This window comes from Flavobacterium erigeronis (assembly GCF_054075165.1).
In genome coordinates this window covers 115,343-311,713 of the sequence record NZ_JBSKGP010000010.1, presented here as the reverse complement: position 1 = coordinate 311,713, position 196,371 = coordinate 115,343, and the positions used below count along the sequence as shown (strand labels likewise).

The window sequence follows — 196,371 nt, the reverse complement described above, 5'->3', positions numbered from 1 at the left end:
CCACGTAGATTTAGCAGATTTTAAAATAAAAATCTAGCAAAATCTGCTAAAATCTGAGCAAATCTGCGTGAAATAAAACTTTTTCAGCCCTTCCAAATGAAAAAAATCCGCAAAATCTGCAAAATCTGCGAGAGCCATGATTTAGCAGTATTAATTAAATTCCAGTTCATAAAAAAAAGGTAAAATCACGACAATCCATTAAAAATAAAAACCTTCACCTGTTTAGAATAAAAAAAACTTTGCGCCTTAGCGCCTTCGTGGCAGAAAAAAATAATTCTGCAAGAAAAAAGCAATTTCAACTTTTTTTTAAAGAACAGTTTCCAAATTTGCGCTTACTATTTATTTACATTAAATTTGCAGCTCAATACAACAAACTACACAAATGATCCATTTCTTTGAAAACCAAAGCAAAACTGTTTTTGCCGTACAAACGCAAAACGAAATTTCAGCTCAAGACATTTCAAAATTAAACTGGCTTTTTGCCGATGCAAACAAGATCGAAAAATCTGCACTGGCAGGCTTTTTTGTTGGTCCACGCGCCACTATGATCACACCTTGGAGTACAAATGCTGTAGAAATTACTCAAAACATGGGTATTGACGGTATCATCAGAATCGAAGAATTTCATCCTGCAACAGAAGATTTCACTGATTTTGATCCAATGTTATTCCAAAAATTCAATGAATTAGATCAAGAAATCTTCACTATCAACATTCAGCCAGAACCAATTCTGGAGATTGAAGATATTGCAACTTACAACAAAGTTGAAGGTTTAGCTTTAAGCGAAGAAGAAGTTGATTACTTAAACAATCTTTCAGCAAAACTTGGAAGAAAATTAACTGACTCTGAAATTTTTGCTTTTTCTCAGGCGAATTCAGAGCACTGCCGTCACAAAATTTTCAACGGAACATTTGTAATTGATGGCGAAGAAAAGGAAACTTCTCTTTTCAAATTAATCAAAAAAACATCTCAGGAAAACCCTAACGATATTGTGTCTGCTTACAAAGACAACGTTGCTTTTGTAAAAGGACCAAAAGTGCAGCAATTTGCACCAAAATCTGCTGACAAACCAGATTTTTATGAAGTAAAAGAATTTGATTCGGTTATCTCTTTAAAAGCCGAAACACACAATTTCCCAACAACAGTTGAGCCTTTCAACGGAGCTGCAACAGGATCTGGAGGAGAAATTCGTGACCGTTTAGCTGGTGGTCAAGGTTCATTGCCATTAGCTGGAACTGCGGTTTACATGACTTCTTACTCTCGTTTGAACGAAGACAGAAAATGGGAAAATGCAGTTGAAGAAAGAAAATGGTTGTACCAAACGCCAATGGATATTTTAATCAAAGCTTCAAACGGAGCTTCTGATTTTGGAAATAAATTTGGCCAGCCGCTTATTACAGGTTCTGTTTTAACTTTCGAACATGAAGAAGAAAACAGAAAAATTGGTTACGATAAAGTAATCATGCAAGCGGGTGGAATTGGTTACGGAAAAGTAGATCAATCAATTAAACACAAACCAAAAGAAGGCGATAAAATCGTTATTTTGGGTGGAGAAAATTATAGAATCGGAATGGGTGGTGCTGCAGTTTCTTCTGCAGATACTGGAGCTTTCGGTTCAGGAATTGAGTTAAACGCGATTCAGCGTTCTAATCCAGAAATGCAAAAACGTGCTGCAAACGCGATTCGTGGTTTAGTAGAAAGCGACAATAACCCAATTGTTTCGATTCACGATCACGGTGCGGGCGGACACCTAAACTGTCTTTCTGAATTGGTGGAAGAAACTGGAGGTCTAATCGATTTAGATAAATTACCAGTTGGAGACCCAACGCTTTCTGCAAAAGAAATTATTGGTAACGAATCTCAGGAAAGAATGGGATTGGTTATTGGTCAAAAAGATATCGATACATTACAAAGAATTGCTGATAGAGAGCGTTCGCCAATGTACGAAGTTGGAGATGTTACGGGCGATCACCGTTTTACATTCCAATCACAATCTAACGGTTCAAAACCAATGGATTATGCTTTGGAAGATTTCTTCGGAAGTTCTCCAAAAACGATCATGACAGACAAAACTGTTGATAGAAAATATGCTGACGTTGCTTACAATGCAGCAGATTTCGAATCGTATTTAAAAGACGTTTTACGTTTAGAAGCGGTTGCATCTAAAGACTGGTTAACTAACAAAGTGGACCGTTGCGTTGGAGGAAAAGTAGCAAAACAGCAAACTGCAGGTCCGTTACAATTGCCTTTGAACAACGTTGGTGTAATGGCATTGGACTATTTAGGAAAAGAAGGAATTGCAACTTCTATCGGGCATGCTCCTATCGCTGCTTTGATTGATCCTGCTGCTGGTTCTAGAAATGCTATTGCAGAATCGTTATCTAACTTAGTTTGGGCTCCAATTATCAACGGAATAAAAGGGGTTTCTCTTTCTGCAAACTGGATGTGGGCTTGTAAAAACGAAGGTGAAGATGCTCGTTTATACGCTGCTGTTGAAGCTTGTTCTGAATTTGCAATCGAATTGGGAATCAATATTCCAACTGGAAAAGATTCACTTTCGATGAAACAAAAATATCCAAATGACGAAGTAATTGCACCGGGAACGGTAATTATTTCTGCTGCTGGAAACTGTACAGATATTAAAAAAGTAGTAGAGCCTGTTTTACAAAAAGACGGAGATTCAATCTATTATATTAATTTGTCTCAAGATGATTTCAAACTTGGAGGTTCATCTTTTGCACAAATTAGAAATGCAATTGGAAACGAAACTTCTACTATTAAAGATTCGACTTTCTTCAAAAATGCATTTAATACGATTCAGGAATTAATCGTTGAAAATCAAATTTTAGCTGGACACGATATCGGAAGCGGTGGTTTAATCACCACTTTATTAGAAATGTGTTTTGCTGATGTGAATTTGGGAGCAAAAATTGATTTCAGCGCTTTCGCGGAAAAAGACTTATTGAAAATCCTTTTCGCAGAAAACATCGGAATCGTATTCCAAGCCAACTCAAACGAAGCAGTTGAAGCGAGATTAAAAGCTAATGATATTGAATTTTTCAAAATTGGAGAAGTTCAAAACACAGCAGTTTTGGAATTTGGAATTTATAAATTGGATATTCCTACATACAGAGACATTTGGTTCGAAACTTCTTATTTATTAGATCAAAAACAATCTAAAAACGGAACTGCTAAAGCACGTTTTGAAAACTATAAAAATCAAGCTTTAAATTACACTTTCCCAAGTCATTTTACAGGTAAAGCGCCAGTAATTGATGCTTCTAAACCTCGTCCAAAAGCAGCTATTATTCGCGAAAAAGGAAGTAATTCTGAGCGCGAAATGGCAAACGCTATGTACTTGGCTGGATTTGATGTAAAAGACGTTCACATGACCGATTTAATTTCAGGTCGCGAAACGTTAGAAGATATTCAGTTTATTGGTGCTGTTGGAGGTTTCTCTAACTCAGATGTTTTAGGTTCTGCTAAAGGTTGGGCTGGAGCTTTCTTATACAACGAAAAAGCAAAAACAGCTTTAGACAATTTCTTCAAAAGAGAAGATACATTATCTGTCGGAATCTGTAATGGATGCCAATTGTTTATGGAATTGGAAGTAATTAATCCAGAGCATGAAGTTCATGGAAAAATGCTGCATAACGACAGTAACAAACACGAAAGTATTTTTACTTCTGTAAAAATTCAGGAAAACAACTCTGTAATGTTATCAACACTGGCAGGAAGCACTTTAGGAGTTTGGGTTTCTCACGGAGAAGGTAAATTTAATTTGCCAATGGGTGAAGAAAACTACAACATTGTTTCTAAATATGCTTACGAAGGATATCCAGCAAACCCGAACGGTTCTCATTATGATGTAGCTATGATGTGCGACAAAACAGGAAGACATTTGGTTACAATGCCTCATATTGAGCGTTCTACTTTCCAATGGAACTGGGCACATTATCCAAAAGACAGAAATGACGAATACACTCCTTGGCATGAAGCTTTTATCAATGCTAGAAAATGGATTGAAAAAAACTAAAATATTTATAACTAAAACGCTCGAATTTTATCGAGCGTTTTTTTTATAGCCACGAATTCACGAATTTCATTAATTCAATTTTTGCAAATAAAATTCGTAAATTCGTGGCTATAAAATATTAACAAATTCTCGGCAATTGCTCACCAACCAAAGGATTCACAACTCTTTTTCCTCCAAAACTGCTTTCAATAACTATTTTTGACGGATGATCTGCAGTAATAAAACCTATCTCTGAAGCATTTTGATTTTCTTTTTGCAAAATCTCTAAAACTTCTGTCTTAATTTCAGGCGAAGCAATACAGACAAAAATTCCTTCATTGGCAACATATAAAGGATCTAAACCTAATAATTCACAAGCACTTCTCACCTGATTCTCAACTTTAATTTTTTCTTCAAAAATAGCAATGCCAAAATCATTTTCAGTTGTTATTTCGTGTAAAACCGAAGCAAGTCCTCCTCGTGTAGCATCTCTTAAAAAGTGAATCTTATCGCCAAACCTTTCGATTAAATCTACCACAACATGATTTAAATTGGTAGTATCACTCAAAATATCACTTTCAAATTCCAGACCTTCGCGTTCAGACATAATAGCCATTCCATGTGAAGCAATTGGTCCGTTTATAAGAATTGCATCATTTTCTCGAATATTTTGAATTTTTATAGCTGCCCTTTCATGAATTACGCCAATTCCAGAAGTATTGATATAAATTTGATCTCCTTTTCCTTTCTCTACAACTTTAGTATCACCAGTAACGATTTGCACATTAGACTTATCAGCCGCAATCTTTATAGATTTAATAATTTTAGTAAGTTTTTCCATACAAAACCCTTCTTCAATAATTAATGCCAGAGATAAAAATTTAGGAATCGCACCGCACATCGAGAGATCATTTACAGTACCATTTACGGCAAGTTCTCCAATATTTCCACCTTTAAAAAATATAGGAGACACAACATAACTATCGGTAGAAAATGCCAAATTTCCTTGAATATTTAAAAATGCGCCGTCATGACGCACTTCTAAAATATCATTTTTCAAAATTTTAAAAATTACTTCATTCAATAATTTTGTCATGTGTTCACCGCCACTACCGTGATGTAAATGAATGACTTCTTTATTTTTATTCATTTCACTAAAAATTAAATTTCTTCGCCCAGTTCTTTCAGGACTTCCATCGTTCTTTTAGCTTCTATTTCATCAATGATCCCAATAGCCGCACCAACATGCACTAAAAGATAATCACCCACTTTTGCTTCTGGAACGAGCGCCAGATTAACTTCTTTAATAATACCTTCAAAAGAAACATTTCCAATTCTGAAAGTTTCATCAAGTTCTACTACTACTTTTTCTAATAAACCAGGAACTGCTAAACACATATTTATCGTTTTATAGATTGCACTAACAACTCATACCACGCAGATAAGCCTTCTCCTGAAGTTGTAGAAACCTCAAAAAAGGTCAAATGCGGATTGACTTTTTTAGCATATTCTTTTAATTTTTCTAAGTCAAATTTTAAATAGGGCAGCAAATCTATTTTATTGATAATACAGATTTGTGAACCTAAAAACATATCCGGATATTTAAGCGGTTTGTCCTCACCTTCTGTAACCGAGATAATTACAACCCGTTTCAATTCGCCCAAATCAAACATCGCAGGGCAAACCAGATTACCAACGTTTTCAATCATTAAAACCGAATCTTGAGCAGGTTTTAACTCCTTAACTGCTTTCGCAATCATCTCACTATCTAAATGACAGCCTTTTCCAGTATTGATTTGTATAACAGGAACATTCAGTTTATGAATTCTGTCGGCATCGTTGGTAGTCTGCTGATCACCTTCTATAACCGAAAATGCCATTTTACTTTTTAAATCTGAAATCGTTCGCTCCAACAAAGAAGTTTTTCCCGAGCCTGGAGAACTGACAAGATTAATTGAAAAAATGTTCAATGCTTCAAAAAAGCCTCTATTTCGCTCTGCTGTCAATTGATTTTTATATAAAATATCTTTTTCAAGCTGCACAATATTAATTTCATGCGAGTGATGATGATCATGAATATGGTCGTGGTCATGGTTGTGACTATCATTATCGTGGTCGTGATCGAAATGATGTTCATGATGATGGTCTTCGTGATGGTGATGGTGATAATGTCCGGAATGATAATGAGAATAGGAGTTTTTATCGCCTATCTTGGTGAATCGTATTTCATTTTCATCAGAACTGCAGCCGCAAGTCGTACACATATATAAATTTATTTAATAATTATCTTTTTTATTTTTAATTCCTTTCCTGACAGTATCTCTTTAAATGGACTATTGCATTTTGGACAGCTGTCAAAACTTTTTTCTATCGGAAACTCCATTTCGCATTCGGCACATTTGGCTCTTCCAATTGGTTCTTCAACATATAATAAGGAGTCATGCAAAACGCTTCCGCTAATACATTGCGGCCAGACGAAATGAAAAGAACTCATTTCTACTCCTGATAGTTTGCCAATTTCTAAATAAAGTTCCAGTACTTTTTTACCTTTTATTTTATGTACTTCTTGTTCGGCAATTTTTACAATTGAGGTAACTACAGAAAGCTCATGCATGATTCTTTTTATTTCAAATATTTTTTTCAACCGCGCAAGGTAAAAACAAAAAAGAAAGTAAAAACTGACAATTATCAGTTTTGCGAAATAAATGTTTAGATAATTTTAGCCCCGCAAAAAATGTAAAACCAAAGTTTCTAAAACTGCATTTTTATAAAACATTATTAGTATGGAGGAAAAGGAAAAAGAAAAAGGCAATGAGACCTATTATGATAGTATAGAAAGACAAGGCTACAGCAGAAGGGATTTTTTAAAGTTTGCTGCCTATATAGGAGCTTACATGGGCGTTCAAAGTTCTGCAATTGGCCAAATTACTAAAGCTTTAGAAACTACTCCTCGACTACCCGTTATTTGGGAACACTTTCAAGAATGCACTTGCTGCAGCGAATCATTCATTCGATCGGACCATCCTATCGTTGCTGATATTATTCTGGACAAAATTTCTTTAGACTACACTCTTACGCTCATGGCGGCTTCTGGACATCAGGCCGAAGCAGCTAAAAAAGCAACAATGGATAAATATAAAGGAGAATATATCCTTTGTGTAGAAGGTTCTATTCCGATGGGAGCTGATGGAAATTATTGCTGTATTGGCGGGAGAAGCGCTGTAGAGATTTTAAAAGAAGCAGCAGCCGGAGCAAAAGCCATTATTGCTTGGGGAAGCTGCGCAACGTCTGGCTGTGTACAGGCTGCAAAACCAAATCCAACGGGTGCAGTTCCTATTCACAAAATCATTACAGATAAACCTATTATTAATGTTCCTGGCTGTCCTCCTATTGGAGAAGTTATGGCTGGAATCATTGTGCATGTGGTTGCATTTGGAAAACTTCCAGAATTAGACAGTTCTGGTCGTCCGAAAGCTTTTTATTCAAAAAGAGTTCATGACAGCTGTTATCGCAGACCTTATTTTGACGCAGGACTTTTTGCAGAGAGCTTTGATGATGAAAATGCCAAAAAAGGATACTGCTTATATAAAGTCGGCTGTAAAGGACCAAGCACTTACAATGCTTGTGGCAATATGAAATGGAACGGTGGTGTAAGTTATCCTATTCAATCTGGACATGGATGCATTGGCTGTAGCGCCAATGATTTCTGGGATGCAGGAAGTTTCTATTCTAGAGATGCAGCAGTGAATCCGGGCAATATTGAAGCAAATGCTGACACTTTAGGCAAAATAGCTCTTGGAGGAGTTGCGGCTGGAATTGGTGCACATGCCATTATTTCTAATATATCTAAAAGAAAAGAACTTACTCATAGAATTAATCAGGGAACTGAAAACGAAAAACATTTAGAGGATTTATAATCTATAAAAAATAAACATGGCAGAGAGAATCGTAGTAGACCCTATTACACGTATTGAAGGACATTTGAGAGCCGAAGTTGAAATCTCAGACGGCACGATAAAAGAAGCTTTTTTATCTTCTACAATGGTGAGAGGGTTAGAAAATATTGTAAAAGATAGAAATCCAAAAGATGTTTGGGCATTTGTGCAAAGAACTTGCGGTGTTTGTACTGCGACACATGCAACAGCATCTGTTAGAGCTGTAGAAGATGCATTGGGAATTGTTGTCCCGCCAAATGCAGAAATTGTAAGAAACATTATGCTTGGTGCTTTGTACCTACACGATCACGTAGTGCATTTTTATCATTTGCATGCTTTTGACTGGGTCGATGTTTTAAGCGGACTAAATGCAGATCCTGTGAAAACATCTCAATTAGCACAGTCCATTTCTAACTGGCCTAAAAGTTCTCCTGGCTATTTCTCAGATTTACAAAAACGACTTAAAAAATTTGTTGCCAGTGGACAATTAGGCATTTTTGCCAATGGTTATTGGGGACATCCTCAAATGAAGCTGCCTCCTGAAGCCAATTTGATGGCTACAGCTCATTATCTCGAAGCTTTAGAATGGCAAAAAGAAATTGTAAAAGTGCACGCTATTTTTGGAGGTAAAAATCCGCATCCTAATTTCTTAGTGGGCGGAATGGCCTGCTCGATAAATCTAGATGATGCCAGTGGATTAAATGCAGAAAGATTGGCATTTGTCAGACAGCTGTTAGAAGATGGAAAACGATTTGTAGAACAAGTTTATGTGCCAGATGTTTTAGCAATTGCAGGTTTTTATAAAGATTGGGGAGCTATTGGAGGCTTTCATAATTTTATGTCTTTTGGAGATTTTCCGACTCAGGGATATAATAATACCAACATGAATACTTTCAAATTCCCTTCTGGAGTTATTTTAAACAAAGACCTTACAAAAGTTCACGACTTAGACTTAAGAGATTTAAAAACAGTTGAAGAATACGTAAATAATTCATGGTACGATTATGAAGGTGAAGGAAATACAGGAAGACAGCCTTGGAGCGGCGAAACGAAGATTAATTACACTGGTCCAAAACCTCCGTATACTCATCTAAATGTAGATCAGAAATACAGCTTCATCAAAACTCCAAGATGGAAAGGCCATGCCATGGAAGCTGGTCCGCTTGCGCGAATGCTAGTTGGTTACGCATCAGGAAGGGAAGAATTTAAAGATATTATAGATTCTACTTTATCGAAATTGCAAATTCCTGCAGCAGCTTTGTTTTCAACTTTAGGAAGAACTGCTGCCAGAGCTTTAGAATCAAAATTAGTAGCCGAATGGAATCTGGAATTCTTTGATGCTTTAATTCAGAATATCAAAAACGGTGATACAAAAATGGCTAATATGGAGAAATGGGAAACCTCAACTTGGCCAAAAGAATCTCAAGGTGTTGGACTTGTAGAAGCTCCTAGAGGTGCATTAAGTCACTGGATTGTCATTAAAAATGGAAAAGTTGCCAACTATCAGCAAGTGGTTCCATCTACATGGAATGCTTCACCTAGAGATCCAAAAGGACAGCGTTCTCCGTATGAGAGCAGTTTATTGAATACGCCAGTTGCAAATCCAGATTTGCCATTAGAAATCATTAGAACTATTCACTCTTTTGATCCTTGTATTGCTTGTGCAGTTCATTTATACGATGAAAACGGCAACATTATTAAAGAAGTAAACGATATTTCAATTTGCACTATTTAATATAAAATTTACAGCATGCCAACAAAAACTAACGATTATAAAAGAGCTTATATCTGGCAGTTACCGATACGTATTTTTCATTGGGTAAATGCTTGGGCAATTACGGGATTAGTTGCAACAGGTTTTATCATAGGTAATCCGCCAGGTATAATCTCCAAACAAGAAGCAACCAATCAATTTTGGCTTGGTTACATTCGAGAAATCCATTTTGCATGTGCCTATTTATTAGTTGCGGTCATGATCTTAAGGGTATATTTTGCTTTTAAAGGAAATAAATACGCAAATTGGCGTGTCTTTTTTCCATTTAAAAAAGAAGGTTTTAAAAGAATGTGGCATGTTGTAAAATATGACATTTTTTTACAAAATGAAGAAACAAACGGAGCCCCGAGCGGTGCTGTAGGTCACAATAGTGTGGCTGCAGCATCCTATCTGGTGATGTTTATCATGGCTTTGGTTATGGTTTTCACTGGTTTTGCTATGTATGCGCCAACTTCGACATGGTTTTTTCCAAAAATGTTTGGTTGGGTTACTGATTTAGCAGGCGGTGATCTTAATGTTAGAACAATACATCATTTTACCACTTGGACATTTATCCTCTTTGCCATAGTCCATATCTATTTGGTATTCTTCCACGATTGGCTGGAAGGCTTGGGTGAAACATCTGCAATGGTAAGCGGTTACAAATTTGTACGTACTGAAAGAGTAAAAACAGAGGAGAACATCAATAATACAGATGAAAATATTGAGCAGGATTTACCATGGTAACTGCTTTCTAATTTTGATACCAAAGAAATATGCAAGAAGATGTTATTGAAAAAAAGATAGATCATTTCCATACTGATGGAAATGAAATTCTAGTACTAGGAATCGGCAATTATCTTATGGGAGATGAAGGCGTTGGAGTGCATTTTATAAATAGAATTGACAAAACAAAATTCTCAGAGAATATTTCATTTATAGATGGCGGAACTGGTGGTTTTACTTTAATTCCTTACATAGAAAATCATAGAAAAGTGATTATTGTAGATGCTACAATGGACGATAAAGAAGAAGGAACAATAACACTTTTAAAACCGCGCTTTTCTGAAGATTTTCCAGTTTCCTTGAGCGGACACAATTTCGGGCTTAAAGATATGGTTGACATTTTATCGATGCTCGATACCATGCCCGAAATTTATTTATATACGATCACGATACTTAAAATGGAACCGATGTCTATGATACTCTCTCCTAAAGTAGATAATGCCATCCAAAAAGTTACTGAAAAGATTTTACAGCAAATAGCAAATTTTAAAAACTAATAATTCCCTTTTTTTGATTCCCTCCTTTCAAATAGTAATTTCTGGCATTGTACAAGGCGTTGGTTTCCGACCTTTTATATACAATTTGGCTACAAAACATGATCTGAAAGGTTATGTATCTAATAATCAATTTGGAGTTCTTATAGTTGCGCAAGAAAAAGAAGCGGCTATAATAAGGTTTTATAATGAATTAAAAAGAAGATATCCTAAAAATTCGACAGTTCAACATATTGCAATTTCAGAAATTTTAGTTGCAGAAAAATTCGATACCTTTTCGATCAAACCGACAGCAGAAAACATAGCGGTGAATTCTCTGCTTACACCAGATTTTGCAATTTGTGAAAACTGCAAGAAAGAAATTTTAGATTCCAAAAACCGTCGATTTTATTATCCTTTTATAAGCTGTACGGAATGCGGACCAAGATATGCTATTGCAACTAAATTTCCTTTTGAAAGAGAAAACACTAGTTTACAGTCTTTTAAAATGTGTAAAAAATGTCTAGAGGAATATCACAGTCCAAAAGATATTCGTTTTCATTCACAAACCAATTCATGCCCTGACTGTGGTATACAAATTTCACTGACAGATAATGCTGGAAATGTAATTTCTGGCAATAACCGAGAAATTTTTGAAACGATTTTTCAAAAGTTGCATGAAGGAAAAATAATAGCTGTAAAAAATAACAGTGGATATCTGCTTCTTTGCGATGCCACAAACCCTGATGCTGTTCAAGAACTTCGCAATCGTAAAAAAAGGCAAACTAAACCCTTTGCCGTTTTATTCACAGATATCCCTCAAATTGAAAATTATTTACACTATGACAAAACAGAAAAGAATATGCTTCTTTCTGTCCAAACTCCAATTGTCATTTTGTCCATAAAAGAAAAATTAGATTTGGCTCTACAACAAATAACACCAAATGTCAATACCGTTGGGGCTATGCTGCCAAACTCTGGAACGTTGTTTTTAATTTCTAAATTGTTTCACAAACCTCTAATTGCTACAAGTGGCAATTTTAATGGCTCCCCTATTTGTTCTACCACTATTGAGGCTACAGAATCATTACATACAGTCGCTGATTATTTTTTACATCATAATTTAGAAATTCAACATTCTCAGGATGATTCTGTAATTAAGTTTTCGAATAAGCACAAACAAAAAATAATCTTACGCCGATCTAGAGGTTTTGCTCCTAACCTTGATGTTCCTTTATCAAAAAGCACAGATAAAAAAGTGCTCGCTTTAGGAGCCGATCTAAAAAACACGCTCACTCTTGCGCAAAACCATCAAGTTTATACTACTGAATATATTGGTGATTTAGCACATTATGAAACTTATAAGAGATTTGAAAACAAAGTACGCAGTTATGCAAATTTCTTCAATTTTTCCCCAGATAGTATTCTTCACGACAAGCATCCTAATTATGAAAACAATAAAATAATTAGAGATCTCAAAGGTAAAAATGAGGCTACAGAAAATTTTAAAATTCAGCATCACGAGGCTCACTTTTCAGCAATTCTGGCTGAAAAAAAATTGTGGAATAGATCTAAAATATTAGGCGTAATCTGGGATGGAACTGGGTACGGAAGCGAGACAGAAATTTTTGGAGGAGAATTTTTTGAATATCTCCGTCAAAAACCAATAAAAAGAATTGCTCATTTGGGGTATTTTTCTTGGATAGCGGGAGATAAAATGGCTAAAAATCCAAAGATTGCAGCTCTATCTATAAGCAATTGCAACAACCATTTTTGGAAATATTTTAATTCAAACGAAATAAAAATTTATTCAAATCTCATTAAAAATAAAACGATTAAATCTTCATCAATGGGAAGATTAATTGATGCCGTTGCATTTGTTTTAGGTTTTCACAATCCAATCTTGTTTGAAGGTGAAGCCGCAATGTATCTGGAAAAATTAGCGCAAGAAGCTTACAACAAACCGCACGTTAAATTAAAAGATTATCTACGGGATGAAAACATCAGCAATACAATCCCAACAAAAAAATTGCTGACACAACTTATTAAAGCTTCGAAGAGTGAGACAAATTGGGAAACTGCCGCTCTAAATTTTCACTACACCTTAGTGAAGTGCATTGAAAAAATCGCTCTTTTTTCAAAATCAAAAGAAATTGCTTTTAGTGGCGGTGTATTTCAAAATAGTGTTTTCGTCGATTTGATTATTGATCATTTAAAACCAAACTTCAAACTACATTTTCATGAATTGCTATCTCCAAATGATGAAAACATATCCTTTGGACAGCTTAATCATTATTTACATTTAAAAAATTAAAATATGGATATTTTAGAATTATTAGGACATATTGGCAAGACCGAAGAGAAGGATAAAATTTCGTACTCTGCTGGAGTTGTTATGGCACTAAGCTTAAAAGATATTGGTTTTGAAGAAATCATGTATGAGGATTTTGCAGACGGAATGAAATCTGTTTTTGAAAAGTCTACAGAAAAAATTTCACCCAAACGTTCTATTGAAATTTTTAATAATTATGTGGCACTTCTACAAGAAGAATTAAAAGTGAAAAATGCCGAAATCGGAAGTGCTTTTCTAGCAAAAAATGCTTTAAAGGAAAATATCATCACACTCCCGAGCGGTCTTCAATATGAGATTTTAGAAAAAGGAACTGGCGAAATTCCGAAGCACTCAGATACCGTAAGTGTTATTTATGAAGGTTATTTATTAAACAAAAATGTTTTTGATTCTACTAAAGATTCTGGCCCACAAAAAATGCAGATTTCGCAAACCATCAAAGGCTGGCAGGAAGCTTTGCAATTAATGCCAGAAGGATCGAGTTGGAAAATTTATATTCCGCATGATCTGGCATACGCAGAAATTGGTGCTCCGCCAATGATTCAACCCAATTCTACTTTGGTTTTTACCATTAAGCTTTTAAATATTATCTAAAATGAAATATCTTTCTGAATACCGAAATCCAGAGTTGGTAAAACATTATATAAGCGAAATTCATAAAATAACGACAAAGCCTTGGAATATAATGGAGATTTGTGGCGGACAGACACATTCGCTAGTAAAAAATGGCTTACTCGATTTATTGCCAAAAAATATCCGAATGATTCACGGACCGGGTTGTCCTGTCTGTGTTACACCAATTTCATTAATTGACAAAGCCATCGAATTAATGAATCAAGGGGCAATTATGTGTTCTTTTGGAGATATGATTCGCGTTCCTGGTTCTATTAAGAGCTTGCTTCAGGCAAAAGCAGAAGGTGGTGAATTGCGTATTTTATATTCGCCACTCGAAGCTGTAAATATTGCTTCTAAAAATCCAGATAAAGAAGTCGTTTTTTTTGCTGTAGGTTTTGAGACTACTGCTCCCAGCAATGCTTTAGCGGTACAATATGCCCAAAAACTGGGTTTGACCAATTTTAGTTTATTAGTTTCTCATGTCTTGGTGCCGCCTGCCATGGAAGCTATTTTGTCTGATGAGTTTTGCACTATTAATGCTTTTTTAGGAGCCGGCCATGTGTGTACAATAGTTGGCCTTGAAGAATATTATCCAATTTCTGAAAAATATAAAATTCCGATTGTTGTTTCTGGATTCGAGCCTGCCGATATGGTTCAGGCCATTTATCATACTATCCTGCAACTTGAAAAAGGCGAATACAAAGTAGAAAACCAATATACAAGATTGGTAAAAGAAGAAGGAAACACTCGGGCAAAAGAAGTTGTAGATACCGTTTTTACAATTGGAACTCAAGAATGGCGAGGCATTGGCGCTATCGAAAACAGTGGACTTGTAATTCGAGAAGAATACAAAACATATGATGCGAATCAAAAGTTTTCTATTCGAACTAACAATAAAAAAGCAAATCAATCGTGTATTGCCGGACAAATTCTAACTGGAAATAAAAGGCCTCATGAATGTCCCGAGTTTGGAAAGAAATGCAAGCCATCCAATCCGCTGGGAGCTCCGATGGTTTCTTCTGAAGGAGCTTGCGCTGCCTACTTTAACTATTTATAATTTGTAATGATTGGATTTCTAATTACTATTTACGCAGGTTTGGAGCATGCTTTTGAAGCAGATCATTTATTGGCTGTAAATAATTTGGTCACCAATAGAAGTAAAATAAAAGATGCCTTAAAAGATGGAATGTATTGGGGAGTTGGCCATACCTCAACTATTTTTATTGTAGGTATTATTATGATTGGGTTTAAAATTTCGATCAGCGAAAATATCTTCAGTTATCTAGAAGCTGTAGTTGGCTTAATGCTCATTATACTTGGACTTTATCGTTTGTCTAAAGTTTTTTATAAAAAAGAACATTCGCATACTTATTATCACAGTCATGAGCATACGCACAGCAATGGAGTTACGCATACCCACATGCATGCTCACACTTATACTCATTCGCATCCTATAGCTGCTTTTCCGCACGATCATTCGGGCAACAAAAATTACAAAACAGCTTTTGGAGTGGGTTTAATTCACGGATTAGCAGGAAGTGGTTCGTTGGTTATTTTAGTGATTTCACAGATGAAAACACCTTTAGAAGGATTATTGTATATATTAATTTTTGGTTTAGGATCGATTTTAGGAATGTTCATTGCAGCGGGACTTTTCAGCATACCTTTTACCAAAACCATCTTGAAATCTGAGAAACTGCAATATTATCTCATTATCATTTCTTCTGTAATATGTATCATTTTCGGTCTTAAAATTATCTATAGCAACTTATTTTAAAAATAAAAAAAATGCCTCGACGCTATCCCTAAGTCGAGGCTTTTTTTTTAACGTTTAAACGCTGTTGCCACTCCTGTTGCCACACTTGCGGCACCAAAGGCAAATAGACCTGATGCTACTGCATTTTGTCCAGAGAAAAATTGGCTGTCACGAATCGCATCACTAAAAAATGTTCCGCCGGCAAGACCTGCAATTAATCCCAAACCGATTGTTCCGATTATCCACCAAGGTTCTGGGTCTGGCGGCAGTGGCGGATTTTTAAAAAAGCGTTTCCACCATCCCGGATATTTAGTTCCGCACCATCCCATTGCTAAAAAGAAAGCTGTTTCCATTTTATTTATGTTTTAAATAATGCCTACTCATCTGCTTTTCGGCTTCCGCATTTTTTAATAGGATAAAATTAGCAGACGCAACTCACAAAGAATCAATATAAATTCCTGTTTTTAAACGGGGAAAAACACCTTTTTTTACTCCTTTCAATTTCCTTTTCTTAAGTTAATTAATCTTCCTAAGTTTAATTTAATACTATCTTAAGGTGCTTTATTATTCCTTTTTTTATCGGATAAATAACTTTGTCTCATGAAAAAATGGAAACAAAATTTAGTCGTTGCAATTATCTTATTCACTTTAAGCCAATACTCTTTTAGCCAAAAAACAAATTCGATTAACGGAATTGTCTCTGACGGAAAAAATCCGATCGAGTTTGTCGATGTGGTTTTAAAACCTGTTACTGATACAACCAAAACTTTGGCTTACACTACAACCGATTCTTCTGGAAAATTCATTCTTGAAAATATAAATCCAGCAGAATATATTTTAAAATTTCGTCTGATTGGCTTTAAATCTTATAATCAGAAAATAAAATTTACAGGCACACCTATTTCACTCCATAATATTGTCTTAGAGGAAGATGCTGATCTTTTGAATACCGTTGTTGTGAATTCGCAGAAAAAACAAATACAAAAAACATCTGAAGGTTTTGTTTTTAATGCCGTTTCGAATATTTCGCAGTCGGGAGGAACTGCAATTGATATGCTAAAAAATATCCCTACAGTTTCAGTTGATGCCGATGATGCCATTTCGCTTCGCGGTAAAACTCCTTTGATTTTGATTAATGGAAAAAATTCTGCTATTACCAATATGAATCAGATTCCAGCAAGTAGTATAGAAAGCATTGAAATCATTACAAGTCCAACTGCAAAATACGATGCCAATGCCGAAAGCGGGATTATCAATATTAAACTAAAAAAGAATAATTTAAACGGAATAAATGGAGCCGCGGTTCTAGGCGCCGGTTTTGGAGCTAAAGGAAGATTAAGCAGTTCTGCACTTCTAAATTACAAAAATGACAAATGGAACGTTAGTCTTTCTTACGACAATCGTTTTGCAGGAAGAACTAAAAGTATAAAAGGCGATAGAACCAATTACTTCATTGCTGATGAACATTATATTAGTCAAATAAGGCATGACGAACGAACAGAAGGTTTACAGAATTTAAAATTCAATCTTGATTTTTCTCCAAATGAAAGAAACTTATTTTCGTTTGAAGCTTTAGTAAATCTTGAAAGTAAAGACAATGACGAAACTTTAAATACAGCTATTTTCAATAATTCTAATCAATTTTTCTCTGCCAACCAGCGTCATTCTTTAGAGATACAAAAGGCGAAAGCTGCAGAAATGGCGTTCAATTATGATCGAAAATTTTCTGATGACCGAAAAAACTTAAATGCTAATATTACAACTTCATTCAATTTTGGCAGAGAAAACACAGATATTGACACCAATAATTATGACGAAAGCGGTGCACAAGTTGGCGATACTTTTTGGCAGAAGACACATAATTACGGAAAAGAAAATATATCAAATGCTATTCTGAATTATACTTTTCCTATTTCACAAAAATCAACAGTTGAAACAGGCTACAAAGGAACTTTTAGATTCTTTAATTCTGATTTTCAAAGTGCTGATTTAGTTAATGGAAATTATGTCATAAATCCGCTAACGAGCAATATTTTTGATTTCAACGAACAAATAAATGCTTTTTACGGAGTTTTGAATTCTTATTCTGGCACTAAGGAAAATCAGAAATGGAAATATTATTTAGGACTGCGTGCCGAACAAGTTTCAAATAGCGGAAAAACAGAAAATGGCAGTGATCAATTTTCAAATAACTACGTGAAATTTTTCCCTTCGGCATCTGTTCAATTAAATCTGCAATCTGATGAATTTTTAAAATTTGGCTATAGCAAACGTATAAATCGCCCAGATTTAGACGATCTGAATCCGTTTGTTGATATAACAGATGCTTTAAATCCGCATGGAGGAAATCCGTATTTAAAACCTGAAATTATTCATATTATCGAATTAAACTATAATAAAGACTGGGACAACTATTCACTTTCTGGAAATGCTTTTTATAGAAATGCCAATAATACCATTAGACAATATTCCATACTTCAAGAGAATGGTGCGGTTTCGCTTCAACCTCAAAATATTGGAAGCATGGTTACTTACGGACTCGAAGGCCTTTTTAGCTTGAAACCATTTTCTTTTTATGATGCTAATGTTAGTTTAACGGCCTTTCAGCAAAACATTAGCGGAGGCAATCTGCCACAATCAGAAGATATTGTAAACAGTGCCTTTAGCTGGTATGGAAAAATAATCAACAATTTTGTTCCGTGGAAAGGAGGAAAACTTCAATTAATAGGAAATTATAATTCTGCCGTTGCAACTCCACAAGGAAAAAGAATTCCGGTTTATAATGTCGATATGGGATTTCAGCAAAAGTTAGGAAAAGGAAATGCCCGACTTGGAGTAGTCGTAACCGATATTTTTAATACTCTGAAAAGCGGTTATAACAATAATACCTTATTATTTAAAAACAACAGAATTTCTAAGTCTGATACTAGAGCTTTGATGGTTACATTTGCCTATACATTTAGATCTGATTTTAAAGAAAAGTTACTAGAAAACCAGTTTTCAACGGAGTAAAAAACTTACTTCAAATCAGAAAAAAAGAAAAATTCCATTCTTGTATTTTTAAGCTCAATTCTATTAAAAAATTGAATTATATTCGCCGAAAGAAATCGGTTCTATCGATTTCTTTTCAGCCCCAAAAACACTTAATCCTACATAGAATGAAATTTTTACATTTATTAGTGATAACATTATTTTTCACTGCCTTTCAATCCCATTCCCAAGTTCAGGTTGATCAGATCAAACACAATTCAAAAGATCGATTTATAACCACTACAATTGGTTATCCAGTACCTGGAACTTACGCTCCATTAAACCAAAAAGAGCCTATTACAGTTTTAAATCCAGATGGAACAGGCTTTATTCAGGCCGAGGATTTAAGCAAACAAAAGATTAATTGGGGCATAGAATGCACAGAAGAAGGTGTTCCCGTTTTTAAAGAAGGATTCAATAGTGCTTCTTACACTTTTTGGTACAGACCAACTGACGGCGAAGAATGGTATTACTCTCAATTTTCTATTCATTTTGCCAAGAAAAAAATGTTTTTGATGGGTGAAAGAGTAAAAGTATATGAAGATTATAACGTACAATAGCCTCTTAAAAGCATTTTCAAATTAAATTTTTCTTGATTTCTTAGAAATTTTACCGCAAAAAAGAAAACGTTTTCGTTGATTTTTAATAGTGTATATAAATTTTCCCATAAAATTTTATAAAACTGAAAATCATACCTAAATTTTATTTAATTTGCAATAAAATTCAATATATTAAACATGGTTTCAATCACACGCCTTTTTGATTTTCCCTATTATCAACAAGAAACTTACAACCTTCCAGTTGCTCTTGCGACCAAAAAAAATGGAGCCTGGGAAAAAACATCTAGCCAGGAATATATTGCAAAAGCAAATGCTGTTTCGAGAGCATTATTGCGCATGGGCGTTCAGAAAGATGACAAAATTGCTTTAATTACTTCGAACAACAGAACGGAGTGGAATATAATGGATATTGGTATTTTGCAGACAGGTGCTCAAAATGTTCCGATTTATCCAACAATTGCCGAAGAAGATTACGAATATATTTTAAATCATAGTGGCAGTATTTACTGTTTTGTTTCTGATGAAGAAGTTTTACAGAAAGTAAATGCTATTAAAGCGAATGTGCCAACTTTAAAAGAGGTTTATTCTTTTAACGAAATTCCAGGTTGCAAGCACTGGTCAGATCTTCTTTTGGCTGGTGAAGACGAAAGCAATCAAAGCGAAGTAGAAGCTAGAAAAGATAGCATCAAAACGGATGATTTGGCTACTATTATTTATACTTCTGGGACTACAGGAAAACCAAAAGGTGTAATGCTTTCGCATAAAAATATAGTTTCTAACGTATTGGACAGCGCGCCAAGAATTCCCTTTGATCCAGGAAAAAGTACAGCATTGAGCTTCTTGCCAATCTGCCACATTTTTGAAAGAATGATTTTGTATATCTATCAATATTATGGTGTTTCGGTATATTTTGGAGAATCAATTGACAAAATCAGCGATAACTTAAAAGAAGTCCGTCCAACAGTTATTACTGCTGTACCAAGACTTTTAGAAAAAGTTTACGATAAAATTTATGCTAAAGGAGCTGAATTAACCGGCATTAAGAAAAAACTATTTTTCTGGGCTATTGATTTAGGTTTAAGATACGAACCATACGGAGCCAACGGTGCTTGGTATGAATTCCAATTAAAGATTGCCCGCAAACTAATTTTCAGCAAATGGAAAGAAGGTTTGGGCGGAAATTTAGATTTAATGGTTTCTGGAAGTGCTGCTTTACAGCCACGTTTGACGAGAGTTTTTGCTGCAGCAGAAATTCCAGTTATGGAAGGTTACGGATTATCAGAAACTTCTCCTGTAATTGCGGTAAACGACCAGAGAAACAGAGGTTTTAAAATTGGAACTGTCGGAAAACCAATTCGTAATATCGAAGTTAAAATTGCCGAGGACGGTGAAATCTTATGCAAAGGTCCGAACGTAATGTTAGGCTATTACAAAGATCCCGAAAAAACAGCCGAGGCTTTAATTGACGGTTATTTCCATACGGGAGACATTGGAGAAATTGACAGCGAAGGTTTCTTAAAAATTACCGATCGTAAAAAAGAAATGTTCAAAACTTCTGGAGGAAAATATATTGCTCCGCAAATGATTGAAAATGCGATGAAACAATCTCGTTTTATTGAGCAGATTATGGTTATTGGTGAAGGCGAAAAAATGCCTGGAGCTTTTATTCAGCCTAATTTTGAATTTGTAAAAGAATGGGCAAAAATTCATAAAATAACTTTAGGTTCAACTGATAAGGAAATAAGCGAAAATGCAGATGTTATTAAACGTATTGATAACGAAGTGGAAGAAATCAATAAAAAATTCGGACACTGGGAGCAAATCAAACGTTTTGAATTAACTCCAGATGTTTGGTCTATCGATGGCGGACAGCTTACTCCTACTCTAAAATTAAAACGTAAAATCATTAAGGAAATCTACAAAGATCTTTACGGAAAAATCTACGGGAATAATTAAATCAAAATAATATAACCAAAAAGTTGAAAACGGCTGTCTGAAAAGACGGCCGTTTTTGTTTTAAACAAAACCTGCGTTGCATTTCAATTTTGGTTAATTATAATTAATGTTAAAAGATTTTAAAAAAATCTGATGCTAATCTACCCTATTCTAATATAAATAAAACTTTTAGTGTCTACCAATCAGTATCGGTTTGTTCTACTTTTATTAAAGTAAGAAATTACTTAATCAACCTAAACTAACCAATTTAAAACTAAAAGCATGTCAAAATTTTCAGAGCAAGTTCATGTAACTATCAGCTCATTCGAAAAAAATGTTATTTATTACGATTTGAAGCTCACGCAGAAAATGGCAGACCACCATTATTTTTCTTTTTCGTGGCAGTATACCGGAAAGGCAGTCATTGATCCAGAAGATCAGGAAAAGGCAATTAGCAAACACAACGGCAGCGAAGTAATCTTCACTTTTAAGGTCAACGGAATCCGAGTAATGTCTAAGGGAATCATTAAGGGGCTGACGTCTGTAGATCTTAATGGTAGTCCTGCAGGTCTTCATGTACAAGGAATAAGCCATTCGGTTCTTCTGGACGACCTTATCAAGTCAAGGATTTTTTTAAGCAAAAACCTGCAGCAGATTGCTCTAGAACTTTTTGCAGAAGCAAGCTCAGGAGAATTTTACCACAGAGAAGCAATTGTGCCTACAAACACCAGCGTCTTTAAAAGCAGAATGCAGTATAATGAAACGAGTTTTAATTTCTTAAAACGGCTTTCGTCACGGTATGGACAATGGTTTTATTTTGATGGCATGCGAATGCAGTTTGGACAGACCAAAACGAGTAACGTAAAACTCATCAGCGGCTCGTCGCTTCATCAATTTACAATCCAAACCAATCTGGTTTCACATAAAGCCTCATTTGGCGGTTACGATTATACGAATGCTTCAAACATTCGCAATGCTGCAGAAAAAACGAGTACAGGAAGCAGAGACCGTTTTGCGATTTCCAACGCCTATAACCAAATAGGTATAACACGAAATGATCTCGCAGTGGGCGCCTACACAAACAATGCCCAGAATAAGGAGGAAATAGATGCCATGATTAAACTTGAAACGGCGGCCAAAGATGCCAACGGCGTTTTTTACAGCGGAATTTCATATTTCCCAATCGGAGTCGGACAGGTCTTTACGATCCAGAATAAAACCGTAGAACATGAACTTTTGGCTATAGAAGTTATTCATCATTCTCAAGTAAACGGAAATTACAGTTGCGAATTTACAGCCATTCCTGCAGATGTAGCTGTACCGCATTACACAGACCCAAAACTATTTACCATTGCCGATAGCCAGCCGGCAAAAGTGTCTGACAATAATGATCCTGAAAAAATGGGCCGCGTAAAAGTGCAGTATTACTGGAATGGCTGGGGAAATGAAAGCGATTGGATGCGTGTGCTGCAAAATTATTCTGGGCAAGGCGGCAGAGGTATCTATTGGCGCCCAGAAATTGGTGACGAAGTCATAGTAGCTTTTGAAGGTGGAAATGCAGATTGTCCGTATGTATCTGGCTCCCATTTTAATGGTCTTGCCATGCCTGAATTCTTTGAACCCAATAATATGATCAAGGCGATTAAAATGCGCTTTGGACAGCTGCTAAAATTTATAGAGAAAGTTGGAATCTGGCTTTCTGACCCAAGCGGAAATACAATTCATCTGGATGAGGAAAATAAAAACATTAATATAACCTCTCCAGAAACGATAACCATAAAAGCCAAAAACATAGTTTTAGAAGCAACAGAAAGTATTACGGCCACCGCAGGAGTGAATATTACTGAAAGTGCTGGTAAGAATCATATCAGTATAGCAGGTGCAAATATGGTACAGAATGCAATAGGTAATTATAATTTACAAGCAGCAAATATCTATGAAGATGCCATTGGAGAAAGAAAATCTAAAGCAAAAGACATTCATGAGTTAGGGCGCTCCAAAACATCGACAACCGAAAAAGAAACAAAATTTAATGCCCAATCAGACATCAAAACTAATTCTGGAGAGAAAACAAACTTTCATTAATTATGGGAAAAGGAATTATATTTAGAAGAGCTGGTGAAGGTTTTTTTTCTGAAAGTGAAACTTATTTAGAAAATTTTGATAACATAACTCATCACTCAGGAACACAGGTAATCTATAATGCTAAAGAAAACTACTTTGTAGACAATTGGGAAGAAATTCCATCTGGCAAATATTTTATAAAAGGCTGGTGGACTGATAATAAAAATATACCAATAAAAAATTCCTATGTAGGCGATATAGTAAGATTTCATGTGCAAACAAAAGATATACCAAATGGAGAAGAAATTTTATTCACTGTTTATGATTGGGATGGATTAAAAATCTTAAACGATAAATTGAAACTTTCAGATGTAAATACCTCTCAGGAAATAAATAAAATTAAGATTCAGGGAAATACTGGTTTTGTAGAATGGAAAACTGGTATAGGAACATTAAGTTTGTTAGAAGAATTTGGTGAAGGAGATGAAATTGAGTTATTTGTAGAATGCACCTATAAAGATGAAACTATTCAATTACCTGAAAGAACTGATGATTATTTGATTGTTTTTGAAAAAGAGATATTAATTTCTGTCATTATAGAATTGCCACACTCGAGAGAGACAGGATGGGGGGCAAAAGGATTAGCTGGACATTCTGCTATGGCCATTGGTGAAAGGTATTTTGATTATGGACCTAATAATACATCAGGGACATATTCAGAAAGTCAATATGATGTAGATTTTAATAAAGACGGAGATAAAGATGATGATGTATATTTGGATAATCCAACTTTTAAAAATTCTCCTGGACAGCCTTGGTGGGGAACTCATATTGCTCAAAGAAAAGGAATAAAACCAGAAGAAGTAACACTAACAATGGTCTATGAACATATTAAATTATCTTGGAAAAACATTGAAGATTCAAGTGGAAATATTATACAATATGGAACTTTTATTTATGGGAAAGTACATAAAATAGAATTTTATGTAAAAGAAAGTGAAGCTAATAAAATGATTAAATGGTGGCAAGAAAGATATAGACATTTGAAAATTTATAGTGTTTATCCTTGGACTGGTGAGCAATGCACCACAACAGTTAAAACTGCAATTCATCAAGCTTTTCCAAGCAATATGTTTGAAAGAAATTATATTCCTAATAGCACGCAAAAACCTTCGGGACTTTTAGAAGATTTACAATCTTTCGTGAGTACCTCAAAAGAACATGCAGGACAATTATCTAATATAACAGTAATAAAAGCAGAAGCTTTAGATTGGACAGAATGAAAAAATTAAAAAAAATAATTATAATGATAGGAATATTTTCAATGTTTGGTTGTAATGATAAAAAACATTATCTAAGGGATCCAAGTTTTAAAAATTTGGAATCAACATTTTCGATAAATAGCGAAAGAGCTAATGAACTTTATGATGACTATTTTGAAAAAAATATTAAAACCAAAAGAGATGATATTTTTTTATCTAACTATACTAAAGTTATTTATATTCAAAACAAATTTTATTATATCGGTTATGCTACCGCTTTTGATAAAAGAGGTAATGAAAATCCTCATTTAGAATATTTAGCAAAAATAAATCCAAAAACTGGAAAAGTTATTATGCCAAAAATAAAACGTTAGAAGATTTAAGAATTGAAAACCAAAATAATATCACTTCTTCTAAAATTGATATGAATGAGGCAATTATTTCGCAATAATTGTTTACAAAGTTCGATAGCGCGGATTTGCAATCCGTGCCTACATCAATAAGAAATATTCATCGTAAAAAGAAGAATCAATCTTTGCGGGCAAGGATTGCAAATCCGCACTATCGGGCTATCGGGCGGTAGGAATGGGACCAAGATTTAAGAAAAACAAATTGACAAGAAAAATACACCCTGCCTAAACAAGCAAAAAATGATAACGAAAATAATTGCACTATTAAATATAATACTGATTTCTCAACTCGTATCATGCCAAAAAATGGAACAAATGGACAATTATAAAACAGAAAAATTTGAATGGGACGGAGATGCAACTGCTCCAGAAGGTTATCCTATGTGGATTATTTATCCTCATGCTTTTATTTCAAGCAACGGCTACGAAGCTGTAATTCCTAATGGTACTATTATGCAAGATGGCTGGGGAGGATCATTAAGGAGTTGGTCTGTGGGAGAATCAAATAAACCCATGCCAGACAGTTTAAAAATTGCTTGGTATTCGTATACAGAAAACAAATTCTACAAAGGAAATTTTAAAATGCCTCAGGAAAAGTTATACAATCTTTTTAAAGAAGGGTATTTAATTTATGGAATTAATTGGGAGAAAGCAAATAAAAATGATGACTACACTAAAGAACTGCACAAAGAAACCTACAGTGCAATTACAGTTGGTTTAGCTCCAAAAGGTATGGTTGTGGTATGGGCAACCGGGCAAAATAAAATAGAAATTGGCCGTTTTCAGGGAGAAGCAGTTCCGGAAGGTCCCGAAGCCGATAGGATGTGGCAGGACATTACAGATTTAAATCTACGATCGCTCGTTGTAAAAAAAAGATTGGAAGGTTATACGCCAGAAGTGAGAGAGGAAGTAATGCAGGGCAGGATAAGTTCTAAAAGATGGGATGATTACAGGATACGCTACAAATGGAAAGTTGCCTTTAATCAGAATTTAGAAATTTACGATTATTATGTGCGCTTTTTTAACAGCGAAAAAATTGGTTTACCCCCAACTACAGATCAGGCCTTGTACAATAAAAATGTTCTCGAAAGCAGACCAAAAGCTGTGCCTAATGAATTAGGAATTTTTGTTAAAGGTCAAGATGTAATAAAACACTGGCTTAGAATTGATTCTTTTGATGAGCAGGAAGTAATTAAAGCGTTTATGGATTTGGCTAAAATAAATCCAGATGGCGAAATTACTATGCTGATTAATGTTGATGAGGCATTTACCAAAATGAAGGTCGTACTGAAAAATGATTTTAAAGAGATTGAATTGGAAAAATGTAAAACGAAACTTTTCCTGATAGATAAAAGAGCCGAAGAGATATTGAAGGAGTATTGAAAAAATGAGTCTTAAGCTGGCGATCCGATATCGTGAATTTACAATCCGTGCCTACATCAATAAGAAATATTCAGCGCAAGAACAAGAATCAATCTTTGTGGGCACGGATTACAAATCCGCGATAATTAGACATTCATTTTCAGCATAAAAAACAGGTATTTCTACTTTAACCGCCAAACCATAAATCCTGTATTTTTAAGTTTTATTTTCAACTAAACCAAAAACTTATGCCTTGGACAGTTCTAGAACAATTATGGAAACGTACTGTAAATCCTGAACATACAAATTCAGACGATTCGAATTGGGATAACGAAGTTAAAGCGTTGTATAAGCTTGGCATTGGTATGGAAGATACTTTGTTATTTTTATATGCTGAAAAACCTGATTTTGAAAATTTCAAAAATTGGATAAACGGCAGAAAACGAGATACCATTTACGAAACCGAAGATTTAACCGAAAATGTATTGTCTGAACAAGATCTTGAATTTTGGAATAAAAACGGTTATATCGTAGTGAAAAACGCTATTTCTAAAGAAGACTGCGAAGCCACACAAAAAGCGATTTGGGAATATTTAAAAATGGATCCGAATAAAAAAGAAAGCTGGTACAAGCGTCATGAAAACCAAAAGGGACTAATGCTTAATTTTTCGGATCATGAAACGTTAAATCGCAACCGCTTTTCGCCAAGAGTAAAAAAGGCTTATGAACAGCTTTATAAAACTGATAAGATTTACAAAACAATTGATAAAGTAAGTTTTAATCCGCCTGAGACATCTGATTTCAATTTTCTCGGAAGTCCGTTGCATTGGGATATGAGTTTAAAAAAACCGCTGACTTTCGCTCTTCAAGGCATGCTTTATTTAACGGACTGCGGGCCAGAAGATGGCGCTTTTCACTGTGTTCCAGGTTTTCATAATCAAATTAATCAATGGTTGGACGAAGTTGAACCTCATGAAAATCCCAGAAACAAAGCCTTGCAAACACTGCAATCGAAACCAATTATTGGCAATGCAGGCGATTTTATCATTTGGCACAACGCGCTCCCGCACTGTGCAACACCCAACATAGGAGAAAAACCCAGAATGGTGCAATATCTCACTTATCTTCCCGATGATTACAACGCCGCAGGAGAATGGGTTTAAAACACAAAAACTGCAAACATAAAATGATTGCAGTTTTCTTCAGTTACCAATTATGCTTTGATAACTGGAAAACAAATTAAATTCTAATTTTTAAGACACCAATTCAAAATCTTAGCGATGTTTTTGGCATCGTCAATGCCTCTGTGGTGTGTTCCTTCTAAAGGAATATTCAATAGCGCTAAAGCTCCATTCATTCCCGTTGGTTTTACTAAACCAAACTTTTCTGCAAACCAAGTTTTGACATTGATATGTTCCTCTCCCATTGGGTAAGCAACTCCAAACGATTTGCATTGTTTTTTAAGCATATTCAAATCATACTGCCCGTAACTTGCCCACGTATACAAATCGGGATGATAATCATCAACAAGTTGATCGATCGCTTCTTCAAAACTCACTCCATTTTCATCCAGTAAATCTTGCGTAATTGTCGTGAGTTCGGTACAAAACGGACTGACTGTTGATCGTGACGGTTTGATTAATATTCCTTTGTTTTTCGAAATTTCTCCTGTTTGGGTATCCAAAACCGCGAGACCAATTTCAATAATTTCATTTTCTTGCCCTTTCGGGACTTCTCCATGCCAACATGTAGCTTCTAAATCGAGAATAATAATTTTATCTGTAGTTTTCATTTTTTTAATTTTTAAACTAAAAACCATCAGCGTTTCCGTTGATGGTTTTCTTTATTTCACGAAGATTTCCTTCAATTGACCAATTACGTTTCCGCCTCCAGAAATTGTGATTTCCCCAATTTTATCCGCAATTTTTTCTACGTACTCCATCTCTTTCAATTTCCACAACATTTCGTTTTCTTCCATCAGCTTTGCTGTGTTAAGCAAACTTCTTGTTGCAGCGGTTTCTTCTCTTCTCATAATACTGTTTGCCTGCGCTTTTTTCTCGGCAACCAAAACCTGATTCATGATCTCTTTCATATCACCTGGCAAGATTACATCTCTAATTCCGGCATCAGAAATTGTTAAACCTAAGTCCTCAATTTTGCTTGTTACTTCTGCCAAAATTGCTTCGGCAAGAGTATCTTTTTTAGCCAATAATTCATCTAAAGTCAATCCGCCTGCAAAAGCTCTTAAAGCCAATTGCATCGCAACATACAATTGTTTTTCAAAGTCTTTGTTTTCGATCAGAGCTTTCATAATATCAACCACTTGGTATCTCACAAAAAAGTTAATCCTTAATCCCGCTTTATCTTTGGTCAACAATTCCTGTCCAGAAATCTCAACTTGCTGCTGTCTTGTATCGATTGTCTTAACTTCGATTGTAATCGCATTATTCCAAAAATAATGAGTTCCAGATTTTAATTCTTTAGAAAAACTTCCGTTAACAAACAATAAAGCTTTGTCATTGCTTGCCACAATAAACTTTCTGACAAAGTACTTCAATTGGTTATTTTCCAATAAGTTTACTGAGATATCTTCTGTAATTTCAATTTTTGAAAGATCTGCTTTTTTGAATTCGTTTTTTACAATTCCTTTCCAAAAAGTATGTCTGCCTGGAGTTAACGTACCTTTAAAGTTTCCGTTAACGAAATGAAGAGCAATTTCATTATCAGCAACTTCAACAACTTCAAGCATTGACGCTAAAACTTCATTTTGCAATAAGATATTCAATTCAAAAGGCGCTTGAAAAATTGCATTCATATCATAAATCATTACATTTTTCTCACCAAAAATCCAGTGCAAACCTTCTTCAGCTACTTTAACTAATTTTCTGTTTTCGAAAACCAAACCTACTTGGTAACCTTCAATTTTAATTCTTTTAATCATGGTTATATTTTTTAACTTTTTGTTTATTTGTTTACTTCGTCCGTTCGGCTTTCAGCCTCGGGTCAAGTTTAAAGTTTCAAGTTCTGAAATCTGTAAGCTTCCCTCTATTCTATTCTCTTTATTCTATTCTCTTTTATAAATAAAAAACCTCATTGCCTTTCTCCTCCAAAAAAAACGGATGAAGAGTTTGTAATTTGTTTACCCGAGTTGTTTTCGACTGTATTTTGCAAAGATGATCCCAAAATCATTTAAGCAATCAAATCGAGAAGAAAACAGGCATTTCAAAAAACATTGCTTTTCGCACTGGCTTTATCATGAGTGTGAAACTTCAGATTTGCAACCTGAATTTCACTGACAAAGACAAATCAGCTTTTTTCTAATGGTCATCTTTTTAAGAGTGATGGTCTCTGGAAATACAGATTTTGAGTCTGTTGACTTACCACTTCGTCCAATCAACCTAAGTTGATGCAGGATTCGAACCTGCAAATTTCTATTGTTCTAACCAGACTGAACTATCACATTGCTGTGAGTGGGATTCGAACCCACGACCGATAGGTGACAGTTTTTTGGAAAACCATCAAAACCTCCAAATCAAGTTGCATAGAAAAACATAATTCGCTTTCACGGAAAGTTCCCTACAATGGTGCTATACAGAAACACGCAACTGGACTTGTTTGATATTTTTAATCAAAGCCAAACTTTGATGCTTTTCATTTTCTAAAAGAACTTATTTATTTCTTGAGCAAATATTCAAATTATACTGCGCAATCATTTTGCGTAGTATAAAATTTTATAATTAAACTCTTTTTGAATAGTTGAAAAGAATACTGCCAGCGTAATACTGGCAGTTTCTATTTCACGAAGATTTACTTTAATTTGACCAACTCGCGCTAGCCGCTTGACAAAGACATTATGCTTCTAGAAAACATATTTCTAAAACTTGCGAAAAGATTTTCGTGTTTAGCTTTTTTGCCTGATTTTTTCTTTTTTTCAGGGCTGTTTTTTTCCAAACTTTCTTTCTTCGCTTTGTCCGCTTTTTTAGCTTTAACTACTTCGATGCTTTCGAACTGCTTCATTTCTTCACTTCTAAATTTCTTAAAAGGACGCGGTTGAAAATCAACCAAAATCGCAGCCATGTTTATAGCATCTATGTTTGTCAAATCTGTTTCTCCCTTAAAGAAGGTTTCAATAGGTCTGAATTTATCTTTCTTCTCTTTGAACTTATTCTTCTTCGTTGGCTCAAAATCCATAGAAAAGAAGTTTCTAAAAACATTCAAGTCATCTGGAGTCGGATTCTCTTCGAAAATCATCCAACAGAAATCACGTAGTTTTCCACGAGACGGTTTGTATAAGTAATCGAAGTGTTGTCCTTCTTTAGCTATTTCGTATTTCTTTTTAATCTCTTTTTTGTACTGTTTTAATGTGTTGTTGTGCATGGTTATATATTTTATTTGGTTATTGGAATCTCAGGAAAACTAGTATTTCAGGGAATCCAATAACTTCAAAGGTTTGCATGCACCTCTACAGTATCAGAGCAATTTCACGTAAGTGACATTACTTTTCCCAAAAATTCACCAGTATTCCATAGTTTCATAAGTTTCGACTCAATTTCCCCGGCAGGAGAAAAAGAACTTTCCCTAAATCGACCTATTTTTTGATCAAAATGATGATCTGTCTTAATGGCTATTTTTTGATTCATTATTTATTTTTTACTTTTTAAAAATCTTAGTCTCTTAGTCGCAAACGAGCATAAAAAAAGCACCCAATTAAAGGTGCTCATCAAAGTTATAAGATACATACGTATCCTACTGCTTATAATGATGCACTTGCATTGTAATACTTCCAAAGGCCGACCCAGGCAGTACTAATTCTCTTTTATATTCAAAACTTAAATCCATTTTATTACTTGTTATATTTTTTTAAATCATTCTTTTTTAAAATCATTGTTGTGATTTTGTTCAGCAAAGATAATATCGAAAAAATCAATTCTCCAAATTTATTTTTAACATAATTTTCTGATTACCAATTAATTAACCCCTAAATTTAAGCAAAGAAATTCCTGTCCGCTTATTCGTGCAGATTTCTATTTTATATTAATTAATTGTCATTCATCCAATTACTCTCCAAGACTAGTTTTCGCTATTTGGGTTAATTAATACATATTTTTTCATTCACTTTTTTTTTAAATTTTACAATTTATACGTTAATTCTTATAATTTACTTTTGTTATTTAGGCAATATCAAAATGCTTTTAAACAAAAAAAGCGTCCCAAATAAAAGGACGCTTTTTCTATATCTTCATTTCGAATTTGATATTGCTACTTGCTTTTCTCTTCGAAAAAATACATACTGCATCCATAATTTTGCGTCGAGGCAAATCCTGCCAGACGATCATTATATTCTGCTTTTATTAAACTAGTACGCATTTCTTTCGCTTTTATTTGAAGTACAAATGTAGTAATTTGTTTCTTAATTTAACATTTTATGTTAAAAAAGTTAAAAATAACACAATTTCAAAACTTCATTTTAAGCATAAGTTTTATCAATCTGACTCAAAATAGTTGGGTCTTGAATTTCATCATCTTTGGCAAATAATAAAACTTTAGACATCACCTCAGCCGATTTCGGATCATCATCTGCAAAAGGCAAGAATAATCGTCCTCGATGCTGTGAATGAATCGGAAGAACCGATAAATACCTGCCTGGAACTTGATGCACAATCGCGCTTCCTAAATGAACACTATACTCGGCCATATTCCCCTTAATAATCGCATGATTTCCTGTAATCTCCACATTTTTGATTTTAAACAATCTTAGCGTTTCTCTCAATAAAACAGCTCTCATTTCGATAGAAGAATGACTTGCTTCTGGATCGACACCTCCCACATGAGCCACACTTACAACCAAATCAATGTCACGCATTACTTCTGAGAAAATCCTCGGATTTACATCTTCAAAAGCAATGTTTTTATAATCTTTTAACGAATGGAATTCAATGGTTTCTAAAGTCGGACTTTCTACATCTGCTGGCGAAAACCAATCGGCCATCGCATACATTTTTACTTGATAGCCTTCTTTATGGAAAACTTTCTGCAATCCTTCTTCGTAATCTACCTTCCAACCTCTTGTTTTCAATAAAGCCAAAGTTTGCGTTGGCTGCACTTGATGCCCCGCATAACGTCTAGAAACTGATTTCTCTTTCAACTCATCTGGCGTTGGAACATACAGTTCTCTGAAAATCTGTTTAAACGGTTGCTGCACTTTATTGTCAAAACAATACGATTGAAAATCGGTCCAAACTCCATTTTTATGCAGATCGTAGCAATGTGCGATTCTAAAAGTCTGATTTTCGTTTAACGAAATCATTTCTCCTAAAGCCGAAATCAAGTTTCCGTCCACATAAAAACCAATCTGATTGTCATTAGAAATAAAAACCAGTTTTTCTAAATGTTTCGAAATAATCGGATGCTCAAAAAGATTCTGCATTTCTGAAAATAAAAATTCATCTCCGCGAATCATACTTTCTTCCAAACCTTTTCTCGAACGTGTCCATTGCTCACGCATGGTTTTTCTGTAAGCGGTTAATTCCAAAATGCCTTTGTCTTTTTTGTATTTTGCTGGAATTGCTTTTATTTCTTTATCTGATTTAAAAGTAACCAAATCGGCTTTTCCTTCTTTATTAATAACCAGACTTACCGTTACATCGTCTAATTTTACTTCTGTTTCTTTAGATAAAATATTCTGAATCTGTTTCGTTTCCATTGCCCAAGTCAAACGAACTGGATCTGGATAACCGGCATTTCTCGCCAAATTCTCTAAAGCCACACGAATTGCCAAAGCCTCACTAGCCTGCTTCATCGAACCGAATTCTTTACTTTCTTTTTTAAACTGCTGTAAATATTCGTAACGCGCCAAAATATCTTTTTCTGGACTTGTTTTGCTTAACGGAACCAAACCGTAAACTCTTAAATAATCCTGATCGCGTTTGTCTTTTACTTTTGCGGTTACTTCTCTAATTTTCAAATCGCCTGTAATCGTATCAGCATACAATCGCGCGCGTCTGTGACCGTTTCCGTCTGTTACATATTTGGCAGATTCGTATAAAAGTTCCCATTTTGCTTTTCCTAATTTTTTGTAAGCCGATGTAAACCAGTCTTTATCGACAGCACCATCTTTAAAATCCTGTAAATCTATAGACGAGAATTTTGCCATTTCGCTTTCTAGTTCTGAATTTACAGCGCTGTAAGCTGCCGTTTTGGTATGCGCGTGAAACCACCAGATTCCCTCGTCCAATCCGTTCCAGTCTAAATACGTACTAATTAACTTTTGCCATTGCGGCGCATAAATCGCAGTCTGAATCAATTTGGCTTCAGAGATTTTGGCTTTTTTTACTAAAGCATTAAAAACTTCCTGCGTATCGGTTTCGAGCGGATAACATCTTTTTAATAAGAAACTAAATAATTTCTGTTTTGTTAAATCGGTGTAACTCCACGAATAGATATAACCTTTGTACAAACTTGCTTTTCCGAGTGCTGTAATCAATTCGACCAAACGGTTTGCGCCAAAAATCTTCTGGAAATTCTGAACCAAATGTGTTACTGTAGTATTAGAATCTCCCCTTTTAACTTCGATATCCAAAAATGTTTCTCGGATTTTATCTACCATAGAAACTAGAAATGGAACTCTCTCCAATAAATATTCGCTTCCTTGATTTCTGTAATTTCTGTTTCCACCCGTTAAAAATGAAATTCTTTCTGGAACCAAAATACCTTCGTAAAATTCGCCTTCGGTAATTAACTTTTGCTCAAATGCAGCAATATATAATTGAACAAAAGGTTTGCAGTACGAAATATTTCTTTCCAGTCCATTCAACTGTCGCCATCTATACAGATTCCAAATCTTAATTTCTTGTTCTGTAGTTACATTTCCTAAGTCGATTCTGTTTAGATAGACATCAAAAAAGTGCTGATTTTGCCAGCCGTTTCCGCTGTTGTTGTTATAATAATATTCATTTTTACCAGGCAGGTATTCAAACTCTTTTACAGATTCTGGAAGATTTGCATACAAATTACTACAAGCGTCGATTAAGAAATCTACTTTTTCTCCAAAAGCATATTTTAATTGCAGCGCATTCAAAATATTCAGAATCGCATTGTCCCAATCATTACCTCTTTTGTTTGGATGAGGCAATAATTCCTTATAATAAAAAACATGTTCTTCGAGGAAATCACGCCAAATTTTACGATCACAATTGCTTACAAATGTCAGCAAAAACAAATCTCGTCCTATTAAACCCGAATTTTCAAACCATTCTGCCCAAACTTCATACAACGGATAATTGGTTGCCACTACTTCTGAATCCTTTTCGTCTTTCAGATTTTTTAATGGTCTAAAAGAATTCCCCAATAAAACAGTCGATTTGCTGTTATCGTAGTTTTCAATTTCGTATTCGTAATTTCTGTTTTCTTCAAACAATTGATAAAGCTTCGCAATTTCATCTTTAATATGCGACATCGATTTGGAAAAACCGTATGGATGTTCTTTTACTGCTTTTGCATATAACGAATCTGCTTCTGGTTTTGGAAGTTCGTAAGCAGAAACTGTATTGGGAGTATAAAAACCATAACCGTTTTCTTCACTCAATATATTTTTATTTTGTGAAGGTTCTAACTGCTCAATAAACTTGGTTTCTTTTTCGGTAATTTTTGGTCTTTTCAGATAATCCTGAACCCAGTCGTTTACTTTATCCGTCAGTTTATTGTTTTTCTGAAGTTGAAGCATAACATCCAACATCGACATACGCTGTTCTAAATCGCCTTTTTCTATCGTCTGATCCACAAAATTTACTACTTTTTGATCTTCTTGTTTGATCAAAATCGACGTTAGGTTTTTCTTTAAATTGGAATTTTTACGTTTAAATAATTCCTGAAAAATCGCCAATTCCTCTTCCGTCAAACTCAAATCTTTTAAAACATTAACCGCCGAAACCACAAGAGATTCTCCTCTGTCTTTTAAAATACGTAAGGCAAAATTTCTTTGGAATTCGGTTGGCTCTTTTTGGGTCTGATTGTTTTGATTGCTATAGTAAGAATAACTATAAAAACTTCCCAGCAAATTTCTGGTCAGTTTCTCTCTTAAATTGATGGAGAAACCTTCAAAATGCTGTAAAACCGCTTCTAATCTTTCGTTGTTATCGCCAACTAAATTAATAGCCGAAGCGTAAAGTGTATCACGTTCAAACTTTATATTCAGCCATGAAAATACTTTTCCTTCAAAAGTTTTTTCTTTTTCGGTAATGCTTTGCGCGAGATTGTAAACTTTATCAAAGAAGTTCGGATAATCAGTATTTTCGATATAGAATTTCGATTTTGTATTCGCTTCCAGCAAAGCATTCATTCTCGGAACGGCAAATGCCAAAACCTGTAGATTTTCGTCGTCTAAAGCTTTAAAATACAACGGCATTTCGATGTACGGATCGTTGGTTTCTCCTGCAAATTTCAGCGCCAACGATTTCTTTTCAGCCGAACCTTTTTCTAGTAATTCATGCAGATACGGAACCGTTTTTTCGACATCCAAAACACCCTGAACCCAAAGCGCCATATACACTTCGTTGTTATTTTTGCTTTTAACGCCAGTCGGAATCGTTTCTGGTTTTGAAAAATATCCCGAAGCCAACTCGATAATATTACGAACTGTAGTTTCTTTTTCAGAATCCCAGCCTAAACCTGTCCATGTGTCGATCGCTCTTACAACCGATGAAAAACGCGTCAGTTTATTATCGATAATTACTCGAATCATGTATTGCAAAGCGCCGATACTGGTTTCGTCCAGCGCTTCTAAAACCGTTTGGCGTAAACCTTCCTGACGCTGAGCTGCCAAAAGCAATTTTTCGACCAGTTCCCAGCTTTCTTGTTTTTCGCTGTTTAAAAGTGCTTTGATGATATTTCGCGACACTTTTCCGTGCGAATCTTTATTGAAAATAATATCTTCAAACAATTGAAAAAGACCTTCCTTACCCAAATCAATTGCCGACGACCAAACCATAAACTGATTGACCGGATTGGAAATCTCAGTATCATAACGAATCTGGTCTTCGATGCTTAAATCATAATAAAAAGTCGTGCTGTCTTGATAATTGTATTTGTGCGGTCCGTTGAGTAGCGAACGCAGAAAATTGATCTGATTAACGAGCAAATAATTTTTATGATTCGGCGCTCTAAAAGATCGTCTCGCATAACCGTGCTGATACATTTTTTGAGGCAATCTGTTCCAAGCCTCTTTTACGTACGCCGTGTTTTCTTCGCCAAAGAAATAAACCAGCAAATCGTAATAGTTTTTATCGTCCCACATATTTTCTTTGACCAAAGTGGCAAAGGTTTCTGCTTGTGTAGAACCCAGCGAAATATAATTGCTGTAATAATTGTCTTCCAACTTCAAAAGTGCCAAACCAAACTCGGCCACTTCTTTTTTGAGTTTTGTACCAGAAAATAATTTCGAAAGCAGATTGCTGTTTACAATTTCTTCCAGTTCTTTTTTAAATCTCTTAATCGGATTTTCGATTACTTTACTTTTTAAAAGATCTTCTATCGTCATTTTTTATATTTTAGATTGTTGATTTTAGATTTTAGATTATTTTGATGGCGCTCAATTTTTTGATTTGATATTGCAATTGGAATTTGATATTGATATTGATATTGATATTGCAATTGGAATTTGGAATTTAAAAATTGGAATTTAATCACCAATAGCTTCCCGCCAAAAAAGTCAGCCTGATAAACATGATGTTTTTATTTTGAGATAAATCAATTTCCTCTGAAAGCGTTTCCAGCTGATCGTCTCCGTAGAAAACGGCATATAGACCATCTTCAAACGCTACGATGGCGTTTTCCTGCGCTTTCGCTAAATCGACTTGGTTGTGATTGTAAATCGCGCCGAAACCAACTTTTCCGGTATCGGTAAGAATGGGAAGGTAATTTTCTTTGGGAAGATGGATTTTGTCTTCGTCTTCAAACTCAAACGAAGAAGAACGGAACAATTGTACCTGATGATCTACTATCGATTCGATGAGTTTTTGTGTAGTAATGACAGGATTTTCTATATCTAAAGCGATACTTTTTTCCTGAAGCAGCGGATGCTTTTTTCCTAATTGTTTAACTGAGATGCTTATATTCATCTTTACGGCTTTTATTTTGAAGCTGTAAAATAAGAATTTTACATCAATTTTCGCTTAAACGAATGTGTATTAAATGTTAAAAAATGGTACGAAATAAAAGTACAATTTGAAGACAAAAAAATACCCCGCAAATTGGTAGTTGCGGGGTTTGGGTTTTTATTGGTTGAGTTTTGCAACCGCTATAGTGTTGCACGCATTTACAATTTCTGAATTTGAAAACGGCGACAAAGTCTTGGCCAGATTTCTGCTTGTTCTGAGACAGCTTAACATTTTGAGCCTTAAATCGAGATTATTACCGCTTTCTGTTTCGAGTAGCAGCTCGAAGATTTCCTGCAGATACAAAGGCTGATTTTGAAATTCTCCCTCAAACCAAACGTCTGAAAGGAATCTTGCCACGGAAGGCATTACTTCTTGTTGTGTTTTTTGATTTTCTTTTTGCATAATAGAAAATTTTAGATACGCGAATACCCCGCTTTAGGTGTGCAAAACATTCAAAGGAATGATTTAGGACAGTTTCCTGTTCCTTCACCGTGACGAGGTATTCGTTTATGTTTACTTTAAAAAAGTTTAGGATTTCTCCTTTGATTGTTTTGCGATGTAAAGATATATTTTTTTTAAAGAAAAAACTTACTTTTATTTAATTTTCAAAATTATATAGAACAAAAATTAATTATGCATCAACCGTCTTTTGAGTGATAAAATTATAAATTTCAATTGTTAGATTTTTAATTTCTTTACTTTTAGATAAAATTTCCCAAGAAAAATTTTCATCCAAAACTTTTTCGCTTAAAAACCTTTTATTTACTATTGTTCCAAAAGCACCATCTTTTCGATTCTCATACAATGATTTATTGAGAATAAATGTTCCATCAATTTCACCAATTTCTTGTCTTAAAACATTTAAAAATTCACCAATATATTTTTGCTTATAATCAGTGTATTTATACGTTAATAATGCACTTCTAATCTTCAATTGAATATCAGATTTATTCTTATCGTTTACCAAATTTTCATTACAAAAATTAATTAAAACTCCTTTCCAAATATCATTTGTAAGTAAGTTTTCTATTTCTCGAAAATTCCAAATTATTTTAGGCAGAAAATTTTCACTTCGAGCATTTTCTAAATTCTGTAATCTAATTTTTTTTGATGACGATTTTTTACCATTAATTTCATTATCTGAATCTGCTAAAAGAAAAATCCGATTACTTAAAGCTAAAGCATTTATATCTTCAATAATTTTTTTTTCATTTTTGTCTTCAACTTCATTTTCAAAAATATAATGATCAATATTTGAGCCTGCATATTCAAAAAATGCAAAATCTATATCTTCTTTTATATTGACATACTTTTTTCTGTCATTTTTTAAAAGATATTCAGAATATGATTTTAAAAATGCTTTTATATAGTTACGATCAGAAATTCCTTCGACCCAAATACTACAATTTGCCATGAAAACCGAAGAATTATTTACGCCTAATTCTCTTAACAATGAATTATCTCCTGCATTTACATTTTTTATAGTAAATTGTTTATCATTTAATTCATTATTCTTTGGTGAAAATGAATAAATAGAAACATCATCTTTTTCAATTGTTAAATCTAAAAAATGATTCGAATGAGTAGTAATTATATAAGTTAGATTTTTATTCCTTAAATCTTCATTTTTAGTAATTTGTTCTAAAAATAATCTTTGCATTCCAGGATGAAGATTTAACTCGGGCTCATCGATAAACATGAACGAATTATCTTCTGCCATAAAAATTTTATACATTAAAACTATTAACGCCTGAATTCCGTCACCTAATTCATATAATGAGCGCGTTTCTTTTTCTCCTTCTATATGAACACTAATAATTTCTAAATTATTATTTCCCATAAGGCTTTCATCCTTATCGAATTCAGCAACAATGTCAATTTTTTTTCCATCAAAAAAATTAAAACGAATAAAGTCTTCAAATTGATCAAACTTATTTCTTATTTCTCTTCTAGAATTTCTTGTATTTAAAATTTCCTTATAAAGATGAATTCCCGTAAAAACTTCAATTTTTTTTTCTCTTAAATCGTAATAATAATCAAGAGTATCTAAATAAATATCTTCTTCTATTTTAGAATATTTATCTGTTTTAAAATTAAATAAAGAATGCGCTGTTCTCAAAGTAGGAATATAATAGCATTTCACTTTAAAAACTTTTAAAAATGAATCATCAATATCTTTAAAAAAACGTAAGTACAAATTTGATATACTTGAAAAATGAACATTCTGAAGCCTTATTTTATTGTCATCTATTATCATCAAAAAATCATCTAATAGATTTTCATCAAGTAAGCTTAATATATTTTCACGAAGTCTCTGTGCTTTTTCTCGTGCTACAGACCTTTCATCAACATCCATTGTGGAATTCGCTCTTTGTTCAAACGAAATAATTTTAGAATTAATTATTTCGTTTACGTCATTAACATTTTCATTGTAACGATTTATAATTCCTTTAAGAACATGTAAATCTGGAACAGCATGAAATTTTCTATAGCACATTAAATTTCGAATAAATCTACTTTTCCCACTATTATTAGCCCCTACAATAATATTTATGAAATTAAACTGAGGAAGAAAAACAATCGGTTCGTCTTCTTCATTTAGAAAATAATCATTGAATTTATCACTTTGAGGAAAAATTAAATCGTAACCTTTTTTCATAAATAATTGATTTCATTGAATACTTTCATTTTTCATAAAATTATTCTTAGATTTGTTTCAAATGTAATAAAAAACAAAAAGGCTTCAAACCAAGTACAAACCCCTGATTTAAAAGCCAACATTTTTTTGCCATAAAAGCATTAATTATTTAAAAATTATTCTTCCAGGAAATCTTCTAAAAATCCGATGAACTTTTCTCTGGATTGTGTTTAATTTTCTTATTCACAACATATTACTATTTCTTTTACACTCATTTGCGATAGTATATATTTCATTAAATTGAAATTAGCAGAAGCATAATCCAAAATCCAAGCATCTGAAGTTATCGCTATGTAATTACTTTCAGCTATTACTTTATCTGGATTGTTTACTAATTGCACTTCCCAATTCAAATTATGGTTTAAAGCAATTTCTTCAATCATTTGTTTTAATTTTCCGCTGTTTGAAACGGGTTTATCAAATAACCAAAGTGCTTTTTTAATTTTCTCTTTTCTAAAAAAATCAGCAATCATTTCAATCGCCTGAGAAGTTTGCTTAACCTTTTTATAGGTTCCGTAAACACTCGACAAATCACGAATAAAACCATCCTGACCTTGAAAGACATAGGCATTAGACAATATACTTTCGAGCAAAATGAGAACATTAAATCCATCAATACAAATCTCTTTCCCTTCCAGATTCTGACTCTCAATTTCTTTTGCTTTTCGGTCTTCAATCTGTTGTTGAGAAGCGCTCATTCCGCGAACGGCTTGTTGCTGACGTGCATTGAGCCTGTAACGGTTTCCAACCAAAACCAAAGTTGCTTTTTCGCCATAACCTCTGCTCAGAAAATAGTGCATATCGGTTACGGCCTCTTTTAGTTTGAACTGGATTTTTGCTGTTCCAAACAAAGCATCGTCGCTAGCTTCATTTCCTCTGTTTTTGAGATTTGTCATCGATACGATTTTCTATTTCAATTGAGTCATAAATATTTTAACTTATTGGATTGTTTTTTAACCACCATTTAGCCTTTTCTATAACTTTTTGCTCAATATTGCTAATGTTAACTCCTTTATACCAATAATCAGCATCATCTTTCATGTCGAGCCAAATTTCACTAAGAACACCAAAATCAAGTTCCTCGTCTGGATGTGTTTTTCGACCATCTCCATCACAGAATATTGCAGCATAGAATGAATTTATTTCCACATCTTCTCCTTTTATAACTCTATTAAAATGATATCGTGCATAACATGTTTCTGCTTCATCTCCCTCCTTTTCTTTTAAATCCAATTCTAAAAAAGTACGCTTTAAATAAGGCATAATTTCATCAGGATTAATAGGCTTATAAAAAGTAGCTAAGGTACAAACAGCTTCATTCTCACATCCTAAATTGATTAATTGTATTGCCCAATCTTCAATTGAATCAAAATCAACAAAGTCAATAAAATCAAATCGTTGCATAAATTTAATTGACAATATATAATCTGTGAGTATCTTGAAATCTTCATTTTCCTGTTCCATTGCTGTTTTTTCTGTAAATCTATACAAACTTTTAGAATTTTAAATCCCAAAAAACCTTTTAGAGTTCCTCGTCGTTTCCTCCGCAACCTTATCCAAAGCAATTTCTTTAAACTGTGCAATGGTTCCCGCAACGTAAGGCAGAAAAGCAGGTTCGCAACGGCGTTCGTGGTATTTCTTCAAAAGGCTGTTGGGTACATTTTTCGGAAGCATAAACGGCGCATCGGTTTCGATCATCATTTTGTCGAGCGGTACGTACTGAATGACCTCTTTTAAATGTGCGAAACGTTTGCTGTCTGAAATCGCTCCCGTAAAACCGAGATAAAATCCGTTATCGAGATAGGTTTTAGCTTCTTGCAAAGTTCCCGTAAAACAGTGCACAACGGCTTTGGGCAGTTTCGGCAGATAGTCTTTTGTGATATTCATAAACGAACTGAAAGCGGCTCTTTCGTGCAAAAACAATGGTTTCTGAACTTCAATCGCCAATTCGAGCTGGGCTCTGTAACATTCTTCCTGTTTGTTTCGAGGCGAAAAATCACGGTCAAAATCGAGTCCGCACTCGCCTACCGAAACCACATGTTTGAGTTCTAATAACTTCCGAAGCCTCGAAATACTCTGATTATCGAAACTCTTCGCATCATGCGGATGTATTCCTGCGGTCGCATATAAAACGCCTGGATATTGCCTCGCAATTTTAGCAGATTCTTCGCTGTTTCTAACACTTGTACCCGTGAGGATCATTTGGGTAACGTCGGCATCTACCGCGTCTTGTACGACATCGTCTATGTCGTTTTGGAATTGTTTGTTTGTCAAATTAATTCCGATATCTATATATGTCATTTTTTTTTAAGGTTCTAAGGTTCTGAGAGGCTAAGGTGCTAAGCTTTTTTTTCCTCTTGGAACGGTTATTTTTTATTTGCCATCCCGATAACTATCGGGACTAAGACACAAAGTTTTTATTTTTACTTTGTGTTGAATTAATCTCGCAAAGGCGCAGAGACGCAAAGTTTTTCTCATTTTTTGTCATCCTGACGAAGGAAGGATCTCCGCAAGAAACTCCGCAACGTATGTCAATCTTTGTCGAGCTACTCGTGGAGATCCTTCCTTCGTCAGGATGACATACAATACGATGTAATCTTACTTAAAATAAAACTCTGTGCTGAATTCATCTTGCAATCCCGATAGCTATCGTGAGAGCAGAGTCGCAAAGTTTTCTCCCGCAGATCGAGCAGATTATGCAGATTTTAAAAAATCATTTTAATCCTTTAATCTGTGGCAAAAAATTAGCGAAATTTGTGCAATTTGTGGCAAAAAAACTTTGCGCCTCTGCTCCCGATAGCTATCGGGATTGCGAGATTTTTTATTTTATTCATTTTGCGTGAAACATACTTTGCGTGAGACCCACTGCAGTGCGCCTCTACACTGAACACTAAAAAACTGACCACTGACCACTAATCTTCTTTACTTCCATCATCCGCCATTCTCACTAATTTTGGTGTAAACTTGGCGACAACGTCAACCAAATCTTGTTGTGCTTCCATGACCATGTTGATATCTTTATACGCCATTGGTGCTTCGTCCAGACCTGCACCGATTAGCGTAACGCCATGATCTCTCAGTATCGATTTCATTTCGGTTTGAGTAATGTTTTTGATGGCTTGAGTTCTGCTCATTTGTCTTCCTGCTCCATGCGAAGCGGAGTTTATAGCGTTCTCCTCGCCTTTTCCTCTCACCAAAAATCCCGGTGCTGTCATACTTCCTGGAATGATTCCCATAACGCCTTTTCCCGCTGGGGTTGCTCCTTTTCTATGAACGATCACTTCTTCGCCGTTCCAGATTTCTTTCCAGGCGAAATTATGGTGGTTTTCGACTTTCGCTAAAATCGTCGCGCCCAACGCACGTTCCATTTTGTTATGGGTAATCTCGTGACAAGCCGAAGCGTAATCGCCCGCCAGATTCATCGCCATCCAATATTCCTGACCTAATTGTGAGTTCATATCCAAATAAGCCAAATTTCTCGCCACTTCTGGAAGTTTACATTCATCTTTGGCGATTTTAGTGTAATGTCCGGCAATCGTTGCGCCCATTCCGCGAGAACCAGAATGCGTTAACAAAGCGACATATTTTCCTTTTGGGATATTCAGAACCGTATCGTCTTGAGCAAATTCCATGATTCCGAATTCAACGAAATGGTTTCCACCACCCGAAGATCCTAATTGCGACCAGGCTTTATCTTTCAAGTTCTTCACAAACGGATTCATATTGAAAGTCTCGTTCTCCAAAACCGCATGATCTGATTTGTACTGACCGTGAAATCCGTGACCCGCTCCAAAAATAGAATTCGCAATTAATTCTTTTTTGAATTTAGCTTCGTTTTCAAAGTAAAAATCTTCTGGAATATCGTAAACCGACAAAGCCATTCTACACCCAATATCAACCCCAACACCATACGGAATAATGGCATTTTTAGTGGCTAAAACTCCGCCAATCGGTAATCCGTAACCTTGGTGCGCATCGGGCATTAAAGCGCCTGCAACCGTAACAGGAAGTTTCATCGCGACTTCCATTTGTTTTCTGGCACCGTCTTCGATATGATCCAATCCGTAAGCAGAATACGCATTCGGATTTTGGTTTAAAGCAATAAAATCTTCTGGTTTTTCATTCGATTTTTCGATTAAAGCCACAGCCAGTTTGCTGAACACTTTATCGTCTATATAATTTTCCGGAGCTTCTAAAACGTTTTTATATTTTTCGATCATTTCTTCTCGAGTAAATCCGTTTCTTTTGCTGTTCATTTTTAAGGCAATCCCAATTATTTTTCCTTCAGGGAATCCTAATTCTAATATATCTGTACCGTTTATTTGTGTTTTCATTGTTTCTTTTTTAGTGACAAAGGGTCAAAATTTCATAGTGCCAAAGGTCTTTTACTGCTGCGCAGTTATTTTGCGCAGTTATTAGTTTCACGCAGATTTTGCTGATTTGAGCAGATCTAAAAGGATTTTTTTTAATAAATCTTTTGATATTTTTTTCGATTCCACAGATTTATCAAATAATCTGCGAAATCTGCTTAAATCAGCAAAATCTGCGTGAAATATTTTACTGCACATTAAAGAGACGCACAGCTGTCCGCCTCTACAAAACCTTTGGCACTTTGCTCCTTTGAACCTCTGTCACTTTTTCTAATCAATTAATAACTGTGTAACAAGAGCAGCATTCATAGCCCACTGCGCGTTGTACACCTCATCAGCATTTTCGTCATCGGTAATCGTTAAACCTTGGGCTTCCGCTTTTAGTTCTAATAAATTACCAATATTCAATTTACTGCTCAATTTTGCCAATAAAGCCTGAACTCCTTTGAAATCCAAACCTCCTACGACCTGACCTCCGAAAGTCATCTCTAACCAAACGATTTCTCTTTTGGCTACATCCAACACTCCAAAAACCAAACCTTTGGCAACATTCTGCGTCACACGAACCTGATGATCTACACACGACGGATCGTACGCAACACCTGTTTTCTCCGAAATTTTCATCGGATATTTGCTGTTCATCCAACCTACGACCAAATTTGGCGTGATACTTCCGTTGCTGTACGCATTACAAGTAAAAGTTACAAATTTTGCTTTAGCTTTCGCTAATTCGTCGATGTTGATATTGATGTATTCAGCCGTTCCAATTTTATTCGGAATACTTCTGATATCACCACTATGCTGACAACCCGTAGTCGTCAATCGGCTGAAAGAACACATATCTGAACGGTCTTCGTATGCGATATGACAGCTCAAGTCCATATCTAAATGTTGCGCTGGCAAATCTTTACCCCATTGCATAAACAATCGCACTTCGTTTCCTTCAACTGGAAAACGTGTTCCCATTAAAGCAACTGGCAAATCCTGAACAGTCTCACTTCTATCACCAATCGAAACTGGCATATTGTACAATTGCGGATCGATATAAATCGTTTTATTTGAATTTGAAACCGATGCAAATCGTTTTTTCATAGCCAAAATAGTCAATTCTTCGATTTGATTTTTCATTGTTTCCAACTGAGCATCATCGTACAACTTCAACAATTGGTTTGATCCAACACGTTTGTTTGTTCCGCCCAAAGGTTTCACACTTCTCTGCATGTTTACATCAAAGTAGTTTTGTGCATACATATTTAAAGTAAACACCAATCTCGCTGGAACTTTATCGATCACTTGTTCGAAATGAGCAATTGTTTCATCGGCTCCAAACCAAAGCATATTCGAGAATAACGAACGGGCAAATAATCCTGGACGCTGTTTCAATAAAGCAAATGTTTTATCGGCATCAAATTTTAATCGTGACGAATTCACTTTGCTTTGCCAAACATCATACACTTGGTTGTAGAATACATCCATTAAAAAATTCAATTTCTCAAATCCTTTTCTTTTGCTGTATTCTGCCAAACGCAACGCACGGATAAAACGAACCCACATTCCGCGTTTCGGATGCATGATTTCGCACATTGTTTCCACATCCATTTGCATGTTGTTTAACCAATTTGCCACCATCAAACATTCTTTTCGAGAATATTTAAGTTTTAAATCTTTTTGAGATGCAATTTTTGCCTGCGCACTTGTATCTAATGCATAATGAAAATGCTGATTGTTTTTAGACGCTCTTTTGATAATTGTTTTTGGCTCAATAATCTGCAATAAACCTGTGTTTTTATACCACAAATAACGCAAGATATCTGTTGGTGTTTTCAAAAATTGAGAAGCCAGATCTTCATTATCGTTTTCAATCAAAAGATCGATTACCAACATTAAAGTTTCTTTCATAGCAACGTCTGTTTTCGGCAAAGCCAAATATTGCATCGCAATTTTTAAACTATCAATCTGAGTTGCGTCTAAAGCGGTTTTGGATTGTAATAATGAAATATAGAAATCATTTAAATCTTTATCATTCCATAATTCCAACACTTTTAATTTACTTCCTTGACCGATATTCTCCAATTTACCAAATTCAAACGGAGTTCCGCAGAACGGACAGCCGTTGTATCTTTCTAATGGAAAAGTATTATCTGGAATTATATGTCCACATTGTAAAGTTGTTCCGTTTTTAGTTTGGAAAATATTTGAAAAATACGTGATGATATGATCTACAACAGATTCTCCTGTTGGCACATTCCATTCTTTTACCAATGGCGTCCAGTTTTTATCCGTTCCTAAGACTTCTTTCAGAACTTCTAAAACTTCAATTTTATATTTTGGATTTACATTGTTTAGCGCCTGCAATAACGATTCTGAAAACGTATATCCCAATTTTGAAACATTGGCCACTAAAACCGATGTTGTTCCTGATAAATTTTTAGCCTCATTCGAAATCATTTCTGACGGAATGAAAATTGCATTTTGACGTAAACTGATTTTTAATAGTTCTTTTGTTTTCATTTTTTAATTTTTAAAATTTAGATAATGGTGTTTCTGAGTTCTACCTAAAAGAGTTTTGAAGTAAGAAACACTTGACCTGAAATTGGAGTGTAATTGACCAACTAATAATATCTGGTGGGTTTCCCCGAAGAAGTAAGTTAATCTTGACCCTCGTTTTAGTGAAGCAGATGGGATTCGAACCCACGACATGGACATTAGAAGTGTAAGAAGTAAGTTTGGATTGACCTTTGAAGGATAATTTCAAAACTACCTGCTCTACCGCTGAGCTACTGCTTCAATTTAAATAAAGAGATAATCGCATAAGTATAAATCGTGGAAAGGTTTCTAGAAGTAACTTAAACTTGACCTGCTTTATCTATATTTTTATTTCTATGAACGTTTGTTTTTATTTCTGAACAAAGATTTCTAAACTAGTGCGCAATTATTCTGCGTAGTAAAATTTAAATCTTACAATATAATTTTTCTAAAATAGTTTTCCTGTGTTTTTTCTTTAATGATTACTTTATTTAAATTGAATTCTATATAATGACTCAACCAACAATCTGAAATCTCTGAAGCAACTTCATTACCACATACACATACTTTATTTAAACTATTGAAATTTGAACTTCCACAACATCCAAGAAATCTTGATTTATCGGAATGGTCTTTTAAATTATAATTATCAATAGAAACCATAATAGATTTGTTTTTAGATTGACCATTAATAACAATACTAAAATTGTTTTTCGGCATTATATCCTTATTCTCATCCCAACATAAATCCTTTTCAGGAATTTCCAATAATTCTTGAGTTAACTCAACTTCACATTCTATACAGTAAATTTTTATAGTTCTCATAATTGTTTCATTTTGATAGAACAAAGATTTCAAAACCACTACGCAATTATTTTGCGCAGTAAAAAAAGAATTTTAAATTTGAGTAAAACAATTGATATCAAAAGCGAATAAGTCCCAGAGGGACGGCATATTTGTAGTTATTGCGAATTCTATTTCAAGAACCCCAGCGGGGTGACCTATTTATTGATAAGCATAAAAACGGAAATGTCGCTCCGCTGGAGCTTTTGATTCTATCATGAAAAATTGGCTATAAATATTTCGCTCTTCCAGAGCTTCTCATTCGACTTAAACAAAAAACACAATATGAATCTCAATAAAATCTACACCGATTTACTTCTTATTATTGGCTTTTCAGAAAATGAAATTCAGCAGAATTGGTTGGATTTAGAAAAGGCATATTGCAAAAAATCAAGGCATTATCATAATCTGACGCATTTACAGGAAATGATTACCAGTTTTGAAGAGTATCGAGATCAACTTCAAAATCCGAACGAAATATTATTTGCTATTTTTTATCATGATTTTGTGTATTCGGCTTCGAAAAAAGATAATGAACTCAAAAGCGCTGAATATGCTTTGTCTGTTTTGGGTGAAAAAAGTAGTCTAAACAAAAAATTAGTTTTTGATGCCATTTGCGCGACACAGCATCACGCGTATAATGCAAATGAAGACATTAATTGGCTAATTGATTTTGATTTGAAAATTCTCGCCAAAGATTGGGAAGACTATAAAATCTATTTTGAACAAATTAGAAAAGAATATCGCATTTATCCTGATTTTCTATACAAACCTGGACGCGCAAAAGCTTTGAAACATTTTTTGGAATACGAATTTATTTTTCAAACGGATCAATTCCGAAGTTTATATGAAGATCAAGCTAGAGCAAATATTGAAAAAGAGATTTCTTTATTAACAACGTAAACGCGTGAGGGATGGGAACGGCATCCTTTTGTGGTGGGGTTCACCACAAAAGATATAGTGGACAGCCCGACCCGGAGGGACACGCCCATAATATACTAGGACAAATTAATCTCGCAAAGACGCTAAGGCGCAAAGTTTTTTAATTCAAAGAGTATTAAGATTTGTTTCACGCAGATTTTACAGATTTGAGCAGATCTAAAAAGATTTTTTTATTAATTCTGCTAAATCTGCATAAATCTTTTTTAATCTGCGTGAAACAAAAAATCTTTGCGCCTTCGCGACTTTGCGAGCAAAAACAACACAACGTATGTCACAAAACAAAAACGCCCTAATCCGCTACAAAACCATTGACAAATGTCTGCAGAATAAATACAGGCAATGGACATTGGAAGATTTAATCGAGTGCTGTTCTCAGGCTTTAGAAGAATATGAAGGACGCAAAATTCCGATTAGCAAACGAACGATTCAGATGGATATTCAGATGATGCGCAGTGAAAAATTGGGTTATAATGCGCCAATTGTCGTTTACGATAAAAAGTATTATAAATACGAAGACGAAGATTTTTCGATAACCGATATTCCGCTGACGGAAACGGATATGAATGTTTTAACCGAAACGGTTTCGATGCTGAAACAGTTTAAAGATTTCTCATTATTCAGCGATGTATCGGATATTTTACAGCGTTTAGAAGATAAAATCTATTCGGAGAAATCGCATACCAAACCTGTTATTTATTTGGATAAAAATGAAAATTTAAAAGGGCTTCACTATTTGGACGAAATTTATCAGGCGATTATCAAAAAAATGGTTCTAATTATTACTTATAAATCATTCAAATCGAGAGAAGAAACCAAATTTCATTTTCATCCTTTTATTTTAAAGGAATTCAACAATCGCTGGTTCTTAATTGGAAAGAAAAAACAATCGCAACCCATTACGAATTTGGCTTTGGACAGAATCGTTTCTATAGACTACGATTTTAACCTTCCTTATATAGAAGAAGATTTTGATGCCGAATCCTATTATAAAGATATTATAGGTGTAACAGTAAATTCTGGTTTGCAGCCGAGACGCATCGAACTTTGGATTGATGCCTCTAATGCACCTTATGTAATTACCAAGCCACTGCATCATTCGCAGAAATTAATTAAAGAAAATGAGGATCACAGTATTATTGTACAGCTTTTTATTTCTCCTAATTATGAAATGGAAAGATTGTTACTGGGTTTTGGCGATTCGATTGAAATTTTACGTCCTGAATATTTACGAAATCGTATGAGAAAGATTCTTCAAAACTCAATTTCGAGATACGAGCCAAAAGACAATACTGAATTAAATGCATGATTTTTTGAATTATCCAGAATTAAAACCAATATAAATACTGCAAAGATATTTTTAAGCTGTTTAAATTGTTAAAATTTCAAAAAAGAATAGTATATTTCAAAATAAATAAACCACAAACCCCTATAAATCAAAGGGATTTTTTAACTAACCAAAAATTTATGAAAAAATAATATGCATGCATAGTATTTTTTGATTATATTTGAAATCGATATAGTTACCTATGAAAGACAAAACGATAGATTATATTTTGAGAGCAACATGGCAGGCTGTTTCTAGGATGTATAATGAAGAGGCTGCAAAATACGATGCGACAATGGCAACCGGATTTGCTCTGTTAAGTATTGACAAGGAAGAAGGAACTCCGTCAACGGCTTTGGGACCAAGAATGGGAATGGAAGCTACAAGCCTTACCAGAACATTAAAATCTATGGAAGACAAAGGTTTGATTGTTCGCAAAAAAAATCCAAGCGACGGAAGAGGCGTTTTGATCTATCTGACTGAATTTGGAAAAGAAAAAAGAGAGCTTTCTAAAAACACGGTTTTGAAGTTTAATGAGACCGTTAGAAAACACGTATCAGACGAAAAGTTAAATCATTTTATTGAGGTTTCTGAAATCATTAATGAATTGATTCACGATAAAAATATTTTTAATCAAACAGAAAACGTAGAAAAGGAATAGTCTTTAAAAGCTGTTCACTTTCTACCACAAACAAACAAGTAACAAATATGAAACGCACAATTAAAAAAGTTGCTGTAATTGGATCCGGAATCATGGGTTCAGGTATAGCTTGTCATTTTGCCAATATTGGTGTTGAAGTTTTACTGCTTGACATCGTACCTCGCGAGTTGACAGAAGCTGAAGCTAAAAAAGGATTAACGCTTGAAAGCAAAGCCGTTCGCAACCGTTTGGTAAATGACCATTTGGCGAACTCATTAAAATCGAAACCCTCTCCTATTTACAGTCAGAAATTTGCTAGCCGAATCACGACTGGAAATACAACAGACGATATGGCAAAAATTGCTAATGTGGACTGGATTATTGAGGTTGTAGTAGAACGTTTGGATGTTAAGAAATTAGTTTTCGAACAAATCGACAAATTCCGTAAACCGGGAACTTTGGTTACTTCTAATACTTCTGGTATTCCGATTCACTTTATGAGCGAAGGAAGAAGCGAAGATTTCCAACAGCACTTCTGCGGAACGCACTTTTTTAACCCTGCGCGTTACTTAAAATTATTTGAAATTATTCCGGGACCAAAAACTTCAAAAGAAGTTCTTGATTTCTTAACCGATTACGGATCTAAATTCTTAGGAAAAACTTCGGTTGTTGCCAAAGATACTCCGGCGTTTATTGGAAACAGAATTGGTATTTACGGAATTCAAAGTTTATTCCACCTTGTAAAAGAAATGGGATTAACGATTGAAGAAGTGGATAAATTGACTGGTCCAGTAATTGGCCGTCCAAAATCGGCTACTTTCCGTACCGTTGACGTTGTTGGATTAGATACTTTGGTACACGTTGCCAATGGTATTTACGAAAACTGCCCAACTGACGAACAACACGAATTGTTCAAACTTCCGGATTTCATCAACAAAATGATGGAAAACAACTGGCTTGGTTCTAAAACTGGTCAGGGTTTTTATAAAAAAGTAGATAAAGATATTCTTTCTTTAGACTTAGATACATTAGAATACCGCGCTGCGAAAAAAGCAAATTTTGCAACACTTGAATTGACTAAAACTATCGATAAACCAATTAATCGTTTTAAAGTTTTAGTAAAAGGGACAGACAAAGCGGGAGAATTCTACAGAAAAAGTTTCGCTGGAATGTTTGCTTATGTTTCAAACAGAATTCCTGAAATATCAGACGAATTATACAAAATTGACGATGCCATGAAAGCTGGTTTTGGATGGGAAAATGGTCCATTCGAAATCTGGGATGCTATCGGCGTTGCCAAAGGAATTGAAATCATGAAAGCTGAAGGTTTAGAGCCTGCTGCATGGGTAAATGAAATGCTGGCTTCTGGAAGCGACAGTTTCTATACGGTTAAAGAAGGTGCTACGTATTTCTACAATATTCCGACAAAATCTCAAACTAAAGTTCCTGGACAAGATTCATTTATTATTCTGAATAACATTCGCGAAAGCAAAAAAGTTTGGAGTAACAGTGGCGCAATTATCCAAGATTTAGGAGACGGAATCTTAAACTTAGAATTCCAATCTAAAATGAATACAATTGGTGGCGATGTACTTTCTGCGATCAATAAAGCAATTGAATTAGCTGAAAAAGAACACCAAGGTTTAGTTATAGGAAACCAAGCGGCTAATTTCTCAGTTGGAGCGAATATCGGAATGATTTTCATGATGGCTGTTGAGCAGGAATATGATGAATTAAACATGGCAATCAAATTGTTCCAAGACACTATGATGCGCGTTCGTTACTCTTCTATTCCAGTTATAGTTGCACCTCACGGAATGACTTTTGGTGGTGGATGCGAAATGAGCTTACACGCTGATAAAGTTGTTGCTGCGGCTGAAACCTATATGGGATTAGTTGAATTTGGAGTTGGTGTAATTCCTGGTGGTGGTGGTTCTAAAGAATTGACTTTAAGAGCTTCAGACTTATTCCGTAAAAACGATGTGGAGCTGAATGTTCTTCAAGAGTATTTCTTAACAATTGCAATGGCTAAAGTTTCAACTTCTGGTTATGAGGCTTTTGACACAGGATTATTACAACACGGAAAAGATATTATCGTAGTTAACAAAGATCGTCAGATTGCAGAAGCTAAAAAACATGCGTTGTTAATGGCGGAAGCTGGATATACACAGCCAATTAGAAGAACAGATATTAAAGTTCTTGGAAAACAAGCTTTAGGAATGTTCTTAGTTGGAACCGATCAAATGGAAGCTGGAAAATACATCTCTGAGCATGACAAGAAAATCGCAAACAAACTGGCTTACGTAATGGCTGGTGGTGATTTATCTGAAGCGACTTTAGTTTCTGAACAATATTTATTAGATATCGAGCGTGAAGCTTTCTTGTCTCTTTGTACAGAAAGAAAAACATTGGAGAGAATTCAATATATGTTAACTAAAGGAAAACCGCTTCGTAATTAGAAAAAATAGATGCAAGAAGCAAGACTTCAAAACAATGTTTTGTCTTTCCTCTAGCTTCTTGCCTCTACTAAATCTTAAAAAACAAAAAAAATGAAAACAGCATATATAGTTAAAGCTTACCGTACAGCGGTAGGAAAAGCACCAAAAGGAGTTTTTAGATTCAAACGTCCTGATGAATTAGCTGCAGAAACCATTCAGTTTATGATGAATGAACTGCCTGATTTTGACAAAAAACGTATTGACGACGTTATGGTTGGAAATGCAATGCCAGAAGCAGAACAAGGACTTAACGTTGGTCGTTTGATCTCACTTATGGGATTAAAAGTAGAAGACGTTCCCGGAGTTACCGTAAACCGTTACTGTGCTTCTGGATTGGAAACAATCGGAATGGCGACTGCTAAAATCCAGTCTGGAATGGCAGATTGTATCATCGCTGGTGGTGCAGAAAGTATGAGTTATATTCCGATGGGAGGTTACAAACCAACTCCGGATTATAAAGTTGCGGCTGCAGGTCACGAAGATTACTATTGGGGAATGGGTTTAACTGCCGAAGCGGTAGCGAAACAATACAACGTTTCGAGAGCAGATCAGGATGAGTTTGCATACAATTCTCACATGAAAGCCTTGAAAGCGCAGGCAGAAGGAAAATTTGACAAACAAATTGTTCCAATTACGGTTGAGCAGACTTTCATTAACGAAAATGGTAAAAAAGAAACAAAATCATACGTTGTAAATAAAGATGAAGGACCAAGAGCTGGAACTTCTGTTGAAGCTTTAGCAGGTTTAAGACCAGTTTTTGCTGCTAACGGAAGTGTAACTGCTGGTAACTCTTCTCAAATGAGTGATGGTGCTGCTTTCGTTTTAATCATGAGCGAAGACATGGTAAAAGAGTTAAACCTTGAGCCAATCGCAAGATTAGTAAACTTTGCTTCTTCTGGAGTTGAGCCAAGAATTATGGGTATCGGTCCGGTAAAAGCAATTCCGAAAGCATTGAAACAAGCTGGATTAACTTTGAATGATATTGAATTAATTGAGTTGAACGAAGCATTTGCTTCTCAGGCTTTAGCCGTTACTCGTGAGTTAGGTTTAAACCCAGATATCGTAAACGTAAACGGTGGCGCAATTTCATTAGGTCACCCTCTAGGATGTACGGGTGCGAAACTTTCTGTTCAGTTATTTGATGAAATGAAACGTCGTGGAAACAAATACGGAATTGTTTCTATGTGTGTGGGAACTGGGCAAGGAAGCGCAGGGATTTACGAAGTGTTGTAAAGAAAAGTATTCGTTCTGTTTGTCATCCCGAGGAACGAGGGATCTCCACGACAATTATCCGCCTAGCTGATAATCTTTGTAGAGTTACTTGCGAAGATTTCTCCTTCGTCGAAATGACAAGATTGAGGACAAAAAACATAATGTGTAGGTCGAAGGTTCGAATCCTTCTGGGATCACAAAAAAAATAAAAAGATACTAAAACAAAAAAAAACATAAGTCATGAGCGACAAAACAAGAGGAGGTCAATTCCTAGTAAAAGAAACAAAATGCGAAGACATCTTCACACCAGAAGATTTCTCGGAAGAGCAGTTAATGATGCGTGACTCTGTAAAAGAGTTCGTAGACAAAGAATTATGGGCGCATAAAGATCGTTTTGAGAAAAAAGATTACGCTTATACAGAATCATCTATGCGTAAAGCGGGTGAATTAGGACTTCTTGGAGTTGCAGTTCCAGAAGAATACGGCGGATTAGGAATGGGATTCGTATCAACCATGTTGGTTTGTGATTACATTTCTGGTGCAACTGGATCTTTCTCTACAGCATTTGGTGCTCATACAGGAATTGGTACAATGCCAATTACACTTTACGGAACTGAAGAACAAAAGAAAAAATACGTTCCGAAATTGGCTTCTGGAGAATGGTTTGGAGCTTACTGTTTAACGGAACCAGGCGCAGGATCTGATGCTAATTCAGGAAAGACTAAAGCAGTTTTATCTGATGACGGAAAATACTACTCTATTACAGGTCAAAAAATGTGGATTTCGAATGCAGGTTTCTGCAGTGTTTTCATCGTTTTTGCTCGTATTGGAGATGATAAAAATATTACAGGTTTCATCGTAGAAAACGATCCTTCAAACGGAATTTCTATGAATGAAGAAGAGCATAAATTAGGAATCCGTGCTTCTTCTACTCGTCAGGTTTTCTTCAACGAAACAAAAGTTCCAGTTGAAAACATGTTATCTGAAAGAGGAAACGGTTTCAAAATCGCTATGAATGCTTTGAATGTTGGTCGTATTAAATTGGCTGCTGCTTGTTTAGATGCTCAAAGAAGAGTTACTTCTGGCGCTGTAAAATATGCTAACGAAAGAATTCAGTTCAACACTTCTATTTCATCTTTTGGAGCTATCCGTTCAAAATTGGCTGAAATGGCTACTAATGCATACGCAGGTGAAAGTGCTTCTTACCGCGCTGCAAAAGATATTGAAGACAGAATCGCTGCCCGCGAAGCAGAAGGAACTTCTCATCAGGAAGCAGAATTAAAAGGTGTTGAAGAATACGCTATCGAATGTTCTATCTTGAAAGTTGCTGTTTCTGAGGACGTTCAAAACTGTTCTGACGAAGGTATTCAGGTTTTCGGTGGAATGGGATTCTCTGAAGATACTCCAATGGAAAGCGCTTGGAGAGATGCTCGTATCGCTCGTATTTACGAAGGTACAAACGAAATTAACAGAATGCTTTCTGTAGGTATGTTGATCAAAAAAGCAATGAAAGGACACGTTGATTTACTTGGACCAGCAATGAAAGTTCAAGAAGAATTAATGGGAATTCCATCTTTTGATACTCCAGATTTCTCTGAATTATTCTCAGAAGAAAAAGTAATCGTGGCTAACTTGAAAAAAGTTTTCTTAATGGTTGCTGGAAGCGCTGTTCAAAAATACGGTCCAGATTTAGATTCTCACCAACAGTTATTAATGGCTGCTGCTGATATCTTAATCGAAATCTATATGGCTGAAAGTACAATCTTGAGAACGGAAAAATTAGCTAAATCGCAAGGTGAAGATAAAGTTCAGGAGCAAATTGCTATGGCAAAATTATACTTGTACAAAGCGGTTGATATCGTAAACTTAAGAGGAAAAGAAGGAATTGCTTCTTTCTCTGAAGGAGACGAACAGCGTATGATGTTAATGGGACTTAAACGTTTCACAAAATACACTAACCTGCCAAATGTGGTAGCGTTAAGAGAAAAAATCGCAGAAAAATTAGTTGCAGAAAATTCATACTGCTTCTAATGTAAAAATAGTTTTTAGCTTTTAATTTGTTTAAGCCCGCGCAAGTCCGAAACTGCGCGGGCTTATTTTTTTTCTTTCTTTTTTAAACCATATAAGTGATGTAAGTTAATATTTAAGTTTTTGTGTCGATTAAATAGCTGTTATTTTAACCGCAAAGAGCGCAAAGATTTTTACACATAGATTGGGCTCGTTTGTTCTACCGCAAACAAATGAAAAATATTTATTATGAAATTTGGCACGGAATACTGAACCTGACATACTTTGCGTAGACGCACTGCGGTGCGTCTCTACAATACAATCTTTGCGAACTTTATGCGCCTACATAAAATCTATAAGTAAAATACTTTGCGCTCTTTGCCGTAAAAAAATAAACTTATATCACTTATATGGTTTAAAATTCAGGTCGCAATATTTTTGCATCGATTTGCAAAAAATTCGTTAAAATTATGTTTTAAGGTTATCTGTAATAGCGAATATCAAAATTATACTTTACTTTTAGCATTCTAAAAAACTAAAAACAACATAATATGAAAAAAATTAACCTAATTGCTCTTTTCTTTTTGTGTCTGGCAAGCTGCAATATTTTTGCACAGAAAAACAAAAAAATGGACATTATTGCTTATTACACAGGTGATGCTGATTTAATTGACAAATATGAAGTCAATAAATTAAATCAGATCATATTTAGCTTTTGCCACCTAAAAGACGGAAAACTAACGGTAGATTCTCCTAAAGATTCTATTACGATTAAAAAATTAGTTTCGCTTAAAGCGAAAAATCCACAATTAAAAATTATCGTTTCTCTTGGTGGCTGGGGCGGTTGCGAACCTTGCTCAGAAGCTTTTTCTACCGCTGAAGGAAGATTGAAATTTGCAAAATCTGTAAAAGCGTTAAGCGATTCTTATAAAGTTGACGGTTTGGATTTAGATTGGGAATATCCATCTATTGAAGGACTTCCTGGGCATTTATACCAACCTGCTGACAAACCTAACTTTACTGAATTGATCAAAATATTACGTTCTACTTTAGGCATAAAATATGAATTGAGTTTTGCTGCAGGAGGTTTCCAAAAATGTTTAGACGAATCTATCGACTGGAAAGCGGTTGCTCCTTTTGTAAATCGTATTAATATTATGAGTTACGATTTAGTAAACGGATATTCTAAAGTTACAGGACATCATACTCCATTATACAGCACAAATCCAAAAGAAGAATCTACAAACAGAGCAGTTGAATTTTTATTAAAAGCAGGCGTTCCAGCTGAAAAATTAGTTATTGGAGGTGCATTTTATACTAGACAATGGAAAAATGTAGAAAATATCAACAATGGATTGTATCAAGCTGGCGAACACTTTCAAGGTGTTGATTTTAAAAACTATGCTACAACCTATACAGAAGCAAACGGTTGGAAATATTTTTATGACGAAAAAGCACAAGCTCCATATTGGTACAATGCAAGTACAAAAACTTTTGCAACATCAGATGATTTAAGATCGATTAAAGCTAAAGCAGAATATGTTAAAGCTAAAAAACTAGGCGGAATCATGTTCTGGGAACTTACTTTAGACAGTTTCCACGACGGAATGGTAAATGAGATTTACAAAGTAAAAACAGAGAAATAATAAAAAAACGGGAATCAAATGATTCCCGTTTTCTTTTATAGATAGTACTTGATTATTGTACCTTACTCTTATCCATTTCTCCAATAAACGGAATAGCTTCTAAAATTTCGCTTCTAATGATCGTCTGAAGATACACTTCAAGCTGGATAAACTTAGCCGCATTTATAGAGCCAATCGCTTTTTTTGCCTGATTATACGTTTTAGAATAAAGCTTCTCATAATCAATATGATTTTTTAGAGTAGCTTTAGCCAATTCGTCCGCTTTTGCATCGGTTAGCGTTTCGTAATTTGCTGCATAATCATTTATCAGTTGAAACTTCGTCTGGCCTAAAGCTTTACGAGAGGTTTCGTAATTATCATAAACTTTAGTAAAAGCTGTGGCTTGTGCGTCAGATAAATTCATGTACTGTTTTACCAGTTCGCTTTTAGATTTTCCATACACACTTTGTACCACTTCTAAATCTTCTTTATAAGAAGACTGCGCATAAGATGAAAACGAGGCTGCCGCCATGATAAGAATAAGACTTAATTTTTTCATAGTTTTAATTTTAAATTTGTTTTTAAAAAATATATGCATACTCAAATATACTGATTTTAAACACATTAACCCACTAGCAAATTTTAAAAAAATGAATATTGGTAAACGGCAGACAAGGCATAATAATTTAATCCGTTGTTGGTATAGGCGCCAATATGATACTGCAATCTAACTGACTGGCCTTTTGCAATTGGAGTAGAAAAAGTTCCTCCTACACGCCAGTTATCAATCTGACTGTCATCTGAAACACCGTCAGTAATTGTTTTTCCTCCAAAAAACCAAGTAGTATTAAATCCAATCCACATGTGATTTTTAAAATAATAACTTGCATGGCCTTGCAAACTATAGGTAGATTTCTGCTCTAACTTTTTTCCCATGAAGTCGTTATTATCGGTATAAAACCAAACTCCAGCATAAGCTTCGGCATATACATGCGTAAATCGTTTAGAAACTCCAATTTCTGGTTTAAATCCCCAACGGTTTGTACCTATATTAACCTGCTTGTCATCGTAATATTTCCCTGTGGGAATAGAAGTCACAAGACTGACTCCTAAAATAGTCTTTTGTTCAAAACTTCTAAATTCAGTTTTATCAAGTGCTGGAGAACCCAGTAAATTTATTCCGAAACGAATTTTCATATCTGCAAAACCCGTTCTCGATCCTGTTAGAACATCTCCATTTGTTCTGGTCTGCGAGCCATCCATAAAAGAATAAGGAAGTACAATCTGCACACGCGCCAGTTTATTGGCTAAACCAAATGTTCGAATATAATTGACTGCAAAATTATGGCTGTGAAGTGTAAAATCTGTAATTGGAAGCGAAGGGTCTGTTAACACATTGCCATTCATAAAAACATATCCCGTTGCGACAACATTCAAATCTTTTGCCACATTTGCATACACTCTCGGTTCTAAATCCTGACCGTAATTTAAAAAAATCCCTAAAAAGAAAACTAAAACAAATTGTAACTTACTATAATTTAACCTAGAAATCTTTTTTTGCATATGAAGGGAAATAATTAGACATCAAACAAATACACAGTTCTACATTTTATTCTTTAGTTTTTGGGGCATAAATTATTCCATCGTAATTAATTGGCGCCCTATTATTGCTATTGACAGAAAGGGTACCGCTTCCGTTATAAAAAATAGAAAACATTAAATCGTAAACATCCGTTTTTCCTCTTACGGTTGCTTTCAGCATTGTACTATTCTTTTTATTTTCAACCTTAATGTTTTGTGGTTTGCCTTCAAATTTTATTCCGCCATCGGTGCTATATCCAATATTATAACCTCGTCCGAAAAATGGCAGATCGCACGTTACAGTATCAGCTTTAAACTTTAAAAAATAAGTATTATAATCTAGCTGAATTAGCCTTCCGCCTTGTGGAGTTGTTTTTTGAGCTTCAAAAACAAAATTCTGAGCATCTAGAAGTGCTTTAATTTCATTTTGCTTTTTTAGTTCTCTTTCTTGCTTGAGTTCTTTTTTTGTTTTTTCCTGTGCCGTAACTGAAAAATTAAAGACACTTACTAAAAATACCAAAAGAGATGCTGCCGTTTTCATAATGTCACTTTTTAGTAAAACGCATCATTGCAATGTCTCCAGAAATAAAATTGAGCGTTTTTCCATCATCAGTAATATCGTATGAGGTAATTTTCTGCAGTGTACTCATATAAGTCTGTTCGCCCTGACCATCAAGACACATCATTTTAGTTACTGCCATAGGCTGTGTAAAGTCGATTTTGTTTCCAGTCACATTCAGTTTTCCTATGTATGAGTTACAGCTGTTGTTGCCAGAAACCCTATTTTCTTTTGTATCAAAAGTTATGTTAGGTTTTTTATTCGGATACAATCCATCAAAAGCAATTCGAGGACCCGAAATATAATTCAGCTCCCAAGTTCCATCCAGTTTCGAAACTGAATCTACTTTTTTACACTTACAGGAAATTAAAAACAAACTAAAAAAAACGAGGGTAAGAATCTTTTTCATCATAACATTAAGGATTAAATGTGAGCGAATTAGATAAATGGTTTTCAGAAATTATTCGTTAAAAACCTTTACGAATTTAAACAATATTTTCGGTTTTTAACTCAATCGGTATCAAATTATAACGTATAGTTTGACTTTTTTTTAACTTTTTGAGTCAATCAATTCGGTTATTTTATGTTAAATTTACTTAATCTTTAACTAAAATGCCCGTAGACATGAAAAAACTAATTGTTTCTTTCGCTATAATCTCAGCCTTAGTAATTGGCTGTAAGACCAATACAAAATCAAACGATGCAAAAACATTAACTGTTGCATTAGAACCAAAAAGCAATAGTAAAGTTGCCGGAACCGCTACTTTTGTTGAGAAAAACGGTAAAGTAACTTTTACAGCAAAAATAACAGGATTAGAACCTGGAGTTCATGCCATCCACATTCACGAAAAAGCAGATTGTACCGCTGCCGATGGAAGTTCTGCTGGAGGTCACTGGAATCCAACTTTCAAAAAACACGGAAAATGGGGAGTTGCAGAATATCATAAAGGTGATATCGGAAACTTTACCGCTGATGCAAAAGGTAACGGAACGATAACTTTAACAACAGACGAATGGTGCGTAGGTTGTGGAGATTCTAACAAAGACGTTCTTGGCAAAGGTTTAATTGTACATTCAGGTGCAGATGATTTTACCACTCAGCCAACTGGAAATGCCGGCGGAAGAGTTGCTTGCGCAGGAATCATTAAATAAGAAAAACGGAGATAACCACTATTTTTAACAAAATCTAGTGGTTATTTCATTTTAAAATGAATTCTAAAACAAGAAAAAGGCATAGCTTTGCATCAGCAAAATTAAGTCCATGATTAACCCATCAGCACCAGGCTGGATCGATAAGTTTTTTAGTGAACAGAAGTTTTCAGAAGCTATTCCTTTTGAAACTGTAGATTCGTTTTACTATAAAGTAAGAGAAACGGGATTTATCTACGGGCATATTATTGCTATAGATTCTCAAATTCCGATTTCGATAAACGGCTGGTTTAAAACCGAAATTTCTAAAGTAGCCTTACTTAACACACTTTATCATGTTTTTTGTTTAGAGAAAAGAAATTCGGAACCCAAAAATTTTATTTCAGAAGTTTTAAAGTTTTACAAACAGATGAATCCAGAAGGATTTAATTTGTTCAAGATTTTATTGCCAAAAGACACTCCTTCTCTATCGCTGGAAAATATTATTGACCAGAGGGTTCAAACCAATGACAGCATCATCAGTAAGAACTTTTCGCATTTAGTAACCAATGCTTTATTGTTTATTGATGTTTTGGCTTTCAGACAATATTTGGAACATGGAGAAATTCCTGAAAAATATTTAAAGAGAATTGAAGAAACTGTTCTGGGAATTGTCGGTCTGGCTTTAAAAACCAAAACATCTAAATCTCAGCACGACGATCTTTTAATCAAACTTTTTGAAGCTTCTATACGTTATTCAAAATTTTCAAAAGTTACCGTTGAAACTTTAGAAACCCTAAATCTAGGTTACTTTACCAATAAACTCGAACAATTTTATTTACTTGATATGGCCGGAATGGCTTTATGGAGCGATGGGGTTGTCGAAAATGAAGAATCATATTTCTTATATTCCTTAGGCTCGACTATGGGCGTTTCTGACGATTTTGTAACTAAGAGTATGGATACAACCAATACTTTTATTACAACACATAAAAAGAAGATTCCATACTTTAATTATTCGAATCCTGTCAAGCATTTCTATGATCAAATGACGCACAGCGTTGTAAAACTGATTATTAGAAACAAAAACAGATTGATTAAAGAAATTGTTCAAAGTAAAGAATTAATGGTTTTGCTGGCTTATTCTACAACGAGAGATTTGGATGCAAAAGAAAAGAAGAAAGTCAAAAAACAGCTTTTGGATATTTGTAAAACCATTCCGTCGTTAACGATATTTTTGCTTCCAGGCGGAAGTTTACTGCTGCCGATATTAATTAAGTTTATCCCAACAATGCTACCTTCCGCATTTAATGAGAATTTAGACGAAAACGAATAAAAAAAATCGCCCTTTATAGAGGGCGATTTTTTTATCTAAACCATTAAAGATCTAATTGGTAAACTTCATCAAGCTCATCATTAGAAGCAATATTCACATTTAAGTCGGTTACAAAACCTGAATTTAATCCGTAAACCCATCCGTGAAGCATTAAATCTTGGCCATTTTTCCAAGCATTCTGCACGATAGATGTTTTGGCTAAGTTGTAAACTTGTTCTTTGGTATTAATTTCAACAAAAGCATTAAAACGCTCTGTTTCATCTTCGATTGAATTTAAATATTTATCATGCAAACGATATTCATCTTTAATATGACGAAGCCAGTTGTCGATAATTCCAACAGACTGATGCCCCATTGCTGCTTTTACACCACCACATCCGTAGTGTCCGCATACAATAACATGTTTTACTTTTAAAACGTTTACAGCATAATCCAAAACGCTTAACATGTTCATATCAGAGTGCACCACCATGTTTGCGATATTACGGTGAACAAAAACTTCACCTGGCTTTGCACCAACAATTTCGTTTGCAGGAACACGGCTGTCAGAACATCCAATCCATAATAATGGTGGCTGCTGCCCTTTTGCCAAATCAGCAAAATAATTAGGATCTTTTGCTAATGAAGTTTCAACCCACTTTTTATTGTTTTCTAATAACTGCTCATAAAATTTTCTCATTTTTTTTATTTTTTGTTTGGTAATTCTCCTTCTTAAGAATGTCTCAAATAAAGAACTTGATGTAAAGTTACCTAAATTTTGACATTTCTAAGGCCTTAAAAACACCTAATTTTAATTATTCTTCTCTAACAACTTCTTTTTTAACCACTTCTCTTTTGGCAACATCATAATAATGTTCAATAGTAACATGATTGTGATTTTCGGGTGTATTTTCAAGTTCGTAAGCTTCTTTAAAGCCTTTAAGCTTTACTTTTATATTTTCATCAAGAGCACGTGTTTCTTTAAATTCGCGAATCAAATCCAAAACGTCATGTGAAATGTATTCTGTATCATGAGCATTAATAATCACTTTAGAATTTTCTGGAATTTCAGCCAAAGTTTGTTTGATTGCCGCTTTATTTAAAAACGAAACTTCTTGCGCTAAATCAATATGAATGATGTCGCCATCTTCATATTCTTCTTTCTTGAAAATATAAGCTCTTTTTAAGTTTCCTCTCAAAACGAAAATAATACTGATAACAATTCCCAGCGCAACACCTTTTAGCAAATCTGTCGCAACGACAAAGACCAAAGTTGCAATAAAAGGGACAAACTGGTATTTCCCCTTTTTCCAAAAATGCATAAAGGCTGCTGGTTTTGCTAATTTATATCCGACCAAAATCAAAACAGTCGCCAATGTTGCCAATGGAATTTTGTTCAGAATAACTGGAATCGACAATACACTTATTAATAAAAGAATACCGTGAATAATAGCAGACAATTTAGATTTTGCTCCTGCATTATTGTTGGCAGAAGATCTTACAACTACAGATGTCATTGGCAAACCTCCTAAAAGAGAGCTTATAATATTACCAACACCTTGTGCTCTAAGCTCTACATTGGTATTAGTGTAACGCTTTTGCACATCCATTCTATCAGTAGCTTCAATACATAAAAGCGTTTCAATAGAAGCGACAATGGCAATCGTAACACCCACTACCCAAACTTGCGGATTTGTAACAGCAGTGAAGTCTGGGGTAATTATAATCGATTTAAAATCATCAAAAGATTTTGGAACTGGCAAAGAAACCAAATGTTCTTTTGCAATTGCCAAAGTGCTTCCTGTAGATAGAAATATCTCATTTAAAATGACACCAGCAATAACAGCAACAAGTGCTCCCGGAACCAATTTTATTCTTTTTAAAAATGGAACTTTATCCCAAGCTAATAAAATCACCAACGAAACCGCAGATACTACTACAGCTCCTAAATGAATATGATTTAAAATATCAAACAGAAATGAAAAAGTATTACTTCCATCGTTTTGAACAAAAGCTTGATCTCCTTCAAAATCAGCATCATAACCAAAAGCGTGCGGTATTTGCTTTAAGATGATAATGATTCCGATACCAGCTAACATTCCCTCAATTACGTTTGTCGGAAAATAATTCGATATACTTCCAGCTTTTAAAAATCCTAATGCTAATTGAATTAATCCAGCAATAAAAACAGACATTAAAAATACATCGAAAGCTCCTAAATCGGTAATTGCGGTTAAAATAATAGCTGTTAACCCAGCAGCTGGACCTGATACACTAATATGTGACTGGCTTAAATATCCTACAACGATACCACCCACTATACCAGCAATAATTCCAGAAAATAATGGTGCTCCAGAAGCCATTGCAATACCTAAACACAACGGAAGAGCCACCAAGAAAACCACTAAACCTGAAGCAAAATCAGATTTAAGGTTGGCAAAAAGATTGATTTTTTTTGTCATAATATAATACTAAAAAAATTATTCATTAAAGATTTACCACATCTCGATAGAAATGCGGCTAAAGTTCGAAATAATCGGAAGTATTATGCTACGTTAGGTGGTGGAGCAAATATGCTCGGAGAGATGTTGTCTAGTTTGACAATGTTTTCAGAAATGATCGTTTTTTTCTCGATGTAAACCGGGATCAAAACTTCATGTTCTAAAATAGTGGGATGAACTACATTTTTAAGTTCTTTGTGCACTTCTTCTTCAGCAATGCTAAAAGATATAGCCGTACTATTCCCTTTCTTAATCGCCTGAACAATTGTCGGGGTCGATAAGAAGGCAATAAATATGAATAATAATATGCGGGCTACAAATTTCATCAAAGCAAAAATAGCGTTAAACAAATAAAATCAAAGAGATTTTTATAGAAATTTAACACAAACAAAAAAGCAGAATGGATTTTTTACCCCATTCTGCTTATAATTCATTAAAAAACAATAGTTTATAACGTTTCTTCTAACCAAGCATTCATCATCCAAATTGTTTTTTCTTGCTCAGAAATGAAGTCACTCATCATAGAATTCGTTCCTTCATCATTAATTTCATCTGATTTGTTCAATATTTCTCTTTCAATTTTTAATAAATCTGATAAAGAATGAACGATTAAATGAACCGCCTTTTCATCGTTAGAAATATTTTTTCCAACCGTTAATTTATTGTTTTGAATATAATCTTCAAAAGTATGCAGAGGAGTTCCGCCAATTGTTAGAACTCTTTCGGCTATCATATCTATTTTTAATTGTGCATCTGTATATAATTCTTCGAATTTTACGTGTAAGTCAAAGAAACGCTTTCCGCGAATGTTCCAGTGGATACCTCTTAAGTTTTGGTAATACACTTGAAAATTTGATAATAATACATTCAGTTCTTTTACTAACAATTCTGATTCTTTTACAGGCAATCCTAAAATATTTGTCTTCATAATCTATTTTTTTACACTAATTTACTACAAATTTAGAGTAACTTTACTAAAATAAACATAAATAAAAATTATATTTTCTTATTTTTGCATCACAAATTACTATCAACATGACTATAACTCAATTGCAATATGTATTAGCGGTTGCTGAGCATAAAAACTTCACACTTGCTGCTGAAAAATGCTTCGTAACACAGCCGACTTTAAGTATGCAAATACAAAAAATTGAAGAAGAACTTAATATTTTAATTTTCGACAGAAGCAAAAAACCGATTCAGCTTACTGATATTGGTCAAAAAATTGTAAGCCAAGCAAAAAATATCGTAAACGAAGCCGATCGTATTAAAGATATCGTAGAACAGCAGAAAGGTTTTATTGGCGGAGAATTTCGTTTAGGAATTATTCCGACTATTATGCCAACACTTTTGCCAATGTTCTTAAATAATTTCATTAAGAAATACCCAAAAGTAAAACTCTTAATTGAAGAGTTGAATACAGAAGAAATTATTCTGAAACTAAAAAACGGGCATTTGGATGCTGCCATCGCTGCAACACCGCTTGAAGACGAAAAAATCAAAGAGATTGTTTTGTATTTCGAACCTTTTGTAGCGTATATACCTGAAAATCATTCCAGTTTCCAAAAAGAAGAAATTGAAGTTGCTGATTTAAATTTGAATGAAATTCTGTTATTGCAGGACGGCCACTGTTTTAGAGACGGAATTCTAAATCTTTGCAAGACAGTTTCAGAATCTGACCAAACTAATTTTCAGATTGAGAGTGGAAGCTTTGAAACTCTTATAAAATTAGCCGACGAAGGTTTAGGCACAACGTTACTTCCGTACTTGCACACCTTAGATTTAAAAGAATCTGACAAACTGAAACTTCGTAATTTTAAGGAACCAAAACCCGCTCGAGAAGTAAGCTTGATTTACCCTAAAAGCGAATTAAAAATGCAAATCATTGATGCTCTAAGATCTACAATTGCTGGTGTCGTAAAAGGCGCAATTGTTTTTCAGAACGTTCAAATCATTAGTCCGTTGCAAAAGAAATAGCTCTTTGCGGTTAATATTTTTAACGCAAAGCACGCTAAGATTTTTATTAGTAGCCCAAGCAGGATCTATATATTAAGTTCGCAAAGCGTTGTCTGGACAAAGCTTTGCGAACTTTCATTTTAATGATAACTCAAAAAAACTTCGCGCTCTTTACGTAAAAACTTTGCGCCCTTTGCGATTAGTTTTTTAACGCAAAGTGCGCTAAGGTTCTTTTTATATACTTTGAGTCTATTTTAAGTTCGCAAAGCTGTGGGTTTATTTTTGGCCGCAGCGTACGCAGAGAATTTTGCAATGAGATTTTAATCTCGCAAAGTCGCGAAGGCTCAGAGGTTTGTTCACGCAGATCTTACAGATTTGTGCAGATCTAAAAGGATTTTATAAATAATCTATGCAAATCTGCTGAAATCTTTTCAAATCTGCGTGAAATTTATTTATATTCCTAAAAAAAACTTTGCGCCTTTGCGAGCAAATTTACAAACAGCCTTATTCTCAAAGCTTTGCGAACTTACATTTTAATGATAACTCAAAAAAACTTCGCGTCCTTTGCGAAAAAACTTTGCGCCCTTTGCGGTTAAATTTTTAACGCAAAGTGCGCTAAGGTTCTTTTTATATACTTTGAGTGTATTTTAAGTTCGCAAAGCTGTGGGTTTATTTTTGACCGCAGATTACGCGGAGAATTTTGCAGTGCGTTTTTAATCTCGCAAAGGCGCGAAGGCGCAAAGTTTTTTTTTCAGGAATACAAATAAATTTCACGCAGATTTAAAAAGATCTCAGCAGATTTGCGTACATATTTTATAAAATCCTTTTAGATCTGCGCAAATCTGCTGAGATCTGCGTGAAACAAACTCTGCGCCTTCGCGACTTTGCGAGCAAATTTCTAAACAGCTTTATTCCCATAGCTTTGCAAACTTTCATTTTAATGATAACTCAAAAAAAACTTCGCGACCTTTGCGGTTAAACTTTTACACAAAACAAAAAACAAAGCACAATAAAAAAGGAGCCAAATTGGCTCCTTTTTTTATACTTTAATTAGCTGTAGACTTTGTTTTAATTCTGGTTTTCCGACTACGAAATTCAGTAACCACTCTTGCAATTGTTCCATTTCGTATGGTAACAGTGTTTTGATAGCTTTTTCTAGCTCTTTGCAGAAAAGTATCGGATCGAAACTAACTCTTTCAAGTATTGATTTCGTGTAATCAAACATCATTTTTGACATAATAAAATAAGATTTTCGGGGGTTATCTATTTTTTAAACTCGAGCCAAATTTAAAAAAATAACTAACATAAATTCTATTTTTAACTTATTATTTTAAAAACTTTAGCAACGAATACGTTTTCTTAAAACATATAAATCAATCTAGAATCGTTCTAAACAGTTCATTTTAAACGTTTTTAAAAGCTCGAAACATTTCTCGTTTTCCAGGAGGCCCCGCTAACTTTTCCACAGTAAAACCGACTTCGATCATGCTTCTTTTAACAACTCCTCGAGCTGCGTATGTTACAAGAACTCCATTTGGCTTTAAACTATTGTACATTTTCTGAAAAATTTCGGTACTCCAAAGCTCCGGTTGCACTCTATATCCGAAGGCGTCAAAGTAAATCAAATCAAAAATTTCTAAATCGTTTATTTCGTGAAAAAATTGTTTCCTTTTCGTTAACGAGAAACGGCTGCTAATTTCTGCTTTTTCATCCCATGGCGTTTTATGCATTTTTTCAAAAATGTTATGATATTCCAATGCTTCTAGCTCTTCGGCATAATTCATTTCTAAAATTTCATTCGGATCAACAGGATACGCTTCAACCCCAACATAATCTATATTTTGCTCTTTTTTAACCGATTCTAAAAAGGTAATAAAAGCATTTAATCCAGTTCCAAAACCAATTTCTAATATGCTTATAGGATTCTCAAATAACGAAAGCCCGTTTTTAATAAAAACATGCTTTGCTTCTTGAATCGCACCGTGTTTAGAATGATAACATTCGTCCCATTCTGGCAAACGAATTGTTGTTGAACCATCTAGCGTTTTAATTATTTCTCTTTTCACCTTTTTAAGAATTTAACAACGGCTTTTTATTGATTTTCAAGCCATTTTAATATTCAAATTTAGTCAAAACAAATGCGTAAAGCCTTAAAAATTGATAGATTTTTCATAAAATATTTATAAAAATCAATTAAAAATTTGAGTTTATTATAGGATAAATAAATCTCAATCAAAACCATCAAATAATGAATTTTCGCTAAGTATTTTACATATTTTTACGTAATTTTGCATTCAATAAATTCCATTTTACACGATATCATCACTTTATATTTTATAAAAGTGAAAATATCTCACAAAAAACTTACATAACTATGAGTACAACTCAAACGAGCAAAATTGAAATCATTAAAGCTACTTCTACAAAAATCAACGAAGTAGATTTTGAGAACTTAAGTTTTGGTGCTGTATTTACAGACCATTTATTCGAATGCGATTTTAAAAACGGGCAATGGCAAAATCCTGTCATTAAGCCTTATGCTCCTATTTTGATGGATCCATCTTCAAAAGTCTTCCATTACGGACAAGCTATTTTTGAAGGAATGAAAGCTTATAAAGACGAAAGCAATGACATTTGGTTGTTTAGACCAGATGAAAACTACAAACGTTTTAATAGTTCTGCTGTTCGTATGGCAATGCCAGAAATTCCAGAAGCTATTTTTATGGATGGTTTAAATGAATTATTGAAAATTGACCAAGAATGGATTCAGAGAGGAAACGGAGCTAGTATGTACATCCGTCCTTTTATGATTGCGACAGGTCCTGGAGTTATCGCAAATCCTTCTGACGAATATAAATTTATGATTTTACTTTCTCCTGCAAAAGCATATTACGGAGGCGAAGTAAAAGTAATTATTGCTGAACATTACAGTAGAGCTGCAAATGGCGGAATCGGAGCGGCAAAAGCTGCCGGAAACTACGCTGCGCAGTTTTATCCAACTAACTTGGCAAACAAAGACGGTTTCCAACAAGTTATCTGGACAGATGATGCAACGCACACCAAACTAGAAGAAGCGGGAACAATGAACGTTTTCTTTAGAATTAACGACACTTTACTAACAGCTCCAACAAGCGAAAGAATTTTGGATGGTGTTACTAGAAAAAGTTTGATTGCAATGGCCGAAAAAGAAGGCTTAAAAGTAGAAGTTCGTCCAGTAATTGTTTCAGAATTGGTTGAAGCAGCTAAAAACGGATCTCTGAAAGAAATCTTCGGAGCTGGAACTGCAGCAGTTATCAGCGTTATCAAAGGATTCTCTTATAAAGATGAATATTTTGAAATGGCTCCAATTGAAAATTCGTATGCTTCTTTCTTAAAAGAAAAATTAACAAGTCTTCAAAACAAACTTTCTGAAGACACTTACGGATGGACAGTTAAAGTTCAATAATCCAAAACCGATAATAAAAGAGAAACCCGATAAATTTAGTTTTATCGGGTTTTGTTTTATTTTATATTAAATTTCACCTCAGAGAATACTGGGATTAAACTCAATCTTGTCATTTCGACGAAGGAGAAATCTTCGCTAGAAACTCCTCATAGCAAATCGACAATCTTTGTCGAGCTACTTGTGGAGATTTCTCCTTCGTCGAAATGACAAAAAATGACGCAAAGCTTTGCGACTATTTGTTTTTTTTTACAAAAACTACAAAAAAAAATCTTAGTTCTTTGCCCTTTAAGATTAATCCTTACAGCAGCTTAGAAAAATCAGGTTTAAAGTAATTCGGACCTTTCATTACTTTTCCATCTTCGCGATAAATTGGTTTTCCGTCTTCACCCAATTTGCTCATATTACTGCGCTGAATTTCATCAAAAACAGCTTCAATTTTATCTTGAAGACCGTGCTCGATAATTGTTCCGCACAAAATATACATCATATCTCCAAGCGCATCTGCAATTTCAACTAAATCATTATTTTGAACCGCTTCGTAATACTCTTCATTTTCTTCTTTCATTAAATTGTAGCGAAGTAATTTCTTCTCTGCTCCTACATCAGCCTTTGGCGTAGTGCTGTGGCCAATTTTAAAAGCAGTGTGAAATTCGGTTACGGCGTCAAGTTGTTTTTTCATATAGTAGTTTTCTTTTTTTTGCTAATTTAAGTCACTTTCGCATAAATATGAAAATTTATTAAACGAAATGAAAAGGCAATTTAGCAACAAATCGTTTACAAATCTTTAAATTTGCTGAAAATTTTTATAACTATGTTTAGTCAAGGACAAATACTATTTGGAGTGTGTTTTTTTATTGCATTTGTAATCATTATGATTTTTGCTTATCGAAAAGATCTGAAATTGCACAAAGTCTTCTACAAAGGAAATTACAAAGTACTCCTTGCTTTCCTGCTTTTTATTGTCCTTTTGTTTGTAATTAAAATATTTCTAAAAAGATAAATTATTCTGGTTGCAACAAAATAAAACCTAATAATTATGGGTTATTAGTAAGACTCATGATAAAATTTATAACTTTACCGAAACCAAACAATCTGCCATGAAAATTCTAAAGTATTTATTTCTTTTCGCCTTATTAAGTTTTGTCGCTCTTACTGTTTTTGTTGCCACACAGAAAGGAGATTTTTCTGTAGAAAGAAGTAAAGTTATCAATTCGCCACGCACAACGGTTTATAACTACTTGAATGACTTTAGAAATTATGAAGATTTTGAATCATGGTCTGTAGAAGATCCTTCAATCAAAATGACATACGCTAATAAAACGAGCGGAAATGGCGCTTCCTTTTATTGGGACGGTACTGATGGCAAAGGAAATGCTATTATTCTTAAAACAAAAGAAGGAGAAAGCATTGACCAAAAAATGCAATTTGATGGCACTGAAGCTGATGTAAATTGGACTTTAAAAGATACTCTTAACGGAAAAACAAAAGTTACTTGGAAAGGAAAAGGAACGATGAGTTTTCTATTTAAAATTTACACTGCTCTTCATGGAGGTTCTGACAGAGTTATCGGAACCATTTATGAAAAAAGTTTGGCTAATATTGACAAGAATTTAGATTACGAAACTAAAACTTATGCGGTTAAAGTAGATGGAGTAGTTAAAAAAACAGAAACTCCTTATATTAAACAGACTTTTACGAGCGAAATTGCCAAAGTAAATAAAAATGCTAGAATTGTAATTCCGAAGCTTATTCAGTTTAGCGAAACTAACGGATTGTCTGCAATGGGAAAACCGTTCATTATCTACCATACTTATGATACTAAAACTGGTTTAGCTAAAATTTCAATCTGTTTACCTATTAATAAAGAAATTTCAACCAGTTCTGGAAGCGATATTTTAGCAGGTAAACTAAATGGTTTCGACGCTGTTAAAACAACTCTTAACGGGGATTATTCTCATAGAAGTGAAGCAATTGCAAAAACAACAGCTTACATAAACAACGAGAAAATTATTCCAGATTTAAGCTGGTCGCATCTTGAAATCCTGACGTTAAGCAAATTGGATGTAAAAGCTTCTTCAAAATTGGTAACCGAAATTTATTTCCCGATAAAACCAAAAGTAGTTCCTGTTGCTGCCGAGCCTACTTATGCTCCTGTAAGCACTAGTACTAGTGAAACTCCAAGCGAGCCACATACCGAACAACCACGTACAGAGCCTGTAAAACGCAAACCTGCAGCACCAACGCCTGCTCCTGCGCAAACACCTGCTACACAAGAAGAAGATTCAGAATTTTAAATAATTTCAAAACGGCATTAAACCTTTTGCTTTAAATTCTGTCTAACTTCTATTAAAGAAAGTTTACAAAACAAAAAGTTTGATAGACGAGAAAGAATTTATAAAACAATTATTAACCCCTGAGACGCAAAATACTGCGTTTCAAAAACTCCTGTCTGATTATCAGAAACCTTTGTATTCTCATATTCGAAACATTGTTTTGAATCATGATGATGCCGACGATGTATTACAGAATACTTTTGTAAAAGTCTTTCAAAATCTTAAAAACTTTAAAGGAGAAAGTAAACTTTTTTCCTGGATGTACCGTATTGCTACGAATGAAGCTCTGACCTTTTTATCGCAAAAAGCTAAATTAAAAGGCATTACATCTGAAGACCTTCAAAATAAAACAATCGACAATTTAAAAGCCGATCTTTATTTTGACGGAGATGATATTCAGATCAAACTTCAAAAAGCAATCGTAACGCTTCCAGAAAAACAGCAATTGGTTTTCAAAATGAAATATTTTGAAGAATTAAAATACGAAGAAATTGCAGATATTTTAGGAACATCTGTTGGAGCCTTAAAAGCATCTTATCATCACGCCGTAAAAAAAATTGAATTATATGTTACAACAAATTAAACCTTTTGTAACTAAAACTATCTTATAAGTATTATGAAAACATTTAAATTAGAAAACGAACCAAAAATAAAATCTGGCTTTAAAGCTCCAGAAAATTATTTTGATACTTTTCAAGAAAAGGTTTTACAGCAATTAAACGAAAAAGAAGTTAAAGTAATTCCTTTTTACAAACGCAAAAAAATCATTTCTCTGGCGGCCGCTGCAGTAATTGGTTTTGCATTATTAATTCCGATTGTAAATAATTATAGAGCCAATTCTAACGAACTGGACGAAGCTACTTTAGAAACTTATTTATCTTATCATTCCAATATCAGCCAATACGATTTAATACAAAACTTAGATGACAATGATATTGAAAAATTAGGCAACGATGTAACTCTAGAAGAGGAAACATTGGAAGATATTTTAGCTTCGAGTCCAAATATTGAACACCTAATTTCAGAACAAAATTAAATCAACTTAACTCAACAACTCAATAACTTAGCTTAACAATGAAAATAAAAAACATTTTACCGCTATTGCTATTTCTGACAAGTTTTTCAATTTTTGCACAAAATGGAAAAATTGATGAAAAGCGAGAAAAAATTAAAGCTTTTAAAGTGTCATTTTTAACGACAGAATTAGAATTGACTTCAACAGAAGCTGAAAAATTCTGGCCCATTTACAATGCTTACGATGATAAACAATACGAATTAAAGTATTTAAAAATGAAAACGTATCTGAGAAAGCTAAAAGATGACAATCTTAAAAATCTTTCAGATAAAGACGCAGCAACATTATTATCCCAAATAGAAAGTACAGATAAAGAAATATACCAGCTTCGTGAGAAATACATGAACAATCTGAAAAAAGTACTTCCTGCGAAGAAAATATTACTGCTTAAAAAATCGGAAGACGATTTTAATCGAAAGCTTTTACAGCAATATCGCGACAAAGGCAATAAAGATTAAACTTAACGAAACAACAGCGATAAGAACCCTATATAATAATACTTACTTTATTATTTAGGGTTCTTATTTTTTTATTTAAAGTGAATGCGAACCAGCTTATTATGTCCAGCCGCAATTGCCGTATTTCTATTGATAAAACGAATAGTAAAAAGTTTGGTGTCTTTTGACAGCATCGTCCACGTTTCTCCTCCATTCTGCGAATACTGAAGTCCGCCCGATCCCACACAAACTAATTCTTTTGCGCCTCCGCCTGGCACGTATTGCACACAAGAAGCATATCCAAAACCTTGATTCTGACCAATCAGCTCCCAAGTTTTTCCACCGTCTTTGGTAAAAATTTTATTATCCTTTTTTTCCATCGGCGATTCATAATTTCCGCCTGCAGCAAAACCGTGTTTAGAATCGTAGAAATCTGCCGTAAAAATACCCGTCATTGCCTCTCCTTGTACGATTGGAGTTTCTACAGCTTTCCATGTTTTGCCTTTATCGCCAGAATAAAAAACGCGAGATCTTTTTCCTCCAGAAACTAGCCAAGTATCATTTCCTTTAATTACAATGTTTGAATTGCTTGCCGCAAAAGCCGCTTCGCCTTGTGCATTTGTTGGAAGTTTATGCGATAGTACTTTTGTCCAAGTTTCTCCTCCGTCTCTTGTAATAATAACCGAGAAAGTATCTTCTGTCGGATCTCCAATTGCAATGCCTTCTTTATCATTCCAAAACTGCATGCTATCGTAAAACACTTTCGGATTTACTTCTTTGTAAACCAATTTCACTTTATTGGTCTTTTTAGAAACCTGATACAATAAGGCGGGATTTCCAACACTTAATAGAAAAATGTTTTTTGAATTTTGAGCAATACTTCTAAATTCTAATTTTAAAGTGTCTTTGTAAATATGTTCTTCAAATTTCTGTTTTTTGTCTAAATCAAAACATCCAAAACGAGAATTGTCTCCTCCGTACCAAACTTTATTTTTGTCTATTACGATGGCACGAATGCTAATTTTATCCTGAAATAAAGTATCAACTTGAATTGCTATAAAACCATTTTCATAATTTGCTTTATTCTTATTTGTGAATGTTTTAAAGGATACAAACAAAACAAACATGCAAAAAAACAGCGATACTTTTCTCATATAAATAAAATTTAGGGTATTGCTAAAATACAATTAATTCCCACATGGAGAATTAATTTTCGATTTTTTTCTACAACAATAATTTACTGTTTCATTTTCAATCCTTTATACCTAGAAAACCAAAATCTATTTTAACACAAATTCAAAATATTAATAATCAACCATTTAAATGCCTGTTTTTAGCAATTTAATTTTATGGCACAGTAATTGGATATCTCATAATACAAAATAATTTAATACAAATTAGCCATGAAAGCGAATTTACTTTTAATAGCAATATCAGCCTTAGTTTTTGGTTCTTGCGCAGCGCAAGGTCAAACTACTGTTTACGCAAAAAACTCAGATATAAGCGATAACTTAGATTTAAGAGCTGTTGCTTCGATGTTTGGAGAATCAGCTAATCTTCAAGATTTTGAAAGACGTTTAAATGATCCTAAATATCAAATTTCTAACCTTGACCTTAACGGTGATGATGAAGTAGACTACTTACGTGTAATCGAAAGTGTTGAAAACAGAACTCACGTTATTATTATTCAAGCCGTTTTAGATCGTGATGTTTACCAAGACATTGCCACGATTGATGTAGAGCGAGACAATTACAACAAAGTAAGTGTTCAGGTTGTGGGTAACACCTATTTGTACGGGGCAAATTATATTTATGAGCCAGTTTATAGTGTAGTTCCTGTTATCTATACTTCGTTCTGGGTTACCAATTACAGACCTTATTACTCAACTTGGTATTGGGGTTATTACCCAACCTATTACAATGCATGGGCGCCATATCCTATTTACAGATATAGAAACAATGTAAATGTTTATATTAATGTAAACAACCATTACAACTATGTTAATGTGAGAAGAAGTTACAGAGCTCCTGCAATTTATGAAACAAGACGTACTTATGGTTACGAAAGAATGCGCCCGAACTATAGTTTTGCTGAAAGACATGCTAACACTTCAAACCGTTACGAATTAGATCAGAGACGTGTGGCAAGCAGAGAATCTAACAGAAATACATATAACACGAACAGAAATTATACAGGAAGAACAACTTCAACTGATAATAGAACTTCAAATAGAACGTATGCTGAAAATAGAAGCGCAACAAACAGAACTTCTGTAGATAGAAGCAATACTTCAAGCGGAAATACTAATAGAGGTTACAACTCTACAGGCAGAAGCACGGAAAGTGTAAATACCGGAAGAAGCACGAATCGTGATTATTCTCCTAGAGCTACTAACACTCAAAGAGCAGAAAACACTACTAGAGTACAAACTACTCCAAGAGCAGATTACGGAAATGTTAATTCTTCTAACACATCTAGAAGTAGTTCTAATCGTGAAATGTCTGCTCCAAGAGCCGAAAGAAGTTCAGGAAGTTATTCTGGAAACCAATCTAGCAGTTCAAACAGAGATTATTCTGCTAGACCACAACAAAGCCAGCGTTCAGAATCTCCAAGAATGAGCCAGGAATCTTCTAGAGGAAGTCAAGAATCTAGAGGCGGACAAAGCCAGAGAGAAAACAGTTCAAGTTCTAGAGGTGGCGGTAGAAGAGGTTAATTTTAGAAATAAATAATATTCAAAAAGGAAAGCACAATTTTTACGATTGTGCTTTTTTTTATCTTTTTAATTATAATTGCTGCTAATTTGTTTTAAAACAGTAAATTTGCAACCGTCTTTTTATAAAACTATACATGAGCGCATCGCATAAAAACTTACATAGTAAGTTGTCTATTGGGGGTTTATTGATTACTTTAGGGATTATTTATGGAGATATTGGTACTTCTCCATTGTACGTAATGAAGGCTATATTAGGCGATCACACGATAAATGCTGATATTGTTTTAGGAGGTATTTCTTGTGTGTTTTGGACGCTGACATTACAAACTACAATTAAATATGTACTTATTACTTTAAGTGCAGACAACCACGGTGAAGGAGGAATTTTTGCCTTATATGCATTAGTCAAGAAAACAAAAATTCAATGGCTCATAGTACCCGCTATTATTGGGGGAAGCGCCCTGCTTGCCGACGGAATTATTACGCCACCAATTTCTATTTCATCTGCAGTTGAAGGAATTAGGGCATTCTATCCGACTATGCAGACGCAGACTATTGTCTATATAGTAATTACCATTTTATTTATATTATTTACAATTCAGCAGTTCGGAACTAAATTGGTTGGTAAATTCTTTGCGCCAATGATGTTAATCTGGTTTGCTATGCTGGGAACTTTAGGAGCCATTCAAGTGGTTAATTATCCTGAAGTAATTAAAGCAATTAATCCGTACTACGCTTATCATTTATTATCTATACATCCTGATGGTTTCTTCGTTCTTGGTTTTGTATTCTTATGTACAACTGGAGCTGAAGCCTTGTATTCTGACATGGGACACTGCGGAAGGAAAAACATCAGAATCAGCTGGATGTTTGTAAAAACTACATTGGTTTTAAACTATTTTGGTCAGGCAGCTTATTTAATTCACCACGAAGGAAGCACATTACAGCAATTAGGTGGAGAAAATGGGAATCCGTTTTACTTAATTATGCCTCACTGGTTTTTACCATTCGGAATCGTAGTTGCAACTCTTGCTGCCGTAATTGCGTCTCAGGCACTTATTTCTGGTTCGTTTACTTTGATAAACGAAGCAATGCGTCTGAATTTCTGGCCAAAAGTAAAAATCAAATATCCAACAGAAGTAAAAGGTCAATTGTACATTCCGTCAATCAACTGGTTGTTGTTTTTTGGTTGTGTTGGAATCGTTTTACATTTCGAGAAATCAGGAAATATGGAGCATGCTTATGGTCTTGCCATTATCTTATGTATGATTATGACAACCATTTTGCTAAACTATTACTTAATCATGAAACGTGTAAAACTGTACTTCATGGTTCCGTTAATCACTATTTATTTATTGATTGAGTTTAGTTTCCTATTTGCTAATATTACCAAATTTGCCGAGGGTGGTTATGTAACTTTAATCATTGCGAGTTTATTGATTTCTGTAATGACGATCTGGTATTTGGCTAAGAAAATCAACAAAAACTACACGAAAGTGGTTAAAATTGATGATTACAAACAAGTGTTAGTAGAATTAAGCCAAGATTTATCGATTCCGAAATATGCTACGCACTTAGTTTATATGACTAATGCAAATCGTGTTGACGAATTGGAGGAAAAAGTAATCTACTCTATTCTTCAAAAACGCCCAAAAAGAGCTGATATTTATTGGTTTGTTCACGTTAATATTTTGACAGAACCTTATAAAACACAATATAAAGTAACCGAAATTGCTAAAGACGACATCTACAGAATTGACTTTAACTTAGGTTTTAGAGAACCTACTAAAATCAATTTGATGTTTAGAGAAGTTATCAAAGACATGGTAAAACGTGGCGAGGTAGATATTACCAGCCGTTACGAATCGTTGAACAAAAACAATATTATTGGTGACTTCAAATTTGTATTGTCTGAGAAATTCTTATCTAACGACAATGATTTAAGATGGCATGAAAATATTATTATGAATTCTTATTTCTTTATTAAAAAACTGAGTTTGTCTGAAGAAAGGGCTTTTGGTTTGGACAGCAGTTCTGTTAAAGTAGAGAAATTCCCAATGGTGCTTCATGCTCCAGAAAATATCGGATTAACGAGAATCATTCCTAAAGAATAAACTTCTAGATATATTCATAAAAAACACTCTTACTTAGAGTGTTTTTTTTCTTTTAAAGAGAGTCAGAATAAGATTCGATATTAAAAATTTAACTTTCAATCAATTAATAGTACCTTTGCACTTCAAATAAAGAAAATGAGATTACACAGAAATTTAGTTTATACTACCATAGATTCGTTAAATGCTATTTTTAACGAAGGAGAATATGCAGATAAAGTGGTAGCTAGAGCATTAAAAAAAGACAAACGCTGGGGAAGCTCAGACAGGAAGTTTGTTGCTGAAACGATATACGAAATTGTTCGTTGGAAACGCTTGTACGCTGAAATTGCAGAAGTTAAAGAACCTTACGATAGAGATAATTTGTGGAGAATGTTTGCTGTTTGGGCAGTTTTACGCGGTTATCCAATTCCAGATTGGAGGCAGCTAGAAGGAACTCCTGAAAGAAAAATCAAAGGACGTTTTGACGAATTATCTAAAAACAGAGCTTTAAAAGAATCTATTCCAGATTGGATGGATGAATTAGGAGTAAAAGAATTAGGCGAACAGGTTTGGTCTAAAGAAATTGCTGCTCAAAATCAGCCTGCAAAAGTTATTTTGCGAACTAACACTTTAAAAGGAACAAAAGAAAGCCTTAGAAATACATTAATGGATTTAAATATTGAAACTGAATATTTAAAAGACCAGCCAGAAGCTCTTGTTTTAAAAGAAAGAGCCAATGTATTTTTAACTGACGCTTTTAAACAAGGTTTATTTGAAGTTCAAGATGCCAATTCTCAATTGGTTGCAGGTTTTCTTGATGTAAAACCAGGAATGCGCGTAGTAGATACTTGTGCAGGTGCAGGAGGAAAAACATTGCACATGGCTTCTTTGATGGAAAACAAAGGGCAATTGATTGCAATGGATTTGTACGAAAGTAAATTGAAGCAATTAAAATTAAGAGCTAAAAGAAATGGAGCTTTTAATATCGAATACCGTATTATCGACAGCACAAAAGTGATTAAAAAACTGCACGAAAAAGCAGACCGTGTTTTAATCGACGCGCCTTGCAGCGGATTAGGCGTTTTAAAAAGAAACCCAGATTCTAAATGGAAATTACAGCCAGAATTTATTGATAACATTCGTAAAGTTCAGAGTGAGGTTTTAGAAAGCTATTCTAAAATTGTAAAACCAGGCGGAAAATTAGTGTATGCAACTTGCTCTGTTTTACCATCAGAAAACCAAGAGCAGGTGGAAAAATTCCTTAAAACTGAAATCGGACAGCAGTTTACTTTTATTGAAGATCGTAAAATGCTCGCTTCTGAATCTGGTTTTGATGGGTTTTATATGGCGCTTATGGAACGTAAGAAATAAAACTTCAAATTCCAATATTTGAAATTCCAAATTCCAATCTTCTTGGAATTACTTAATATTAAAATCCCAAATTTCAACCTAGTTATTGAAATTTGGGATTTTTTATGCATTGTTTTGTCAATTTCGACGTAAGGAGAAATCTTCGTAAGTAGCTCCGCTCCAATAAGCCAATCTTTGTCGAGCTTCTCGTGAAGATTTCTCCTTACGTCGAAATGACAAAATTGCTAAAACTTTAGCTTTAGAATTTTGATATTGAAATTTCCTTACAGCTCAACTTTGTCAAAGTTTTAAACGCGGAGCATTGGAATTTGGAATTTCTAATTTGGAATTTTAAATAGCAACAGTCGCTTTTCTCAGTAGTTTGCCATTCTCATTTTCTTTGAATTTTGACACAAAAACAATTTCTTTTGGTTTTTCATACTTCCCTAAAACATCAAAGAAATCAGGTTCGAATTCTTGTTTTTCTCCTTCGATAACCAAAACCAATTTTTCTCCTAAAGTGGTATCTGGAAGTCCCGTCACAAAAAATCTGTTCGCGATTTTTCCAATCAGTTTAGCTTCAATCTGTTCTGGAATCAGTTTCACTCCTCCACTATTGATTACGTTATCAATTCGACCTAAAAACTTAAACTGCTGCTCATTTAGCAATTCGACCAAATCATTGGTCACAATTGGTTCGTCTGAAATTGTAGCAACATGAATAACCAAGCATTGACGATCATCTTGACTTATTTTCACGTTCGGAAGAATAGAGAAAACCGAATCACCCAAACGTTTCGCCGCAATATGCGTAATAGTTTCGGTCATTCCATACGTTTCATAAATTTCTGTTTTAAGCGGCAATAATTTTTCTTCAAAAGCCGAATCTAATTTAGCGCCTCCAATAATCAGCTTACGCACTTTAGAAAGTTTTTCGATTGAATTTTGAACTTGTAGCGGCACCATTGCTACAAAATCGTAAGTCGTTTTATTTAATTCTAACGGATGAAGACTTGGTGAAACAACATCCAATTCTAATCCTAAAATCAAACTTCTTACGAGCATCATTTTTCCTGCAATAAACTGGGTCGGAAGGCACAATAAAGCTTTATCTCCAGGTTTTAGATCAAAGAAATCGCCTGTTGCCAGTGCCGACTGTATCATGGCTTGTTTTTTCAATCTGACTAATTTTGGAAGGCCAGTAGTTCCAGAAGTAGTCATTTCGATATAATCCTTTTTATCAAACCAATCCAAAAAGAATTCCCCGATTGCTCTTTCATAAGCATCACCTTCTTTTACATAACTGTAAGCAACTTGACACACATCTTTTGCATTTAAATGATAACCATTTAATTTAAAATAATTGTGAACTTTATTTTGAGTTAAGTTTAGCATATTCTTAAGCTTTTAATTCGACATTAGTAATATTTCCTGTTAGTTTCTCTTTCCAATTTGTCCAGCCATATTTTTTACTGAAAATAAAAAGCAGAATAGGATAAATAACAACAACAGGCAGAATTACATCTATTCCTGCCGAAGGTTCTGAAAGATCTTTAAATATAGAATTGGTCTGAAAAACCGTCCAATCTGAGGTAACCAATAGCGCTCCGACAAGATTGTTTGCAGCATGAAATCCAAGTGCCAGTTCCATTCCTTCATCCATCAAGGTAATTACACCTAAAAACAATCCGGTTCCTATATAATAAATCATGATAATATTTCCCATTTTGGCAACCTCAGGATTGGTCCAATGCATCGAACCAAATATAAGAGAAGTCATTAGCAACGGAAACCATCTGTTTCGAGCCAAATTGGCAAATCCCTGCATAAGATAGCCTCTAAAAATATATTCTTCTGTACTCGTTTGAATCGGAATTAAAACACATCCTAAAACAGCTAATATTAAAAACGGTACCAATTTGAACTGCAATACAAATTGCTCTGGAGCTCTTAAATACACAAATAGAAAGCTAAGCACTGAAAAAAAGGCCCATAGAAAGAACGAAAACCAAATTCGTTTCCAATCCACTTTAGGTCTAGAAGTGGTAATTGACAATAATGTTTGATGATGAATAAATTTTACAACAAAATAAATTCCCGCAAAGGCAAAAATAAAGGAAATCATTACCAGAAAAAGAGTCGTATTCGATTCAAACATTTTCATAATGCCTTCATTCGTAGTTGGAAAAGCAACATGTTCCATATATGTTTTGTAAAATACAGCTGCAGTAATTGGAATTTGCCCGACAAAAGACGCTGAAATAATAAAGACAGAACCTAAAAGATATTTCCAAAATTTATTTTCAGGTTTAATTCCTTGTTCTAAAAACATAAATTTAAAATTTTAAAAAATGAGAATTCAAATTCGATAAGTTAATCTTACTTTTGGTATGCGAAAATACCCCTTTTTATCTTACAAAAATTTGAAACACCTAAATATAACAAAATGATACAAATTTACCATAATCCGAGATGCGGAAAATCGAGAAACTGTCTTGCTTTTATTGAAGAATCGAAACAAGATTTTGAAATTATTCCTTACTTGACCGAAACACCAACTTTTGAACAGCTAAAAACATTATTAGGCCAGTTAAATCTTGCACCAATTCAGCTTATCAGAATCAAAGAAAAAATCTGGATCGAAAATTTTAAAGGCAAAACTTTGAGTGATGATGAGATCATTAACGCAATGGTTGAAAATCCGATTTTAATCGAGCGTCCGATTGTTGTAAAAGACGGAAAAGCTATAATTGGACGAGATCCAGAATTGGTAGCTTCTTTTTTAGATTGATTCTAAAATATCCTATTAACATTTTTTTGTGATTTCTCTCTTTAAACCAAAAACTACATTTGCCGTCTAAAGAAAGAAAAACCAGAAAATGAAAAAAATCAAATTTGCTGTATTGCTTGTATTCTTGTTGACAAGTTTTTACAATTACTCTCAACAAGGAAGCCCAGGCGGCAAAAACAAAGTAAAAGTCACCGGAAAAGTTTTCGAGAAAATAAGCAAACAACCTTTAGAATATGCTACTATTTCGATTACTGCCCCAAATGACACAAAAGTGGTTGCTGGAGGTATTACAAACCCAAAAGGAGAATTCGAAGTTGCTGTTGCACCTGGAACTTACGATATAAAAGTCGAATTTATTTCGTTTAAATCAACTGAAATAAAAGGAAAAAGTATTCAAGACGATACCAATTTAGGTGTTGTAAATTTATCTGAAGATGCGGCGCAATTAAACGAAGTTGTAGTTCGTGCCGAAAAATCGACTGTTGAGATCAAACTGGACAAAAAAGTCTACAACGTTGGTCAGGACATGATAGTAAAAGGCGGAAGCGTGAGCGATGTTTTAGATAACGTGCCATCTGTTTCTGTAGATACTGAAGGAAATGTAAGTTTAAGAGGAAGCGATAACATTCGTATTTTAATTGACGGAAGACCTTCGCAAGCGATTAACGTAGCCGAAGCGTTGAGACAACTTCCTGCTGATGCAATTGACAAAGTAGAAGTTATTACCAATCCATCTGCGCGCTATGATGCGGAAGGAGGATCTGGAATCATCAATATTGTTCTTAAAAAAGGTAAAAACCAAGGTTTTAACGGAACCTTAATCGCTTCGACAGGTTTGCCTGAAACATATGGTTTAAGTGGTAATTTAAATTATAAAACAGAGAAATTAAATTACTTCACAACAGCTGGATACAATTACAGAACAAACGAAGGAGCTGGTAAAACAAATTCTGAGTATTTTGACACAAACGGAAACACAACAAGCTTCTTAGACGAAACTCGTGATACCAAACGTGTTAGAAACGGATTTAACGGAAGAGCCGGTGTTGAATGGACTCTTACTCCAACAACTTTCTGGACAAACGCCATCAATTACCAAAAAAATAATGGTGACGACCGAGATTTGATTAATTATTATAATTATGATGCGAGTGGTAATTATACAGGAACAACCTACCGTTTAAACAACGCAGACACGGGCAGCGAAAATGTTGAGTTTACTTCAAACTTAATTAAAAATTTCAACGACAAGGGACATAAACTTACTGCTGACTTTTCTATTTCAAGAAATACAGACGACAGCAATAGCAGAATTGAAGATTCACCAAGATTTGACACAACGTTAAATGATCAAATTCAGAAACAAGTTCTTTTTCAAGCAGATTATGTATTGCCTTTAGGAGAAGGAAGCCAATTTGAAGCGGGATACAAAGGAAGTTTTGGAGACTTAAACAATGTTTATAATGTAACTGACGACGCTGGAACCGTAAATCCTAATTTATCTAATACTTTAGAGTATAAAGAAAACATCAACGCGCTTTACACGCAATATGGCTTCAAGAAAAATAAATTCTCTTATTTATTTGGATTAAGATGGGAAGACACAAACATTCAAGTTAATCTATTAGATAACAGCGATTTCAATACTAAAAAATACAACAACTTATTTCCAAGTGCTTTTATTAGTTACGAAATCTCAGACCAAAGCAACTTCTCGGCAAGCTACAGTAAACGTTTATCTCGACCAAGAGGACGTTTTATGAATCCTGCTGTAAACTACGCAAGTAACATTAATATCTTTCAAGGAAATCCAGATTTAGATCCTTCTTTGACAGACAAATATGACATTGGTTATATCAAAAGATGGGATAAAGTAACTTTTAATACATCAGCTTATTTTGAAGACACAAAAGATGTCTTCAGCTTTGTACGTTCTCCTACAGGAGACGAAGTGAACGGAATTCCTGTAATTAAAAGTTCGCCTATCAATTTAGGAAAAGAGCAAAAATTTGGTTTCGAATTTACATTCAATTATACTCCATACAAATGGTGGAAACTGAACAGTAACTTTAACTTCTTTAATGTAAAAACTACCGGAGAAAATAGCTATACAGACACACAAGGAAATGTAGTCGTTCAGAATTTAGATAACCAGGCTAATTCTTGGTTTGCAAGAGTGAACTCTAAAGTTACATTACCATACAAAATTGATTGGCAATTGACTGCAATGTACAACGGAGAGCAAAAAACAGCGCAAGGTAAAAACTTAGGCCAATTCGGAATGAACACTGCTTTCAGTAAAGACGTTTTAAAAGACAAAGCAACAATTGCTTTTAACATTAGCGACGTTTTCAATTCAAGAAAAATGAGATCTTACACCTATCTAGACAATGTAAGTTCGTATAGCGAATTCCAATTCCGTAAACGTCAGTTTAATTTATCTTTCACTTACCGTTTCAACAAACCAAAAGGAGAAAGAGATAAAAACATGCCTAAAAACAATGACGGCGGCGGCGAAGGCGGCGGAGAATTTCCAGGATAAACTTTTTTAAATTCCAATACTGGAGTGAAATTCCAAAAATTAAAATCCAAATTCCAATTTTTACTGTTGGAATTTGGATTTTTTTTATTGGATAATATTAAAATTAGAACTTTTGATTCATCCAGAAACCTGACAGGTTTTAAAAACCTGTCAGGTTTAATACTCCAATTTGGAATTCAGTATTGGAATTCCAAATCTGATTATTAAAATCTTAATTTCTAGTTTTCTAAACACTGCCCAACTTTGTCAAAGTTTAAAACTTTGACAAAGTTCTAAACTCAAAACAATTGGAATTTGGATTTTTTGTATTTATAACGAAACCCGACAGGTTTTAAAAACCTGTCGGGTTTAATACGCAATATTTGGAATTTGGAATTTCTAAAATTTTGGAATTTTTCTTTTTTTATCCAAAATCGCAGATTTGCAGATAAAAAAAAAGAACCCAATGGGTTCTTTTTTTATGACATCAATCTAAAATTAAATAGATTGTTCTTCTTGTCTTTTTCTGGCTCTTTTTTCTTTAATCATTTCCCAGCTTGCTCCCGTAACCCAGTAAGATACGAAACCAACTAAGAAAAACATTAACCAAAACCCTATAGTTAGTATGGTTAAGAAAAGTAAAAAACCTAAGTACTGTGAAAATTCAAACATGTTTTCCGGAATTTTTGAATGTTACGACAAATGTAGGGCTTATATTTTTTCTCAGCAATAAAATCTAAATCAATTTTCGTTAAATAACATTTATCCGTATATTTATACTCATTTTAAATAAGGATTTTTTGAAGCCGAAAGCCTTTTAAAATATGGAGTTTAAGAAAACATAATAATTTTCAGGAGCTATTTCCTGCTGTCCGCTGTATCTTTTTGTTTTAAAGAAAAAACAAAAAGGATGCCGCTCCCATCAGGGCTAGGGCACTCATTTTCAAAAGAAGTTTCATTTTTTAAGTTCCAAGAAACATTTCACATTTTACATATAACTTTTTACAAACAACATAATGGAATACAGAATAGAAAAAGACACTATGGGCGAAGTACAAGTCCCAGCCGATAAATATTGGGGTGCACAAACAGAACGTTCTAGAAACAACTTCAAAATTGGACCATCGGGATCCATGCCTAAAGAAATTGTTGAAGGATTTGCCTATCTAAAAAAAGCAGCAGCGTATGCCAATTATGATTTAGGCGTTTTGCCAATCGAAAAAAGAGATGCGATTGCTGCAGTTTGCGACGAAATTCTAGAAGGAAAACTAGACGATCAGTTTCCGCTGGTAATCTGGCAAACAGGTTCTGGAACGCAAAGTAATATGAATGTTAACGAAGTAATCGCTAACCGCGCTCAGGTTCTTAAAGGTTTTAAAATTGGCGAAGGCGAACAATTTATCAAAGCCAATGACGATGTAAACAAATCACAATCGTCAAACGATACTTTCCCAACCGGAATGCACATCGCAGCCTATAAAATGGTTGTAGAAACTACAATTCCTGGCGTAGAAAAACTTCATGCTACATTATCAAAAAAAGCAGCCGAATACAAAGACGTGGTAAAAATCGGCCGCACACACTTAATGGATGCCACACCTTTAACTTTAGGTCAAGAAATTTCTGGATACGCCGCTCAATTAGCCTTCGGTTTAAAAGCCTTAAAAAATACTTTAGCTCATTTATCTGAAATTGCTCTTGGAGGAACGGCTGTTGGAACGGGATTAAACACGCCAAAAGGCTATGATGTAAAAGTGGCTGCATATATTGCTCAATTTACCAATCATCCTTTTGTAACAGCAGAAAACAAGTTTGAAGCACTTGCTGCACACGATGCGATTGTAGAAACGCACGGAGCTTTGAAACAATTGGCTGTTTCATTGAATAAAATTGCCAATGATGTCAGAATGCTGGCATCTGGACCAAGATCTGGAATTGGCGAAATTCATATTCCTGAAAACGAACCTGGCTCTTCTATCATGCCAGGAAAAGTAAATCCGACGCAATGCGAAGCTTTAACAATGGTTTGCGCACAAGTGATAGGAAACGATATGGCTATTGCTGTTGGCGGAATGCAAGGACATTATGAATTGAATGTTTTTAAACCGGTAATGGCAGCTAACTTTTTACAGTCTGCACAATTATTAGGCGATGCTTGTGTTTCTTTTGACGAACATTGCGCACAAGGAATTGAACCAAATCATAAAAGAATCAAAGAATTAGTAGACAATTCTCTAATGCTGGTTACCGCTTTAAATACTAAAATTGGATATTACAAAGCTGCAGAAATCGCTCAAACTGCTCACAAAAACGGAACAACTCTTAAAGAAGAAGCTGTTCGTTTGGGCTATGTAACACCAGAAGATTTTGATGCTTGGGTGAAACCCGAAGATATGGTTTAGTTTAAGTTGCTAAGCTACTAAGCTACTAAGCTTCTAAGACCAAAAACTTAGAAGCTTAGCACCTTAGTTCCTTAGGACCTTATATGCCATCTACATAATCCTGAAGATAGCCGAATCTTGGGGTTAGTTTTCCGTTTTCTGTTATTTTGGCGCGTTTTAAAATTCCGTCTTTATCGCCGTTGAAGAACGCGGGAATAACATGTTCCATAAATTGTTCTCCAAAACCTTCGCTGGCATCTTTCGGAATTTCGCATGGCAGATTATCCACAGCCATTACCGCAACTGCTGCTGGGTGAAAAAAATCAACTTCTTTGTCTTCTAAAGGAAAATAACCATATAAAGGTTCTGCAATAGTTGAAGAACGGACTGTACAAGCAATTGGACCATTAACATCACAAGAAATATCGGCTACAACTTTCAATTTACAATCACTAGCATTCAACATTTCTTTTGTTAAAATCATCGGTGCCTTATTTGCATGAAAATGCCCTGCAAAATAAATATCAGATACTTTGGTGAATCTTTCAAAATCAGATTCGTACTCTTCGGGTTGATTCACAAAATCTACAAAATCCAAGACCTGTCCGTCTTTTCTTTTGTTGTATTCTAAAACATCCAACTGTACATAAACCGCTTGAGCATATTTTTTGGTCAAGTAATTATCTATTGTAATTTCCTTCACTTTTATAGCATCCAGAATTTCTTTTGCTCCGCTCCCAACCTTTCCAGTTCCGGTAACTACAAATTTTAGGGCTGGCATTGTGATGCGTTTCAAATGCTTAATCAATTCTTCTTTTCCAGAAAGTGTTTCTGCTTTTGGAAGTTTAAACAATTCGAATTTAATTCCGAAAGCTCGAATTCCGTTATAGACTCCCACCATTCCAGCATATTTTCCAAAACCGATTAAACGGCGGTCGTGTTCGTCAACAATGGTTTCGTGATCGTACAAATCAATGTTTTTTTCTAAAATGGCCTGAAGTAATTTTCGATTATGAGGCTGTTTTTTAATAGTATGAGAAAAAAAGAAATAAGATTTATTCGGAATCAGATTTTCTACAGGAACTTCTTTTACGCCAAACAAAACATCACAATCCGATACATCATCTGCAACGGTGATTCCCATATTTTTATAATCATCATCAGAAAAGATTCTTATATCAGAACTTTCCACTTTTACAGAAGCGTCGTGATAAAGCTGTTTTAATTTTGTCAATTCATTTGGTGAGAATACAACTCTTCTATCCGGCGGGTTTTTTCTTTCTTTTATGATTCCAAATTTCATGTAAACTGATTTTTTAATATTTTAAAATATAACTTTTCAAACAGTATTTGTTTCAAATATAACAAATTTAGTTAAAATTTTGTTTTAAAAATTCTATTTAGAATGCTTCAAAACCGTTATAAGCTGAAAAACAAAGCAATAAAATTTTACATTCTTAAAATTATGTTAAAAAACACAATTTTAAGCCTCAGAATTAAGAATACAACAAAATTGAATTCGATATATTTGTTTTTAAAGAACGATGCAAATGATTTTCCTTAAAAAAACAAAGATACCACAAATACTTTTTTCTATACTAGTTTTAAGTTCTTGCGGTCAAAACAAAAAAACACAAACAGATACTACTCCAGAAGTCGAAGATACATTACCTAGAATGAAGCCGTTAGGAGCAGAACCAAAAGTTTCTCAGGCTTATAAAAATTCCGTTGTCGGCAGAATAAATCACTTTTACAATAAAAACTGGCCTAATAATACCATGAATGGAAGCTTCTTAGTGGCCAAAAATGGACAGATTTTATTTGAACGCTATAATGGTTTTGCCAATAAAAATGAAGGAACCAAAATAACGCCCGAAACTCCTGTACAAATTGCCTCGGTAAGTAAAGTTTTGACAGCAACAGCAGTTTTAAAACTGGTAAATGCAGGTAAAATAGAATTGGATCAAAAAGTAAATACGATTCTAAAAACTTTTCCATACGAAGAATGTACCATCAGAATGCTATTAGATCATCGTACAGGAATGCGCAACTATGCTTATTTTACCGACCGCGATAAATCAGTTTGGGACAGACATAACCAATTGACCAATAAAGACATTTTGGATATTCTGGCAACAAAAGATGTCGGTCTTGAATCTCGAGTAGGAACTCGCTTCAGTTATTGCAATACCAATTATGCAATGCTGGCGCTTATTATCGAAAAAATTACTGGTCTAAGTTATAAAGAAGCTATGTCTGAAATGATTTTCAAACCTCTTGGCATGAAAAACACCTACGTTTTTGATGATGATAAAGACAGAAAGAAAATTGTACCATCATACAAAGGAAACGGTGTTGAAATTGGTTTTGATTATTTAGACAATGTTTACGGAGACAAAAATATTTTCTCTACTGCTAGAGATCTTTTAAAGTTTGACAGAGCGAGACAATCTCCTAAATTTTTAAAACCTGAATTGTTAAAACAGGTTTATGTGGGTTATAGCAACGAACGTAAAGGAACTAAGAATTATGGTCTTGGAATTAGGATGATTAACTGGGAAACGGGACAGAATTTCTATTTTCATAACGGTTGGTGGCACGGAAATACCTCATCTTACATTACTTTGATGAAAGAAGGAGTTACAATTATAGCTCTTTCAAACAAAATGACGAGAAATACTTATGCAGTGCGTAAATTAGCTCCAGTCTTTGGAGATTATCCGTTTAATTTTAAAGACGAGGAGTAAGATTGTTGTCTTGTTAAGTTGTTAGTCTTAAAGTCCATAGTCCTTAGTGAAAGTCTTAGAGCTTTTGCCACTATGTTCTTTTAGATTACATAAACTGAGTAAAAAAAAGCAAAAACAATTTAAGCACTGATCTTTAAAACTTTACGTTTTCAACTTTGGACTAAGAATTAAGGACTTTAAAAACTACATTAATTTTTCTGAAATTTTTAGCAGAAAGTAATTTCAAATACTCTAAATTTGCAGACTTATTTTTTGGGGTCGACTGGTTTTGACAGCAAGTCGAATTGAACAGTAAGCACGTCGAGCATTGAGACCTTGCTCGTAAATATAAGATCTCACACTTTTACACGGCGAAAATAATTACGCTTTAGCTGCATAATCCGAATCATAGTAAGATTGCGCCACGTCTCTACAAGGTAGAGAAGCTGGATTCTCCTGGAAAGCCTTGGTTTGTGGCGTTCCGTTCAGGGGAACCGTAAAAATAAACCTAGATTTCCATGAGCTTCGGGTGGATTTCGAAATTTAAGAAGATAAGTGTTGGGTGGTTGTTTCTGGCCTAGCTCAACATCGAAAATCTAATCAGGAAATAAACGTGTAGAAAGCTCTTTAGTTGCTTGTTTGGACCCGGGTTCGATTCCCGGCGACTCCACAAAAAAGCCTGTAAACTATTTGTTTACAGGCTTTTTGTTTTTTGGTTGATAATTTTTAAAGCTTTTAAGGAACTAAGCTAATTTTCGTATCATCTCTATATCTTCTTTTTCATCCATACCATACTAAAAAACTATTTTTTTCGTTTATAGCTTTTTTTATATTAAACCCACAGTAAAATCAGACTTAGTAAAAAAGAAACCCTGAGAATACAATAATTACACTAAACTTTGAGTACCGGATCCTATTATTGCACTATTTCCCTTAACAAATCTTTTTTCAGCATTCACAGTCGTACTCAAACGGTGCGCAATAATGATTAAAAATCAAAAAAAATACCTATAGAAGTGTCTATAGGTATTATATAAAATTCCAATCTTAAAGATTTTTACTTTTTTCTCTTTAAAATTTTATAGAGAGAATAAATTAGCACAATCCAAAATACAACATTTAATATCTGTAAAATCAATAATATATAATTAAAATCCTCAATTACATTTTGTTCCATTTTTTTTACATAGGTAATCTTTTATCTGAATCATTTTTCCATTTTCTCAAGGCTTCTTGTTTTAATTAATGACTATTTCCTTTATACTTAATCAGTTTGAAAAAATATACTATACTCCCAATTATTAAAATTAGCAAAACAGGAAAAAAATAGCTCACTACGTAATACGTATCTGAAATACAAAAATTAAAATTAAACTCTACGAAGAAGAAGAAAATCAACAATAAAATACAAATTGCAAGAAATATTAAAAATTTAACTTTCATTTTTTTTTATTATTACATTATTAAAAAAAGCATTATACATCGTGAAATAACCAAATTCTGAATCTTGAAAACTAATATCATCAACAACATAGTTAATCAATTCATTAGGAAATTTTTTAAACAGAAATTCATCCTCAATTACGGTTTCAATTTCTAAAACTAAATCTTGCATACTTCTTTCTTCAGTGTTATCATTTTCTAAATTAGTAATTTCAGACTCAGAAAAATAAAGCTCAATTTTATTTTTTTTAACTTCAACAACGTAGTAAGGCAATATTACGCTTAAAAACAGTGATATGGTATACAACTCTCTTTTTTCAAGTACAGTAACATTAAAAGTCATACATCTATCTCCAATACTAAACAATGTGAAGTCAGTAATTTTTTGTAAAGTCTTATCGTTTTCAAATTTTTTAAGAATGGAATTTCTAAAAACCTTTCCTTCTTCATTGTCGAATTCATTTATTATTTGATTTAGCCTCTTATATTCTTCGCTATTGAAATATTTATTTTTTTCTTTATAAGCACATATATTTCGAGGATAAATTAAATATATCAAATTCTTTAAAACCTTATCAATCATATTAATTTCATTATTTAATTACAATCTCCACGAAAAAAAGCATTTGTTTGATACTCAGTAGAAGGGACACTAGATGTTGAATTAAAATTCACTCTTGCACCTGGTATAGAAAGTGGATAATTATTGGTTAGTCTCTGCCTAAAATATTGGTCAAGCACTAAATCAGATACATCTGTTCCTCCATACTTATCTATAACTTCTTGCATGGTATCTTGAAGAACTTTAGCTGAGACATTTGCCGCATTCCCAGCAGATATATTTGTATTGCCTATTTTTATATTTGTAGGCGTGCCAAAATATATTGCTTGTGGATAACTAACCACGTGTGTCACTCGAACCCCAGTAGGACTTACCCCTATCACTCTAAAACTAATATTTTTCACCATTGCAACTTGCCAAAGTGAGCCTTCGTTTCTAAAATTAAAGCTTTCACAGCTAGGTATAATATCATCATCTACCGTTGGTGTTGATGGAGTAGAGCTTCCACCGCCGCCGCCGCCAGTAGTTGGTCCCCCTGATGGTGGCTCATCACTTCCGCCTTCGCAATATAGTAATTTTATTGGATGAAAAGTTCCTCCTTCGCCCCAATACCCTAAAAATGTACAATCGTAAGTTTCTTCACGCCATTTACCAGTTGTACCTGACTGAACTTTTTTGCCTCCTTTATATTGTAATGAAGTAACAATACTCGTATTTAAGTCCTGCATAAAAATCTTACCGCTAAAATTATTTGGAGCATCGTAATAAGTGGAACTTTTACCTAAACTGCTGGAATTCTCATCATCCGAGAAAATTTGGATGTAAAATGTTTTAAAATTTTGCTGACCGTCTTTCACAAAAACCAACCGATGATTATCATTGTGCAATGTCGCATTTTCATTTGAAGTTTTTAGATTGTCATTAAGCGTAAAAGGTACTTCGACTATTTTATCATCCGACACGATAGCGCTTTCCCATTCTAAATTTTCTATATAATTAAGAATAGTAGCATCATAATCCCTTTTATGATTTTCAAACCAAAGTTTAGCTTCAGCTGTAGATTGACCGCCTAAATCGTCATCAATCTCTGTTGGAGCACAATTTGTAATTGTTAATAAAACAATTACAAACAATAAAAATTTAAGTAATTCTGTAATTTTTCTCATCTCAATATTAGTTATTTATTGCAAGCTAATTAGATTCAATTTCTCGTACTTGTTTAAATACTTCTTGTAATTGGCCAATTACGATTAGAACAATAAGATAATTCTTGTGGCGACGTCTTATATAAGAATTGTCTCATTTTTCTGAAACCAAAACTAGATAAACAGATCTCTGTCCACAAATGTTGCCTATCGAAATTCAGGAATATCGATATTGAATTCAGGAATCCTGCAAAAATAAACACACAAAACACTAACAACCAGTGTTTTACAGACACGCATAAAAATAACCTGTTTACTCATATAATTCGTTGAATATATCCTATTTTTGTAAGAAAGCTTACTCGTGATTCTGCATAAACTTATCAAAATCTTATATTTTCTACTACTTCCTATTTTTGTAGTCGCTCAGACTCCAAAAAAAGACCTTAAAGCATTGTCTTATGATCAATTGCACGATTTGTATTTTAAAAACGTAGGCAATCCAAAAAAACAAATTATATACACTAATGCCTACATGGCAAAAGCAACAAAAGAGAATAGTAATATTCGAAAAGCTAGGGCTAATTATCAAATTGCACTATTTTACTATCAATCCGATAGAAATAAAGCAATTCAATATCTCGATAGTGTCATCAAATATTCAGAAGGATCTAAAGATAAATTTTTCCCAGCAGCTGCTTATTGTGAAAAAGCCGATTTACTGAAGTCTCAATTTAAGTTTAAAGAAGCAATGCTTAATTACAACAAAGCAGAAAAAGTGGCACTTCAGACTAATTTAGACTATTATTATGTGGTAAGAGAATATGTGGGTACCGCAAAATCTGAAAACTTAGAAGAATACGATGAAGCATTAGAAATTTATAAGGAATGCTATAGTTATTACAGAACCAAAGATTTTAGAACAGGAAAATGTGCTGACGATTATCAAAGTATCATCTTTGGAATTGCAGATTGTTTTAAATCTTTACATAATACAGATTCAACTTCTTTTTATAATAAGTTAGGATACAAAGAGTCTTCTATAACAAAAAATGAACTTTTCAAATATCTTTTTGTTTTGAATGAGGGAGCTAATCAAGTATTGAAAAAGAATTATAATGCAGCGCTCGATAGTATTAATAAATCATTGCCAAAAATGATTGCTTATAAAAATACTGGCAATGAGCTTGCAGCATATTATTATTTAGGAAAAGCGTATGATGGATTGGGTAAAAAAGAAAAAGCAGCTGAAAATTTTATTAAAGTAGATTCTATTTACAAAGTCACAAAAGAAATTAATAAGGAGTTTGTAGATGGCTACCCTTACTTGATTAATTATTACAAAAACTTAGGAGAACAAGAAGAACAATTAAAATATATCACTATTTATATGACTATAGATAGTATTTTACAGAAAAATTATCGGGAATTAAATAAGTTAGTTTATAAAGAATATGATACACCACGTTTAATTTCTGAAAAAGAAAATCTAATTAATTCGCTAAATAGTGATAAAATAAAAAACCGATGGGGGCTTGGATTTTTGTTTTTGTCAACTCTCGGCATAGGCGGCTTTGCATTTCATCAATATCGTACAAAAAAACAATACAGATTAAGATTTGAAAAATTAATCGGAGAAACAAATAATACCGAAAGCAAAAAACTTATAAATGAGGATGAACACAAAATTGATCGCAATAAACTTGAGGAGATTGGTATAGCTGAAGAAGTGGTAAATCAAATTTTGGAAAAACTAAACCAATTTGAAAAACAAAAAGGATATCTAACACCAAATATAACAGTACAAATATTATCTGGTACATTTGAAACTAATAGTAAATATGTATCCAAAATTGTTAATGTATACAAAGAAAAAACATTTACTCAGTATTTAAATGATCTGAGAATTGAGTTTGCCATTAATCAATTACAAGAAAAGAACAAACTAAGAAAATATACTGTTCAAGCACTTGCCTTAGAGTTTGGTTTTAACAATGCAGAATCTTTTTCGACTGCTTTTTATAAAAAAACAGGTATTAAACCAACCTATTTTATTAAAGAATTAGATTCAACAACACAGCAACAAACAACTAACTAACAGCATTAAAAAAAAAAACTAGAAATTCCTGAATTCCGACAACCATAGTAAGTTATTCTATTGTTCTATAGGTTGCGGATTATATATTTGTGACAGTTCTAATAAAAATTTATGAAGATTGAAGTAAAAAGTATTCTCTTAATTATTGGAGTAGTAAATAATACTTGATACAGACTATAATACGAGGTGATCATCTGAAGATTACCGCTAAATTACATTCTCAAAATTCTACACTTAAATCTAAAATATCACAATAATAAAATGAGGTCACTCTGCACTATAACTCTATTTTTTTTCTTTTTTATAAGTTGTAAATCAATAAAAGAAGTAAATACCACAAATACAAATATTCTATTTAAAAAAGAATTAACTCCTTTAGAATTACAAACTTGGTATCAAAAAGACTATCTCGAAGATTCGATTCCCGGAATTTCATTAAATAAATGGTACCGTATAAATAAAAAGAAACCTAAAAATAAAAGTATCATTGTCGCAGTAATTGATACTCAAATAGATATAAATCATGAAGATTTACAAGGGCAGCTTTGGACAAATAACAAAGAAATACCAAATAATGGTATTGATGACGATAATAACGGCTACATTGATGACATTAATGGCTGGAGTTTTATAGGAACTAAATGCGGTGGTTATGTCGTATGGAATAAGTACGAATGTACGCGTATTGTACAAGCATGGGAACCAATATTTAAAGACAAAACCGAATCACAAATTGATCCTAAAAATTTATTTAATTACAACGAATATAACAGAGCATTAAAAGAACTGGAAGAAGAAAATAAGTTTTATAAAAATTGGTTAAAATCTCTTGATCATAATGTTGCCACTTATTCCTTAGTTCAGGATACTTTAAAACATTTTTTCCCTAAGGAAGATTATACCTATGAGCAATTGGATAGTCTATATAAAAAGTATAAAATAAACGACAAAAGATACAAACTAAGACGTGATGACAATGACAAGGATTTAGGAGCGTTAATTAGCTATAAAATGGTTAGCCTTGAAGTTGGCCAAAACACATTAGAAGACATTGTAAACAAACAAAATGAGCTAGATTCCATTATCAATAAAAATCTAAATATAAATTATAATGAACGTTTGTTGATTGGTGATAATCCTAACGTTTTAGAAAAGGGGTATGGCAATAATAATATAAGTAATAACAAATCAGGACATAGACCTATTCAGGATCATTGCACCAAAATGGCAGGGGTTATTGGAGCCAACAGAGAAAACAATATAGGCATAAAGGGAATTACACAAAATGTAAAAATCATGCCGTTAAATATTGCTGCAATGGCAGACGAAAATAATAAAGATATAGCCATGGCTATATATTATGCTGTAGATAATGGTGCAAAGGTAATTAACATGTCTTTTAGTAATAGTTTCTCTTTACATAAGGAGTGGGTTGCAGACGCACTTATATATGCCGAAAAACACGATGTGTTATTAGTCCGTAGTGCCGGAAATGCTGAAAATGATATTGATAAAACAATATATTACCCAACAGATATAAATCTGGGTGATGCCAAAGAATTTTGTTCCAATTTGATCATTGTAGGATCTGTTACGCATAAACTCGACAGTACATTTGTATCTGATTTTTCAAATTATGGAAAACAAAATGTAGACTTATTTGCTCCGGGAGATGAAATATATTCTACTTCAGCTAACAATAAATATGAATTTGACTCTGGTACCTCATTGTCTGTTCCGATGGTTTGCGGAACGGCAGCATTGATTCGCTCCTATTACCCAAATCTTACAGCAACACAGGTTAAACAAATTATTATGGATTCTGGAACTCCATATAATTTAGAAGTTTTATTACCGGGGACCAAAAACAAGAAAGTTCCATTCTCTGAATTATCTAAATCAGGGAAAGTTCTAAATGTTTATAATGCAATGCAACTTGCAGAAAAGGTTAGCAAGAAAAAGAAATGAAGCCAAAGAAATAAAAAATTTAAACTCCTATAATCTATCCCGTCAACTCCAACAAAAAAACCTGCAAAACTCAATGTTTACAGGCTTTATATTTTTAGTTGAAACATTGTTTTATGCTTTTTCTTCCATAGAAATTTTAAGAATCAACCTGAGCAAAATACTTTCTTTTTGCTGCATTTGGAGTATCACCAAAACTGGATTTCCACCAGTCATCTGTACGTAATGGTTTTGGCGGCTCATTATTCTTTCTCCATTGTAAAGATTCTCTAAACGAAAAATGTGAAAACAAACGCATAAATTCTCCAAAATAAATATCAGCTATTCGGGTATTACCTCTGACAAGTAACATATTCTCATCGTTTTTAATTGTAGAAGCATCACTAAAGTTTGCAGAACCTCCAATTACGATAGGATCATCACTAAGAGGATCTATCAGCATAAATTTATTGTGTACATAATTTACATTTGTGTTTAATCCTGTTAGCCTTTCTTTAACCCAACCATCAAAATCATTAGTTCTAATAAAATTTCCAACAGCAAAAATATTTTGAGATAAATTTCTAAGTTGCTGTATTTCGTTTTCTTCTGCTATACGTTCTTGTTCTTGATTAGTTTTATAGGGGCGCGTTTTCTTTTCTAATAATGCTAAACGAAATCCAGCTTGCGAATTCTTATAAACATCTTTAAATGTTTTATTCATTCCAAAAGCAAAGGTCATGAACAAGGCATCTTTTGCAGTTAATGCTAGATTTCCATAATAAGTTAGAGCATCTAGTTTTTTTCTAGGACTAAATAATACTGATGTTCCTGAAGGAAGATTAGTTGGCGGTATACTACTTATTTCTTCAACTACAGAAGCTAACTTATCATGCTCATAGTCATTCTGCAAAGCATTCCAGTATTTGAGAAATAAAGCAGCTATAGTTGAATCTTTTACTACATGCGCAACATTTGAGTGTCCAAAAATTCCACCATCTGAAAAATTTGTTCCGCCTGTCCATACTGATATGGGTTTATCATTTTCTAACTTAACAATAAATTTATTATGAGAAATTCCGGATGGATAAGTAGTTCTTGGAGTACTTATTGCATCCAAATTATAAGTAGAAACCAATTCCTTATTACGTTTTCCTGGTGACACTTTTTTAGCATCGTAAACTATTTTTATATCAACGCCTTTCTCATGAGTTTTTTTAATCACTTCTAATAAAGGTTTGTAATTAAATTCATATGCAGCAATTCTTAGAGCGTGTTTGCCTGGCTCACAACTAGCAATGAATTCAACTAATGCCTCATATAAACCTCTTGATAGCCATTCGAAAGCAATATTATTCGGCACTTTGTCGGGAGCACGATTTCCAAATCTTCTTATATATTCTTGAGATGCTGCTGTACCTCTATTAAAATATACTATCTGATTATCTATTTTAGGATTTTCCGTTTTAACTTCAACGCTACACTCTGCAAAAGATTTCAGATTAGTCGGTGTTCCCTTTAATGCAGCAACTTTATAAACATAAGTTTTTCCAGGTTCTGCACTATAATCTGCCCACTGAAATATCTGAATAGGATGCTCATTTGATGGGTATAATGCCCCTGCTGGAAAACCCGGATCTGTTTCTTCAAAACATTTCATCCCTTCTAAGAATTTTGCTCTTCCAGTTTCATCTGTCCGCAAAATTGAAAATCCTAACAGGCCAGTACATTTTGCTTTAGGCAAATCAAAACCAAGCGTTACAACATATGTACCCGCAATAGCATTTACTTTTAAACCGTCATTACTATTTGATGTTCTCATAATGATAAATGAATTAATTATAGGTAATTATTTTGTTTACATTAAACTCTAAAAAATTCTGAACGTAAAGGATATACCAACCATGAAATGTCAAGCCTATTATGATTTAAACTTGGAAAAAACTTATACAATTTTAAATAAAAGTAAACACATAGAAACGAGTACTTCTACTTGTTTTATATTGATTACCAATATTTTAACAATAAGAAAATGATTTATTTATATTTCTATTTATATAAAAAGAAGTCAATTTTAAAAATTGTAATAGGATTAAACAAAAGATTCTTGATAAAAAAACTCATATTAAACAACTTAAAAAGCATCTTCATAATTCCTTAAATAAAAGTTATAATTTGAATGCAAATTTTTAAATGAATATATTTTCACTTAACTTTACTTTATGAGACCTTTAGATCCCGATAAAAGAGAGAAAATTTTAAAATCTGTATATGCACTTACAGGCAAACATGGATTGGCAAGTGTTAATATTTCAGGTATAAGTAAAACAGCTGGAGTTGCTGCAGGAACAATATATGTTTATTTTAAAAATAAAGAAAATGTTATTCAGCTGGCATATGCAGCGGTAGAGGGCAAAATGACCCAGGCAATGTATCATGACTTTAACATTAGTACACCTATAAGACAGTCGCTTAAACAGATTTACATCAATATGCTGAACTATAGATTACAGAATTTTGACGAAACTGTATTTATTGATCAGTACCAGCAGTCGAGTTACATACAGCTAAATTTCTCCAAACAGCTGGCTGAATATGAAACACAGAATAAGCCACTGTATGATCTTATAGAAAAGGGACAAAAGGAAGGAATCATTAAAGCAGTTGATGCCATTATACTTATCAGTTTTTTTGACGGTGCCGTACGCTCCTGCTCTACTGGTATTATTCAAAAACTGTTTCCATTAACCCAGCAGCTCATTGATGACTGTTTTGATATGGCATGGAGGGGCATGATCTAAAATTTAATTTTTAAATGAATATTTTTTCAATTAATACATTTTAATACTATATATTATGAGCATTTTTAAAGACAAAACAATTATAATTACCGGAGCCGCTATGGGACTAGGTCTTGCAGCAAGTAAAGCCGTAGCACTAAAAGGAGCTAATCTTTCTATTGTAGATTATAACGCTGAAGCACTTGAAAAAGCAAAAGCAGAAATACAATCAGTTGCGCCAAATGCAAAAATTATAACTATTGTCGCTGACGTTTCAGATGAACAGGCAGTTAAAAATTATGTAGACCAAACAGTTAGTGAATTTGGCCGTATCGATGGATTCTACAATAATGCAGGTATTGAAGGAAAACAGGCATCTATTGTTGACTATGATATTACGATATTTAAAAAAGTAATTGACATCAATCTTATGGGGGTCTATTACGGACTTAAATACGTAATACCTGTAATGCAGAAACAAGGCGGAGGTAAAATTGTAAATGTTGCATCTGTTGGAGGAATTAGAGGTGTTATTAATCAGATGCCTTATGTAGCAAGTAAACATGCCGTTTCTGGTATGACTAAAAATGCTGCCATAGAATACGGAAAAGATGGAATATATACCAATGCAATAGCGCCTGGGGCTATTCTTACCCCAATGGTGGCAGAAGCTTTTAAACAAGTAAATCCTTCTGACCCAAAAGCAGCTGAAACAACATACGCGCAAAGAAATCCGACAAGAAAATTAGGTAAACCTGAAGATGTGGGGAACCTTGTAGCTTTCTTGCTTAGCGATGAATGCCAGTATGTAAATGGGCAGACCATTGCAATTGACGGAGGAGAATCTAACTTATACGGTAATTCATAAATTAAGAAGTTTGTTCGGTTTATAAAAATCTGACAACCTTTAATAATATTACGAAATATCGTAAAAACTAATTCTCGTCTTTTACTTACTGTTCTCTAAAAACAAGCAGTTTACACAATTGGCGTAATGATTGGTTTTTAATAGAATCAAAATTTTAAAACCTTAATTATGCTAAACATGAAAAAAGAATTAGGAACATTAAACATGCCTTGGGAGAAAGAATATGGTTATGCACAAGCAGTAAAAAATGGAGATACGCTTTGGATTTCTGGTCAATTGGGCCACGATAAAGAAGGAAATCTTGCAGTTGGCATGGAAGATCAGTTTGAAAAAACGTATGAAAACATTAAAATTCTCTTGGATCATTTCGGGATGAATGCAGATGATATTGTAGAAGAAGTTATTTATGTGACGGATATGGCGTCTGCTTTTCAAGCAAGAAAAAAAATGGGAATTGCTTTTTATCCCGATCCTCAAAGAGTTGCCAGCAGTATTGTACAAGTAAGCGGACTTGCCTTACCGGGACAAATGGTAGAAATAAAAATCATAGCGAAAAATTAATTTTATTGTCAAAAAAAAGCCTTTTCTAAATGTAGAAAAGGCTCTTTTTTTATTATTCCATCGAAACGATAATAAATTCACTTCGACGGTTTAATTGATGTTCTGCTTCGGTACAAAGAACGTTGTCAGCGCATTTATTTACTAACTGACTTTCTCCATATCCTTTTCCTGTTAATCTATTTTTGTTAATTCCGTTTTTGGTTAACCATTGCATAGTCGATTTTGCTCTTCTATTTGATAAGTCCAAATTGTATTTTGCTGTTTGTCTGCTGTCAGTATGAGAACGAACATCAATTTTCATTTTTGGATATTGCTGCATTACGGCAATGATTTTTTCTAATTCGAAAGCGGCTTGTTTCGTGATAGTAGATTTATCCAGATCAAAATAGATAATCGGAATATTTAGCGTTTTTGCCAAATCGGTTCCTACATCAATTGGCTTAATTCTTTTTTCTAATGGAACTGCAACTTCTGTTTTTCCAGCAGTTTCTTTCGTTGTAACAGGAATTTCTTTCGTTTCGTAATTCTCTTTTATAGTTCGAACATGATATTTCTTATTACAATCTACTTTAAAATTATAAGTTCCGTCTGCATTTGTCGTTGCTTCGTTGATCGTTTTAAATTCTTCATCTAATAAAACCACTTTGGCATTTTCTAGTGGCGCATTATTTTCTGAATCGACAATTGTCCCTGAAAGCGTTTGTTCGCAAGTTAATTTTCGGGTTTCAGTAAATTTATAAATATCATCATTCCCTACTCCGCCTTCGCGGTTTGAAGAAAAGAATCCATTTCTGGTTTTACTGTCAATGATAAAAGCAAAATCGTCTTGTTTGCCATTTACAGGTGCGCCAACGTTTTGAACTGCAGTAAAAGTCCCGTCTGAATTCATTTTAGAAACATAAACATCCAGTCCGCCCAATCCTGGTCTTCCGTCACTGGCAAAATACAATTCGTTATCAGCCGAAATAAACGGAAAAGTTTCTCTTCCTTCTGTGTTGATTTCTGGGCCTAAATTTTCTGGTTTGCCAAAAGTATTGTCACCATTAATTGTCACGCTGTATAAATCAGACTGTCCCAAAGTTCCTGGCATATCTGATGCAAAAAAGAGCTTCTTTTCGTCGCTGCTTAATGCTGGATGCGCCGTGCTATACTGATCGCTATTAAATGGCAATTCTGTTATATTAGTCCATTTTCCGTTTACGAAATCTGCTTTATATAATTTAAGCAACGTATTTCTTTGATCGTCTCTCTTTCTTTTTCCTCCTAAGAAATTGTTTCTGGTGAAATACATTGTTTTACCATCTTTTGTAAAAACAGGAGTCGATTCGTTAAATTTAGAATTGATTTTCTTTTCGAATCGTTCTGGTTTTCCAACCGTTCCATCTGGCGCTAATTCTGCACGGTATAAATTGGTAAAAGATTTATTGGTCCATTTAAATTTCTTTTTGGCAATTCCTCCCGTATCTCTTGCAGAAGCAAATACCAATTTATTATCTAAAAAGGCACTTCCGTAATCGGTTTGAGTAGAGTTGATTCCAGCTTCTTTTATTTCAAATCTTCCAGAATTAACATTAATCTGTTCTAAGTAGTTTTTATTATTTTCAAATAAAATTCCTCTCTTGTCGCTGTTTATTTTGTTGTGAAAAGCTTTTAGAATTTCATCAGCTTTAGCATATTCGCCCACCGCTTTTAAGGTTTGAGCATAACGATAAAGATACTCTGGCTCCTGCTCTTTGTTCATTTCAAAAAGTTCATTATACCATTTTACCGCTTTGACCAATTCGCCATTAAAGTAATAGGCATTTCCTAATCTTTGAAACATTTCCTCATTTTTATACCCTTTATTGGCAACCTTTTCATAAGTGTCAATAGCATCGATATAAGCTAAATGAGCATATTCTTTATCTGCTTTGTTCTGTTTTTGAACTTGTGCATTTCCTTCTAATGCCGATAGCAAAAGAAAGGCAGCAACAGCTATATTTTTAATTTTCATCTTTCAATTGATTTAGAAGAATCTTGGTGAAGTTATTTGGTCATAATTATTGAACAAATCGAATCGAAGAAATATCTCATGCGATCCTGAATTAAAATTGTTCAATCTTGTTGTTTCACGATCATAAGCATAACCTGCGAAAAGTCCGTCTGTGATTTGAAATCCAACCATAGCGCTTAAAGAAGCACTCCATCTATAAGAGGCTCCAACCGTAAATTTATCATAGAACAAAAAGTTGGCAGAAAGATCAACTTGCAATGGCGCTCCTTCAACCATTTTGGTCAAAAGAGCAGGTTTGAATTTGATATATTCGTACTTATCCAAATTAAATACATAACCTGCAATTAAGTAATAATTGATTTTTTCTTTGAAAATGGCAACATCTGCATTATCGTATCGATTACTTTCAATAAAATTAGGAATCGATAAACCAACGTAAGCTTTGTCTGAATGCCAATAAATTCCTGCTCCAACATTAGGCGTAAATTTGTTGTTTAAATCCTGCAACTGCGGATCGCCCTGATCTTTTACATCTAGTTTATTAATATCTAGATTAAACAAATTTGCTGTTCCTTTAATACCAAAAGAAAGTTTAGAAGTTGCTGAAACTGGAACTGTATAAGATAAATCGGCAGAGAAAGTATTTTCATTTGTTGGACCAATTTTATCATTTACAACAGAAACTCCCAATCCGAGATTACTGTTACTTAATGGCGTATTTACCGAAAAGCTGCTGGTTTCTGGCGCTCCTTCAAGACCAACCCATTGTGTTCTGTATAATCCAAAAATACTCAATGCTCCGCGCGAACCCGCATAGGCTGGATTGATGTTAATGGTATTGTACATGTATTGGGTAAACTGCGAATCCTGCTGTGCAAAACCCGCAATGGAAAAAAATATAAAAACGAAGACTAATTTTCTCATTTATTTTTTCTTTTTATGATGGCTTAGCTATAAAAAGCTAAGCCATTTTAAATTTTGCTTTAACTGTTATTTCGTAAGGTATAGGTATCCTGATTTCTGATGAACATTTGAATCGCTATCCTTATATTTTAGAACATAAAAGTATGTTCCAACAGGCAAGCTTTCCGATTTTTTGATCGTCGTACGCCCTTCAGAAACTCCAGTAAAGGCACGATCCTGATTGTTGTACTGACTACGCTCAAATACTAAAACTCCCCAACGATTGTAAATTTCCATTGTGTTATCTGGATAACATTCTATTCCTTGAATGAAGAAATTATCGTTTAGCGAATCTCCATTTGGTGACAATACATTGAATACTTTTATGTTACAGCCACTCAATGACAACACCGTTGGATTATCGCCTTCGTTACCGCTATTATCAGAAGCATCTTTTACTGTAACTCCTAAAGGTGTTTGCCCTGTTACTAATGCCTGATTAGAAACACTTTCTGCATTGATATCACTTTGTTTTATCGTATAGATTCCTTTAAAAGTATTGCTGTCACTTTCTCCCGGAGCTAAAGCTATCGGCCCTCCAGTCATTACAATTCCTGGAAGCGGATCTTCAATTGTAATATTGGTCAATCTTACATTTCCGGTATTGGTTACCACAAAACTGTACGTTATGGTTTCGCCAGCATCAGCATTATTATTGTTGTTTTCATCATTGAAAACAGCATTTTTAATTAAAGCTATACTAGATTTTTGCTGTAAAACAGTCACACTACAGCTAGGGCAAGTTGGCTCATAAAATGGATCATTTGTTCCTAGCGGAGATGGATCTTCAGAATCTGCCTCTATAGTATTTCCGTTCGGATCTTTTCCTGCAACTAAAGCCAAATTATATACCGCTCCAAGATCAATATCTGCTTGAGTTAAAGTATAACTAGCTGTGAAAGTCGTTTCGTCAACAGCTGAAGGAATCAATGATGCAATTGGCCCTCCATTAACCGTTACCATTGGATCTGTAACCACAATGTCTTTGATCGTAACATTTCCTGTATTTACAACTCTGAAAGTATAATTAATACGATCTCCAGCATCTACAGTTCCGTTGCTGTTCGCATCTTGGTATAATCCTGTTTTTAGCAGTCTCATACTTGGACTTTGTGTAAGTGTACTTACAGTTGGAGTATCATTATTTAATGCCGTTCCTGAAATATCCGTTATTGGCGTATTATTCGGAGCTGTTCCTGTTGCAGTCGCTGAGTTGATCACACTTCCTGCATTTAAGTCAGCCTGCGTAATCGTGTAAGTACCCGTGATAGTTCCAGTTCCTCCAGGCGCAATAGTTGACGGACTTACCGCCAATGCTGCGCTTCCTGTCTTCGCATCGTCAATTACAACATTGGTTAACGTAACATTTCCTGTATTGGTCACATCAAATGTATACGTAATCTGATCTCCTACTGCGCCCGTTCCGCCTACCGAAGCTGTTTTCACAACTGCAATCGCTGGGCTTTGGGTAAGATTGGTTACCGTATCATCATCATTAGTCAATGCAGTTCCCGAAGTGTCGCTTACCGTTGCTGCATTCGGAGCTGTTCCTGTTGCAGTAGCCGAATTGGTTACGCTTCCTGCATTCAGGTCAGCCTGAGTTATCGTGTAAGCAGCTGTGATAGTTCCTGATGCTCCAGGCGCAATGGTTGACGGGCTTACCGCCAATGCTGCGCTTCCTGTTTTCGCATCGTCAATTACAACATTGCTTAAGGTTACGTTTCCTGTATTGGTCACATCAAAAGTATAGGTGATCTGGTCTCCAACCGCTCCCGTTCCGCCTACTGAAGCCGTTTTCACAACTGCAATCGCTGGGCTTTGGGTAAGAGCCGTTACCGTATCATCGTCATTCGTTAATGCAGTTCCCGAAGTGTCGCTTACAGTCGTTGCATTTGGAGCTGTTCCTTTTGCAGTTGCCGAATTGGTTACGCTTCCTGCGTTTAAGTCAGCCTGCGTAATCGTGTAAGTTGCCGTAATAGTTCCAGTTCCTCCAGGCGCAATAGTTGAAGGGCTTACCGCCAATGCTGCACTTCCTGTTTTAGCATCGTCAATTACAACATTTGTTAACATAACATTTCCTGTATTGGTCACATCAAAAGTATAGGTAATCTGATCGCCAACTGCGCCCGTTCCGCCTACTGAAGCCGTTTTCACAACTGCAATCGCTGGGCTTTGGGTAAGAGCCGTTACCGTATCATCGTCATTCGTTAATGCAGTTCCCGAAGTGTCGCTTACAGTCGTTGCATTTGGAGCTGTTCCTTTTGCAGTTGCCGAATTGGTTACGCTTCCTGCGTTTAAGTCAGCCTGCGTAATCGTGTAAGTTGCCGTAATAGTTCCAGTTCCTCCAGGCGCAATAGTTGAAGGGCTTACCGCCAATGCTGCACTTCCTGTTTTCGCATCGTCAATTACAACATTGCTTAAAGTGACATTTCCTGTATTGGTCACATCAAATGTGTACGTAATCTGATCTCCAACTGCTCCCGTTCCGCCTACTGCTGCTGTTTTTACAACTGCAATGGCTGGGCTTTGCGTAAGATTAGTTACCGTATCGTCATCATTCGTTAATGCAGTTCCAGAAGTGTCGCTTACCGTTGCTGCATTTGGAGCTGTTCCTGTTGCAGTCGCTGAATTGGTTACGCTTCCTGCATTTAAGTCAGCCTGCGTGATCGTGTAAGTAGCCGTAATTGTTCCCGATGCTCCAGGCGCAATTGTTGACGGGTTTACCGCCAATGCAGCGCTTCCTGTTTTCGCATCGTCAATTATAACGTTGGTTAAAGTAACATTTCCTGTATTGGTCACATCAAAAGTATAGGTAATCTGATCTCCAACCACGCCCGTTCCGCCTACTGATGCTGTTTTTACAACTGCTATCGCTGGACTTTGCGTAAGATTAGTTACTGTCGAATCATCATTATTAAGCGCAGTTCCCGAAGTGTCGTTCACCGTTGCTGCATTTGGAGCCGTTCCTGTAGCAGTCGCTGAGTTGGTTACGCTTCCTGCATTCAGGTCAGCCTGCGTAATCGTATAAGTAGCCGTGATAGTTCCCGTTGCTCCAGGCGCTATTGTTGACGGGCTTACCGCCAATGCCACGCTTCCTGTTTTAGCATCGTCAATTACAACATTGCTTAAAGTGACGTTTCCTGTATTGGTCACATCAAAAGTATAGGTGATCTGGTCTCCAACCGCTCCCGTTCCGCCTACTGAAGCTGTTTTCACAACTGCGATTGAAGGGCTTTGCGTAAGATTCGTTACCGTGTCGTCATCATTAGCCAATGCAGTTCCCGACGTATCGCTTACTGTCGAAGCATTTGGAGCCGTTCCTGTAGCAGTCGCTGAATTGGTTACGCTTCCTGTATTCAGGTCAGCCTGCGTAATTGTGTATGTAGCTGTGATAGTTCCTGATGCTCCAGGCGCAATCGTTGACGGGCTTACCTCCAATGCCGCGCTTCCTGTTTTCGCATCGTCAATTACAACATTGCTTAAGGTGACATTTCCTGTATTGGTCACATCAAATGTATAAGTGATCTGGTCGCCAACTGCGCCCGTTCCGCCTACAGATGCTGTTTTTACAACTGCAATGGCTGGGCTTTGGGTAAGATTCGTTACCGTGTCATCATCATTAGTCAATGCCGTTCCAGAAGTGTCGCTTACTGTCGATGAATTTGGAGCTGTTCCTGTTGCAGTCGCTGAGTTGGTTACGCTTCCTGTATTCAGGTCAGCTTGGGTAATCGTGTAAGTTGCTGTAATAGTTCCTGATGCTCCAGGTGCAATTGTCGACGGGCTTACCGCCAATGCCACGCTTCCTGTTTTCGCATCGTCAATTACAACATTGCTTAAGGTGACGTTTCCTGTATTGGTCACATCAAAAGTATAGGTGATCTGATCGCCAACTGCTCCCGTTCCGCCTACTGATGCTGTTTTCACAACTGCAATGGCTGGACTTTGCGTAAGAGTTGTCTCTGTTGGCGTGTCGTTATTTTGAGCTGTTCCTGAAGTATCAGTTACGGTAGTCATATCAGGTGCTGTTCCTGTTGCTGTTGCTGTATTGCTCACGCTTCCTGCATTTAAGTCAGCTTGGGTAATGGTGTAAGTAGCCGTTATGCTTCCTGATGCGCCAGGCGCAATCGTTGACGGGCTTACCGCCAATGCTACGCTTCCTGTTTTAGCATCGTCAATTACAACATTACTTAAAGTGACGTTTCCTGTATTGGTCACATCAAAAGTATAGGTGATCTGATCGCCAACCGCTCCCGTTCCTCCAACTGATGCTGTTTTTACAACTGCAATGGCTGGACTTTGCGTAAGATTGGTTACCGTATCATCGTCATTCGTCAATGCCGTTCCCGAAGTGTCGCTTACTGTCAATGCATTTGGAGCCGTTCCTGTTGCAGTTGCCGAATTGGTTACGCTTCCTGCATTCAGGTCAGCCTGCGTAATCGTGTATGTGGACGTAATAGTTCCCGTTGCTCCAGGCGCAATTGTTGACGGGCTTACCGCCAATGCCACGCTTCCTGTTTTTGCATCGTCAATTAAAACATTGCTTAGGGTTACGTTTCCTGTATTGGTCACATCAAAAGTATAGGTGATCTGGTCTCCAACTGCTCCCGTTCCGCCTACTGATGCTGTTTTCACAACTGCAATCGCTGGACTTTGGGTAAGATTCGTTACCGTGTCATCATCATTATTTGTTGCAGTTCCTGACGTATCGCTTACTGTCGATGCATTTGGAGCCGTTCCTGTTGCAGTCGCTGAGTTGGTTACGCTTCCTGCATCAAGATCTGCTTGAGTTATGGTATAAGTTGCCGTAACACTTTCTGACACACCTGGTGCAAGAGACGACGAATTAAGTGTAAGTCCTGTATTACCGATCATTGGATCCTCAATAATAATATCAGTCAAACTTACATTTCCTATGTTTGTTACGCTGAAAGTATAAGTAATTTCATCTCCTACCGCTCCTGTTCCTCCTATAGATGCTGTTTTTACAAGCGCAATAGCCGGACTTTGAGTAAGTGAGGTTTCTGTCGGAGTGTTATTATTTTGAGCTGTACCCGAAGTATCACTCACTGTCGATGCATTAGGAGCTGTTCCAGTAGCTGTCGCTGAATTGGTTACACTTCCCGCATCAATATCTGCCTGAGTAATGGTATAAGTAGCCGTAATGCTTCCTGACGCTCCAGGCGCAAGTGTTGACGGGATCACCGCCAATGCTACGCTTCCTGTCTTAGCATCGTCAATTACAACATTGCTTAAATTTACATTTCCTGTATTGGTAACATTAAATGTATAGGTGATCTGGTCGCCAACCGCTCCCGTTCCGCCTACAGATGCTGTTTTAACAACGGCAATAGCTGGACTTTGCGTAAGAGTTGTCTCTGTTGGCGTGTCATTATTTTGAGCTGTTCCCGAAGTATCAGTTACTGTAGTCGTATCAGGAGCTGTTCCTGTTGCTGTTGCTGTATTGCTCACGCTTCCTGCATTTAAGTCAGCTTGGGTAATGGTGTAAGTAGCCGTTATGCTTCCTGATGCGCCAGGTGCAATCGTTGACGGGTTTACTGCCAATGCTGTGCTTCCTGTCTTCGCATCGTCAATTTCAACATTGCTTAAAGGTACATTTCCAGTATTGGTTACTGTAAAAGTATATGTAATTTGGTCACCTGCTGACAAAGCTGTTCCTACCGAAGCAGTCTTAACAAGTGCTAGACTTGCATCTTGCGGCACTCTTAAAAGAACCTCATCTACTGTTTCAGAACATCCTATACTGCTGCCTGTATGAGAAGCAACAACTCTGTAAATATATTGATCGTTTGTAAGCTGTACATTATTTACATTCAAAGTAGCATTTGTCTCTGCTGGCAGACTGTTAAACAATGTTCCGCCATCTGTACTTACATACCATTGATACGTTAACTCTGCTGTCGCATCTGCTTTAGTAACAGGAGTCGTATAAAAATTGGTAACTTTTTCAGCTGTTATTCCAGATGAAAATGTAATATTATCTCCTATAGTAGCTGTTTGGTCTGCCATTGGAGTCGCTACAGTCATCGTTACAGCAGCAAAAACGGGAGGTAAAACACCCGAATATGTTGCTGCAGGATTAGATACTCTTCCATTCGCAAAAGTTGCTACTGGATCTGGACCTACTCCAAATTGACCTCCGTCTCCTCCATCTGCATTAGAATCTTCATAAAATTCATTAGAATCTGGACATCCGTCGTTATCGCTATCTAAATCATAAGCGTCGATAATTCCGTCGCCATCAGTATCGAAAACATCGGCAATTCCGTCGCCATTTGAATCTGTGTAATCTGTTAAAGAACCATCACCTGGGCCCGGCCCTCTGTTAACATCTTGAAAATTTAGAATTCCATCTCCGTCTTCATCTCCGTACATATCGTATCCATGCGATTCATCCACATTCAGAATACCATCATTATCGGCATCTTCGTCAATTAAATCATTTTTTCCATCGCCATCCGTATCGTAAACTGGCGGTACTATAGAAGCGATATTGTTCAAATAATTACATTCAACAATTCCCGTTGAAGGAAAATCAGTTGTTAAGTTAAATGGTGTCGGAATCGATCCGCTATCGTTTACAATGGCATACAATCTATAACTTTGAACTGTCGGAATTGTAATCGTCATCGTTTGAGTAGTTCCAGATGCTATTATAGAACTGGTATAACCAGTTCCCACTACAGCCGCAGGTCCAGTTGTCGGGTTTCCGTTATATACCGTAATTGGAGTCCCTGCTGGCAAACTTAAATTTCCAAGAACACTTATGTTAAGCGTCAACTGACCTGTAGTTAAATCAAAATTCTGCAAGCTGTTTAGCTGTACATCTGCCGCCGCAACAGTTCCTGGCTCTAACAAAAAGTTGTTTGGATTAAACTGTACGTTATATTGATTTAAAACTTTATACGCAGTAGAACCAGCAGGCATAAAATTATTCATTTTAGTTTCCTGCTTTGGCACCGTTAAATCATCATTGATATTGATCACATGATAGCCGCGTTGGTTCCAAATTTTTCTTGCAGGCTGCCATATGGTTCCTCCGTCTGATTTAAAAATATTTATCTGTCCTTTACTATTTCCTGCACGAGCAGCTCCTGTAAAAGCAACCATTTCAGCCTGGCCATCATTATCTACATCAGCAATTACTGGATGCTCCATCCAAGTTTCTGTACCCGAATTGAATACCGCTAAATTAACTGGAGTTGTAGTGTTTCCATTAATAATTCTAATTTGGGTTTCATCGTTATATACTAATTCCTGAATTCCATCTCCATTAAAGTCAAATGACGAAATACCTGTTTCACCAGAGCTGTCTGTTGTTGGAAGATCCCACACTAAATTTCCTGGAATTTGTAAATTAAAAGCTTTAATCGAATTAACATATCCCACAAGAATTTCAGGATAATCGACAGCCATTCCGTTATTTGTAATATCATTATAGACATACGAAATAGTCGGTATACTTCTTCTTACAGCAGGAGATGAAGGAACATTTAATAAAAAAGCATTTCCAACTGGATCCCAAACGTAAAGACGGGTTCCTATGGAAAAGGCGACATCTAAATCTCCATCCAAATCAAGATCTGCAACTGCTGTAGGTCCATCTGCAGCTAAAGGTATCGAGCTATTAATAGCATTTAAACTTTTTAGAACAAATGGTCCTGTCGTCATATTAACTCCGTAAACAATTCCTCCCGCTACAATTTCTTTACCTGGATTATTTGGCAAAATGTCTACTACAACTGGGTCTGCTCCCCAACTTACTCCGTCACGACCAAATGGATAGTTGATATGCATGACAGGCAACCTTTTCAAAGTATGGTTTACTAAATCCAATACAAAAACTTGATTCCCTATAATAATTTCAGGAACTCCATCTTCATTGATATCGGCAATCCTTGGAGACCCTTGTACAATATTCGTTGGCAAATCAGATTTAAACTCGTATGTTGTAGTAGTACCTCCAGTATGGCTAAAAACATAAACAAAACCAGTATATTCTACACAAACCACTTCCGCAGTTCCATCACCATCAAGATCTGCAATAGCAGGCTGTACAACAGATCCATAAACAGGTGCTTGTACTTGTAATTGAAAATTAATTCCAGCATCTTGAAGAACACCTCCAACTACACGGTAAGTTGTATAACCAAGATTACTATTTCCAAGAGGCGCAATAATTTCTGGAATTCCGTCGCCATCAAGGTCACCAATTGAAGGAGACACAGACGTATCTAATGTATTCGCTGGTCCTTGCAGAGCCAGCTTGATCTGGAAATTTGGTGCCGGTGCCGGAGCAAAACACGTCGGTGCCGGTCCAGCATTACAATCAGGGTCATATTGGTCTACATAACCATCGCCGTCATCGTCAATTCCATTATTACAAATTTCCTGAGCTAGTAGATTTCCTGAAACCAGGAAGAACAAGACAGTAAACAATAAGTAAAGTTTCTTCACGTTTTTTGGGTATAAATTAGTATTGAGAAAAAGAGACAGATTCACTATAAAATAGCGCATTCTCGCTCCACGAAAAATCTGTCAAAAATACCCTGATAAATATCCCAACTAAACCCAATTGCTGTACACTATCGTGAAAGTGAACAGCATAAAAACATTTATAAAAAACTCATTATCAGAACAAATAAGATCATTTTATTACTTCTCAAAAAACCTAAAAATATATCCGTAATAAGTACCTCGTGATGTAGTAACAATGAGGTGAAATACGCATTAAAGCAAAAAAAGTCCTGCTAAAAAACAGGACTTTTGGAAGAGATTGGAGAGATATTTAGGCCTTCATCTTATTATTTTTTTCGGCTGCGTACTGCATAAAAACGGAAGGAGAAATTCCCATTTCGGCTTTAAAAATTGCGGTAAACTTACTGTGAGAAGAGAAGCCGCATTCTTCTGCCAAATAGCTAATTTTATAACTAAGATATACTGGATCGCTTTCCATTTTTCTTATGATATAATAAATTCTAAGCGCGTTAATGTAATTATTAAAATCTTTTCCTTTGTGCTTATTAATTACATAAGAAAGGTATTTGCTATTGATTTCAAATTTTGCTGACAAACTCGAAAGGCTAATATTTCTATTGATGTAACCGTCTTTTTCTTCAAATTTCTTTAGTTTCTTCAGTATCAATTGTTCCGTTTCTTCGGTCATTAACACCTTTTTTTCGACTTCTTCGGCAACTGATTTTTCTTCTTTGTATTCTGGTTTAAAAGAACTGCTTTCAATCTTGCTAATAATTTCTTCGAACTTCCTGATATCAGATTTTCTTCTTCTAATAATAAGTACTATTCCTGTAATTAGAAGTATTGCAATAACAACACTCGAAGCTATAATTATGCCCTGCATTTGAGATAATTTTGCTTCTTTATTTTGTAATCTGTTTACAATACTGTTTACTCCCTCTTTGTGAGAATCCATTAATCTAAGCTGCGTTTTTTCATAAAGCTTGCTAAAACGGGCGTAGTTTTTCACGTCTTGTTTGCTGTCATAATAAACGGCCAGATTATAATACACTTCTTCTTTTAATTCTAGAAAATCGGACTGCTCTGCTACTAAAAGGGCTTTATTATAGTAAAATGACGCATTTTTTAAGTCGTTGAGCGCAAAATATATTTCTCCTATATCGCTATATACAAAACCGCTCAAAATAGTACCTTCTTTTGCTATATCATTCTTAAAAAGTAAGGATAAAGAAGAATTATAATAGTAAAGGGATTTTGAATAATCCTTTAGTCCCAAATAAGCTTGACCAAACATGTATTCGTTTGTGGCATAATGAAAAAACTTTACTTTCGAATTTCTTGTTTTATCAAGATAGATTTTGGTTATTTTCAAATAAGAAATGGCTTGATTAAAATCTTCATCTTCAATTGCATATTTGGCAATTTGTTGATTGGTAATTGCCTGCAACTGATTTGAAATTTTGGGATTATCAATTTTAGGAATAATTTTCAATACCTTTTTTAAAGACAAAACACTTTGCTCTTTTAAGCCGAGTGTACGATATTGTGCTGATAAAAAACCTGCTATTCTAACTTGCCATTCGTAGAGCTTATTGATTTCTGCAATATTTTCGGCTGTAACGGCATGGTCAATCGATTTTTCAAGATCTCCTGTATTCTTTTGCAAATCAGCTATTAGCATAAGAGATTTCACTTTATGAATCGGTTCTACTGAATGCTCATAGAGAGAGTCTGCTGTCTGTAATGCTTTTTTGATGTCTTTACTGGCTAAGTCAACAGCGGTGTAGTACATAACACTATCAAAAGATGATTTTTTTTGTGCAAATACTGTTGTAGCAGTAAAAATGATGCATAGTAGTAAACTATAGCTTTTTAGTGCCTTTCTTATATGGGCACAGGTGGTAATTCTGGTATTCATTTTGGGAGGGGTGTTACTTGCGGATAAAATTGTAAGGACATTTTGCTTCCTTACTTCATTCGGGCTTAAATTTATTTAGAAGATTAAAAGTCAGCAGAATAGAAACTATAGATTCGTCGCAATTAAGAATCTTATTTTCAAACTCTTGACTCAAAAAATGATTTTTACAAAGGTAAGGTTCCTAAAAAGAAATTTTGTTAAAGTGTAAGAAAGAAACAAAAAAAATAGCTAACAGGCATATTTATAACTTTTTGTGTGTTTTCTTATTTTAATCTAAAGTAAAAAAGGCCTTCAATAAATTGAAGGCCAATTAAAAAAAAACACAAACTTGAAAAAAATTTTATCTTTTTCTCAAAACTCTTTCTGGATAATCTGTTATGATTCCGTCAACTTGAAGCTGTATCATATTGTCGATATCTGCCTCATCATTGACAGTCCAAGGAATTATTTTCATTTTCAGCAATCGAATAGAATCAATTGCTGTTTTATTTAACAATTTATAATTCGGACTGTAAATTTCTGGTCTGAAATTAAGCAACAAAAGATTTTTTGATAAACTTCCTTTTCCAACCAAATAAGCCACTTTTGTTTTAGGAAATCTTTTATGCATGACATTTAATACTTCAGGATCAAAAGATTGAATATTGATCTTTTGTTCAATTCCTTTTTCTTGAATGATTTTCATGACCATTTCTATAAAAACTTCTGGCTGTGGCTGACTTTTGCCATATTCTGATTTTTCAGATTTGATTTCGATATTGTATCGTACTGGTTTTAGCTTGTTTTCGGAAATGTATTCCTCAACAGCATCAATAACTTCAGACAGCAATGGCTTGTATGTTTTTTGCTTTTGCTGCTGCGGAAAATTTGAATTTCCTCTGGAACCGCTGTCAAATTTTCTAATGCTGTCGTACGTCATTTCATAAAGGTTAAAGCTCTTTTCTTTTTCTTTCGAAATTGGTTTTCCTTGCGAATCCGACATGTATTGCGAAGACATAAAAGGTTCGTGTGAAACGACAACTTTTTGGTCTTTAGAAATCACAACGTCTAATTCTATAACATCGGCACCTTTTTTTACAGCGCTAATAAAAGCTGGAATAGAATTCTCTGGAAAATTGCCACGATCGCCGCGATGGCCTTGCACTTCAATTATTTTTTTTGAAGGAACAGCTTTTTGATCTCCGCAAGAATAGACCGCTAAAACCGCTACCAAAACGCAGCTGATATTTTTGATTTTAAACATCATTTAATCGATTATTTTACTTTATCAATTCTGTAAGTCGTATTGGCAGTATGCGTTTTGCCAAACATATCTGTTGCTTTAATTTCGATAGCATGTTCGCCAATCGCAAGATCAGAAGGAATATTTCCTCTCCAAACATGCGTGCTTTTTTCAGGATCTGAAGAACGTTTTCCTGGCATCAGCACTTCAGACAATTCCCATTCGTAAACCAATTCTACATACGATGGATCTTGTACCTCAACATATTCCATTTCTTTCCATTCGCCTTGGTCTACTCTATACTGCACTTTGTCTTTTTTGCTTCCCATAAAGAAATTAGCAAATACACCCGATTTCGTACGTTTTGCTTTTGCAACGACTTTTGGAGCAAAAACTTTCATCTGATAATTCTCTGGTTTTCCTGCTACTTTGTAATCTACAGTATATTTATTTCCATTAAAATGAATGAAAGCATACCCTTTTGGCGTTCCGTCTCTCATAACCGAAATTGGAATTCCTTTCTCATCCAGTTTTCCTGAATACCAGTCACCAGAAGTGGTTCCAATATTGTAATGGTGATGCGGCGTTTCTTGCAACCATCCTTCTTTTTTGCCTAAGAAATCCTGTCTCTGCATGTGTGTATGCGCCGAAAGCGAAAGTGTATTCGGGAAATCTTTCAGCAATTCAAATAATTTCTGGCGGTCTTCATCTCTAAAAGAATCATCTTTAGGATCTGGCTCGCTTATCGGAATGTGGAAAGCCAGTACGATTAAATTGTCTTTCGGAACTAATTTCAAATCATTTGCTATAAACTGCATTTGCTCATCTGTAAAACCGCCCCAATAGCCTTCGTGGTCTCTTGGGTCAGGATATAAAACATCGTCTAGAACAATAAAATGCACTTTTCCGTAATTGAAAGCATAATTCGCAGGACCAAAATGAGCCTCGTAAGTTTCATCGGCTAAATTATCGGCTTTGGCATCAAAATTTAAATCGTGGTTTCCTAAAAGATTGTACCACGGAATTCCAACTTTTTTTACGGCCTGAATATACGGATTGAACAAACTAAGATCGTTTCCAACCAAATCTCCCATACTTAATCCGAATGGGACATTTTTGATGCCTTCTACTTCAGCCACAATTCCTCTGGCAAAAAAGTCAACTTCTTCTAGATTGTACGGTTGTGGATCACCAAAAATAAGTGCCGTAAAATCGTTGGTTTCTTTTTGAGGAGCTAATCCAAAATCAACAGATTCTGGAAGTTTTCCTGTTGGTGCAACGCCTTCAAATTTACCTTTTGGAGAACCCGCTGGTTTATAATTATAGAAAAACTGAGGTATATTATCTTTATTTACCTGAATTTTATATCCCGAAGGTTTAATTACGGCAATAATAACATCATTGGCTAACGGCAGTTCGTAGTTTCCTTTTTTGTCGGTCAAAACCACTTCACGCCCGTTAGTAACGGCAACATTCGCAATTCCTTTTTCTTTTTTCTCTTTTTTACCGTTTTGATTTACATCTTCAAAAACGATTCCTTTTACAGTTGTCTGCGCTGTCAGAACACCGCAAAACAATACTGCACTATATATAAATGTCTTTTTCATTTTAAAATTTATTTGTCCCACCAAACTTTAGTATTGATATTGTCGCCTCCTACCATTTCAACAGCTTCCAAATAGTTTTCGTTATTTTTTATCTGCTGATTATCTGGATACGTAAATCTAGATGGCATAATTCCATCATTTAGCATCGCTGTCGTTTTTGGCAGTACAGGAAATCCTGTTCGGCGGTATTCAAACCATTGCTGGTAATCTGTAAAATACAATGCATAATACTTTTGCAACATGATTCTTTCTAATGTTCCATTGTACTGTGCTTCTGGTTTATTAAAATAAGTTGCTGGAACAACCGCTTTTACATGTTCGATTGCCGATTTAACCCCTTTTTCGTAATGTCCTTGTGCGTCTGCAATAAGTCCGCGTTGTGCTAATTCTGCTTTAATAAATTCAACCTCAGCATACGTCAGAATAAAAATCTGCATTGGGTTTTGAGCCTGAACATTCAAAAGTGTTGAGGCATTGTATTTAAACTGCGAATCTGAACCTGCATAACCGCTGTCAATTCCTTTAAATCCAATTGGAGCATTGGTTACCAAAGCTGTCGCCCCTGTTGCAATTATAGCTCTTCTTGGGTCTTCAAGCGTATTCAAATTATCCAGAAAAAAAGAAGCCATTTTAATGCTCAAGTTAAAATCTTGCGGCCTTCCCCAAGGAGAAACATTTGGAGAAACTCCCGTTACTTTCAGAATTGCTCCTTCAGCTGTATTGGTAAAAACCGGGTAAATTTCTGGATGATCTGCCATATAAGCCAGTTTTGTAAAAGCACCCGTTTCTGTTCGGTTGGAAACTCTTAACAGCAATCTCATTTTAAGAGAGTTGGTAAATTTTTTCCATTTCAGAACATTGTTTTGAAACAAAATATCTTCACTATAAATCATCGCTTTACTAGTATCATAAAGCGTATTGGCTTTTTCTAAATCGGCTAAAATAGTTTCATAAATAAACTCCTGCGTATCGTACTTCGGATATAAAATAGCGTCTTCTCCGCGTACTGCTTCGGTCATTGGCACTGGACCAAAAAGATCGGTAAGATTGGCGTAAACCAATGCATTTAATGTTAAAGCAATCGCTTCGTAATTGCCGTCTCCCGCTTTTACAGAAGCCATGCGCATTTCTCTAATATTCGAAAGCCATTTGTAATAATTGTTCCAAGCCGAGTTTCCGATATTATTGCTTACATCATAACGGTGGAGTCCGCCTGTGATACTTGGATAAGGAAGCGAAACCTGCATTAAATTGAAGGTCACGTCAACACTCTGTGTGGCATTCTGCGAAGCAATTCCGTAAATAATTGGGTTCAATAAAGTTCCCGGACTTATTTCGGTAATCAGATTCGGATTCTCATTAAGTTCTTCAAAACCATTTGAACAAGAAATTGTCAGTCCTGTAAGAAGTAGAATTATTGCTGTGATTTTTATCTTTTTCATTGTCTAATTATAAAGTCAAACTTAAATTGAAACCATAAGTTGCTGGCGATGGCATTTGCCCCATTTCGATACCAGGTAAAATAGTATCTCCGTTTAGCGCTGCTGTTTCAGGATCGTAAATTGGGAAATCGGAAACGGTTGCTAAATCTCTTCCGAAAATTGAAAACTGAAGTGATTGCAGTCCTGTATTTTTCAGCCATCTTTTTGGCAAATTATATTGAAGACTGATTTCGCGAAGCTTTCCAAAAGAAGCGTCAAATGAATTCGATTCAATATTGGCTCTTCGGTAATAACGAACATACCAATCTGCTGTTGCCACTTTTTTGGTATTTGGAGAGTACGATCCATCAGTATTTTGAACTACTCCATCTCCAATGATAAAGCCGTCTGCTCTACCCATTTCGTTAGAATTCAGTTTTCCTTGTTCTGAAAGTTTGTGGTGTGTCTGCGAATAAATAATACCACCGTACTGACCATCAATTGTTACATTCATAGTGAAATTTCCAATAGAAAAACCGTTAGTCAAACCGCCTTTCCATTTTGGACTTGCATCGCCGATATACTGAATTGCTTCAGGATATGCTGGCAGACCCGCATTGTCATATACAATCTGTCCGTCAGGAGATCTCACAAATCCGAAACCATAAATGGCGCTTGTAGTTCCGCCTACTTTTGCAATGATTGAGGCTGTTCCACCTGTACCAATAATCTGCTGTCCGTCAATTCCTTCTGGCAGTTCCATTACTTTGTTCCAGTTTCTTGACCAGTTCATCGTAGCATTCCATTTGAAATTCTCGCCATCAATAATTTTTCCGCCAAGCGTAAGTTCGATTCCGCGGTTTCTTACTTTTCCTCCGTTTAAAACTGCTCCGCTGTAACCTGTAGAAAAATCCATCGGAATATCGATAATCTGGTTTTTAGTCACACTTTCGTAAACTGTACCATCAAACGTAAGTCTGTTTTTCAGCATTCTAATTTCAAAACCAGTCTCAAAACTTGTCGTAATTTCTGGTTTAAAATGATCATTATATAAAACTGTTAAAGTCTGAGCCGAACTTGGAAAAGCACTTTGCCCATAATATTTCTGTGTTTTATAAGGTTCTGTATCGTTTCCTACTTGAGCAAAAGAAAGTCTGTATTTTAAGAAATCAATCGCTTTTGGAAGACTGAACATTTCTGAAAGAACCGCACTTGTATTGATCGACGGATAAAAGAAAGAATTGTTTTCTACCGGAAGCGTACTCGTCCAGTCATTTCTTCCTGTGATATCTACAAAAAGCATATCTCGGTACGACATGGAAACTAAACCGTACAAACTGTTCATTTTTTTATTGGCATCGCCTAAAGTTAAAATCGGTGCGCTTGAACCATTTGAAAGTTTATAAACGCCGGGAACTACTAAACCAGTTACTTCTGCTTCTGTTCTTCTGTATTTATAACTCATCGCGTTTCCTCCTGCTGAAGCCGAAAGCGAGAATTTATCTCCAAAATCTTTTTTGTATGAAAGCAAAAAGTCGGAGTTGATTTCTTGTTTGAAAACGTCTTGTCTTTCGTAAAATCCTTTTGCATATCTGTTGATGCTGTAAGGTCTTTTCTGCTCTCTAGTCTGGTTGTAAGTGTTCATAGAAGAACGCAACATTAATTCCAGATTTGGAGACAACGTAATATTGGCAAACAAATTCCCTACAATCTGATCGCTGTCTAATGTATTGGTCGCTTCATAAGCAATCAAATACGGATTATCGATAAAAGAACTGAACGGATGCAATTGCGCGATCTGCTCTTTGCCTTTCTCCCAAATTGGACGATACCAATCCAAATCAATATTGGGCTGTTGGAAAATCATGAAATACGCAATAGAACCATTGTTATAACCTGTAGAAGGAAGATTATCACTGTTTCTCGTATTGTAATTTACCGTTGTTCCCAATTTAATTCTGTCCGAAACCTGATAATTGGCATTTACTGCAGCCGTAACCCTGTCAAAACCAGTATTTGGCATAATCCATTCGTTCTTCTGATTTCCAAGAGAAAGACGCATCGAACCTTTGTTGTCACCGCCTTGAATCGAAATATTATTGTTTAAAGTCACACCTGTTCTCCAGAAATCTTTACGGTTGTCTCTATAAGACTGCCAAGGCGTTCTTTCTGGAGATTGTCCTTGCACAGCAGGATCATATTGGTAGAAATTCTGTCCTGTAAAAGCGGGTCCCCAAGCACTACTCGTTCCGCTTGTTGAAGTTCCGTCTGCAGAATTCCCGTAAGAGTAATATTGATTTCCAAAAGCATCTGGCGAATTTCCTGTCCCTTGTCCGTATTTATATTGATAATCTGGCCATCTTTGGATGACGTCGAAAGTCGCTCCTGTGTTGAAAGAAATTCCTAAACCTTTATTTTTCTTTCCCGATTTTGTGGTAATAATCAACGCACCGTTTGCCGCACGGCTACCATAAAGCGCAGTTGCACCTGCACCTTTAAGCACTGTTACTGCATCAATATCATCTAGATTAAGGTCTGAAATTCCGTTTCCGTAATCAATTGGTGAATCTTCTCCCATATACGCACTCGTTGAACCAGACGTTGTCATCTCTGCGTTTACAGGAACTCCATCTACTACAATAAGCGCATAATTTCCTTTTGGACTCAACGATCTGTTTCCTCTAAGGGTAATCTGCTGTGAATTTAAAGGTCCTGAACCTGTAGAAGTAATGCTTAATCCAGCCACTTTTCCTTTTAATCCAGTCGACCAGTTATTTGGTCTTCCTTGCGATAAACTTTCAGATTTAATCGTCTGTTGCGAAAATCCTAATCGTTTTTCTTCTCTTTTAATTCCTAAAGCCGTTACAACAACTTCATTCAACTCACTTGTACTCAACTTCATGGTTACCGTAATTGGGTTTGCGCTTGCAGCAATTTCCTGAGAAATATAACCTACGTACGAAATAACCAAAACAGCAGAAGAGCTGACAGCAAAACTGAAATTCCCTTCCATATCGGTCATGGTGCTGGTTCTGGTTCCTTTTTCTAGAACGGTAACACCAGGCATTGGCATTCCGCTTTCGTCCAATACTTTTCCGCGAACATTCATTTGAGCGCGAAGATTTTTGGTAACGGTAATCGTATTGTTTAGTTTTCTGAATGCCAATCCCGTTTTAGCCGAGATTTTTGTCAATACTCCGTCTAGACTTTCTTTTTCTGCATAGATCGAAATGCGCTGTGATGTTGCTGATATTTTTTCATCAAAAACAAAAGTAAAAGTCGTCTTCTGTTCTACTGCCTTAAAAAAATCGGTGATGGTTGCATCTTTTAGATTCAGGCTTATTTGTACGTCCTTCGCAGATTGACCTAAGGCAAATCCGTTAAAGGAAAAAATTAATAAAATCATTAAGTAAAGATTTTTCATCTTTATATACTTATTGAAAAAAAATTGTAGTTTCGTGTTCATTACTGTTAGGCTATAAATTTTATTTTTAGTCTTTAAAATGCCCGTTTCCGTTGCACCGGAGGCGGGTTTGTTTTTTTTCTTTTTTTAAGGCGTCTTTTTTCTTATAATAATTTGGTTTTTAGTTGTGTAATTTATTTTTAGCTGTTTTAAATAGGCAATACTTTCTAAGACATTTTCCAATTTTTCGTCTTTAAACTTTCCAGAAATAGTAAGGTCGTTCAATTCCTGATCTTCAATCACGATATCGACATTGTACCAGTTTTCTATGATTTTAACGGTTTCTGAAAGTTTGGTGTTCTTAAGTATGATGGTGTTGCTGATCCAAGCAATTTTATCATCGCTGTTTTCTGTAGAAATCTGTAAATCGGAATTCTTGATTAAATCGGCTTGCTGATTTTTGGTAATCTGCACTTTTTTTCCAGTTGGTGAAGTAACTTCAACTTTTCCTGTAATCACGCTTACTTTCGTATCGTGATGATTATAAGAATTGATGTCGAATGAAGTTCCTAAAACTCTCACTTTTACATCGTGGGTTTGAACAATAAAAGGTCTTTTGACATCTCTAAAAACTTTAAAATAAGCCTGTCCTGTCAGTTGTATATTTCTTGTCGTTTCAAATTCTTCGGGATACGTAACACTACTGTTGGAGTTTAATACAATGACACTGCCGTCTTCCAAATAAATTTCTTTCTTTTCTCCTTTGGCAGTAATCTGAGTGATTTCTTTTGGTTTGAAAATAAATTTAGCCGCGGTAAATGCAATAGTAAGTCCGGTAACTAAAACGGCTGCTACTTTTAATGCTTTTCTAAATGAATATTTTTTTGGCTTAACCTGTAATTCTAAAAGTATTTTATTTAGAATGACATCGCCTTTTTCATCAGATATATTATTTTCTAAATCTGATGCCTGCTCCTGCATTTTATCAAAAAATGTTTCAACAGCTGCTTTTTCTTCGGGTGTGCAGGTACCTTCTTCGTATTTTTTTGCCAGAAGCAAAAAGTTTTCTTTTTTCAAAATATATGCTTTTATAGACAAGTCACATTTTTTGAATCGAACAAGTAGTCGAAAAAGTAGTCTTAACGTTTTCTTAAAATGAGCGTTTTTTAGTTAACATAAAAGAACGCTGCCCAATAAAAAAGAAGATGATTATAAGACGCAGAATTTAAACGCAGCTGCTTAAGCGCATTGCTGATATGTTTTTCTACGGTATGAATAGACAGGTTTAATTTTGCCGCAATTTCGGCATTCGAAAAATGATCCATTCTGCTGAGTAAAAAGACTTCTCGGCATTTTGGAGTCAGTTTATTGATCTGTTCGTTGATATTTCTTTCGAAATCAACATATTCTAGATCGTTTAAAGACAAACTTGGATCTGGAATAGTTTCTAATACTTCAATATGCTGCTGATCAAATTTCAAGTTTCTAAGCTGGTTTGCAATTTTGTATTTTACAGCTCTAAAGAGATAAGCTTCAAGGTTTAAGATTATTGTGTTCGATGCATTTTTCCAAAGACTGATAAAGATTTCCTGAACGATATCTTCGCAGACTGCTTCGTCTTTGTAAATTTTAAAAGCATAAGAATAAAGCTTTTTCCAGTATCGATTAAAAATAATTGAAAACGCAGTATCGTTTCCCTCAAAAATCAGTTTTTGAAGTTCATCGTCTGTCATTTTCAAAAGATCTTTTTTCATAATAGTTAAAAAAGCAAATGAAAAGCATCAAACAAAAAATACCTAAAAAGCTAATTTAACTTTGTGTTAAATTACATTTACACCTACGCAGCTTCTTTATCATTATAAAAAACCTCCAAAGTCATGGACTCTGAAGGTTTATAATTTAAAAAAGAATTGCAAATTTTATTTCGCTTCTTCAATATCTGGCAGTACCCAAGATTTATCAAAGTACGATGGCTGCGGACTGTAAAGTCTGAATAAAGCAAACCATCCTTTTCCTGGAACGGTCTGAATCCAGTTGCCCTCGCTTACATTCGCAGGTTTCTTCGGACTGAAATAAATGGTGTAAGTGCCGTCTGAATTAGCGGTCGCAGCCGGTGTTGGATAACTCTGGCTTCCCGCTCTCGGATATCGCTGCGGAGTCTGCAACATCGATCTGGTCTGATTATCATATAATGTAAATGACCAGAACATTGCAGCTGGAATTTTAGCTGGAACTACAATTTTATAGGTTTTAGCACCATCAAAAGGTTTGTTGTTTTTATCATAATTTGCTCCTAGATATTGCGAACCGATATTTGGAAGACGCATACACATGGCTGGAGTAATACCTGTAGCGGCATAAAACATGGCAATTCGGGCATTGAGTTTTTTTGCTCCGTCGTCTGGAAAAGCTTTCACGCCCTCTTTTGTGATAGCTGGCGGAGGAGTCTGGAAATCGTAACCTCCAACCCAAAGCGGAATCATCCATCTGGAATTAGGCCCGTAATAATTAAAGCCTTCAGAAGGGCGTCCGTTTAGAGAGACAGCGCGGCTTACAGCGTTTCCGACTGCAGCAGATTCCTGCAGTATTTTTTTCATCCTTGCATCTGGATTAAAAGGTTTGTCTTTCACAATGCCAATACCTGCAAAATGCCCCGCAACTTCAGGATCAAGCGCCGATGCTGGCTGCGACTGCACTGCTTCATTCAAAAATTCAAAAAAAGAATAATCATTTGGCGGAATGGTATTCATTTCTTTTCCGCTTCCTTCTACAAACTTCATTTCAGGCGTTTTAGCCGCGATCGGACCTAGTTTTCCTTCTCCTTTCAAGAATTCACCAATGCTTGATCCCCATCCTCCTTCTGTGTACGGATAAATTTTTAAATGTTTTTTTAATGCTTCATCAGCCTGTTTTGGGCTGTTGTCTACTAGAAATGCTCTTCCTAAAAGAGAGGCTTGCAAGGTTCTGCTTCTCCCGATAAAATAACCTCCTTCTGGAAGTGTTCCTTTATAATCGGGCGGTACTAAAAGATACTTTCCGCCAACACCACGATCTGAACCTGGCGTTCCGATATCACAAATCCATCGCCACCACATATCGTCAAATACCCCTAAAACTCCAGGCGGAATTTCTACTACCATTGGTCCTTTTGTCAAATCAATAAAGGTCCAGAAATAATACGTATCTGCATTGGCTGTCAGAAATATAGATTTAGAATCCATCAGTTCTGAAAATACCAGCACCTCATTATCGTTAACTCCTGCATCTTTAAATCCTTTTCGTATGGCATATTGGGACACAACCGGAAATCCGTTTATAAAAGCGTCGACGCCATGAAGATAATCCAGTTCATCATACAATTTTTCAAGACTGGAAGCATCTGGAACACCATCTTTAAAATTTAAATTGCCCAAATGTTTGGTAGAAACTTTTGCAGGAGTCGAAATAGATTGCAACGTCTGTGAAGAAACCTGTGCTTCTGCCATTGGACTACAATGAAATGCAATGCATAATGCTAAAATTACTTTTTTCATAAAACAAACAATTTAATTCATTATTGGGGTTTATCGTTAAAGACAGAATCTGTCTTTAGTCAAATTTAAAAAAAGCATTACCTCTGATATAAATTATCATGTTGCAGATTATAAAATGAAACATCTTTTTGTGATGTATAATGTATATTTGCATTTCATAAAAACATTTTTTGAATGCTAAAAGAAGAACGTTTTGACAAAATATTAAAATTGCTAAGCCGCGATGAGAAAGTAAACTACAGCGGATTGGCACAGGAACTCAATGTTTCTGAAGATACCGTCAGAAGAGATATTGAACAGCTTCATAACAACGGACTGCTTTCTAAAGTTCGCGGAGGCGCTATTCCGATATTAAAAAATCCTTTAAGTTTTGTAGACAGAGCTTCTTATCAGACAGACAAAAAAGAAATTATAGCACTTAAAGCCCAGCAGTTTATTCACGACGGCCAGACTATTTTTATGGACGGAGGAACTACGAATTGCAGTATTGCAGCTAAACTTCCTATCGGAATTAAATTGAAAATTATAACCAATAATATTCCGTTGGTTCAGGTGCTTTCAAACCATAAAAATATTGAAGTGATCTTGCTCGGAGGCATTTACAATACACAAACTCAAACCACCGAAGGCGTTAAGGCCTGCGAGGAAATAGGTTTGTATATTGCTGATATTTATCTTTTGGGAACTTGCGCAGTTGACAGTAAATTTGGAGTAACAGCCAGTTTTTTTGGAGACAGCGGCATTAAAACGGCTATGTCTAAAGCCGCTAAAAGCATTATTGCTCTTGCCAATGAAGAAAAACTTAATGCTGCCGAACCTTTTAAAGTCTGCGCTATAGAAAAAGTAGCGGTGCTTATAACCGATCTTGCTAGTAACGACAGCAGACTAGATGGTTACCGCAGAAAAGAAACTAAAATCGTTTAATGTTTTTGTAATTAATGATTAGAAAACCAATTCGATTATATTGTTTTCGGGATCAAGAATGACGCTTTCATAGTAACCGTCACCAGTAATACGAGGTTCTCCTGCTATGGTGTATCCGTCTTTTCTAAAAATTTCTGTCATCTCGTCAAGTTCTTCTTTTGACTTCACTTCCATAGCCAAATGTGCATATCCTGTTTTTTGTCTTGTTACATCTTTGGATGCATTTTCAATTCCATGCATGCACATGATTTCAATCCTACTTCCCGATTCAAAATTTAAAAAATACGATTCAAATTTTTTGAGCGAATTCGTATATTTTTCTCCTGCTGATGCTTTAAAATACTTTTGGTAAAATTCCTTCATGACTTCAAGATTTTCTACCCAGATTGCGATATGTTCTATTTTCATTTCTTTAGATTTAAATGATTAAGATTTGCTTTTATTCATAAATAAAAAATAAGATATTCCAACTCCTGCTAAAAGCAAACTACAAATTCCTAATGCCAATCCCAATGATGATAGCTCTGCAATAAACCCAACAGAAACGGGTCCTAGCAACTGACCAGAATATCCCATTGTCGAAATTGCGGCCACCGCAGCAGCAACAGGAACATTTTTCAGCTTTCCAGCTTCATTAAAAAATACTGGAACAATGTTGGCCGCTCCGCAACCCAGAATAAAAAAGCCTAAGATTGTCAAAGAAATCCACGGCGATAAAATGACCATTAAAAGACCAGCCGAAGCGGTAAGCGCTCCGCCCGTAACCACAGTACGATGACTTAATTTTTCTACAAGACCATCTCCAAACAGACGCATTATTGCCATAGCAACAGAGAAAACGGCATAGCCAATTCCCGCCCAAGATTCATCCATTCCGCGGTTTTCGTGAAGGAATAAAGCGCTCCAATCTAGCATTGCACCTTCAGACATAAAAACGATAAAACATAGTATTCCTAAAAAAAGCACGCCTCTGTTCATCCATGCAAATTTTCCGCTTGCAGTACTTTCTTTTTCCTCAGTATGGGTCAATGCTGTCTGTCTTTCGCTTGACGCATCAAATAATTTTCTGTACTGAAATGCAACTGTTAAAAGCACCAATAGAGATATAAAAAGTGCGGCACTTAGAGGCTCTAGTCCCGTTTTTATAAGAAGTCCCAAACCTAGAGATCCCACAAGACCGCCCACACTAAAAAGTCCGTGAAGCGAAGACATTATTGGACGTCCGTATAAATTCTGAAGGTTTACTCCAACCGCATTCATAGAAACATCTACAGTTCCGATGCCGGCTCCAAAAATAAAAAGTGCCACAGCCATAGCGGTAACTCCATCCAAGAATACCAGAAATGGCAGTATAAAAGCAATTGCAATACAGGAAATCGTAATTACAATTCTGTTTCCAAATTTTTGTCCTAGATATCCAGAGATTGGCATCATCAAAATAGCGCCTCCCCCAAGCATTAAAAGAAGCAGACCAAGTTCTCCATCATTCAGATTTAATCTATTTTTAGCAAAAGGAACCATTGGCGCCCAGCTTGAAAGTGCAAAACCGCATACAAAAAATATGCTTTTAATGGCGGGTATCGCCTTGTTTACAGTAGTATTCATAAAATATTTAAAAAAAATTATAGATTGCAATATTATGCAAATTTATGCAAATTTGCAAATAATAGCATTTTATTTATTAAGCATAAAAAAACCGCCAACGGGGCGGTTTATATTTTAATTTCCTTACAGATAATCTAATCTTTTGATATGAATTATTTTTTTGATTTCGGAAATCATTTTTCGGTCGGTTGAAGAAATTTGTGAAGAAAGCACAAAGTTGATGACTTTATCAATGTCCGAAAATTTATGCTCTGAATCGAGTTCTACTAAAACAAAATCTTCTCTACTTAAATGAATCAATATATCTTCTAGAATAGGAAGCGCCATAAGAAGTTTCCCTAGTTTTTCATCATTTTTCCAAATTTTGCAAGCCGCGATTAAATATTTTGCCCCTTCTACTTCTCTGCCATTTCGAAGACTAAAAATTGCTTTTTGAAGAATAGCTGTACTTTGTTTTTCTCTTTCTAAATACTGCTCATCATAAAACTCTGGAGTATTCTGAATTTTAATTTGAGTTTTTAAAGAGACTCCCCCATTAATATTTTTCTTTCTCAAAGTAACTTTCTTTTCAAGCTCATTTAAAACATTGGAATGTTTTTGGGCTAATATATCTTGCTGTTCTTTTCCGCTTTTTGAATTGCCTAAAATAATGTATAAGGCTGAGGCTAAAAATGTGCAAAAAAGAAAAACAGCTGCTGCTTTTACTAAAGGATTATCAAACCATTCAAACTGGATCATAACTCATTTAATTTAAAAGTTTGAATAAAATTGTATTGGCATGCAGGACAAATCTCTTACTATTTACTGTTTCTTTTACAGGCATTCGAATACAATAAAAAAGCAGCAGCCGATTTCTATACAGAACACTGTACTATTCTGCAAAAACGGACGCGCTTATGGGAAGGGCTGTTGTTATTCCCGCACGTCCGCAATCATTACTAACTTAACCAACCCTTAACTTCTCTTTAAAAAACGTTTTGCCAAATAGTTTCTAAACGGAGCATCATAGAACTTTAATGAAACATAAGCCACCGTTATTGACAAAACAAATACTAATGCCGCCGCCGAAAAAGAATTTTCTAGCGTGATTTTATTTTTTACTACATAAGAATAATACACATACAAAATTGGAAAATGCGTAATGTAAATAGGATACGAAATGTCTCCTAGAAAGGTGCAAACCTTCTGCATTGTTTTTCCTTTTACCGTGCCCGAAACTCCAATGTATACGATAAGAGGAAACATTATAATAATCATAAGCGAATCATAAATTCCGTTCACCCATAAATTTTCGCTTCCGCCTACTCTTGGAAAAGCCAGTACAATAGCAATAAGAACACTGCTGAGTACAAAGGTGCTCCCCATATTTCCTGGTTTTGTCAATCGTCTAAGCAGAATTCCGGCAAGGAAAGGAAATGCCAATCTTGTAAAACCGATTCGAAGCTGTGCAGGATCAAGTGACCAGCCTCCAATAATATCTCCATGACTGCTTGTAACCGCAAGATGGATTAGAAAAAAAGCTGCAATTAAAGTCAATATCCATAAAATGGTGTTGGATGCTTTTCTAAGAAAAATAGCGTAGACAATATTGGCAATGTATTCAAAAAAAAGCGACCACGCGGGACCGTTTAATGGATACATTTCGCCCCATCCTCTAATATCTAAAGAGCCAGGAACAGGAATTAAAAAGATTCCAAGTACGAGAACTATTAGCATTTTCCACAACGGAGTGCCGGCTACAGCAGGAAACATCTCTGATGCACTTGGGTAAAAACAAACGGCTCCAAGCAGCATACCAATTAATATCATAGGATGAAGTCTAATAAGCCTTCTTTTGAAAAATTCTTTTATAGACATCTTTCCCCAACGGTCGTCGTAAGCATGCGCTATTACAAATCCAGAAAGCAGAAAGAAAAAATCGACGGCCAAATAGCCGTGGTTAATAAGCTGTTTGGTGTGATCGCCTCCAGAAAATACTTCTAGAATATGAAACGCTACTACGATTACTGCTGCAACTCCGCGAAGTCCGTCGAGTATTTCATAATGTTTTTTAGAATCAGGAAAAATAGATTCCTGCACAGATTTTACATTCATTTATTTTTGGTTTTTTGGGTTTTTGGTTATTTATTTCGTTAGTACAAAGTTTAAATCCTTTTGTGCAAAACTATAACGATATAGTATTGTTTTTGCACCGTAATTTAAAAATGTAGCCAATAAAAAACCATAAACACCTAATAAACAAATACTTAAAAATTAAACTATAGTAAAAAAAGTAGTTTATGTAGAGTAAAAAATAGAGCATTTCAGAATGCAAAACACCTCATCATCAGTCCTACAAAAGTGCATTGGCTGGTATAATAGAGAACGCTAATGCCTTTAAAACTTAAGAGTCGCCGTTTCCTGACATTCCAATTTTCTGAAGTCTGAATTCAAACTCTTCTTTGGACAATGAAGTGCGGTTTCTAACCTTGGTTCTGTAGTTATAAATTGTGCTGAGAGAATATCTAAGAAACGAAGCAATCTTAACGCTGTCTGAAAAACCAAGACGCTCCAAAGCATAAATTCGTAGTTCTGGATTTAGGATTTCGCCTTCTTTTAAAATGATGCGTTCTTCGGGAATGAGAAGAGTATTAAAATCAGAAACAAAATCGGGATAGAGGCTAATAAAAATCTCATCAAAACGCTGGTAAAGATCTTGAAGTTCTTCGTCAACCAGATTACTAGAACGAAGCATTAAGGACAATTCATCAAATTGTTTGCTTAAGGCTTTTTTATTGAGTTTTATTCTGTATTCATCCAATTTTCCGATATAAGAAGAACACATATCGAAGAACTTGGCAATGTAAGCCTGCTTAATTCTATTGGCTTCATGAAGTTCAATATTATATACGTTGAGTTTATTGTTTGCTTCTTGAATATCAGAATTAACGATTTTTAACTGTTCTGATGAAATAGAAAGTTCTTCTTTTATTTTGGATATTTTTTTCATCTGCCTGTACACATAAACGGCTGTAACAAGCAATCCGACGCTCAGCATTGTGATGGCGAAAATCAATACATGCAGTTTGTTTTTGTTTTCTTCTTCTCGCTCCTGATAAACGGTATTGATGATCGAATAAAACTCGGACATCATCAGTGTTCTGAATTTCACATTGCAGAAAACAGCATCTTCCAAAGCTGATTTGGCATAACGGTACGCCTTGTCGATATCACCGCGATAATAATTGTAAATGGCAAGATTCTGAATCGCGCCGTGATCTTTTACGCCATTTTCGAGATCGGCAACTGCTGCAAGTCTATAATATTTAATCCCTTCCTGCTCTTCTTTAAAATACATTTTTATGTCTCCAAGCAAGTACGTATACATCGCATAATCGTAATCTCTTTTAGTGCTTTTATTCAAAAGTCCGATTAACAGCTTCTGCGCTTCTGCATATTTTTTATTGTACATCAGTTTTTGCGCAAGATTGATCTTGTATTTATTGCTTTTAGGATCTAAAACTCCTAGCAGAGAATCTCTGTAAACTTCTATCTGTCTTCGGTAATGCGTGTTCGGATTATTGGTCGCATAATGTTCAAAAAACTGACTGTAGAACTCATAATATTGAGCTTTTAAGTCATTAGGAAGTTCACGGCTATTTATTTTTTCTAGAATTGATCTTGATTCTAAAAAACTTCCGTTTGATGAATATAGGTTTGAAAGTTCGATTAAAGCCTGTTTTTCTTTATAAGAATCATACGGTTTTTTGGCAATTAATAAGTTCTGACGAATGAAGTAAAGCGCCGAATCTATTTTATATTTTCTATATTCCTGATATAATTTATTATTGATGGCATACACCGCAGCGCTGCTATTTTTCCCTATCAGCTGTTTTCTATATTCGCCTGTTTTTTTATCCTTCCTTGCGGTATAAACATTCTTTTGCGCCAATGCTTTTTCTAAAGTAATTGCTTTTGATACGGACTCTTGGCATACAACATTACAAACGGAAAATAGGCAAACAGAAATAAGAATATAAATTTTCTTCATCTTGGGAAGGATATTGATTCATGCAAATATATACAAATTAGCATGTTTTTGTAAATTATAAAAAACCATTCTCAATAAAAAAACCTTAGAAATCATTGCGTTTCCTAAGGTTTTTTATTCAACAAAAGTTGTGTATCTCAATAAACGACAAATACGGCTCCCTCTCAGAAGACCGCATTTATCAAACTAATTCAAAATTAAAAAAAATTATAAACTTGCTTTGACTTCTCCGCAAGTCAGCATATTTTTCGGGTAATACGGATTTTTGATTTCCTTACTGTCACTTGTCCAAACTGCGCCTGTCATTGGGCAAACTTGTAAATATAAGGTTTCGTCAGCAGGTTTAAATTTTGCTGCCTGATCCCAATATTTTACAGAAAGCGTTTCAAAAATCTTACGCTGTTTATTGATGTTTTTAGTTGAAGCTATCGCTGTTGCCAATTCGATAATTTCTTTTCTCGAAGTGGTAGCTGCATTCATGTCTGGTAAACTCAATTTTTTAAACTTGAAGCTTTTTAATGCATTTTTAAAAGCTTCTGCATTTTTAACAACCGCAAGACTATCTGAAGTCAGAAAACTGTTTTTTAAAGCCAGATAATTTTTTGTGATTTCCTTTTTTTCTGCTTCTCTTTTTTGCACTAATTCTGGCACCACTTCTTCTTTTGAAGTTATTTGAGCCTGAGCCATAACGCTAAGAAAAAGAAATGAGATAACTATTAAATTTTTCATGATGTAGGTTTGTCTAATTTTGTAATGATTTTATCTATATCTATTAAAATGCTTTCGAAATGATCTTTGTTGATTCCTGTTGAAGCATTCATGAGCTTTGTGATATCTATTTTCAATTTTAAAAGATGCTGTTTTGCATACAATTTAACATCGCTTCGCTGAGCTGTATTGGCTGCTTTTCCTGGCTCTAATTCTTTAGGCAATAAAAGCATTCCCAACTTTTCGATATAACCACGCTGAAAACCTCTTCTGTAAAAATCTTGTTTTTCGTCTCCGCTAAATTTCACCCAAACCGTTTGCTGTAAATCGTTTAAGAACTCAGGAACAGTATAGGCGCCTTCAAACTGCATCGATTTCAGGCTGATATTGTAAAGCATGCCAGAACTTAATAACATATTCAAAACTTGATTTTGCTGATCTGAGATTTGATCTTCTCTTTTCAAAGCAATAAGATCATCAATTTCTTGCGGATACATCCAAAGCGGTGCAACAAACAATTGTCTTCCTAAATAATCTATTGCCGCTTTTACTTTTGCTTTAGGAACTGGCTTATAGACTGCGCCTTTTTCGTCAACAGTTCGTTTTGTGATATAGTTATTTCCAATATTTTTCAGAACATGGTACAAATACAAACCGTATTGTCTCACCACTGCTTTGTGCATATCGGCTAAATTATCGTACGGATCGTTTGGCTGATACGTCCATTCGATAAGATGAGGCACAACACGTTTTAGGTTTTTAATTCCGTAATCGCTGGCTTTTACTGAATCATCTCCAAGATCTTCTGCTTGGCTGCGGGGATCTTCGTCTTTTCCTTCTCCTCCAAACCATAATTTCGGATTTGCAGTTAAACTATCCGTTGTTAGTTTGGCTAATATTTTTTCTTCTTCAAACTCATCTTTCGCATTCGGATAATATTGGTAACCCCATTCAACAGCCCATTTATCGTAGCTTCCAATTCGCGGGTAAAGACCTTTCGGACTAATATTATCTTCTGGCTGCGCTACATAATTAAAACGAGCATAATCCATAATAGAAACCGTGTGTCCATTTTCTTCTACCCATTTTTTATCACGAAGTTTCTCTACTGGAGTGGCACTGCTCGCTCCCATATTATGACGCAAACCAATCGTATGACCAATTTCGTGAGAAGAAACAAAACGGATTAATTGTCCCATTAATTCATCATCCAAATGCATTTTTCTAGCTCTTGGGTCTAAAGGTCCTGCTTGAATCATGTACCATCTCTGCACCAATTTCATTACGTTATGATACCAACCTACGTGGCTTTCCATAATTTCACCACTTCGTGGATCGCTAATTCTTGGCCCATAAGCGTTTGGCGTTTCAGAAGCTAAATAGCGTACTACCGAATATCTTGCATCTTCTAAACTCATGGTTTTATCGTCTTCTGGCCATTCTTTACCTACAATGGCATTTTTAAAACCAGCAGCTTCAAAAGCTTTCTGCCAGTCGTTGATTCCAGCAATTAAATAAGGTCTCCATTTTTTTGGAGTCGCAGGATCGATATAGTAAACGATTTGTTTCTTTGGTTCGACCAATTCGCCTCTTAAGTACTTTTTAATGTCTTTTTCTTTTGGCTCCAAACGGTAACGCTGCACAATAAATTTCTTTTGAGCGCGCTGTTCATCATCATCAAACAAAACATATTTATTGGCAAAATAACCTACTCTTTCGTCAAAGAATCTTTTTCGCATTGGCGTTTTCGGCAACAATACGATTGAGGTGTTTAATCGTAAAGTGATACTTCCGCTGCTTGCTGTTGAGCTCGTATACGTTTTTGTTGTTTTAGTTTCGATATTAATTGGATAAACATCAATACTTTCAACAAAGGTTTTGTCATCCGCCAGAGACGTTAATTTTTTCTCTGTTTTTTCCTGACTCCCAATAGCAAACATGGCGTTGTCTTTTTTGAAAACGTCTGTTACTTCAATAACCACATCTTTTGTATCTGGATTGGTTGTTTTTATTGGAAAAGCAGCCACAATCGGATTTTCATTGCTTCCTTCCAATGCTTTTGCCAGCATCGAATCGGCATAACGAACGTCTTGTTTGTATTGAAGCGATCTTAAATAAACAGTATTGTTAGCCCCTTTTTCAAAATAAATAGTCTGTTCGTTGGCTTTTTCTCCGCCAAAACTTCCAAAACCTTCAGGAGTTGAAAGATAGCGCGTTACCACCAACATGTAGCGATTAAACAAACTATCAGGAATCTGAAAGTAATATTTAGCATCGACTTGGCTTACGGTAAAAAGACCAGATTTGCTTTTGGCTTTATCGGTAATAACTTTGTTATAAGCCTGCATGCCTTTTGGCTGTGTGCTGGTGCTGTCGGTTTTCTTTTCTAGGGTTTGAGCAAAACCATGCTGCCAGGCCGACAGCATGATTAGAATTAAAATTAACTTTTTCATCTAAATTAAAATGGGACTTTTTCGTCTGTGTTTAATGTCAATTTCGGATTTTTCTGTAAAACCGATAATGGGAACGGAATGATATACAATCGAGAATTGGGCTGTAAAGTATATGTTTTTTGAGGAACCGTTTTGTTTACAATTGGAAATACTCTCGTAATTGTTTTTGCATATTCTGTTTCGGTATTTAATCGTTTCAGATCGAAGAAACGGTTAAATCCTAAAAGCAATTCTTTTCTTCTTTCATTAATGACCAATTCCATTGTTTCTTTTCTTGTCGCTGGAACGGTCAAATTAACAGTACCAGAAAGAATACGTTTTGCTCTTAATGTATTTAAAACATTAACTGCTTCATTAAACTGGTTCTCTCTTGCATAACATTCTGCTAAAATTAAATATACTTCAGTGGTTTTCATTCCAACAGTTGGGTAGAAAAATCTCGTGTATTGTGTTCCCCAATAGGCTGTGTTTGAACCTTGATCTAGGTTTGTTGCACTTGTCGAGTTGAAAAACAAATTGAAACGCCCATCGTTTGTTCCGAATAAAGTTCTTAATTCAGGACTGATGATGTAACTCTGAGCAAAGTTCATTTCGTTATAACCTGTCATGTACATGTAGCTCAAAACTTCTACATTACTTGCCGCCGGAACAGCAACCGCCGTTGGTCCGCCTTGTTTGCTATACGCTACTAAATCAAAGATCTGATTGTTATAGCTTAATGATTTTTCTGCCGCTTCTTTAGCTTTTGCAATTTCACGTTTAAACAAATGCACTTTCGCTTTAAATGCGTACGCAAATGCTAATGACGGGTGATAAACATCGGCAGGTTTTTCTTGAATAAAGGGCAATGCATCTTCAATATCTCTCTGAATAAAATCGTAAACCTGTGCAACAGTAGATTTTGAAGGCTGTGCTTCTAAGTCAAATTTATCCATTATACAAATTCCTCCATCTGTAGCTGCGGTCTGCGGATCATAGGCTTTTGCATACGTATTCACTAATAAAAAGTGATCGTAAGCTCTGAATATTTTAGCTTCAGCTTTGGCTAATTGTTTGATATTTCCATCTCCTTTACTCTCATCTACCAATGAAATAATTGTATTCCATCTGTTGATATAACTATAAGCCTGATTGTAAAAACTTGAACCCGTCAATAACGAAACTCTATCTATACTTTCATCAAAAGTAAAATTAATAATATCAATGTTTGGAGTTCTTCCGATTACATTAGCCTCTCTCATCCATTGATCGTCTGACAAGTATTGAAAGTTATTGATTGGATAACCTCTGTTTGGCAATGATACCAATTCTAGAAATTGTTCAGGAGTTTCAATTACTAAAGCTCCTTTGGGTGTGATTTCTGTATAATCTTCGCAAGATGATGCAGTTAACATCAAAAGCGACAGTAGTGTTATATATATCTTTTTCATTTTTTTAAAGAGTAAGATTAAAGCCAAATAAATACGTTTTTGGCGATGGTAAGCTGCGAACACCAGAATTTAAGCTGTAAACCTCTGGATCAATGCGGTTTCCGGCTGCGCTCCAATACCAGATATTATTCATTTGGAAAGTGAACTTTGCCGAAACCATTTTAATTTTATTTGCGAATGCTTTAGGCAAGTTATATCCTAAAGAAACATTTCTCAATTTAATATAATCGCCATCCACCACATTGGCTGATGAATATCGCCATTGGCTGCTCATCGTTCCAGCATAGTTTCTAACACTTTCGTCTAAATCTACATACAAACGAGTATTGCCATTTCTATTGTCATCGGTATAGCGATCTGCAATTCCAGAAAGATTTACATTATCAGAACTCATGTCTATGGTTTCTTTACGCATTACATTTCCTCCAGAGAAAACAAATAAGAAATTTAAATCAAATTGTTTATATGAAAAACGTTGTGACAACGAACCTGTGTACGTTGGCATCAAAGATCCCATGTTCTGTAAAGCATCTGGATTTGTAATTGTTTTTATGCTCGTTGAAATTGGATTTCCATTTTCGTCAAAAGTGATAGACGGATTTCCGTTTTCATCCAAAACATACGGATAACCATTTACTGTTCCGCCATATTTGTAAGCATACATGCTATTGAAATAATCGTTTTCTACAAAAAAACTGGTTGGAGAAGCAACATAAACTGAAGCCGTAGATTCTGCTCTAGTTACTTTTTTCACTGTCGTTCTGTTAAACGCGAAAACGAAATTGGAATTAATTTTGAAATTACCATCATTGTACCATTCAGAACCCACAGTAAATTCGACACCTTTATTCAATAATGCTCCTGCATTAATTCTTCTTGATGTAGCACCAACAGTAGGATCAAGATCTGTGGTAGCCAATAAATCGGTGCTGTATTTGCGGTAAACGTCAATAGAACCATTTAACTTAGCTCGGAATAAACTATAATCTACACCAAGATTGGTACTTTGTGTTTTTTCCCATCGCAACATCGGATTTGGCTGCGAAGTGATATTGGTGTACTGTAAAGACTGGTACAAGTTATCGTTTCTTCGAGTTGCCGTGATATAAGGTGTTGTGCTTTGATCTACGTTTCCGTTGATACCATAAGTTGATCTCAACTTAAGCATACTCACCCATTTTACCGGTTTCATAAATTCTTCATTACTGATATTCCATCCTAAACCTGCAGACCATAATGGGCGGTTTTTATATTTTGGATCAACACCAAACAAATCAGCTTGATCGACACGGTAACTTCCTGTGATATTATATTTCGACAAATACGTATAGCTTGCCGTACTAAAAACAGAAAAATAACGGTGCAGGGTCTCCATCTGTGTTCTTGCTAAAGCTGCAAGCGTACGGTTGTTTCCAAACAGATAACTAGAAACTCCTGTCTGACTTAGCGCAAGGTTGTTTAATACTGCAGAAGTAAGCGTTACTGGATCGTAACCATATCGTAACTGCTCAATACTTCTAGGAGCATAAGTTTCGCGCATTTCGGTACCTACCAAAGCATTAACAGAGTGTTTGCCATCTGCAAATTCTTGATTAAAATCTAATTGATTTCTGAAAGAATAATTGCTTGCCTGAGCACTGCTTTGCTTGTATCGTCCTCCTGTAGAAAAACCATCCACATAGGTGTAGGCATTTGTAGTAGGATTGTATCCTGTCAATGCGTTGATCGCATAACGCATTCTATAAGAATTAACGTCATGATACTGTTCATTATCAACTTTTCTTACTTCGTACTGGAATTGTGTATTAAAGCTTAATCCTTTATATAGTTTTGCTTTTATGTTGGCAAAAGTTCTTAAGCTCAATGCATTTTGTTCTTCAATACCTTCTTTAAGTGCATCTAAAACATTAAAATTCGTTGATTTAAAACCACTTAAACCTTGCATTTTCTCAACCATAGCCGGATTTAGAGCTCCGCTTGAAGTAAAGCCGTCTCTGATTGATGCAAATGAAGATTGCACCAAATTTCCGTTATCGTCTGTAATACGCTCGTATCGTTTTTGGATATCATAATTTCCAAGATCATATTCGGTCACTTCAGCATTACTATACGTTCCGTTTACTCCAAAAGTAGCATTTAGCCAATTATTGACCTGAAAACTACTTTTTGCATAAAGGTTAAACGAGCGTCCTGCATTGTATTTTATACGACCTTTTGATTCATCATAGTTAAGCGAAACATAAGTGTTCTGCTTGCTTGTGCTTCCTGAAAAAGCAACATTATAACGCTGTCTTAATTCATTTTGCCAAACATTGTCACGATAATCTCTATTATAATCGTTTTTTCTCCATTGCGCAATAGTCGTGTTGTATGTAGCATTATCGATTTTTCCCTCTTCCAAATTTCTGTTTAACTGGTAAAGCGGACTGTAGTATTTTGTACTGCTGTTTCCAATATCTCCATAATTGCTAAACATTGTTGCAGTATCTGCAAATCTGGCTCTTTCTCTGTTGTAAACCGCCTGCTCAAAGTCGATAAGTTCGCTTGTTGAGGCATAATTCATATCTCTCAAATTTGGTTTCTCTGAGATAAAGAAATCGGAATTTACGGTTACTTTTAATTTACCGTTTCCTTTTTTAGTCGTTAAAACAATGATACCGTTTGCAGCTCTTGAACCATAGATAGAAGCCGCTGCAGCATCTTTAAGAACGTCAACACTTTCAATATCATACGGATTAATTTCATCCAAAGTCAATTCACTTGGAAGTCCATCAATTACAATAAGCGGACTGTAGCCCACATTCTCAGAAAAAGTACCAATACCTCTCAAAATAGGCGTATCAGAACCAAGTCCGTTCGGGTTTTTCTGAAACATCAAACCCGCAACACGTCCTTCGATTGCACCAGATAAATTAGAATTGATATTTTCATTTAATGTTTTCTCATCCACTTTGGCAATCGCACCTGTAAAATTACTTCTTGCAATAGTCTGATAACCTGTTACCACAACTTCTTTCATCGCCGCTACTTTATCTTCAGCGACAAGCGTAAAATCTGTGCGTCCTCCTATGCCAAACGATTTGCTTTCGATAGTTAAACCAGACAATTCTAGAACGGCATTTGGCGAAATTTTATCAAAAGAAAAACTTCCATCAAAATCCGTTATGCTTGTTCTGTTTGTTCCTGCAATGGTAACGGTTACTCCTGGAAACGATTCATTTTTATTATTTACTACTTTTCCTTTGATATCGATTAATCCGTTTCCCACGCTCTCATTTTTTTCTTTTGGAGCAGTAACTACAATCGTTTGATTGGTAACCGTATATTTTATACTCTGATTTTTAAAAACTTGACTTAAAGTTTCGTTCAAACTAGCATTCTTTACATTAATAGTTACTGGCTTTGAATCTTTAAGCAATTTCTGCGTATACAAAACTTCGTAATTGGATTGTTTTGCAATTTCTTTCAGCACTTTTTCTAGTGGGGCTTCCTTAAAATTTAAGGTAACTTGCTGCGCTTGCCCAGTAAAACTGCAAAGCATTGTAAATACAGCACTTAGCACCCATAAATAAGCTCTTGGAATCTTTTTCTTAAGTTTTTTGTAAGGTTTTTTTGGTTGTAAATTTAATTTCATACATTTACATTGGTTATAGTTAAACAATAGGTGGACAACTTATATTGGCTATAAACTTTTAAACAAACCAGAAGCATCGCAACTGCCTCTGGTTTTTTAGTTTATAAACTCAATATAATTCGGTTAAAAAAGATCTTACGGATAAACGATAATCGTTTTTCCTTCAACCTTAAATTTTATATCGCTAAGCTCAAGCACTTTTAATACTTCAGACAAATTTTTATTTCTAAATGTTCCTCCGTTAAATCTCACATCAGAGACATCACCTCGGTATTCCACTTTAATGCCGTACCAACGTTCCAGCTGCTTCATCACCGTTTTCAGATCTGCGTTATCAAATTTAAATCGGCCGTTTTTCCAAGCTATTGCAGCTTCTGTATCCACTTCTTTTATTGAAATTTTAGATGCGGTAGCTGTTAAACTAGATTGCTGGCCAGGTTTCAAAATTGCTTTTTGATTTTTAGAAGAAACCGCAACACTTCCTTCCAATAAAGTCGTTTTTATGGCAGATTCATTCGCGTAAGCGTGAACATTAAAATGCGTTCCTAAAACTTCTATAGTCTGATCGTCTGATTTTACAATAAAAGGTTTGCTTTTATTTTTAGCCACTTCAAAATAAGCTTCTCCTTCCAATTCAACAATTCTTTGATCTCCATTAAACTGAGTTGGATATTTGATCGAAGAAACGGCATTCAAGAATACTTTCGTACCATCTGCCAAAACAATATTATATTGTCCGCCTGTTGGGGTCGAAAGCGTATTGAAAGAATTCGCATCTTCTTTTGAAGTTTCTGCGTTCGGATTTATAACATAAGTGATCACACCATTGGCATCCATTTTAATGGTCACCTCATCCTGATCTTCTTTTGCAATAATATCTTTTGAATTGATATCTGAAAGTATAATCTGCTTTCCGTTTGAAAGTGTCAAAATTCCTCTGTTTCCGCCTGGAGCGATTTCTTTTGTTTTTTCGACAACTTGAATATTCTTTTCTTGAACTTCAATTTCTGGTTTTGCAAAATAGAATATTCCAGTGCCCAACAATAAAGCAATTGATGCCGCAGCAGCAACACGAGGCCAAAGACTTATTACTTTTTTCTCTTGTACCAATGGCAGTTTCGATTTTAAATATTCGTAACTGTCTTCCAGTTCGTACTCATTCAGCTGTCTTTTATCAGACGCTTTATACAGATACCAAGCATCCAATTTATCTTTTTCTTCGTTAGATAAAGTGCCGTTTTGATACTTTTTAAGCAATTCTAGAAGTTCCGTTTTATTCATAATTACAATACGAAATTTTGTCTTGTTTTATAATAAGACAGTTATAAAGGGGTTTTGTCATAGATGAAAATCAAAAAAATATTAATTTATCATTAATAAATTTCGCGAAACGTTAGTTTCTCTTTATTAATGAGAGGGTTATGAAGAGAATTTATTTTAAAATTTAACAAAAAGAAGAAGAAAAACTTACCAGATAAAAACATTCAGCGCCGATTTTAGTTTTCCGCGAAGAATTTTTAGCGAATTATATACTTGCTGTTTTGCTGTTTTGTCGGTAATATTTAATTGAATGGCAATTTCGTCATACGAAAGTTCTTCCACTTTTCTCAAAAGGAAAACTTCGCGCATTTTTTCTGGAAGTAAAGCAATTTCACTTTCAATAAGCGCTTCCAATTCTTTTTCTCTAAGTTTAGAATCGGCAAAAACATAATCGTTTTCAATAAAATCAGATATAGAATCGGCATAACGCGAAACCACTTTTTCGTGGGCGATATGATTTAGAATTCTGTTTTTTGTTGCTTTGTATAAATAAGAAGAAAGAGAACTTGTAACGGTCAGTTCGTTACGTTTGTTCCAAATAGATAAAAATACTTCCTGAACGACATCATTAGCTTCATCTTGATTGCCCGTTATTTTATAAGCATGATTTACTAAAAGTCTGGAATATCTTTCGAAAATTTCTGTATAGGCCAACTGATCATCTTCTTTAAGAAGATTTAATAAAATATGATCAGCATATTTGCTATAAACAGACATTAATTAATAAAAAGTAAGGATCAAAAACGCAATATTAAACAATTTTTATGTTAAAAGCCAAATGATTATTAAGTTTAAAAAAGCGCAAATGATTTCGTAAAGATTTTTGCATAAAATTCAATATGATTAATCTTAATAATATTGAATAGCAATGTTCTAGTTCAAAAAACGATTTAACATGTACAAGATTCCGAAGGATTCAAATGTTTGTAGAATTTTATGTTGCACCGTGAGTATGCCCCCTTCGGGGTCACATAGCATCCAGGGAATTGTCTGCTATAAATATTTGAATCCTCCGGATTCTTTTACTTTATAAAAAATTTTTGCGATTTTTCTTCATCCCTTATTTCGGAATACTAATTCACACAAATTGCATTTTTACATCATCACACCTAACGAGTTAATCAAAAACTGTGAAAATAAATTTACAGGTTTTCTGATGTGCTTTTTATTTTATTTTGAAGTTCACTATAAAGAATCCGAAGGATTCATATGTTTATAGAATTGTATATCTCACTGTGAATATGACCCCTTCGGGGTCAAATAGCAACGAGAGATTTGTCTGCTATAAACATTTGAATCCTTCGGATTCTTTATACTTTATGATAAAGTTTCGCGATTTTTCTTTTTATTTCTAGCCCAGTAAGTCAGATACAGAATTCCTAAAACGAAAAGCATAATATCAAATTTCATGATCTGCGGAATTCGCGCAATCTGATCGCTGTAATAACTTCCTCCCAAAAGTGCACCACATCCAATTCCGAGTTCCATCGAAATATACATGGTTGCAACCGCTTTTCCGCGATGATCGGGATTACTTAAATCTATAGTCCAAGCGCTGATTGCGGGAGACAAAATCCCTGTACCAATTCCGTAAATTCCTGCTCCAACTAATAGCATCTGAATATCTTTTCCTTCACTTATCATAAAAAGAGCAAAAGCCGTTATAAATAATCCCGCCATTATAACCTTTGGCCGTCCGTATCTGTCTGAAACTTTTCCTGCTCCAAAACGAACCATAACCGAAGCTACTGTAAATGCCGTGAAAAATATTCCTTTATTTGTTGCTCCCAAATGCTCACTCCAATCTGGAATTAAAGTCAAAATAAGTCCGAATGCGGTATAAGAAAGAAACGTGATAATTCCTGCTGGAAATACATTTTTATCTACAATATCTTTTCTACCAATGATAAACATCGATCTGTTCAGTTTTTCTTTTTTGGCAAGAGTTTCTTTCATGTTCATTACAATAATGATTGAAAAAAACGCTAGAAAAGACGAGCTGTAAAACATAGCATTAATGCCGTACATATTTACAATCATACTGCCCAGTGCTGGTCCTAATGCACCGCCAATGCTAAAACACAGTCCGTGCATTCCGAGCGCTTCTCCCCATCTGTGTTGCGGAATAATATCTGCCACATAAGCCGATGTTGATGTCGGTTTAAATCCTGTAGAAAAACCATGTACCAATCGCAACAGTAAGAATCCTGAAACAGAACTCAAAACAGGATAAAGGCATCCGCAAACCACACAAACCGATGAACCTATTGCCATAACGGGAACACGACCCCATTTGTCTGTCAGCTTACCGCTAAATGGACGCGAAATGGCTGCTGTTAAGGTAAATAAAGAAATAATAAGTCCTTTGTATTCTGCTCCTCCCAAACTGCTTAAATAATTGGGAAGTTCGGGAATCATCATATTAAAGCTTGATGAGAACAATAGAGAACTTAAGCAAAGTAAAATGAACTGTAGAGTATAAATTGATTTTTCGTTTTGTGGCATTATTGAACTTTTAAATAACTAAAGGCTGGAAGAAAATTGTAATTTTTAAAACAATTCCAGCTGATTGTTTGGTGTATCGGGCTTCTTTTTAGGAGGTTTCGCTTCTCCAAAAACGGTTCTTCCTCCATATTTATGCGATTCTTCTCTTTCTCTCTGAATCAAAGCATCAAAATTGGAATTTGGGGTGAAACTTTCTTCCGCTTTTCGCGAAATTTCAGATAATTTCTGAATGGCGCTCAGTTTATCGCTATTACCGATTTTAGCACGATTAATAGCTCTTTGAAGCGTATCGATAGTTTCGTCGTAAATTTTGACTGGAACAGGAAACGGATGCCCATCTTTTCCGCCATGCGCAAATGAAAAACGTGCTGGATCTTCAAATCGTGTGGGCGTTCCATAAATGATTTCGCTTACTAAGGCTAATGACTGCAAAGCTCTTGGCCCCATTCCTTTTAAAAGCAATAGTTCTTCAAAATCTTCTGGCTTGTTTTCGTGAGTAGCCCAAAGCATGGCCCCCAATCTTTTCATGTTCACATCTTCCATTCTCACATCGTGATGAGCAGGCATAGAAAGATGCTGCATTTCTTTTATGATTTTTACTGGCGATTCTTTTACCAATTCTAAAATGCCTTCTCTGGATTTGGTCGCAGCATTGGCCGTAAGATTTAAAATAGAACCTTGATTTTCACCATAAATAAAAGTATGCGGTTCGTTTATAAAAGATTTTAGATCTTGTGAATGCCAATGATATCTTCTAGCAGTTCGAGAATCTGGATTCATTCCTTGTTGAATAACCGCCCATTGCCCTTTATTGTCCACAATAAAATTATGCTGATACAATTGAAATCCGTCCTGAATGGCGGTGTTGTCTACTTTTGCGGTAAGTCGGCTGCAACTGGCAAGATTAATTCCGTCAAGACCCGTTTTTTCGCCTACGAACAAAAGTTCCTGCGGCGTTGCCATAGAATGTTTTCCTTTGCCTCCGCAGATATAAATTCCGAGTTCTTTAGAATGTGGATTGACCGATTTTTTTAATGCGCCAAGAACAGAAGTTGTAATTCCAGATGAATGCCAGTCCATTCCCATAACGGCTCCGAAACTCTGAAACCAGAACGGATTGCTTAGTTTGCTGATAACCTCAGCTGTCGAAAATTCCATTGCAATGGTTTCGACAATGGCCAAACCCAATTTAGACATTCGTTCGGCAAGCCACAATGGAACGTGTCCATAATGTAAAGGTAGATCTGCTGTGCCCGAACGTTTCATTTGCTAGAATTATAATCCTGCAAAAATAAACAAAATACATGGTAGTAATTGTTAATTGTCAGTTGTAAATTCTGAATTGTGAATCATAGAAACCCGACAGGTTTTAAAAACCTGTCGGGTTTAACTCGATAACAGACAAACCTAGTCTTACTTATTAGCCTACTTTCACTGCATCTAATAAAACAGCCAACTGAATACATGGCGACTCCGATCGATTACTCCACGCATGATTGGTTCCACGCTGAATTACAATATCTCCAGCTTGCAGTAAAGTTTCTTCTTCATCGACAATCAGGTAAATTTCTCCTAAAATAATAATGATATAATCTAAAGTATCGGTCTGGTGCATTAATGGATGAGGCCGTCCTTCTGGCGCTATTATTCCTAAATCTTTATCGGGCGGAATCTGAACATAACGAAAATAGCTTCCGTTTTTTGGCGTATTTGGAAAAGCGGTATTCTCTATAACTTTTTCTTCAAATTTTGCCGGAGTCGAATCTGTCGACCAAATATCTGAAATAATCAGTCCCGGAAAATGTTCCGACACATTGGTCACAATTGCATCTTGTTCTATAATTGATTTTCCGTTTCGTAAACCCGTTACGATTCTTCGTGGTATTGTTCTCATTATTTATTTTATTTACTTAAGTCAATTAGAAACCTGACAGGTTTTAAAAACCTGTCAGGTTTAACACAAAACAACAACATCATTCCATAGGAATGTTTCGTTGGTACAATCAAATTTAGGCAGCGATTATACGTTTCGTAGGAACGTTTGATTGACACAAAATATAATTCTCTATCAGGGTGTCCCTACAGGACACAAACACCAAACAATCCTATTTTTTTTCTACCGATGAGATATTCCTACGGAATATATACTTATCTCTGTTATGTTATTTTAAAACCCGACAGTTGCGAAATCTCGGAACTGTCGGGTTTAACAAAAAAAAAACAAAACTTAATTCCCCAGGACTACTGACTAGATATTCCTACGGAACACTTAACTACTCAACTAACTTAAACCAATCTTCTACATCTCTCCCGATGTTATCTTTTATTGCTGGATTTTCAAATTCATTTGAAACGGGATTATATTCATAATCTTTCTTCCATTTTTTATAATTCAAAGCTATTTTTTCAATCGCGTCGCAGATATAAAAAAGCTCTTCATTGCTCATAATCGGGTGTAGCGACAAACGAACCCAACCTGGTTTATTGGTCTGATTTCGTTGCAGCAATTCATTTGTAATTTCAGCGGATTTTTTCTCATTGATATTAAACAGATAATGCGCATACGTACTCGCACAAGACCAGCCGCCGCGAACCTGAATTCCGAAACGGTCATTTAAAAGACGTACAATCAAATTGTAATGGATGTCTTCAATCACAAAAGAAACACAGCCAATTCGTTCCGTTTTTAAATCGCCTAAAATGGACAATCCTGATATTTTCTGAAGTCTTGAAAAACAGAGATCAAGCAACTCTTTTTCTCTATTTTTGATATTCTCCACCCCCATTTGTTCTTTCAATTCTAAAGCCAAAGCAGTTCTAATAACTTGCAGAAACCCAGGAGTTCCTCCATCTTCTTTAACTTCTATACTATCGCTGTAACAATATTTCCCTAACGGATTCGTCCATCTTACGTTTCCTCCGCCCGGATTATCTGGAAAATCGGATTGGTATAATTTTTCATCAAAAACCAAAATGCCACATGTCCCAGGACCGCCTAAAAATTTATGCGGAGAAAAGAAAATTGCATCCAATTGCTCTTCTGGATCTTCTGGATGCATATCGATTGTAACATACGGTGCCGAAGCTGCAAAATCGACAAAGCAAAGTCCGCCATTTTGATGCATGATTTTGGCTAGTTCATGATAAGGCGTAATAATTCCAGTAACATTAGAACAAGCTGTAAACGAACCGATTTTTAAAGTTCTATCTGCATATTTTTTTACGACTAAAGAAAGTGTTTCTGGATTTACCAAATTATTTTCATCAGGTTCCAAAATCACAACTTCGGCATTGGTTTCGTACCACGAAACTTGATTCGAATGGTGTTCCATGTGGGTGATAAAAACCACAGGTCGATCTTCATCCGATTTTGTTCGGAGCGCCATAATGCGTTGCAATTTCGATAAAGCCGCCGTCATCCCGCTTCCCGTAGCGACCAAAACATCCGACTCGCTCGCATTGACTGATTTTTTTATAATATCCCTTGCATATTGATAAGCGTAAGTCGACGTTTTTCCAGTCTGACTTGAAAGGGAATGCGTATTGGCAATCATTGGACCAATTTTATTAAGCATTATCTCTTCGATCGGAGCGTATAATCTTCCGCTGGCAACCCAGTCGGCGTATACTAAATTTTGTTCTCCATAAACCGATTCGAAAGTATGATTAATTCCTACCGTGTTCTCTCTAAACTTAGAAAAGTAACACTCCGGTTCTGTTGGTTTTACTGTTGGCTCAATAGCATTCATATCCTTTACATTTTTTAAATTAACTAAATTGTATTGTTGTATTGTTCACTCCAATTTTTGTCATTCCTGAGGAACGAGGAATCTCACACGCAACTCGACAAAGATTAGCGACTTTCTATATGGATTCTCTAGTGTGATTCCTCGTTCCTCAGGAATGACAAGATTGGGTCTTAAATTTTATTCTCTAAAAGTGTTTTTAACGTAGTTTGCAATTCTTCTCCGTGCAGGTTTTTGGCAACGATTATTCCTTTAGAATCGATTAAATAATTTCCCGGAATGGCTCTTACTCCGTATAATTTGGCAACGGCACTGTTCCAGAAAAGCAAATCCGAAACGTGTGTCCAAGTTAGATTGTCGTCTTTAATTCCTTTAATCCAATTTTCTTTCTTTTTATCTAAAGAGATTGCCACAATATTGAATCCTTTGTCGTGAAATTCTTTGTAAGCCGCTACAATATTCGGATTCTCTTTTCTGCATGGTCCACACCAAGAAGCCCAAAAATCGACCAAAGTGTAGCCTTTTAAGTTTTCATAAAGGCGAACTGGTTTTCCTTCAGGATCATTGGCTGTAAAATCAGGGGCTTTTTTACCGACCGCTAATCCGTCTAAAACGGTAACCAGTTCTTTTAATTCTTTCACGTAAGTGGTATTTTGAAGACTTTTATCTAATAAAGCAATATTTTGCGTAATCTGTTCTGGCGTTAATCTGTACGACCAGTTTCTGTACAGCACATAAGCCGAAACTATAGATTTTGGATGTTCTGTTATGAATTTGCTGATTTCGACATCTTTCGTTTTTTTATAAGTTTCGAACAAGTCTTGAGAGGCCGAACCTGCAACAACTGAAGCGGTATAATATTTCTTCGGATTTAATTTTACTGTAATTGGGTCTTTTTCTAGAAAAATATACAATGGCGAACTTTCGGTATTGACGCTTAAACCGTATAATTCTGGGGTTTTTACTTTAGTTTTAAAACTAAAATTTCCGTCTTTTACTTTTGCCGAATCAATTGTCGTAAACATTTTATTGTGAAACTTCTGCAAGTAGACATATTGCGCCAAAGTATCGACAACAGTTCCTTTTAACTGTAAATTATTTCCCTGCGCTTGAGTTTGAAAAGCACCCAGAAGCAAAGCAAAACCTAATAGTATTTTTTTCATTTTATTTTTAGTTTTTAGATTAGACAAAAGAATTTCAGGCCAATGACAAAAGCCATTAGCGATATGATTAAAGAAAGAATCTCGTGGAACTAGAATTTTCTCATTCAGAAAAAGGCAAAGCTGTTTTCTTCGAAAATTAAATTCAAAAGCTCGTAACTCGCGTACAAAATGGATTCTGCTTTCATTTAAAAAAAATTAAAGATTAACATTATGATCTTAAACAGATTTACGGAGAAATCTTTCTTATCTGCCCGCACACAGCGGAAGGATTTAGCACCTTATTCGGCAACAGGTTGCTAAGACATCAATGGGCCTATTCCCTCAGTCTTTCTGGATAAGTATCATTATATAAATTTTCTGCATTACAAATATATATTAATTCTACCGAACTAGTATAGTTTAAATTGTGTTTTTTTGTAAAATTTATTTAAAAACTCTTTCAGCATACTTTAGCAACTGAAAAACAACAAATTAAAACAAAGTTATTTTTTGTTATGATCCCTTTTTTATAAAAGAAATTCAGACGTTTTACTCATTTAAAAAGAAAAAACATGCAAGTATTTATTTTTTTCGAGAGTTGGAAGCGCTTCTTTTAATCCTTTTTCGAGATTAGAAGTAATAAATTGAAGCACTTGTTTTAAATCGTTAAAATTATTTGGCTTTACAAAATAACAGACAGCGCCAAGATTTGCTGCTGTGTCCATATCATTTTTATGCGAAGAAGTAGAAATCATAATTACAGGGATTTCTTTATAGCGCTCATCTGCTTTTAATTCTTTCAAACATTCCCAGCCATTTAGAATGGGCATATTTAAATCTAGAAAAACAACACCTGGAATTTTATCTTCGTTTTTAAGCATTTTTAGTGCTTTATCACCATTTTCAGCACAATGACAAATAATATTTTCATCGATATCAGCCAGAGCTTCACAAAACATTTCTGTATCGTCTCTGTCATCATCAGCTAATAAAATTATCTTTTTACTCATAATTAAATGTCTTTTTCTTTTTGTTCAAATGGCAATGTAACAATAAAAACAGCTCCTTTATTGGCAATTCCTGTTGCGGTAATATTTCCTCCATGACGTTCTGCTATTTTTTTACACAGCGATAAACCTAAGCCAGTTCCTTCGTAACGGTCTTTAGAATTTAGGCGGGTAAAAGTTTCAAAAATACGTCCAGTCTGATCGAGGTCAAAACCAATTCCGTTATCTTCTACAGTAATTATTGCAATTCTGTTGCCGTCTTCCGTCTTTTCAGTCGCTGTAACCGTAATTTGCGAAGGCGTATTTTCTCTAGCAAATTTAATGGAATTGTTAATCAGATTATAGAAAAGCTGATACAATAATACCAAAGCTCCTTCCAAAACTGGAAGTTCTTCATAATAAATTTTACCGCCTGTTTTTTGAAGTGCAATTTCGAGATCGGTTTCTATATTTTTAATGACTTCATTTAAATCGACCATTGTTGCTTTTTGCGAATCGGCATTGATTTTAGAATACGCCAGCACGCCATCAATCATATTAAACATACGGTCAGCCGCAACGTGAACTCTCTCAATATATTTGGATGCCGATTCGTCTAGTTTCCCTTCTAAGTGATCTTCTAGACGGCTTACAAAAGTTTTTATTTTTCGGACAGGTTCTTTTAAATCGTGCGAAGCAACGTGCGCAAACTGCTGTAAATCATCATTCGATCTTTGCAATTCTTTGGTGCGGTCTGCTACCAAAATTTCTAATTTTTCGGTAATAGATTTTTGCTCATGGATATCGGTACACGTACCAAACCAATTCGTAATTATTCCCTCTTTATCTCTAATCGGAAGCGCTTTACTCAAAAACCAGCGATACTCGCCTGTGCTTCCATTTTTTAAACGAAATTCTATTTGATACGGAGTGCCGGCATGAACACTTTGGTACCAAGTTTTCAAAACCTGAGAAACATCGTCTGGATGCAGTTTTGGAACCCAGCTCGAATCGCCAAATTCATCTTGTTTAAAACCAGTATATTCGTACCAGCGGTTGTTGTAATAATCTGTAAGTCCGTCTGGCTGAGCTGTCCAGATAATTTGCGGAACCAGATCTGCAAGCTGTCTAAATTTTTCCTCGCTTTCTGCGATTACATTTTGAAGTTCTTTTTGCGAAGTAATATCACTTGCAGCGCCAAACCACTCTATAATTTTTTCCTTATCGTCTAATATTGGCACTACTCTCGAGAAAACCCAGCTGACAGAATCATCTTCATTGATGACTTTGTGTTCCATTTCAAAAATGCTTTTCTCTACAATAGATTTAGAAATAAGATGAACAGCCTGTTCCAAATCACTTGGATGCACAAACTTATCCAGCCAGTTAATGCCGTGTCCGCCAGCGCCAGAAAGTCTTCCTCCTCCTTCGAGACTGTGCATAATCATCCAGTCGGCGTCCATACGGTAAACCAAATCGGATGAGGCATTGACTAAAGCTCTAAAACGGCTTTCGCTTTCTTCCATTTTGTGGCGCGCTACAACCTGCTCCGTAACCTCAACCGCCACTTGAATCATTCCGGTTATCTCTCCATCTTCAATTAATGGACGATAAGCCAAATTATAATAATAGTTTTTGAGTTCTCCTGTACGATTGTGCGGCACGAGAACTTCGCTTTGGTCAAAAGGAATTCCTTCGTTATAAACCTTTAGAACCTGTTCCCACACATATTGACCTTCGAGTTCTGGCAAGACATCGATCAATCGCATGCCGATAATTTCTTCTCCGCGGCCAATCATTTGCAGCATGTGCTTATTAATCTGCTCAATAACAAGATCGTCACCTTTAAGCACTAAAGTTGGTGCAGGAGTCTGATGAATCATTTTTCTGAAACGATTCTCGCTTTGCTGCAATTTTTCTTCAGCTTGCTTGCTTTCTGTAATATCTCGAGTCGTTCCGGCAACCACCTCAACCTCCCCTTTATCATTAAATACCGGAACTAAAATATAATCGTAAATTCTTCTTCCCAATTCAGCATGCGGAAAAGAAACCGTTCCTCTCACGGCTCTTTTTTCTGCCACTACAGTATCTATCTCTCGTTCATGCATTTCGGCATGCCATTCTTCATAGCCGTTTTCTCTTAGTCCGCGGCCGATGGCATCCTCTGCCGATTTCCCCCACATATTCAATAAGGCTTTGTTTGCGTACGTGAACTTATAGTCAAGATCAAATACGTAAACCAAATCGGGAGTCGCATATATAATGGAATTATAAAGTCTTTTCTGTTTCTCTGCGTCAGCCAATGCATTAGTCAAAGCCCTTTCTGCCTCTTTCTTTTCGGTGATATCTTCCATTGTCACTACTAACAAATCATCTTGTTTGACAGCGGTAAATTTGAGACAGAATTTTGCGGTCTCGCCTTGGTACGATTGTTCGAAATTGGCGGCAATTCCAGTTTCTGCAGTTTCAATAAGCTTTTCAAGAATATTGCCTTCTATTTTGGAGAAAATATGACTGAATCTTTTTCCTTTATAATCTTCATTTTTGATCCAGTTGACAAAGTAAGAATTCAATAACAGTATCGAAAAATCTTGAATTTTATTTTTGCTATTGTGCAAAGATTTTAGCACTGCAATACCATTTGGTGCAGAATTAAAAACGGTCTGAAAAAGGTCTAAATTATTTATTAGCTCCATTATCGTACTGAGTAAGAATACTTTCTAATGTTGTTTCTGGATACCAAAGGCATATAAATTTGTTAAATTCTTTCTCAAATATAGAGAAAAAGGCAATTACTTTAAAGATTTGTTAAAGTGAATTTAATCATCTATAAATTCTTTGTATTTGAATTAAAAAATCAAAAAAAGCCGAATCATGAAGATTCAGCTTTTACTTGTTTTTATTACGAATCGTTATTGCTTGATAGAATCGGCTTTAACGGTCGTTGTGGTATCCATATTGATCGTATCAACTTCTGGTCCCACTGTGTCAATCGTATTTTGAATAGTATCATTTTCGTATGAATCTATTGTTGCGCTTTCGTTTTTCTTGCAAGAAAATACTAATCCTGTCAGAAGAACCAAGAAAGCGGCTCTAGTTAAAATCTGCGTTTTCATAATTATATTTTTAAATGAATATTTTTTAATTTAATAAGTATAAAAATAACCGTTTTTACAAATGTGATTTTTACACAATTTTAAAAACTTCTTATATAATGAATTACTTCTTTTTACTTTTTACGGTATCTCTTTGGGGTCTCAAACTATCTTTTTGCAGTCCAGCAGCGCTGGTATAAGTCGAGCCGTCTTGCGAACTTTCTCCAGGTCCGCTTCCTGTACCAGCCGTACTCTCAGAACCATTTTTTTGTGTCGTTTCGATATTGGTAGAAATATGTTCTTCCGTTTTTATGCTGTCTGTTGTACTTTTTGCACTGTCAAGAGGCGAAATAACGGTATCTATTTCATCACTATAGCCATCTTTATTGTTTTTACAAGAAATTAATAATCCGCTGAAGATAATCAGAATCATAATTGTCGTTTGCTGAATTGCTTTCATAATAATTGCTTTTCGATTTTTAAACTTGTTTGATTTCGTAAAAGCTAAGTAACTATTTATAAATCGGTTACGTTTATACCATTTCTTTTTATTGTTATATAAAATCATACTGGAAATCCTATAAAATTTTAGAAATAATGCTGTAAGCCATCTCCTATTTTTACTTAGTAGCTTTGATATAAATGTTTTAGCGCCTTAAAAAAAATAATAATGGAAAATCTAAATCAAAATATAAATGAAGGCAGTATCTCATCTGGCGATAATGTTTCTTTCTGGATTGATTCTACCGATATAATTGCCTTTGAAAAACCAACTCAAGATGTTAAAACGGAAGTTTTGATTATTGGAGGCGGTATTGCTGGACTTACAACTGCTTATAAACTTTTGAAAGCAGGAAAAAAAGTGGTTTTGGCTGAAGACGGTTTCATTGGCAGCGGAGAAACTGGACGAACTACAGCGCATCTGACTTGTGCGTTAGACGATCGATATTACTACCTTCAAAGCACTTTTGGAAAAGAAAATGCAAGACTTGCTGCGGAAAGCCATACCGCTGCTATTGACGAAATTGAAAAAATAGTTACTGAATTAAATATAGATTGCGACTTTGAACGCGTAAATGGCTATTTGTTTCTTCACCCAAATGATAAGGAAAAAAATCTAGATAAAGAATTTGAAGCTACTCAAAACGCAGGACTGGAAACGGTTCTTTTAAATCATACTCCTTCTTTGGCAGAAGCTCAGGATCAAAGATGTTTAGCATTCAAAAATCAGGCGCAGTTTCATGTTTTGCATTATTTAAAAGCCCTTTCTAAAGCGGTAATAGATTTGGGCGGAACTATTTATACCGAAGCTCACGCAGAAAATATAGACGATAAAGGTGCAACTGTAAATGGCTATAATTTTTCTGCTCAATATATTGTTGTGGCAACCAATACGCCTATTAATGATGTCCTGACCATGCATACCAAACAGCACGCTTACAGAACATATGTGATTGCAGGAAAAATTCCGAAAGGCAGTCTCCCACATGCTTTATGGTGGGATACTGGAGATCCAGAATCGAAATGGGTCGCGCAGCCGTATCATTATGTACGCTTGCAAAGTTTTGATGATGAATATGATTTACTGATTGTTGGCGGAGAAGACCACAAAACCGGACAAGCCGATGAAGAAGGAGTTTCTGAATTTTCGCGCTACGAACTTTTGGAAATCTGGGCTAAAAAATATTTTCCGCTTTTAGACGAAATCAGTTATAAATGGTCGGGACAAGTTATGGAACCTTTTGATTCTTTAGGTTTTCTTGGCAGAAATCCTGGAGACAAAAATGTGTTTGTGATTACAGGAGATTCTGGAAACGGAATGACGCATGCCACAATTGGAGCCATAATTATTACAGATATGATTCAGGGAATTGAAAACAAATGGCAGGATTTGTACAGTCCGTCGCGAATAACTTTTAAAGCTATGGGCGATTATTTGAAAGAAGCTGGAAATATGGCTTCGCAATATCTGGACTGGATTACGGCATCTGACCTTAACAATACGGCCGACTTAGAAGCTGGGGACGGCGGGATTCTTTCTGTCGGCTTGCGAAAAATTGCGGTGTACCGAGATTATGACAAAACCTTACATGCTTTTTCAGCGGTTTGTCCGCACTTAGGCTGTGTGGTACAATGGAATTCTGACGAAAAATCTTTTGACTGTCCTTGCCACGGCTCGAGATTTTCTTCTGACGGAACGGTAATTAATGGTCCCGCCGAAAGCAACTTAAAAGATCTTAAAATAAAATAATAAAAATATACAATATGGAAATCTTGTCGAATTACTTTAAAGATACTATCTGCCACAAACGAATTGTGATCACTGGCGGTACAACAGGAATTGGTAAAGCAATTGCAGATTTGCTTGTTTCTCTTGGTGGCCGTGTGTTTATTTTTGGAAGGGACGAAAACGACTTTTACAAAGCGATGGATGATATTAAAGAGAAATCATCGAAAGGAGAAATCTATGGAGAAACAGCAGACATTACCCAAAAAGAAGATATTGAACGAATTTGGGACAGGGTCGATAAAGTTCTTGGCGGCATCGATATTTTAATTAATAATGCTGCTCTTCCTGCCAGAGGAATTATTGAAGGCGAATATGATGACTGGAAATATATTTTAGAAACTAATATTCTTGGATATATCGCTTTCGCGAAAGAAGCTGTCAATCGAATGAAAGAACAGAAATCGGGACATATTGTCAATATTGGTTCTATGAGTGCCGAAGTACAAGAAAAAACAGGCGTTATCTATGTCGCAACCAAAACCGCGATTAGAGGATTTAGCACGGCACTTCGAAAAGAAATTAATCCGTTGGGAATTAAAGTTTCGCATGTAGAACCGGGAGCGGTAATGAGCGATATGCAACCAGATTCAAAAGAAGAACAAAAAGAAAAAATAAAAGATATGGAAATGCTTGAAGCAAAAGATATCGCAATGAGCGTTTTGTTCTGTTTGGCACAGCCGAAACGTTGCGATATAGTTAGTATGCAAGTAAGACCTCATTTGCAAATTATTTAAAAATAAAACCCTCACTTTTTTCATTTTTTTAATTTGAAAACACCTGTGCAATTTACTGTGCAGGTGTTTTTGTTTTGATTTTTTGCAACAAAAAAAAGAGCAGTAGTAATACTGCTCTCTTTCTTAATCTATTTTTGTGGCATCATTTTCTGCAATGTCTCTGTGCAAATTATCTTTATGCCTAAGTTCTTCATAATCGGCATCATCTCCCCAATCTCCAGTATTAGGCTGTTGAATAGGATTATTTCTTTCACTCAGCTGATCATCTTTATTTTCTTCACTTGGAAAATACATCTGATAACCCAAAATAGGATCCCAATTTGATTCTTGCGTACGATCGATTCCATCTTGGAATAAATCGTTTGGTTCATTTCTTGTATCCATTTTTAATTCGTTTTTATACCATCAGAAACTGAAGAAACTGAAAGTATGATTATTACTTCGTTTTCATAGATTGGTAAAATTCAGCAAATTAAGCCAAGAAATTGTTACATTATTTTGGAGAAAGTTTATATGATTTTTGATTTCATTCTTTTTTGGTCGATAATTTGAAATCAAACTGAAGCAAAAAAAGCCTGCAAACGCAAAGTTTACAGGCTTTTATAACAATCTAATCCTAAATAAAAGTATTTTTAAAAAGTAACCAGTTTTACTCCCAAAGTAAACCATCTAGAAGGCAATGGTACTGCTCCAACTTCATAATAAGTTGCATTAAATATATTTTGTCCGTCTAAGAAAACAGTAAATTTATTTATTGTCTGACTTACTCTAAAATCATTTACCCAATAAGACGGTCCTGTAATTCTTTCGTTAAAACGAGTAGCAAACATTACCGATAAGTTTTTAAACTGATAATCTATCGTGTTGGTAATTTGATGTTTTAAGGATGAAATAGCATATTTTGAATACGTTTCTGTACGCATGGTTTTGAATTCAGAATCTAAATACGTGTAGCCTAAAAGAATATTCAATCTAGAATCTTTAGAAAAATCAAATCTATAAGTTCCACGCAAATTGATTCCGTTGGTATTCAAATCTCCAGTGTTCTGACTTTGCCACGGCTGTGTCGTAAGATTACGCATCCAGTCGATATAATTGTCAATTTTTCTGTAGAAATAATTAGCATTAAAACTCAAAGCTCTTTTGTTGTATTTAAATCCGATCTCGCTCTGAAAAGCATTTTCTGAATCTAAATCTGCGTTTCCAATGTTTCCTGTTTGCTTCAAATACAAATCGGTGAATGACGGAATTCTTTGGCTTGTTCCCACATTTCCAATAATTTTAAAAGCATCCGTAATCGCGTAACTCGCATCAATTCCTGGATAAATTTGCCATTTATAATCAGAATTGTAGTTTAAATATGTTCCGATATTTACATCTAGTTTTTCGGTAAAACTTGTTCTGTATTCGGCATAAAGACCAACATTTTCGCGATCGTGATCTCCAATGTTTGAAGAATGAATATTCTCATTTCTAAACTCAGCTCCAAAACCAATTTCGCCTTTAGACAATTTCACTGTAGAGTTCAATTCTCCCGCAATAGAATTCGTATAATGCTGGCTTCTTCCAACTGCTAAATTTGAATTTCCTAAATAACGGTAATCGTCATAATTGTAACGATACGTTACTCTCGGCATAATTTTCCAGCTATCTGTAATTTGATGATTCGACTGCAGATTGGCAAATGTAGTCTGCACAATTTCAGTAGAATTTCTATCTCCCGGCGCAGCGTAAAATCCGTTAGCTCCAAATCCGTTGTTGATGTAACCTGCAGAACCTAAAATTTCATTCTTATCATTGATCTGTACATTTCCTTGGTAGAAAATTTTATTGTTTTCGAATGCCGTATTGTAACGGTAACCGTTGCTTTTATCGTGTGAAGCAAAAATTAAATGCTGCTGTTTTTCTTTTCCTAAAACTGCTCCTGCCTGAATTCCCGCTCCGTAAAAAGTATCTCCTGTATCTTGTGTATCTTTTTCGAAATTAGAACCCGCGTAAGTGCTTACCATAAATCCAGAATCGGTTGGCTTTTTTGTAATGATATTAATGGCTCCCGTTAAGCTGTTGATTCCGTAAATTCTCGCAGCCGGACCACGAACTACTTCAATTCTTTCAATCGCTTCAACCGGAAGAGGCAGATTCAGCATATTATGTGCCGTTTGCGAATCGATTACTTTTGCTCCGTTTAGTAAAACAACAGTCTGCTCAAAACTTCCGCCATCAACACTAATATCTGCTTGAGTTCCAAAAGGCCCTCTTTGGCGAATGTCTACTCCGTTGGCATATTGCAATACTTCTTGTAATGTTCTTCCTGGCAGTTTTTTTATGGTTTCGCTAGAAATTACATAGACGTTTCTGTTTTGTTTCGAAATTGGTGTGTTAAAACGACCTTCATTGATAATAACTTCATCCATTTGGTTAATGGAATCTTGCTTGTTCTGTGCGTAAAAATTGGTACAAATTACTGTAAATACAGCAAAATAGATTTTTCTCATTTTGGTTTGCTATTTTTTTGGCAAAAGTAGCTCCCTACCGTACCAATAAAGTATACCAGTTTTATAATTATAGATAGTCCGGATGAAATTATTTTTTTTCGCCACGAATTCACGAATTATTTTTAAAATCTTTATGATAAACCATGCTGAATTACACTAATACATTCGGAATAATTCGTGGCTAAAATCATATCGTATAAATTTATTCAACCAGATTGGAAAAAATAATTCGTGAATTCGTGGCGAATAAAACCTCTCAATCTGTGGCTATTTTTTTCTCGCAGATTTTGCAGATATAGCAGATTTAGAAACCGAATAAAGATTTCCGCAGATTTTTTTAGCCACGACCCGAGCGATAGCGAACAGGCGAAGCAATTCACGAATTATTTTTTCTTATCTGTATGAAAAAAAAACGCTGAATTGCACTAATACATTGGGAATAATTCGTGTAATTCAGCATGGCATACCACACAGATTTTAAAAATAATTCGTGAATTCGTGGCGACTAAAACCTCTCAATCTGTGGCATTTTTTCTCGCAGATTTTGCGGATAAAGCAGATTTAGATACCGAATAAAGATTTTCGCAGATTTCTTTTTTTAGCCACGAATTCACGAATTATTTTTTCTCATCTGTTCGAAAAAAAAGCTGAATTACACTAATACATTCGTATAATTCGTGGCTAATAATCGCATAGCATAAATTTATTCAACCAGATTGGAAAATAATTCGTGAATTCGTGGCGAATAAAACCTTTCAATCTGTGGCTAAAACTATTTATTAATCTGTCTCCAAATTTTAGCCGTAAAATCGTCTTTGTACATTAATCGGTTAGTTCTGGTTGGATTTACGCGATTGGTTAGAATAATTAAAAACCTTCCGTTATCAGGATTCATGAAGAAGAAAGTTCCTGTGAAACCCGTATGTCCAAAATCATCTTTTTTATAAAACTCGTCTGGTTTTCTTTTGTCAAAACCTAAACCTCGATAAATGCCGCTTTTGGCTAAAGGAGAATCTGTAAACTCTTTTACGGCATTTGCTTTTAAAATTTGTTTTCCTTTATAAGTTCCGTTATTCAGAAGCATTTTGCAGATTACGGCAATCGATTCGGCGTTTGCGAATAAACCTGCATTTCCAGAAACGCCGCCAAAAATCGCCGCCGCTTCATCGTGAACATAACCTTTAATGGTATCTTTTCGAAAAAGATTATCCACTTCAGTTGGCATTACATTATCAATCGAAGTCCATTTTAGCGGATTATATCCAATTTTTGAAATGCCTAATTCTGTATAAATTTCATTTGTGAAGTAATCTAATTTCTTTCCTGTTTTAGTTTCAATCATTTGCTTAACCAAAAGCAAATTCAAATCACTATACAAATATTTTCCTCTCGGATTGGTATTTGCCTTTGCAATTCTATTGTAAACCGACGGATAAAATTCTGGATTCAACCACATGTTTTTATAAACCTGAATCCAATTTTCTTTTGGTTCAAAAGCCAAATATTTAGAATCGTAAACAATGTTTTTATTGACAAACATAATATCAAACGGCTCAACATATTGCTCTGATTTCTGATTGCTCAGCAAAGGCGAATTATCTGGCGTAGAAAGCAACGCCTGATAAAAAGTAATACTTGGCGTTAATCCAGAAGTATGCGTTAGCAATTCAAAAAGCGTCAAATCGGCAATGGCTGTGTTTTTGTACATCGGAACAATTTCGCCAACTTGATCTGTAAGCTTTAGTTTTCCATCACCAACCAAACGCATTGTGACAAGCGTTGCTCCTAAAACTTTAGACATCGAAGCCAAGTCAAAAACGTCATCTGATTTTACTAATTGCTTTTTGGTATAATCATGAAAACCGTAGTTTTTATAAATTAGATTTTCTTCTTTAGTTCCCACTATAGTCTGCGCCCCAGGAAAAAATCCTTTTTCAAGCGCATTGGTCATCATCGAATCAATGTAAACTTCATTTCGTTTTACATCAAAAGAACTCTTGGCGCTTTTCTGAGAATACCCCTTTATTCCAAAAGAAATCAGGCAGACAATTACAATCTTGATCGATATATTTTTCATATTTCTATGGATTAATTTTTAAGTCCTGTCCTGCCATCAAAGGCTCGTTGTTGGTTCCTGTAATTTTTATTCTGACTGCTTTTACAGGCTGTTTCGGATAAATTGATGCATTTCCGTAATCAAAATTATCGCCTTTTATAAAATCAGTTCCGTTATATGAAAACTCGACAAAACCGTTGTTTATTATAAATCTCGGGTGATGCGGAATTCCAGTTAAAACATCAATTTTAGAAGAAGTTACCGGATTTGTAAAAGTGTACAAAATCCAGTCGCCATCTTTGCACGCTACATCGGTACGCAAATAGGATTCTTCGTTATAATCTTGCAGATTTACAATTGGAAACTTCGGATTTTCTGCCATTGAAGAAGTAACTTTCACTTCTGGTTCTTGATAAGGCGAACAATTGAATTTTACGTTTGCAGCCGACTTTTTGTCTTCTTTATTTTCAACTGTAAAATCTAATCTGTAGGTGTTTTTTTCATTATAATTTTCAATCGCAAATCTCAAACGAGGTTTTGATTTCAAAGACTTTTCATCTGTATAGGTTTGCAATAATTTATCATTTTCAAAAAGAGAAACATTTTTAATTGTTCCATTTGCGCCATCATCCGTTGGATTAAAACTCAAATACCAAATGCCCTTTTTATCAACATGCTCTGAAATATTTTCCGAAACAGTTAAAACTTCAACTTTCGAAGTATTCCAATTAGCAACAGGCAATTTCTCCACTTTAACCGCAGGACTTGCCGAAGTTTCGTTAAAAAAAACTCTAAATCGATACTGCTCGTAATCTTTGGTTTGAATTGGTCCTGTATTCAAAGGCGATTGTCTTGTTGGCTCATTTCCATCTTTCTCAAATCGTACAACAGCGCCTTGATAAGGTAGTGTTACGGTAATCGTTCCGTTTTTATAAATGGCTGTTGGAGGAAAATCTCTGAAAGCAATTCCCATATCAGCCAATCTTTGCAAGTGGCTGTTGGTCAATCTTCCATAAAAATCATCCCAGTTTTTATCTTCTTTTTTAGACCAGCCTATTTCAGATAAAGCACAAATTCTTGGATAACTTTGGTATTCCATAATTCTTGCAGGGCGGTCTAGATATTCGCTCCACAAAGCGCCTTGAACACCTACTATATTTTTTTGTTCTTCGGGCGTTAAATCAGCATCTGGAATTGGTTCAAATGAATAAGCGCGTTTTGTATCGGTAATCGCTGCCCAACGATGGCCACGTTCTGTTTCAGATTGTGCCATGTCATAATACGTAAATTGTCCCGGCATCATAATGGTTTTATACCCTTTTTTAGCCGATTCGATTCCGTAACTAATTCCCTGCCAAGCAGAAATCAGCGTATTGGGATCGATTTCTCCACCTTTCAGGATTTCATTCCAGCCGTCTGTTTTTTTATGGTATTTATCGACAATTTTCTGAACTCTTCTAAAGAAATAATTTTGAAGCTGAAAACTATCTGTAAATCCTTCTTTCGCCATCAAAGCTTGACATTTTGGACAATGTTCCCAATTCGCACGATTCACCTCGTCTCCTGCAACATGAATATATTCGAAAGGAAATAATCCAGAAACTTCTTTTATAATATTATCCAGAAGTTCATAATTCTCTTCGCGTCCCACGCACCAAACATTTTTCACTTCACCTTGAACACTTTTCAGCTCTTGCGTTATAGCGCAACCAACTTCTGGATACGAAGCCGTTACTGCACGCGAATGCCCAGGAATCTCAATTTCTGGCATTACTGAGATTCCTCGATCGGCAGCATAAGCCACAACTTCTTTAATATCTTCTTGCGTATAAAAACCTCCATAGCGTTTGTCTCCCGAACCGTAAGAGGGCAGTAAAACTTCGCCTGGACCACGCCAAGCACCTTTTAAAGTTAAATCTGGCATCGATTTGATTTCGATTCTCCAGCCGTTATCATCAGTTAAATGCCAATGAAAAACATTCATTTTGTGAGCCGCCAGCCAATCGATATAATTTTTTACGGTTTGTTTATCGAAGAATTGTCTTGAACAATCGAGCATCATTCCGCGCCAGTCAAAACGAGGATAATCTTCAATTTTCACAAACGGAACAGTTCCTTTTTTGACTTCTTTTGCAGAACAAATTTGGACTAAAGTCTGAAGTCCGTTTAGAACTCCGTTTGCTGTTTTTCCTTTTACGAAAATTCCTTTTTCGCTTATTTCTAATTGATAACCTTCATTCGGAAGGTTTATTTTTTTATCTACTAAAAATGAAATGCTATTTTTTCCGTGCTTTTTTCCAATCGAAACTATCGGATTAATTCCTGTATTTTTTGAAAGACTTGCAGCAATATAATCCGCACTGTTTTTTAGTTTTTTATCAACCACAATTTTTAATGGCGAAGTCAAAACCAACTGACCAGCACTTTGCTGAACGGAAACTGGTTTCGGAATCATATCTAATTTTTGGGCTTGTACAAAACCTAACGAACTTAGAAATAGGGCAATTAGAAGAATACTTTTTCTCATCTCTATATTTTATTTTACTGAAAATTCAATCGGACTGCTTTCTGTCTGGGTCTGACTCAAAGCGGTGAGCGCATAAACATAGTTTTCCAAATCGGCATTTGGCACTTCTAGTTTTAGCGCTGTTGTCACGTAATAAATGTTTTCAGGATTTGAGAAATCGGTTATTTTTCCTTTCGGAAATCTGTAAATCACATATTTTTTGTCGTTAAATGCTGCTTTCCAAGTCAAAACTGCTTTATCGCCTTTTTTAGCAATTACTGCATTTGTTGGCACTTCTGGTTTTAATCTTGTAATTCTATTTGCTTCTGGGGTTAAAGCAATGTATTTGTATTCTTTTTCAAGAAGTGGTTTTCTCAACGTATCTCCTTTTTTCAGAAAATTAGAAGCGGTAAAATGCATCGAACCTTCAATTTGTGGCAGTTTACGGATCATTTCAATCTGTTTTACAATTTGATCAGGACTTCTCCATTCTGGTTCTTTAGCCGAAGTTGAAATTTTATAATCGCCATGACCAACATAGACATTGGCTCCATATTTATGTTCTGCCCACCATTTTGCTAAAACTTCAAAATTAGCACGGTCAAAGCCAATATGCCAGTACAATTGTGGCGCAACATAATCGATCCAATTTTCTTTTTGCCATTTTAAAATATTAGCATACAAATCGTCATAGTTTGTCGCTCCTGCAAGGGTTTTAGAACCTTGAGAATCTTTGGCAATATTTCTCCAAACTCCAAAAGGCGAAATTCCGAATTCGACTTCTGGTTTATTGGCAATAATGGTATCTCTAATTTGTTTGATGATTAAATCGACATTGTCTCTTCTCCAATCGTCTTTGTCTTTAAACTGGCGCGGTTCTTTAGCGAAAGCTTTATTATCTGGAAATTCCTGCCCTTCAATTTTATACGGATAAAAATAATCGTCCATGTGAACAGCCTGAATATCGTATTTACGAACAATTTCGCCCACAACAGAAGCCACAAAATTTCTGGTTTCTTGCAAACCTGGATTAAAATATCTTGTTTTTCCGTAAGTCAGAAAAAGGTCTGGTCTTTTAAAATATAAATGATTTTTTGAAAGTACATCTCTCACCGTATCTTTCTGCACACGATACGGATTCAGCCAAACGTGCACATTCATACCGCGTTTTCCTGCTTCATCAATCATCATTTGCAGCGGATCGAAACCTGGAGCAATGCCTTGAGTTCCTGTTATCCAATGCGAAGCGGGTTCTTTAGTCGATTTGTAATACGCATCGGCAGTTGGGCGGATTTGAAAAATTACGGTGTTTAGATTATACGAACGAAGATTATCCAAAAGGGCAATCATTTCGTTTTTCATTTCTTTGTCTGATAAGCCTGGTTTAGACGGCCAATCGATGTTTTCTACTGTCGAAATCCAAGCCGCACGCATTTCTCTTTTCGGAGATTGCTGGCTGAAAATTTTGGTTTGAATCAGTAAAACTAGAATTATGATTTTTATGGTTTTCATAATTATTATTTTGGGTTAGTATCGTTATGTTTAACCGCAAAGAACGCAAGGGTTTACGCTATGTTCGCTAAGTTTTTTTTATCTGTGGCTATTTTTATTCGCCACGAATTCACGAATTATTTTTTCTCATCTTTACGAAAAAACGCGCTGAATTACACTAATTTATTCGTAATAATTCGTGGCTATTACCACATCAATTTATTCACCCAGATTGGAAAAAAAATTCGTGAATTCGTGGCAAAAAAAATCTTCTTAATCCTTTTAATCTGTGGCATTTTTTTTCTCTCGCAGATTTTGCAGATCTATCAGATTTAAATTCGTGAATTCGTGGTAAAAAAATAGCCACGAATTCACGAATTATTTTTTCTCATCTTTACGAAAAAACGCGCTGAATTACACTAATTTATTCGTAATAATTCGTAGCTATTACCACATCAATTTATTCACCCAGATTGGAAAAAAAATTCGTGAATTCGTGGCAAAAAAAATCTTCTTAATCCTTTTAATCTGTGGCATTTTTTTTCTCTCGCAGATTTTGCAGATCTATCAGATTTAAATTCGTGAATTCGTGGTAAAAAAATAGCCACGAATTCACGAATTATTTTTTCTCATCTTTACGAAAAAACGCGCTGAATTACACTAATTTATTCGTAATAATTCGTAGCTATTACCACATCAATTTATTCACCCAGATTGGAAAAAAAATTCGTGAATTCGTGGCAAAAAAAAAATCTTCTTAATCCTTTTAATCTGTGGCAAAAAACTATTAAAAGTTAGTCCAATTTGTAAATTCCACCTTCGATAAGTGATGTCCACACTTTTCCGTTATTGTCTACAGTAAATCCATTTACGCTTGAACTTCCTAAATTAAGCACTTTGCTAATTTCAAATTTTAACGCATCTACAATAATCACTTCGCCTTTTCGGCTTCCGATATAAATTTTATTATTTTTTTCAATTATTCCCGCCGGATTGTGCTCGTAACCTAATTTCAGATCTAAAACTTTACTTTGGGCAATTACATTTTCTTCCGTTAATTCCAAATCATCACTTAACGGAACTCTTACCAATTCACCTTCCATTGTTTTACCGTAAAACCATTTTCCATCCTCGCTTTTCCCCATCGATTCTCTAATTTTCCACTTAGAAGTTCTCAGAAGAGTTTTTCCGGTTTCAATATCTAAAATAGTCATAAATCGCTGAGGCGTAACAAAATACAATCTCTTTTTTGTTACAACCATATTAACGTTTCCAGCTGAGTATAAAATTTGATTTTCGTTTCCGTTATTCCATTTCCAAATCAGATTTCCTGTGTTTTTATCAAGGCAGTAAATGTAAGAATCCCAAACGCCATAAATAATTTTATCGCCATGTATTACGGGAATTCCCTGCGAATACGATTTTGGCAATTTATTTTCCCAAAGCAATTTTCCTGTAACCGCATCAATACAAACAAATGCAGTAGAACTTTCAGTATATAATTTGTCGTTTTCAACAATTGGAGAACCAACCAAAACACCACCTACAGAAGTGCTCCATTTTTGCTTTCCGTTTTGCGTGTCGATTCCTAAAATATTGCCTTCGATTGTCCCTTCAATCAGATTATTTTTGACTACAATTGGAGAAAAATAAAGCGAATTTCCAGTCTGAATCTTCCAATTCACCGCTTTATTCTTCAAACTAACCGATTGAATTTCGCCAAGCGAATTTGTAAAATAAAGGTTCTTTTTATCAAACGCCGGAAGATTGTAAATTGAGGCAATATCTTTTATAAAAGGATTTAAGCTTGCCGGATTATCTTTCGGAATTTCAATTTTTGAAGGTGTTGAAGGAACAGCAAATTTAAAAACGCCAGGTTTATCAAGCTCTTTCTGATAAATGCGAATACTATCTTTACTTACAATAACCTCATTGTAGCTTTTTGTTTTTCCGTCAAGCGAAGTGATTGATGTTCCCATTAAACCACTCAAACCAGAAAAATCATATTTTCTCAAAGTATGTCCGTGACCGCAGAAAGTGGCAACAGTTGGATATTTTTGTAAAACCGAAAGCACTTCTTTATAATTGCTCACGCTGTTATCTAAAGGATAATGAGCAAAATTCAATACTTTTTTATTGCTATTTTTTAAATTGTCCTGCAATGTTTTGTCCAGCCAAAGCACATCTTCGTGTTTAACAAATCCGTCTCCCATTTTCATGTAAGGTCCACACGGAAATCCGATAAAAACATAATCGCCTTTTGAAAAGACAAATCGGTCTTCTCCCCACAATTTTTTATACGTCAGTCCAGCGCTTTCGCTCCAATTGGTTTCATGATTTCCTGAAACTACATAGTACGGTTTCTTTAGTGTTGAAAGTATTTTATGCACTTCATTCAACTCGTCATCAGCACCACGATTGGTTAAATCTCCGGTTACGATTACAAATTCAAAATCTGAGTTATTAATTTCTTTTACGATATTTTGAAGCAGAAAATCATTATCATTCCCTACAGAAACGTGCAAGTCTGTAAGTTGAACAAATTTTATAATTTCCTTTTTTTCTGCATTCTGCGAAAATCCAGATGTTATTACAAAAAGCAATAGTATTCTGAAAAATAGATGTTTCATGGTTCTTTTTAGTTAATTAGCAATAATTTATTTTAAACAGTTCTTATTTCGGAATTCACTGTGTCACTTAACAGCAAAGCGCAATGATTTACGCAATGTTCGCAAAGTTTTTTTTTTAATCTCGCAAAGACGCGAAGACGCAAAGTTTTTCTCTCGCAGATTTCACAGATTAAGCAAATTAATTGGCGGAAATTTGTGAAATTTGTGGCAAAAAAAATCTTTTAATCTTATAATCTGTGGCTATTCTTTCCTCTCGTTGCTTTCGCAGATTCAAAAGGTTTAATTCGTGAATCTGTTGCGAAAAAAACCTAACAGGCTTAAAAAAAACCTGTTAGGGATAACCAACCAAAATTTATGTATTGCGAATTATCGGTAGTTTCGCAATGCACTTTATGTTACTTTGTTTTTACACTTTCGTTGAAGAAATCATGAAAAAACAAAAGTTGATATTTTAAAGCATTTTCCCAGTATTTAAGATTATGTTCTCCTGGACGCTCGATATAATCGTGATTTATTTTCTTTGCCAACATTTTAGAATGCAGATCTCGATTGACATTCATAAAGAAATCGTCAACTCCGCAATCAATAATTAGTTTTAAACTATTATTTGGCAGTAAATCAAGCATGTTGACTACTGTATTTTTGTTCCAGTTTTCTGGAAATTCGCTTATAGTTCCAAGGCGTTTTTTAATATCCCAGTTGTCTGGAAAAGGACGAAAATCTACTCCGCCGCTCATACTTCCTGCTGCTCCAAAAATATCCTGATGTTTAATAGATAAGTATAAAGCACCATGTCCGCCCATGCTCAAACCAGAAATAGCACGGCCTTCACGACTTGAAATTGTTTTGTAGTTTTTGTCAATGTAAGGAACCAATTCTGCCGTTACATAAGTCTCGTACTTAAATGTAGGATCAATTGGACTGTCAAAATACCAGCTAGAATAATTTCCGTCTACACCAATTACAATAAAATGATATAAATCTACCTGTCTTTTAAGTTCTTTAAAATCTTTTGCCCAAGAACCATAATTACCGCTGTAACCATGAAGAAGATACACTACAGGAAATTTTTCGCTGCTTTTTTTATAACTATCCGGAAGCATCACACAAGTTTTGATGTTCTTTTTCATCGAAGCACTATAAACCTGAATAGTATCTACCTGCGCTGCTTTGGCAGAAAATAGCGAAACTAAAAAGATTAAGATGTAGATTGTTTTCTTCATATTATTGCAATTTCAATTAAAATAATTATTTCAGACAAGCTTTTAAAATCGTAACCGGATGTTGGGCTATTCTGCTCGTTCCGTCAAAAATCTGATGGCGGCAGCTCGTTCCTGCAGCGGCTATTTCTGTTGTCGTTTCTGTTGCTCTGATTTTCGGAAACAGCGTATCTTCTCCCATCTTCATACTGATTTCGTAATGCTCTTTTTCGTAACCAAATGAACCCGCCATTCCGCAGCAGCCCGAATTATAAATGGTAACCGTATTATTTTTTGGAATATTCAGCATCGCAAAAGAAGCCTCAACACTGCTCAATGATTTTTGATGGCAGTGTCCGTGAATCTTTATATTTTTCTCTTTTTCAGAAAATTGTCCTGCGTGAATTTTTCCGTCTGTAATTTCTCTTTTGAAAAACTCTTCAACCGTAAAAGTGTTTTGGGCTATTTTTTCAGCACTCTCCTTATCTCCAGCCAATCGTAAATATTCATCTCTAAAAGTCAAAATTGCCGAAGGTTCAAGACCGATCAAAGGTGTGTTTTCTGAAATTATATTTTTAAAAGTATTGACGTTTTTATTAGCGATTTCTTGTGCTTCTTCTAGAAAACCTTTCGAAATAAAAGCTCTTCCGCTTTCTTCATGATCAATTACAATTACTCTGTAGCCTAGTTTTGTTAATAATTCGTAAGCATCAATTCCGACTGAAACATCGTAATAATTGGTAAATTCATCGCAGAAAAGATAAACGCTGCCGTTTTCAAAAGCGTTATTCGCATCAAGCTTCTTATTGGCTTGATACCATTTTCTAAACGTTTTTGGAGCCAGTAAAGGCACTTGTCTTTCAGGGGCAATTCCCATTCTTTTTTTAACGAAAGAAAGATTAGAAGCCCAATTGGTTACAGACGGCGCAATGCTTCCCAATTCATTCAATTTGGAATTGAAAGCAAATATTTTATTTCGGAAAGAAAAACCGTTTGCTTTCTGATATTGGTACAAAAATTCGGCTTTTAAAGTCGCTACATCCACATTACTCGGACATTCGCTAGCGCAGGCTTTACAGCTCACGCACAATTCAAATACCTTATATAATTCTTCGTGATCGAATTTATTTTCTTTTTCAGAATTCGTCAGATATTCGCGTAAAGCGTTGGCACGTGCGCGCGTAGTATCTTTTTCGTTTCTTGTAGCACGGTAACTCGGACATAAAGTGCCGCCCGCTGATGGCAATTTACGGCAATCGCCCGAACCATTGCATTTTTCTGCCGCTCGTAAAACTCCTAAACTATCAGAGAAATCCTGAATCGTTTTAATCTCCGGTTCTACTCTTCCGGCTTCAAAACGCAGGTTTTCATCCATTTTTGAAGCATTTACAATTTTCCCAACATTTAAAATAGTATCAGGATCAAATGCTTTTTTGATTCGTTTCAGCAATTCATAGTTTTTATCGCCAATCATAAAAGGTAAAAACTCTCCGCGCAAAATTCCGTCACCATGTTCACCGCTTAACGAGCCTCTGTATTTTTTTACCAAATGAGCCACTTCAGTCGATAAATTTCTAAACTGACGTAACCCATCTTTTGTTTTTAAATTGATTTTCGGACGCAAATGCAACTCTCCTGCTCCTGCGTGTGCATAATAAATCGCGCTTTGTCCTTGACTTTCCATCATGGCCGCAAATTCGGCGATATAATTTGGCAAATCGCTTAATTCAACTGCTGTGTCTTCAATAGAATCGGCGGCTTTGTCGTCTCCAACAATACTTCCTAAAAGTCCAAGACCCGCTTTTCGAACTTCGTTTACTTTGTCAATATCAGCTCCGTAAATTTTTGGCAAAGCATATCCGAAATTATTAATCTGAAGATCTTTAATCAAAGCATCAGCTTGCAGTTCGGCATCTTCCATACTAATGTGCGATCCCACTTCGAGCATGATAACTGCTTTTGGTTCGCCCACAATAAAAAATCGATTTTTGGACTGTTCTCTGTTGGTTTTGGTACAATCTAAAATCGTATCGTCCATCATTTCGCAAGTGTACAAATGATGTTTCATGGCTACAACGACAGCTTCTAGACTTTCTTGAATGGTGTGAAAATGCGCCACAACCATAATGTTATTCGTCGGCGGAAGATCGTCAGCTTTTAAAGTAACTTCTGTTGTAAAAGCCAAAGTTCCTTCGCTTCCGCAAAGCAGTTTTCCTAAATTGATGGTATTTTCTGTTCCCGAAAAAAGTTCTGATTTTAATAATGCATCAATGGCATAACCTGTATTTCGTCTGTGAATTTCTGGTTTTGGAAATTCTCTTAAAATTTCTTCCTGATTTTCTTTGTTCGAAAGCTCTTCGTAAATCGTTTTATAAATTTTACTTTCTAAAGAATCACCTTTTGTTTTCTCAATAAATTCTTCAGAAGTTAAATCTTTAAATACCGCTGTAGATCCGTCGCTTAAAACGGCTTTTATTTCTACAATTTTATCTCGAGTAACGCCGTAACGAATTGAGGTTGTTCCAGAAGAATTGTTTCCGACCATTCCGCCAATCATACATCTATTTGTGGTTGATGTTGTGGGTGCAAAAAATAATCCGTGCGGTTTTAAATATAAATTTAACTCGTCACGAATTACTCCCGGCTGAACGGTTACGGTTTTATTTTTAGGATCAAAAGCAACAATTTTATTGAAGTGTTTTGACACATCGACAATGATACCGCTTCCGACCGTTTGTCCCGCAAGCGAAGTTCCAGCTGTTCTTGGCGTTATTGAAATCTTATTTTTGGAAGCAAAACGAATAATATTAACAATATCATTTTCTGATTTCGGAATCGCCACGGCAAGAGGCATGATTCTATAAGCAGAGGCATCTGTGGCGTATATTTTTTTATGAAGTTCATCATAAAAAAGGGTTCCTTCTAAGGAGTTTTCTAATTCTTGTAGTTGAAGAGAATCGGACATTGAATTGGTTCTATTGCTTTTGGTTTTTTAATAATGTTTTATTTCTGAACTCAGTTTTAAAAACTGATCGATAATAAAACAAATTCTAATTTTAATTAGAAATCAATATTTATTAAAGTGCCTAGCTTTGAACTCCCTCCAAATGAAGCAATGGTTTTCATAAATATATTTGACTAACAATATTAGTTTTAACAAATATAGATACAAAAAAGAAACAAATACATTATTTTGCGTTTTTTAACATAATAAAATTACAAAAACGCAACAAAACGCAAAAAGTATTTTAGATACGTTTAGATTATAAGATAAAAACGCCAGATTTTCTATATTCGTCCAACCTTTCATCTTCAGGATCCAATTCGGTTACAATTGTGTCCAACTGCGTAAGATCGCAAACGCCGTGTGGCATTTTGGTATTTAATTTATTAGAAGCAAACATCGAAACTACTCTGTCAGAAGCTTCTATCATTGCTTTTTTCACTATAGAGATTTCGTAACCCACTTCTGTAAGCCCTTGCTTTATATTGATGCTACTGGCTCCGATAAAACAAATGTCGGCTTTAATTTTAGACACCACCTGAATTACATCCATACCTATTGTTACCATTGCATTTTTCTGCATTTTCCCTCCAATAAAAATCAGATCAATATTAGGATGCTGAGACAATTGCATCGCTATTGGTAAACTATAAGTATATATGGTAGCTTTTAAATCAGCAGGAATTAACTTCGCAAAAACCAAATTTGTACTTCCTCCACTCATTATAATAACCTGATCGTCATGAAGTAAAGACAATGCTTTTGTTACAATTTTCTTTTTCTCCTCTTCAGAAGTTATCGCAATGTCAAATACATTTGCAGGTTTTTCTTTAACTTGAACTGCACCGCCGTAGACCTTCTCCAACTGCTTTTTACTGTCCAATTCGTTCAAATCTCTTCTTATAGTATCTTCTGACAAATCGAGAGCCAAAGCTAAATCTGTTGTAACAACTTTTTGGTCTTCAATAAGCTTAGTCATTATATATTTATGTCTTTCGGCTTTCAGCATGTTTTTTATAAAAGTTAAAATTCATCACAAATATATCAAATATTTCAAATTATATCAGAAAAGACCCTTAAAACTGCAAAATCATGCATTTATTAAATTTTTAAAATAAATCAAATAAATAATTCGAATCAAAATTTGCGTTATTTTGCGTTATTTAAAATTATTTTCGAAAAATAATACAAAATAACGCATTTGTATGCAATAATTAAATATATTTGCTCAACAACAACCATAAAAAACCAGATTAATCATGAAAAAATTACTCTTTATTTCAGTGTTGTTTTTGTGCATTCAAACAATATTTGGACAAGCAAAAACGGTTACTGGAACAGTAAAAAACAAGAAGGATGGCTTTCCTCTTCCCGGAGTTAGTGTCCTTATTCAAGGAACATCAAATGGCACAACTACAGATTTTGATGGAAACTACAGCATTAGTGTTGCTCCTGGACGAAGCCTTAGTTTTAGCTACATGGGTTTTGAAACTGCGGTAGTGAAAGTTGAAGGACAACAGAAAATCAACGTTGACATGGCAGAAAGCGCTGCAAAGTTAGATGAAGTAGTTGTCGTGGGATTCTCTTCGCAAAAGAAAGCAAATCTTACTGGTGCAGTTGCTAAAGTTGATGTAAAAAAAGCTTTAGGAAGTATTCCTGTTACAGATATTACAAAAGGTCTTCAGGGAACTACTCCAGGACTTAATATTACTTATAATTCAGGTAGTATCGGTAAACAATCCAAAATAAATATTCGTGGAGCCGGAACTATTGTAAACGGAGAGGTTTCAGGATCGCCACTTATTTTAGTTGACGGTGTTCCAGGAGATCTTTCTTTATTAAATGCAGAAGATGTTGAATCGATGTCTGTACTTAAAGATGCAGCTTCTGCTTCTATTTATGGTGCACGTGCTGCATTTGGAGTTATATTAGTTACCACTAAAAGCGGTAAAAACGCAAAAGGCAAAGTACGATTTGCTTATAGCGTAAATACTGGTATTAGCAACCCAATTTCTTTGATTCAATTTAATGATCCTACAGTAGAGCTTCCTGCCATGATCGAGGCACAAGCTAGAGCGGGTAATGCCAATCCAGAGTCTTTTGGTATGAACTACAAAACATTATTGCCAGGTATCATTAACTGGAAAGAAAAATATGCTGCAACAAGAAATCCTAATGATAAAAATATGATTTTAGGAGAGGATTTTGACGTAATTGGCGGTAGAGAATATTTTTACAGAATCTGGGATCCGCACGCTGAAATGCTAAAAAAGAATGCTATACAAACGCTTCATAATTTATCGGCGCAAGGTTCTTTGGGAGAAAAAAGTTCGTTTATTGTTTCGTTAGGCCTTGCTAATCAAGATGGTGTAATGAAAATTAATACCGAAACCAATCAAAGATTCAGCCTTAATATGGGTATGACTACTCAATTAACAAGCTGGCTTACCGGAGATTTTAAAGTATTGGGAACTTTTCAAGAATATAATTCTCCTTTTAACTACTATAACAATGGTGTTGATACGGCTGGAAATGGATATTTTGGATACTACATGCGTTGGGGTTCTTATTTCCCTTATGGTACTTACAATGGCACTTATTTCAGACATGCGCCAGGTTATATGGCAAACGCATCTCAAAATGAGAATAAGTCAAATGATATGAGGATAAGCGGAAAACTTACGGCTCAAATTACAAAAGACTTTAATCTTATTGGAGAATATAGTATAAATAATAATTTTTCTAGTCTTAAAATGAATGGTGGACAAGTGCCGCTTTGGGACTGGTGGACAAGTGCTGCTGACTTAGTTGCAGGAAAACCTACCTCTATGGAAGTTGGAAATGATTTTGTTGCGCAAGCTAAAACATCTTACACTAGAAATGTAGCCAATATTTATGCAAATTATACTAAAACTTTGGGTGAAAACCACAACTTTAAAGCATTAGGAGGTTTAAACACAGAGTGGTACGATCAAGAAAGAACCTATGCGCGTAGAAATACACTTTTGGATAAAAACAAACCAGAGTTTAATCTAGCTATTGGTGATCAATTTACTGCACCTCTTGTGGCTAATGATATCTTAAACCCAGGTTTATCAAGATATGCCATTGCCGGATTCTTTGCACGTGTGAATTATGACTACAAAGGAAAATATCTTTTGGAGGTAAACGGACGTTATGACGGTTCGTCTAAATTCCCTACAAATGAGCAATGGGGATTCTTCCCTTCTGCTTCTGTTGGATACAGAATTTCGGAAGAAGCTTTCATGGAAGGTACAAAAAGCTGGTTAAATGATTTGAAAATTAGAGGATCTGTTGGTTCAATCGGAAATCAGAATATTGCTAACAATGCCTTTTTACCAGTTATGACTAACGTTACTACTAATCCTAACCCATATTGGATAGGAAGCGGTTCAACTGTTCCTCCAACTGTAAATCAGCCAACAAACGTTGATCCGAATTTAACTTGGGAAAAAGTAACTACTCAGGATATTGGTATCGATATTCGTATCTTTAATATGCTTGGATTGACTTTTGATTATTATCAAAGAGATACTAAAGGAATGTTGGCTCCTGGTAAAACGCTTCCAGGTTCATTTGGTCAGGCTGCTGCCAATACAAACTCTGGAAATTTAAGAACAAAAGGTTGGGAGCTTGCGCTTAACTTTAACAAACAAATCAACCAAAACATTAGCGTTTATGCAGATTTAACGCTTTCTGACAATACAACTGAAGTAACAGAATGGAACAACTCTGCGAAACTGATCTCAACTACATCTTTTTACGCAGGTCAAAAATTGGGCGAAATCTGGGGATTAGAAACAGATCGTTTGATTCAAACTACAGACCAAATTGATGCAACTGGATTAATCGTAAATGGTGTTGATTATAAAAATATTAGAACTGGTGCTTTCAAATTTGGCGCTGGAGATGTAATGTATAAAGATTTAGATGGCGATGGTGTAATCTCAAGAGGAGACGGAACAGCTCTTAAACCTGGAGATTTAAAAGTTATTGGTAATACAACTCCTCGTTACCAATACGGAATTCGTTTAGGAGGTGCTTTATACGGATTTGACGTTGATGCTTTCTTTCAAGGAGTTGGTAAACGTGAATACTGGGCAACTTCAGATTTAGTATTGCCATTCTACAATAGAACAGATGCTATGTATGTAAACCAGAATGATTACTGGACACCAGAAAACACAGATGCTTATTTCCCTAATCCATATCCTAACCATGCTGGAAATGCTTTTGGAACTTATGCACCTGGATCTAACAACTTTGTGGCACAGTCACGTTATTTATTAGACATGTCTTATTTACGTTTAAAATCAGTAACGATTGGATATACTTTTCCTAAAAGCATTACCGAAAAAATCGGAATCGATAAAATTAGACCGTACGTTTCTGGCTTAAACTTAGCAACTTGGAAAAGCAGCAAATTGCCAGTAGATCCTGAAATCAATGAAACTGAAGCGGCATGGGGAAGAACTTTCCCTTATTCTAAAACGATATCATTTGGTATTCAACTTGCTTTCTAAAAAAGGTATTTAAAATTTAAAAAATTAATCAAAATGAGAAAATATATAACAAACTCTAGGATAAAACTAACAGTTGCCTTGTTCGCTATTGCAAGTGTAACAGTTAGCTGTTCAGATTTTTTGGACACTCCACCTGAAGATGTGTTTACAGATGACAATTTCTGGACTTCAGAAAATAACGTAAAAACATTCTCTTGGTTGAACTATAATACCTTTAACGGTTATGGAAATAATGCAGGTACTACAGCTGACTTCTATTTTCATTCAGGAACAGGTTTAATAGATGACAATCTAGCTAATAACGTTTTTACCAACTTTCCAACGGCTCCAAATGCAACTAATGCAAACTGGAACGAATACTACACTTTGATTCGCCGTTGTAATCTTATGCTAGCAAGAGTACCTAATGTGCCAATGGATCAGGCAAAGAAAAATCACTACATAGGGGTTGCTAAATTCTTTAGAGCGCATACTTATTTCCGTTTGGCACAGCAGTTTGGCGATGTTCCTTATACAGATGAATATTTAGCTCAAAGTGATGCTAACGTATATAAACCAGCTTTATCAAGAGCAGAAGTGGTAGACAATGTAATTAAAGATTTGGAAGAAGCAATTCCGATGTTATTAAACGTTGATGACAGCAATGTTACTGTAAATAAATATACTGCTTATGCCTTATTAAGCCGCGTGTGTTTAAGTGAAGGTACTTACAGAAAATACAATGGTGGACAGAATGGAAATGCTTATCTTCAGAAAGCAAAAGACGCTTCTTTAGCAGTAATGAACAATAGTTTGTACAAATTAAACGCAGATTGGAAATCACTTTATAATTCTGTCGAATTATTAGGAAATGCTGAAGTAATCTTGACAAAGAGATACATCAAAGGTGTTTTAGGAAATTCTGTACAAGCCTATACCAATACTTCTACAGTTCAAAACGGATTGACAAAATTTGCTGCACAAAGTTATGTAACGACTAATGGATTGCCAATCAAACAAGCGGGCAATACTCAATATTTAGGAGATAACACTATTGCCAATACTTTTGCCAACAGAGATCCGCGATTTGCTAAAGCATTTAGCAATGTAGATTATGCTTATTCTGATAAACCTTATACTGGTTTGACCTCTATTACGGGTTATGTGTTCCAGTTATACAACAATCCTGCTACAACAGGTACGGAGGTTTCAACAATTGGCCAAAATCAAATTGACGCTCCAGTTTTCACACTAAGCGAAGTGTATTTAAATTATGCTGAAGCTTGTGCAGAATTAGGAACGATCACTACTGCAGATCTTAATTTATCTATTAACAAAGTTCGTACACGTGCAGGAATTGCTACTTTGACGACGGATGGTACAAATGCTTCTGTTAACGGAGTACAAATAGATGATCCACAAAGAACAGCAGCATTAGAACAAATTTCAGGAATTGTTAATCCAATTATATGGGAAATTCGTCGTGAGCGTAGAATCGAATTTATGAGCTGGACTACAATGAGAAAAGAAGATCTTATGCGTTGGAAAAAAGGAGATTACTTAGATACAAATGCTAATCCTGATGTTGCTTTAGGAGCTAAAATACCTGCTTTGATAGGAACTAATTCTAAAACAAAAGTAAACGCAGAAGGATATGTAATTCCTTATGCTGCAGGTGTTACAAGACCATTTGTTTCTCCAAAAAATTACTTAACTGCTATACCTACAAATGACATCAGTTTATACGCTGCAGAAGGTGTAGAATTAAAACAAAATCCAGGCTGGTAATACACTTAAAAACCAGATAATTGCCCCATAATAAACTGCCTCTGAAATGAGAAATTTTAGAGGCAGTATTTTAAAATACTCTTTTTTAAACAAAACGAGACTGGTAAAAAAGACCCAATAAAATTTCGCCCTGAAAATTCAGGCTTTCAAATCTTAGTTTTTTAGATTCCCCAATCTACTTTAAACATTCATATATACTCCGATAAAATAGTAATTTTATTAGTCCATTTTGTCTTAACTAATAAACTGTATTTAAAATGATAAAATTTATAGCAAAAAGCGCTTTTGTTGCAGCCTTTCTATTTTCTGCACCGTCCTATTCGACGGTAAATCGATCAATGGAAAGCAATAGTTCAGAAGAAATTAATTACGCTGCAATAAAAACCGGAGCCGATAATTACGAAAAATATTTACCTCTTTTAAAAAATAAAAAAGTTGGAATCGTAACCAACCAGACTGGAATTTTAACCAATAAAACCCATGTGGTTGATTTTCTTTTGGAGAAAAAAATCGCAGTTCAAACCATTTTTGCTCCCGAACACGGATTTAGAGGAACCGCTGATGCTGGAGAACATATCGTAGACGGAAAAGATCCGAAAACGGGTTTGCCGATTATCTCGCTTTATGGCGACAATAAAAAACCAAAACCAGCGCAGCTATCTGGTCTTGATGTTATGATTTTTGATCTTCAAGATGTTGGTGCGAGATTCTACACTTATATTTCTTCGTTGCATTATGTAATGGAAGCTTGTGCAGAAAATAACATTCCGCTTATTGTTTTAGATCGTCCAAATCCAAATGGTGCTATTGTAGACGGACCACTTTTAGAAAAAGAATTTACAAGTTTTGTGGGCATGCACCCTATTCCACTCCTTCACGGAATGACAATTGGCGAATACGCACAAATGGTAAATGGACAAAAATGGCTGAAAGATGGCGCTCAATGCAAACTAACCGTAATTCCTTGTGTTGATTATAAAAGAACAATGCCATACAGTTTATTGGTAAAACCGTCTCCGAATTTGCCTAACGACCAATCGATAAATCTATATGCCAGTTTATGCCTTTTTGAAGGAACAAACGTAAGTATGGGACGCGGAACCGAAAAGCAATTTCAAATTTACGGTTCGCCTTATTTAACTAAAACAAATTTCAGCTTTACACCGAAACCTAATTTTGGAGCAAAAGATCCTTTATATAACGGAAAAGAATGTTTTGGCGAAGACTTAACAGCGTATCCAAAACTAAAACAGCTAGAACTGAAATGGCTGATTAAAGCCTACCAAAACACCAGCGACAAAACAAAATTCTTTAACGGATTTTTCACCAAACTGGCTGGAACAAAAAAATTACAGCAGCAAATTGAAAGCGGTGTTTCTGAAAGTGAGATCAGAAAAACATGGCAAAAAGACCTTGAAGTTTTCAAAAAAATGCGAACAAAATATCTGATTTATAAATAATATTTCTAATTCAGTTTCCTTAGACTTAATTTTTTAAACAATAGAAACATAGATTTTATAGACTTACAAAAAAGCGTTTCATTAGCATAAACACACACATATATATTGCTATAGCAGAAATGTATTTCTCTTTGGTTTTCCTTATTAAAGATTGGTTACCTTTTATATATAAATCAAAAACTGTGTTTCTATGTTTAAAAATTAAATTCCATTCTAGATAAAAAGAGCAAACTATTAATGTAAAAATAGAGATCCTGAAATTGAAAAATTTTAGTTTCAAAAATCAAAAAAAAGAAAAATGAAAAATAAAAATCCTGAAACTGAACAAGAATCTTTGTACAAAGACTTGGATCAAATGAGCGTGAAAGAACTTCTTACCAACATTAATACAGAAGACAAAAAAGTTCCGCATATTATTGAAGAACAGATTCCTAAAATAGAAAAACTAGTTAAAGCCATTGTAAAAAAAATGCAATTGGGCGGAAGATTATTTTATATCGGAGCAGGAACTTCTGGAAGAATCGGAATTTTAGATGCGTCAGAATGTCCGCCTACTTTTGGCGTTCCGCATGATATGATTATCGGAATTATTGCAGGTGGCGACACTGCGATTAGAAAAGCAGTTGAAAATGCAGAAGATGATACCGAACAAGCTTGGAAAGATTTAGCCAAATTTGAAATTTCGAGCTTAGATATGATCATCGGAATTGCAGCTTCTGGAAACACGCCTTACGTTTTGGGAGCTCTTAAAAAAGCAAAAGAACACAACATCAAAACAGGAAGTATTTCTTGCATCAGCAACGGACTTATTGCACAAGAAGCTGATTATCCTATCGAACTAATTGTAGGTCCTGAATTCTTAACAGGAAGTACGAGAATGAAAGCAGGAACGGCTCAAAAATTGACTTTGAATATGATTTCTACTTCGGTAATGATCAAACTTGGAAAAGTAAAAGGCAACAAAATGGTTGATATGCAATTGTCTAATGAAAAATTAGTAAAACGCGCTATCAAAATGATTATGGAAGAATTGGAAATTGAGCATGATCTAGCCGAAGAATTATTGCATAAACACAAAAGCGTGAGAGCTGTTTTAATGGCGCACAGCAAAAATCAGGAAAACTAAAAACCACATTATCAAAATCTTTTATAGATTTATACAAATTCAAAAGCTGGATAAATTCATTTTTTGGAGTTTTTAACACCGACCTGACAGAGTAAAATCCGTCAGGTCAATTAAAAAAACTATGTGCATTTAAATTAGTGAAACGCCTTTTTAAATTTGTATGATCTATGTTTCTATGTGTTGAAAACAATTAAACCAAACAGATTTAGATAATTTATAAAAAACCAAAAAACTACCAAATTATAAAATGACACCAAGTACCATTCTTCTATTAATTATAATTTATTTCGGAACCTTATTTTATATCTCGCACAGAGTCAGCAAGAAAGACAGCGGAAACGAAGCATTCTTTACAGCCAATAAAAATTCAAAATGGTATTTAGTTGCTTTCGGAATGATTGGAACAGCGCTTTCTGGTGTGACTTTCATTTCGGTTCCTGGAGAAGTTGGCGCTGCCAGCGGAGAGCAATTCAAATATTTTCAGTTTGTTTTGGGTAATGCATTAGGTTTTATCGTCATAACCAAATTATTATTGCCTTTGTATTATAGAATGAATCTGACTTCTATTTATGGTTATATCGAACAGAGAATGGGCGTTTTTAGCTATAAAACAGCTGCATCTATTTTCTTAATCAGCCGAACGATCAGCTCGGCGTTTAGACTTTATTTGGTTGTCATTGTTTTACAGCGTTTTGTGTTTGACTTTTATAATATTCCGTTTGCTTTTACGGTTATGATTTCTTTACTATTAATTTTCTCTTATACCTACAGAGGCGGATTAAAAACGATTATTATTACTGATACTTTACAGACTTTCTTTTTGGTGACTTCTGTTTTCTTAACGATTTACTTCATCTGCGACCGAATGGATTTAAGCGCCATCACCGCTTTTGAAGAAGTAAAAAACAGTAATTATTCTAAGATATTTTTCTTCGATGATTTTATGGGAAGTAAGTTTCATTTCGTTAAACAAATTTTAGGCGGAATGTTTGTAACTATCGCTATGACAGGTCTGGATCAGGATTTAATGCAAAAAAACTTGAGCTGTAAAAACATTGGCGAAGCACAAAAAAACATGTTCACTTTTACAGGAATTTTTGTCATCATCAATATTTTCTTTTTGAGCGTTGGTGCGTTGTTGTACATCTACGCCAACAAAAACGGAATCGCTGTTCCAACAGATTTAGTAACAGGAAAACCAAGAACCGATTTGTTATTTCCAGAAATTGCTTTAAATCACTTGGCGCTTGTTCCTGCAATTGTTTTTTTATTGGGAATTATTGCGGCGACTTTTGCTACGACAGATTCAGCTTTAACAGCTTTGACCACTTCTTTCTGCGTTGACTTTTTAGGAATGGACAAAGCAGAAAACAGCCATAAGAAAAACACCGTGAAGATTAGACATTTAGTACACATCAGTTTCTCTATTTTGGTGTTTTTTATCATTTTGATTTTTAATGCAATAAACGACAGTTCTGTTGTCGGCATGATTTTCAAAGTCGCTTCGTATACTTATGGTCCGTTATTAGGATTATACGCTTTTGGTTTGTTCCAAAAATCAAGAAATGTAAATGACAAACTAGTGCCGATAATCTGTTTATTGTCTCCATTTTTCACTTATTTAATTAATGAAAATTCGAAACTTTTATTTGCAGGATATGTTTTTGATAATGAATTAATCGTGCTAAACGGATTAATAACGTATCTAGGATTATATCTGACAAGCTCTAAAACGAGCGAAAAAATAAGCTTCTAATACAGTGGAATCAATTTGGATTTCTTACTTAAATTCAAATTGATTTTAAAAAATAATTATATGAAAAATTCATTCCTAAAAATCAGTTTATACGCCACTTTTATATTTTTAATAACCAATTGTGCTTCTAAAAAAAATACCGTAACCGATGCTAAAAAGGATCTTCCTGTAAAAGACACCGTTGTTTATGTTCAAAAAAATAGTGCCGAGAAAAAAACTTTCTTTAAAGATTCTGATAAAGAAACCGCTTGGGTTGACAGCATTTACAACAAAATGACAGTGCAGGAAAAAATTGGCCAGCTGTTTATGGTTTCCGCCTATTCGAACAAAGATTCGGTACACGTTAATCAGATTAGCAAACTGATTGAAGATTATAAAATAGGAAACGTTATTTTCTTTCAAGGCGGGCCCGTTCGCCAAGCAAAATTGACCAATTTATATCAGTCTAAAGCAAAAGTGCCTTTGATGATCGGAATCGATGCCGAATGGGGATTAGCCATGCGTTTAGACTCCACTTATCGTTATCCTTGGAATATGACTTTGGGCGCGATACAGGATTTGAGTTTAATTGAAAAAGTGGGAAGAAATATGGCTACCGAAAACAAAAGAATCGGCGTTCATTTTAACTTTGCGCCTGTTTTGGATATTAATACAAATCCTAAAAACCCGATTATTGGAAACCGTTCTTTTGGTGAAGATAAAGTAAATGTAACCGAAAAAGCTTTAGCCTTAATGAAAGGAATTCAAGGCAATGGCGTTTTCTGTACAGGAAAACATTTTCCAGGCCATGGCGACACTTCAACCGATTCGCATCATGCCTTGCCAACAGTTAATTTCACTAAAGAAAGAATGGATTTAGTCGAATTATATCCATACAAAAAATTATTTGACGAAGGTTTAGCTTCTGTAATGGTCGCGCATCTTAATATTCCTAGTTTAGAATCACAGCCAAATTGTCCTTCTTCTGCTTCTTATAATGTGGTGACGAATTTGCTACAAAAAGAATTAGGTTTCAACGGATTGATTTTTACAGACGGTTTAGCGATGAAAGGCGCTGCCAATTTTAAAGGCCCTGGCGATTTGGAAATTGCCGTTCTTTTGGCTGGAAATGATATTTTACTTTGTCCAGAAAATGTGCCTGTAGCTTTCCAAAAACTGGAAGTGGCTTACAACGAAAATGTAATTACTGAAGAAAGATTAGCACATTCAGTTAAAAAAATATTGCATTTCAAATACAAAGCGGGCTTAAACAAATACAAACCGATTGATTTGAATAATTTGTATGAAGATTTGAATCCGACGCAAAATGATGCGCTGCATTATAAATTGTATGAAAATGCCATTACCGTTTTAAAAAATGAAAAAGAGATTCTTCCGATAAAAGATTTAAGCGAAAAAATTGCGTACATCAAATTGGGCGAAGATACCAACAGCACTTTTGTTTCGACTTTAAAAAAATATACCAATATTACAGAAGTTAAAGACACCAATCTGGACAGTTTAAATAAGGAATTGAGAAAATTTGACAAGGTTATTATCAGTTATCATAAAGTAAATAAAGCTTGGGAAAAACAAGAATTTACTTTAACCGAAATGCTTTGGCTGAAAGAAATTGCAAAACACAACGACGTAATTTTAGACATTTTTGCAAAACCGTATTCGCTATTATCTATCAAAGATTTTGATGATATTGAAGGATTAGTCGTTTCATATCAAAACTTAGATATTAGTCAAGTGGTTTCTGCAGAATTGCTTTTTGGAGCCATTGAAGCCAAAGGAAAACTGCCTGTTTCAATTAATGATTCCTTTCATGTAAATGATGGTTTAACGACCGAAAAACTAAACCGACTTGCTTTTACAGCTCCAGAAAATGCGGGAATGAATCCTGCCATTTTATCTAAAATAGATGCTGTGGCACAAAAAGCAATTGACGGAAAAATGGCTCCAGGAATGCAGGTTTTGGTAGCGAGAAAAGGGAACGTAATTTTTCAGAAATCGTACGGAGCACAAACGTATGATAATGGAAAAAAAGTAACTGATTCTGATTTGTACGATGTGGCTTCGATTTCAAAAATGATTTCGACACTTCCAAATGTGATGCAATTGTATGATAAAGAAAAAGTTACGCTAGACACCAAACTAAAAGACATGGTGCCGTTTTTTGCCAAGACCAATAAAGAAAACATCACTTTCAAAGATTTATTAAACCATTACGCAGGACTTCAAGCTTGGATTCCGTTTTACAAAGCCACATTAGACATCAATAATCAGCCTTCTGAAAAATATTATAGAAAAATAGCAGGTCCAGGTTTTACCACTAAAGTTGCCGAGAATCTTTATATTCGAAATGACTATCACGACACGATTATGAAAATCATTGCTGAAAGTCCTGTTTCTCCAAAAAAAGAATACAAATACAGCGATTTTACTTTTATCATTTTAAAAGAGTATTTAGAAAGAAAAATGCATAAAAAGCTCGAAGATTTGAGCAAAGAAAACTTCTACAGCACATTAGGAATGACCAATACGCTTTACAATCCGCTGGACCGATTTGACAAAAGCAGTATTGCGCCAACTGAAATTGATAATTATTTCAGACATCAAGTAATTCAAGGTTACGTGCACGACATGGCAGCCGCGATGGAAGGCGGGGTTGCAGGACATGCCGGAATTTTTTCGAACAGTATGGATGTTGCCAAAATGATGCAGCTATTTTTACAGAAAGGAAATTACGGCGGAATTCAATATTTTTCCCCGCAAACTTTTGATGCTTTCAACACTTGCTATTACAAAAACGAAGGAGTTCTAAGAGGTTTAGGATTTGATAAAAGAGTTCACAAAGGCGGGCCAACTTGCGACTGTGTTTCTGAAGCAAGTTTCGGACACACCGGTTTTACAGGAAACATGGCTTGGGCAGATCCAGAAACCGAAATTGTATATGTTTTTCTATCCAACAGAACATATCCTGAAGTAGTTAACGACGAAAATAAATTAGCAAAAGGAAAAATAAGAGAAGAAATTCAACAAATAATTCAAGATGCAATAATGAAATAAATTCCAAATTTTAAATTCCAAAATCAGAAATCAGAAATCTAAAATCAGAAATCTAAAATATCTAACCCATGACAAAAGAACGTTTAACCTCACTCGATGTCTTTAGAGGATTTACCATTTTCTTGATGACAATCGTCAATAATCCGGGAAGCTGGTCATCTATTTATCCGCCTTTAGAACATGCTGAATGGCATGGCTGTACGCCTACTGACTTAGTTTTCCCGTTTTTTGTTTTTATAATGGGAACAGCGATTCCGTTTGCAATGCCTGTAAAACATTTTGACGGAAGCGTTTTCAATAAAATCTTAGTCCGTTCCCTTCGAATTTTCTGTTTAGGATTATTTTTAAGTGTTTTCAGCAGAATCCATTTATTTGGTTTAGAAGGAATTCCGTTATTAGGAGTGAGATTAGTAATTGCTTTTGCAGTGGCTTACGCGCTCTTAGGAAACTTCACTATGAAAGTGAAAACTATTCTTGCAGTAGGAATCTTTATAATACTAATTGGACTTTCATTTAGCGGATTAGAACATTTTGAAGACACAAGAATTCCTGGAGTTCTACAGCGAATTGCCATTGTGTATTTCTTTACTTCAATTTTGTATTTAAAGACCAATTTAAAAACACAGCTTTTAGTTTTAGCGACACTTTTAATCGGATATTGGCTTTTAATGGCTTTTGTTCCCGTTCCAGGATTTGGTCCTGCCAATTTCGACAAAGGAACCAATCTGGCAGCTTGGGTAGATGATACTTTTTTAAACGGTCATTTATGGGCATCGTCTAAAACTTGGGATCCAGAAGGAATCTTGAGCACGCTGCCAGCAATTGGAACTGGAATTTTAGGAATGTATATCGGACAGCTTTTAAACTTATCGATTACTAAAATCGAAATCGTAAAAAAGACGGCTATAACAGGAGTTGCGTTAGTAATTGGCGGTTTAATTTGGAACATCTTCTTCCCGATCAACAAATCGCTTTGGACAAGTTCTTATGTTTTATATACCGCTGGAATTGCGACAATTTGCTTAACGCTTTTATACTACATAATCGATATTAAAGGTCATAAAAAATGGACGAAATTATTCTTGATTTGGGGTGTAAATCCGATGATTGTGTTTTTCTTTTCTGGAATAATTCCGAGAGTTTTAAGTTCGATAAAAGTAGCCAATCCTGAAACTGCTGGAGAAGAAATTGGACTTCAGGCTTATATTTATGATCATGCAATTGTGCCTTGTTTTGAAAATCCGATGAATGCTTCGCTGGCTTATGCTTTGTCTTATGCGGTTTTCTGGTCGTTTATTTTATGGATTTTCTATAAAAAGAAACTGATTTTTAAAGTCTAATCTAATATTCCGTAGGAATATCTCATCGGTATAAAATATATGTTTTTTTCATGGTGTTCTGTAGGAACACCTGATTTTATTGATATGGAGCAACATTATATTAATCAAACGTTCCTAACGGAACGTATAACCACAATTCCAAATTGTTCTACCAATGAAACATTCCTACGGAATGTATTTCTGAGAAAAAAATAGTTTCAGCCGGACTAACGTAATTGTTTGTTAGTTATGTTTTCTGATGCTTGTATAATAGAACTGCTTTTCTTTTCTAAAAATTTTAAGAAAAGTAGTATCTTGCCGTACTAATCAAAGTATCAGATTTTAAATTATGGATAGTCCGGTTGAAATTCCTTTTAAAAGCTTTATTCAGCTTAAACCAGAAGAAAGCACTGCAATATATCTGCAGTTGGTTTTTGAGTTTATCAAAGCCATACAAACGGGCTTTCTTCCTGAAGGCACCAAACTTCCCGGCACACGAATTTTATGCAAAGTCCTTTCTGTAAACCGAAATACTTTAATCAAAGCTTTTCAAGATTTAGAATCTCAGGGCTGGATTGAAACTCTTCCGAATAAGGGAACTTTTGTCCTTTCGCAGCAAAAACAAAAAAACGCAGCAGAATTTACGATTTCGAAAGAGCAAAATATATCCAAAGATAATATCGGTTTTAGTTTTCAGCGTTCGACCATTCTAGAAAATCCGATAGAAATTAGCAATCTTCCGTATCAATTTAATGACGGAATGCCCGATTTAAGATTGGTGCAAACGGATGTTTTGGCAAGATTGTATGTTTCGAAATTAAAAAGAAGAAAAACGTCTAAAACCTACGAACAGATAGAAATGCGTTCGCATTCGAATTTTAAAACTCACTTTTCCAATTATCTCAATCTTACCCGCGGTATTCGTATTTCGACTTCAAATCTGCTTACCGCAAGCAGTCACGAAATTGCTTTGTATCTGGTTACCAAAGTCCTTATTGCCCCAAATGATAAAGTGGTTGTTGCTTCTCCAGGCTATTATATGTCTAATATGACGCTGACGAATACAGGAGCACAGATTATTTCTATTCCTGTAAATGATGACGGAATCGACACGAAACGTTTGAAAGAAATCTGCGAAACATCAAAAATTCGGGTTTTGTATTTAACTTCCAATTATCATTATCCGACGACTATTTCGCTTAGCGCGAAAAAAAGAATCGAAGTTCTTGAATTGGCCAATCAATACGGTTTTGTGATTCTGGAAGACGATTACGATTTTGATTTTCATTATGATAACAATCCTGTTTTACCTCTCGCTGCTTTCGATTCCAATCAAAAAGTGGTTTATATTGGTTCTTTCGGAAGATCGCTTCCTTCAGGATTTAGTTATGGTTTTGTTGCCGCTCCAGCGGAATTTATAAAAGAACTTGAAAAACATCAAAATATTCTTGAACCGAGAATCGATGTGCTCAAAGAACAAGTTTTAACGGAATGGATTACGGAAGGAGAAGTGCACCGCCTTTCTAAAAAAAATAAAAAAATCTACAAAGAACGCCGTGATCATTTTGTTGCTCTTTTAAATGAAAAATTAAATGGCAAAATCAAATTTAAGGTTCCGCAGCGAGGTTTGGCTATTTGGGTCGAATGGCTGGATCATTTTAATCTGATACAATTTCAGAAGGAATGTTCTAATCATGGTTTGTTTCTGCCAAAAACTATTTTGTATCAAACTAAAAATCTTACTGCGACCCGCTTGGGATTTGGACATTTGGAAAAAGAAGAAATGGAAAAAGCGGTGGCTATTTTGGATGAATGTTTGGAGATTGTTTTAGCGAAATGATTCTTATTTTTTAAACACGGAGCATAGAGGCCAAAATTGAGTACCCAAGGTTAAAACCTTGGGCTATGTTGAATAAATTGTTTATAAAATATTGTAAACAAAATAGGCGCTAAGCTTATTTAAATACAGATAGAAAAACGAAGCAAAATCATCACATTTTTACAGCTTGAATATAAAAACATAGCCCAAGGTTTCAACCTTGGGTACGCAATGTGGTTTCCTATATGTGTACCCAAGGTTGAAACCTTGGGCTATGGTTGAATAGGATTGTGTTAAAATCATTCTAAGCTATTTTTCAAACCAAAACCCAAAAGAGTCATATTTTACTGATAATTATATAATTACACTTTTTAATCCTATAACAAAAAAAGCCTTTTTGAAAGTAACTTTGAAATAGAGTTTCATTCAAACAAAAAAGGGCTTATGATTTTATATTTACTTATACAGTTAATTCTAGTTGCAATTGGGGCGACATCGGCAATGACTTGGTTTAGTTACGCAGTGTCGAAAAGCTTTAGAGAATTGTATAAAGAGCCTGTTTTATTGAGTTATGCTCTGCAAAAAACAAATATCAGCCTTTCTAAAAAAGCACAAGATACTTGGGCATGGCTGATACATTACATTATTGGTTTTCTATTTGTTATGGGATATCACATAGTATGGGTAAAGGACATATTGCCAATTTCGCCACTAAGTGCACTTATTTTAGGTGCTGTCAGTGGTGTAATTGGAATACTCAGCTGGATAGTTATATTCAAAATGACCGATCATCAACCCCCCATTGATTTTAAAGGTTATTATATTCAGCTGTTCTTTGCCCATATTATTTTTGGTGTTGTCGCAACGGCTCTATACGCTATTCCGCTAATCTTTTAATACTCACAAAAGCTTATGTCACTGTCTAAATACAACGAGAAAAGAGATTTTAAACAAACGCGCGAACCGAAAGGAAAAATCGAAAAATCGGCAAGCGAATTGATTTTCGTGGTGCAGAAACATGCTGCGTCTCATCTTCATTATGATTTTAGACTGGAAATGGATGGGGTTCTAAAAAGCTGGGCTGTACCAAAAGGTCCGTCAATGGATCCAGAAGTAAAACGCCTAGCCATGATGGTCGAAGATCACCCTTATAGCTATAAAGATTTTGAAGGTACAATTCCAGAGGGCAATTACGGCGCAGGAAATGTGATTGTTTGGGATAACGGAACGTATACTTCTGATGAAAAAACAGCTTCAGACGAAAAACAATTATTAAGTGATTTGGCAAAAGGCCGTTTGAGTTTTATTCTAAAAGGCAAAAAACTAAAAGGCGAATTTTCGTTAGTCAAACTTCATGGAAAACAGGAAAACGCCTGGCTTTTAATTAAGAAAGATGATAAATATGCTTCTGATACTGATATTTTAGAAAAAAACAAATCGGTTATTTCTAAAAGAAGTTTGGAACAATTGGAGAAAAATGCTGAAAAAGTGGCTTCAAAAACCAAAGAAAAAACCACGCCGAAAACAGCTCAAAAGAAAGCAGTAAAAAAAAAGTCTGATCCAGAAACTGAAAAAGCAACATTCCTAAAACCGATGCTTGCCAGCGTTCGCGAAGAACCTTTTGATGATGATGAATGGATTTTTGAAAATAAATACGATGGTTACAGAACCATTGCTGTTATTAATGAACAGAAAGTAGATTTATTCAGCAGAAATGAAATTTCTTTTAATACTAATTTCAAACCTATTGCCGAAGAGCTAAAAAAAATAGATCATAATGTGGTTCTGGATGGCGAAATTGTGGTCGAAAATGAGGCTGGAAAAGCAGAATTTCAACTGCTTCAAAACTACATGAAAACTGGAATTGGCAATCTGAAATATTATGTTTTTGATTTATTGAATCTAGATGGAAATCTCATTACCGAATTATCGCTTTTGGAACGAAAAGAATTGCTTAAAATTCTCTTTAATAAATATTCCTTTTCGAATGTTTTCTATTCGGAACATACAGTCGGCGACGGAATTAAACAATTTGAAAAAGCAGCTAAAAATAAAACCGAAGGCATAATTGCCAAAAGAGCCGACAGTAACTACACCGTAAATCGAAGAAGTAACAATTGGCTGAAAATAAAAACAGCAAACGAAGAAGAAGCCATTATCATTGGCATTACCGAACCTAAAAATTCGAGAAAATATTTTGGCGCGATTCTTCTTGGACAATATGATGGCAAAAAACTGCAATATATTGGCAAATGTGGCACCGGCTTTACAGAAAACACACTGAAAGATTTACACGCCAAATTGAAACCTCTTTTTATTGATGCATCTCCGCTTGACGCGAAAATTCCGATACGTGACAAAATTCAGTGGGTAAAACCAAAAGTCGTCTGTCAAGTTAAATTTTCAGAATGGACACAGGATCAGCATTTGCGACATCCCGTTTATCTCGGAATACGAGTAGACAAAAAAGCAGAAGAAGTGCTTTTGTCTTTTAAAAATGAAACTACAGCAAAACTAAACCAAGAAGAAATGACAGTTACAAAAGAAAATAAAGCCCCGATTAAAACAGAAAATGATTTCGATTTGAAAGTCGGAAAAACGGTTTTACATCTTACCAATCAGAATAAAGTTTATTTTCCGAAAGATAAAATCACAAAAGGCGAAATTGTTCAATATTATGACGAAGTTGCAGAACTCATTCTTCCATATTTAAAAGACCGTCCGGAATCGATGAATCGTTTCCCCAACGGAATTGACGGACCAAGTTTTTATCAGAAAGATGTTGATGTCGATAAAATTCCGAAATGGTTGAAAACCAAAAAAATCTTCTCAGAATCAAACAATGCCGATATCGATTATCTGATTTGCAACAATAAAGAAACATTGCTTTATATGGCTAATTTAGGCTGTATCGAAATAAATCCGTGGAATTCTACCATTAAACATATTCAGAATCCAGATTGGCTCGTAATTGATTTAGATCCTGCAAAAGATGATTTTAAACAAGTTGTTCAAACCGCGTTGGTCGTAAAAGAAGTTTTAGACGAATTGGAAACCGAATGTTTGTGCAAAACTTCGGGCGCTTCTGGACTTCATATCTACATTCCGCTTGGGGCACAATACGATTACGATTCTATAAAAATCTTAGGTGAATTGATTGCAAAAGAAGTGCAATCGAGACTTCCGGATATTACTTCGGTAGATCGAAGCATCAAAAAAAGAAACAATAAATTGTACATTGACTTTTTGCAAAACAGAAGGGGACAAACTTTGGCGGCGCCTTATTCTGTTCGCCCAAAACCAGGCGCTACAGTTTCAACGCCTTTAGAGTGGAGCGAAGTCAATGAAAAACTGCATCCGTCACAATTTACTATTAAAAATGTTTTGCAGCGATTTGAGAAAAAAGGCGATTTATGGAAACCTGTTTTATCCAAAGGCGCCAATATTAAAAAGATTATTCATAAACTAGAAGCAAGCCAGAACAGTTAAGACGATTTTTTCTTTTTGGTCTCTAAACTTGCTTTTAGCATCGACATTAAATCGTCGCTTTGTTTGTGTACGACTTTTAGTTTTGGAGCTGCCTTTTGCGGTTTTCCTTTGGCTTTCTTTTTAATGATATCTAAAAGCTTAGCGGTATATTCGTCTTTATAACCCGAAATATCAAATTTCTCTGTCAGTTGGTCGATTAGTTTTTCGGCCATATCCATTTCTTTTGTTGCCTTTTTAGACATTGGCGGAAGCTTTAATTCATCTGTACTTCGAATTTCTTGTTCAAATCGAATTCGATTTAAAACAATCACATTTTTGTATGGTTTTAAAATCGCCAAACTTTCTTTGTTTCGCAGTACAAATTTCGTAACGCCAACTTTTCCAGAAGCTTCGAGCGCATCGCGGAGCAATCCGTACGCATTCATCGCGCCTTTGTCTGGTTCGAGATAATACGGCTGTTCGTAGTAAATACTTTGGATTTCTTTTTCGAAAGCAAAACTTTCAATATCAATTGTTTTGGTTTTAATCGCGTCGGCAGCTTCAAAATCAGAATCTTCTAAAATGACATATTTATCATCTAGTTTGTATCCTTTTACTATATTTCCAAAATCAACCTCTTTACCCGTGTCTTCATTAACACGCTTAAACTTGATGTTGGCATGATCTTTCGCGTCAAGCATATCCATATCCAAACTGCTTTCCTGCACTGCCGAAAACATTTTTATCGGAATATTAATTAATCCAAAACTTACCGAACCTGTCCAAATTGATCTCATGGCTTTTGTTTTTAAATTGAACTCTAATTTAGTCCATATAAAAAACGTAAGTCTTACAAAATCAAAGATTTGTTTTATAAAGTTATGAGGAAAAAGAGTTATGAATTATGAGTTGTGAGTTATGAATTATGACCCTACAAAAACTTGAAACTTGAAACTTGAAACCTCCAAATCTTAAAACCTCTGTCCCTCTGTCCCTTTGTCTCTCTGCCCCTTAAAAAACTAATAATAAATACTCAAAATTATTTTTGATTTGGAGCTGTCAATAATCTTTTCTAATTTTTTGAAAAAAGCTTCGCTAACCATCGGACAGCCTTGACTATTGTAGATATAATAATCCTGTTCCTCATTTGGCACCGCTGAATAAGGATGCAAGACAATTGCCCTTTTTTCGGCGTTGCTATTGGTATCATGCAAACCTTGCAATTTATAGGCTTTACCAAACATTCCGCGATACGATTTTCCAATCGCATAACACCCTAACGAAGTGCATTTAGAATTGGGTTCATTGCTGAATTTTAGATCTCCTCTTACATTGGTTTCAGATCCAGAGCCATTGGCAACCAGACCTTCTTCAAGAATTTTATTATTTTCGAGATCGTAAACAAAAAATCTGTTTTTGCCAGATTTAATCTTCATATCGATTAAAAAAGCAATTTTTGTATTGTAGGTATTATTTTTCGAAATTGTGTTTTTTACTTCTTGAAGCTGAACATAAAGACGTTCCATATCAGGACTTATTGGTTCTCCTGAAACTCTACTTTCATTCAGATTTCCAAAGAAAATAAAATAAGAGTAAGCAATCAGACTTAGAATTTTCATTGTAATTGTTCTTAGAAATTAACAGTACAAAATTACTTGCCGTTCTAAAAAACAAATACCTACAAAAGACTGAAAAACAACATAATACGATTTATTTTATAAAAAAAACAGATGATAAAATCATCTGTCTTTTTATGTTTCAAGTTTGAGGTTTCAAGTGAAACTCATAACTCATAACTCATAATTCATAATTCATAACTCAAATTACCAGCCTCTTACCGCTCCGCCTTTAAATTGTTCTTGAGCTACTTTTTCTACTTCTGGAGATTGAAAAGCCTGTAAAAACTGTTTTACTTTTTCTTCGTTTTTATTGTCTTCACGGCTCACCACCAAATTCACATAAGGCGATTCTTTATCTTCAATAAACAAAGCATCACGAGACGGAACTAATCCTGCAGCAGAAGCAAACGTATTGTTGATGATGGCGATAGAAACGTTTTCATCATCTAAAGCGCGAGGCAATTGAGGCGCTTCTAATTCTAAAATCTTTAAGTTTTTAGGATTCCCAACAATATCGGTCACTTTTGGCAATAAACCAACGCCGTCTTTCAATTTCAATAATCCGTTTTTCTGTAAAAGCAATAAAGAACGTCCACCGTTTGTTGGATCATTCGGAATAATAATGGTGCTTTCGTTTTTCAATTCAGAAAGGCTTTTTATTTTTTTTGAATATCCTGCAATTGGATACACAAATGTATTTCCGATAATGGCCAGTTTGTAACCTCTTTGTTTAGACTGCTCATCCAAATACGGTTTGTGCTGAAATGCATTGGCATCAATATCACCTTGACTTAAAGCTTCATTCGGAATTACATAATCGTTGAAAGAAACCAGCTCTACTTCCAATCCGAATTTTTCTTTGGCTACTTTTTTAGCCGCTTCAGCTACTTTTAGTTCTGGTCCAGAAGCCACTCCCACTTTAATAAAATGAGGATCGTTATTTTTTTTATTTCCGCAATTTGATAAAACAAGTGCTAAAGCAACTACTCCAGCTGTTTTTAAAAAATTTGTTTTCGTAATCATATTTTCAATTTTTAATTATTTATGTGTGTGTTTTTACCGCAAAGTTCGCAAAGGTTTTTCGCAAAAGGTTAACAAGATTTCATTGTTGAACACAATTTAAGTTCGCAAAGCTTTGCGAACTTTGCCTTTCTGTAAAACCTATCATATTCTAAAAAAAAACTTTGCGCACTTTGCGGTAAAATTTAATCTTTATTGTTACCTATGGTCAAATCGTTTTGATAATCTGTCTCCTGCAAACTGAATTATGAATACTAAAATGACCAATAAAGCCAGAACAGAATTCATCGTTACCGCATCATAACCAATATAGCCATACTGATAACCAACTTGTCCTAATCCGCCAGCGCCAACTGCTCCACCCATTGCCGAATATCCGACAAGCGTGATTAAAGTAATCGAAGCCGCATTGATTAAAGATGGCAATGC

At 35.0% G+C, this 196,371-nt stretch carries 138 protein-coding genes, 1 tRNA gene, 1 other RNA gene and 1 riboswitch (1 of these 141 running past the window's edge); of the genes, 58 read left to right on the top strand and 82 right to left on the bottom strand.

The window, feature by feature from the left end; genetic code table 11:
- The first annotated feature begins 382 nt into the window (after window positions 1-382).
- Window positions 383-4,036: a phosphoribosylformylglycinamidine synthase gene (gene purL, locus ACWA1F_RS19960; protein ID WP_456896281.1), complete on the top strand. Its 3,654-nt coding sequence runs from the start codon at window positions 383-385 to the stop codon at window positions 4,034-4,036.
- 118 nt (window positions 4,037-4,154) lie between these two features.
- Here purL and hypE read toward each other — a convergent pair whose 3' ends face one another.
- From hypE to ACWA1F_RS19940, 4 genes are read right to left on the bottom strand one after another with little or no spacing between them, the layout of a single operon-like run.
- On the bottom strand, window positions 4,155-5,165 hold the full coding sequence (gene hypE, locus ACWA1F_RS19955; RefSeq protein WP_456896279.1) for a hydrogenase expression/formation protein HypE: 1,011 nt from the start codon (window positions 5,163-5,165) through the stop codon (window positions 4,155-4,157).
- A gap of 11 nt (window positions 5,166-5,176) precedes the next feature.
- Entirely contained in the window at window positions 5,177-5,413 is a 237-nt protein-coding gene (locus ACWA1F_RS19950; RefSeq protein ID WP_456896277.1) for a HypC/HybG/HupF family hydrogenase formation chaperone, read from the bottom strand.
- Window positions 5,414-5,415: 2 nt separating this feature from the next.
- Complete coding sequence (hypB, locus tag ACWA1F_RS19945; protein WP_456896275.1) at window positions 5,416-6,279, bottom strand: hydrogenase nickel incorporation protein HypB; 864 nt, start codon at window positions 6,277-6,279, stop codon at window positions 5,416-5,418.
- Window positions 6,280-6,287: 8 nt separating this feature from the next.
- A complete protein-coding gene (locus tag ACWA1F_RS19940) occupies window positions 6,288-6,629 on the bottom strand; it encodes a hydrogenase maturation nickel metallochaperone HypA/HybF (protein WP_456896273.1) in 342 nt (113 codons plus the stop codon).
- 169 nt (window positions 6,630-6,798) lie between these two features.
- Here ACWA1F_RS19940 and ACWA1F_RS19935 point away from each other — a divergent pair, with 169 nt between their 5' ends.
- Genes ACWA1F_RS19935 through ACWA1F_RS19900 form a run of 8 tightly spaced genes read left to right on the top strand, consistent with a single transcriptional unit; the run spans window position 6,799 to window position 15,704 of the window.
- Window positions 6,799-7,932 carry a hydrogenase small subunit gene (locus ACWA1F_RS19935; RefSeq protein WP_456896271.1) on the top strand — a complete coding sequence of 378 codons (1,134 nt, stop codon included), beginning with the start codon at window positions 6,799-6,801 and terminating at the stop codon, window positions 7,930-7,932.
- Window positions 7,933-7,948: 16 nt separating this feature from the next.
- Window positions 7,949-9,685, top strand: a complete 1,737-nt coding sequence (locus tag ACWA1F_RS19930) for a nickel-dependent hydrogenase large subunit (protein ID WP_456896270.1) — start codon at window positions 7,949-7,951, stop codon at window positions 9,683-9,685.
- A 15-nt stretch (window positions 9,686-9,700) separates the two neighbouring features.
- On the top strand, window positions 9,701-10,450 hold the full coding sequence (gene cybH, locus ACWA1F_RS19925; RefSeq protein ID WP_456896268.1) for a Ni/Fe-hydrogenase, b-type cytochrome subunit: 750 nt from the start codon (window positions 9,701-9,703) through the stop codon (window positions 10,448-10,450).
- A gap of 29 nt (window positions 10,451-10,479) precedes the next feature.
- Window positions 10,480-10,986, top strand: a complete 507-nt coding sequence (locus ACWA1F_RS19920; RefSeq protein WP_456896266.1) for a HyaD/HybD family hydrogenase maturation endopeptidase — start codon at window positions 10,480-10,482, stop codon at window positions 10,984-10,986.
- A gap of 13 nt (window positions 10,987-10,999) precedes the next feature.
- On the top strand, window positions 11,000-13,276 hold the full coding sequence (gene hypF, locus ACWA1F_RS19915; RefSeq protein WP_456896264.1) for a carbamoyltransferase HypF: 2,277 nt from the start codon (window positions 11,000-11,002) through the stop codon (window positions 13,274-13,276).
- Window positions 13,277-13,279: 3 nt separating this feature from the next.
- Window positions 13,280-13,906 carry an FKBP-type peptidyl-prolyl cis-trans isomerase gene (locus ACWA1F_RS19910; RefSeq protein ID WP_456896262.1) on the top strand — a complete coding sequence of 209 codons (627 nt, stop codon included), beginning with the start codon at window positions 13,280-13,282 and terminating at the stop codon, window positions 13,904-13,906.
- Window position 13,907: 1 nt separating this feature from the next.
- On the top strand, window positions 13,908-14,984 hold the full coding sequence (hypD, locus tag ACWA1F_RS19905; protein WP_456896260.1) for a hydrogenase formation protein HypD: 1,077 nt from the start codon (window positions 13,908-13,910) through the stop codon (window positions 14,982-14,984).
- A 6-nt stretch (window positions 14,985-14,990) separates the two neighbouring features.
- Window positions 14,991-15,704: an urease accessory protein UreH domain-containing protein gene (locus tag ACWA1F_RS19900; RefSeq protein ID WP_456896258.1), complete on the top strand. Its 714-nt coding sequence runs from the start codon at window positions 14,991-14,993 to the stop codon at window positions 15,702-15,704.
- A 47-nt stretch (window positions 15,705-15,751) separates the two neighbouring features.
- Here the strand turns inward: ACWA1F_RS19900 and ACWA1F_RS19895 are convergent, their stop codons facing one another.
- On the bottom strand, window positions 15,752-16,036 hold the full coding sequence (locus ACWA1F_RS19895) for a hypothetical protein (protein WP_456896256.1): 285 nt from the start codon (window positions 16,034-16,036) through the stop codon (window positions 15,752-15,754).
- 247 nt (window positions 16,037-16,283) lie between these two features.
- On the opposite strand from ACWA1F_RS19895, the gene ACWA1F_RS19890 reads away from it, so the two are divergent.
- The 8 genes from ACWA1F_RS19890 to ACWA1F_RS19855 all read left to right on the top strand — a co-directional run bounded on the left by ACWA1F_RS19890 (window position 16,284) and on the right by ACWA1F_RS19855 (window position 27,469).
- Window positions 16,284-18,695, top strand: a complete 2,412-nt coding sequence (locus tag ACWA1F_RS19890; RefSeq protein ID WP_456896254.1) for a TonB-dependent receptor domain-containing protein — start codon at window positions 16,284-16,286, stop codon at window positions 18,693-18,695.
- Window positions 18,696-18,841: 146 nt separating this feature from the next.
- The gene (locus ACWA1F_RS19885) at window positions 18,842-19,273 is read left to right on the top strand and encodes a hypothetical protein (RefSeq protein WP_456896252.1); all 432 of its coding nucleotides are present in this window, start codon (window positions 18,842-18,844) and stop codon (window positions 19,271-19,273) included.
- A gap of 177 nt (window positions 19,274-19,450) precedes the next feature.
- Entirely contained in the window at window positions 19,451-21,229 is a 1,779-nt protein-coding gene (locus ACWA1F_RS19880) for an AMP-dependent synthetase/ligase (RefSeq protein WP_456896250.1), read from the top strand.
- A 261-nt stretch (window positions 21,230-21,490) separates the two neighbouring features.
- On the top strand, window positions 21,491-23,293 hold the full coding sequence (locus ACWA1F_RS19875) for a type VI secretion system Vgr family protein (RefSeq protein ID WP_456896248.1): 1,803 nt from the start codon (window positions 21,491-21,493) through the stop codon (window positions 23,291-23,293).
- Window positions 23,294-23,295: 2 nt separating this feature from the next.
- Window positions 23,296-24,555 carry a hypothetical protein gene (locus ACWA1F_RS19870; protein ID WP_456896246.1) on the top strand — a complete coding sequence of 420 codons (1,260 nt, stop codon included), beginning with the start codon at window positions 23,296-23,298 and terminating at the stop codon, window positions 24,553-24,555.
- Window positions 24,552-24,908, top strand: coding sequence for a hypothetical protein (locus ACWA1F_RS19865; RefSeq protein ID WP_456896244.1), 357 nt, complete (start codon window positions 24,552-24,554; stop codon window positions 24,906-24,908). The genes ACWA1F_RS19870 and ACWA1F_RS19865 overlap by 4 nt, the downstream gene beginning before the upstream one ends.
- Before the next feature lie 351 nt (window positions 24,909-25,259).
- A complete protein-coding gene (locus ACWA1F_RS19860) occupies window positions 25,260-26,327 on the top strand; it encodes a DUF2931 family protein (protein ID WP_456896242.1) in 1,068 nt (355 codons plus the stop codon).
- Between the two features lie 227 nt (window positions 26,328-26,554).
- Window positions 26,555-27,469, top strand: a complete 915-nt coding sequence (locus ACWA1F_RS19855; protein WP_456896240.1) for a phytanoyl-CoA dioxygenase family protein — start codon at window positions 26,555-26,557, stop codon at window positions 27,467-27,469.
- Window positions 27,470-27,552: 83 nt separating this feature from the next.
- Here the strand turns inward: ACWA1F_RS19855 and ACWA1F_RS19850 are convergent, their stop codons facing one another.
- From ACWA1F_RS19850 to ACWA1F_RS19785, 14 genes are all read right to left on the bottom strand, one after another.
- Entirely contained in the window at window positions 27,553-28,098 is a 546-nt protein-coding gene (locus tag ACWA1F_RS19850; RefSeq protein WP_456896238.1) for a 3'-5' exonuclease, read from the bottom strand.
- Between the two features lie 51 nt (window positions 28,099-28,149).
- The gene (locus ACWA1F_RS19845; protein WP_456896236.1) at window positions 28,150-29,247 is read right to left on the bottom strand and encodes a slipin family protein; all 1,098 of its coding nucleotides are present in this window, start codon (window positions 29,245-29,247) and stop codon (window positions 28,150-28,152) included.
- Window positions 29,248-30,137: 890 nt separating this feature from the next.
- Window positions 30,138-30,683: a hypothetical protein gene (locus ACWA1F_RS19840; RefSeq protein WP_306160218.1), complete on the bottom strand. Its 546-nt coding sequence runs from the start codon at window positions 30,681-30,683 to the stop codon at window positions 30,138-30,140.
- A 1,090-nt stretch (window positions 30,684-31,773) separates the two neighbouring features.
- The gene (locus tag ACWA1F_RS19835) at window positions 31,774-36,840 is read right to left on the bottom strand and encodes a DUF4132 domain-containing protein (protein ID WP_456896233.1); all 5,067 of its coding nucleotides are present in this window, start codon (window positions 36,838-36,840) and stop codon (window positions 31,774-31,776) included.
- 145 nt (window positions 36,841-36,985) lie between these two features.
- On the bottom strand, window positions 36,986-37,420 hold the full coding sequence (locus tag ACWA1F_RS19830; RefSeq protein ID WP_456896231.1) for a hypothetical protein: 435 nt from the start codon (window positions 37,418-37,420) through the stop codon (window positions 36,986-36,988).
- 156 nt (window positions 37,421-37,576) lie between these two features.
- Window positions 37,577-37,861: a hypothetical protein gene (locus tag ACWA1F_RS19825; protein WP_456896229.1), complete on the bottom strand. Its 285-nt coding sequence runs from the start codon at window positions 37,859-37,861 to the stop codon at window positions 37,577-37,579.
- Between the two features lie 229 nt (window positions 37,862-38,090).
- Window positions 38,091-40,118, bottom strand: coding sequence for an AAA family ATPase (locus ACWA1F_RS19820; protein WP_456896227.1), 2,028 nt, complete (start codon window positions 40,116-40,118; stop codon window positions 38,091-38,093).
- Between the two features lie 218 nt (window positions 40,119-40,336).
- The gene (locus ACWA1F_RS19815; RefSeq protein WP_456896225.1) at window positions 40,337-41,053 is read right to left on the bottom strand and encodes a DUF434 domain-containing protein; all 717 of its coding nucleotides are present in this window, start codon (window positions 41,051-41,053) and stop codon (window positions 40,337-40,339) included.
- A gap of 37 nt (window positions 41,054-41,090) precedes the next feature.
- Complete coding sequence (locus ACWA1F_RS19810) at window positions 41,091-41,648, bottom strand: hypothetical protein (protein ID WP_456896223.1); 558 nt, start codon at window positions 41,646-41,648, stop codon at window positions 41,091-41,093.
- A 12-nt stretch (window positions 41,649-41,660) separates the two neighbouring features.
- Window positions 41,661-42,458, bottom strand: coding sequence for a TatD family hydrolase (locus tag ACWA1F_RS19805; protein ID WP_456896221.1), 798 nt, complete (start codon window positions 42,456-42,458; stop codon window positions 41,661-41,663).
- Between the two features lie 611 nt (window positions 42,459-43,069).
- The gene (locus ACWA1F_RS19800) at window positions 43,070-44,491 is read right to left on the bottom strand and encodes an RtcB family protein (RefSeq protein WP_456896219.1); all 1,422 of its coding nucleotides are present in this window, start codon (window positions 44,489-44,491) and stop codon (window positions 43,070-43,072) included.
- 306 nt (window positions 44,492-44,797) lie between these two features.
- Window positions 44,798-47,038: a hypothetical protein gene (locus ACWA1F_RS19795; protein WP_456896217.1), complete on the bottom strand. Its 2,241-nt coding sequence runs from the start codon at window positions 47,036-47,038 to the stop codon at window positions 44,798-44,800.
- A 159-nt stretch (window positions 47,039-47,197) separates the two neighbouring features.
- Window positions 47,198-47,314, bottom strand: a tRNA-OTHER gene (locus tag ACWA1F_RS19790).
- Between the two features lie 171 nt (window positions 47,315-47,485).
- Window positions 47,486-47,878 carry a hypothetical protein gene (locus ACWA1F_RS19785; protein ID WP_306160232.1) on the bottom strand — a complete coding sequence of 131 codons (393 nt, stop codon included), beginning with the start codon at window positions 47,876-47,878 and terminating at the stop codon, window positions 47,486-47,488.
- Between the two features lie 303 nt (window positions 47,879-48,181).
- On the opposite strand from ACWA1F_RS19785, the gene ACWA1F_RS19780 reads away from it, so the two are divergent.
- The 7 genes from ACWA1F_RS19780 (at window position 48,182) to ACWA1F_RS19750 (ending at window position 58,165) form a co-directional block, all read left to right on the top strand.
- A complete protein-coding gene (locus ACWA1F_RS19780; RefSeq protein WP_456896214.1) occupies window positions 48,182-48,799 on the top strand; it encodes an HD domain-containing protein in 618 nt (205 codons plus the stop codon).
- A gap of 307 nt (window positions 48,800-49,106) precedes the next feature.
- On the top strand, window positions 49,107-50,144 hold the full coding sequence (locus tag ACWA1F_RS19775) for a helix-turn-helix transcriptional regulator (protein ID WP_456896212.1): 1,038 nt from the start codon (window positions 49,107-49,109) through the stop codon (window positions 50,142-50,144).
- Between the two features lie 220 nt (window positions 50,145-50,364).
- Window positions 50,365-50,823, top strand: coding sequence for a MarR family winged helix-turn-helix transcriptional regulator (locus tag ACWA1F_RS19770; protein ID WP_456896210.1), 459 nt, complete (start codon window positions 50,365-50,367; stop codon window positions 50,821-50,823).
- Between the two features lie 47 nt (window positions 50,824-50,870).
- Entirely contained in the window at window positions 50,871-53,261 is a 2,391-nt protein-coding gene (locus ACWA1F_RS19765; RefSeq protein WP_456896208.1) for a 3-hydroxyacyl-CoA dehydrogenase/enoyl-CoA hydratase family protein, read from the top strand.
- A gap of 90 nt (window positions 53,262-53,351) precedes the next feature.
- On the top strand, window positions 53,352-54,533 hold the full coding sequence (locus tag ACWA1F_RS19760; RefSeq protein ID WP_456896206.1) for a thiolase family protein: 1,182 nt from the start codon (window positions 53,352-53,354) through the stop codon (window positions 54,531-54,533).
- Between the two features lie 219 nt (window positions 54,534-54,752).
- Entirely contained in the window at window positions 54,753-56,543 is a 1,791-nt protein-coding gene (locus ACWA1F_RS19755; RefSeq protein ID WP_433832484.1) for an acyl-CoA dehydrogenase family protein, read from the top strand.
- A 527-nt stretch (window positions 56,544-57,070) separates the two neighbouring features.
- On the top strand, window positions 57,071-58,165 hold the full coding sequence (locus ACWA1F_RS19750) for a glycoside hydrolase family 18 protein (protein WP_456896203.1): 1,095 nt from the start codon (window positions 57,071-57,073) through the stop codon (window positions 58,163-58,165).
- A gap of 52 nt (window positions 58,166-58,217) precedes the next feature.
- Here the strand turns inward: ACWA1F_RS19750 and ACWA1F_RS19745 are convergent, their stop codons facing one another.
- The 4 genes from ACWA1F_RS19745 to ACWA1F_RS19730 all read right to left on the bottom strand — a co-directional run bounded on the left by ACWA1F_RS19745 (window position 58,218) and on the right by ACWA1F_RS19730 (window position 60,696).
- Window positions 58,218-58,703, bottom strand: coding sequence for a hypothetical protein (locus tag ACWA1F_RS19745; RefSeq protein ID WP_306160247.1), 486 nt, complete (start codon window positions 58,701-58,703; stop codon window positions 58,218-58,220).
- Between the two features lie 83 nt (window positions 58,704-58,786).
- Window positions 58,787-59,707 carry a transporter gene (locus tag ACWA1F_RS19740; protein WP_456896201.1) on the bottom strand — a complete coding sequence of 307 codons (921 nt, stop codon included), beginning with the start codon at window positions 59,705-59,707 and terminating at the stop codon, window positions 58,787-58,789.
- Window positions 59,708-59,753: 46 nt separating this feature from the next.
- Complete coding sequence (locus tag ACWA1F_RS19735; RefSeq protein ID WP_456896199.1) at window positions 59,754-60,266, bottom strand: DUF4251 domain-containing protein; 513 nt, start codon at window positions 60,264-60,266, stop codon at window positions 59,754-59,756.
- Between the two features lie 4 nt (window positions 60,267-60,270).
- Window positions 60,271-60,696 carry an META domain-containing protein gene (locus ACWA1F_RS19730; RefSeq protein WP_456896197.1) on the bottom strand — a complete coding sequence of 142 codons (426 nt, stop codon included), beginning with the start codon at window positions 60,694-60,696 and terminating at the stop codon, window positions 60,271-60,273.
- A gap of 212 nt (window positions 60,697-60,908) precedes the next feature.
- Here ACWA1F_RS19730 and ACWA1F_RS19725 point away from each other — a divergent pair, with 212 nt between their 5' ends.
- Window positions 60,909-61,436 carry a superoxide dismutase family protein gene (locus tag ACWA1F_RS19725; RefSeq protein ID WP_456896195.1) on the top strand — a complete coding sequence of 176 codons (528 nt, stop codon included), beginning with the start codon at window positions 60,909-60,911 and terminating at the stop codon, window positions 61,434-61,436.
- A gap of 109 nt (window positions 61,437-61,545) precedes the next feature.
- Window positions 61,546-62,748, top strand: a complete 1,203-nt coding sequence (locus ACWA1F_RS19720) for an LETM1-related biofilm-associated protein (RefSeq protein WP_306160257.1) — start codon at window positions 61,546-61,548, stop codon at window positions 62,746-62,748.
- Between the two features lie 43 nt (window positions 62,749-62,791).
- Here ACWA1F_RS19720 and can read toward each other — a convergent pair whose 3' ends face one another.
- The 4 genes from can to ACWA1F_RS19700 all read right to left on the bottom strand — a co-directional run bounded on the left by can (window position 62,792) and on the right by ACWA1F_RS19700 (window position 66,156).
- A complete protein-coding gene (gene can, locus ACWA1F_RS19715; RefSeq protein WP_306160258.1) occupies window positions 62,792-63,427 on the bottom strand; it encodes a carbonate dehydratase in 636 nt (211 codons plus the stop codon).
- Between the two features lie 115 nt (window positions 63,428-63,542).
- Window positions 63,543-65,189 carry a SulP family inorganic anion transporter gene (locus ACWA1F_RS19710; protein ID WP_306160260.1) on the bottom strand — a complete coding sequence of 549 codons (1,647 nt, stop codon included), beginning with the start codon at window positions 65,187-65,189 and terminating at the stop codon, window positions 63,543-63,545.
- Window positions 65,190-65,272: 83 nt separating this feature from the next.
- Window positions 65,273-65,554, bottom strand: coding sequence for a hypothetical protein (locus ACWA1F_RS19705; RefSeq protein WP_456896287.1), 282 nt, complete (start codon window positions 65,552-65,554; stop codon window positions 65,273-65,275).
- Window positions 65,555-65,676: 122 nt separating this feature from the next.
- On the bottom strand, window positions 65,677-66,156 hold the full coding sequence (locus ACWA1F_RS19700; protein WP_091491835.1) for a Dps family protein: 480 nt from the start codon (window positions 66,154-66,156) through the stop codon (window positions 65,677-65,679).
- Window positions 66,157-66,263: 107 nt separating this feature from the next.
- Here ACWA1F_RS19700 and ACWA1F_RS19695 point away from each other — a divergent pair, with 107 nt between their 5' ends.
- Window positions 66,264-67,205 carry a LysR substrate-binding domain-containing protein gene (locus tag ACWA1F_RS19695; protein WP_306160264.1) on the top strand — a complete coding sequence of 314 codons (942 nt, stop codon included), beginning with the start codon at window positions 66,264-66,266 and terminating at the stop codon, window positions 67,203-67,205.
- 1,018 nt (window positions 67,206-68,223) lie between these two features.
- On the opposite strand, the gene ACWA1F_RS19690 is transcribed toward ACWA1F_RS19695, so the two are convergent.
- Both ACWA1F_RS19690 and mnmC2 read right to left on the bottom strand, forming a co-directional pair.
- Window positions 68,224-68,421, bottom strand: a complete 198-nt coding sequence (locus ACWA1F_RS19690) for a hypothetical protein (RefSeq protein ID WP_095928926.1) — start codon at window positions 68,419-68,421, stop codon at window positions 68,224-68,226.
- A gap of 166 nt (window positions 68,422-68,587) precedes the next feature.
- On the bottom strand, window positions 68,588-69,250 hold the full coding sequence (gene mnmC2, locus ACWA1F_RS19685; RefSeq protein ID WP_456896190.1) for a tRNA (5-methylaminomethyl-2-thiouridine)(34)-methyltransferase MnmC2: 663 nt from the start codon (window positions 69,248-69,250) through the stop codon (window positions 68,588-68,590).
- A 308-nt stretch (window positions 69,251-69,558) separates the two neighbouring features.
- Between mnmC2 and ACWA1F_RS19680 the strand changes: the two genes are divergently transcribed.
- Window positions 69,559-70,629, top strand: a complete 1,071-nt coding sequence (locus ACWA1F_RS19680) for a branched-chain amino acid aminotransferase (protein WP_125720167.1) — start codon at window positions 69,559-69,561, stop codon at window positions 70,627-70,629.
- 298 nt (window positions 70,630-70,927) lie between these two features.
- Here the strand turns inward: ACWA1F_RS19680 and ACWA1F_RS19675 are convergent, their stop codons facing one another.
- A complete protein-coding gene (locus ACWA1F_RS19675) occupies window positions 70,928-71,308 on the bottom strand; it encodes a nucleoside triphosphate pyrophosphohydrolase family protein (RefSeq protein WP_306160270.1) in 381 nt (126 codons plus the stop codon).
- Window positions 71,309-71,726: 418 nt separating this feature from the next.
- Between ACWA1F_RS19675 and ACWA1F_RS19670 the strand changes: the two genes are divergently transcribed.
- The 4 genes from ACWA1F_RS19670 (at window position 71,727) to ACWA1F_RS19655 (ending at window position 74,495) form a co-directional block, all read left to right on the top strand.
- Window positions 71,727-72,923: an SRPBCC family protein gene (locus ACWA1F_RS19670; RefSeq protein WP_456896187.1), complete on the top strand. Its 1,197-nt coding sequence runs from the start codon at window positions 71,727-71,729 to the stop codon at window positions 72,921-72,923.
- A gap of 79 nt (window positions 72,924-73,002) precedes the next feature.
- Entirely contained in the window at window positions 73,003-73,545 is a 543-nt protein-coding gene (locus tag ACWA1F_RS19665) for an RNA polymerase sigma factor (protein WP_456896185.1), read from the top strand.
- 33 nt (window positions 73,546-73,578) lie between these two features.
- Window positions 73,579-73,998: a hypothetical protein gene (locus tag ACWA1F_RS19660; protein ID WP_456896183.1), complete on the top strand. Its 420-nt coding sequence runs from the start codon at window positions 73,579-73,581 to the stop codon at window positions 73,996-73,998.
- Window positions 73,999-74,036: 38 nt separating this feature from the next.
- The gene (locus ACWA1F_RS19655) at window positions 74,037-74,495 is read left to right on the top strand and encodes a sensor of ECF-type sigma factor (protein WP_306160278.1); all 459 of its coding nucleotides are present in this window, start codon (window positions 74,037-74,039) and stop codon (window positions 74,493-74,495) included.
- Between the two features lie 71 nt (window positions 74,496-74,566).
- Here ACWA1F_RS19655 and ACWA1F_RS19650 read toward each other — a convergent pair whose 3' ends face one another.
- Window positions 74,567-75,628 carry a WD40/YVTN/BNR-like repeat-containing protein gene (locus tag ACWA1F_RS19650; protein WP_456896181.1) on the bottom strand — a complete coding sequence of 354 codons (1,062 nt, stop codon included), beginning with the start codon at window positions 75,626-75,628 and terminating at the stop codon, window positions 74,567-74,569.
- Window positions 75,629-75,877: 249 nt separating this feature from the next.
- On the opposite strand from ACWA1F_RS19650, the gene ACWA1F_RS19645 reads away from it, so the two are divergent.
- From ACWA1F_RS19645 to ACWA1F_RS19635, 3 genes are all read left to right on the top strand, one after another.
- Window positions 75,878-77,188, top strand: a complete 1,311-nt coding sequence (locus ACWA1F_RS19645; RefSeq protein ID WP_456896179.1) for a hypothetical protein — start codon at window positions 75,878-75,880, stop codon at window positions 77,186-77,188.
- 134 nt (window positions 77,189-77,322) lie between these two features.
- Entirely contained in the window at window positions 77,323-79,302 is a 1,980-nt protein-coding gene (locus tag ACWA1F_RS19640) for a KUP/HAK/KT family potassium transporter (protein ID WP_456896177.1), read from the top strand.
- 135 nt (window positions 79,303-79,437) lie between these two features.
- Window positions 79,438-80,652: an RsmB/NOP family class I SAM-dependent RNA methyltransferase gene (locus ACWA1F_RS19635; protein WP_306160286.1), complete on the top strand. Its 1,215-nt coding sequence runs from the start codon at window positions 79,438-79,440 to the stop codon at window positions 80,650-80,652.
- Between the two features lie 330 nt (window positions 80,653-80,982).
- Here the strand turns inward: ACWA1F_RS19635 and ACWA1F_RS19630 are convergent, their stop codons facing one another.
- Together ACWA1F_RS19630 and ACWA1F_RS19625 are read right to left on the bottom strand one after the other, a co-directional pair.
- Window positions 80,983-82,026 carry an AMP-binding protein gene (locus ACWA1F_RS19630; RefSeq protein ID WP_456896175.1) on the bottom strand — a complete coding sequence of 348 codons (1,044 nt, stop codon included), beginning with the start codon at window positions 82,024-82,026 and terminating at the stop codon, window positions 80,983-80,985.
- 4 nt (window positions 82,027-82,030) lie between these two features.
- The gene (locus tag ACWA1F_RS19625; RefSeq protein ID WP_456896173.1) at window positions 82,031-82,963 is read right to left on the bottom strand and encodes a CPBP family intramembrane glutamic endopeptidase; all 933 of its coding nucleotides are present in this window, start codon (window positions 82,961-82,963) and stop codon (window positions 82,031-82,033) included.
- Between the two features lie 114 nt (window positions 82,964-83,077).
- Between ACWA1F_RS19625 and arsC the strand changes: the two genes are divergently transcribed.
- Window positions 83,078-83,422, top strand: coding sequence for an arsenate reductase (glutaredoxin) (gene arsC / locus ACWA1F_RS19620; RefSeq protein WP_456896171.1), 345 nt, complete (start codon window positions 83,078-83,080; stop codon window positions 83,420-83,422).
- Between the two features lie 88 nt (window positions 83,423-83,510).
- A complete protein-coding gene (locus ACWA1F_RS19615; RefSeq protein ID WP_456896170.1) occupies window positions 83,511-85,964 on the top strand; it encodes a TonB-dependent receptor in 2,454 nt (817 codons plus the stop codon).
- A gap of 477 nt (window positions 85,965-86,441) precedes the next feature.
- Here ACWA1F_RS19615 and ACWA1F_RS19610 read toward each other — a convergent pair whose 3' ends face one another.
- Window positions 86,442-86,615 carry a hypothetical protein gene (locus tag ACWA1F_RS19610; RefSeq protein ID WP_111288649.1) on the bottom strand — a complete coding sequence of 58 codons (174 nt, stop codon included), beginning with the start codon at window positions 86,613-86,615 and terminating at the stop codon, window positions 86,442-86,444.
- A gap of 344 nt (window positions 86,616-86,959) precedes the next feature.
- Between ACWA1F_RS19610 and fumC the strand changes: the two genes are divergently transcribed.
- On the top strand, window positions 86,960-88,345 hold the full coding sequence (fumC, locus tag ACWA1F_RS19605) for a class II fumarate hydratase (protein ID WP_456896167.1): 1,386 nt from the start codon (window positions 86,960-86,962) through the stop codon (window positions 88,343-88,345).
- Window positions 88,346-88,424: 79 nt separating this feature from the next.
- On the opposite strand, the gene ACWA1F_RS19600 is transcribed toward fumC, so the two are convergent.
- Window positions 88,425-89,627, bottom strand: coding sequence for an NAD(P)-dependent oxidoreductase (locus ACWA1F_RS19600; protein WP_456896165.1), 1,203 nt, complete (start codon window positions 89,625-89,627; stop codon window positions 88,425-88,427).
- Between the two features lie 241 nt (window positions 89,628-89,868).
- Between ACWA1F_RS19600 and ACWA1F_RS19595 the strand changes: the two genes are divergently transcribed.
- Together ACWA1F_RS19595 and ssrA are read left to right on the top strand one after the other, a co-directional pair.
- Complete coding sequence (locus ACWA1F_RS19595) at window positions 89,869-91,071, top strand: serine hydrolase domain-containing protein (protein WP_306160302.1); 1,203 nt, start codon at window positions 89,869-89,871, stop codon at window positions 91,069-91,071.
- 254 nt (window positions 91,072-91,325) lie between these two features.
- Window positions 91,326-91,723: a transfer-messenger RNA gene (gene ssrA, locus ACWA1F_RS19590) on the top strand.
- A 759-nt stretch (window positions 91,724-92,482) separates the two neighbouring features.
- On the opposite strand, the gene ACWA1F_RS19585 is transcribed toward ssrA, so the two are convergent.
- Together ACWA1F_RS19585 and ACWA1F_RS19580 are read right to left on the bottom strand one after the other, a co-directional pair.
- Complete coding sequence (locus tag ACWA1F_RS19585) at window positions 92,483-93,076, bottom strand: hypothetical protein (protein WP_456896163.1); 594 nt, start codon at window positions 93,074-93,076, stop codon at window positions 92,483-92,485.
- 14 nt (window positions 93,077-93,090) lie between these two features.
- Complete coding sequence (locus ACWA1F_RS19580) at window positions 93,091-94,221, bottom strand: hypothetical protein (RefSeq protein WP_456896161.1); 1,131 nt, start codon at window positions 94,219-94,221, stop codon at window positions 93,091-93,093.
- 343 nt (window positions 94,222-94,564) lie between these two features.
- Here ACWA1F_RS19580 and ACWA1F_RS19575 point away from each other — a divergent pair, with 343 nt between their 5' ends.
- Both ACWA1F_RS19575 and ACWA1F_RS19570 read left to right on the top strand, forming a co-directional pair.
- Window positions 94,565-96,298 carry a helix-turn-helix domain-containing protein gene (locus ACWA1F_RS19575; protein ID WP_456896159.1) on the top strand — a complete coding sequence of 578 codons (1,734 nt, stop codon included), beginning with the start codon at window positions 94,565-94,567 and terminating at the stop codon, window positions 96,296-96,298.
- A 261-nt stretch (window positions 96,299-96,559) separates the two neighbouring features.
- Window positions 96,560-98,266, top strand: a complete 1,707-nt coding sequence (locus tag ACWA1F_RS19570) for a S8 family serine peptidase (protein WP_456896157.1) — start codon at window positions 96,560-96,562, stop codon at window positions 98,264-98,266.
- Window positions 98,267-98,402: 136 nt separating this feature from the next.
- On the opposite strand, the gene ACWA1F_RS19565 is transcribed toward ACWA1F_RS19570, so the two are convergent.
- Window positions 98,403-100,064 (bottom strand): phospholipase D-like domain-containing protein, encoded by a 1,662-nt coding sequence (locus tag ACWA1F_RS19565; RefSeq protein ID WP_456896155.1) that lies wholly within the window; start codon window positions 100,062-100,064, stop codon window positions 98,403-98,405.
- A gap of 400 nt (window positions 100,065-100,464) precedes the next feature.
- On the opposite strand from ACWA1F_RS19565, the gene ACWA1F_RS19560 reads away from it, so the two are divergent.
- From ACWA1F_RS19560 to ACWA1F_RS19550, 3 genes are all read left to right on the top strand, one after another.
- Window positions 100,465-101,043, top strand: a complete 579-nt coding sequence (locus ACWA1F_RS19560) for a TetR/AcrR family transcriptional regulator (protein ID WP_456896154.1) — start codon at window positions 100,465-100,467, stop codon at window positions 101,041-101,043.
- A gap of 55 nt (window positions 101,044-101,098) precedes the next feature.
- On the top strand, window positions 101,099-101,890 hold the full coding sequence (locus ACWA1F_RS19555) for a glucose 1-dehydrogenase (protein WP_456896152.1): 792 nt from the start codon (window positions 101,099-101,101) through the stop codon (window positions 101,888-101,890).
- A gap of 177 nt (window positions 101,891-102,067) precedes the next feature.
- A complete protein-coding gene (locus tag ACWA1F_RS19550; protein WP_456896150.1) occupies window positions 102,068-102,451 on the top strand; it encodes a Rid family hydrolase in 384 nt (127 codons plus the stop codon).
- A 52-nt stretch (window positions 102,452-102,503) separates the two neighbouring features.
- On the opposite strand, the gene ACWA1F_RS19545 is transcribed toward ACWA1F_RS19550, so the two are convergent.
- The 11 genes from ACWA1F_RS19545 to ACWA1F_RS19495 form a co-directional block, all read right to left on the bottom strand.
- Entirely contained in the window at window positions 102,504-104,444 is a 1,941-nt protein-coding gene (locus ACWA1F_RS19545) for an OmpA family protein (RefSeq protein WP_456896148.1), read from the bottom strand.
- A 12-nt stretch (window positions 104,445-104,456) separates the two neighbouring features.
- A complete protein-coding gene (locus tag ACWA1F_RS19540) occupies window positions 104,457-105,368 on the bottom strand; it encodes a PorP/SprF family type IX secretion system membrane protein (protein ID WP_456896146.1) in 912 nt (303 codons plus the stop codon).
- A gap of 66 nt (window positions 105,369-105,434) precedes the next feature.
- Entirely contained in the window at window positions 105,435-113,882 is an 8,448-nt protein-coding gene (locus ACWA1F_RS19535) for a DUF7507 domain-containing protein (protein WP_456896144.1), read from the bottom strand.
- 331 nt (window positions 113,883-114,213) lie between these two features.
- Window positions 114,214-115,821 carry a helix-turn-helix domain-containing protein gene (locus ACWA1F_RS19530; RefSeq protein WP_456896142.1) on the bottom strand — a complete coding sequence of 536 codons (1,608 nt, stop codon included), beginning with the start codon at window positions 115,819-115,821 and terminating at the stop codon, window positions 114,214-114,216.
- 340 nt (window positions 115,822-116,161) lie between these two features.
- Complete coding sequence (locus tag ACWA1F_RS19525) at window positions 116,162-117,067, bottom strand: glycerophosphodiester phosphodiesterase family protein (RefSeq protein ID WP_456896140.1); 906 nt, start codon at window positions 117,065-117,067, stop codon at window positions 116,162-116,164.
- Between the two features lie 8 nt (window positions 117,068-117,075).
- Window positions 117,076-118,650 (bottom strand): calcineurin-like phosphoesterase C-terminal domain-containing protein, encoded by a 1,575-nt coding sequence (locus tag ACWA1F_RS19520; protein ID WP_456896138.1) that lies wholly within the window; start codon window positions 118,648-118,650, stop codon window positions 117,076-117,078.
- Window positions 118,651-118,658: 8 nt separating this feature from the next.
- Window positions 118,659-120,092 (bottom strand): SusD/RagB family nutrient-binding outer membrane lipoprotein, encoded by a 1,434-nt coding sequence (locus ACWA1F_RS19515; RefSeq protein ID WP_456896136.1) that lies wholly within the window; start codon window positions 120,090-120,092, stop codon window positions 118,659-118,661.
- A gap of 7 nt (window positions 120,093-120,099) precedes the next feature.
- The gene (locus ACWA1F_RS19510) at window positions 120,100-123,477 is read right to left on the bottom strand and encodes a SusC/RagA family TonB-linked outer membrane protein (protein WP_456896134.1); all 3,378 of its coding nucleotides are present in this window, start codon (window positions 123,475-123,477) and stop codon (window positions 120,100-120,102) included.
- Window positions 123,478-123,621: 144 nt separating this feature from the next.
- Window positions 123,622-124,551, bottom strand: a complete 930-nt coding sequence (locus tag ACWA1F_RS19505) for a FecR family protein (RefSeq protein WP_456896132.1) — start codon at window positions 124,549-124,551, stop codon at window positions 123,622-123,624.
- An 89-nt stretch (window positions 124,552-124,640) separates the two neighbouring features.
- On the bottom strand, window positions 124,641-125,228 hold the full coding sequence (locus ACWA1F_RS19500) for an RNA polymerase sigma-70 factor (RefSeq protein ID WP_456896130.1): 588 nt from the start codon (window positions 125,226-125,228) through the stop codon (window positions 124,641-124,643).
- Window positions 125,229-125,393: 165 nt separating this feature from the next.
- Complete coding sequence (locus ACWA1F_RS19495) at window positions 125,394-127,007, bottom strand: DUF1254 domain-containing protein (RefSeq protein WP_456896128.1); 1,614 nt, start codon at window positions 127,005-127,007, stop codon at window positions 125,394-125,396.
- Between the two features lie 174 nt (window positions 127,008-127,181).
- Between ACWA1F_RS19495 and ACWA1F_RS19490 the strand changes: the two genes are divergently transcribed.
- A complete protein-coding gene (locus tag ACWA1F_RS19490) occupies window positions 127,182-127,931 on the top strand; it encodes a DeoR/GlpR family DNA-binding transcription regulator (RefSeq protein WP_456896126.1) in 750 nt (249 codons plus the stop codon).
- 18 nt (window positions 127,932-127,949) lie between these two features.
- Here the strand turns inward: ACWA1F_RS19490 and ACWA1F_RS19485 are convergent, their stop codons facing one another.
- From ACWA1F_RS19485 to ACWA1F_RS19390, 20 genes are all read right to left on the bottom strand, one after another.
- Window positions 127,950-128,339 carry a VOC family protein gene (locus ACWA1F_RS19485; protein WP_456896124.1) on the bottom strand — a complete coding sequence of 130 codons (390 nt, stop codon included), beginning with the start codon at window positions 128,337-128,339 and terminating at the stop codon, window positions 127,950-127,952.
- An 18-nt stretch (window positions 128,340-128,357) separates the two neighbouring features.
- Window positions 128,358-129,536, bottom strand: coding sequence for an MFS transporter (locus ACWA1F_RS19480; protein WP_456896122.1), 1,179 nt, complete (start codon window positions 129,534-129,536; stop codon window positions 128,358-128,360).
- Between the two features lie 123 nt (window positions 129,537-129,659).
- Window positions 129,660-130,274 carry a hypothetical protein gene (locus ACWA1F_RS19475; RefSeq protein ID WP_456896120.1) on the bottom strand — a complete coding sequence of 205 codons (615 nt, stop codon included), beginning with the start codon at window positions 130,272-130,274 and terminating at the stop codon, window positions 129,660-129,662.
- A 216-nt stretch (window positions 130,275-130,490) separates the two neighbouring features.
- Window positions 130,491-131,630 (bottom strand): acyltransferase family protein, encoded by a 1,140-nt coding sequence (locus tag ACWA1F_RS19470; protein ID WP_456896118.1) that lies wholly within the window; start codon window positions 131,628-131,630, stop codon window positions 130,491-130,493.
- Between the two features lie 289 nt (window positions 131,631-131,919).
- A complete protein-coding gene (locus ACWA1F_RS19465; protein WP_456896116.1) occupies window positions 131,920-133,566 on the bottom strand; it encodes a DUF6377 domain-containing protein in 1,647 nt (548 codons plus the stop codon).
- A gap of 207 nt (window positions 133,567-133,773) precedes the next feature.
- A complete protein-coding gene (locus tag ACWA1F_RS19460) occupies window positions 133,774-134,295 on the bottom strand; it encodes a DUF3347 domain-containing protein (protein WP_456896114.1) in 522 nt (173 codons plus the stop codon).
- Entirely contained in the window at window positions 134,292-136,727 is a 2,436-nt protein-coding gene (locus tag ACWA1F_RS19455) for a zinc-dependent metalloprotease (protein WP_456896112.1), read from the bottom strand. The genes ACWA1F_RS19460 and ACWA1F_RS19455 overlap by 4 nt, the downstream gene beginning before the upstream one ends.
- Window positions 136,728-136,732: 5 nt before the next feature.
- Window positions 136,733-138,157, bottom strand: a complete 1,425-nt coding sequence (locus tag ACWA1F_RS19450; protein ID WP_456896110.1) for a RagB/SusD family nutrient uptake outer membrane protein — start codon at window positions 138,155-138,157, stop codon at window positions 136,733-136,735.
- A 4-nt stretch (window positions 138,158-138,161) separates the two neighbouring features.
- Window positions 138,162-141,791, bottom strand: coding sequence for a SusC/RagA family TonB-linked outer membrane protein (locus ACWA1F_RS19445; protein ID WP_456896108.1), 3,630 nt, complete (start codon window positions 141,789-141,791; stop codon window positions 138,162-138,164).
- A 135-nt stretch (window positions 141,792-141,926) separates the two neighbouring features.
- On the bottom strand, window positions 141,927-143,072 hold the full coding sequence (locus tag ACWA1F_RS19440) for a FecR family protein (RefSeq protein ID WP_456896106.1): 1,146 nt from the start codon (window positions 143,070-143,072) through the stop codon (window positions 141,927-141,929).
- A gap of 186 nt (window positions 143,073-143,258) precedes the next feature.
- Window positions 143,259-143,828 carry an RNA polymerase sigma factor gene (locus ACWA1F_RS19435; RefSeq protein WP_456896104.1) on the bottom strand — a complete coding sequence of 190 codons (570 nt, stop codon included), beginning with the start codon at window positions 143,826-143,828 and terminating at the stop codon, window positions 143,259-143,261.
- Between the two features lie 600 nt (window positions 143,829-144,428).
- Window positions 144,429-145,616, bottom strand: coding sequence for an MFS transporter (locus ACWA1F_RS19430; protein ID WP_456896102.1), 1,188 nt, complete (start codon window positions 145,614-145,616; stop codon window positions 144,429-144,431).
- A 45-nt stretch (window positions 145,617-145,661) separates the two neighbouring features.
- Window positions 145,662-146,882 (bottom strand): DUF763 domain-containing protein, encoded by a 1,221-nt coding sequence (locus ACWA1F_RS19425; RefSeq protein ID WP_456896100.1) that lies wholly within the window; start codon window positions 146,880-146,882, stop codon window positions 145,662-145,664.
- 154 nt (window positions 146,883-147,036) lie between these two features.
- The gene (locus ACWA1F_RS19420) at window positions 147,037-147,510 is read right to left on the bottom strand and encodes a cupin domain-containing protein (RefSeq protein ID WP_456896098.1); all 474 of its coding nucleotides are present in this window, start codon (window positions 147,508-147,510) and stop codon (window positions 147,037-147,039) included.
- Window positions 147,511-147,889: 379 nt separating this feature from the next.
- A complete protein-coding gene (locus ACWA1F_RS19415) occupies window positions 147,890-149,365 on the bottom strand; it encodes an aminotransferase class V-fold PLP-dependent enzyme (protein ID WP_456896096.1) in 1,476 nt (491 codons plus the stop codon).
- 170 nt (window positions 149,366-149,535) lie between these two features.
- Window positions 149,536-150,525, bottom strand: coding sequence for a redoxin domain-containing protein (locus ACWA1F_RS19410; protein WP_456896094.1), 990 nt, complete (start codon window positions 150,523-150,525; stop codon window positions 149,536-149,538).
- Window positions 150,526-150,765: 240 nt separating this feature from the next.
- A riboswitch (SAM riboswitch) is annotated at window positions 150,766-150,866 on the bottom strand.
- A gap of 195 nt (window positions 150,867-151,061) precedes the next feature.
- Entirely contained in the window at window positions 151,062-151,514 is a 453-nt protein-coding gene (locus ACWA1F_RS19405) for a response regulator (protein ID WP_306161141.1), read from the bottom strand.
- 2 nt (window positions 151,515-151,516) lie between these two features.
- Window positions 151,517-154,186 carry a PAS domain-containing sensor histidine kinase gene (locus ACWA1F_RS19400; protein WP_456896092.1) on the bottom strand — a complete coding sequence of 890 codons (2,670 nt, stop codon included), beginning with the start codon at window positions 154,184-154,186 and terminating at the stop codon, window positions 151,517-151,519.
- Between the two features lie 216 nt (window positions 154,187-154,402).
- Window positions 154,403-154,606: a hypothetical protein gene (locus ACWA1F_RS19395; RefSeq protein ID WP_306161145.1), complete on the bottom strand. Its 204-nt coding sequence runs from the start codon at window positions 154,604-154,606 to the stop codon at window positions 154,403-154,405.
- A gap of 103 nt (window positions 154,607-154,709) precedes the next feature.
- Window positions 154,710-155,045, bottom strand: coding sequence for a hypothetical protein (locus ACWA1F_RS19390; RefSeq protein ID WP_456896090.1), 336 nt, complete (start codon window positions 155,043-155,045; stop codon window positions 154,710-154,712).
- 210 nt (window positions 155,046-155,255) lie between these two features.
- Between ACWA1F_RS19390 and ACWA1F_RS19385 the strand changes: the two genes are divergently transcribed.
- Both ACWA1F_RS19385 and ACWA1F_RS19380 read left to right on the top strand, forming a co-directional pair.
- Complete coding sequence (locus tag ACWA1F_RS19385; protein WP_456896088.1) at window positions 155,256-156,836, top strand: FAD-dependent oxidoreductase; 1,581 nt, start codon at window positions 155,256-155,258, stop codon at window positions 156,834-156,836.
- Between the two features lie 14 nt (window positions 156,837-156,850).
- Complete coding sequence (locus ACWA1F_RS19380; RefSeq protein ID WP_456896086.1) at window positions 156,851-157,609, top strand: SDR family oxidoreductase; 759 nt, start codon at window positions 156,851-156,853, stop codon at window positions 157,607-157,609.
- Between the two features lie 123 nt (window positions 157,610-157,732).
- Here the strand turns inward: ACWA1F_RS19380 and ACWA1F_RS19375 are convergent, their stop codons facing one another.
- From ACWA1F_RS19375 to ACWA1F_RS19335, 9 genes are all read right to left on the bottom strand, one after another.
- Entirely contained in the window at window positions 157,733-157,993 is a 261-nt protein-coding gene (locus tag ACWA1F_RS19375; RefSeq protein WP_306161153.1) for a hypothetical protein, read from the bottom strand.
- A 248-nt stretch (window positions 157,994-158,241) separates the two neighbouring features.
- Window positions 158,242-160,104, bottom strand: coding sequence for a TonB-dependent receptor plug domain-containing protein (locus tag ACWA1F_RS19370; RefSeq protein ID WP_456896083.1), 1,863 nt, complete (start codon window positions 160,102-160,104; stop codon window positions 158,242-158,244).
- Between the two features lie 772 nt (window positions 160,105-160,876).
- Window positions 160,877-162,181 carry a serine hydrolase domain-containing protein gene (locus ACWA1F_RS19365; RefSeq protein WP_456896081.1) on the bottom strand — a complete coding sequence of 435 codons (1,305 nt, stop codon included), beginning with the start codon at window positions 162,179-162,181 and terminating at the stop codon, window positions 160,877-160,879.
- A gap of 4 nt (window positions 162,182-162,185) precedes the next feature.
- Window positions 162,186-164,687 carry a beta-N-acetylhexosaminidase gene (locus ACWA1F_RS19360; protein ID WP_456896079.1) on the bottom strand — a complete coding sequence of 834 codons (2,502 nt, stop codon included), beginning with the start codon at window positions 164,685-164,687 and terminating at the stop codon, window positions 162,186-162,188.
- 9 nt (window positions 164,688-164,696) lie between these two features.
- Complete coding sequence (locus ACWA1F_RS19355; RefSeq protein ID WP_456896077.1) at window positions 164,697-166,178, bottom strand: glycoside hydrolase family 10 protein; 1,482 nt, start codon at window positions 166,176-166,178, stop codon at window positions 164,697-164,699.
- A 773-nt stretch (window positions 166,179-166,951) separates the two neighbouring features.
- Window positions 166,952-168,787: an outer membrane protein assembly factor BamB family protein gene (locus ACWA1F_RS19350; protein ID WP_456896075.1), complete on the bottom strand. Its 1,836-nt coding sequence runs from the start codon at window positions 168,785-168,787 to the stop codon at window positions 166,952-166,954.
- Between the two features lie 395 nt (window positions 168,788-169,182).
- A complete protein-coding gene (locus tag ACWA1F_RS19345) occupies window positions 169,183-170,010 on the bottom strand; it encodes an alpha/beta hydrolase (protein ID WP_456896073.1) in 828 nt (275 codons plus the stop codon).
- A 25-nt stretch (window positions 170,011-170,035) separates the two neighbouring features.
- Window positions 170,036-172,951: an FAD-binding and (Fe-S)-binding domain-containing protein gene (locus ACWA1F_RS19340; RefSeq protein ID WP_456896071.1), complete on the bottom strand. Its 2,916-nt coding sequence runs from the start codon at window positions 172,949-172,951 to the stop codon at window positions 170,036-170,038.
- A 298-nt stretch (window positions 172,952-173,249) separates the two neighbouring features.
- A complete protein-coding gene (locus ACWA1F_RS19335) occupies window positions 173,250-173,999 on the bottom strand; it encodes a DeoR/GlpR family DNA-binding transcription regulator (protein WP_306155942.1) in 750 nt (249 codons plus the stop codon).
- A gap of 250 nt (window positions 174,000-174,249) precedes the next feature.
- Between ACWA1F_RS19335 and ACWA1F_RS19330 the strand changes: the two genes are divergently transcribed.
- The 10 genes from ACWA1F_RS19330 to ligD all read left to right on the top strand — a co-directional run bounded on the left by ACWA1F_RS19330 (window position 174,250) and on the right by ligD (window position 193,324).
- Complete coding sequence (locus ACWA1F_RS19330; protein WP_456896068.1) at window positions 174,250-177,534, top strand: SusC/RagA family TonB-linked outer membrane protein; 3,285 nt, start codon at window positions 174,250-174,252, stop codon at window positions 177,532-177,534.
- Window positions 177,535-177,567: 33 nt separating this feature from the next.
- Window positions 177,568-179,301: a RagB/SusD family nutrient uptake outer membrane protein gene (locus ACWA1F_RS19325; protein WP_456896066.1), complete on the top strand. Its 1,734-nt coding sequence runs from the start codon at window positions 177,568-177,570 to the stop codon at window positions 179,299-179,301.
- Window positions 179,302-179,558: 257 nt separating this feature from the next.
- Window positions 179,559-180,761, top strand: a complete 1,203-nt coding sequence (locus ACWA1F_RS19320; protein ID WP_456896064.1) for an exo-beta-N-acetylmuramidase NamZ family protein — start codon at window positions 179,559-179,561, stop codon at window positions 180,759-180,761.
- A gap of 298 nt (window positions 180,762-181,059) precedes the next feature.
- Window positions 181,060-181,887, top strand: a complete 828-nt coding sequence (murQ, locus tag ACWA1F_RS19315; RefSeq protein WP_456896062.1) for an N-acetylmuramic acid 6-phosphate etherase — start codon at window positions 181,060-181,062, stop codon at window positions 181,885-181,887.
- A gap of 247 nt (window positions 181,888-182,134) precedes the next feature.
- Window positions 182,135-183,643 (top strand): sodium:solute symporter, encoded by a 1,509-nt coding sequence (locus ACWA1F_RS19310; RefSeq protein ID WP_456896060.1) that lies wholly within the window; start codon window positions 182,135-182,137, stop codon window positions 183,641-183,643.
- A gap of 60 nt (window positions 183,644-183,703) precedes the next feature.
- Window positions 183,704-186,697 carry a glycoside hydrolase family 3 N-terminal domain-containing protein gene (locus ACWA1F_RS19305; RefSeq protein WP_456896058.1) on the top strand — a complete coding sequence of 998 codons (2,994 nt, stop codon included), beginning with the start codon at window positions 183,704-183,706 and terminating at the stop codon, window positions 186,695-186,697.
- A 68-nt stretch (window positions 186,698-186,765) separates the two neighbouring features.
- Window positions 186,766-188,037 carry an acyltransferase family protein gene (locus tag ACWA1F_RS19300; protein ID WP_456896056.1) on the top strand — a complete coding sequence of 424 codons (1,272 nt, stop codon included), beginning with the start codon at window positions 186,766-186,768 and terminating at the stop codon, window positions 188,035-188,037.
- A gap of 328 nt (window positions 188,038-188,365) precedes the next feature.
- The gene (locus ACWA1F_RS19295; RefSeq protein ID WP_456896054.1) at window positions 188,366-189,856 is read left to right on the top strand and encodes an aminotransferase-like domain-containing protein; all 1,491 of its coding nucleotides are present in this window, start codon (window positions 188,366-188,368) and stop codon (window positions 189,854-189,856) included.
- Between the two features lie 423 nt (window positions 189,857-190,279).
- On the top strand, window positions 190,280-190,732 hold the full coding sequence (locus ACWA1F_RS19290; RefSeq protein ID WP_456896052.1) for a hypothetical protein: 453 nt from the start codon (window positions 190,280-190,282) through the stop codon (window positions 190,730-190,732).
- 15 nt (window positions 190,733-190,747) lie between these two features.
- Window positions 190,748-193,324 carry a DNA ligase D gene (gene ligD, locus ACWA1F_RS19285; RefSeq protein ID WP_456896050.1) on the top strand — a complete coding sequence of 859 codons (2,577 nt, stop codon included), beginning with the start codon at window positions 190,748-190,750 and terminating at the stop codon, window positions 193,322-193,324.
- Here the strand turns inward: ligD and ku are convergent.
- The 4 genes from ku to ACWA1F_RS19265 form a co-directional block, all read right to left on the bottom strand.
- Window positions 193,321-194,100 (bottom strand): non-homologous end joining protein Ku, encoded by a 780-nt coding sequence (gene ku, locus ACWA1F_RS19280; RefSeq protein ID WP_306155953.1) that lies wholly within the window; start codon window positions 194,098-194,100, stop codon window positions 193,321-193,323. The two genes, ligD and ku, sit on opposite strands and share 4 nt — an antisense overlap.
- 222 nt (window positions 194,101-194,322) lie before the next feature.
- Window positions 194,323-194,922, bottom strand: coding sequence for a murein L,D-transpeptidase catalytic domain-containing protein (locus tag ACWA1F_RS19275; protein WP_456896048.1), 600 nt, complete (start codon window positions 194,920-194,922; stop codon window positions 194,323-194,325).
- 204 nt (window positions 194,923-195,126) lie between these two features.
- Entirely contained in the window at window positions 195,127-195,945 is an 819-nt protein-coding gene (gene metQ, locus ACWA1F_RS19270) for a methionine ABC transporter substrate-binding lipoprotein MetQ (protein ID WP_456896047.1), read from the bottom strand.
- A 195-nt stretch (window positions 195,946-196,140) separates the two neighbouring features.
- On the bottom strand, window positions 196,141-196,371 hold the final stretch of the coding sequence (locus tag ACWA1F_RS19265; protein ID WP_456896045.1) for a methionine ABC transporter permease MetI. 423 nt of this gene lie beyond the right edge of the window; 231 of the gene's 654 nt are visible here — the last part of the coding sequence; its start codon lies beyond the right edge, outside the window; its stop codon occupies window positions 196,141-196,143.

Excerpts from the sequence above, each read along its gene's own strand:
- metQ (WP_456896047.1), bottom strand. The coding sequence starts at position 195,945 with ATGATTACGAAAACAAATTTTTTAAAAACAGCTGGAGTAGTTGCTTTA.
- ACWA1F_RS19820 (WP_456896227.1), bottom strand. The coding sequence starts at position 40,118 with ATGAAAAAAGGTTACGATTTAATTTTTCCTCAAAGTGATAAATTCAAT.
- ACWA1F_RS19600 (WP_456896165.1), bottom strand. The coding sequence starts at position 89,627 with ATGAAATTTGGAATCATAAAAGAAAGAAAAAACCCGCCGGATAGAAGA.
- ACWA1F_RS19520 (WP_456896138.1), bottom strand. The coding sequence starts at position 118,650 with ATGAAAAAGACATTTATATATAGTGCAGTATTGTTTTGCGGTGTTCTG.
- ACWA1F_RS19740 (WP_456896201.1), bottom strand. The coding sequence starts at position 59,707 with ATGCAAAAAAAGATTTCTAGGTTAAATTATAGTAAGTTACAATTTGTT.
- ACWA1F_RS19460 (WP_456896114.1), bottom strand. The coding sequence starts at position 134,295 with ATGAAAAATTTAATAGTTATCTCATTTCTTTTTCTTAGCGTTATGGCT.
- ACWA1F_RS19580 (WP_456896161.1), bottom strand. The coding sequence starts at position 94,221 with ATGAGAAAAATTACAGAATTACTTAAATTTTTATTGTTTGTAATTGTT.
- ACWA1F_RS19830 (WP_456896231.1), bottom strand. The coding sequence starts at position 37,420 with ATGAATATAAGCATCTCAGTTAAACAATTAGGAAAAAAGCATCCGCTG.
- ACWA1F_RS19840 (WP_306160218.1), bottom strand. The coding sequence starts at position 30,683 with ATGCACAACAACACATTAAAACAGTACAAAAAAGAGATTAAAAAGAAA.
- ACWA1F_RS19390 (WP_456896090.1), bottom strand. The coding sequence starts at position 155,045 with ATGAAAGCAATTCAGCAAACGACAATTATGATTCTGATTATCTTCAGC.
- ACWA1F_RS19490 (WP_456896126.1), top strand. The coding sequence starts at position 127,182 with ATGCTAAAAGAAGAACGTTTTGACAAAATATTAAAATTGCTAAGCCGC.
- ACWA1F_RS19555 (WP_456896152.1), top strand. The coding sequence starts at position 101,099 with ATGAGCATTTTTAAAGACAAAACAATTATAATTACCGGAGCCGCTATG.
- ACWA1F_RS19305 (WP_456896058.1), top strand. The coding sequence starts at position 183,704 with ATGAAAAATTCATTCCTAAAAATCAGTTTATACGCCACTTTTATATTT.
- ACWA1F_RS19670 (WP_456896187.1), top strand. The coding sequence starts at position 71,727 with ATGAAAATTCTAAAGTATTTATTTCTTTTCGCCTTATTAAGTTTTGTC.
- ACWA1F_RS19800 (WP_456896219.1), bottom strand. The coding sequence starts at position 44,491 with ATGAAAACACAAATAAACGGTACAGATATATTAGAATTAGGATTCCCT.
- ACWA1F_RS19900 (WP_456896258.1), top strand. The coding sequence starts at position 14,991 with ATGATTGGATTTCTAATTACTATTTACGCAGGTTTGGAGCATGCTTTT.
- ACWA1F_RS19845 (WP_456896236.1), bottom strand. The coding sequence starts at position 29,247 with ATGATTAAAAGAATTAAAATTGAAGGTTACCAAGTAGGTTTGGTTTTC.
- ACWA1F_RS19850 (WP_456896238.1), bottom strand. The coding sequence starts at position 28,098 with ATGAAAACTACAGATAAAATTATTATTCTCGATTTAGAAGCTACATGT.
- ACWA1F_RS19680 (WP_125720167.1), top strand. The coding sequence starts at position 69,559 with ATGAGTACAACTCAAACGAGCAAAATTGAAATCATTAAAGCTACTTCT.
- ACWA1F_RS19480 (WP_456896122.1), bottom strand. The coding sequence starts at position 129,536 with ATGAATACTACTGTAAACAAGGCGATACCCGCCATTAAAAGCATATTT.
- ACWA1F_RS19540 (WP_456896146.1), bottom strand. The coding sequence starts at position 105,368 with ATGAGAAAATTAGTCTTCGTTTTTATATTTTTTTCCATTGCGGGTTTT.
- ACWA1F_RS19780 (WP_456896214.1), top strand. The coding sequence starts at position 48,182 with ATGAATCTCAATAAAATCTACACCGATTTACTTCTTATTATTGGCTTT.
- ACWA1F_RS19635 (WP_306160286.1), top strand. The coding sequence starts at position 79,438 with ATGAGATTACACAGAAATTTAGTTTATACTACCATAGATTCGTTAAAT.
- ACWA1F_RS19770 (WP_456896210.1), top strand. The coding sequence starts at position 50,365 with ATGAAAGACAAAACGATAGATTATATTTTGAGAGCAACATGGCAGGCT.
- ACWA1F_RS19835 (WP_456896233.1), bottom strand. The coding sequence starts at position 36,840 with ATGACGATAGAAGATCTTTTAAAAAGTAAAGTAATCGAAAATCCGATT.
- ACWA1F_RS19510 (WP_456896134.1), bottom strand. The coding sequence starts at position 123,477 with ATGATTTTATTAATTTTTTCCTTTAACGGATTTGCCTTAGGTCAATCT.
- ACWA1F_RS19425 (WP_456896100.1), bottom strand. The coding sequence starts at position 146,882 with ATGAAACGTTCGGGCACAGCAGATCTACCTTTACATTATGGACACGTT.
- ACWA1F_RS19650 (WP_456896181.1), bottom strand. The coding sequence starts at position 75,628 with ATGAGAAAAGTATCGCTGTTTTTTTGCATGTTTGTTTTGTTTGTATCC.
- ACWA1F_RS19320 (WP_456896064.1), top strand. The coding sequence starts at position 179,559 with ATGATAAAATTTATAGCAAAAAGCGCTTTTGTTGCAGCCTTTCTATTT.
- ACWA1F_RS19855 (WP_456896240.1), top strand. The coding sequence starts at position 26,555 with ATGCCTTGGACAGTTCTAGAACAATTATGGAAACGTACTGTAAATCCT.
- ACWA1F_RS19435 (WP_456896104.1), bottom strand. The coding sequence starts at position 143,828 with ATGTCTGTTTATAGCAAATATGCTGATCATATTTTATTAAATCTTCTT.
- ACWA1F_RS19695 (WP_306160264.1), top strand. The coding sequence starts at position 66,264 with ATGACTATAACTCAATTGCAATATGTATTAGCGGTTGCTGAGCATAAA.
- ACWA1F_RS19375 (WP_306161153.1), bottom strand. The coding sequence starts at position 157,993 with ATGGATACAAGAAATGAACCAAACGATTTATTCCAAGATGGAATCGAT.
- ACWA1F_RS19625 (WP_456896173.1), bottom strand. The coding sequence starts at position 82,963 with ATGTTTTTAGAACAAGGAATTAAACCTGAAAATAAATTTTGGAAATAT.
- ACWA1F_RS19470 (WP_456896118.1), bottom strand. The coding sequence starts at position 131,630 with ATGAATGTAAAATCTGTGCAGGAATCTATTTTTCCTGATTCTAAAAAA.
- ACWA1F_RS19550 (WP_456896150.1), top strand. The coding sequence starts at position 102,068 with ATGAAAAAAGAATTAGGAACATTAAACATGCCTTGGGAGAAAGAATAT.
- fumC (WP_456896167.1), top strand. The coding sequence starts at position 86,960 with ATGGAATACAGAATAGAAAAAGACACTATGGGCGAAGTACAAGTCCCA.
- ACWA1F_RS19640 (WP_456896177.1), top strand. The coding sequence starts at position 77,323 with ATGAGCGCATCGCATAAAAACTTACATAGTAAGTTGTCTATTGGGGGT.
- ACWA1F_RS19325 (WP_456896066.1), top strand. The coding sequence starts at position 177,568 with ATGAGAAAATATATAACAAACTCTAGGATAAAACTAACAGTTGCCTTG.
- ACWA1F_RS19465 (WP_456896116.1), bottom strand. The coding sequence starts at position 133,566 with ATGAAGAAAATTTATATTCTTATTTCTGTTTGCCTATTTTCCGTTTGT.
- ACWA1F_RS19880 (WP_456896250.1), top strand. The coding sequence starts at position 19,451 with ATGGTTTCAATCACACGCCTTTTTGATTTTCCCTATTATCAACAAGAA.
- ACWA1F_RS19405 (WP_306161141.1), bottom strand. The coding sequence starts at position 151,514 with ATGAGTAAAAAGATAATTTTATTAGCTGATGATGACAGAGACGATACA.
- ACWA1F_RS19415 (WP_456896096.1), bottom strand. The coding sequence starts at position 149,365 with ATGAATGCTATTGAGCCAACAGTAAAACCAACAGAACCGGAGTGTTAC.
- ACWA1F_RS19530 (WP_456896142.1), bottom strand. The coding sequence starts at position 115,821 with ATGAATACCAGAATTACCACCTGTGCCCATATAAGAAAGGCACTAAAA.
- ACWA1F_RS19920 (WP_456896266.1), top strand. The coding sequence starts at position 10,480 with ATGCAAGAAGATGTTATTGAAAAAAAGATAGATCATTTCCATACTGAT.
- ACWA1F_RS19370 (WP_456896083.1), bottom strand. The coding sequence starts at position 160,104 with ATGAGAAAAATCTATTTTGCTGTATTTACAGTAATTTGTACCAATTTT.
- ACWA1F_RS19365 (WP_456896081.1), bottom strand. The coding sequence starts at position 162,181 with ATGAAAAATATATCGATCAAGATTGTAATTGTCTGCCTGATTTCTTTT.
- purL (WP_456896281.1), top strand. The coding sequence starts at position 383 with ATGATCCATTTCTTTGAAAACCAAAGCAAAACTGTTTTTGCCGTACAA.
- ACWA1F_RS19865 (WP_456896244.1), top strand. The coding sequence starts at position 24,552 with ATGAAAAAATTAAAAAAAATAATTATAATGATAGGAATATTTTCAATG.
- ACWA1F_RS19400 (WP_456896092.1), bottom strand. The coding sequence starts at position 154,186 with ATGGAGCTAATAAATAATTTAGACCTTTTTCAGACCGTTTTTAATTCT.
- ACWA1F_RS19745 (WP_306160247.1), bottom strand. The coding sequence starts at position 58,703 with ATGAAAAAATTAAGTCTTATTCTTATCATGGCGGCAGCCTCGTTTTCA.
- ACWA1F_RS19735 (WP_456896199.1), bottom strand. The coding sequence starts at position 60,266 with ATGAAAACGGCAGCATCTCTTTTGGTATTTTTAGTAAGTGTCTTTAAT.
- ACWA1F_RS19645 (WP_456896179.1), top strand. The coding sequence starts at position 75,878 with ATGAAAGCGAATTTACTTTTAATAGCAATATCAGCCTTAGTTTTTGGT.
- ACWA1F_RS19885 (WP_456896252.1), top strand. The coding sequence starts at position 18,842 with ATGAAATTTTTACATTTATTAGTGATAACATTATTTTTCACTGCCTTT.
- ACWA1F_RS19910 (WP_456896262.1), top strand. The coding sequence starts at position 13,280 with ATGGATATTTTAGAATTATTAGGACATATTGGCAAGACCGAAGAGAAG.
- ACWA1F_RS19700 (WP_091491835.1), bottom strand. The coding sequence starts at position 66,156 with ATGAAGACAAATATTTTAGGATTGCCTGTAAAAGAATCAGAATTGTTA.
- ACWA1F_RS19610 (WP_111288649.1), bottom strand. The coding sequence starts at position 86,615 with ATGTTTGAATTTTCACAGTACTTAGGTTTTTTACTTTTCTTAACCATA.
- ACWA1F_RS19675 (WP_306160270.1), bottom strand. The coding sequence starts at position 71,308 with ATGAAAAAACAACTTGACGCCGTAACCGAATTTCACACTGCTTTTAAA.
- ACWA1F_RS19660 (WP_456896183.1), top strand. The coding sequence starts at position 73,579 with ATGAAAACATTTAAATTAGAAAACGAACCAAAAATAAAATCTGGCTTT.
- ACWA1F_RS19585 (WP_456896163.1), bottom strand. The coding sequence starts at position 93,076 with ATGATTGATAAGGTTTTAAAGAATTTGATATATTTAATTTATCCTCGA.
- ACWA1F_RS19380 (WP_456896086.1), top strand. The coding sequence starts at position 156,851 with ATGGAAATCTTGTCGAATTACTTTAAAGATACTATCTGCCACAAACGA.
- ACWA1F_RS19360 (WP_456896079.1), bottom strand. The coding sequence starts at position 164,687 with ATGAGAAAAAGTATTCTTCTAATTGCCCTATTTCTAAGTTCGTTAGGT.
- murQ (WP_456896062.1), top strand. The coding sequence starts at position 181,060 with ATGAAAAATAAAAATCCTGAAACTGAACAAGAATCTTTGTACAAAGAC.
- ACWA1F_RS19760 (WP_456896206.1), top strand. The coding sequence starts at position 53,352 with ATGAAAACAGCATATATAGTTAAAGCTTACCGTACAGCGGTAGGAAAA.
- ACWA1F_RS19500 (WP_456896130.1), bottom strand. The coding sequence starts at position 125,228 with ATGAAAAAAGATCTTTTGAAAATGACAGACGATGAACTTCAAAAACTG.
- ACWA1F_RS19630 (WP_456896175.1), bottom strand. The coding sequence starts at position 82,026 with ATGCTAAACTTAACTCAAAATAAAGTTCACAATTATTTTAAATTAAAT.
- ACWA1F_RS19410 (WP_456896094.1), bottom strand. The coding sequence starts at position 150,525 with ATGAAAAAAATACTATTAGGTTTTGCTTTGCTTCTGGGTGCTTTTCAA.
- ACWA1F_RS19345 (WP_456896073.1), bottom strand. The coding sequence starts at position 170,010 with ATGAAGAAAACAATCTACATCTTAATCTTTTTAGTTTCGCTATTTTCT.
- ACWA1F_RS19805 (WP_456896221.1), bottom strand. The coding sequence starts at position 42,458 with ATGACATATATAGATATCGGAATTAATTTGACAAACAAACAATTCCAA.
- ACWA1F_RS19750 (WP_456896203.1), top strand. The coding sequence starts at position 57,071 with ATGAAAAAAATTAACCTAATTGCTCTTTTCTTTTTGTGTCTGGCAAGC.
- ACWA1F_RS19690 (WP_095928926.1), bottom strand. The coding sequence starts at position 68,421 with ATGTCAAAAATGATGTTTGATTACACGAAATCAATACTTGAAAGAGTT.
- ligD (WP_456896050.1), top strand. The coding sequence starts at position 190,748 with ATGTCACTGTCTAAATACAACGAGAAAAGAGATTTTAAACAAACGCGC.
- ACWA1F_RS19290 (WP_456896052.1), top strand. The coding sequence starts at position 190,280 with ATGATTTTATATTTACTTATACAGTTAATTCTAGTTGCAATTGGGGCG.
- ACWA1F_RS19430 (WP_456896102.1), bottom strand. The coding sequence starts at position 145,616 with ATGCCACAAAACGAAAAATCAATTTATACTCTACAGTTCATTTTACTT.
- ACWA1F_RS19860 (WP_456896242.1), top strand. The coding sequence starts at position 25,260 with ATGGACAATTATAAAACAGAAAAATTTGAATGGGACGGAGATGCAACT.
- ACWA1F_RS19755 (WP_433832484.1), top strand. The coding sequence starts at position 54,753 with ATGAGCGACAAAACAAGAGGAGGTCAATTCCTAGTAAAAGAAACAAAA.
- ACWA1F_RS19765 (WP_456896208.1), top strand. The coding sequence starts at position 50,871 with ATGAAACGCACAATTAAAAAAGTTGCTGTAATTGGATCCGGAATCATG.
- ACWA1F_RS19340 (WP_456896071.1), bottom strand. The coding sequence starts at position 172,951 with ATGTCCGATTCTCTTCAACTACAAGAATTAGAAAACTCCTTAGAAGGA.
- ACWA1F_RS19485 (WP_456896124.1), bottom strand. The coding sequence starts at position 128,339 with ATGAAAATAGAACATATCGCAATCTGGGTAGAAAATCTTGAAGTCATG.
- ACWA1F_RS19940 (WP_456896273.1), bottom strand. The coding sequence starts at position 6,629 with ATGCATGAGCTTTCTGTAGTTACCTCAATTGTAAAAATTGCCGAACAA.
- ACWA1F_RS19330 (WP_456896068.1), top strand. The coding sequence starts at position 174,250 with ATGAAAAAATTACTCTTTATTTCAGTGTTGTTTTTGTGCATTCAAACA.
- ACWA1F_RS19725 (WP_456896195.1), top strand. The coding sequence starts at position 60,909 with ATGAAAAAACTAATTGTTTCTTTCGCTATAATCTCAGCCTTAGTAATT.
- ACWA1F_RS19930 (WP_456896270.1), top strand. The coding sequence starts at position 7,949 with ATGGCAGAGAGAATCGTAGTAGACCCTATTACACGTATTGAAGGACAT.
- ACWA1F_RS19295 (WP_456896054.1), top strand. The coding sequence starts at position 188,366 with ATGGATAGTCCGGTTGAAATTCCTTTTAAAAGCTTTATTCAGCTTAAA.
- ACWA1F_RS19950 (WP_456896277.1), bottom strand. The coding sequence starts at position 5,413 with ATGTGTTTAGCAGTTCCTGGTTTATTAGAAAAAGTAGTAGTAGAACTT.
- ACWA1F_RS19825 (WP_456896229.1), bottom strand. The coding sequence starts at position 37,861 with ATGCAAAAAGAAAATCAAAAAACACAACAAGAAGTAATGCCTTCCGTG.
- ACWA1F_RS19935 (WP_456896271.1), top strand. The coding sequence starts at position 6,799 with ATGGAGGAAAAGGAAAAAGAAAAAGGCAATGAGACCTATTATGATAGT.
- ACWA1F_RS19775 (WP_456896212.1), top strand. The coding sequence starts at position 49,107 with ATGTCACAAAACAAAAACGCCCTAATCCGCTACAAAACCATTGACAAA.
- ACWA1F_RS19445 (WP_456896108.1), bottom strand. The coding sequence starts at position 141,791 with ATGAAATTAAATTTACAACCAAAAAAACCTTACAAAAAACTTAAGAAA.
- ACWA1F_RS19615 (WP_456896170.1), top strand. The coding sequence starts at position 83,511 with ATGAAAAAAATCAAATTTGCTGTATTGCTTGTATTCTTGTTGACAAGT.
- ACWA1F_RS19275 (WP_456896048.1), bottom strand. The coding sequence starts at position 194,922 with ATGAAAATTCTAAGTCTGATTGCTTACTCTTATTTTATTTTCTTTGGA.
- ACWA1F_RS19785 (WP_306160232.1), bottom strand. The coding sequence starts at position 47,878 with ATGAGAACTATAAAAATTTACTGTATAGAATGTGAAGTTGAGTTAACT.
- ACWA1F_RS19565 (WP_456896155.1), bottom strand. The coding sequence starts at position 100,064 with ATGAGAACATCAAATAGTAATGACGGTTTAAAAGTAAATGCTATTGCG.
- ACWA1F_RS19355 (WP_456896077.1), bottom strand. The coding sequence starts at position 166,178 with ATGAAAACCATAAAAATCATAATTCTAGTTTTACTGATTCAAACCAAA.
- ACWA1F_RS19730 (WP_456896197.1), bottom strand. The coding sequence starts at position 60,696 with ATGATGAAAAAGATTCTTACCCTCGTTTTTTTTAGTTTGTTTTTAATT.
- can (WP_306160258.1), bottom strand. The coding sequence starts at position 63,427 with ATGAGAAAATTTTATGAGCAGTTATTAGAAAACAATAAAAAGTGGGTT.
- ku (WP_306155953.1), bottom strand. The coding sequence starts at position 194,100 with ATGAGATCAATTTGGACAGGTTCGGTAAGTTTTGGATTAATTAATATT.
- ACWA1F_RS19475 (WP_456896120.1), bottom strand. The coding sequence starts at position 130,274 with ATGATCCAGTTTGAATGGTTTGATAATCCTTTAGTAAAAGCAGCAGCT.
- ACWA1F_RS19395 (WP_306161145.1), bottom strand. The coding sequence starts at position 154,606 with ATGAAAACGCAGATTTTAACTAGAGCCGCTTTCTTGGTTCTTCTGACA.
- ACWA1F_RS19705 (WP_456896287.1), bottom strand. The coding sequence starts at position 65,554 with ATGAAATTTGTAGCCCGCATATTATTATTCATATTTATTGCCTTCTTA.
- ACWA1F_RS19570 (WP_456896157.1), top strand. The coding sequence starts at position 96,560 with ATGAGGTCACTCTGCACTATAACTCTATTTTTTTTCTTTTTTATAAGT.
- ACWA1F_RS19440 (WP_456896106.1), bottom strand. The coding sequence starts at position 143,072 with ATGAATAAAACGGAACTTCTAGAATTGCTTAAAAAGTATCAAAACGGC.
- cybH (WP_456896268.1), top strand. The coding sequence starts at position 9,701 with ATGCCAACAAAAACTAACGATTATAAAAGAGCTTATATCTGGCAGTTA.
- ACWA1F_RS19655 (WP_306160278.1), top strand. The coding sequence starts at position 74,037 with ATGAAAATAAAAAACATTTTACCGCTATTGCTATTTCTGACAAGTTTT.
- ACWA1F_RS19420 (WP_456896098.1), bottom strand. The coding sequence starts at position 147,510 with ATGAGAACAATACCACGAAGAATCGTAACGGGTTTACGAAACGGAAAA.
- ACWA1F_RS19335 (WP_306155942.1), bottom strand. The coding sequence starts at position 173,999 with ATGCTGAAAGCCGAAAGACATAAATATATAATGACTAAGCTTATTGAA.
- ACWA1F_RS19385 (WP_456896088.1), top strand. The coding sequence starts at position 155,256 with ATGGAAAATCTAAATCAAAATATAAATGAAGGCAGTATCTCATCTGGC.
- ACWA1F_RS19495 (WP_456896128.1), bottom strand. The coding sequence starts at position 127,007 with ATGAAAAAAGTAATTTTAGCATTATGCATTGCATTTCATTGTAGTCCA.
- ACWA1F_RS19455 (WP_456896112.1), bottom strand. The coding sequence starts at position 136,727 with ATGAAAAAGTTAATTTTAATTCTAATCATGCTGTCGGCCTGGCAGCAT.
- ACWA1F_RS19545 (WP_456896148.1), bottom strand. The coding sequence starts at position 104,444 with ATGAAAATTAAAAATATAGCTGTTGCTGCCTTTCTTTTGCTATCGGCA.
- hypE (WP_456896279.1), bottom strand. The coding sequence starts at position 5,165 with ATGAATAAAAATAAAGAAGTCATTCATTTACATCACGGTAGTGGCGGT.
- ACWA1F_RS19720 (WP_306160257.1), top strand. The coding sequence starts at position 61,546 with ATGATTAACCCATCAGCACCAGGCTGGATCGATAAGTTTTTTAGTGAA.
- ACWA1F_RS19890 (WP_456896254.1), top strand. The coding sequence starts at position 16,284 with ATGAAAAAATGGAAACAAAATTTAGTCGTTGCAATTATCTTATTCACT.
- ACWA1F_RS19795 (WP_456896217.1), bottom strand. The coding sequence starts at position 47,038 with ATGAAAACAAAAGAACTATTAAAAATCAGTTTACGTCAAAATGCAATT.
- hypD (WP_456896260.1), top strand. The coding sequence starts at position 13,908 with ATGAAATATCTTTCTGAATACCGAAATCCAGAGTTGGTAAAACATTAT.
- ACWA1F_RS19595 (WP_306160302.1), top strand. The coding sequence starts at position 89,869 with ATGCAAATGATTTTCCTTAAAAAAACAAAGATACCACAAATACTTTTT.
- ACWA1F_RS19300 (WP_456896056.1), top strand. The coding sequence starts at position 186,766 with ATGACAAAAGAACGTTTAACCTCACTCGATGTCTTTAGAGGATTTACC.
- ACWA1F_RS19515 (WP_456896136.1), bottom strand. The coding sequence starts at position 120,092 with ATGAAAAAGATAAAAATCACAGCAATAATTCTACTTCTTACAGGACTG.
- ACWA1F_RS19525 (WP_456896140.1), bottom strand. The coding sequence starts at position 117,067 with ATGATGTTTAAAATCAAAAATATCAGCTGCGTTTTGGTAGCGGTTTTA.
- arsC (WP_456896171.1), top strand. The coding sequence starts at position 83,078 with ATGATACAAATTTACCATAATCCGAGATGCGGAAAATCGAGAAACTGT.
- hypB (WP_456896275.1), bottom strand. The coding sequence starts at position 6,279 with ATGTGTACGACTTGCGGCTGCAGTTCTGATGAAAATGAAATACGATTC.
- ACWA1F_RS19710 (WP_306160260.1), bottom strand. The coding sequence starts at position 65,189 with ATGACAAAAAAAATCAATCTTTTTGCCAACCTTAAATCTGATTTTGCT.
- ACWA1F_RS19450 (WP_456896110.1), bottom strand. The coding sequence starts at position 138,157 with ATGAAAAAGATATATATAACACTACTGTCGCTTTTGATGTTAACTGCA.
- ACWA1F_RS19350 (WP_456896075.1), bottom strand. The coding sequence starts at position 168,787 with ATGAAACATCTATTTTTCAGAATACTATTGCTTTTTGTAATAACATCT.
- ACWA1F_RS19310 (WP_456896060.1), top strand. The coding sequence starts at position 182,135 with ATGACACCAAGTACCATTCTTCTATTAATTATAATTTATTTCGGAACC.
- ACWA1F_RS19895 (WP_456896256.1), bottom strand. The coding sequence starts at position 16,036 with ATGGAAACAGCTTTCTTTTTAGCAATGGGATGGTGCGGAACTAAATAT.
- ACWA1F_RS19875 (WP_456896248.1), top strand. The coding sequence starts at position 21,491 with ATGTCAAAATTTTCAGAGCAAGTTCATGTAACTATCAGCTCATTCGAA.
- ACWA1F_RS19815 (WP_456896225.1), bottom strand. The coding sequence starts at position 41,053 with ATGACAAATCTCAAAAACAGAGGAAATGAAGCTAGCGACGATGCTTTG.
- ACWA1F_RS19870 (WP_456896246.1), top strand. The coding sequence starts at position 23,296 with ATGGGAAAAGGAATTATATTTAGAAGAGCTGGTGAAGGTTTTTTTTCT.
- ACWA1F_RS19560 (WP_456896154.1), top strand. The coding sequence starts at position 100,465 with ATGAGACCTTTAGATCCCGATAAAAGAGAGAAAATTTTAAAATCTGTA.